Here is a 228695-nt window from a genome sequence, read left to right on the forward strand (position 1 = left end):
CGCGCCGACGCAGTTCAGATGCGTGCCCGCTTGCAGAGCTTGTGCGTCGAATAAAGCGCCCGCGCCGGGAGTCGCGGTGATGACGATGTCGCTGGTCGCGACCGCGTCGTTTCTATCCGTTGCGAGCGACACATCGCATCGCGCTGAAAACGCGGCCTCGAAGGGCGGGTTCGGCTGGCCGTCATAGGTGACGTAACGAACCTTCTCGAGCGCGGGCAGGTGATCCAGCGCAAAGCGCAACTGGATCGCCGCCTGCACGCCCGCACCGAACACGCAAACGCTCGCGCTGTCGGGGCGCGCCAGCGTCTTCAGCCCCCACGCGCCCGCCGCGCCGGTGCGCAGGGTGGTAATCGCGTTGCCGTCGATCACGCAGAGCGGCCGGCCGGTGGCCGGGTCCATCAGCATCACGGTGGCCTGATGCGGCTCGCCGCCCCGTTTGCGGTTGTCTGGCCAGAAGCCCGCGGCCTTGAAGCCGAGCAAGCCCTGCGATGGCACGTCGCCCGATTTGATGCCGAAGATGCCGCCCGTTGCGAGCGCCTCGCGCACGACCGGGAACACACGGCCTTCGCGATCGCTGTGCAACACGAAGGCTTCCCTGACCGCGTCCATGACGTCGGCCGGTTGCATCAAACGCTCGACCTGGTCTTTGTCGAGCAACAGAAGGTACGCGTCGATCGGCATCACTTGGTATCGCTATAAACGGTGGCCCGCGAGACGCCCAGATACTGTGCCGTCACTTCCATGGCTCGACGGATTTCCATGATTCCCGACTCCTTGAGTTCCTTCAGCAACGCGCGACGGTCTTCGGTTTTGAGCGCACGCGGCGTGGTCGCGAGCCGCGCGGCGAACTGGTCGATCCGCGCGCGGATCAGATCCGCGCCGGCGGGGTCCAGCGACTCCTGCGTCGCCGCGCCCGCATCGACCCGGACGAATTGTCCGACCGCGCTTTGCAAACCGCGGAACAGCGTCAGGTCGATATTCATGCACAGCGCGGCCACGTATTTCCCGGACGAATCCTTGATCCCGATCGACGTGCTTTTCGCGGGCCGGCCATCGGCGAATTGGTTGGCGTAATTCGCGATCACCTGCGGATACTCCGGATCGGCGATACGCGCAAGGCCGAGCTCCGTTGCCGGGTGACCGGCCTCGCGGCCGGACAGATTGTTGTGGATTGCCAGCACGGCGTGCTTCGGATCGAGCAGGTCGTGCACGACCACTTCGCAGAATGGCGCGAACGTCTGCGCCAGTCCGTCTGCAATCTGGCTGATCTGGTCCAGCAGCGCGCGCTGCTCAGCGGTATGTTTCGTCATCTGGACATACTATCCAGAGTTGTACATTTTGTCAAAAACAGAAAAAATGTCTGAATAGGGTCGTGCGGCAGACGTGGCGATGCTTGCGCTCGCCGCGCTATCCAATTAGCGAACCGTGGGACTGAGGGTTTGGGAGAAACGAGGAATGAAGCGGTGACGCAGCGTCGACGGCGCGCAGTCGCGCCGTCGGCCGTGCTTTTGAAAGTTACGTGCGCGCGTCGCCGTGACGCAGTTTGAACGTCCCCACGATGCCCGACAGGCCATGCGCCTGCTCGTTGAGCGTCGCGGACGCGGCGGTCGATTGCTCGACCAGCGCGGCGTTCTGTTGCGTTGCCTGGTCCATCTCGGCGACGCTGCGGTCAATCTGGCTGATGCCGGCGCTCTGCTCGTGCATCGCGCCGTCGATCTCGCCGATCACGCGATTCACGCGCTCGATCCCATCGACGATTTCCTGCATCGCCGCGCCGGCCGCCTGCACGCGTTGCGCGCCCGTCCCCACGCTCGTTTCCGACGACTGGATCAGGTCCTTGATCTCGCGCGCGGCCGTCGCGCAACGTTGCGCGAGCGTGCGCACTTCGCCGGCCACCACCGCGAAACCGCGACCGTTCTCGCCGGCCCGCGCCGCTTCGACCGCCGCGTTCAGCGCGAGAATGTTGGTCTGAAACGCAATGCTGTCGATCACGCTGATGATTTCGGTAATCCGCGCCGACGACTTCGCGATATCGTCCATCGTGCTGACCGCGCTCGTCACGACCGCGCCGCCGCGCGCCGCCGCCTGGCTCGCCGAGGTCGCGAGCCGCGACGCTTCCACCGCGCTCTCAGCCGACTGCTTGACGCTCGCGGTCAATTCCGTGAGCGCCGCCGACGTGTGCTGCAGATTGCTGGCCGACGTCTCCGTGCGTTGCGACAGATCGCGGTTGCCCATTTCGATCTCGCCGGTCGCGGTTTTCATGTTCTCCACACCGGCCCGCACTTCGAGCAATACGGTGCCGATCTTGTCGACGAACGCGTTGAACGACGCTGAAATCTGCGCCACCTCGTCGTTGCCGACCACCGGCAGACGATGCGTGAGGTCGCCGCTGCCCGAACCGATCGTGTCCATCGCATCGCGCACCTGCGAGAGGCTGCGGAACGAATGCGACGTGAAGAACGCGGCGACACCGACCGCCGCCAGCGTCAGCAGCACCATCGCGATGCCGAGCGCCTGCAGCACGTTGGCCAGACCCGCCGTCGCTTCCGCCTTGTCGAGCGCGATCACCAGATACCAGTCAGTGCCCGTCACCGGTTGCGCCTTCAACAGTTTCGGCACGCCGCCCAGTTCCACTTCCATCGGCGCGCCGGCTTGCGCGAGCGAGGCCAACGCGGCGGGCGTGAGCGCAGTGGAGATGTCAGTGGACTGTTTGAGGATCAGCCTGGCGTCCGGATGCGCGATGACCTGGCCGTCGCGCGTTACGACGAACGCGAGGCTCGACGGCGTCGGGTGCACGGTGGCGACCACTTCGCGCACGCCTTCGAGCGGCACCGCGCCGCTCACCGCACCGGCCGGCTGGCCATTGCGGATCATCGGCGCGGCGAACGATACGAACGGCATGCCCGTCGACGCGTCGCCGTAGGGTTTCGTCACGACGAGCCCGCCTGCAGCGATCGCCGCCTTGTACCAGGGACGCGCGGTCGGGTCGTAATCCGGCGGCGTGCCGCTGGTCGAGAAAAAGGTCTTGTCGGTCCAGCCGACGGTGGTAATCGGGAAGCCGTCCGCGCGACTCATATGCTTGACAAAGCCTTGCGGATCGCCGTGCTCGACATCGTCGGCCGTTGCCTTGACGGCCTGCACTTTGGCATCGACCCACTTGTCGATGGCCAGCGTGTTGGCGCCGGCAATGGCGCTCAGGTTCTGCGCGATGGTTTCCATCGTATTGGCGCGCACGGTGACGTAGGCGGCGGTGCCCGATAGTGCGAGCGCGCCGATAACCGTGGCGGAAGAAATGATCAGGATGCGGCTTCGGAGTGAGGAAATCATGTTTTCGTGAAGAGAGGATGGGTACTGCACGAATCGGAATACCTGCTGCAATAGCTTGAAACAGCGCCTGAACCAACGCCTGAAACAACGCCTGAAACAACGAAAGCCGGGCCGCAATGCTGAAGCCACTTTTACGGTCTACGGCGGGAATGGGGAAAACTTGAGGGAGAAGCGGGGTGCGGGGGGGGGATAGCGAGGGAGTTAAAGCGGCAGTCGACGGGTCTCAGCGACTACCCGCCCGACTGCAATCGATCACACCGCGTGAAGCCAGTTTCTCAGCTTGCGGTTCAGCGGCTCGGAATAAAACCGCACTACGCAGGCACTCAATAGGGCGGACAACGCGAAGAACAGTGCCAGCAGCAGGAGTTTTTCATCGCCAATCACGACACGCGGCGACCGCACCGTACGTATCGCGCCGAGCACGATCAGGTGGAACAGGTAAAGCTCATAGCTGCGCCGCCCGAACCACGCGATGCCCGCCGTTGCCGTATACCACGCGCCCTTTTCTCGCGGCGCGTCGTTCCGTTCATAAGCGGCCAATAACAGCACCGCCGTTCCAAGCGCCATGGCTGTGACGCCGAGAACATTCGTTTCGCCGATGGGCGCATATAGATACAGGTACGCCATACCGGCCACCACGACACCTTGCAGCACGACCGCCCCGCGACCCCGCAGCACGAATCGTTTCGCGAGCACTGCCGCGCAGCAACCAATCGCGATCCCGTCGAAGCACGCGAAATACGCGTAGAGGAACCCACCTTCGTCGCTCTGATGCGTGAAGCGATACAGCGGGCCAATAGCGGCAATCACCAACCAGAATGCAAGCAGCCGCGACTCGCGACGAAGCACGATGCACAGAAGCGGAAACGCCAGATAAAACACTTCCTCGACCGACAACGACCACAGCACGCCCAGCGGATAATTGACCCAGCCGCGCGCGGCGATCAGCACGTTCATCCAGAAGGTCAGCGACGCCAGGTTCACGATCCAGAAAGAAACCGATGTGCCGGCCGGTGCGTGATTCTGGAACATCGCCAGCCCCGCCAGCGCGGCCACGTTGACGATGGCGAGCAGCAACAGCAGGCAAGGCACGATGCGAGCCACGCGCCGCGCGTAGAACGCCCGTGTATCGACACTGCCGAGTCCCGCCCAACGCCGCGCGGCATTCGATGTGATCAGGAAGCCCGAGATCACGAAGAACATCGTCACACCGTAATTGCCGTTACGCGCAACCGCACGAACGGCATTCCAGCCGAATGTGGCGGCTAGCGTCGTGTCGTTCAGGTGGTAAGCAATATTGAAGTGATGAAACAACACGAGCAGAATCGACACGCCGCGAATCAGATCGATCCGCCGGTTACGCTGACCGGCTTCGTTCATGCGCTCGCCTTGGCCCACTCCACGAAACCGTGGCCGGCTTCGCGCAATACGGTCTCGCGAAGCTCCATGCTGACGCCCGGTGCATCGTAATAAGCGGCGACGAGCAATGGCGCCCGGCCCGGCGGACGCACGATTGCGTAGTCGTTGGTTTCGCGTTCCACGCTCGTGCCGGGACGGTCGCCCGCAAGCCAGTTGGCGGGCAAGGCAGCGCGAAGCCGGTTGAGTCCCGGCTTGCAGGCGACCATCCACTCTTCGAGTTGCCGGCGCGCTTGATGGCTCAATACATCGCCCAAAAGAATACGCGCGGCCGATGTCGCGATGGCCCTCGGTGTCGTGGTATCGAGCAAGCCGCTATATTGGTTCGACTCGGGTTCGTAACGATCGGAGCGCGTAACGGAATCGCCGAGACCTCGCATGAAACGGGTCAGTGCCGCGGGGCCGCCAGTGCTTCTCATCAACAGGATCGCGGCGGTGTTGTCGCTCACCTCGACGGCGGCCTGACAGAGCGCGCCGACCGACATGGCACCCTGCGCCACGTTCGCTTTGGTAATCGGCGACGTGAAAATGAGGTCACGCTCGGTGTAATGCACGAGGCGTTCGAGTGTCTCCTTGCCGGCGTCGACGCGGGCGAGCACCTGCGCAACGAGCAAACCTTTGAAGGTGCTGCACATCAGGAATCGCTCGTCGGCGCGATAGGCTAGCGTTCGTCCTGAGCCGGTGTCGACGGCGAATAGGCCGAGGCGGCCACCGTAGCGACGTTCGATCCCGGCTATCGGAGATTCCGCCGCGAAAAGCGGTGTGGAGATGCCGCAACCTATACCGAGCAGCAGAGGGAGTCCAAGGGCAAGACGGCGGCGTGTTCTGGAAGTCTTCAACGTAATGGCTTATCGGTTGGGGATTTCGAACACGAGGCAGGTCGTCGTGGCGTGCGCGTAGAGCGTGCCATCGGGGCCGACGAGGCGCGCTTCGGCGGTCGCCAGTTGACGGCCACAGTGGATCACTTTGCCCTCGGCGCGCACACGCTGCACGCGGGGCAGCACGGCCTTCACATAGTTCACGCTCAGTTCGGCGGTCGTATAGCCGCGTCCGACCGGCATCAAGGTGTGCACCGAGCAACCCAGCGCGGAGTCGAGTAGCGTCGCCATCCAGCCGCCGTGAACGGTGCCGAGCGGATTCAGATGCTGGGCGAGCGGCGTGCCCTGAAACACCGCCTGGCCTGCCGACACTTCGATCAAGGTGAAGTCGAGCGTCTTGGCGATCGCGGCATAAGGCAATTCACCGGCGATCATCGCCTGCAAGACTTCCAGTCCTGTCTTGCCCGCAACCTGCTCCGGACTCGCAAGGCCCGGTCCCGGACCGGCGTTGACGCTAGCAAGGACTTCCTGTTCTTTCGCCAACCAGTGTTCGAGGGTTTGTTCGTGAGTCAAAGCAGGTCTCCCATACGAATGAAAATCGAAGGCATCGATTAAATCATCATTTGGTCGTCACTGCTGCGCCGAGACAACGGACCTGTGGCGACGTGCATCCACTGCGGCCAACGTGAATGGCAGGGAGGTCCGGTGTGTCCACATCCCATGCGTTTTAGAGGTTTTCCTTGAAAAGGGCATTGCCTTCGCCATGGCGGCCGAATAGTGACAGGTATTTAAATACGGAATGTACTTTCCAGAGTCTCCGCACTACTTCGAAACAGGACACACGAGAGAGTCCTCCCACTCGAATGTGCGACAATCCTCAACCATTTTGGCGTCCGCGTCCGCTTCAGATTCGTTTGCCTTTAATCGGCTTTCATTTATATTCACGCACAACTATTAGACAACTTCCGACCTGTGAAGAGACGCTCACACGTCGATTGAAAAGAAAAGATTGCACAAAAACACTGGGCACGCGGAGACATTGTCAATGCCAACGAGAACCGTACATCGAGCGGCGGCGGAACACGTTTCCGACCTCACCGAGATCCTGAACGACGCAGTCGCGTACAAGCTCCGGCAAGGCGACGTGGCGTGGGGACAGACGGGATGGACCAAGGCCGGTGTGCTGCAGACCATTACGCGTAGTGAAGCCTACGTCATCGAGCAGGACGGTGTCTGCGTCGCGACCATGTCGCTCTCGTGGCAAGACGAAAAGTACTGGGGGATTCAGGAGCCGGTCGCCGGTTATGTCCACCGGATCGCCGTGCGCAATGGCTGTCGTGGACTCGGCATTGGCGGTTTCGCAATGGACTGGTGCGCGAATCAGGTCAGCGCCCGAAACCGGCGTTTTCTTCGACTGGATTGCGACCAAAGGAATACAAAGCTCTGCGCTCACTATGAGTCGCTCGGTTTTGTACGGATCGGAACCCGCCCCATTCCGGAGCTAAGGGACTACGTCGCGTCGCTCTACGAGAAAGCGGCGCGTTAAGTCGCCGTCTGACCGGGACGTCGCTGCCGCTTCACGCGCTCGCAACGGTCCCTACCGCACCGCGCCCGATTGCGCTTCCGCATACTGACCCGACGCCAGCCCGCGCGCCACGACACGGCGCGCACGCGCCCAGGCGAGCGACATCCGCGCCTCATACTCGGTCACCATGGCATCCAGACCATCGTCACCGCACGCTTTGCGGTCATTGATCGTATCGCGCAGGTCTTCCAGTTCGAGAAGCTCGCGCAACGCATCGAATCCATCGGACGACGCCGGCGCGTCCATGTCGCCCGCAAGCCTCTCCGTCACGGCGGGCGCGGCACATTCGCCGGAAAACGCCACCCCGTCGCTGATTATCACCGCCAACCGGTCAGCGATTTCCCCCAGCGCGAACGACCGTTGCCATTCCCCGCCGAACGAGTAAGCGGTATCCGCCTGCTGCCAGATCGCAGTCAGTTCACGCATCAGCATGGGATGAACACCTTGTTCCCCGCTATCGCGCCGCGTTGCCTGCGCAGCGCCCGGAGCACGCGCGGCGGGGCGCGCGTTCAACACCTCCGCGACACGTTTTTCCAGCACGCCATCGCCGCAGACGCGCCGTTGCGAAGCTCGCGAGCCGTTCGATTGATTCGCCCTGCCGCTGATCACTCGCGATTCACCGGCCGGACCATGCGCCGCACAACTCCACTTCTCAGCCATAGCGGCCTCCAAGTCAGGCATTCTCATGTAAAGACCGCAGCGTCGCGGCGTGACTGCCGGCTATGGGCTCCGACGGCGCCTCGCCGGAAATGCGCATTGCAACCGCGGTGGCGACCGTGCTCGCATAGACGTTGAGCGCCGTACGGCCCATGTCGAAAAACGCGTCGAGGCCGAGAATCAGCAACACGGCTTCGGGCGGCAAGCCGACCGCCGACAGGATCGCCGTGATCGCCACGATCGCGCCGGACGGCACGTTAGCCGCGCCGTCGATCGTGATGATCGTCAGCACGATGATCGTGAACACCAGCGGCCAGGTCCACGCCAGGTGATAGGCATCCGCGAGATAGCCGACGGCCAGCGCCGTGTACAGCACCGCGCCGTCGCGATTGAAAATGTACGACAGCGGCAAGATGGTCGACGCGACGGACGACGGCACGCCCATTTCCGTCAGCCGCTTTAGATGGACCGGAAACGTGATTTCCGACGAACGCGTACTGAACGCGAGAATCAGCGGCTCGCTGACATGCTTGATCACCGCGCGCGGCGACAATCCGACCAGCTTGATGATCAGCGTGAGCACCACCGCCAGGATCGCCATGCCGAGGTACGCGACGCCCAGCAACTTGAGCAGCGGCGTGATGGAAGCAATCCCCTTCGACGACACCAACGCCGCCAGCCCCGCAAACACGGCAAACGGCGACAACGCGATGACCCATTCGATCATCTTGAAGAGTGCGGCCAGCAGAGATTCGAACACGGCGACCAGCGGCGCCGCGCGGTCCTCGACCACGGACAGCGCCGAACCCAGCAACACGCCGAAAACCAGCACCGGCAACGCGTTCCCTTCAGCCAGCGCCGCCACGATATTCGCCGGCACCAGGTCGACGACGAACTTCGTCCAGTCGATTCCCGGCGCGAGGTTCTTCGGCATCACGGCGGTTTGCGCGAGGCTCGCGCCGAGTCCCGGCCGGAACAGCATATTGAGCCCCAGGCCGAGCGCGCTGGCCAGCAGCGTCATGAGCAGAAAAAAGCCGATGCTCAGCATCGCCGTCTTGCCCAGATGCCCGCGCTGCACGCCCGCCCGAAACGCGCCGAGCGTGACGGACAACAGAATCAGCGGCATCACGACCATCTTGATGGCGTGCGCGAAAATCGCGGAGATAAACGACAGCTTCGCGCTGAGGTCCGGGACATAAATACCGGCGAGGATGCCTAGCGCGAGACCCACCAGCATCTGCACCGGCATGGAGATCCGCTTACTTGACGGTTTCATTCTGAGCCCTTATTAGATTGATTCTTGCGTCAGTGCCATCGATGATGTGATTCCACATATGACGTCGCGCCGCCTCCGGCTCGTTGGCCTTGATCGCGGCGTAGATGTTCAGGTGTTCCAGCGTGCCGCGTCGAACCGTCGCTACGTCGTCGCGATGCAGTTCGTTCAGCGCCAACCCCGTTTGCGCGCGGAGCACCTTGTATGTGGTGAATAAACGTTCGTTGCGGGAGGCCGCGAACATCTCCTGATGAAACACCCAGCCCGTGCGCTGCTCGACCGATAGATTGGTGGAAGGTTGTTCGAGCAACTGCTGCATTTGCGCGGCCGCTCGGGTCAATCCTTCCGTCGCGCCGTTGACCGCAGCCAGATACGCCGCCGTGCTTTCCAACGCCAGACGAACCTCGAAGATTTCCCGCAGATCGTTGTTCGTCGGCGCCGAGACGTAGGTGCCTTTTTTAGGAATGACCTCGACCAGCCCTTCGACAACCAGCCGTTGAATCGCGGAACGCACTGGCGTGTGTCCGAGCATCAGATCTTCCGCCACATTGCGGGGCGAAAGCGGATGACCCGGCGCCAGCCGCCCATCGAGAATTCTCGTGCGGAGCTGGACATATGCGGACTGCGTATCGGATTGAGTTTCCTCTAACATCTGAGATCTCAGTTGGCTCTCTCGAATAAACTGTATTTACAACGTTGGCGATGATTGCTCTAATGCGAGCACCGCGCAACTATTATTTTTGATAGGTACTCACTCTATTCATTCCAGATTGCAGATTGATCTGAAGCGCATAGATATGAAATTCCAGGCGGCTCTGTTGGCCGATCAGGGAGACCTGGATCAAAGTTTAAAGATGCTTCCCGAAATAAACTATTCGCCCCTTTCGGGCGCCATTCACTTTGTAGGTACGGACTCAATTTATGCTGCGTGATCGTTCGCTGTTCGCCATACGCTCGGTTCCAGCCGAGCAGGTCTATCCGATCCGGACTTCTGTTCTGCTGGACGGCGATACGTCGCAGTGCCGATTCCGCGGCGACGATCAGGACTCGACGTTGCATCTGGCGATCTGCGACGGCGACGCTATCGTTGCGGCTGCAACGGTGTGTCAGGAAGCCTTTCCCGGCTCTCCCGGCGATCACGCGTGGAGATTACGCGGCGTGGCCGTGGAACCGTCGATGCAGCGGTACGGCTTTGGCCAGATGCTGATCAAACTGTGCTTCGATCATGCGCGCAAGGAAGGCGGACGTATCGTCTGGTGTACGGCGCGGGAAAGCGCGCGAGGGTTTTATGAGGCGCTCGGGTTCGCTTCCGCGTCTCCTCCGTTTACCTTACCGACGCGGGGCGACGTGTTGTTCTATGAAATGCACTACGTCCTGCCGGGAGAGCCTGTTACGGATGTCGAGTAGCAGACAAAAGCTCGCACTGGCAATGACGTGGAGATAATCGGCATTGTTCTCAAGCGGCGCTCACTGGCAATAGACGGCGGGGATCCGATAAATAACCGCCTTGTATTTCGGCCGCTCGCAGTGCTCCACGATCACGCCGCCTAGCGATTCGGCAATGCGCCGGCTGGGCAGGTTCTCTTCGGCAACCGGGTAGATAAAGCTCTCGGCGCCAAGGGTTTGCGTTGCCCACCGCGCGACCAGCGTGACGGCTTCGCGACCGAAATGTTCGCCATGACGATCTTCCCGAATCCAGATGCCGAGTTCCTGCTTCCCGGTGTTCACGTAGTGAAGTCCGACCAAACCGAGAAAGCCTCCGTCGGTGCGGTGACGGATGGCGAAAACATAATCCGATCCGTTTTCGATGGACGGTAGCCAGCCCTGCCAGATGCGGTCGAATTCATCCCGCGAGGCCGCCGGTTCCCACGCCATGTAACGCGTCAGCGATAAGGTGACGCATGAGAACGCGGCGTCGGCGTCGGCGGGTGAGAACGGTTGGATAAGAAGCCGCGTAGATTCAATCGTAATGGCTTGTGCGTTGGGCAATGGTTTCATCAAGGCTGCCAACTCGAAGAAAGAGATCGCACAGAGTACGTGAATCCATTCCTTGCGAATAGCCCGCTGACTCTCACCTCGCCTGAAAATCGGTTACCCTGGTCAACCGGATTAGTTCTCGGCCGTTGAGTGAGTACCGGTTTCGCGGCGAACATCTACCTCGATTACAACAAGAAAGGAGCGGTGCAATGCGGCAAAGCGTTAGGGTAGTCGCAGGCTGCATGCTTGCATTGTCATGTGCGGTGGCGCAGTCGGACGCGGTGTTCTCCGACACCGGCTATGCCGCCGACGCTTACGGCGCCGCGGATCATTATCCGCTGCCCGTGCCGGGCAAGCCCAGAACGCAAGCGCAGTTTGTCGGCTACTACAGCCATTTCGACGAGGTTCATCCGAGCAATCTGATTGCCAAAGCCGGCGTTGCGTCCACACTCAAAACTGCCGAACACGAACTCGTACTGAACTATCCGTACGGAGGCCAGTATCGCAGTGTCAACGACTACCTCGATCGTAATCCGGTGACCGGCCTGCTGATCGCGCGCGGCGACACGATTCTTTACGAACACTATCGCTACGCCCGGAAGGACACCGATCGCTTCATGTCGCAATCCATGGCGAAAACGATTGTCGGCATGTTGATCGGTATCGCCATATCGGAAGGCGCGATTCACTCGATCGACGATCTTGCGGATGTCTATGTACCGCAGTTGGCCGACACCGCCTACGGCCAAACGTCAATTCGCGATCTGCTGCATATGTCTTCCGGCGTCCATTTCTTCGAAGACAGCAACGCAGGCGACGATCGCGACAAACTAGGCCGCGATCTCTTCAGCCCGCACGGCGCGGGAGCCATCGAAGCTGTCAGGCGCTTCAATCAGCGCGACCACGCACCCGGCACGCATTTCAGCTACGCAAGTATCGAAACGGAAGTACTCGGTCTGGTTTTAAGTCATGCAACGCATCAGTCCGTCGCGCAGTATGCGAGCGAGCGCATCTGGAAGAAGATGGGCATGGAATCCGATGCATCGTGGGGACATGACGCGACCGGGCTGGACATTACCTACTGCTGCGTGAACGCCACGCTGCGTGATTGGGCGAGACTTGGACTGATGCTGGCCTATGACGGCAAGTGGAACGGGCAGCAGATCGTGCCGCGTAACTGGGTGCTACAAGCGACCAGCGTCGCCTCTCCCGATAGCTTTCTCGCCCCGGGCAGGGCCAATCCGCTATTCGGCTATGGTTACCAGGTGTGGATTTTGCCCGGCGACCACCGTATGTTCGCGTTGCAAGGCATGGACGGCCAAAGAATTATCGTCGACCCACGCTCGAAGCTCGTACTTGTGCAAACAGCCATATGGACTAGCGATCATGACCCCGGCATGCGAGAGGTCTACGCGTTGTGGAACGCGCTGGTCGCCCAATTCGGATAACGTAAGCGCGGGAAGGCTTGCGGCTAATTCCAATCGCCCAGCCTTCCCACGCGATGAATCTCTCTAGATCAGCCCTTGAGCCGTCATTGCCAGCAGCAGCCGTTCCGCGCCAATACCGAAACCCGCTCCCTCGCGATACGCCCCACCGCCCACCACTTGCTGTTGCGCGCCGAGTTCGGTACAACGCAACTCGAAACCCCGGCCGTTCAGATAGTAGCTAAGGCCTCTCCTCGCCGCGGTGTCGATCTCGTAGCGAAGTCCGAGCGAATCGAAAAAGCCCGTCACGATCTTCTGACTGCGTCTCGTCGCGAAGTCGGGATCGGCGCACAGGTATTCGAATCCGAGTTGCGAGAACTCGCGATAGCGACCGGCCTGCGGCCGCTCATAGCGATAGCACCGCGCGATATAGAACAACATCCGTTCCGGTTGTCGATCCAGCAGTTCGGCGCAACGCTCCTGGAATAGCGCGGTCGCTTCTGGAATCAGGCAACAGGGTCGCCCTTTCTTGTCGGGGAAGGCCCACATCTGGCCGATTATCTCGCTGCCGCCGGCCTTCTGGATAAACGTGTCCTGCGACCATAGCGCAGGAACGATCGCCTCCTCCGCGCCAAGGTCAATGAAGATAACTCCGGAATTGATTTTCCAGTGCGCGTATCTGTGCCGCCTCTTTCCCAACGACGAAGCGAGTTCCGCGAATCATGGTCATGAGAAACCTCTCTAATTTAGTGGTGTAAAGGTGCTGGAAATAAAAAAAGGCGCCTGAGGGGCGCCTTGGTTGTACGTGCAGGGAAGGGAGTTGAAATACCGCGTTCCTTGCTATGGACGTAACGAACCACGGCGCAATGCATTGCGACCGTGATGATGATGAGACTTGCTCGGGACGTTACGGGGTTCCATGTTCTCTATAGTCGCACACTAATAAGTTTTTGTGTGCCTGCAAAATTTGTCTCGTACGTCGATCCGATCAACCCGACCGACGTACGCCGTCTTTGACCGGCAACCAGATCTCCAGAACACCCGTCCCCGCGCAGGGATCGAAGTCTTCGCTATAGCGCTCGAACTCGGGCGCTTCCGCCGCCTCCATGCCCGACTCCGGCAGCCATTTATTCCAGATGCTGTGGACCGTTTCGTGCAACGTCGAGATGTGTCCTTTATGTTCAAAGACGGCGTAGCGCTGCGGTTCGATTTCCACGCAGCGGAAAGCGGCGGGCAAACGGTCCCGGCTTCTCACCCGCACACCCGCGATGTAGTCGAATCCGCCCTCCCCATCCGCGCTGCAGCACACGCCGTAGGTCACGCAACTCAGCTGGTCGGGCAAGTTGCCAATGTACGGGTTGAAAGTCTGCCAAAGCGCTGGAATGCCTTCGTTGGTTTCGAACGTGAAGCGACCGCCTATTCCGGCGATCAGCAAGCTTTCGCTCATTTCGAAACGCGGCTCGGCTATATCAGTGAGTTTCGTTTCTTTCATACGTAGCGGCTCCACCAGAGAAAGACCATCGAGATCGCGCCGTGCCCGCACCTGTTCGGGCGTGACGCCGAACAAATCGTGAAAGGCGCGCGTGAATGCCTCGTGAGAACTTTATCGGGCGTCGATCGCCACGCTGAGAATATCCGGTGCGCCCTGCGTCAACGAGCGCGCGGCGCGCGTCAACCGTCGTGAACGGACGTAGCGCATGACAGGCCAACCTGTACTCATCGAGAAGAGGCGTGACAGACCGAAGCGCGACATGCCGCAAGTCGCTGAAATTCGCTCGAGCGTGAGTTCGTCGCCAAGTTCGATTTCAATAAACCACAGCGCCTTTGTAACCGGATTCATACCGTTCCCAAGATAAGTGTCCGACGGGAATATACGATATCGGCCGACGTTTCATTTGATCGTTCTTGCGCGATGTCTGGCGAACCCCGGCGACCAGGCCGGCTCAACTGTGTTGGTCGAGGCGACAGCACTGTCCATATGAAAAGAATTGCGTGAGCTTCAGAATGCCTTTCAGCCGTGTTGCGCGTCACGCGTGCTGCAACGAACCTCGTCCCCAGTCCACTGAGGCTACGCCCATGAATCGTCCGCCCGCAATTTCCACGCAACAGGTATCGAACGAGCGCGTGATCGTCACTGAATGGCGTTTTGCGCCAGGCGCCGAGACCGGCTGGCATATCCACGGGCACGACTATGTCGTCGTGCCGCAAACCGACGGACAGCTTCTGCTAGAGACGACGCAAGGCAATCGCGAAACGCAACTGCGAGCCGGACAGAGTTATGCCGGGCTGAAAGGCGTCGAGCACAACGTCGTCAACGCGACCGATCACGAGGTCGTGTTCATCGAGGTGGAGATTCGCTAGCCGATCGCGCGCATCAGATCGCCTCGGCTACACGCACAATCAGAAACGCGGCCGGCACCAGCATCAATTGCGCGAGCAGGGTTCCCACGACCCGGGCGCCGATCAGCGTGGTGATGGCGCGCCGGAATCGGTTTTCCGTGACGCGCCCTTCTATGACGTCGTCCGTCATGACGGATATTTGCGGGTCGATAATGACCGTCAGCACGATCGTCGCGAATCCATTGATCACCGAAGAAAGATTCGCGCAGGTCACGCGCAACTCCGGTTTCAAAAACCCCGCGTATAGCGACGCAAAAACGCCGACCGTCCAAAGCGACATGGCGAAGACATTCAGCGTAATCACTTTCCACGACACGCCGGCATCGGACGTCAATTGCGTCACGTTTTCTCTGGCAGGCAGGCGAGCACCGCCGCGAATGTACGCGATTCCACCGCGGCTGAACGCATGAAGCGCCAGCCGCGGAATCGATCGATGCACCTGGAAATGGATCACCGCGCGGCTGAAGTAGCGCTGAAAGGTGGGAATGAGAAACGCCCCCACGACCGTGGCAAGCGTCGCCGCCAACAGGAAGAGCCGGAAATCCCCCAGCATGCCGGCCTGTACGTGATGAGCGAGATCTTCTTCGACCCGCTTCGCCAGAAACGGTCCCTGGAACGAGTTCGCCGTGCGCGACACCAGCGCGATGATGCCGAACAACGCGAACGAAACGGCGATCCGTCGGGTACGAACCCCGGCGATCCGAACGGCGTAGGCCAGGGTCGCGATAACGTGAATCACGAACGTGAGCGCGCAGATGATGATCAGTTGGGTATCCATGAGCGTGACGGGAGTCCGGGCCGAGAGAGTCTACCCGACCCGCCTCGGCCCATCGGTACGGCAACCTCAGCGCGTGCCCACCTTATGCTGGCTCATCGGCATATCGGAGCGTCTTTCGAGTACGGCAGGCGCCGTTTCCCGCATGGACAGCGCGCACAGGCTGGAGATAATGCCGAGCAGCGAGAACATGACCGCCGGCCCCATCCAACCCACCACGCCATACAGGCCAGTGGCAACAAACGGCAGCAAGCCCGCCACGACCGACGCCCCGTTGTACCCCAGCGAAATCCCCGACGACCGCACATTCGCCGGAAACTGCTCGGAGAACCAGCTCGATTCGACCGCAAAGATCGGATCGTGGCTGAACAGCAGCGACAACGTCACCGCCGTAATGACCATGATCGCCGCACCGGTGTTGATCAGCATGAACATCGGCATGCCGAACACGATGGTGAACAACGCACCGAACAGGAACAGCGGACGCCGCCCTAACCGGTCGCTCAGCATGCCATAAAACAGATGGCTGCCGAGACCGAGCGCCGAACCGATCATCGTCCCCCACAGCACATTCTCTTTGGCGGACACATGCGCGAGGATCACGTACGACAGCATGAAACTGGTCGTGATGTAGTAGCCGCCCGTTTCCGCGAGACGCAAGCCGATGATCTTCAGGATCATGCGCCAGTCGCTGCGAATCACCTGCAACGCGGGCTGCTTGATAATCGTGTCGCTGGCCTTGATCGCTTCGAAGGCGGGCGACTCCTTCACGCTCAAACGGATAAAGAGGCCGATCGCCACCATCACGAACGACACCAGAAACGGCGCCCGCCACACCCAGTTGCCTTCGAACATCGTCGACGAAAGAAGGAACGCGCCGTTGGCCAGCAGCAGCCCCAACGGAATCCCCACCTGCGGCACCGCACCGAAGAATCCGCGACGTTTGGCCGGCGCATGCTCGCACGCCATCAGGACCGCACCGCCCCATTCCGCGCCGAAACCGATGCCTTGCACCATGCGCAGCAGAATCAGCAGTACAGGCGCCAATACACCGACCTGATCGTAGGTAGGCAGCGCGCCGATCAGCACGGTCGCGGCGCCCATGGCGAGCAGCGACCAGAACAGCACCGTCTTGCGCCCCAGACGATCGCCATAGTGCCCCGCCAGATACCCACCGAACGGCCGCATCAGAAAGCCGACCGCCAGCGTGGCGAACGCCGCCATGATGCCGACGATCGGCTCGTTCGTATGAAAGAATATCTTGCCGAACCAGCCGGCGGCAGCGGTGCCGTAGATGAAGAAGTCATAGCTCTCCACCGCCGAGCCGATCATCGATGCAAAAGACACCTTGATCGGATTGTCCTTGGCAGGAAGTGTCGCGGATGAGGTACTCATGGCTTGTGTCTCCGAATCGTTTTAGTAGGTGAATAGCGCGCTGAGGGCGAAGCCCGAGGCTGAAACCGCCCGTCAACGCCAGGTTTCGATCACCCGGCTGTCGTCGCGCAATCCCAATCCCGCATCGGCGGCCTGCTGATAACGCTCGCGCGCGATTTTCAGCAGCGGCACGTCGGCGCCACATTGCACGGCGGCCGCATTCACCAAGCCGCTGTCTTTGACGAAAATATTGATCGCGCTGGTAACTTCGACGTCGCTGCCGGTCACCATGCGCGGGCCGCGATCCGACAGCATCCAAGAGCCGGCCGCGCCTTTTTCGATCAGCTTCAGCACGGCGGCCGGGTCGAGTCCGAGCGCGCCGGCGAGATTCAGCGCTTCGGCGGCGGCCACGATATGCACCGAACACAGATGCTGATTCACCACCTTGATGCTTTGCCCGTCGCCGAGTTGCTGGCCCGTGACATGCACGCCGCCCATGGCGTCCAGCACCGGCAACACGCTGTCCACATCCTGCTGCTCGCCGGCCGCGAAGATCACGAGCATGCCGGTTTTCGCGCGCGCGACGCCGCCCGTCACCGGCGCATCGACCACGCGCGCGCCGGCCTCGCGCAAACGCGCGCCCTGCTCGCGCACGCTCGCCGGACCGACCGTGGACATAATCACCCACGTCTGCCCTTTTACCGCGCTCACGGCCTCATCGACCAGCGTCGACAGATGTTCCGGCGTGGCGACCATCACGACGACGATCTCCGCCGCCGGCGCCGCGTCGAAACTGGCAACCGCCTCGATCCCGCTCATCTGCGCGTTTTCACGCGCGCGGCCGAACACATCCACGCCGGTCACCGCATGCCCCGCCTGCTGGATGCGTAGCGCCATCGGCAAACCGATCGCGCCGACTCCTACAAAGGTCACGTTCATGGTGGTCTCCTCACGCTAACCATTGTTTGATGCTGCCCACCAGCGACGACGTCGAGATGCCGTAGCGGTCGTGCAGCGTGGGCAACGCGCCCGCCGCGAGAAACTGATCCGGCAGCGCGATCTGCCGGAATTCCGGCTGCACGCGTGCGCGCATCAACGCCGTGGCGACGGCTTCTCCCAGTCCGCCGACACAACTGTGATTCTCCGCGACGATCACGAGACGCCCCGAACGCCGGCACGCTTCGACGATGGTCTCCTCGTCGAGCGGTTTGATGGTGGGCACGTGCAGCACCGCGACGTCGGCGGCGCCGTCCCCGAGCACTTGTGCGGCTTCGAGTGCGCGCATCGTCATGATCCCCGACGAGATGATCAACACGTCGCGGCCGTCGCGCAGCAGCTTCGCTTTGCCGAGTTCGAACTGGTAGTCGTATTCGTCGAGCACCAGCGGCACCTTGCCGCGCAGCAGACGCATATACACCGGACCATCATGCGCGGCGATCGCGGCGACCGCCTGTTCGGTATCGAGCGCGTCGCACGGATCGACGATCGTCAGCCCCGGAATGCCGCGCATCAGCGCGATGTCTTCGGTGGCCTGGTGGCTCGGACCGTAGCCCGTCGTCAGGCCCGGCAGCGCGGCGCAGATCTTCACGTTGAGGTTTTCTTCGGCGATCACCTGGTGGATGAAGTCGTACGCGCGGCGCGTGGCGAACACCGCGTAAGTCGTCGCGAACGGAATGAAGCCTTCCTTCGCCATGCCGCCGGCGGCGCCCATCAGCAACTGTTCGGCCATGCCCATCTGGAAATGGCGCTGCGGGTACTCGTTGGCGAAGATGTGCAGATCGGTGTACTTCGACAGATCCGCCGTCATGCCGACGATATTCGGCCGCTTCGCCGCTTCCGCCACGAGCGCGTGCCCGAACGGCGCGGCCATGGTGCGCTGGCCTTCCGTCGCGATCGACGCGATCATCGCCGACGTCGTCAGGCGGGGTTTATTGATGACGGTGCTCATGCTCGGTCTCCCGCGGGTTGCGCTGCATCGAGCACGGCGATGGCTTGCTGCCATTCCTCCGGGTCGACGCGAATGAAGTGGTTTTTCTCGCGCTGTTCGAGAAACGGCACGCCCTTGCCCATCAGCGTATCGAACAGGATCACGCGCGGCACCGGCTCGCTGACGTCGCGCGCCTGATCGAATGCGGCAATCACGGCCGCGAGATCGTTGCCGTCGACGCGTTGCACATGCCAGCCGAAGGCGCGCCATTTGTCCGCCAGCGGCTCGAAACCGAGAATGCGCTGCGATGGGCCGTCCGCCTGCTGCTGGTTGACGTCCACCAGCGTGATCAGATTGCCGAGCTGGTGATGCGCCGCGGACATCGCAGCTTCCCATGTGGCGCCTTCATCGAGCTCGCCGTCGGACATCGAATTGAAGACCCACGCCGGGTTGCCTTTTTGCCGCAGCCCGAGCGCCATGCCCACCGCGATGCTCAAACCTTGCCCCAGCGAGCCGCCCGAGATTTCCATGCCGGGGGTGTAGCTCGCCATGCCGGACATCGGCAGGCGGCTGTCGTCGGAACCGTAGGTCTCCAACTCCGCCTCGGCAATCACGCCCGCTTCGATCAGCGCCGCGTACAGCGCGATCGCGTAGTGCCCGTGCGACAGCAGAAAGCGATCCCGGCCTTCCCACTCGGGTTCGTCGGGCCGCAGGTTCATCGCGTGGCAGAACGCCACGGCGAGCACATCGGCAAGGCCCAGCGCCTGGCCGATATAGCCCTGGCCTTGCACTTCGCCCATGCGCAGCGCAAAGCGGCGGATCCGGTACGCGTGGCGCGCGAGGTCGGCGTGGGAGTTAGCGTGGGAATCGCTGGGGCTGGCGGCGCTCTGTCGCCGTGTTTCGGTGATGGCTGTCATGTCTCCGTCCTGAATGTCTTTGGAATGCGGTGCCCGGCGTGGCGGGCTGGTCAGCTGACTCGCTGGCAACAGATGCTTTTCATTCATCAGTTGCAAACCAGTTCGACGCAGAGCCAGCGTATCATTGGGAAAAACCCACTGACAAAAGAAAAGATTGCACCCATTCATGAACGAAATTCACGCATGAAGCCGATTCGCAAGTTACCGCTGCCGTTCCTGCGTGTGTTCGAGGCGGCCGGCCGCACCGCGTCGTTCGCGACGGCGGCACAAGAACTGGATCTGTCGCCGAGCGCGGTCAGCCACTCCATTCGTAAGCTGGAAGAAACCGTGGATTTGCGACTGTTCCAGCGCAGCACACGCGAGGTCACGCTGACCCGCGAAGGCGCGATCCTGCTCGAACACGTGCAGCGCGGCATGGAAGAGATGCGCCGCGGACTCGCGCTCGTCACGACCGACGAACCCAGTCCGCTGCGTCTTCACACCGCCCCGAGTTTCGCCACGCAATGGTTGCTACCGAGACTCGCGGGCTTCGTGAAAGAAAATCCCCGGATCGACCTGCGTTTTTCCGCGAGCACGGACTACGCGCGTTTCGAGGACGACGACTTCGACCTCGATATCGTGTACGGCGAGCCCAAGCCGTCGCCGTATGAAAAGATTCCGCTCGCGCTCGAGAAACTGACGCCGCTTTGCGCGCCAAAACTCGCGCGGAAAATTCAGCGCCCGGAGGATCTGTACGAACACACGCTCATTCAGTGCGACGTTCAGATGTTCCAATGGAAAGGATGGTTCGAGGCCAACCATCTGAGCCCGCCGAACCAATATGGATTGCGCTTCGATCGGAGTTCAATGGCGATCGCCGCGGCCGTCGGCGGGCTCGGTGTGGTGCTCGAATCCACCCTATTGGCCGAGCGTGAGTTGAATCAGGGGACGCTGATGTCTCCGTTGATCGGCACTACGCGGGAAGTCCCGTACGTCGGTCACTATCTCGTGTATCCGAAACGGCTTCATCATCACCAGGCGTTCGACACGTTCAGGAGCTGGTTACTGAAGGAGTTGGGGATCGAGAACTTACCTGGCTCTTTAATCTAAACCGGTTTGCTAGATGGCACATGAAATGAAAAGTAAGTTGGGCTGCATTCCGACAATGCATCGAGCATTAAATTAGCTGGCACACTATTCAAACGCTCGCGCTCATTTAATGAGGCATCCGACGTACTTGCTTTAGATTCAAGACTGCTTTATCGTAAGCCGTATCGCGTCGACAAGAAGCAAAATAGACGGCACTCCGGCTGCACCGCAGCAACGGCAAAGACACTAAACGAATCGATCAACGCACAGGCCAGCGTTAGGCGCAGGGCCAGGTTCTTCGTCAACGAAGAATCCTGCCAGGTTGTCATCCATCACTAGTCGAGCTCTTCTGAAAGCCGTCAACCTATGCAAAGCAGCTATAACCTGGGGCTAGTCGCCTTTTCGCTTGTCGTCGCGACACTGGCGTCCTATACGGCACTCGATCTCGCCGACCGTATTTCCTTACTCGCTTACTCCCGTTCCCGGCACATATGGCTAGCCGGCGGCGCATTGGCCATGGGAATCGGTATCTGGTCGATGCACTTCATCGGCATGCTCTCGTTTTCCCTGAGTATTCCCATTGGCTATGATTTTGCGGTGACGGGTTACTCGCTCGTCATCGCCATTCTGGTTTCGTGGTTCGCGTTGCATGTTGTCACGCTCGATCGTCTGAAGATGTCGGGCTTAATCGCCGGCGGCACGCTAATGGGTTTCGGTATTTCCGGCATGCACTACCTGGGCATGGCCGCGATGAAGATGAATCCGGCTATTCAGTACGAGCCCACCATCTTCGCCGCGTCGATTCTGATTGCGATTGCCGCGTCCACGGCGGCACTCTGGCTCACCAATACATTGCGCGGCGCGGGGCCGAACCGTTTGATGCGCAAACGTATCGGCGCGGCTTGTGTAATGGGCGTTGCGATTGCCGGCATGCATTACACCGGCATGGCCGCGGCGGATTTTCCGGTTGGCTCGATTTGCGGTGCGGCGGGCGGCGTTAAACCTCAGTGGCTGGCGCTTGCGATCATTCCGTTGTCGATTGCGATTCTTGTCGTGACGTTGCTGCTTAGCCGGCTCGATGCGAGAGCGACGTTTCTGTCGAACTCGATTACGCGGCTGAATGAGCAGATCGATCGGATCCAGGGGCCGGCGCGGTAATCCGCTTCCAGCTTTACGCGACCTTCATTGCGGTTTCCGCGCGTAGTAGATATCCCATTCCTCTTCCGCCTCCTTGACGAACCCATGCCGCTGATAAAAGCGGTTGGAGTCGCTATCGCGAAGCGCGCCCAGTTTGACTTCAATGGAACGCGCGTCCGCATCGGCGAGGATCGCCTGCATCACGGTGGAGCCGATGCCCTTTCCCTGGTGCTCAGGCATCACATAGAAATGATCGAGCTTCAGATAGTCCTTTTCGGGCCGCGTTAAAACGAAGCCCACCGACACGCCGTCGATCACAATGAACTTGCACAGGTCCGGCTCAAACGATGCAAGAAAACGATCACGCGCCCGCTGCGGGTCGAAGCGGCCAATCCGCTCCAGACTTTCCCTCATCGCGGCGATACGCATTTGAACCAGCGTGTCGGCGTCGCCGTGAGTTGTGTTCGCGAACGTCAGGTTCATTCTCATGGCTCTAAAAATAGCGTTATTCGTGGGTCTACAAATCATGGCACGATTTTCTTATCGTGTGAGCCTTCCCGATTAAACGCACGGAGTTCCGCCATGACTGCCCCCGAAGCCGCGCCGCCATCCGAGCGCAGCCGCATTCGCCGCCTCGCGCAACGTGGACATTACGACCGCGCCACACTCCACGCGGTCATCGACGCCGCGTACGTGTGCCATGTCGCCTTCACCGACGACCACGGCGTGCACTGCATCCCCACCGCGTGCTGGCGCGACGGCGACTATCTGTACATTCACGGCTCCAACGGCAGCCGCATGCTGAAGCTGGCCGCCAGCCGCGCACAGGTTTGCGTGACGATCACGCACCTCGACGGCCTGGTGCTGGCGCGCTCGGCGTTCAACCATTCGATGAACTATCGCTCGGCGGTTATCTACGGTGAATTCGATGTGATAGCGGACGCGCTCAAGTCCGCGGCGCTCGATACGTTGATGGAGCACATCGCGCCGGGCCGTTCACGAGAAGCCCGCCCCGGCGACGCCAACGAACTGGCCGCGACGACCATCCTGCGTATTCCGCTCGATGAAGCCGCGTGCAAGATCAGCAGCAGCGGTCCCGAAGATGACGAAGCCGATCTGAATCTGCCGGTCTGGGCCGGCGTGCTGCCGCTGGCGCTGCAACCGGGAATGCCCGTGGTCGTCGCCGCGCCGCGCGGCACGCCCGACTATGTGGAACGTTGGCAGGACGCTGCGGTTCATCGCACGGCCGTGGACGCGCTGACGTCGACAACGTCCTGAGCGACCCCGCGCGCCCGCGTCACCCTGCGTGCTTCTGCCGGTTCACTTCTTTCGACGGATCTGGCGAAGCCGCGGAGGTCTGCTCGGTGCGTTGCTTCAACGCCTCGTTCATCTCGCGCATGCTGTCGACGGTGGCTTTCAGAACACCGAGAGTCAGCCGCCCGACGAGAACCCCGGTGAATGTTTCGCCTTGAATAAAGCGGGTTCTGTTGCCCACCGGCTCAAGAACGAACCAATGCTCGCCGTCGAAGAGACCAGGAAGCCAGACGTACCCTTTCCATCGCAACTCCCGCTCCGGTCGAACCACAAGAATTCGCGGATGAAACACCATGGCGTCCGGCCCGGTTCCTTCGGCGAATTCAATCACGTTGCCTTCGCGGAGTTGTCCCTCCAGCCGCGAAATCTCGGGATTCCACGCGGGGTAGTCGGCGGTTGCGGTGAGAACTTGCCAGACTGCTTGCGGCGAACTGTCGATCAACACGTCGGTTTCTATCGCGCCATTGCGGTGCAGCGCGAATAGCGCCAACGCAACTACGACAATCAGGCCAGGCAAGCCGACAATAAAGCGGTTCAGCAGACTCAAGTTTGATTCCTCGATGTATGCGCGGGAGCATCGTTATCAATGAGAATGATTTCGTCCAATCCTTCCGACAACGACGGCGCCTCGAATAGCCTGAAGACGTTGGCGATCGCCTCATCCGGCACGATCTCGTCGTGCGGACGGGTTCTGTTGCGGCCCAGAGCCGTTTCCAGAGAAACCCTGATCCAGACCCCCGTAACGGGCGATTTTGCACGTCTCGCGATCTCAATCAATCGCGATCTGCGCGCCGCAGTGGCGAGCGTCGAGTCCACGCAGATGACGTCCGCCGCAGACTGAAGGCGCGCCTTGACCCAGGTGGATTTTCCTGAGCCCTGCACGCCGATTACCAGAAAGACTCGCCGCGGGCTGTCCGCTAGCGCCGCGGCCAGGTCGGCATAAAGTCGTTCCCAAGCCGCCGTGTTACGTTCGGGTGTAAAGACCCGTCGGCCGTCTATCTGAAGGTAATGATCGGGATTGAGATGCACGGAGTAAGGAGTCTCGTAGCGGACGGGCGCCGCACTATCGCTCAAGCGGCCAACAGGACATGAAATGCCGCTCGTCCGTCGATCGATCGACCTTGAAGCCGTTTCTCTCATAGAGCTGTCGAGCCGGATTCACACGCAACACGCGCAATCGGATCGGCTTGCCACTCGCGTGGGCGCTTTCAATCAGACCTCTCAACAGCAACGTGCCGATGCCACGCCCTTGATGCGTCGGCAGGACGTAGAGCTTTTCCAGCATCACGGCATCCGGCTCTTCCGCTACCGCAATGCAACCGATCTCACCGTCGTCGCTTTGAATGATCTGGTGGATTTCCAGCCGACACGCGTCGCGCGGTTCCGGGAACCAGGTGCCCCACGTCTGTACGGCATAGTCGCGCATGCATGTCTCGTGGACCGCCGCCAGAAAATCCCAATCAGACTCGGTAGCGTGGCGCAAAGTGATATTCGGCATCGAAATTCTTTGCATCAGTGGTCCTCCATTTCAATTCGCCGCATCCCGTTCCTCGTCATCCCGTACCCAGCGCAAACCCCATGATCGGCTGCAAAAAAATATGGGTGCCAATGTGAGCGGTTTGCGCCGTGACAAAGCCATATCGCCAGTAGAGAAAACCCCACAAAACACCGGCCAGAATGAACCGCACGACCACATACAGCAGGAAACCCGGTGTCAGGTGCGGCGGATAGAACGGCGCCTCGTTGATCAGCATCGGTACAGCCTGCGCCAGAATAATGGCGAACCAGTAAGCGGCGCTCGGCAAACGCCCTTGCGAATCCCGCCAGACAAGTCCAAGAACCCATAGCACCGCCGACATGAAAAACAGACGGTAGAAAATGTCCTCGTTGAACCCGCGCATCATGAAGTAAATCAGGCGTGCCGGCAGCGCAGACCCGGAAAAATAGGCGACGTAACTCGAAGGCAGCAAGCGCCGAAACACAACAAGATCGACGAACGCGACGTAGAGCGCGACGAGCAGGCCAATGCCAAAAGCGACCGCAAGCGGATGACGAAGACCGTGAGCCGCCAGTTGCAGGCCGCTTCGCTGAGCACAATACAGCCCAACGACACCGAGCACGATAAACAAGGCGACGCGAGCCCACGGCATGCCGCCGGTGACGGCATCGAAGACTCTATCGAAACCTGCCCGCGACGCGATCAGCGCGCCGACGCCGAGAAGCACGCTGGCCAGCAGCCAGTTCGAACGAAGTGAGCGTTCGGGCAATGTCGAAATACTCATGGGCTTTCAGAAACCATGCAACACCTCGATGACGGTGAACCCTATTCGCTGGGAAATCCGCTGCGCCTGTATGACTCGAACGTATTGAAACATTGAAAAGAACGGAATGCGCGTTTTGATTAAACGAAATTCAGCTTTACAACTTTGCTGCGCGCGCCAAGCCACACAGCGCCAGCCTGTATGATGGCGGCTCCGCGCCGGACCGCCCGCCCAGGCGGCTCGCCTGACTCGCGGCCAGCACCATGGCCACCGCGCGCCAACGTATTTCATTCATCATGACCAGGAGGAAGACCGCCATGACGGCCGCCACGCAATTCGATCAAGTTTCCGTTATCAAACGAGCCAACGTCTACTTCGACGGCAAGTGTGTCTCGCATACCGTTCTGTTCGCCGACGGCACGCGCAAAACGCTCGGCGTGATTCTGCCGGGCACGCTGAACTTCGGCACCGACGCGCCGGAACTCATGGAAGTGCAAGCGGGCCAATGCCGCATCCGTCTGGAAGGCAGCGACACGTGGCAGACCTATAGCGCCGGCGAGTCGTTCCCGGTGCCGGGCAAGAGCCGTTTCGATATCGACGTGGTTGAAACGCTCGACTACGTTTGCAGCTATCTGTAAATGCAACAGCGACGACGCGCGGACCTAGGCCGCCCGTCGTCGCTCGCGAATGGCAAGCTCATTTAAGCGGCCGACGCTTCCTCAACCAGCCAGTCGCGGAACGCAATCAGCTTCGGCAACGCGCCGCATTCCGGCCGGTACACGACGTAATACGCGAGCGCCGAGGTCAACGCCACCTCGGGAAAAAGACGCACCAGCCGCCCCGCCGCCAGGTCGTCGCTCGCCATCACGCTGCGAGCCAGCGCGACGCCGTGTCCATCTATCGCCGCCTGCAGCACCGCGGCAGAGTTGTTGATTCGCAAGCCCCGTTTCGTCGCCACGTCTTTCACGCCGGCGGCGTCGAGCCATGCGTCCCACGTCGCGAACCCCGCGTGACTTTCCACCGACTGATCGTGAATCAGCGTCTGCCCGGCAAGATCGGCCGGCTTGCGCAAGCGGCGGCTGTTCTGCAGCAGCACCGGCGAACAGACCGGATAGAGCTCCTCGTCCATCAGCTTGTGCGCCCTCAGGCCGGGCCATGAACCGGTGCCGTAACGCACGCCGATATCGATACCCTGCGCGACGAAATCGAGCAGCTTGAGGCTCGTGTCGAGCCGCACGTCCGTCTCCGGCCATGCCGCCTGAAAGCGGTCGATGCGCGGCAACAGCCACTTCGCCGCGAACGCCGGACTCACCGTGACGGTCAGCACACCGTTCGCCGATCCTTCTTTCAAACGCGACAGCCCCAGATTCAGGCGATCGAATCCCGCGCGAATGTCCGGCAGCGCGCGCTGCGCCACTTCCGTCGGCACGAGACGCGCGCGGCCGCTGCTGCTGCGATGAAACAGCGGCGTGCCGAGCCAGTCTTCGAGGCTGCGCACCAGTTGCCCGATGGCCGCCGGCGTCACGTTGAGCTCCAGCGCCGCCGCGGAAAAGCTCTGATGCCGGGCGCTCGCCTCGAAGGCGCGCAACGCGTTCAGATAGACGGGTGACTTCATGATTAAAAGAATTTCTTTACTGGTTGCGAAGATTATCTCATTTGCCGGGGTGGCTTGAGACGCCAATAATCACTTCGTGAATTAAACGAAATATCCGGGGAAAAAGCGACGCAAGCAAGACACGCGGGGCTGTCCCGATTCTTATCACGGAGAAGCATCATGAACAGTTTTTCTTCTAATGTCGCCATCGTCACGGGTGGCGGTTCGGGTATCGGCAAGGAAGTCGCGCGGCGTCTGGTCGAAGCCGGCGCATCGGTAGTGATCGGCGGCCGCGACGCGAAAAAACTCGCGCAGGCCGCCAGCGAAATCGATCCGGGCGGCGCCAGGGTGCGCACGCTGGCGGGCGACATCGCGTTGCCCGCGACGGCCAACGCGCTGGTCGATCTCGCGACGCAAGCGTTCAGCGGCGTCGACATTCTGATCAATAACGCGGGCGTGTTCCGTCCGAAGGCGTTCCTCGACGTCGACGAAGCGGAGTACGACTGGTTCCTCGACACCATTCTGAAGGGCAAGTTTTTTATGGCCCAGGCAGCGGCGCGCGCGATGAAACTTCGCGGCGGCGGCGCGATCGTTCAGACCGGTTCGCTGTGGGCCTTGCAGGCGATCGGCGCGACACCGTCGGCGGCTTATTCGGCGGCGAACGCGGGCGTGCATGCGCTCACCCGCAACCTCGCAATCGAACTCGCGTCGGCCAACATCCGCATCAACACAGTGGCACCCGCGGTCGTCGAAACGCCGGTCTACAACACGTTCATGAGCGAAGATCAGGTGAAGGACACGCTGCCGACGTTCAACGCGTTTCATCCGCTCGGTCGCAATGGGCAACCTGCCGATATCGCCGAAGCGATCCTGTTCCTCGCGTCGCCGCGAGCGTCGTGGATCACGGGCACGGTGCTGCCGGTGGACGGCGGCGTGATGGCGGGACGTCAGGCTTGATCGCGACGCGTCAGGCCACCTCGGATCACGGTGAAAGCGATTGACGTCGGCGACTTCGCAGCCGGACAATTACCTCCCCTTGCGGTCGTTTTACGACGGCCGCAAGACGGTGTTTCGCGTGCCTCCACATGGAGATTCGTATGAGCTATCACCTGGAAGGGCGTCTACTCGAGGTGTGCAATTGCAAGGTCCTGTGTCCTTGCTGGATCGGCGAGGACCCCGACAACGGAACCTGCGACACCATCGTCGCATGGCACATCGACAAAGGAACGGTTGAAGGTGTGGATGTGGGCGGCAACACCATCGCGGCCGTCGCGCATGTCCCCGGCAATATCCTGCAAGGCAACTGGACCGCCGCGATTTTTATCGGCGATCAGGCGTCGCCGGAGCAGGAAGCCGCGCTGTTGAAGGTCTACACCGGCCAGGCCGGCGGCCCGGTCGCCGACCTGGCCAAACTGATCGGCCAGGTGGTGTCGGTGGAGCGCGCGCCGATCCGCTTTACCGTGGTCGCGGGCAAAGGCGAACTCGAGATCGGCACGAACTACTACGCGGAGCTCGAGCCCTACTCGGGGGCAACCGGCAACCAGACGACCCTCTCCGACACCGTGTTTTCCACCGTGCCGGGCGCGCCGGTTTTTGTCGGCAAGGCGCCCACCTATCGATCGAAAAACGCGGCGCTCGGCATCGACCTCCATATCAAGAACCATAACGCGCTGCAGAGCACCTTCGTCTTCGACGCATGAACGCGCCGGCAAGCCGGGCACCGTCCGGCTCCTCGCGCCATCGTCACGTGTTCGTGCCGCTAATGGCTGCGTTGATCGCGCTCGCCTGGGCGACGTTGTGGGCATGGGCGCGCAGTCCGTATGGACGCTATCTCGACCACGGCGACTGGACCGCCTCGGGGCCGGCGGCGTTTCTATGCCGCACATTGCCCGCGGGCAATGTGCTATTGCCCGCGCTGCTCTACGCCGGCGCATGGATTCTGATGACGGCAGCCATGATGCTGCCGAGCACCTTGCCGCTCTTCAATGCATTCGACCGCCTGATCGCGCAACGTCCCGATCATGCGCGTCTCCTCATGCTGCTCGGCCTCGGCTATATGACGGTGTGGGGTGCTTTCGGACTCGTGGCGCACCTACTTCATAGCGCCGTGTTCGCGCTGTTTGCCCGCGTGCCCGCGCTCGCGTGGCATGGCTGGATGATCGGCGTCGCGATCGTCGGATTGGCCGGCGCATTCCAGTTCAGCAAGCTCAAACATCGTTGCATGGACAGGTGCCGCACGCCGCTGAGTTTCGTTATCGAGCACTGGCATGGGCACGCGCAGGCCCGCCAGGCGTTCGCACTCGGGGCGCACCACGGGCTGTTCTGCGTCGGTTGCTGCTGGGCGCTGATGCTGTTGATGTTCGCGCTCGGCACCGGCAGCCTCGGCTGGATGCTTCTGCTGGCCGCCGTGATGGCGATCGAAAAGAACGTGCGCTGGGGCAGGCGGCTTAGCGCGCCGTTCGGCGTGGCGTTGTTGTCGTGGGCAGCCTTTATGGCGGTGACGCTCGCCTGAAGCGCGCGGGTTCGCTCGCGTGGCGAGACCCTGCGCGCCACGCGTGTTGTGCGACGCGCGCGACATCTTCAGCGTTCGCGCGACTGCCTCATTCAGTGGCCGCGACACCCGGCCTAACCGCCTTCGCGCGTGGCGTCGTCGCTAGCCGCTTCGTGCACCACTGCACGAACATCGCCAGCAACGCGGCCTCGATAAACGCGACCAGTGGACGCTGATAAGGCAACGCGAACGACAGCAGCAAACAGAACGCGGCAAACGAAAACCGGCCGAGCACCATGCCGCGCAGCAGCGAAATGACGAAGTCCGGACCATGCGCCCGATGCGACGACACCGACAGCACGATGCCAAGCAGCGGAAACACCGCGAGCAACCCGCTCCACGCGGCGCCCACCCTTCCCGACAACGACGTGACCAGCAGCGTCAACACCGCGCCGGCCACCATCCGGCCAAGCAGGTCGGTGCGCGACAGCGGCGCGCCGGCCGCGACCGCCGAACTGCGCGGCAGGAACGACTGGCCGAAACACACCGCGGCGAGCGCCACGATCGCAGCCCATAACGGCGACGCAGGCAACCAGGATAGACCGCACGCGGCCACGAACCACGCGCTCAGGCCGGTCGCCAGCGCAAGCGGCCAGGAGCGCGTGCGGCAGGTCCATGCGTAGGCGAAATTGAAGGCTTCCGAAGCGAGAATCGCGGACAACGATAGCGTCGCGGCACGCGCGCCGAATGCGGGTCCATGCGCGAGCACGAGCAGATACAGAATCGGCCCGGCGACCACCGGCAGGCCAGCCAACCAGCCGGCGATGGATGGCCCCCACCACTTGCCCGACATCGAAACGATCAGCAGAAACAACGGGACGAGCGTGAGTTTGAGCGCGAGCATGCCGGAATCGAGCGGAGGTAAAGTGGGATCATACCGTGCGCTTCCGCCCGCTCCGCCCGGTCCCTTCCACAGCCGGTTCTCTTGAGCGTCAATCAGACAACCGGCGGCACAGGACGCGCATCATGCCGCCGCAACGTGCGATACAGCATCCACGTAGCGGCCGAGCCCATGCCGATCGTCATCGACCACGCGACGCCCGTCACGCCCCAGTAGTGCGTCATGGGCGGCACGATGGCGATCAGCAGCACCATCTGGATCAGCGACGCGTGCGTGACCGCCTTCGCATCGCCGACCGCCCGCAGGTACGCGACGAACACCGCGATCAACGCGCCGATCGCCATGTTGATGACGAAAATCTTGAAGAGCGGCACGGCCGACATCCACGCCGGCCCGAGAATCAGCGAGAACAGCGGCTCGGCGATCATCCGCAGCAGCACGACCAGGACCGCGAGGCCAGCGGCCACGATCATCAGATACAACCTGACGCGACGCGCCGCCACGCGCGCATCGTGCCGGTGTTGCGCGGAAAACGTCGGAAACAGGTATTGGCCCATCGCGAACGCGGCGTCGGTCAACAGCATCTGCGCGAGCTTCGACGACATCTGATACGCGCCGAGTTGCGCCGGTCCGAGCAGCTTGCCGACAATCACCTTGTCGAACTGGTTGAGCAGCAGGTTCACCACGCTGCCGGCCCAGATCCAGCGGCTGAAGTCAATGTAATGGCCAATGCCGGCCCACGCGAGCCGGATCGGCGGACGCGGCCGCATCGTGATCCAGGTGAGCAGGCTTTTCAGCGTATCGCCGACGATCATCCCGATCAGCAGCGAATAAGCGCCCGCGCCACTCAGCGCAAGCGCGAGTCCGGTGCAGCAATCGAGGAACGCGGCGGCCGTCTCGATCCCCGCAAGCTGCTGAAAACCGCGATTACGTTGCACCACGAAATAAGCCGGCGAAGCGAGGCCGCGAATCAGCGGCAACGCCGCCGCGAGTTGCAGCAGCGTGAGCGCATTGCCGAGGTGAAACTGTCGATTCATGACCGGCGCGAGCGCGACCAGCAGCAACGCGACCACGATGCCGCGAGTCGTCAGCGTGGTCCAGACGGCGCCGAGTTCCTGATGCGTGGGCGTGTCGCGTCCCTGGATCACCGCCTGCGCCAGACCGGTATCGGACAGCGATTCCGCGATCGCCACCGCGAGCAGCGCAATGCTGACGCTGCCTATCGCCGACGGCCCGAGAATGCGCCCCAGCGCAAGAAACTTCACCGCCACGAGACCGCGTACGACGACCTGCTGCAACAACACCCAGGTGGGCGCACTCGGCCCAAGGCCTCCTCGCACCGAGAAAGCCGTAACCCTGATCGATCTCACTGTCTCCCCTCCCTGGTCGCTTGCTCCCCGGATGGCGTCTTGTCATGGCGATCAGGGCGGATGCGGCGTCGACCGAATTTGCGTCATCTTTGCGCCACGCTCTGTGCGGCACTGAACGTGGCGTGACAAAAATATGGCGGAGGCAAGTCAGGGAGACTTTGTTTAGGAACGGAAAGCAAACGGAAACGGCCGTGGCAAGCCCGGCCTTCCATGATCGATGCCAGGACCTCAGGGTATTTCCCTGGCGATACCTGGAGGGCCGGCGCGGCGGCGTAGATCTTCGGTGGTCGCGCCGTCGCCGTCAGGACGCCAACCCGGTGGTTTGAACAGATACCCGCAGACTTCGCCCAGCGAACGCGCGGTCTTCAGATCGCGCCACAGTGCGCGCCAATGATCGAACTCGATCGTCAGCATGTTGTAGGTCGTGACCGGTTGCACGAGTCCGTAGCGGCATGGCGTGTCGCGCCGCTCCGCGATATAGGTGCCGAAAAGCCGGTCGAACACGATCAGTACACCGCCGTAGTTGCCGTCCAGGTATTCGAGGTTCGACGCGTGATGTACGCGATGCGCTGAGGGCGTGTTCAGCAGCCATTCCAGGGGTCCGAGACGCGGAATCCAGGTTGCGTGTATCCAGAACTGGTACAGCAGGTTGAGCGACAGAAAGATGAGCACGACGCGCGGCGGCATACCGAGCCATGGCGCGAGCAGAAAGAACAGTTGCGAACCGGCGAGGCGGCCGGCCCACCCGAAACGATACGCTGCCGACAGCGTCAGTTGGTTCGGCGAATGATGCACCGCATGGTTGCACCAGAACCAGCGCGTGCGATGCGCCGCGCGATGAAACCAGTAGTAGCAGAACTCCTGACCGATGAAGCAGGCAACCCAGCCGCTCCAATGGTTCATCGGCACAGTCCAGAGCCGGTGATGCCAGACCCAGTTCATTGCATCGCCATAGAAGGCCAGCGGCAGCAACCAGCGCAGCGGATATTCGCGGACCAGGAAGTCAGTCACCGACACCGCCGCCGCGCGCCAGTCGTAACCGTGACGGCCGCGTCGAACGGTGAGCACCACGGCTTCGGCCAGCGACGCCACGAGCACCACCGCGACGCTGTATTTGAGGATCGTCAGCAACACGTCCATGCGCGAACACTCCGTATCGGCATGCGGGCTAGCGTAGATCGGCAAGCCTCGTATCGCAAGAGCAAAGTCATTCGCCAAACGCTTGCAACGCGAACTCGACAAAACTGCGCAGCTTCGGCGAGCGATGATCCGCGAAGTAAACCAGATGCATGGGACGACTCGGCAATTCGTAAGCGTCGAGGACTTGCACGAGACGCCCGGCGGCGACATCCGCTTGCAGCAGCACGGCGGGCTGCATGACGATCCCCAGACCCTGCAACGCGGCCACGCGAAGCGCCTGGCCATGGTTGACGCGCAGACGGCCGGTGACCGCGACATGACTCGTGCCCTCGGCGCCGCTCAGCCGCCACGGCGCGCCGGACGACGAACTGAACGCGAGGCATTCATGCCCGGCCAGATCGTCGGGATGCTGCGGCGTTCCGCGCGCGGCGAGATAGGCGGGCGACGCGCAGATCATCATCCGGTACGGCGCTAAAGCACGCGCGACCAACCCCGTGTCCGCAATCGCGCCGATCCGGATCGCGGCGTCGAAGCCGTGCTCCAGCAGATCGACGGTGTGATCGCTCAGCGATAACTCGACCTCGACTTGCGGATGCCGCGCGAGGTAATCGCCGAGTGCGGGCGCCAGCGCTTCACTGCCGAACGACACGGGCGCCGTCACGCGCAGCGTGCCGCTCGGCACGGCCTGACGGTTTTCCGCATGGGTGTCCGCGGCGGCGACCAGACGAAGAATTTCCTGGCAGCGCACGTAATAGCTTTCGCCGAATTCCGTGAGGCTCTGACGCCGTGTCGTGCGATTGAGCAGCTTCATGCCGGTGCGTTTTTCCAGCGCGCGCAGATGGTTGCCGGCCATCGTCGACGACATGCCGCAGTCCGCGGCGGCCGCGCTGAGGCTTCCCGCGTCGACCGCGCGAACGAACACCCGCATGCTATCCAGAAGATCCATTTGACACTCTCGGTTGCGACAGAATCAAGAGTTTCGCAGATTATCTCCGTTTTCTTTTAAATCATACTGCGGCTTCCGCGCCGACGAAGGCACTCCGCCTCGCGCGCCATTCATGGAGCCTCCGCATGACGACTCAATCGCCCGCCCTTTTTCCGCAGCGCTTCGCCGGCCGGACCGTGCTGATCACGGGTGCTGGAACCGGCATGGGCAAGGCCGCCGCGCTGCGTTTCGGCCGCGAAGGCGCCAATGTCGTGGTAGCCGGTCGACGCGCGGCCGAACTCGACGCCGTGGCCGCCACCATCGAGAACGACGGCGGCCGGGCGCTCGCGATTCCAACCGACGTCACCGACGCCGACGCGGTAAGCCGTCTGGTCGAACGCAGCGTCGCCACGTTCGGCGCGCTACATATGGCCTGGAACAATGCGGGGATGCTGGGCGCCATGCAACCCATCGTCGACATGGAGCCGGAGGACTTCGATACGGTCATGGCGACCAACTTTCGCGGCGCGGCGCTGTGCGTGAAGTACGAGTTGCGGGCAATCCTGGCCGCGGGTGTGGCCGGCGCGATCGTCAACACGTCGTCGTGGACGGCCCAAGGCGCTCTGCCAGGCACCTCGGCTTACGCGGCGAGCAAGGCGGCGCTCGATGCGATGATGCGCGCCGTCGCGATGGAGGTGGGCTCGCGCAATATTCGCGTCAATAACGTGAGCCCGGGCGTGATCGCTACGCCCATGTCGGCCGCCGCGCTGGGAGACGAACGCGCGATGCGGCCGTTTCTATCGCACACGCCGTTGGGGCGTATCGGTCAGCCGGAAGATATCGCCGACGTGGTGCTCTGGCTGCTCTCGGACGACGCTCGCTTTGTCACCGGACAAAGCTTGCTGGTCGATGGAGGATTCACGCTGGGCGGTCTGCGGCCGTGGCTCAATGAGCTGGTGGCCGAGCACGCGTAAAGGACGAGCGGTCTCCTGACCGCTCGTGCCGCTTTAGCGCGTGCTCAGTTCCGCTGCGCGAGCGTCGCTGAGATAGCCGGCCAGCCGAACCAGCATGGCATCGCACTCGCCCAGTTGCTGAACCGTGACGAACTCGTCCGGCTTGTGCCCCTGGTCCATGCTGCCGGGCCCACAAACCACCGTGGGAATGCCGGCCTCATCGAACAAACCGCCCTCGGTGCCGAACGCCACCGTGCCGAATTCGGACGAGCCGCTTAACAGCGCCAACAGACGCGCCGCCTCGCTATTCGGCGAGGTGGCCAGTCCTGGGTACGCGCTCAGCGGTTGCAGATGAATGTCCGTGTCGGCTTGCACCGAGCGCATGGCCGGCAGCAATTCGGCGTCGGCATAAGACCGCAGTTCGTTCGAGACCGCTTGCGCATCGAAGCCCGGCAGCGCGCGCACTTCGAAATCGAACTCGCATTCCGCCGGCACGATATTCAACGCCCGGCCGCCTTTGATGAGGCCCGTCTGCACCGTCGTAAACGGCGGATCGAAACGCTGATCGTGATGCTCGGCCTGCGCCAGTTGCGCGCCGATCTGTCCCAAGCGACCGATCAGCCGCGCCGCGTATTCGATCGCGTTGACGCCATACGGCGCGTAAGCCGAGTGACACGCCGCGCCTTTCACCTGGCAGCGCATCGCGAGTTTGCCTTTGTGGCCCAGCACCGGTTTCATGCCGGTGGGCTCGCCGATCAGACACAGGCGCGGCTTGTGCGCACGCTTCGCCAGTTCGGCCAGCATCGGCCGTACGCCGAGGCAACCTACCTCTTCATCGTAGGAGAACGCAAGGTGCACGGGCAACGTCAGCGGCTGGTCGAGAAAAGCGGGCACGGCCGCCAGCACGGAGGCAATAAAGCCTTTCATGTCGGCGGTGCCGCGACCATACAAACGGTCGTTGTTCTCCGTGAGACGGAACGGCTCGACCGTCCACGCTTGCCCGTCGACGGGTACGACATCGGTATGTCCGGACAACACGATCCCACCGCGATCCTCGGGGCCGATCGTGGCGAACAGATTGGCCTTGGTGCGCTCCGGGTTGTAGAACAGTTCGCTCCGCACGCCGAGATCCGCCAGGTAATCGCGGATGAACGCGATCAGTTCCAGATTCGAATCCCGGCTCACCGTCGCGAAGCCGATCAGTTGTTCGAGCAGCGCGCGGCTCGACTGCCTATTCATCGCCCGGTACTCCGTAACCTGGCGCCGCCGTTGGATTCAGCGCGCGGGCCAGGTAGTCCTGCATCTGCGGCCGATACGCTTGCCAGAGATCGTCGAGCTTGCCGATCGGGTCTTCATCCGCCCAGTCGAGTCGCAAATCGACAATCGGCCAGCTCACCTCGCCGACCACCTTGAGCGCCGCCGAATGCACCGGCCCGGCTTCGCCGCCGGCCGCCATCGCCGCATGCATGGCCGACAGCAGACGATCCGCGAGCATCCCCGACGCGTTCTCGAACGCATGAACCATCGCGTCGATCACCTCGCGATCCGCCAGCAGATTGCCCGCGGCAACGCACTGCTTGCCGGCCACGGCATTGTGAAGACCGAGCGCTTCGTCACCGCTGAAAAACGCGGTACGTCCCTCGTTATCGATCACCGTCACCTGGCGATAAGCGCGCCACGCGTCGGTGCCGAGCGCGTGGTCCAGGGCCGCCGCCGGTTCGCCCTGCGGGGCTTCGAGGCCATCCAGAATCCGCGGTCCGAGCGCGGGCAGCGTGACGTTCTGCGTCGCGACCGCGCCCACGCCCGCGCGCACCCACGGGCACCGCGCGCCGACCGCGATACTGGACGAGCTGATGGCGATTCCAAGCTGCCCGGTGTCCGGACAGCGTCCAACGATCGAGAATGTCATGCCCTGCTCCTTAAGCCGGGTTCGCCGGCCAGCCGTCCGGGATCACCGCGATCACGTCGATTTCCATCAGCCACTGCGGCTGGCCCAGCGCACTGACGACCAGCCCGGTGGAAATCGGGAATACGCCCTTCAGCCACTTGCCGACTTCCTGATAGACCGGCTCGCGATAACGCGGATCGATCAGATACGTCGTCGTCTTGACGATGTGGGACAGGTCGCTGCCCGCTTCCAGTAGCAGTTGCCTGACGTTTTTCATCGCCTGTTCGGCCTGCGCCTGCGGATCGCCGAGGCCGATCAGTCGGCCGTCGAAATCCGTGCCGACCTGGCCGCGCACATAAACGGTATTGCCGGCGCGAACGGCCTGGCAAAGATCGTTATCGAGCGACTGGTTCGGATACGTGTCTTTCGTGTTGAACATGCGGATGCGCGTATGAGTCGGCATTAATTCACTCCCAATTCGTTGACGTGTTGAACTCGCGATACGGCCGGCGAGCTGGCCGGCGCTTCCTTGCGGGACTGCGTTGTCTCGCGCTGCGAAGCGTCGCGATAGGACAGATATTTGCGCTGCGTGGCGATGTGGTCGGCGATATGTTTTGCGTCGTGCCACACGCCCCAGATAAACGTGGAGCCGCGCCGCGACAGCCACGGCAAACCCAGAAAATAGACGCCGGGTTCGCTCGATACGCCGCGTTGATGCTGCGGCTTGCCTTTGGCGTCGAACGCGTTGACGTGGAGCCAGTCGTAATCGACCGCGTAACCGGTCGCCCAAACGATCGAGGTCACGCCGGCCGCGGCCAGATCGAGTTCGAGAAGCGGATCGCTCACGCAGGCCGGGTCCGCAAACGTGCGGCGCGCTTCGGGTTCTTCCGGCAGATCGAGGCCGTTGCGGGCGATATACGCGTCCGCCGCGTCCAGCAGCGACAGATAGTTCTCGTCGCCGCGTGCGAGGTTGGTCGCGAGATCGGCTTCGAAGGTGACGTGTGCGTCGTCGAAGGTCTTCGTCAGACCGACCAGCGTCACGCCCTGATGCGCGAGCGCTCTGAAGTCGACGGTATAGCCGCCGCGCGCGCCGCTTACCGCGATCGTCACGTGTTCCTTACCCGGCCGCGCCGCTTCCTTGTCCCATTCGCCGAGCACGCCCAGCCACCAGCAGAAGTCGCGCTTGCGATAGGCGCGCGGAGGACGGTCGTGCGGGCCGACCGACAGGTAAACCTGCCGCCCTGCACGCTGCAACTCATCCGCGATCTGCACGCCGGACGAGCCGGCGCCGACCACCAGAACGCCGCCTTCGGGCAGTTGCTGTGGATTGCGGTAATCCGCCGAGTGAATCTGCGTGAGTGTGTCCGTTTGCGGCGCGATCGGCGGAATCACCGGGCGCTGGAACGGTCCGGTCGCCACCACCACGCGGCTCGCCTCGATCACGCCTATCGACGTTTCCACGGTGAAGCCCGGCCGCCCCGCATGGCGCGCCACGCTGGTCACCGCCACGCCCGTGCGGATCGGTGCATTGAACTTGTGCGCATACGCTTCGAAATAGTCGGCGACGCGTTCTTTCGGCGCGAACGCGTCAGGATCGAGATCGTCGAATTCCAGACCGGGGAAGCGGTCGTGCCAGACCGGACCGTTGGCGACCAGCGAATCCCACCGCCCGGTGCGCCAGCGTTCGGCAATGCGATCGCGCTCCAGCACCAGATGCGGCACACCGAGCTTGCTCAGGTGTTCACTCATCGCGACGCCGGCCTGACCGGCCCCCACCACCAGCGTATCGATCGAAATTTTTTCAGCAGTCATCGCTGTTTCCTTTTGAAAAGCGTTGGATGGCAAGCGCCGGCGCTACCGCCTCGCTCAACCATGAAGAAAATGTACGCTGGCCGCCTGATTTGGAAAAACATATTTAAAAAATCCATAGCATCGTTTTTTTCTATGCAAGGACGTTTTGTGTGGATCACAATGCAGCCAGTGGAACCCTGTTTGAGGAGAGAGACGGATGGAAAGCAATCCGCTGCGTTACTCGCTGCGCCAACTGCGATATTTCGTCGTGACGGCGGAAGCGCTGTCGTTCACCGCCGCGGCAAAGCGCCTGCATATCTCGCAGCCGTCTATCTCGACGTCGCTGGCGGATCTCGAGGAATCGTTCGGCGTGCAGTTGTTCATTCGCCATCACGCAAGCGGTTTGTCGCTCACGCAGGCGGGCCGCGACCTGCTGGGTCACGCGCGCAATCTGCTGAAGAATGCCGAAGACCTGCAACTGGCCGCAAAAGAAATGGACGGCGGCATGACCGGCACCATCGCGCTCGGGTGCCTCGTTTCGCTGGCGCCGCCGCTGATGCCCGGCATCATCAGCCGCTTTGTGCAGGACCATGCGGGCATTGCGTTCCGCACCGTGGAGGCGCATCAGGACACGCTGCTGAACGGCCTGCACGACGGCTCGCTCGACATTGCATTGACGTATAGCCTCGATATCACCGAGGGCATTACCTTCACGCCGCTGCTGTCGTTGCCGCCGTATGTGATCCTGCCGAAGACGCACCGGCTCGCGCGCGCCCGCAAGGTGTCGCTCGAAGAGCTGTTGTCCGAGCCTTACGTGATGCTGGATCTGCCGCACAGTCGCGAGTATTTTTCAGCGTTGTTCGACGCGGTCGGCAGCCGTCCCGTCGCCGCGTTCCGCTCGTCGCAACCGGAAGTGGTGCGCGGCATGGTGGCGAACGGGCTGGGTTACAGCATCCTTAATTTCCCGCTGAAATCGAACCGCACCGTGGACGGCGAGGACTTCGTGATCAAGCGCTTCAAGGACGACGTGAACGCCACCACGCTCGGCATCGCGCAATCCAATGCGATGAAGCCGCGGCAGGTAGTGCGCCGCTTCTCGACGTTCTGCGAGTCGTATATCCGGCGGCTGCATATTGAGGGGTGATTCAGCGGTGATCGAGCGGCGCGGGTTCGGCAACACTAACGCTGCGTCGGAATGAAAAAAAGCAGCGACGAAGATTTCGTCGCTGCTTTCCTGCAGGGCAATTTTATTGGGCGCTTCAGTGAACCGCCTCAGTGAACCGTGACGCTCGCCTGATTCTGACGTCGACGATACGCGGTGTCCCGCGTGGCGAGCCAGTAGTAAAGCGGCGTCGTGACGATAAGGCCCACCAGCCAGGAGAGATCCGCGCCGTCCAGGTGCGCCGAGAACGAGCCCACATACATCGGCGTGTTCATGAACGGAATCTGCACGACGATGCCGACGGCGTAGGCGGTCAGCGCCTGCATGTTGAAGCGTCCATAGATGCCGCCGTCCACGCGGAAGATCGAATCGACGTCGTATTTCCCCTTGTGGATCACATAGAAGTCGATCAGGTTGATCGCCGTCCACGGCACGAGCACCACGAGCAACGCGAGCACCAGGTCGACAAAGTGGCCGACAAAGTCTTTCGACGCCCCCACCGCCGCAAAACAGCAGGCCGCCATGATGATCAGCGACAGCACGGCACGCGCCTTGACAGTCGGAATCCACTTATACGCAAAGGTCTGCAGCGAAGTAATCACCGACAGCACCGCGCCATACAGATTGAGCGCGTTGTGGCTGATCACGCTCAGCAGGAACAGAACCAGCATGAAAGGACCGATTGCGCCGGTGGACAGCTTCACGGCGTCCATCGTGTCGACGCCGGGAGGCACGGCGAGCACGGCCACCGCACCGAACACGAACGCAAGCGACGAGCCCAGCGTGCAGCCGAGATAAGTCGCCCAGAACGTGCGGGCCACGCCGACGTTGGCAGGCAGGTAACGCGAATAGTCGGACACGTACGGCGCAAACGCAATCTGCCAGAGCGCCGACAATGACACCGTGGCCAGCCAGCCGGCGATATTGAAGCCGCCGCGCGTCAGGAAATCGGCGGTCGTCACGTGGGTCGCGATATACGTGAAGCCGATCACGATACCGATACCCAACACCCAGGTGCCGATCCTGTTGAGAATGTGAATGAACCGGTATCCGATGATGCCGATCAGTCCCGACCCCAACGCACCGACCAGAATGCCGACCGGCACCGGGATCGACGACTCGATACCGTGCAGCGACTTGCCCGCCAGCACGATATTCGATGCGAAGAAACCGACATACATCACGCCGGCAATCACCGTGACGAGCAGCGCGCCCCACGAGCCGAACTGAGCCCGGCTTTGTATCATCTGCGGAATACCCATCTGCGGCCCTTGCGCGGAATGCAGCGCCATCAGCACGCCGCCAATCGCCTGACCGACCAGAATCGCAATGACACCCCAGAACAGGTTGAGGTGGTAAATCTGCACGCCGAGCGCGCCCGTGACGATCGGCAGCGGAGCGATGTTGCCTCCGAACCAGAGCGTGAACAGGTCACGCACCTTTCCGTGTCGTTCCTCGTGCGGAACGTAACCGATGGTGTGTTTCTCGATCAGTGGAACCGCACTGCGGCTGTCGGCCATATCACCCTCCCTTTCCTTCGTTGTTGCGCGTTGGCGCTCGATAAGTTGCGACCAGGGCGTTGACGTCGCGCGGCAGACCGGCCTCTGCCGTTGCCTGCGCCCCATGTGTCAATTCAATTTACTGAGGCCATATTTCTTTGACCAACACTGTTTACCGATGCCTTGCATAGATTTTTTCGATGCAGACAGGGGTAAAGCGTGGCGCGCAACCGGTCGATGAGGGGCCGAAAACGCGTGCGTTTCTCAGCGCCTCACCACGTTCCCGCAGTCGCGCCGCCATCTACGGCGAGCACCACGCCCGTGGTGTATTCCGCGTCGGTCAGATAAAGCACCGCGTCCACGATGTCCTTCGTCGAACCGAGTCGCGCGGCAGGCTGCAGCGTCTTCATGAAGGCATGCCGCGAAGGATCGTGCAGCGGTGTGTCGATTGCGCCCGGCGCCACTGCCGAGACCTTGACGTTGCTCGACGCCAGTTCGAGCGCGAGGGCTCGCGTGGCCTGATTCAAACCACCTTTGATCAGCACGGGCAAGAGCGCGGGCACTTTCGCGGTCGGCTGCATGGCGATGCTCGCCGTGATGCTGACGATATGTCCTTGACGGTTGCGGGCCATATGCTCGGCCGCCTGCTGCGTAGGATAAAAGAAACCCTTCAGGTTGGTGTTGATCAGTGCGTCGAGATGGTCGTCCGTGTAGTTCGCGATCGGCTTCGCGATGAAGATGCCCGCGTTGTTGACGAGCACGTCGACTTTCCCGAACGCGGCGATCGCGCGCTCGAACAGCGTGCGTGACGTCGCCGGATCGGCGATATCGCCGGCGACCGTCAGGAAGTTGGGCGGATTGCCCAGCTTCTGCGCAGCCGCTTCCAGACGCTCGATCGTGCGGGCATTGCCGACTACGTTGTCGCCGCGCGCCAGATACGCCTGCGCCAACGCAAAACCAATCCCGCTGGATGCGCCCGTAATGACCACGGTTCTCGCTTCGTTATTCACGGTTGAACTCCTGCCAGGAATGCGCGGAGAAAGCTCGCGGATCTGCGTCGCAGCGCGCCACGGCAGGGAATCCGCCGCACTTCGTCGATTCCCTGAGGCGGACTATACTGATGCCGTTTCAGTCGATAAATCCGGTTTTCTAAAAATCACCTGATACACCATGTAATGAATAGCAAACGGCAATTCGACGACCTTCTGCTCGGCAGCATCGAACTTTTCTGTCTGGCAGCCGAGCTGGCAAGCTTCACGGCGGCTGCCATGGCGGCCGGTGTCACGCCGGCGGCGGTGAGCCGTTCGGTGTCGCGACTGGAAGAGCGCATGGGCGTGCGACTGTTCGTACGAACCACACGGCAGATCCGCCTGACCGACGCGGGCCGCGCGTATTTTGAGCAATGTCGAGAGGCGCTGTCGCAACTGGTCGACGCGGAGCGTCAGGCCACCGGGCAGCAATCGGAGCCGGCGGGACCGTTGCGTATCAGCATGCCGACGCCCTACGCGCACTACAGGGTGTTGCCGCTATTGCCGGAGTTTCGCGCGCGCTATCCCCGCGTGCAGGTCGATGCGCACATCAGCAATCGCAATATCGATTTCGCGGAAGAGGGCTACGACCTCGCGATTCGCGGGCGCGCGCCGGTCGATTCCAACCTGATCGCCCGCAAGCTCGAAGATGCCGAGTTAACTCTGGTCGCGACGCCCGAGTACCTGTCGCGCAACGGCACGCCCACGTCGCTGGAGGATCTGAAGGATCACGAGTGCATCCAGTTCGAGCGGCCGAGCACAGGCCGGCGAATCTCGTGGACATTCAGGCGTGGCGATGAAACCGTCGAGCTGATCACGGACGGCGGCTATTCGAGCGGCGGCGACGTGCTCGGCGGCGTGACGCTGGCGCGTCATGGCGCGGGACTGTTTCAAACGTATCGCTTCGTGGTGGAGCGGGATCTTCGTGACGGCACGCTCGTCGAAGTTCTGCCTGCGCTGGGTGGCGCGTCGAGGCCGTTCGTGCTGCTGTATCCGCATGGCCGCCATCTGTCGCTACGGGTGCGGTGCTTCGTCGATTTTCTCGTGGAGAAACTCGCTGGTGACATGCGTGGGCGAAACGGTCGACGCTGAAGCGGGCGACTCAGCCACGCATCCAGAACGTGAGCGTTCGCCGCAATAAACGCCCATTGCGGGGGTCAGAAATTCAACTGATGCGCGGCTATGACGGATTTTCACTGCATTGGGAATGCGAGTGGACAACGGGACCTTCTCCGAAAATAATGTAGGTGCAGCTCACACACTATTCGAACGAGGAAACACCCCCCATGAGTGCAGCCAATCTATTGCTCAAGATGTTCCGCTATCAGGCCTGGGCGAATCAGGAATTGCTGGACTCCATGCAAGGGCTCGATGCCGCGCATCATGCCGAAGAACGGCATATTGCCCTTCGGCTAATGAATCACTGTCTGGTGGTGGAGAAGATATTCGCCGGTCATCTGGCGGGCAACAGTCATGGGTTCGCTTCGGACAACACGCCGGACACGCCTTCATTAGAAGCACTGCGCGCGGAACTGTCGGCAATAGACAACTGGTATCTGGAGTACGCGAGCACCGTCACGCCTGACATGCTGTCCCACTCAATTCCCTTTTCATTTACCGACGGCGATAGCGGCACCATGACGCGCGAAGAAATGCTGACCCATGTGGTGATCCACGGCGGCTATCACCGCGGCGAAGTAGGACGGGTCATGAAACAGGTATCGGCCAGCTCGCCGCAGAGTTTGCAGTTGCCGTGGGACACCTATGCAGTTCATCTTCATCGCAGCGAGCCGTCGCGCAGGCTGCATGACGTGGTAGCGGAAGAATGATCGCAGCGTCGCGCGCAAAGACGGGCGCGACGCTATTCCGCAATTGCGCTTATTCCGGCGTGCCCTGAGCCGGATCGACTTCCGCGAATTGCGGTTTGGTGGCCTTGATATCGCGCGTGTTCTTCTGCACGGCAACCGAGCCGAACAACGCCAGAATAAACGCCATACCGTAGAAGCCTTTTTCGCTCAGCGCCAGCGTCGCGTTGAACAGCCCCGCGCCAAGCAGCAGGATGGACAGCAGAAGCGAAACCCAGCACAGGCCGTAGTAAATCGCCGTAACAGGAATGCCTTCTACGCGATCGCGCACGCTCTTTTGCAGCGAAATCGCCGCGAACAAACCAAATACGAGCACCGTGAAGTAATAACCTTTCTCGTTGAGCTGCATACCGGCATTCCACAGGCCGAGCAGAAACGCAAAGAATCCAGCCAGTAATGCGCCCCATGAAGCGGCAACGAATGCGAAAGACGGCTGTTGCGTGGAACGGTCCATAAAAACTCTCCTTTTGTCGATTAATTTGCTCGAAGGGTAACGCGATTTAGACGCGACCGCAAAAACTTATTGATCCAGCACGAGAAAAATGGATTACCCCGTTTAGTCTTAGTGTTAGTACGGTCTATGGCTTAATGACTGCTTCTCGTTGTCGAAAGCGCAGGCACTATTTCAGGGGTGTCGCTCACCATCCGCAAATGCGGGCTTCGAAGCAAACTCGCTGGCGTCACAGTGGGACGGTGCCACGGAATCCGGCCGAAATACCAGAGCCGCCAGAACCCCAGCTTCGGATCGGGATGACGCCGCAGCAGCGTCGCAAAGGTCTCCACCTCGCCGAGTTGAATACGGGTCGCGTCGAAAACGACCTCGCGAACGAAGCGCGAACAGAACTGCCCTCGCGAATTCAGATTGAAGCCGGTGTCGTAGAACGCGCCCATGCGGCTTGTCACCGCGTCGATCAGTTTGTGGCGATGGGTATCGTCAAGCGGCGTGGCGAGTCTCGCGATCGCGTAGCGCCCGTTTTCGGAGCGTTTGACAAAGCGTGTCATCGGCGTGGTTCGCGCTAAAGGAAAGGTGCTTTCCGCAATCAGCGGATCGTCGCCGCGATCGTCGATAACGATACCCACGTGATTCGTCCAGGAGTTCGTGGCGTTGGCCACCTCAAGAAACGGCCGCGCGGTGACGCGGATGAAAACCAGATCGCCAACGCGTAGATGGGCCAACGACGTTGCGTCCGCTCGTCTCGACATGCTGATCTCCTCGCTTGTTCGATGGAGCGCAGTATGCAAGCCGGTCGCAAATATCGCATCTTCTACTTGGAAAATTGCTTAGACTGATACCTTTGGTATCAAAATCCAATACCCCCATGACTGAGACCCGTCAGCTCATTGCAACGATCAAGCAGCAACTCAAAGCGGCCGGGTTGACTTATCGCCACGTCGCACTGGCGCTCGATTTATCGGAACCGAGCGTCAAGCGTCTGTTTGCGGGGGAAAGTCTTTCGGTGGAGCGGCTCGTGCAGATCTGCGATCTGCTCGGTGTCACCCTGATCGAATTACTGCAGGACGCGGAGTCGTCGATTCCGCGCCTGCATGTCCTCACACGTGAACAGGAGGCGCAGCTCGTCTCGAATGACAAGCTGCTGCTGGTGGCGATCTGTGCGCTGAGTCACTGGTCGCTCGAAGACATCGTGTCCGCTTACCGGTTGTCGAAAGCCGAGTGCATCAAGCATCTTCTCGTGCTGGACCGCATGGGAATTGCGGATCTGAAACCGGGGAACCGGATCCGCTTGCTGGTGGCGCGAGATTTCGACTGGCTGCAGGACGGCCCGATCCGGCATCTGTTTCTGGAACAGGGCTTGCCCGATTTCATGGAGAGCCGCTTCGACGTGCCGGACGAGTCCATGGACTTCGCTCACGGCATGTTGACCGAAGCGGCCTACGCTCAACTGCAAGTAGAAATGCGCAAGTTGCGCGGCAAACTGGCCGCGCTTCACAACGAATCGTCGGCCGCCCCGTTGACGCAGAAGCGCGGCACTGCCCTGCTTCTGGCAATGCGCGTGTGGGAACCTGAAGTGTTCAGAAAGCTCCGGCGGGCGGCGTGACGCCCGCCGGTTGGGAACGCCTAAGTTCTCTTCGATGAATGGATGCGCTTACAACCGTTCGATCATCAGATTCAGGTTCTGCACGGCCGCGCCCGACGCGCCCTTGCCGAGATTGTCGAACACCGCGGCAAGTAGCACCTGACCGTGCTCCTCGTTGGCGAATACCGTCAGGCGCATGTCGTCGGTGTCATTCAGCGCTTGCGGATCGAGGTGGGTCAAAGCGCGCGATTCTTCCAGCGACGTGACCTGCACGTGCGCCGCCCCGGCATAGTGCCGCGCGAGACAATCGCGCAGCGTCGCGCCGTCCACACCCGCGGCGAGCAGACGCAATTCGAGCGGCACCGTCAGCACAATGCCCTGCCGGAACGCACCATAAGCGGGAACAAAAAGCGGGCGATGCGCGAGCCCCGCGTGCTGCTGAATTTCCGGCGGGTGCTTGTGCGACAACGCCAGGCCATAGGTCTGGAACGGCAATGGCCGGGAAGCACCGGGGTTTTCATGCGCCTCCACGGCGGCACGCCCGCCTCCCGAGTACCCCGACACCGCGTGGATACCAAGCGGGTAATCGCGCGGTACTAACCCTGCCTCCAGCAGCGGACGCAAAAGCCCGATTGCCCCCGTCGGATAACAACCGGGATTCGTGACACGATGCGCGCCCACAATACGCTCCGCCTGCCCTTGCGTCATCTCCGGAAAGCCATAGGTCCAGCCGTCCTGCGTGCGATGCGCGGAGCTCGCGTCGATCACCCTGACGGCGGGATTGGCGATCATCGAGACCGCCTCGCGCGCGGCGGCGTCGGGCAGACAGAGAATCGCGATGTCGCACGCGTTGAGCGCCTGCGCGCGACGCTGCGGATTCTTGCGTTCGGCGGCGGCTAGCGTGACCCGTTGCAGATCGGTCCGGCCGCGCAGACGCTCGTGAATCTGCAAGCCGGTGGTGCCTTGGTCGCCATCGATGAAAACAAGGGGAGCGCTCATATCGGAAACTCTCGCGTGATCGGGGGAACGGTGAAATCGGGAACTGCTATCTTCCCCGTGAAGCTAGAATAGGGAAAGTTGAATTTCATGACGCTGAGATTCAGCTTTTCTGAACGAGGAAAATCGCCATGCGAGAGATCAGTCTGGACCGCTTGCGCACGCTGGTGGCGATAGCCGAGCGCGGCTCTTTTGCGGAAGCGGCGCGCGCGTTGAACCTCGCGCCGCCCACCGTCAGCCTGCACATCGCGGAGCTGGAAAGCCGGATCGGCGCGCCGCTTCTGTCGCGCAAACGCGGGCAGGTGCGGCCGTCGGCCATTGGCGAAACGTTGGTGGAGAAAGCGCGCCGTCTGCTGGACGACGCGGAGCGCACGCTCGAAGAGGTGCAGCGCCAGGTGCAGGGCCTCGCCGGTCGCGTGCGGCTGGGCGCGTCGACGGGCGCCATCGCGCACCTGTTGCCGCAGGCGCTCGAAGTACTGGGGCAGCAGCACGCCGCCATCGACGTTCAGGTCGCCGTGCTCACCTCGCAGGAAACGCTCACACGACTCGCGGACGGCTCGCTGGACGTGGGGCTGGTCGCGCTGCCGCAATCGCCCGTGGCGGGGCTCGTGATCAAACCGTGGCGCCGCGATCCGGTCATGGCCTTCGTGCCCGCTCAATGGCCGTGTCCGGCACGCGTCACGCCCGCCTGGCTCGCCGCTCAGCCGCTCATTCTCAACGACACCACCACTCGCCTCTCACGCCTGACCGCCGAATGGTTCGCGAACGGCGGGCAGCATCCGGCGCCGCGTATCGAGGTCAATTACAACGACGCGATCAAAAGTCTGGTGGCGGCGGGCTACGGCGCGGCGCTGTTACCTCATGAAGCCACCACGCCCTTGCTCGACACGCGTATCGTCATGCGTCCGCTGCGGCCCGCCTTGTGGCGCCAACTCGGCATTGCGCACCGAGCGGGACATGTCGAACGATCAACGCGACATGTACTCGACGTACTGTGGGATCTGCGGCTGAGATAGAGATTGAATGATATTTTTCATGGGTTGCGGCATTCAACGACATTCAACGCGGCGTGAATATCACGAATGTCGCTCACAAGTAATGTGCCCCGTCAGTACTGGTTTGTAATATGCCGTTTGCATTATGTAAAAGGGTCAGCTACAAACCGCTAATCGACGGCGTTACGCGAATCGGTGACAATCTAGGCTTTTACCGAACTGACCGACCACTCGCGCCATCGACATGTCGGCGATGTAAACCTACGGGTGGCGAAAACCGAATTCAGAATATGATGGAAAGATTTAACTCCGCAGTGCCGAATTCTCTCTTTCAGGAGTGGCAATAACGATGTACCCCGACGATGTACCCCGGACATTGTCTGAAATGGAAACAGGAATGAGCGCCGTCAGCAGCGTCCCTACCGAAGTTGCAATACCGCGCGATACAGCCGTGTTCGTGGCGCGTCAGCCCATCATGGATCGGGGCGGCCGCGTCGTCGCTTACGAACTGCTTTTCAGGGACGGCCCCACGGGACCCGGCCGCATCGACGACGATTTGCGCTGCACGACGGCGGTGGTGCAGCGTGCGGTCGGGTCGATCGGTCTCGAACGTCTGGTTGGGAACAAGGCCGCGTTTCTCAACTGCCCGCACGACTTTCTGTTCTCCGACTACCCGAACGTCTTGCCGGCGTCCCGATTCGTGCTGGAAATTCTGGAGTCGGTCGAGCTGACTTCGAATCTCGCGCGACGTTGCAGCGAGTTGCGCGGCACGGGCTTCCAGATCGCGCTAGACGACGTGCGCGGCATGACCGACGAAATCCGCTGGTTTCTGCCGTCCGTGGATATCATCAAGATCGACTGGCCGTTCGTGGATCGCGACGCATTGCCGGAACTGGTCGCCGAGTTCAAACGTGCCGGCAAGGTCGTGCTCGCCGAAAAGGTTGAAACCGTCGAGGACGCGGAACTGGCCCGGGAACTGGGTTGCGACCTGCTGCAGGGCTACTATTTTTCGAAGCCACAGATCTTTTCCGGCAAGCGCGCCATGCCGCCGGTGAAGGCGATCCTTCGCGTGTTCGATCTGGTCGGCAGCGACGCGCCGTTGAGCAGTATCGCGCGAGCTTTGAAAGAAACGCCCATGCTGGTCGCGCAACTGCTGCGGCTTGCCAATAGCAGCGAGCAACCCAATGGCAAGGCCGAACGCATCTCGTCGCTGAAACAGGCGCTTTCTATTGCCGGCAGCCGCCGGTTGCTGCATTGGTGCGGGCTTCTGCTTTACGCCAATCGCGACGGCCTGCCGATCGACGACGATCCGCTCGTGCTGCTCGCGCAGCGGCGCGCGCATTTCATGGAGAAGGCAATCGACCTGCTGCCGGACGGATCGCGTCCGCTGCTCGCTACGGCTTATCTCACCGGCATGCTGTCGCTGCTGCATATCGCGTATCACATGGAGTTGCGCAATTTCGTCGACGAGTTGCCGGTGTCCGAATCGATTCGCGGGGCGATTCTCGACGGTGGCGGCGTGCTTGGTGAATTGCTGCTGATTGCCGGGCATCTGGAACGTGGTGAGGGAGAAGCGGCGATTGGTGGGCTGCAACGGTTGGCTGTTTCGCCGGAAGAGTCGAGGAAGATGATTGAGTGTTATTGAAGGTTGTGCGCACAGGGTCGGTGAAGCGATGGTTAGCGCCGAAGGTACTTCACTCGACGGTATTTCACCGTAAGAACTCACGCAGCAGTTAAGTGTTGACACGCGTTGCAATTACAAAGAAACTTGACTCCATGCTGACGCTCAACTTCTTCTCTTTCGCGATGTTCCGCCAAATGGCAATCCGCTCGGATATGCCACGGGGGGCCTGTACGCGTTAGACAAGTAGATACGCAGCTTACAAGGCCTCGCCGTAATACGGACGAGGCCTTTTTGTTTATGGCGTCTCCGTGATCGGCATCACTCGCGGAGATCATCATGGACGAAAGAAGCCCAGAGTTGACAAGGTGTGCGGACGCCAATACCGAATGGCATGACGACAGGCGCGACGCGCATTTTCGCCTCAGCCGGATGTTGTACCCGTACGAGTACTGGAGTCTTCCAACTCAGGAAGAGCGGAACAGTCACGCGTTCAATGTGCGCATTGCTGAAGAGGATTCGCGCACCACTGCGCGGGCATCTACTAACGGCATGCGTGCGGCTGTGGCACGCTTGTGGTTGCTCGTGACGCGTAGCGTCACGACACGCTGAGCAATCCGTCGAGGCCGCACTATTGCGGCCTCACGGTTTGCCTGCCTCCATTTCTGCGAGATCACGCAATCAAGGAATCAACGGCTCGACCAACTTCGCCAATTGCGCCAGCGACTCCTGCCAACCGAGATAGCACATCTCCACGGGAATGACTTCGGGCACGCCTTCCTGCACGATAGTGAGCTCACTCCCGCACGATACTTGCCGAATGGAAACCGTCGTAGTCATCTGCCCGGGAAGATTCGGATCGTCGAACCGATCCGTATAGCGAATCTTCTCGAACGGCACGAGTTCGAGGTACTCGCCGCCAAACGAGTGGCCCTCACCCGTGCCGAAGTTGTGAAAAGACATTTTGTACGTGCCACCCACGCGCGCATCCAGATGATGAACCTTGCAGGTGAAACCATACGGCGGAAGCCATTTCGCTTTCGCGTCGGCCTCCAGAAAGGCGCGATAGAGTCGCTCAGGCGTTGCGTGCAGGACGCGGTGCAGACGGATGATTCCGGTAGTCATGGTGTGTTTACCTTTCACTAAAAAAGTTGGACATACCCGTACGACGAATCCGCAGCATCGATATCGACACAGCCTATTGCCAGGGAAAACCCGTTGCGCCAATCGCGCGGACTAATACCCCACGCAATGGATGCGACAAGAGAAAGTGGCTGCCCACAAAAGCGACTGCCGCCACTGCCACTGCCTGGGTGCTGTCCATGGCCTTGTTCCTCGACTGATAGTGTGGAGAGACTCGATGAAATCGTTATAGACGATGCAAGTGCGTGTACATTTGCAACGAGTGGTCTCCGACCCGCCACTGCGTCTTCTAATTGGTCGTTATCGGAGTGAGTCAGTCCTACAGTCGCGCAGGAGCCCGTATGAACAAGCACAGCAAGAAAGCTCATCTTGAAGCGGCGGCGTCACATCACGAACAGGCAGCGCGGTATCACCACGGGGCGTCCCGGCACTTCGAAACGGCTCAGGGTCAGGATCATGCGCACGCCGCGCATCAGGCGATGATGGCCCATGGCCACACGTTGCAAGCCATCGACGAGGCTCACGAGGCCGGCGCGCACAGCACCGGCGCGCCGCCGACAACGCCTGCTTCGACCGCGCCGGGCGCCAGCAATGCCAGCATTGTTAGCGCGGCGGCGAAACAGCACGCAACGGCAGCGGAACTCCATCTGCAGGCGGCGCAGCATATGCGCCACGCCGTCAAACTTTTCGATCAGGATCGCGGCGCGGTTGCTCACGACGGGCAACTCGCGCTCACGCTAGCATTGCGCGCTTTGTCTCACGGCAACGAAGCGGCCCGGCTGTTTGTCAGGCTCGCTGCCGTCGACGCTTAGCGAACGAAGCACGCCGGATCCACGCGCGCTACGCACGGCGGGATCCAGCGTTCAAGCAGGACTAGGCTTTCCTCTCAAGCAAGTCCGCCGCGACAGTTTTCGCATGCGCGACGGCCTCTTGCGCATTGAGGAAGACACCGAGCTGATCCCAGTGTTCTTCCACCGCGTAGGTACCCCGCGTTCCTAGCGCGCGCTGGACGCGCAATTGCGCCGCATAGCCCCCCTCTTCCAGTGGCCGGGCCGTTGCCACGACTTTGTGAGGGAGACCCGAGCGCTCTGGCTGAACCAGCTCCAGAGAACCGCCCGGCACCCCCACATCGTTCAACGCATTCCTTGCCCTGCAATCCGGGCAGTAAAAACACCACCCGCTATCCTCGCGCTTGGGTTTGACCTGCCCGCGAGCGAGCACCGCGCGACACTCAACGTTTTCGCAGATGAACGGCATAGCTGTCTCCGGAGTTGTTTGCGGAAATCCTAGCATGACCGTCGACGCGCAACCATTGGCATTGATGCCTTATTTGCGCTGTGTCCGGTTGATCGCAGATTCAGGTGCGGCGCAGAACGCGCGTGTCAGAGATAGGTGGCGAGCGCGACGACCACGGCGGCCGCGATGGCGAGCAATAACAGCGCCAGCGCCGCCGACGCCGTCCGCGGCGCCTGGACGTCCGCCGGCAGGGACTTGCGGCCTGTCAGCATGGGCCGCAGCAGGTTGTGCCCCTTGGCGGCCGCGTAGAGCAGAATGGCCGTTACGTGCAGCACGACGGCGATCAGCAGGACGTCCCACACGACGGCATGCAGCGTGGAAATTGCATTGGCGATCGGTGCGGGCATCCATTCGGAAAGGGGACCCACGTCGGCGACGTCGTTGTAGACGTAGAGCCCGGTGAGGGTTTCCGTCAGTAGTAAAGCGAGCAGCAGAAGCACCATCCACGCGCCGGCGGGATTGTGGCCCACCTGCACGTCCGGATCGCGGCGCAACACGTGTCGCAGATGCTGCAGCGCGGCAACGGGCGACGCCAAAAAACTGCGGAATCGCGCCGTCTCGCTGCCGAAGCAACCCCACAGCAAACGGAACAACACCAGCGCGAGCAAGGTTTCGCCGATCCGGACGTGCCAGTCCATCCAGTTCAATCGGATGGTGACGTAGGCGGCGACGACCAGCACCACCACGGACCAATGGAACAGACGGACGGGCAAGTCCCACACCAACACCGCTCGATGAGCAGACTGCTGCGCTGCACTGAGCGATTGATCGGCATCCATGCGTTGGCCCTCACGTGCTGATAGCTGAGTAGGCGACGCCGTTTTATCGCTCGACGAACACACCACGATAGCTACCATACAGCGACATGACGATCAGCGCTGTGGCCAGCGGCGTCACGATGAGTGCGCGCACAAGCATCGGTACGAAAGGAACCAGTAATGCGCCGGCGACGATCGCGAAGAGGCCCAAACACGCGACGGGCCAGTTGCACACCACAGCACGCACACTCACTGTCATCGCATTAGCCGGTGAAGCCTTGTTCAGTACCACCAGCGCCGGGCCGAACCACAACAGCGCAACCGGAATCACATGGAGCAACGCATTGAACACCGGCTCCAGCGCATTGCCCGCGCCATTGTGCGTGGCGTAAGCGAATGTCAAAGCATGCACACCATTGGCCGCAACGGATGCCTTCACGCTCACATGGAATGCCGCGAACAAAATCAATTGACCGATGTACGTCGCGGCAACGCAGCACGCTCCGATAGAGAGCAATGCGTTCCGCTGCGCATGGACAACGTCGACCATCTCGCTGACCGACCACTGCGAATTATTGCTCGAGCGCTCCTGCATCATCACGACGGCCGCCATGACGATCGGCGCGACGAGCATGCCCAGCATCAACAACGACGGCACAAGGTCCAATACCGTCGCGATATCGGCGCAGACCAGCACCGCCGCGAGCCACAACACCGGCCGGACACGAGCGATGCGCGCGCCCTCCTCGAACCAGCCTGCGAAACTCGCCAAACCGATCACGCGAGCGTTCGGAAGACGTGAGCCTTGCGCATTGTGTGCGCCGTTCGGGACTGCCGAGTCGTGCAAATAGTGCATTTTCATGACCATTTCCTTTTTACGGAGTGAGTAGACAGACGTGAGTCACCCGCGCCGCCCGGTTCAGGAGACGTGCCCTGCTTCCAGCCGGGTGGTGATGACCTCAAGTTGCCGCTGAACGTAGTGGGCCAGCGCGCGCCAGGTCATGCGCGTCAGCCACACACAAACAAACAAACCGAAGACACCTGCCAGCAGCATCGCGAATCCGTAGATCATCACGCCGATGCTTGAGTGACGTGGTCCGAAAATCATCACGTCATTGATACCGTTCTTGATCGCGACGTGGTCACGATCGATCACCACCGAATCCGAGCCGCTGTGTACGGACAGACTTTTGGGTTGGCCGCCCGCGCCTTGTACGAAGGACAAACGGTCGCCGTGATTCGAAACGTCCCACGCCATGGCTTTCGGATCGCTCCCAATTCGCGCCACGGACACATGGTCGCCGTCGGCATCCTTCAGATCGAGTGCGATGATGTCGGCCCGTGCGATCGACCACGAACCGTCTTTCTCGACCTTGAACAGATCGCGTCCGCCGCCGACTGAGTCGATCTTCAACTTGCCGTCTTTATTCTCGATGTCTATCGGGCCCGCGAGCGTCACCACCGAAATTCGCGTGGCGTCATCGGGCCGAAGAAAGAAACGGTCGCCCACGACTCTGAAGGCCTTCATGTCCACTTGCGCAAGACGCGCGTCGTCAGTCCCGGAGGCGGCGGCGTCATCATCGCCATCGTCATCGTTGTCGTCGTCGTGCGATACCTTGCCGCTCACCTTACTGCTCGAATTCGCGCTGACATGGCCCACATCGTCGCTTTCGAAGGTGAACGGCAGCGACGTGAACGACGACGGCCATCCCAACAGATGATGACTACCCAGCGCGATCACCGTCACGAAGCCGGCGACCGCAAGCGCACCGGACACCGCGTAACCGACCGTCAGCATCAGGAGATAAAACATGAACGGAATCAGCAGGAACAACTGCAACAACCCGAGCCCGGCGATCGACACAATTACCTTCGCCAGATTGCCGAACGAACGCCGTGCTTCCCACTGACGCAAGGTCGCCTGGGCCTTCAACTCACGCGCCAGTTTGATCGGATCGCCGAGCGCCGCGACTACGTCCGCTTCATTGCGACCAGCGGCGAGTGCGTCGCCGAAATACTCGTGGTAGTCGGCCACGATTTCATCCACTACGTGCTTTGGCAAACTCCCCAGTTCAACACGGAGTTTCTGGATAAATTCTTCCTGCGTCATTCCTGTTCCCCTGTTCCTGAGCGCATGCGGGATAGAGCCAGCACGCCATTGACCTCATCGACAAAACTGCGCCATTCGTCCTGCATTTCCGCGAGACTGTCGCGGCCGGCGTTCGTCAACGTGTAGTACTTGCGCGGCGGGCCCGAGCTGGATTCGACGAAGTACGTGGTGACCCACGCTTCAGCCTGGAGCCGGCGCATCAGCGGATAAATCGTGCCCTCGCTGATTTCCATGGTTTCCGATAGGGTCGAGACGATCTCGTATGCATAACTGTCGCCTCCTGCGAGGACGGCAAGCACACACATGTCGAGGGTGCCCTTCTTAAGCTGGGTTTTCATTCAGAGCCATTCTGTTGCGTGCATAGCACGGTACCTTGTTATGCACTGGCGGGAGGTGGTCTTCCCCGTTTGTTGGTAGGTACTCTAGCAGCCAGTACCGTTCAATGCAAGGTATCTTTTTATGCACGGGCCGGAGACGGCCGATGGGTCGGATGAGAACCGCGCGAAGCGAACCAGGGCTTCGCGCGTTGCTGTGGCAGCGGTGTTAGTTCGTTGCCTGAGGGGCGCCTTTCTCGTGCAGCGTGATGACGAGCGACGGCAAGTATTGCGGGACGGTAATCAGCGAACTCTCGTCATCGCCGTCACCGTCGCCGTCACCGCCGGCATCGGTGCCGAAGCGGAAATGTTTGGGCTCGATCTTGGCCGTGGTGGCTTCGATCGCGCCTTCCGTCGCCGCGTAGCCCTCTTTCTCACAGCGGATCTTGAGCGCGGACGCGGACCGGCGAACCGTGACGGTGTCGGGCGCGGTGACGGACCAGTCGCCTTTGTCGTTGGAGAGCGCGCATTTCGCGTCGGTAATCGGCCCGGTTGGGCCCATTACCGAGACCGACAACTCTTCACGTTTCGGGTCCTGGCCGCCGTCGTGGCCGCCGTTGGCGCCGGTCACGTTGACGGTGTTTTTTCCCGTGACCATGAATTCACTCATTCCTTGACCTGCCATTGCACTGGCCGAGAAACTTGCGATTATTACGAAGATGACAGATTTCATACAGGTTATATCCGTGGCGCGTGAGTTATAAATTTTTCTTTGCGACGGCGATCTTATTACATGTCAATTTATTTAGGGCGTTTGTATGGGTTGTTTATTCACTCCGAAATATCGGGGTGGTGAATGCAATCGGGTTATCTATAGCGCATTGTTAGTTGGGGCTGAACTTACTGCATTTCCGACTCGATCAGGGCAGATAGGCGACCCATGCCTTGAGTTCCCGCGTACGGTCGGCTTGCATTCCCGCGCGTACACGTCGGACATCGACACCAGGGACGTGACGAGCGCGAAAGAGAGGCTGAGGTAGCGGTGTAGACGCAATGGGGCTCCGATTCATAGCAGATCTCGCCTGGCGATGTTCATCCAGAGCGGACCTGCCTTTCCGACGTCAAAAGGTGGAGTTCAAAACCGCTTTTTCGGTCAGGTTTTGCCGCAGGATTTCCAGACACTTATCCTGTTCATGTCGCCGCATCTCCCAGAACGATAGCGACGCTCGACGCGGTTTGGTGCGTGCTTCGTTCGGGCGGTTGTAGTGGATCGTGAGAAGAAAGCGGCCCCGCTTGATCAACACGATGTTCTCGTAAAAAATCTCGATGCGCGCCACCTTGCATCGGTCGTCATAAAAAACTGCGCGAGTGGTGAGGCTCATGCTGACCAACGCGATCAAAGGCGTAAAAAAGGTCATTAGAACCGTGCCAAAGCTCATGAACGGGTTCGATGCTGCGAGGAAGAAGAAACACCCGAGGATGATCAGAATCGTGACGCCGAAGGCCGGCATCGCAAAGCGGCTACCGCGTATTGTCAGTTGCGGTCCGTTGGGCTGGGATAGGGTATTCATAGCTGGAATTTAAAGTTGGACTCGTAGTCGGTATCAGGCCGGGTTTTATCTTGCCCTATTCCGCCTTGGTAAGGCTGCGATAAATTTTTTTGGCAAAGGTTATTGGGCTGGGGGAGTATTTTGCACGATGGGTCGGATGTTGGGAGTATGAATACGCGAGACTGATTCATCTGGCATCAGATTCGGTAGTTTTATTGTTTATGGCTGTCGAGTTTTGATTGGCGAACAGATACGGACTGTTCAGCGGCAGCGCCTTCAGTTCGAGTTCGAACCCCGTCCGCACGTCGTTGCCCCGCGTTCGAAGACGCGTGCGCTGCGGACACGCCACGAAGACGTTTAGTCGGGCCTTTCTTATGGACGCGTGAACGGCGAAAATGCGCTGGGCCCGCTGTGTGATTGTCCGTTGTGGCTCCCGGCCGGGCTCGGCGCGGACAAGCTCGTTGTAGTCGTCGTAGTCGTTGTAGTCGTCGTGTTCGGACTATGCCGGCTCGTCGGCGGAAACGGACTCAGCGACGTTGACGGCTGCGGTCGCGGCGCCGGACTGAAGGCGGAAAACAGCGACGAGGAAAACGCGTGCGACGAACCGCCAGGCGAGGGCAGCGACGGGGTCGGCAAACTGAAGCTCGGGGGCGGGAAAGCAAACGTTAAGGTGGGCGCATTAAGCGCCGGGGCCGACGGCGCACCGAGCGCGGTATCGGCTTGCCGAGCGACCTTGCGTGCGCCTGACCCGGAGGGCGAACTCGCGAACAGCGGCGATAGCAGGCTCGACGAAGTCGTGCTCTGGTTGCCCGGAGGCGACGTGGGGGGTAGCCGTAGCGGCGACAGCGCACGTGACGACGATGACACAGGCGCCGAATCCTGTGTCGGACTCCATAAGCCAAAGTGGCTGTACGCAGCGTGATAATCCGGCGACCCCGGCGGCGTGCGCGGGGCGTCGAATACGGCCGGTTCGATTTCTGCCAGAATCCTGCTGCCTTCGCGCAAACTATCCCGACGTTTGCGCTTTTTGGTAGCCGGATCGTTCAGTGTCTGAATGACGCCAAAAAGCCTTTGGCCTTTGGGTGACGAGGAGCGTCCGTATTGCTCGATGGTTCTTCCCGTATTTCTCGCGATCACATCTTCGGCTCGTGCATGGTCGCCCGTGGCTTGCGCGCCGGGTACTTCAAATGTTCCGTGTTTATCGACGGCGATAGCGTCGAGAGGCGTCAACTCGCCGCGTTGCAAAAGACGCGATTTGGATAACGTCGAGGCAGAATCCCGGCCATCGCTGCGCTGCGCTTCGAGGGTGGTCAGCACCTTGTGCGAGTGTGCCCGTCCTATTGCCGGATGTACTGAAACAGCCGCCATGACAGGATAGGCCGTCGACCGGCCACCTTTGTCTTTCAGCGAGACGGTGAATTCCGGATAGGTCTTGTCGTGCTCGGTCGGTATGGCGACGTGCGTGTCCTGAATTTTGAGGCTCTGGCGTTCGGTCCCCTTCGCACTGGAACGGGTCGCCTTGGGCGGCGCCAGTTCCTTATGCAATTCGGGTACGCTCAATGCACTGCCGATGCGCGACTGGCTTGCTTTGGCGGCCTGCGCAGCCACTGCGGGACCTTCGGTTCGGGCCCGCTCTTTCCAATGTTCCCGGGTCGCCTGTTCATGGAACTTGCTCAGTTCCTGCGTGGTGCGTCCGAGACCAAGCAAACGACTATTGTCCGGCGTATGCACGCCGCCGCTGGGAAGCGCCAGGCTATGGATTTCCTGGGTCAGTTCGCGCTTGTACTTATTTTGCGGCTTGTCGGATGGCGGTTTTTTGCTTGTGCTGCGGGGCGCGGCCGGTGTCGGCGGTGTGGCCAGCGTGGCCGGTGTGGCCAGCGTGGCCGGTGTGGCCGGTGTGGCCGGTGTTACGCTGCTTGAGGAGGCGCCCCCCGGCGAGGACGACGGACCATGCGACGCCGCGTTGCCGCGATTGCCGCCGCCAGGTGGTTGAAACGGCTTACCCCCTGCAACTGCGTCCGACTTTCTCTCTTTCATGGCGGCTTCGCGGCTAATGGTGTTGATGAAGTCTAACAGTAGAAAACTGGCGTGACATGCTTCCGATACCTGGCGCATTTGACGAACGTAAGCGTGGCATCTCATGTCGAGCTTGCCATCTTCGTCCCCGATCGGCGGTCACATTCGATCGTCAACCGCCCGCGCTTTTCTGACTGGCGATCAGACGTGCGCCGCACGCGAGTTTGTCGCCATCGCACGCGGCCGGCTGACCTGCGAAGCGTGCATTGCCGGCCACCTGAGCGATGTGAGTCTGGCCGTGGATCTCGCAGATAGCAGGGTCGTTCAGGCGTGCGATCGCTCGGCCGTTGATGCGGGCGGTGGGTGCACCTGATATCACGCGGCCGCCGTGGCTATGAGTGTCGCCTTCGACGATGTAGTGTTTTTTAGTCATGTTGGCCTTATTTGGAAGCGCGTGGGTTTAGAAATCCCAGCTGAATGTTTGCGGATTTGCCTCGCGCGACGTTTGGTCAGGTGGCGACACCATCACGATGGTCGCGTGGAGCGGATCGCGCAGGTTGATGAGGGCGCTTGTTTTGCCATCGCTATATCCCATCATCAGCGCGAGCGTCATTTGCACCCACGTCGAGCTTGTGCCTGTGTCGCCGCCGATGCGGCGCTGCATGTCGAACGCGTCCTTCGGGTCGTCCAGATCGATGTGCTGCGGGTTGTCGTGCAGTGCCTGGATGAGCAGCGCGAGATTGTTGGTCGACATGCCGGTGTCGTGGAATATTCGCCCAGGCTGATCGTTGGGAGCGAGGGTGCCTAACGCCTGCTGCCAACCTTCACGCAGTTTTTCGATGCGCTCGCCCTTTTTGAGTGATTCGCCGTGGGTGTTGCTCATATCGATACGTACCGGTCGATGCAGGTACGCGAGTACCGGCCAGTTGTCGTACTCCGTCAATTGCCATGTGGTCCATGGTATTGGGACCCAGGGGTTCGGTTTGAAGCCGTGTGGGATCTTCAATGGTGTGGTCTTCCAGAACTCGGGAAGTTTGCTTTGCCAGTAGTCCCACGGCATCTCGTCCTTGTCGTGCTCCCAGTAGGCTTTTTGGACATTCCAGAAGTAATTCCACAGCTTGATCACGTCATACTGTGTTTTGCTGTTGTCGATTGCTTCGGGCGCGTGGACAACGTAAGGTCGGATCATCCGATCTATTCGGTCCTTGCGCGTTACGAGCAGAGCAACGAAGCTGTCCGGCTGTGGTGGAAAGAAGTACTCTTTCAGGTTCGATTGCTGCACATAGTTATCTCCAGGAGTTCGCATATATGCGCGGGTATTGAGACCGTCCTCAATCAACACAACCGCGGCAGGCAAGTCCGGATGCGCATCGAAAAATTCGAATAACCGATTCACTACATCGTCACCATGCTCGGTATGGATCTCGTCAAGGCGGATGTATAGAGGGTTGGTGATGCCTGCGCCGTTGTCTGCGTCGCCGATATGTGTCGCCATGCGATCAGCGAGCTCATCGGCAGGATCGCGGGGCGGCCCGACAGCGATGACGGGAATTGGCCAGAAGTCAACCCAGCGCCGCAGCGTATAACCGAATACATTGTTCTCGCGCTGCCTGCCGGCAAAAGAACGGTCGGCGCCTGTGTAGGGATATTTTTTAGGGTCTTGCAATAGCAAAGTGCCAGAAGCGCCAGCCTCGTCGAGACGCATTAGCATCGCCCGCTGTCGGAATCTGTCGACGGTCACGCCAAAGCGACGTATCTCCAGCGTGAAACGCGGATCACGCGGAGCGGTGGCTGCGACCGCTTCTGCCTGCAAAGCTGTGTTCCGTACGGCCAACGGATCAACCTGCTGCACGTCCTTGCGATCCCATACACAGTACCCGGCATACAACCCAGCCGCCAGCAATACAGGGGGCACAGTTAGAAGCAGTAGTCGTCGAATCATCGAGGTATCTTCCAAAGATAAATAACCGCCAATCATTAACAGCTTGAGCATCGCGATCCACACCAAAGTCAGAATCGCTAGCCCGGACGGGACGAGAAAGAGCCAACGGCTCGGAGGTCGAGTCAGAGGTGTTGTCATGAGAAATCAGAAAAGCCGAATTTTTTCCAGTGCGTTGGAGCGCATTTTCTGCGCAGTCGAATCGTTACGCGTCTTGATGATTTCACTAACTACCGCTGGCGGCGGAGTCCTAGGTACAAGTTTTTCGGGTGGGAAATTGGCGTACCTGTAGTAGTCTGTATTTGCTTCAACAACGTCACGCGTCGTCCAGTCGAGGCTGCCATATCGAGGACTAGTTTTTTCCAAGTCACCCGCAGCTATTCGCCAATCCGCAATCGTCCTCAACAGTTCTTCCCAATCCGGATCATCAAGCGCCCGCGCCTGCCCAATCGACACATCGAACGCCGTCGCGCAGCGATGATTGCGCCGCCCGCTCATCACCGCCGAGTGATACGAATCATCCACTCGATAATTGTTCATCAGCCTCACCTTCGCCTCGTTTGGCGTTTCATACCGGATCACCACGATCTGCCCCGCTACAACCGGCACATCCGAATCCCCAATGGTCGGCGGGAACGCCCGGTACACCTTGCATTGGTCGTCGGGCTGCTTGCCCGCGTTCAGCACGCCTGCGACATCGGTAGTAGCCGGTGGCTTGCCAGGATTCAGTCCTGGCCACGGCATCATCTGAGGCGGCAAAAGCTCGAGCTCCGACACACTGAGCGCCGTCTCGGCCTCGACCTGATCGATCGACTGCCTCCCTGCATGTCGCTCGTTCAAGGAAACGCCATCAAGCGGTGCATCCCCGCTGCCCGGAAGCGCATTCGCCTCCATGTCCGGATCGAACGGCGGCGAGAGTTCCTCGCCGTTGATGGTGCGCATCGTGTTCTTCGCGATTTGCGCCTGTTTCGCGAGCGCTGTCCCGCCGGTCGTTCCGTGTGAACTCTCACCCTCAAGACGCATGTTGTGCGGCCCTGGCGGCGTCCCCACTTGCACCGGCTTGCCCTTCCGCACGCGACGCGTAAAGACCCGTTGCAACAACGACCCGGAAAGCAGCGTGACGGTTTCTTTTTTTGCGCCAAACTGCGCAGCGGACACCTGAAGTGCGTCGGGCAACCCGATACAACCCATCCCCGCCACGCCCCTGAGACCGACAGTCGCGTCTTCAGGGCAGAAGTACAGATAGACCTTGCCGCGGTTGTCGCGCTCGGCGAATACTCCGCATGCGTGCCCCGGTCCCGTCAGTCGAGTCGCCCGATGCGGATCCCAGGCGGGCCCCGTGACGCCATAGTTGTCGGTACCGCCCTTGACCACCTTCAGGCGTTCAAGCGGTGGCTGACCGTGTCTGTGGTTCGCAACCAGCGCAGTGAGGTTCGCCAGCGTCTTCGCACGCGCATAGACGGTCTGTTGCTCGTCGCTACGCTGCAGGAATTGGTCGGTGCGAGATTCGTTGAGTGAATACGGCGAGTCGATCAGGATCAGCGTGTCAGCAGGTCGACTAGCTGGCCCCGAACCTTCCATCAGGAAAGCCTGCGCCAGCAACGTAATCAACGTGCCCTGACTGTGCGCGATGATGTTCACCGTCTCATTGCTTTCGATCAGCCGGATCTGCCGCACAAGCGCCGCCAGCCGTTTCGCGGCCAGCACCATGTAGTGCCGGTTCGGCGCTTCGCGCAGTGGATGCGTCAAGTCCCCCTGCAAGGTGTCCAGACTCCAGGTCTTTGCGCCTCCCTGAAAGTGCGAATCGAACATATCGGGGATATTCGTCGTCGCATTAGCGAACATGCCACCGCCCTTCGCGCGATGACTGTCCAGACGGTTGCCGAACTTATCAATGTACTGGCCGTTCCTGGTCTGCTTCTCCGGCTCTTTAGCCAGATCGCTCGCACTCGCCTTAAACCCCCAATAAAACGGAATCACCGGACTCTTCGTCCCCGGCGGTTCCTGCCGACGATAGATCACATCGTCGAGGTTCTTCATCAGATCGGCGACGCTCACTTTGCTCGGGTCATTCGCCATCCGCCCATGCGTGTACTCGCCGCCCTTCAAGTCCGAGCGACCGAGCCGATCGTTCAGGCCTTCGCACAAACCACTTTCTACCGCGCCAAAATCGGTACCCAGGTCGTTCACGCCATGAATAAGAATCGTCGTGCACGGATAGCGGTTTTCCACGTCGACGTTCGCGTGTGCATTGGCCGGCCGGTTCGGGTACAGCAGCGCTTTGCGCTCGCCCACTACGCGATCGGATCCGATTGGGGACGTGCTCATTGGATTACCCTTTCGCGTCGAATACCTGAATGTGAGCGATGTGCATGGCGTCGCGAGCCAGCAGATCCGTCAGCCCTTCGCTGTCGGATGTGCCCGTGATTTTCTGACCATCGCGCAACGTGATTTCGTACGGGCGATTCGGCACCGGATGCGCTGCCGCGCGTCCGTTTTCGCCATCACGCGATCCGCTCGATCCACCGTCAGTGCCTGAGTAACGCAAGCGGAATTTCTGGTCTGCACCGGCGTCGCTGAATGCGGGCGGGTTCACGTGATCGGTATCGGGGTCGAGGAAATCGTGGCTAGCAGCATGGGCAACAAAAGATCCACTGGATCCCAGGCGAACGCCGCCGCCGACCTGCAAATAGCTGCCGTCTTCCGCAACCAGTCGAATGGTTTTGCCGGAGACGATCACTTCATCGCCCACCGAACTGACGTGGACGGACTTCTGCCCTGTCACCGTCACCGTGTCCTGCTGTGCCTGCACGACAACCGGTCCATCGCCGGCGATCGCATGCACGCCCTCGCCGCGACCGAACACATGGACGCCCTGCCCGGCCGACGCCAGCAAACGCTGCCCGCTCAACAGTTGCAGGTTTTGCTGAGCGACCTGATCGATGTTCTCGCCCGCGTAGGTCACGTGCGTCTTCGGCGTGAGGTTCACCGACCCGGCTTGCGCGCCTAACGCCATCAAGCCTTGAGAGCGGGACATACCCTCCGACGTCCCTTCACCGACGCCGGGCGTCCATGCCTCGAAAGTCGACGCGACGGCATGCTGTCCCGATGCATCCGGCGATTGGCCGCCGTGTTGCCCCGCGTAGTCGCCCAGTGACTTGAATAGATCCGAGCATTCGCCGAGCAGTTGAAGCAATTCGTCACGATCGAGCTGACCACCGCTCGCCTGTGTGCGGGCATAGGTCGTCAGCAAAATGCCTTGCGCCGCGCGCAATGCGGCCGCCGCGTCCGTGCGCAGCTCCGCGCCTTCACCGCGATGCTGTCCATAGCCGTTGTCTCGCGGATGGGTCAGATACCCCAGGTTCAACTGCGAGTCCCCATGCTGACTCGCCAGTTGCACGCTGATCTGCTGCGGCGTGTCGTCGAACCTCAATTGCCCGCCGTAGCGGTTTCCCTTGATTTCACGGGTTTTGACTCCCGACAAATAACGATTGCCCGGCAACGCGCCGGTATGGCTGAACCGGGTCGGCGTGTTCTTGCCGTTCGACACGACGCCCAGGATCACCAGACGATCAGGGTCTCCGCCGATGCTGCCCAACAGCACTTCCATTCCCGCGCGGGGGATGAATGTTTGTCCGAAGCTCTCGCCTGCCAGGCCCGAGGCGACGCGCAACGGCGCGCTGTCGCCGGGATAGCCTTTTGTGCCGACGCCCTGTGCATGAGCGTGATCGACGGGATCCAGTCCCTGGATCTGCACGAAGACGCGGCCGAGCTCATCGCAGGTCACCTCGTCGCCCTCTTGTGCGACCACGACGCCTGTTAGCAGATGCGTCGGCGGCAAGTCGACCGTGGGGTCGTACGCAGGCGTGAGCGGCACGCCGCGTCGCACGCAGGTGAAGGTGTTTTTGTAGCGCGTGTCCTGCTCGCGCGATATCGTCAGTACCGGCGTGGATGTCGGAAGGACAAGATGATGGCTCGCCTGGAACAGCGACTGTGCCCGTTCCGTCAGTCCCTTCGGCAGGTTGTTCCAAACGTCGTGCGTGAGCGATGTGATCACGAACTGCCGCTTCTCTGCGGGCTGCATGTCGAGTACTGGGTCGCCCGTCAGCGTGATCCAGTGGCCGACCGCGAGATCGCGTATGCCGCTGACACCGTCGTACTGTTCGGCCTCGAACTCATGCGCGAGCATCCGGTCGCGCGTGATGCGATCGTGATCTTTCCAGGAATCGCCGACGTGAGGAATCTCGATTGCGACGTCGGTCAAGAGCTCGGCGAGGTCGTTGCCCGATTCGCCCTGGTCGATGTTGGCTATCGCGATCGATTCGTCGATGCGGGCCTTCTTGTAGTCCCATGACGGACGGCTGGTTCTTCCCGGAATCAGACGTTGGTGTAGCGCGAAGAGCGTGACCGTGTCGCGCTGCTCGGTGCCGGCGTCGCGCGGATGCAAGCGAACCGCGCCTGCGGGGGCCTGCTTCAGTCGCAATGGGTTGTCGCAGAACACCAGTGTGTGCACGGGCGCGTCGTCGGCGATGCGGCTTTCCTTCGCGGTGCCTGCCTTTGCGAATACGGTGATGCCTTCGCGACGCAGCAGTCGACGGATGAACGCTGCGTCTGGTTCGTTTGCTTGTCGTGTGATTTCGCGCGCGGGGTATCGGTTCGCGTCGAGCTTCGATAGGTCGAACTCGAATGCGCGGGCTAGTGTTGGACTACGTTGTCGCCATTCGCTCAGCAGGATCGAGAGAATGTCGATAACGGTCTTGCCGCGGAATAGTCGCGAGTTGGTGCGCTTTTCCATTAACGACAACGCGTCGCAAACCGTTAGTTGATAGACGGTGAGATCGCCGTCGCTTTGTCCTGTCTGCACCTGCTTGATGATCGTGTTGATCGTGTGGAGTTGGCCACGGTCGGTCACGATTCGCACGGAGACGGGCAGGCCGATGAATAGCGTCGGAGAGAGGTTGTCGTGGGCCGATACGCACGTGAGATGGCCGCTGATGCCGCCCATCAGGCTTTCGTGGAGGGTGGCGTGCTGGAGGGCTAGCAGGTGGCCTACGGTGCGTTGGGCTCGCCCGAAGTTCAAACCGACAGGACGGTTGTTCCAGTCGACCGCGCCTGTGGCAAAGCTTTTTAAGGTTTGGTTGGTAGACACAGGTTTCCCCCGCTATCGATGAAAACGTATGAGATTGCGTGGGCCGCTCAGGCAAATATCTGACGCTGCACGAAATGCCAACGTGCCGCTTCCGGGTCGTATAAGGCCAATTGCTTCGCTTCGTTGGGGGCGAGTTGGATCAATGGCGGGTTATCGCGCAAGCCGAACGCTCGCTCCAACGCATCTCGCGCGGAAGCCGGCGCATCAAGCCACTGCCGCACCGCTTTCTGCGTTTCGCGCCAGGCAAACAGGCCGGCCTGCTGATGTAGGGCGTCGATGATCGTCCACACATCGGAGTCGATCTGGAGCGACTGCTGATCACTATCACCACGCGGCCGCCTGCCTTGCGTCAAGGTCAGACGTGTCAGACAGCCGTTTTCCCGTACGACGAGCCGATAGTCGTGCGCTAACCAGGCTAAGTGAAATGACAACGGCCGCTGGAATCCCCGGCAGGAGAGAAAGGCTTCCGGCGCGACGTCCCTCACAGGCCAGATTTCGAAATGCACTGACAGCTCCTGAGGAATCAGGCCGAGACCGTCGAGCATCGCATCGAATGGGGAAAGGAAGCAGCGAACGGCGTGCCCTACCGAAGTTCGATCGGTGAAAAGCGTGATGGATTGGTTGTGGTCCGATTGCGTTAGTTGCACGGACATTTCCGGGTTGACGGAGTACGCGTCACTGCTGCTTTGTTCGAAGCGTTTTCTTGCTTGATCCTGATTGCTGCCCATTCCGCCGCTCCCACTCGCGTGAAATTACGCCCACGCGGTTGATGATTGAGCGGCGGATTCTAGAGGGTTCCTAAGGTATTTTCGGTAAAGATTGGTCAAGGTTTTGGGGGTTATGCTGGATCGTGGTTTTGGTGCTGAGCGAGTTTAGAAACGAATCAGATAAATCTGTCCAATTTGACGATGGACTAGGAATTCACTCAAAGCAGGTGAAGTGGCGCTAGCGCGCCGCCGTCGACTCTTCGATGCCGTGGCGCACGCAGTGCCCATCTGCACGTAGGCCTCTGCGAGATGGCATTCGCAGAATATCCACATTGCATGGAATAAATTTTCAATCTTTCAATTAATGACAAGCGTCCAATTGCTTTTGCCGTGTTGTCATACGTAAAATCTGGCGATGAAACCAACGGCTCTACAGCATCGTACAAATTGCGCAGGATGCGCCGGCTCCGTCGTGCTGAGGCAGGTAAGAAGATTTCTGTTGCTCGTGCTAGGCGCGTGCGCCTGTTCGCTTGTCTTTTCTGGGAAGCCGACGACGAATAATCCCTTGCTGTCAAAACCGCGTCCGTGGTGTATCGGTCGCTTCGTGTTCGACCGGCCGGCGGCGAGCGAGATATCAAACCAACGCTATGAGTATCGGGGGGATACGTTAGAGACGAAACCAAATTTTTCCGCTAAGTCATATCAAGACCAGGTAAGCGATCTGGATAAGAGGCTCCGTCACAGTGACAGGGTGAATCCGGGAACCAATGCAAAGACGGGCCATGTATGGCTTGAGAAGGCGTTCTCTCCAAGTGCCGACGCCAAGGTATTCGTTTATAGGGAATTCGATGCATCATCTGATCTTGACTTCAAGACTGAAGGTTACTTCTTCGACAACGGGAGTCTTTTCCACACGTCAGGAGGCATCGGGGCGGCAGCTCTAAGTAGCGTTGAAGATATCTACAACGACACCTACCGCCGCATCAAAGCTCGCGATAACTGGTCCGTACCCACAGAGGCTGGATTCTGCTTCGACGGCGGGATCGTCACGGGTTCATCGACCTACACCGAAGAAGTCAGCCAGTCATTCGCATTGATGCCGGGCCGACCCGTGCTCCTGGTGATCCAGATGCGTGACGCAGTGGACGCGGATAAGAAAGCGTCGCTCACGATGACACTGCCTCAATTGCGCGCTCAGATGGATCGGTTGCCGGGCCACTATCGAATTTTGCGCCAAGGCAAGCGCACGATTGCCGGGATGGATGCGGAAGAGGTACTGTTTGAATTGAAAGAAGGTGATCTCACGTCGTATCGGTTCTATCTTCTTGCACCGGGCGACTCGAGTACGCTGGCGAAACCGTATACCGCGATTCAACTATTGCTCGGCGCAAGCAGCTCTGATTTGGCGCCGGGACAAACAACGTCACCCGTCGACGAGGCGGGTGCGTTGCAGACTTGGGATGCGTTGTTGAACACCTTACGGCTACGCCCTGGTGCAGTGTGAAAAGACGGCATGCGCCGATACGACATCGTAAAGAGCGACACGACAACGGTAGGCGGTATGGTTCAAGGCCGCGACGGCCAGGATAGGCTGAATGGCCGCGAGCAAGCTTACAAGCATAACCCTGCATGGTACCCGGATCTGCAAGATGATCGGTACTTTCAGTGCGACGGTCTCCGGATTTCGACAACCGGATCAAGTACAGCGCTCGTTGATCATCATCTGTGAATGTCAGTTTTCCCGCAGTCAAATTCGATTCATCAAAGGGCCGCGACGATCCGGTTTCGGAATCTCACCGCAAAAGCAAGCCTACCGAGCCGCCTTTTTGATTGTCTCAACGAGAGCATCGCGAAACTGTGCGACTTTGGCAAGAGCTGCCGAATCTTGGTTCCCGACAAAACCATGAATCGCATTCACCGAGTCGGCGAGTTGCTTGTCACCAGAGGTCAGCATCTGTTCTTCTGTGCCCTCCTTTAACACCGTATTGCACAAGTCCTTGCCTTGATCGGTGGTTCCGACATACACGGTGATATTGACGTCGTTAGTCGCAACGCTCACAAACTGCACGTGCGCATCATATTCGTGGAATCGTGGATGAAACTGCTTCTTAAATTCATCTACACCTGGATAGTGCTTTCGCTGCTTCTTGAAATCACTCGACAGCAGCTTCTTTTTGATTCTGTTGCAGCGCTCACATGCAACGGCGAGGTTCCAGAAATGGAGCGAAAATCGCGGGTGCCTAGCACGCGAAAGTACATGATCGATCGGGCGGGCATAACCGCCCTTCAGCAAGGGTTGGCGACAATAGCAGCACTGCCCTCCCTGCGATTGCGCGAGGTGGTCCCTCAGCGCAGACTGAATTTCCGATCCCTTGACACCTCCGACCTTGCTCGTCCATCCGCTCGCGTAAAACTCTTCCCAAACGTCTCTAGGTTGACGATGCGCAGCATCGAAGAACGACTCCTCCTCGAGAATCGTCAGTACGGCGGGAATGCGCATTTTGGTCCGATGACATTGATTGAGGAAAGCGTCCTCTTCCGCCTTTCTGTCCCTTCCCTTGGGTAGAAACCTCATGTCCCGTCCTTATCGCCCTGGCTCAGTCTAACCAGTTGACGCAGTGCCTGACGCGCTTTCGAGATTAGGTCGAGATGTCGCGACACCGTACCTGCGCTCACCTGTCCCCGCGACGCTTGCACTGTCTTTCGCATCAGCGTCAGCTCCTCATCGAGTTGCCCGACGAAATCCTGTACGCCCTGCCCGGAATTCGCCTTCTCAATCGCTTCGGACACCATGGCCGCGCAGCGCTCATGAACCTGCCGGTTGTTTTCGGTGTACGTCTCGAAACCTGTAAATAGAATACGTTCGACAGAATGTCTGTCATTTATGGCAATTTCCGTCAAACGCTGATCGCGTGCGACGAAGCAGATGTCCTGTTTATCGAGCGCGCTCGCGATAACGAGCGGCGAATGCGTAGCCACCACGATGTCGCACCGGAAATGCTCACGAAGCCTGCGCAATAGCAACGGCAACGTGCGCTGCCAACTGACGTGCAGGCTGATCTCGGGTTCGTCGACGAGTATCAGGCTCCCATGCCCGGCAGTGGCGACGATCTTCAACGTCAGCGCGAGCATCTGCTGCTCGCCTGAACTGAGCTTCAGAAAAGGGGCAATCTCACCTTTGTCCGCGAGCTTGAACGCCGGCTGCATCGTGGACAGTCTGACCTCGCGAGTCAGCTCATCATTTTCAGCGGCGTTGTTCGACAGTTCGAGCGTCTGAGCGGCCACGTCGTCGAATGCGGTCGAGCCGGACGCCTCTTCGAGCGGCATGAGAAAACGCCGGCGTTCGAAATCGAGTATCCCCAGCGCCATGTCAAGCGCTTCGCGACGTTCGGGCGCAGCATGTATGTCAAGCATCTTGCGACACAGGTCGTTTGCAATGTGCTGCGATTTCGTCGAATTGGCCGACGTTCTCGCTCCTTCGTAGTTGAAAAAGTCGAGTTCCCCCTCGCGTTTCTTACTAAACGTAAAACGATCGACCATGCCAAAAGCAATGCCGATGGTCTTGCGTCTTTGCTCCGCAGAACGCTCGGCGATTTCTTTCAGCAGCAAGCTTTTACCCGCACCGTTGTTTCCGATGATGTAGATTGACTTGCCGCGCCCGCTCGTCACAGACAGTTCATCGACGATCCTTGAACCATCCAGGCCCGACAGCCATGCATTCCGCTCATGGCGGCCGACGTAAGTGCTCGCGACAAGTGGAACGTCATCAGCGGACAGTTGCGTGTAACCTACTACAGAGCAAAGGCCGACGACGTCGCGATAGCCCTCCGAAAATTCGCGCCAGAATATCTGGCGGAAACGCTCAACATCGGGGGAGGCGTCGATATCTTTTTGCCAATACAGCTTAGACTTTTCGGGGTTCTCGAACAGAAGCACAAGATTTGCTCCAAATTGCGCAAGCGCGCTCCATTCCTGCAAGGAACGCGGTTTTCTCAACGCACCGGCGTTGACCATCAGGACACCGCTCCCCCCCGGGCGAGTATGCGAGCGCACGACCCACACGGATTTCCCAAGCTGGGATCCCGATTGACCAGTCCGCGGCAAGTCGATTACGGCGCTGAGCATTCCTCTGTTTAACAGCCACCTGCGCAGTTCGGATGGGCGATGGTTCGTGCTCGTCCGTGCAGTGCCCGCGACAACCACGATGCCGTCAAAGCTGCCACCGAGGCTCCTGAGCGAGGCGAGCATGTCTATTGAGTTTGTCGCGTCATCTGGGCGTATCATATCGGGGTCACGCCGAGACCTGCGGGTCCTCGTCAGGCTACGTGGCGCATCTATTTGAACAAAACGCCTTTGGGCAAGCGCCCATTCGTTTGCTGCGAGCGCGAAGCGAGGATCAATTCCGTGTAGCAGGAATCGCATACGCAGTTCGAAACCCAGCAATCCCACTTGTCGAACAAGACCCACTGGTCGCCCGTCCACCTTGTATTCGCCAAGCGTCTCGCCAGCAGGCGCAAACATCTCACCCGTGCCGCAAAAAGCCTCGACCAGAGAGTCCGATTTCGACGCCAGCTTATTCGACAGGATCGCAACCATATGCGAATGGGCACGATCAGCACCGATTTGATCGTTGGCTAATCTCAGGAACCGATGGTCAAATAGAAGCGCCACATCGACGCCGCGCTCTTGGCATGCGTCCCTCATGTATTCGAATAGCCGCCCGAGGAGTTCGTTGTTAGCACGGACGAAAACGTTTGGAAATGGTATCGGAACATCTAATAGACGCTCAATCGCTTGCAGCTTGTCCCGCCACATGTACTGCCGATCATGATTTCGAAAGTCACCAAAATGATCGCCGATTTCCTCCACAAGCACGGATATATCGGATCCGTATCGAGCACGTCTAATTTTGCCGGTCGAACGATCAAAAACGCAGGCCACCACAAAAAGCATTAGAAGCGATACGCGTGAGAACTCTTCGTCCGAAATCGGGAAGTCGTCACGCAAATACGAGTCGAGTCTTTTCCAGAACCCCGTAACAGTGAATTCACTTACAGTAACCATTTCTTCTCTTCCAAATTTTTCCCGTCTATGATTTCACGGATATGGAATGCGCGCCACCGGTCCGCCGCACAAACGGATAGAAATTAAGCAATGTTCATCGTCGCCGCCTTGGACGTGGGAGCTCATTACTGTCTGATCGAGAAAAAGTGGCACGCCCCGCCGGATCAAGGTGTTGATGGGCACATCGCTAACATTGTGCGGCGTGGGGGCAGGCACTGCAACCTCGCCGAAGTCGGACTGGCAAGTGCTCCGCGAACGGCTGTTAGTCGCGCGCTCATTGTCCTCAAAGTTATTTTGATGGCCATTGGCTACCGTCCAATTGTGTCTTCGCTCGAACGCTCACGCGTCGGCACTGCCCCGCAACTCGTCATCTAGTTGTCAAAGACGAATGCCCCCTCATTGGCTGACGCTGACCTCTGAGTGGACAGGACCCTGCGTCAGCAATGTGACGAGTTGCGGAGGGCGGCGGCGGAACGGTGTTGACGCCCCTATAAAACTGACCCATCTGTCAACGTCTCAAGCGGTGGTCAGATTGGCGGCCGCAATAGCCCATCCTTGACGAAGGACGAACCAAGTTGAACGCAACCCGACTCGGAACAACCGAATTTAGCGCCCAAATGACAACCCACAGTGCGGGGAAACAGCGGCAGATACTATCCCCCCGACGAGCCCTCTACTGCCTCGTCCAACTTCATAACGGTCTCGAGCATGTGTCTGACTACGCTCGCATCGAATTCTTCTGCTTGGTCTTCTTCATGGGTGCCCTTGTTAAGGTAATTCCATTCAATCATATGCTTTTCCCCTTGCCCTAGGATTTCTGCCAAATGTGGGATCGCTTCCTGAAATACTTCAACATCTTTCTTTTCGAGAAACGCACGGAGTCCCGTCGCAAGACTCATGAGATCCGGAGACCCTGGTCCTCGCATACCAATGCTAAGTTGAGCGGAAAGTTTCTTGCCCGCAATTTTTTTCCAAAGCCTGTTAAGCAAGTCCTCGAACGATTTCCTCACATAGCTCAAACAGTCACGGATTCTGCCTTCTTCGTAGCTCTGAGATGCAACGACAAGATAGTGCCGTGGTGAATCGAGCCTCACGGCAATCTTCTTTCCCGAAAGTGGCGTGATAAAATCGATGCGCGTAACCATCTCCTTGTACCGCTTCGTCGGAATTGCATTTTCAAGACGTTTGACGAAATCCTCGCCATGGGTGGTGACGATCAGCTGTCGTTTCCCAACTTCATTCGCGTTCAGGATGAGGTCGATGATTGCTCCCCGATGTTCGTCATCGATGGAATTCACAACATCGTCGAAGATTAGGAATGGGAGATCATCCCGGGTAATTTTCGCCAATAAGATAGCTAACCCAAGACAGCGGGTATGTCCCTCGCTAAGTACATGAAGTGCGTCGCACGTGCCACCATTCTCGAACTTTATCTGAATTTTTTCCCCGGTTGCCGTCGGCAACGTTAAAGATTTCAGTTTGTCAGATGGATGATCGTTCTTGTTAATCTCGTTGTAGAACGTTAGCGTCTTCTCGTTCAACTCCGCGGCGAGCGAGATAGGCAGTGCAGCGTTGTAATTCAGCAATTTTTGTCGAAACGAGTCATACGCGAGACTATAGGCCTTATTTCGTACAACTCCCGGCTTTTCTGAAGCAGCCTCTCTGATAAGGTCCTCGTTCGCTCGATTGAAGTTCTCGAGTGCTTCGTTTGAAGCAGCTTCGCTCCCTGCATTCGCATCAATGAGAGTGGAAATCGCGACTATCTCTTCTAGGTCTTTTGTAATTACGATACTCCCTGCCTCAAGCGTCTTGATTGCCGCCTTTGACTGTTCAACCGCCACGTTGAACTTTGCGACCGCATCGTTCAGCGCGTTCAGTAGTTCATCCAGAGCGTGCATCGCGCTTAAGAGCCGTTCGACATCAACCTGTGCCTTGGCGTTTGCAGCCGCCTCACAAAAGGAGTCGATTTCGGCCGCTCGGGCAAAGCTCACCGAAGAAGCCGTCGATGGTAGCTTCGCAAACTTAGCTTGTAGATCGCGCCAACCACTATCGAGAGTGAGTCGGATCTCCTTGATCCGCTTTTCAGCCTCCAGAGCAGCATCGAATTGTTTAAGCTTTCCTGCCGCGTGATCGTACGGATCGACGGGCACGACTAGCATCCCGTCATGATAGAGTTCAGACGAACAAGCAGGGCAAACGTTATCGAACTTCTCACGATTGCTCAGAACGGCGTCATACAGATCCCTAAGGGATAGTTGCTCTTTGTACTGGTCGAGCAGAATTTGCGCTTCGACCTTCTCTTTGAACAGCTTGAGCAGACTATCGACAGCGTCGGTTATTTCATCAGTTCTTGGGTCTAGAGCCGGTTTAATTGTCTGCAGACGACCGATTTCCGCGTTGTTCGCCTTCTGCATCCCGCCGCTACCATCGAGACCGGACAGCAAGCCTTTGACCTCGACGAGAGCATTGCATTCTGGATATTTAGCTAATAACGCGGTCTTGCGTGCCTCAGCGTCTTTTGCTTTTTCGGGAAGCCCCGCGAGAATTGCTTTGTGTCCTGCTATCCCTTTCTCTCGGTCAGAGAGATCTTTTCCTTTCTTGCCTACGCAGTCTATGTATGACTCAATGCTTTCGTTGAATTGGGTTGCAAAAGAGTTGAATTCTTCCAGTCCGAATAGAGCTGCCAAACGGGTCTGCTGAGCGGCAGGGGTGTTTGCCGCCACGCGTGCGAAGCCGTCGATTCTGTTCTTCTCGATGAAACAGAACTCGAAATGAGCTGGGTCGTGGCCGACTACAACGTCCTGTGCAACCGACGTGTCGCCATAGAGCACTGGCTTAGAAGACTTCCTAGAGATCGCGTTTGTGATGTATTCCGCAGTCTGGATGCGCTTCGCCTCAGCTTCGCTGATCGAACCAAGCAGGCCGAATTCAAGGGCCTCACAGAGACTAGTTTTTCCTGTTCCGTTTGGCCCGTAAACGAAAGTGTAAGGATTTTTGAACTCAAATGTTAGCTTGTCGGAGAAGCCTCGGAAATCCTCGACCGTGATCTTTTTGAGGCGGGTGATCGGGCTTTCATTACCCTGCGCCTCGTCTGTTTCGAGCTTGAACTCAGAGGAGATAGAATCTCCCTTATCAACGATCAACTTCGCGATGAGCTTCCCACGACGGCCTGCTGCCGCTCCGGAATTCGCGACATCAACGAATCGATCCAACACCAAGTTCGCAAGCCTTTTTTCGTGCTCCGACATAGCGGTTGCTGACTTGGCAAGAAATCTTTTGAATTCGTTTAGCGATTTGGTCATTTTAGTATGTATACGGGTTCTCGACACAAGGTGGGAATCTCAGCGGCGAATTGCAGGAGCCAGATGCAAGCGCACAGAATGCTCGCACCATATTCAACTGTTGGCAATCTCTGCAACAACAGGAACGATCCAAATTGCATATATCGCGTGAAACTTCTAAGTATCCGATTGGGGCAGCGGATGTCAGCTGGATTAGTGGAGATAGGACGGCCGCTACGCGGACAATCGCATCCCCGGATTGAATGGAGGCTAGCTCCGCCGGTAGGTTAGCGAAGCGTCGATGCATTCGGGCTTCCTGGAAATTGCCCTCCCGGAGCTTCAAGTCTGATGATCCGCGTGTCCTTACTGCTCATCGCGCTCACACGCGGGATATCACTTAGGGTAGGCCGGCGGACTAGGTTTTGCGCTAAAAAGAGGTGAGGGATAACAAGAAGCCGTACGCTTATTAGCGCAGCAGGCGTGAGTGCATCAACCGAGTGGTGGGTTTTTTAGGAGAGGCATCCGACTGTTTCGTGTCGAGAGTACGTATTCGGCATCCGTGAGACTGGTAAGGGCGTCAGTCCATCTGCGACCGTCAGGAAATCGACGCATAGCCGACTGACCTACGATGATATTTGAATGTTTTCTTCTGCCGATTAGTTGTCAGCGAAGCAGGCCGCCGCGACGACTCAATAGACTTCACGTTAGGCGTAACCGAATGAGGCTCATTTAGTCGACCACGCGCACCAATTTAGCTCACCGGGTTGCTCACTCGCGCCTCTCCCTCCCTTACAATTTCCAAGCCATCTGGAAACACCCAGTGGTCAGGTTTGGAAGCCTGCAAGTTAACCGGGAGCACCCACGCAACGTGGGGCGTGCATCTGTCTCTGCGCGTCTATATTTCAATGGGCGGGCGGTGATGAGGGAGCCGCGAGGCTCGCCGGTTTGGTTAACTACGGTCTTCCAACCTCGTCACGCGCCCGCTCACCCACCTCCCCAGCAAGTGTCGGGCGATCCTCAAAGCATCCGGGAGATCGCAACCATGACCACCACCAAACCAACAACAAAAAAAACCACCGCCCGCCCACCCGTCGACGCGCTCCAATACGAAAAACTCGCCCTCTCCGCCTTCGACCTGTGCCACCGGCAGATGCGTCAACTGGAAACCCTAACAACACTCGCGTCCACATTGTGTAGGAATCCTCCCATCACAATCGACGAGCGCCATCGTCACCGCACCCTGCTCGAACTACTCACCCACACCGGCGAGGAATATCAGCAACAGTTAGCGGCCGATCTCGAACTTTTCGGTGTGATCGCCCTCGACGCAAAGGGCGTCGCAAACAAAGAGCTCACGGCGAAGCAAGCAACCCACCTCCTAACAAACGCAACCGAGATCGCAACTCGACCATCGGCAGCCACCAAAACCACGCCGCGCAAACGTTCATCGGCGAAATGCGCGGCGATCGTAAAGAAGGACCATGCGCGTCGCCCGGTCGCCGTCCAGCACTAAACCAACTCTGCAGAGCGGCCTATGGGCTGCTCGAAACATCTCGCGAAAAAGCAGTCACACAACAAAGCAAGCTCCGCCGCGAAACCACCGCTCGCACCCCCACCGTCGCATTTCCGCATCACCCTTCCCAGCCCCAACCTCAGCAATCCCCCCGCCCAATAAAACCCCCAACCCCTTGATTCCAAACCCCTTACAACCGCAAAACCCCCATTCCCTCACATCCCGAAACAGCTTATTGTAAAATCCCGGAAAGACTTTGGAACCGGTTCCATTTACCATGCGACGAAATGCGATCGAACCTGCCAAAGACTGCGTGGCAGCGCAATGACGCGCTCCAACCTGGTGACCAGAACAACATGTCTCAATCCCCTCTAAGCTCGCGCCGCGGCTTTTTGCGCACGGCGATCGTGCTGGTTCCGGCCAGCACACTGGCTGCTTGCGACAACAAGCAACCCACCGCAACCGCAACGCAGAGCTCGAACCAAAGCTCAAACCAAAGCCAAAGCCCCGCAGCCGAAGCCACCCCCTACAAGCCCAAATTCTTCGACGCCAAAGAATGGGCCTTCATCGAAGCCGCCGTCGACCGCCTGATCCCCTCCGACGCGGAAGGCCCCGGCGCGCTCGAAGCCGGCGTCCCTGAATTCATCGATCGTCAGATGGACACGCCCTACGCGCACGGCGCGCTGTGGTACATGCAAGGCCCCTTCGCCCAGGGCGTCCCGGAGCTCGGCTACCAGCTCAAGCTGGTCCCCCGCGACCTCTACCGCCTCGGCATCGCGGCCATCAACGCGTATTGCACGAAAACCTACGCCCGCACTTTCGACGCCCTCGACGCCCCCATCCGCGACACCGTCCTCAGCGCGCTGGAAAAAGGCAAGCTCGAACTAACCGATGTGCCCGCCACCACCTTCTTCGGCCAGCTCCTGCAGAACACGCGCGAAGGCTACTTCTGCGATCCGATCCACGGCGGCAATCGCGACATGGCCGCCTGGAAAATGATCGGCTTCCCCGGCGCGCGCGCCGATTTCATGGACTTCGTCAATCAGAACGGCGCGGCCTATCCGTATGGCCCCGTGTCGATCGAAGGAAAGCGCACCTGATGTCTACTCAAACCAAACCGCACGTCGACGCGGTCATCGTCGGCTTCGGCTGGACCGGTGCGATCCTCGCGAAAGAACTCACCGAGGCGGGCCTGAACGTGGTCGCGCTCGAACGCGGCGAGTATCGCGACACGTATCCGGACGGCGCGTATCCGAACACGATCGACGAACTGACCTACAACATCCGCAAGAAACTGTTCCTCGATCTGTCGAAGACCACCGTATCGATCCGTCACAACATCGCCGAAACCGCGCTGCCGTATCGGCAACTCGCGGCGTTTCTGCCGGGCGAAGGCGTCGGCGGTGCGGGTCTGCACTGGTCGGGCGTGCACTTCCGCATCACGCCGGAAGAACTGAATCTGCGTAGCCACTACGAAGAACGCTACGGCAAGCGCTTCATTCCGGAAGGCATGACGATCCAGGACTATGGCGTCACCTACGACGAACTCGAACCGCATTTCGACTTCGCCGAAAAAGTATTCGGCACCTCGGGCCAGGCCTATAAAGTCAACGGCAAGGTAGTCGGCGACGGCAACGTATTCGAAGCGCCGCGCAGCGACAACTTCCCGCTCGCCGCGCAGTTGAACACCTATTCCGCCGAGCGTTTCGGCAAAGCCGCGCGCGAACTCGGTCTGAATCCGTACCGTCTGCCCTCGGCGAATACCTCGGGTCCGTACACGAACCCGTACGGCGCGCAAATGGGACCGTGCAACTTCTGCGGCTTCTGCAGCGGCTACGCGTGCTACATGTACTCGAAGGCCTCGCCGAATCTGAACATTCTGCCCGCGCTCAAACCGCTGCCGAACTTCGAACTGCGCTCGCGTTGTCACGTGCTGCGCGTCGATCTCGACGATACGAAAAAACGCGCAAAGGGCGTGACGTATGTCGATCCCGCAGGCAACGAAGTGTTCCAGCCCGCCGATCTCGTGATCGTCGCGGCGTTCCAGTATCACAACGTGCATCTGCTTCTGCTGTCGGGCATCGGCAAGCCTTACGACCCGATCTCGGGCGAAGGCGTGGTGGGCCGCAATTTCGCGTACCAGAACCTGTCGACGATCACCGCGTTCTTCGACAAGGACACCTTCACCAATCCGTTCATCGGCGCGGGCGGCAACGGCGTCGCGGTGGACGACTTCAACGCCGACAACTTCGATCACGGCCCGCTGGGTTTCGTCGGCGGTTCGCCGTTGTGGGTGAATCAGGCGGGCACCAAGCCGATCAGCGGCATCGCGACGCCGGACGGTACGCCGAACTGGGGCTCGGGCTGGAAGAAGTCGGTGAAGGACCACTACGCGCACACCATTTCCATGGATGCGCACGGCTCGAACATGTCGTACCGTGACGTGTTCCTCGACCTCGATCCGACCTATCGCGATTCGTACGGTCAGCCGCTGCTGCGCATGACTTTCGACTGGAAAGACAACGACATCAAGATGGCCCGCTACGTGACCGGTCAAATGCACAAGATCGCGCAGCAGATGGGACCGAAGTCGATCAACGTCTACACGCGCGAATTCGGCGCGCACTTCGACTCGCGCCGCTATCAGACCACGCACCTGGTGGGTGGCGCGGTAATGGGCACGGATCCGAAGACCAGCGTGTTGAACCGCTATCTGCAAAGCTGGGACGTGCATAACGTGTTCGTGATGGGGTCGTCGGCGTTTCCGCAAGGCATCGGCTACAACCCGACGGGCCTCGTCGCCGCGCTGGCCTACTGGTCGGCGAAAGCGATCCGCACGCAGTATCTGAAGAACCCCGGGCCGCTGGTGAGCGTATGAAGAAGATCAACCAAATCCAACGCATCGCGCGGGCGATCAAACATGCGGGCGCGGCGTCGCTATTCGTAGCGGCTGCGATAAGCGCACCGTTCACGGTGCAAGCGGCAACAGTGGCAACGGCAAGTGCAACGACGCCAGCGCCGACTCAATCGCAGCCGCAACAGCAATCCGACGCGGCACTCATCGCCCACGGCGAATACCTCGCGCGCGCTGGCGATTGCATTGCCTGTCACTCAACACCCGCAGGAAAACCCTTCGCAGGCGGCCTGAAATTCGACACGCCGATCGGCGCGATCTACTCGACCAACATCACGCCGGACCGCAACACCGGCATCGGTTCGTGGACCTTCGCGCAGTTCGATCGCGCGGTACGAGCGGGCGTGAAGCCGAACGGCGACACGTTGTATCCGGCCATGCCGTTCCCGTCCTACGCGCGACTGAACGAAGACGACATGCACGCGCTGTACGCGTACTTCACGCATGGCGTCGCGCCGGTCAACCAGGCGAACCGCGCCGTCGATATCGTCTGGCCGCTGTCCATGCGCTGGCCGCTCGGCATCTGGCGTCATCTGTTCGCCCCTGAACCCGCCACGTTCGACGCAACGCACTACACCGACCCGGTCATCGCACGCGGCGCGTACCTCGTGCAAGGCCTCGGCCACTGCGGCGCGTGCCATACGCCGCGTGCGGTGACGATGCAGGAACGCTCGCTCACCGATCTGGATGGCGCCGAGTTCCTCGCGGGCGGCGCTGCTATCGACGGTTGGGTTCCATCGAGCCTGCGCGCCAATCCGCGCACCGGCATCGGCGCATGGAGCGAAGCGGACCTCGTGCAGTTCCTGAAAACGGGCCGCACGCAGCACAGCGCGGCATTCGGCGGCATGACGGACGTCGTGCAGCACAGCATGCAGCACATGAGCGACGCGGACCTCACCGCCATCGCGCGATATCTGAAGACGCTGCCGTCCACCGATCCGAAGGAAACGCCGTACGCGTACAACGACACCGCCGCGCACGCACTGCGCACCGGCGACGCCACCGCACCCGGCGCGGCCGTCTATCGCGACAACTGCACGGCCTGCCATCGCAGCGACGGCCGCGGCTACAACCGCGTATTCCCGGCACTCGGCGGCAACCCGGTGGTCCAGGGTAAAGACGCGACGTCGCTAATTCATGTGCTGCTCACCGGCAGCACGCTCGAAGGCACGAAGACCGCACCGTCCTCGTTCACGATGCCGCCGTTCGGCTGGCGTCTGAACGATCAGGAAGTCGCGGACGTCACGAACTTCGTGCGTACGAGTTGGGGCAATACCGGTTCGACGGTCAACGCGTCCGACGTGGCGAAGGTCCGCAAGACCGTCACCGTGCACGCGCCTGACATGCCGCCGGGCGCTTCGCTGAGTCACTAACTCACCAAGCAACGCACGCAACACACGCACGGCGCGCCGTGCGTGTGAGTCCCTGTTCCCCGCCTCACCTAGAACCCGCTCCATCGACAGAAGGCGCGGACTCGCGTGTGCGCGGCAAAAAGAGAGATCGCCATCAGGCGACCTGAAATAGACGTTCCAACCGAGCTATTACCACGATGAAAAAGCAATGGATTGCCGCCCCTCTGATGTTGTCTTTCGCCGGCATTGCGTCCGCGCAGAGTTCCGTGACGCTGTACGGCATCGTCGACGCGGGCATCTCGTATCGCAGCAGTGAACGCACCGGCACGGCCGGCAATTACAGCGGCCATTCGAACGTTGCAGCGACGAGCGGCAACCTGTCCGGCAGCCGCTGGGGCATCAAAGGTCAAGACGATCTGGGCGGCGGCTGGAAAGCGCTGTTCCAGTTGGAGGACGGCTTCGACATCACGAACGGCAAGACCGGCCAGAACGGCGGATTGTTCGGCCGCCAGGCGTACGTGGGGATCGGCAGCCAGCAATACGGCACGATCACGCTGGGTCGTCAGTACACGTCGTTGAACGACTTCGTGGCGCCCGTTTCACCGGTCGCACTGGTGGGCGGCTACGGCGCGCATCCGGGCGACATCGACGATCTCGATCAGACCGCGCGCGTCAACAACTCGATCAAGTACACCAGCGCGAATTACGCGGGCTTCACGTTCGGCGCGCTGTATGGATTCGGTGGTCAACCGGGCAGCTTGAAGCAGCAGAATACGTGGAGCGTGGGCGCCGGCTATGCGAACGGCCCGCTGCACGTGGGCGTTGGTTATGAACGTTCGGACAACAGCAAGAGCGGCCCGACAGACAGCACCTACGGCAAATGGAGCGGCACCGACGACGGTCTGTTCAATTCATCGATCAACGAAGGCTACGCCAGCGCGCAATCGCAACAGATCATCGCGACCGGCGCGACGTATGACTTCGGCCCGGCACTCGTCGGCGTGAACTACAGCAACGTGCAGTACCGCTCAGGCGCGGACTCGCTGTTCAAGGGTCACGCAACGTTCAACATTGCGGGCGTGTTCGGTCAATGGACGATCCGGCCGGCCGTGCAACTGTTCGCAGGCTACAGCTACACGCGCGGCGGCGAAGTGGATGGCGTGGATGAGCGCGCGCAGTATCACAACGTCACGCTCGGCGCGCAATACAACCTGTCGAAGCGCTCGACGGTCTATCTGATGGGCGGCTATCAGCACGCGTCCGGCGGCACGCTGGACGCGCTGGGCAATCCGGTCGCCGCCACCGCGTCGGTCAGCGACAAGGGCAATAGCCACTCGTCGGCGGCGCAGTCGCAGGCGATTGTGAGCATCGGCGTGCGCCACAAGTTCTGATTGCTCAGTGCGGCGCTGACGTTGCGGGTTGCGCGCCGCCGTGCGAGAGGTCCGGCGCGATCACGCGTGCGTCGTTCAGAATGCCGCACGGGTCGAGCAGGTTTTTAAGTTTGCGCATCAGGTCCGTCTCCGCTGACGAGCGGCTCAGATGCAGGAATTCCTGCTTGACTACACCGATACCGTGTTCGGCGGAGATGCATCCGCCGGCCTTTTGCACCTGCTCATAAACGAGCGTTTCGACCTGGTGCATATCGGCCATGTTCGCATACGGACCCGACAGCAGATGCAGATTGCCATCGCCGAGATGGCCGAAGAACAGATGCGTTTGCTCAGGGAAGCGCGACGTCAACGCCTGCTTCATCGCCGTGACGAAGCCGTCCATTGCGATCATCGGCAAGCCCACGTCGAACGCGGCGTGGGGTTTCAGGCGGCTCAGCAATTCGCCGACGGTCTCGCGATACGCCCACAGTTGCCGCGCGTGATCGAGCGATTGCGCGACGATCACGTCATCCACGATTTCGTTTTCCAGCGCGTATTCCAGCACTTCTTCGAGCGCCTTGCGCTCGCTCTCCTCGGAGCCGCCCAGCGTTTCGACCAGCACATACACGGGGGAACGCGTCGCGAACGGCGCCTTGAGTCCGCCTGTTTCCATCGCTGCGGACATGAAGTCGTCCCACATCAATTCGAACGACGACAACGCCGGCAAACGGCGGCGCAGTTCTTTCAGCAAACGCGTCGCGGCATCGAACGAACCGAGCGCACAGAGCGCGGTATTCGCAACCGTCGGCTTCGGTTCGAGTTTCAGCACGAGGCGCGTAATCACGCCGAGAATCCCTTCCGAGCCGATAAACAACTGCTTCAGATCGATGCCCGTGGTGTTCTTGGTGACCTTGTTCATCATCGTCAGCACGGTGCCGTCCGCGAGCGCCACTTCCATGCCGAGAATCAGATCGCGCATCACGCCGAACCGCACCACGCGATTGCCGCCTGCATTGGTGGCCGCGTTGCCGCCAATCTGACACGAGCCGCGCGCGCCGAGATCGAGCGGAAAGAACCACCCTTGCGCTTCGACGTGGGTCTGCAACTGCTCCAGCGCGAGGCCGGCCTGCACGGTGATCGTGCCGCCAACGTGGTCGAACTCTTCGATTACATTCATTTTCGCGAGCGACATCGCGACCTCGCCGGCCTGCGGCGTCGCGCCACCTGCGAGACCGGTCAAGCCGCCCTGCACGACGACCTTCTGCCGAAGCGCCGACAGCACGCCGAGCGCGCGCGCCACTTCGTCGGGCGTGCGCGGCATCAGCACGAGCGACGGGCGTCGCTTCTCCGTGTCGCTCCAGTCGCCCGCATGCGCGTCCAGCACGCCAGGGTCGAGCGACACGCATTGGTCGCCCAGTTGTTCAACGAGTGCCTGCTGTAAGTCCGTCATATCGTGTAGGTGCCGTGTCATCCAACAATCAGCCTTGTTCCGCGACGTGCCCGAGCTGGCCGCCGAAACGCTTCAATCCCAGGCCGGCGACGAGCGCGATCACCGCGACGCCGGTCAGAAATAATCCGGGCGCCGCCGCCGAGCCGGTCTTGTGCAATAGCTGCGTCACGACCAGCGGCGTAATGCCCGTAAAAATCACTGTAGCAAGATTGAGTGATAACGCAATGCCGCTGAAGCGCACGGGCGTGGGAAACAGATCCGCCAGCAGGTAAGCGTACGACCCGTTGACCAGACCGCCGACAAAACCGATCACCACGAAAGCGGCCACCGGATCGATCTGATGCGCGGCGATGAGCCGGTAGAACGGATAGCTGCCGGCCAGCATGAGGAGCGAGCCAATCCGGTGCCAATAACGCGAAGGCAGCCGATCGCCGAGCCACGCGAAGAACAGCAACGAAGCGGACATGGTCGCGATACCGATGTTCTGCCCGGCGCTCGCGAGACTCGGCGAGACGTGCAGCACGGTCGTCATATACGAAGGCAACACCACGAACAGTAGACTGTTCGACGCATTGACGATACCCGCCACGCCGACGCCGACGGCCACCTGCTTCGGATACTCGGTGAGCACGATCCGGAACGGCCGCTTGACCTTATGACTGCGCAGCCGCTGAAATTCCGTCGATTCTTCCAGCGACGTGCGCAGCCAGTAAGAGACCAGCCCAATCACACCGCCGAAGATAAATGCGATCCGCCAGCCGAACGCCAGCACGGACTCGGCGCTCAAGCCCGCATGCAGCGCGAGGCTGATCAACGTGGCCGTCAGCACACCCGAGTTCAAACAGAAGATCACGAGCCCGCTAACGAGACTCGCCCGCTGCGGAATCTCCTCCACCACATACGTGATCGAACACGGCAATTCGCCGGCAAGGAAGAAGCCTTGTGCAAGCCGCAGCAGAATCAGCAGAACCGGCGCCATCACGCCGATGGACGCATAACCGGGAATCAGGCCAATGCCGATTGTCGAGGCCGACATCGCCAGCACGGAGACCAAAAAAACCAGCCGGCGGCCGAAGCGATCGCCAAGACTGCTGAGCACGATGCCGCCAAGCGGCCGCGACACATAACCGATGGCGAACACGCCGAACGTGCTGATCAGCGATGCGATCGGATCGGCGGCCGGAAAGAACTGCCGCGCGATTTCGCGGGCAAACACGCCGTAAATGATGAAGTCGTAGATTTCCAGCGATCCGCCGAGACTCGCGAGAATGACCGTCTTCCAACGGGTTTGGCGCGCGGGCGCATGCGCCGCCGCTGCCAGGTCTGCTGAGGCCATCGGGTTGTCTCCATCGAATTATTGTGTTCTGTTCAAGCGGCCGTCCGGCCGCGAATCATGCCACGGGCACGGGCGTCGCGGCGGGCGTGCCGGTTTGCAAAGCGGCTTCACGGCCGCCGAATGCCTGAATCAGACGATCCTGATCGGCTTTCGCGAGCCTGTCCACGCCTTCGGGATCGAGCAGTTCACGCAAGCGCTTCTCGAACGAAGCCAGCACCGGTGCGTATTCCGGCAGTCCCGCGAGATCGTGCAGTTCTTGCGGGTCCCGTCGCAGGTCAAACAACTCGGGCCGCAAGCCCACGTAATGGTGGTACTTGTAGTCGGCATTCGCCAGCATGTAGGCGGCGGTTTCCGAGCCGACCGCGTGGTACTCGCTGAACGCCAGCCGCTCGGGTTGAGCCGGCGCGTTGGCGAGTTTCGCGAGCGACTCGCCCGGGCTCGCGTTCGCGGGCGCGTTGCACCCGGTGCGTTCCAGAATCGTGTTCTGAATGTCGATCAACGACACTGGCGTTTCGCACACTTTGCCGCGCGGAATGCCTGCGCCCGCAACGATCATCGGAACACCGGTCGACTCGCGGTACATCAGGCATTTGTTCCACATGCCGCGCTTGCCGAGGTTGTCGCCGTGATCGCTGCTGTAGATGATCGTGGTCGCCTCGTCGAGGCCGTTGTCCTTGAGCGCCGCGAGAATCTTGCCGACCTGCGCGTCGAGGAACGTGACCAGCGCGAAATAGCAGGCCATCGCGAGGCGGCGGCGTTCATCGGTGCCGATCGCGGCGTCGTGATCCATATGAATCGCCTGGCGCTCCACCCATGGATGCCGGACATAACCGCTCGACGGCTGCAACGGCGGCAATTCGATGCTGGCGGGATCGTAGAGATCGAGATATTCCTGCGGCACGATCAGCGGGAAATGCGGTGCAACGAGTCCCGCGAACAACACCCAAGGCTTCGTGTCGTCGCGCGGCTCGCCGAGCCAGTCGACCGCCGTATCGGCCACCCGCATATCGAAGCGGTTGTAGTTCGACAGCCCCGGGCCGATCTTGTCGTAAAGCGGCGAGCGTCCCATGGTGCGCGGCAACGGATTGCGCACGGAACCCCACACCTGACCGATGCCATCGAGAATATGCACCGCATGCTGCTGATGACGAAAACCGACCGGCGCCGCCTCGCTCTGGTAGTGCAGCTTGCCGACCGAGTCCGTGACCATGCCGTCGTGCGTCAGGTACTGCGCCCAGCCGGGCGTGCTGCCGTCGTACGCAATCGCGTTGTCCCAGCAGCGAATGTCGTGCACGTAGCGGCCCGTTGCGAGGCTCGCGCGAGCCGGCACGCAGATCGGCGACGGCGTATAGGCGTTGCTGAAGCGCGTACCGCGCGCGGCGAGCGCGTCCAGATTCGGCGTGTGAATGAACGGGTGGCCGGCGCATCCCATCAGGTCGTGCTGATGCTCGTCCGACAAAATGAACAATACGTTCGTGGGCTTCATGGTGGGGGTGTCCGGGCGCGCTATGAATGCGGCTGTCTCCTGAGCTTAATCATGGTCCGTGAGCGCATGACAAGCAATTGACATTTTGTCGAAAGCGCATAACCATAAGTTATTCGTCAGGAGGAGCGCTGTGGACCCGATCGAGCGGTTTTTTCAGGCTGGATTGAAGCTGAACCATCTGCGGTTGCTCACGCTATTCGATAGTCTCGGGCAGATCCGGCTCGTGGCGGAGAAGCTGAATGTGACGCAACCGGCCGTCTCGAAGCAACTCGCCGAACTGGAGGCCGGACTCGGTGTGTCGGTCATGACGCGGGTCGGTAACCGGCTTCAGTTGACCGCCGTCGGCGAAACGCTCACCAAGCGCGCGCGGGAGGTGTTTCATCAGCTCGAACAGGCGCGCTATGAAGTGGATGCGCTGACTAGCGGCATATCCGGGAAGATTTCAGTCGGCGCGGTCGCGACGGTATTGCCGGTGTTCGCGCCGGAGTTGATTCTCGAGTTGAAACGGCGCGCGCCGCATGTGAATGTCGCGCTGCAAGAAGCGACCAGCGACCGGCTGTTTCCCTTGCTCGCCAACGGGTCGCTGGATTTCGTGTTGAGCCGGACCGAGCCGGTGGGATTCGGCAAAACCGAATTCGCTTCTCACATCATCATGGACGATCCGATCGTCGTGGTATGTGGCCGCAATCATCCGCTGGCAAACAGAAGGCATGTCACGCCGGCCGACCTGGCCGGGTCGCCGTGGATTCTGCCGCCTAGAGAAGCGCCTACGTGCCTCGCGTTGCAAAGTTGGCTCGGCGAATCCGGACTTGCATTTCCCGATGGCTGCGTGCAATCCATCTCGCTGCAGACCAATGAGGCGATGCTCGCGAGCTACCCGTTTCTCGCGTTGATGCCCTTAGCGGTTGCACGCAAGCGAGCGGGCCGCGCCGGGCTCGCTATTCTCGCAATGCCTGGTGCGAGCTTTCTGGAGACGGTGCAGTTGTTCTATAGCAGCGAGTCGGTGAATCCGGTGCTGCCTGCCGCGCTTGAATGTGTCGCTGCGGTGCAGGAGCGATTGCGACGGCCGGTCGCGGATTGAAGCGGTGGTGGTTCGGTGCGGTTAGGTAGGTGCTTTTGCTTTTGCGTTCGCATCGAGCATCTGCAGATGAAGCGCTTCGGTTTCGTCGTCCGCAGGGAACATGCACTCGATCCGTAGCTCCTGCGCGGCGATGGTTTGCGGCGTACCGACGCTGGTGACCATCGAGAAATAGTTCATCACGCGGCCGTCTTTGATGAAGCCCATTGGTATCACCGGCAAAGATGCCGATGCGGAGTCGGCCTTTAACGCGTCGCCGGGTTGCAGCTTCGCATCCACTTCGGGATACGCACGCAACGCGTCCAGCAGTTCACGCGTTTTGTCGTCGATCACTCGCCCGACCGACTCGCGATAAACACGCTGAATCAAACTATCCGCCACCGCTTTCCAATCGGACACGAACGGCCGCATGCCTTCGGGATCGAAAATCAGATGCAGCATGTTGCGCGGCCCCTTGCGCGCCGCCATGTCAATAAAGCAATTAAAAAAGCGCGGCGCGGACTCGTTCGTCATCAACACATTCCAGTAACGGTCCATGACGATGGCCGGAAACGGTTCATGCTGCCGAAGCATCCGGTCGAGCGCTTTCGTGACGCCGTGCATTTCTTGCGCATTCCACGCGCTGTCGGCATACATCGGCGCATAGCCGGCCGCCAGCAGCAGCGTGTTGCGTTCGCGCAAGGGGATATCCAGCGTCTGCGCGATATCCATCAGCATCTGCCGGCTCGGCACGCTGCGCCCGCTTTCGATAAAGCTGATATGACGCTGCGAAACGCCTGCATTGAAGGACAAATCCAACTGGCTGATGCCGCGCATATCTCGCCAGTGACGCAACAACACGCCGAGATCGTTCGGCGGTGCCTTTTTGCTGGGGTTCGGAGGGTTCATCGTTCTCTTATCCGCAGGTCGATACAGAAGCGGTTCGGTGATCGGCGTCGTGTGGTCAATCTTCCACGTTGAGCGATCAACCGGACCTCGCCGGTCAGCATACTACGCGTCGCCGACCGGCTCGTTCCTGAGGAAACTCAGGCATGCCATGCGTGAACCTGGAACTGAGCTTCCAGCGGCGGCTGCGTAATACTGCCCACGTAGTTCGTGATGGTCGACGCCGCCGTCACCGCAAGCAGTTCGAGCACTTGATCGCGACGAAAGCCCGCTTCGAGAAACGCGCTCACGTCCTGGTCGTCGAGATGGCCGCGCTTTTCGATTGCGGTCTTCGCCAGAGTCGAAAGCGCTGCATGCTGGCGATCCGCAGGCGCACGGCCGGCGCGAATCGCTTCGACGTCGGCGGGCGTGAGCCCTTCATTCAGCGCCAGCGCCGTATGAAATGCGACCGCCCACGAACATGCGTTGGTCACCGCGTTCGTCAGCAACAGCGTCTGGATCTGCGCTTCCGTGAAGGTACCGGAATGCACCTTCTGAAACAGATTGATAAACGCGCCGATCAGCACGGGCGATTCAGCCATCGCGCCCGCAATGTTCGGGATAAAGCCAAAAGTCTGCTGAAGCTGCTGCAACACGGGCCGCGATTGTTCCGGCGCGGAGTCAAGGGTATGAACTTGAAACGTCGACATGATGTGTCCTCGATGGTGAACGCGGTTCAGGGTGAACGGCGCGACCACCGAAGATTAGGCGTGGGCGAGACGCTCGCCAATTACCTCCCATGTAATAGAAGTTCGATACGCTCGGCGTCAGGGCACCCTCCCCGCTTTTCTGTTACAACATGAAAGGCATTTCCCTGCTTAACCTGCGAAGAAACGCAAGCCATCTACTCAATATAAAAGACCGTCATCGCACAGACAGCACTTATTACCCGACAATAGAGCGCTCGACGATTGAGCCGCACACGTCGCCCTCTAACAAAAAACCCGGGAGTCCACGCCAATGAACAAACGCCAGTTCCTGACCCGCGCCGCCGTATTGAGCGCCGCGGCAGCGCCCGCCTTCGCCGCCAAACCAGCGCGTCACGAAGCCTGCAATGCGTCACCGGTGGTGCTGACCCTCTCCGGTTCAATCAAGCGCCACAATCGCGGCGCACTCGATCTGGCATTCGATCAATTGCTCGCGAAGCATCAGGTAAAGTTCTCGGAAGCGTACGGCATGGACTTTGCCTCGCTCTCCAGCATGCCGGCCGTGACGATCAAACCGACCACCGAATACGATTCCCATCAGCATGTATTGAGCGGCCCGCTATTAACCGATGTACTCGAACACGTCGGCGCGCCGGGCGTGGGCAGCACGCAAATTCTGATGCACGCGGTAGACGGCTATGCCGTGATGACGACGCTCGACAAAGTGCGCGCCTACCGCTTCATCGTCGCGACCCAAATGGACGGCAAGCCGCTGCCCTTAGGTGGCGTCGGCCCACTCTGGGCCACCTACGACGCCGACAACATCGCCGAACTGTCGAGCAAGCCGCTCAAAGATCGCTTCGAGTTGTCGCCGTGGGGGCTGTACCACGTGCAGGTGATCGAAGCGTAATGCTCAAAACAGGTGATGAATCCCGCTGAGGAACACCGTCTGCCGTCCGCCTGACGCCGCGCCAATACCGATCGTGTTCGCCACCGCGCCGCCGCCCGCGGTCTCGAACATCAGGTCGGCGTAGAGCTGGGTTGTCTTCGACAGCGAATAGACGTTGGCCACGGTGAATTGCGTCCAGCGATGTCCGGCGAGTGTCGCGGTCCACGCCCCCGCCGACACCTCTTCGGCGGGCGTCAACCGCAGATTCGCGCCACCGTCGACGCTGCGAAAATGTTCGACGCCGCCGGCCGACTCGATCCTCACGTCGGTGGCGAGCGCATGCACGGTCACGCGCTCGAACCGGTACGACCCGCCAATGCCCATATCGCGCACCTGTTTCGCGTTGAAGGTCGCGCCCGGCGCAATCGTCTGGCCTTCGAACGACGTCAACCCGAGTCCGATGGAAAGCGGCAGCAAGCGGTCGCGATACTCGGAATAAACCGCCACCAGTTTGACCGGCCCGTTCCTATAGTTCGCGCCGAAGCTGATGGTGCGTCCATTGGTATTGCTTGCCGCGGCACCGGCAAATCCATACATCGCCCCGAGCGACAGTCCGTGATAATTCGCGCTCTTCCATTTCACGGTATTCGATAGTTGCACCGGCAACGTGCTGCCCAAACCATCGAGATTGCCGGGATGAAACGCCGAGAAGTCGCCGAGCAATTGCCCCGTGGAAACCGAACCGAGCCACTCGAAATTCCAGTCCGTCTGACGGCCCAGCGTCATCGTGCCGAATACCGGATCGGCCAGACCGACATACGCCTGCCGATTGAAGAATGTACTGCTGCTGGCGGAAGCACCGGTTGTCGTGACAAAACCGCTTTCGAGCCTGAATAGCACCGTGCGCCCCGCGCCGATATCCTCGACGCCCTGGAAGCCGAAGCGATCCGCCTGTAACGTACCCTGCTCGGCGATATAAGCCTTTGCGCCGTGCAGATTGCTCACATAGCCGAGACCGGCGTCGAGACTGCCGTACAGCGTGACGCTGCTCTGCGCCTGCGCCGTTGAAGAAACGCCGAGCGCGGCCGAGCACGCGAACGCCGTCGCGTGAAAAGCGAATTTGGTTTTCATGAGGTGTGGGGTGAAGCGTTGGAAGGAGAAAAGCGAACTACAAATTACGAATTACGAATTACGAAGGCGTCGATGCCCGCGTTCCGCAGAGTCAGGTGGGTTGGATTTTTTCCGTCGGCACAAGACGCCATGCACCGAACACGAGATTGACCAGGATCGCCGTGAGCGTGCCCGCCGCCATGCCATTACCGAGAACGATCTGCACGGGTCCCGGAAACGACGCATACACGTTCGGCACCAGAATCGGTATCAGCCCCACGACGAGCGCCGCCGCTAGCGTGTATTGATTGCCACGCGCATGCAGATCGACCTTGCCGAGCAGGTTGATGCCCATCACACCGATCATCGCGAACACGATCAGCGCCGTGCCGCCCACCACAGGCGCGGGAATCGCGTAGGCCAATCGGCCCAGCGGTGCAAACAATGCGACCACCATCAACATCGCGCCGGCCGTCGCCGTAACGTAGCGCGAACGTACGCCCGTGGTCTGCACGACGCCGATATTCTCCGCGCTGGTGATGATGAGCGACGTGCCAAGCAACGAGCCGACTAATGACGCGAGCGCATCGCCGCGAATCGTTCGTGGCACATCGCGGCGCATGTCGATCGGCTTGCCGGTGATCTCGCCGACGGCCACCGTCTGCGCCGTCGCTTCAGCCATCGATATCACGCTGAAAATCAGCATCGGCAACGCGGCGAGTATGTCGAAGCGCGGCATGCCGAACGGCAGCAGCGCCGGCAGCGTGAACAGCGGACCGTCCCACAGACCGGCGGCGGGCATCAGCCCGACCGCCCAACCGGCCAGCGTGCCGACCACGAGCCCCAACAACACGGCCAGCCGTCCGACGGTGCCCTTGAACAAACGCGCCACCGCGATCGTCGCCACGATCGTGACCACCGCGAGACCGAGCGACAGCGGCCGTGCAAAGCCCGGCGTACCCGGCTGCCCGACCACGATCCCCGCGTAGATCTTGATCAGGCTGACCGACACGAGCACCAGCATCGTGCCCACCACCACGCGCGGGAAAAATCTCAGACAGCGCGCGAACACCGGCAACACGAGCCAGTAGAACAGACTGGTGAGGATCGCGGCGCCCGCCGCGGTACGCAAATCCGTCTGCGTGGCGATCACCGCGAACAGCATGGCCGGCGCACCGCCCGGCACCATGACGAACGGCAGGCGCGCGCCGATCGACCCCGCGCCCAGCGATTGCAGCAACGTGCCCGCGCCGCACACGAAAAACGTCGCGCCGATCAGATGCACGGTCATGTCGCCGGGCAGCGACAACATCCGCGACACCAGAAAAACCGCCGTAACGGGCGAGGCCGCCATCGACAGAACATGCTGCAGGCCGAACAACGCCAGTTGCCAGGCGGGCAACCGCGTGTCGACGCTATGTGTGGCTGGATCTGAATTCACGTAACCCCCGGGAGGCGAATCGCAACTGGGCGCAACAGCGCGCGCGACGTTCACGCGGGCAACCACGGCAGTTGCTCGCGGCTATAACGGAACGTCTGGAATACGCTGTTCAACTGGCCGGGGCCCGTCTTGCGCGCGGCCTCGTCCGGGTACTCACCGAACCAGGGAATCACGTATTCCCACACCACCTCGCCTGCCGGCGTGACTTCGAACAGACGCCCCGTGGCCGATTCGGTAATGTGCGTGTTGCCGTTGGCGAGGCGCTGCGCGTTACCCATGAACGCGCTGTAAAACGCGTTGACCATGTCGTCCGCGTACGACCACACCACCTCGCGAGTCAACGGATCGATCTCCAGCACGCGCGAGAACGCTACATGTGCGCCAGCGCGGAAGTTGCCGTTGTCGAACGTGAGAATGTGGCCGTTGGCGAGCGCCACCGGGGCATGCTGATGCGACACGACGCTCGGCGGAATGTGCGTCGTGACACGCCCGCTTTCACGGTCCACCGCAATGATCCCCGACGTGGTGCGCAAGCTCATCAGCACCTCGCCTTTCGCGTTCACGCCGAGTCCGTTGACGAGCGGCCAGTGATAGCGTCCAAAGCCCGCCGCGATCGGAAAGTCCCTGGGATTCAGATGCTCCGCAGCCTTCCATTCCCACACCAGTTCGCCGGCACGATTCACCTCGCGGATCACGTCCGCGTACATCGGTTCGTCGGGCCCGTGCGCGGTGCCGCCCGGCACGCGCTCCGCGAAACCGGCCGGCACCCGTTCGCACGCGGCGTACAGCAGATTGCCGTTCGGCAGCCACTGCGCGTCGTGATGATGCGCGGGATCTTCGTAGCGCCAGACCACCTCGCCTTGCGGCGTGACTTCATAGAAGTCGCCGCCGTGCCACATGGACCATGGCGCGTAGCGGTCTTCCGAATTCGCATGGTTGCCGTTGTAGCCGAGATTGCCGTTCGGCAGAATCACCGCGTGGCGGCCCGGACGCACCGGCATCTGCCACTCGTGCGCGACTTCGCCGCGAATGTCCACGAGATAAACGCGACCGCCCGCCGTCTGCGGCGCGATCAGCGTATACCCGCCAGCCGACCGTTGCGGGTCGTGAGCAATGAGACCGACGCCGCGGCGCCGCTGGGTAATCTGGTCGACTGTGGTGGTCACGATTCGCTCCGTTAAGATGATGGAGCAAAATCTAGGCTATTCGATCCGTCAGGAAAACATGATTGTTCCATACGGCCTGTACGGAAAAACTATACGGTGCAAATATGCGTCCAATATCGCAGACATTCCGCTGTTTCGACGAGGTGGTCAGGCGCGGTTCGATCCGCAAGGCGGCCGAATCGCTGCACCTGACCGCTGCCGCAGTGCACCAGCAAATCCTCAATCTGGAGGAGCAGGTCGGCTCGCCGTTGTTCGATCGCTTGCCACGCGGCATGCAACTCACCACGGCCGGCGAAATCATCATTGCGGCAGTGCGGCGCGGGCAGCGCGATTTCGACAATGCGATGACCCAGGTCGAAGATTTACGCTCGTTGCGGCGCGGGCATATCAACCTGGCGGTGTCGCCTTCGTCGGCCGAACAGTTGGTGCCCGATGCGATCATGGCGGCCATGCAGAGCTATCCGGGCGTGACGTACAGCGTGCGGTCAGGCAACGGCGAAAGTATCCTGAAGTGGGTCGAGACTGGCGAAGCCGACATCGGTTACGGACTGCGCCGCAAACCGCCGCCCGGCGTCGTGGAAGTGCGCTCGTTCTCGCAGCACCTCGGGCTCGTTACGCCGCCGGGGCATCCGCTGACCAAACTGAACAAGCGGCCGCGACTGCGTGACTGCCTCGACTATCCGCTCATTCTGATGACGCCCGATACCGAGTTGCGCGCAATGGTGGATCAGATCGACCACCGCGAGAAACGCAAGGCGCGCCCGCTGGTGGAGACGAGTTCGGTGTCGATGGTGCGCCGGCTCGTGGCGGAAGGAGTGGGGATCGGCTTTCTGATCGCGGAGAACGTCGCGGAAGACGTGGCGCAACGCAAACTCGCGTGGTTGGCGCTAGCGGACGCCGGCGCCCGATCGTTCAGTTGTCTGTACCAACGCGCGGACTTGAGCACCACGGTCGCGATGAGCATGTTCCTGCAGTTTCTCGGCCAGTCGATCGAGACGACCGAAAGCCGTTTTCATGCGAGTACGCCGACGCGCCGCAAACGCGCGGTAAAGGTCACGTGACGGCGCGATTGCTTCGTTGTGAACGCGTTGTGAACACATCGTGAACGCTACAGGTTCGCTTTCCGATTCACGCTGTCAGTGCTGTTCTTCAACGGCCACGTCAGCGCTGAATCGCGCAATACACGCCTGACGCACCCGGTCGATCGGCATCGACCAATCTTCGTTCGGTGCGCGGCGGAAGAGCCGCACGGTGTGCGGATACCACGGCGAGTCGCTGCGCTCGTGCATCCAGCGCCAGTCGATGTCTTTTTCCGGCAGCATCACCCAGCACGGTTTTCCAAGCGACGCGGCCAGATGCGCGGTGGACGTGTCCACGCAAATCACCAGATCGAGTTGTTCGATGATCGCCGCGGTGTCCGCGAAATCGTTGAGCTGTGAGCCAAGATGAAGCAACGGTTGCGAAGCGGGCGGGTTGCGCGCTTCGTCTTCGCCCTGCCCTTTTTGCAGACTCACGAAGCTCAGGCCGGGCACGGTCCAGAGCGGCGCCAGCAACGAAAGCGAAGGGACCGAACGATGCGCGTCGTTATGGTGCGCCACGTTGCCCTTCCAGACGAGACCGATCTTGCGGCCGGCAGGCAGCGCGTCCAACGCCGGTTGCCACCGCTCTACCAACGCCAGTTCGGCGCTCAAACGCGTAGGACGCGGAATCGTATCGATCAGCGTACGCAGATGCAGCGGCGCGCTCATCAGGCTCGTCCAGCAGTCGTAACCGGACGTGCGCGTCAACGCCGTGTCATGGTCGACCACCGCATCGATGCCGTCGACAGAGGCCATCAACCGATGCAGCGCCGGCATGCACGCGAACTCGATCCGCCTCGCCCCTTGCGCCTTCAGCAACGCGAAATAGCGGCTGAACTGAATCATGTCGCCGAGGCCGTCTTCCTGCCAGACCAGCAACGTTTTATCCGCCAGCGTCTCGCCGCCCCACTGCGGACAACCCAGCATGTCACGGGTCTTGTAATGGACGAAACCCGGCTGAAAATAGCGGAATTCGTAAAGCTGCCAACCCTCTTCGAAACGCCCCATGCTGAGCAGCAACACGGCAAGGCCGAACTTTGCGTCGCCGTAAGTTGGGATCAACACGAGCGCGCGGCGATAAGCGCTTTCGGCTTCCGTCAGCCGGCCGAGTTGCGCCGCTACCGCGGCGAGGTTGTAATGCGCCTCGGCCAGATCGGGACACAACGCCAACGCCTGCGTAAAGGCCTCGATCGCCTCCGGCAGGCGGTCGAGCAAACGCAGCACGCAGCCCAGATTGTTGTGTGCCTGCACGATGTCCGGCCGCCAGCGCAGCGCCTCGCGATACGCGCGCTCGGCGTCGCCGAAACGCTCGAGTTTGGCCAGCACGATACCGAGGTTGTAGTGCGCCTCGGCGTAATCCGGACGGCAGGCGATCGCGCCGCGATAGGCCGCTTCGGCTTCGGGCAAGCGCGTGAAATCGGTCAGCACCGCGCCGAGATTCAGATGCGCTTCCGCGTAATCCGGGCGCATGGCGAGCGCGAGCCGGCAGGCCAGTTCGGACTCTTCCAGCCGGTTCGTCGCCTTCAGCACGCCGGCGAGATTATTCAGCGCCTCCGGATACTGCGGCCGGATCGTCAGCGCTTGCCGATAGGCAGCGTCCGCTTCAAGCGGACGGCCAAGTTCCATCAATACATTGCCGAGGTTGTTGTGCGATTCAGCGTGCTCGGGCAGACCCAGTAGCGCCGCGCGATACGCCGCTTCGGCTTCGGGCAGACGGCGCAATTCGTGCAGCACCATCGCGCGGTTGTAGTGCGCCTCCGCGTAATCCGGACGGATTTCAATCGCCTGACGGTATGACGCCTCCGACTCTTCCTTGTAACCGAGTCCGTACAGCACGATGCCAAGATTGTGGTGAGCGTCGGCCCGGTCCGGCCGCAGAACGATCAGTTGCCGGTACATCGCCTTGGCCGCCGACAGCCGGCCAAGCGATTTGTGCAGCATGCCCAGGCTGTCGTACACCTCGACGTAGCCGGGTTTGATCTGCAGACACTGGCGCCAGTAGTCTTCCGCTTCGTCCAGCTTGCGCAGCGCGAACGAGCACGCGCCAGCGATATTCAGCGCGTCGGCGCGTGCGTCGTCGGGTATCGTTGCGCCGTCAGGGAGCGGCGCAAGTATCGGCGTAACTCGCTGCAAGGCGTCGGCGAACTGTCCGGTCGAACATAGCGCGACGGCCTGCTGGTTGAGGTCGGTGATCGAGGAGTCGGTCGTCTGCGTCGTGGTCATGAGTCGTGGTGCATGGAGGCCGGCGCTGCGCCGGCCAGGTCGATCGTTTATTCCGTGCCGCGACAAAGCGCCGCGCCGGACGGAATGCGCAACATGTACCACGCAGCTTAAGCGAATCGGCGCGCGGGTAACGGCGGGAAATGAACGGTGTTCGGCCCTCTAATCCCTCGCTATAACCAGGATCACGCGAGAAAAGTTCGCGCCTCAGTGCTAGAATCGCCCCGCTTTTACTTTCAATCTCATGACTCTACGCGCCCACAACCGCATGACCGCCTGGCTTGGCCTCATCGCCATGTGCCTGGTCGTGTTCGCGCCGCTCGTGAGTCAACTGCTGGCGTCGAACCGCGCGGGCGAGCCCATCGCCGCGCTCTGTTCGGCGCTTCAGCCGCGTGGACTGGGCGAGCTCAGCCAGTCCGTCATCGCCACGCCGGCACCGGTTCAACTGAGCCATAACGACGCGTTCGGCGCCTGCGGCTATTGCCATCTGCTCGAACATCACGTCGCCATGCCGACGGTCGCCGCCGTCGAGCCGCAAGCGTCGCTCACGCTCGCCGGCACCGCTGCGCCCACGCTCTCCACCCGCTTCACGCCGCTCGGCGCGTTTCCGTCCGGACGCCCTCGCGCCCCTCCTGCCGTTTCCTGATCGCTGCCGGTCCTGATCGCGCATTCGTCGCGCCCGTGTAGGGCGCGCGCGGTCGTCTGTTCAATGCATCAAGGAAACGTTCATGTTCAACTTCGCCCCGCGAAGCCTGTCCGCTCGCGCCCGCCGCGGCGCACGCGGCTTGATCTCCGCTCGCCTGCCGCTGCCGTCTTTGCCTATCTGCCTGCCGGCTTTCATTCCGGCATTCGTGCCGGCGCTGATGCCGGCTTTCGTTTCGACAACGGCCCGCGCCGATACCGTGATCGCCGAAGCCACACTGCCGGCCGTCAACGTCACCGCCAGCGCGAATACGGCGGCCGCGCCGCGCGCCGTCGATCCGAATCTGCCCGCCTCGGTCGAGACCGTCACGCGTGATCAGTTCGACAACTGGAATGTGGTCAACACCGAAGACGTGCTGAAGTACATGCCGAATCTCGCGGTGCGCAAGCGCTTTATCGGCGACCTGAATTCGATCATCGCGGTGCGCGGCACCAGCAATTCGCAGAGCGCACGGGGTCTCGTCTACGCGGACGGCCTGCTGCTCAGCAATCTTCTCGGCAACAACTATTCGTTTCCGCCGCGCTGGTCGATGGTGTCGCCCGACGAGATCCAGCAGGTCGACGTGATTTACGGGCCGTTTTCCGCGCTCTATCCGGGCAATTCGCTCGGCGCAACGGTGCTCATCAGCACGCGTATGCCGAAGCAGTTCGAAGCCAGCGCCGACGTCAAGGCGTTCACGCAGCATTTCAGCCTGTTCGGCGTGAATCAGAACTTCAACGGCAGCGAAGCCAGCGCGTCGATCGGCGACCGGGTCGGCAAGTTCTCGTACCGGCTGGATGTGAACCATCTGGACAACACCAGCCAGCCGCTGCAATTCGCCACGCTCGCCAAATCCGGCACGCCCGCGAAAGCCGGCGACGTTCCGGTCACCGGCGCGTATCTGTACAACAACCAGACCAACGCGCCGACGGCGGTGCTCGGCGTGAACGGCGAAGGCATCGAGCACACGATTCAGGACCAGTTCAAGCTGAAGATGCAGTACGACTTCACGCCGACATTGCAGGCCGGTTTCACGCTCGGTTACTGGCATCAGACCTATAACAGCCAGACCTCCACCTTCCTGCGCGACGCGAACGGCAACCCCGTTTATAGCGGCAAGGTGGCGATTGGCGGCTACGAGTACAACATTCCCGCCGCCGCACTGGCGCCGAGCCTCGGCTATAGCGAGAACTGGCTGTACGGCGTGTCGCTGAGAACGCGCTATGCCACCGGCTGGAATGCCGAAGCGGTCGCGTCTTACTACGACGTCAGCAACAGCGTGGCGCGCACCGCCGCTTCCGGCGCGCCGGGCAACGGTCCCGGCACGGTGATTTTCGGCGACGGCACCGGCTGGAAAACGCTCGATCTGCGCAGCACCTACACGCCCGCCTCGAAGCAGGCGGGTCTCGCGAATCACGCGCTGAGCTTCGGCTATCACTACGACAACTACTTCCTCGATAACGAGAGCTACAACACGCTGAACTGGCGCGACGGCGGAGCGACCACCTTCGCCAACGCATTCCGCGGCAAGACGCAGACCCAGGCGCTGTACGCACAGGACGCATGGCGTTTTCTGCCGCGCTGGAAGCTCGTTTATGGCGTGCGCTATGAAGACTGGCAAGCGTACGGCGGATCGCAGGCGCTGCCCGGCCAGGCGTTGCCGTTCAGCGACGCGAGCCAGCAGCACTTTTCGCCGAAAGCCTCGCTGTCGTTTGACGTTACCGACGACCTGATCCTGCGCGCATCGATCGGCCGCGCGTATCGCTTTCCGACGGTGAGCGAACTGTTCCAGGGGCAAATCAACGGCTCGGCGATCGTCAATAACAATCCGAACCTGAAGCCCGAAGACGATCTCTCGAAAGAACTGACGGCCGAATGGGCGCACTGGAATGGCGTGTTCCGCTTCTCGCTGTTTCAGGACGACGTGAAGAACACGATCTTCAGCCAGACCGATACGACCGTGATTCCGAACGTGACGAACTTCCAGAACATCGGCAAGGTGCGCTCGCGTGGCGTGGAAACGAGTTACTCGGGACAGGACGTGTTGATGCGCGGCCTCGATCTGATTGCCAGCGTTGCGTACACGCAGTCGAAGATTATCGCCAATGCGCAGAATCCGGCCACGGTCGGCAAGTACTTCTATCGCATTCCGCTGTGGCGCGCGAATCTCGCCGCGACCTATCGCTTCGACGAACGCGCGGCGCTTACGCTCGCCGCGCGCTATTCGGGCCGCCAGTACAACACGCTCACGAATACCGACACCAATCCGGACGTGTTCGGCGGCACGAGTTCGTACACCGTGGTCGATACGAAGTTCACCTTCCGGCCGACGAAGCTGAGCGAGATCGGTATCGGCGTCGACAACCTGTTCGACGCGCGCTACTTCGTCTACCACCCGTATCCGGGCCGCACGTTTTATGTGGAAGCGAAGCTGCGCATGTAAGCGCGCGCTATGAACGCGTTCGTCGCGCGGCGAAAGTCGCTCGGCCTAAAACCTATCTCAGGAGGATTTCATGTCCACCACCACCGCCCAACGCATCGTCTCGGCAACCGGCACGGCCAACCCCGGCTACCGCACGCTTTGGCGCTGGCACTTCTATGCGGGCCTCTTCGTGATGCCGTTTCTGGTCGTCCTGGCGATCACCGGCACGCTGTATTGCTTTCAGCCGCAAATCGAGCCGCTGCTGTATCCGCATCGGCTGGTCGTCGAACCGCAAGCAGTGCCGAGGCTGACCGAAGACAGGCTGTTAGGCAAAGCTCGCGCAGCCATGCCGAAAGACGCCGTCGCCGTCACCGCCGCGATTGCGAGTGCGCCGGATCGCAGCACGGAATTCGTGTTCCGTCTTGCCAACGGGGAAAAACAGAGCGTCTACCTGAACCCGTACAACGGTGAGGTGTTGGGCACGCTGAGCGTCGGGAATCGCTTCATGCAGGTGGACCGCATGCTGCATCGCAAGCTGTTGCTCGGCAAGCCCGGCGAGTTGCTGATGGAACTCGCCGCGTGCTGGACGCTCGTGATGATCGGCACCGGCGTCGCACTCTGGTGGCCGCGTGAGAAAACCACTGCACGGGCTGTGCTGGTGCCGCGCTTCGCGCTCAAAGGGCGCCCGTTGTGGAAGAACCTGCACGCCGTGATGGGTATCTGGCTCGCGCTGGGCGCCCTCGCTTTCGTGCTGAGCGGCCTGCCGTGGACAGGATCATGGGGCAAGCAGTTCAAGGCGCTCGCGACCGCCGCGAATCTCGGCGCGCCGCCGGGTTCGTGGGGCGGCTTGCCAATGCGTTCCGTGCTGCCGGCCGGCACGCCTATCGATGCGGCCGCAACGTCTGCTACGGCCAATAAAACCCGCCCGGCACACGATGAACACGCCGGCCACGGCGCGAATGCCGCCGACATGGATTCGATGCCCGGCATGGTAATGGACGATTTGCCCTTGCCGCTCACGCCGTGGGCCGTCGGCAATTCGCCGGTGCCTACGTCTGCCGAACCACCTGCAGCGCAAACGCAAGCCCAACCGAAGCCGCTGCCGCTCGGCCACATCGTCGCGCAACTCGCCTCGCTCGGCGTGACCGACGGCTACAGCATCGTGCTCCCCACTTCGCCGACCGGTGTCTACACGGTCTCGTACTTCCCCGGCGATCCGAAAGACGAACGCACGCTGTACATCGATCAATACAGCGGTGCGGTGCTGAAAGACATTCGCTATGGCGACTACGGCGCCGTGTCGAAAGCGGTGTCGTACGGCACGTCGTTGCATATGGGCCGCTACTTCGGCCTCGCCAATCAGCTTCTCTGCGCGGCGATTTCGCTCGGCCTCGCGGCGATGGCGGTGAGCGGTTGCGTGATGTGGTGGAAGCGCCGTCCGCAACGTTCGCTCGGCGCGCCGTCGCGTGAACGCGCCGCCCCGCCGATGCGCGGCTGGAAAACCGGCCTCGTGCTGCTCGGCGTGATCTTCCCGCTGATGGGCGCCACGCTGCTGGCCGTGTGGCTCGCCGACCGCACGATTTTCGGCCGCAGCGCGCGGCAACCGGCCTAACACCCTTTCCTTCCGTCGACTCTGTCGATTCCGTCGAACCATGGAGCACATCATGAATACATCGCGTCAACTTCTCCTCGCCGCCTTGCTGTGCGGTGCCTCGTTGCAAGCATTCGCGGCCGCCCCCGCGCCCGCGAGCGTGTCCGATTGCTGGATCCGCGCGTTGCCGGGCGATCTGCCCAAGGGCGGCTATTTCAAGGCTCATAACGCCGGCGACCAGCCGGTGAATCTCGTCGGCATCAGCTCGAACGCGTTCGGCATGGCGATGCTGCATCAGACGCAAAGCCAGGGCAGCACGTCGTCGATGGCGATGATCGAACAGGTCGCGGTGCCCGCGCACGGCACGCTCGAGTTTGCGCCGGGCAATTATCATGCGATGCTGGAAGAGCCCAAGCAGGCGCTCAAGGTCGGCTCGTCGATTCCGCTGACCTTCTCGTTCAGCAACGGCCAGAAAGTCACCGCTTCCTGCGCCGTGAAGAGTGCGGGTACGATGGGTCAGTGACACGCTGGACAGGCCGCGCCGCGCGCTTAAAATCTCTCTATGGATAAGCCCGGCGCCGCAACATAACCTGTGTCACGCGGCCAGCCCAAACACTCACTCAGGAGAAGCACGATGAACTCGAAACTTGGTCGACCGGCCTTGATCGCAGCCGCGCTCGCCGGCCTCGCGGCAGCGCCCATCACCGCGGCACACGCCGAAGAAAAAGTGCAGTGCTACGGCATCGCCAAAGCCGGCCAGAACGACTGCGCGAGCAAGACCGGCGTACATAGCTGCGCCGGCGAAGCGAAGATCGACAACGATCAGGGCGACTTCAAAACCGTCCCGAAGGGCACCTGCAAAAAGATGGGCGGCAAGATCGACGGACAGACCTAGTCACCCGATCGGCCGGCCGTGTCGTCTACTCCGCTGCCTCCAACGAACGCCAACGCATCGGCGCACGCGCCGCCGCGCGGCGTCGGCATCGGCTTGCGTCACGCGCACTACCGCGATTTCCTCGATGCAACGCCACCGGTCGATTGGGTCGAGGTCCACAGCGAAAACTATTTCGGCGACGGCGGTTTCGATCTGCATGTGCTACACACGGTGCGTCGCGATCTACCCGTCAGTCTGCATGGCGTCGGCCTCGGTCTCGGCTCGGCGACACCGCTCGACACGCGGCACGTCGCGAAGTTGAAACGCCTCGTCGATCGGATCGAGCCCGCGCTCGTTTCCGAGCATCTGTGCTGGGGCGCGACGGCGGCCGCTCATCTGAACGATCTGCTGCCCATGCCGCTAACCGACGCGGCGCTCACACTGCTGTGCGCGCGCGTCGGCGAGTTGCAGGATGCGTTGGGTCGGCCGGTTCTGCTGGAAAACGTCTCCACGTACGTACGATTCCGCGACGATCAGTACGGCGAGACAGCCTTTCTCGCTGAACTCGCGGCGCGGTCGGGTTGCGGCGTACTGCTCGATGTGAACAACCTGTACGTGAATCAATGCAATCACGGCGAGGACGCCATGGTGGCGATGAACGCGCTGCCGCGCGGCGTGGTCGGCGAAATTCATCTTGCGGGTCACAGCGTGACGGACGTGGCCGTGATCGACGATCACGGTTCTCGCGTCGCGGACCCGGTGTGGGCGCTGTATGAGTACGCGGTACGACGGTTCGGCGCGATACCGGCGTTGATCGAATGGGACACCGATCTGCCTGCGCTGGCTATTCTGCTGGAAGAAGCCAACCGCGCCCGTGAGGTTCAAAGCGCGGTTCACGCTGCACGGCTGGCGCTTAGCGGAGACCCAAAGAACCATGCGCGCCTCGCTTGAGTCACTGCAGCACCTGTTTGCCGAGTCGCTGGAGACGGAACAGCGGCCTGTGCTTGCGCAACTGCGCACCGATGCCGCGCTTCAAAAGCGCATCGATCTCTATCGAAACAACGTTCGCGCTCATCGGCGCGACGCGCTCGCGAGCGCCTATCCCGTGTTGCGGGCGCTGGTCGGCGAGCGCTACTTCGGCGCACTGTCGAACGCTTACGCACACGAACATCCGTCGCAAAGCGGCGATCTGAATCGCTTCGGCGCTGCGCTGCCGGATTTCATCGGCCGTTACGAAACTGACGCACCGTACCGCTATTTCGCCGACCTCACGCGACTCGAATGGTCGCTGCACGTGGCGTACTACGCGGCTGACACGGCGACGCTCACGCAGCAGGAATGGGCCGCAATCCGTCCTGACGATCTGCTCGATGCACAACTCGCGATCCACCCCGCTTGTGCGTTGGTTGCTTCGCGTTACGCCATCGCCGATATCTGGACCGCCCATCAACCGGACGGCTCGTTGCTGACGCAGATCGATTCGCCGACTTACGCTTTAGTTGTGCGTCCGCATTGGCGCCCTGAAGTACTCGTTCAATCCGCAGCCGCACACGCAGCGTTCGGCGCGCTGCAACGCGAAGCGACACTCAATGAAGCACTCGACGCAGCCTTTGAGATCGACGACGAATTCAATTTCACGTCGCAATGGCGCGAATGGATCGCCGCGTCCGCGATCACCGGCCTCGTGCACGGCACGCCGCAGGCCGAATCCACACCAACACCCGGACCGTAAAGCGCTTGCCAGCCTTACCACGCGTAATACTTTTGATCAGTTCGACAACGCCAACGGCGCCGTGTATAAGCCTGTAGAGCATGGCATCTCAAGGTGAACACCCGATGATTTCGCAAATAAAACAGATCTTCAGCGACTCGAACAGTCACGTCCGCACCCGCCTGTTCGGTATCTACGGCGTGCTGATCGCCACCAACGTGCTCGCGTGGCTCTGGGCGCTCATCGCGTTCCGTCATCACCCCGTGTTGCTCGGCACCGCATTGCTCGCGTACGGCTTCGGCCTGCGTCACGCGGTCGACGCGGACCACATCGCCGCGATCGACAACGTCACACGCAAACTGATGCAGGAAAAGAAGCGTCCGGTCACGGTCGGCTTCTTCTTCTCGCTCGGTCATTCGACGGTCGTGGTGCTGGCCTCGCTCGCCGTGGCGGCGACCACCTCCGCGATGCAAGGCCGCTTCGACCACTACAAGGAGATCGGCGGCGTGGTCGGCACGCTCGTCTCCTCGCTGTTCCTGTTCGCCATCGCGCTGATGAATCTGATCATCCTGAAGTCGATCTATCGGGCGTGGCGCAACGTGAAGCAAGGCGGCCGCTACGTCGACGACGACTTCGACCTGCTGCTCGCCAACCGCGGCTTCTTCTCGCGCCTGTTCAAGCCGCTGTTCCGCATGATCAGCCGTAGCTGGCATATGTACCCGCTCGGCTTTCTGTTCGGCCTGGGCTTCGACACCGCCACCGAAATCGCGCTGCTCGGCATTGCCGCCGCGCAGGCGTCGCAGGGATTGTCGCCGTGGGCGATCATGGTGTTCCCGGTGCTGTTCAGCGCCGGCATGTCGCTGATCGATACGCTCGACGGCCACCTGATGCTCGGCGCCTATGGCTGGGCGTATCTGAAACCGATCCGCAAGATCTACTACAACATGACCATCACGCTGGTGTCGGTGGTCGTGGCGATCGTGATCGGCAGTATCGAGGCACTCGGTTTGATCTCGGACCAGTTGAAACTGCAAGGTCCGCTGTGGGATGCGATCGGCATGCTGAACGATCACTTCGGCACGCTCGGCTACGTGATCATCGGCATTTTCGTGTTGAGCTGGCTGGTGTCCGTGCTGATCTACCGCGCGAAGAAATTCGACGACATGGAGATCAGCCGGTAACGGATAACGCGCCGTTCACCTCACAACAAACCAAACGCCCCGTCATGGGGCGTTTGTGTTTTACGACCGTTTACGCTACATTTTGCTCGGTTATGCTCGATTCATCCGACAACCTGAGACCGACACCATGCAGCGAACCCGCCAGGAAGCCATCGATGGACTGCTGCCCGAACAGCGCGAACAGCTCATCCTCACGCGGCTGCGCGCCGAAGGGCGCGTGCTGGCGTCGGCGCTCGCGGCCGAACTCCAGACCTCGGAGCACACCGTGCGCCGTCATTTGCGCGATCTGGCCGATCAGGGCCTGTGCAAGCGCGTCTACGGCGGCGCCCTGCTCGCCTCGCCCGCCGACAAGCCCGCCGCCGTACGCATGGGCGAAGCCGTGGACCGCAAGGCCCGTCTCGCCGCGGCGGCCGTCTCGATCGTGCGGCCGAAGCAGATCGTTCTGCTGGACGCCGGCTCGACCAACGTCGCGATTGCGGCGGCGCTGCCCGATCATGCCGACCTCACCGTCATTACCAACTCGCCCGAGGCTTGCGCACGCCTCCTGAACCGGCCGGGCATCACCGCGATCCTGATCGGCGGCCGTATCGCGACGGGCGCGGCCGGCTCGGTCGGCGCGACCGCGCTGTTGCAGGTCCAGCAGATCCGCGCCGACCTGTGCTTTCTCGGCGCGTGCGCGCTCGATCCCGACGAAGGCGTCGCCGCATTCGACGCCGAAGACGCCGAACTCAAACGCGCCATGGTCAAAGCGAGCGGTCAGATCGCGATCGCGCTGACGTCGGAAAAGCTGATGACCGCCGCGCCGTTTTCCGTTGCGCCCGCAACCGCTGTGGATCATCTGTTCGTCGAGGACGACGTGCCGGCCGCGCGCCTCGCGAAGCTCCAGGCGGTCTGCGACAACGTCGAGGTGGCCCGCTCATGAGCGCCTCCCAGCCCCTCATCAAAGAACGCGCGGCCACCCTCGGGGTGTTTCTCGCCAACGGTTTCGGGATCGGCGCGTGGGCCGTCGAAGTCCCGCGCATCAAGGAAAGCCTGGCGCTCAGCGACACCGCGCTCGGCATCTCGCTGTTCGCGTTCGCGCTGGGCGCGATCATCGCCATGCCGCTCGCGGGGCAACTGGCGCCGCGCTTCGGCAGCGGCCGCGCGACCGCGCTGCTCGGCGCGGCCTTCGTCGTGGCGCTGCCGCTGCCCGCCTTCGCGCCCAACATGGCCGTGCTTTGCATCGTGCTGCTGGCGCTCGGCGCGGCAAACGGCGCGCTCGACGTGTCGATGAACGGGCACGCCAGCACCATCGAAAGCCAATGGCACGCGCCGATCATGTCGTCGTTTCACGCGGCCTGGAGCGCGGGCGGCCTGCTCGGCGCGGCGACCGGCGCCATGCTGCAAAAGAACGGCGTGGGCGTGAGCGGCGGACTGCTGATCCCGGGCGTCGTGATCGCCGTGTTATTCACCTGCGCTGCGCTCGTTGCGTTGCGCGACGTCGGGCCTAGAGCAGCCGCGCCGGCCAGTGGCTTCATGTGGCCGAACGCCGCCGTGATGAAGCTGGCGTTGCTCGCCTTCCTCTGCATGCTGGTGGAAGGCGCGGTGGCCGACTGGAGCGCGGTGTATTTGCGCTCGGCGTTGAACCAGCAAGCCAGCGTCGCCGCAATCGGCTATTCCGCGTTCGCGTTTTCGATGGCGGCCTGCCGGATTGTCGGCGACGTCTCGGTGCGCCGCTTCGGTTCGAGCAAGGTGGTCGCGTTGGGCGGCTTGATCGCCGTGGCCGGACTCGCGCTGGTGCTGAGCTGGCCGACCGTGCTCACCGCGTGCGTCGGTTTCGCGATGGTCGGCATCGGCCTCGCGAACATCGTGCCGGTGATTTTCAGCGCGGCGGGCCGCTCGACGGTCACGCCGGCGATCGGCGTGTCGATGGCGGCCACGGCGGGCTATGCGGGCTTCCTGGTCGGGCCGCCGCTGATCGGCCTGGGCGCGGGCCTGCTCGGCCTGCGCGTCGCGCTGTGCGTGCTGGTGATGGCCGCGTTGACCGTCTGCCTGCTGGGCGGCAAGGCCGTGCGCAGTACACGGCTTGCTTAAGGCGCCGTCTGGAAGTCGCCTCGAATTTGCCGCCTAGAAAACGCCCGGGATCACGCGGAAACGCACCCGGGTTTTATAGCTGCGATAACCGTCGTCGGCGGACAGCAGTTGTTCTTCCCGAACAATGCGCACCACCTGCAACGCGAACTGGCAACTATAGACCAGCAGGTTCTGCAGGCCGAAGTTCACCAGCAGAAAACCCATGTCGGTGATGAAGTAGCCGAGATACATCGGATGGCGCACGAAGCGATACGCGCCGCGCGAGACGACGCCGCGATTGGCCGGCAAGATGCCGAACGAGCGGCGCAGCGACGCTTTGGCAAACAGTTGCCAGAAGATTCCGAGCAATTGCAGCACCGCGCCGACGTCTTCCGGCACGAGATGCGAACCGGGGCTCAGACGCACAGCCAGAAAGTAGTAGGTGCCGCCCATCGAGCAGATAAACGCGAGCGGCCGCCAGTCGCGCTTCGCCGGAATCCGCGAGAACAGCGACAGGCCGATCGTCACGAAAGCCGACACGACCAGCAGCAGCAACGTGATCCGCTGCGGCGCCGCGAGCCATTGCCGGATCGCCCCAAAGGCAAACAGGCTCAGCATCGACGCGGCGCCGACCCGTGCGGCGATTTCGACCAGGGCGCGCCGCGGGCTGGGCGAGCTTTGATCTTCAGCAGAGGCGGAAGCGGCCGGGGCATTCGCCGCAGGCGCCTTCTCTTCCACTCTTAACTCATGCCTGGAACGAGCCTCGGAAGGCAGATCTCGCAACGGTGTCGGCGATGTCATAGCGCGCTCACTTGGAAATACGAAGGATTTGCGAAGCCAGTTGCGTAAAGCACGGCTTCAGATCGTTCGGGGTCGCGGCGTAACAATACACGCCGACCGGCTGGGCCGGGTTATAGCAGCGGGCCAGCGAATCCGGCGTGTTGGCCATGCACTTGAGCACGTCCGAGCCCAGTTCGTTGTCCGGGCCTTCCGGCTGAACCAGTTCCGGCCCATAACCCAGCGTGAACACATACGTGCCCTCGATACGCGCCTGCGCCGCCATCGCTTCGAGCAGATTACGCGACGCCCGGTTGACGTTCACATACGTGATATTGCCATTCGGCACCGCGCGCGGCGTGGTGACGGGCCAGATCGGGAAGAGCTGTTCGTTGACGTTGTGCGCGTTGTACCACTTCGGCATGGCGGTCACGAGCCGGGTGACGTTGCTCTGATAACACGGCGAGCTCAGGCTCTGGCTCAGTGCGTTCATGTTGTAGAGCCCGGTCATCGTGCCTGCCGTGTCGGGACTCGCGAGCGTGGCCGGGGTGTTGTTGCAACTGCTCTGATTGGTCGTGAAATACGACGCGAAACTGTTCGGCGCGCCGTCCGAGAAAAACACGATCACCCGCAAGCTGGAAGGTTGCGTGATCACCGTATTCAACTGGTTGCGCGCGTTCCAGACCGCTTCGGCTGAATTGGTGCTGCCGCCGAAGGTGTAGGCGTTGATGTCGGTCGTCATCAACGTGCGGTTGAAGCCGCGCGTGTTGCCGTTGAACGGCACGTCCACCACCGTGCCATAGGCGAAGTGCATCAGCGCCACGCGGTCGTTCGTGACGTCGAAATTATTCAGGAACGCAATCGCGTTCGCGCGCACCGCGGCCGGCACGCCGGACACGTTCAGCGAACCGGTCGTATCGATCACGAACGCCATGTCCAGCGTCTTGCGGATTGCCTGCGACGAGGAACTCACGTTCAGGATTCTGAAGCCGAGGGTCTGCATGAAGGTGACCGGCACGCTCGCCTGCGCGGTCATGCCGATCGTCACGGTGCCCGCGTTGAACACGATCGACGGCGTACCCGCCGTCACCGTCGAGCCGAGAAAGCCCACCGGATAGTTCGCCGCGAAAAAGGCCGAGGCCGCCTGCTGCGCGTTGGCGGTCTGCTGGGTCTGGTTGTTGCCGCGCGTCACCGCCTCGCCGGCGGCGATCACGGCGCCGTCGGTGGCCGCGTCGAGACGCGCCTTGATCATGTAGCCGAGCCCGGAATCCACCGCAAGCCCGACGATGCCGATCAGCGCGATCAGCGACACCGCCACGATGATGCTGATCGATCCTCTCTGCCGTGCTGTGTATCCCGCTATTTTCTTCATGACACCCCCGACCCGCGTTTTTTATTCGACTGTGTTTTATGTGTTTTGTCTGAATCAGAACACCGTCATCGCATACAGATTCGGTGACAGCGCGGGTGTCCTGATCCCGCCTCCCAGGTTGAGCGAACCGAGCAGCGGCGTTTGCTGATAGAACGCCTCGACCACGTAAGCGATCTGACCGGTAGAAAGCTGGCCTTGCAGCAGATTCACCACCGGTGAGCTGGAACCGGTCGCCGGAATGTTGCTGCAACTGCCGGTGCCGTCCGTCGCCCAACTGGTGCCCGCGCTGCCGCAACTCCAGGTATGGCTCGCCGGATAGTAGTTGCCGCCGTTCCACCGATACTGCGCGACCACGATCCCGGTGCAGTTGTTGCCGCTGCTGTCGCAGTTGTTATTGCCCATGATCTCGGTGATGTAGATCATGCCGTGCGCGGTCATGTTGAGCGGCGGCGTGGTCGCGGTGAGAGACGTCATGATGGACTGCATCGGATACGTGAGCGACGCACGCGACGACAGATTCGCGCCTTCGCGGCTCACGTTGATCAGAATCATCTGCGCCTGGATGTTGCGCGCAATGTCGTAGACCGGCAGCGCGAGCGCCACGAGGATCGGCAACAGCAACGCCATTTCCACGCTGACGATGCCGCGCGTCGCGTGGCGGCCCCGGCGTTGCGTTCGTGCACGGGTACGTGTGGTGCTGGGCATATCAGAAGCCCTCGTTGCGCATCGTCGCCGCGACGCTGAAGCTGAACTTGCCGTTAGCGAAAAACGGCTTGACCAGCGGCGTCAACATCGGCCAGATGCAGTTGATCTGCAGCACCACGATGTCGCCGGGATTGCCGAACATGCCGGTGCTGTAACTCGCCTGAGTGCCGTAGGTTTGGCTCGTGCCGCCGTTGATGGTGATCACGTAGCTCGGCGACACGTAGTTGTACAAGCCCATCGAGCTGGTCTTGATCTCCTGCAGGACCGCCTCGTAGCGCTGCTGGCTGGTCGTGTTCGGATCGAGGTTGCTTTGCCCCGTCACGGCGTAGCGCGCGCCTTCCCGCACCGCGTATTGCATGGTCAGGTTGACCCACAGCGCCACGCCCAGATCCATGGCGATGCACAGCAGCAGGAACAGCACCGGCGCGACCAGCGCGAATTCGAGCGTGGCGATGCCGCCCTGCTTGCGTCGATTTCCCGTGCGGACGGTAACGGGTGTGCCGGCGGCCCTGCCGGCTTCATGAGCGGCCTTGCGGCGAACGGCTTTCATTTCGGCTCCTGATCGATCGCCATCGGCTTGCCGGCGATTCGCGCGCCGCGCCCGGCCGGCAGCCGCAGCGGCCAGCTCAACGCACCCAGCAGCGAGCGCGGTTGCGCGCCGTCGTCGAGACCGGTGGCCGGCCACTCATGCTTCGCCGGCACCCAGCGCGTGCCGAACAGGTGATCCCACAACGGCAGCAACTGCGTGAAGTTATGGTCGAAATGCTCGACGCGGTTCGAGTGATGCAGGCGGTGATATTGCGGGTTGTTGATCCACGTGCCGTAGCGGCCGAGATCGACGCGCAGATTCAGATGCGCGAAATAATTGCCGACCATGAATACCAGCGCCGTTGCGCCGACAATCGCCGGGGACACCTTGAACATCACGCCGACCAGCGGATAGAGCAGGCAACCTTTGATCAGCATTTCGAACCAGTGATGCCGCAGCGTCACCGTTACATTGAACTCCACCGCGCTGTGGTGCAGCGAATGCAGCTTCCACAGCAGCGGCCACGCATGCTGCAGGCGATGAAACGCATATTCGAGGAAGTCGATGGTCAGCAACACGATCACGAACGACGCCAGCGCGCCCCACCCGTGCGACACCAGCACGACCATGCCGCCGCCGAGCGCGTTGACGATCGCGACGCTGGCGGCCGCCGTGAGCGGCTTCACCGCCTCGGCCAGCACCAGGTACAGTCCCGCGTACACCATGTTGAAACGCTGCCCCGAGCGCGATTGCAGCAGGTCGGCCGGCCAGCGCCGCTCCAGCACCGCGCCCACGGCCATGATCGCCAGCACGAGCAGGTAACCGCGCAGCCACAGGCCGGCGTGGTGCAGCAGATCAGCAAACGCGCTCGACGCAAACATGGAATTCCCCGGTAAGTACTGGTGCATCAACGGCGCACCCGGCGCTCAGCCGCCCGCCATGCTGTTCATGATCGGGAACAGCTGGCGGACCAGCCGGATCGCCGACGGACCGACCAGCACGGCCATCAGCGTCGGAAAAATAAAAAACATCAGAGGAAACAGCAGCTTTAGTGCGATCTTGGCAGCCTGCTCTTCGGCGCGCAAGCGCCGTTTGGTGCGCAGGTTGTCGGTATAAACACGGAGCGAATCGCCCACGCTGGTGCCGAAGCGCTCCGCCTGGATCAGCATCGCGGCGAGCGTGTCGATATCCTCGACGCCCGTGCGCAACGACAGGTTGCGCAGCGCCTTGTCGCGGCCCGAACCGGCCCGCAATTCGAGCAGCACCATCTCGAACTCGTCCTTCAGCGCGAGGCTTTTCACGCCGATTTCCTGGGTGACCCGCATCATCGCCGCGTCGAGGCCGAGGCCCGCTTCCACACAGACGGTCATCAGGTCGAGCGCATCGGGCAAGTCTTCGAACAGCGTGCGCTGACGGCGCTCGATCATCCGGGTCAGTACCAGGTTCGGCAGATAGAAGCCGAGCGCCGACGCCACCAGCACCGTCAGCAGCAACAGCATGCGCTGGTCGGCGTCGAAGACATTGCCGAGAGAGATCAGCGCGATCGCCGGCAGCGCCAGCGCCAGCACCGTCTTGGCCGCGAAGTAGATCGCCGGCGCGGAGGGGTTGCGGATGCCCGCATTCGCGAAGCGCAGACGCAATGCCGACTTGTCCCAATCGTCTTTCGGCAGCGACAGCCGGGCGACCCGTTCCGAGACTTTCGTGACGGTTTCGACCCAGTTCTTTTGTGCACCGGAACCGGCCTCGCCGTCGAGCGCGATGCCGCCCGTCGGGCCCGTCTGCCCGAGTCCCTCGATGCGCCGTTGCACTGGATCGGGCCGCAGCAGCGCCATTGCCTTCAGCGCCGCGCCGAACACGATCAGGAACATCACCCCGAGCAAAACGATCTGTTCTGTTTTCATGGTCTGCGGGCCCAGCCCGCGCTCCTCGTGATGAAATCCGTGGTCTAGATGTGAATCCGCACGATCTTGCGCATCCACAGAATGCCGAACAGCATCATGGTCAGCGACACGCCGGCGATTTGCATGCCGGCCGGGTCTTTCCAGAACACGGTGACGTAGTCCGGATTGAGCACCGTCAGAAGCCCGACGATGACGAACGGCAGCGCGCCGAGTATCCAGGCCGACAGGCGCCCTTCCGCCGACAGCACCCTGACTTTGCCAAGCAGCTTCATCCGTTCGCGAATGATCCCGCTGATGCAGCCGAGAATCTCCGCCAGGTTGCCGCCCGCTTCGCGCTGGATCAACACAGCGATCACGAAGTAGCGCAGATCGTCGACCGGCACGCGGCCTACCATATTCAGCAGCGCGTCGTTCAGCGACACGCCGTAGTTGATCTCGTCGAACACCAGCGCGAACTCGCCGCCGAGCGGGTCCGGCAGTTCGTCGCCGACCATCCCGAGCGCGGCCGGAAACGAATGCCCGGCACGCAGCGCGCGCGAAATCAGATCGGCGGCATCGGGCAACTGGCGTTCGAGTTGCAGCACCCGTTTGGCGCGCTTGCTGCGCAGAATCAGCGCGGGCAGCAGGCTCAACGTCAGCGCCGCCGCAACGATCACGAGCGAGGGCAAGCCGGTCAGCCATGCGATGAAAGCGCCGGCGAGCGCGCACAGCAGCGTATAGGCGACAAAGCGCGCCACCGACCACTTCAGGCCCGACTGCTGCAATTGCCGGTCGAGCGCATGAACGCGTGGAATACGCAGCAACAACCGCGTGACGAACGGCGACTCGCTCAGCAAACGCTGCTTGAGAATCGACAGCGATTCGTTGCTGACGTTGCCCGCCGCCGAGAGCGCGCGCAGGCGCTCGTCCATGCGTTTGACGGCCGGCCCGTGATGGCTGCTCCAGAACAGATAGACGCCCTCGATCAGCAGCACGACCGCGAGAAACGCAAGTACCGCGAAGGCGATAAACGATGTGTTCATGTCACGCTCCCCCAACCGGTTTGAACGTTGCGCCGCTCATACTTCCAGACGCCGCGCCGGATCGAATAGCTGATCGGGCAGCGAAATGCCGAAGCTCGCCAGCCGCTCGTAGAAAATCGGCCGCACGCCGGTCGCGCCGAAATAGCCTTTGATCATGCCGTTTTCGTCGACGCCGGTCCGCTTGAACGTGAAGATTTCCTGCATGTTGATGACGTCGCCTTCCATGCCGGTGATTTCCTGGATGCTCATCAGCTTGCGGCGGCCGTCGGTCAACCGTGAGGCTTGCACCACCACCGTGATCGCCGAGGCGATCTGCTGACGGATCGCCTTGATCGGCATCGTCAGGCCGGCCATGCCGACCATGTTCTCCAGACGCGTCAGCGCGTCGCGCGGCGTGTTCGCGTGCAACGTCGCCATCGAACCTTCGTGGCCGGTGTTCATGGCGTGCAGCATGTCGAGCGCTTCGGCGCCGCGCACTTCGCCGAGCACGATACGATCGGGCCGCATCCGCAGCGCGTTGCGCACCAGCGAGCGCTGCGAGATTTCGCCCTTGCCTTCAATGTTCGGCGGACGCGTTTCGAGGCGCAGCACGTGTTGCTGGCGCATCTGCAATTCGGCCGCATCTTCGATCGTGACGACCCGTTCATCTTCCGGAATGAAGCCGGACAGCAGATTGAGCAAGGTGGTCTTGCCGCTGCCCGTGCCGCCGGAAATCAGCACGTTCAGCTTGGCCTTGATCAGCGCTTCGAGCAGTTGCGCCATGGCGGGCGTGAAGCTCTGGTTATTCACCATGTCGGCAACCGTGAGCGGGTTCACCGCGAAGCGGCGAATCGACACCAGCGGGCCATCGATCGCGGACGGCGGAATGATCGCGTTGACGCGCGAACCGTCGGGCAAACGCGCGTCGACCATCGGCGTGGATTCGTCGATCCGGCGACCGACCCGCGACACTATCCGCTCGATGATCTTCATCAGATGCGCGTCGTCGTAGAACGTCACGTCGGTGTGTTCGAGGCGGCCGCGCCGTTCCACGTACACGTGCTGCGACGTGTTGACCAGAATGTCGGAGATGGTCGGATCGTTGAGTAAGGGTTCGAGCGGACCGAGGCCGACCATTTCGTCGTGCACGTCCTGCGCGAGACGGCGGCGCTCGAGTTCGTTCATCGGAATCTTGTCTTCGTCGACGATCCGTTCCACCAGTTGCGCGAGTTCGCGCTTGATCTGTTCCGGCGACAGGCGTTGCAGCTTGTCGAGTTCCACCCGGTCGATGATCGCCTGGTGGATGTTCATCTTGAGTTCCTGATACGCGCGCCGCGCCGCCAGGCTTTCAGCCGCGACACCCGCCGCCGCCGCGCCGCCGGCCGCATCGAACGGCATGTTGCCGTTCTGCATCATCAACTGTTCGCGCAATGACATAGTGCTCTCCGCCTGGTTTTATCGGGTCGCCGGCTTGAACCGGCTTGAACCTGTTCGTGCCGCTCAGTGTCCGGTCTTCAGGCGCGGCGCCGCACTCGGCCGGCCCTGCAACAGACGGCCGAACACGCTCTTGCGCGGCCCCGCCGGCAACGGCGGCCACAACAGGTCGGCCAGTTGCACGATGCCTTGTGCCAGCGCCCCGCCCTTCGCGGCGGTGACGAGCGGCACGCCGTGATTGAGCGCTTCGGTAGCCTGCTTTTCGTCGCGCGGCAGGTGATGCGCGATCTTCGCGCCGAAGGTTTCTTCGAGCGTCGTGAGGTTGATGCGCGCGTTCTTCTCGTACTGGTTGACGATCAGTTTCACCTTGCTCGCCGCATAGCCCAGCTCGCGGAAAATATCCAGCATGCGGCGCCCCGCGTGCAGATACAGCACGTTTTGCCGCACGACCATGCAGATCGAGTCGCTGTGATCGAGCGAGTGGATCGCGAGCGGATTGATGTTCTGGCCGACGTCGATCAGGACCGCGTCGTATTGCTCGCGCACCAACGTCAGAATCCGCTCCAGATGCGCCGCGCGCAATTCGCCCGATTTCACCGGATCGCCCGCGCCGGCCAGCACGTCGAGATTCGGATGCACATGCATCACGCAGGCTTCGAAGAACGCGGCGTCGAGCCGGTCGATCTGCGAGCACAGGTCCGCGAGCGTGGCGGGCGGCGTCTTGTCGGCCACCAGCAGGCTGGCGTCGGCGAACTGCTGGTTCAGATCGATCAGCAGCACGCGTTTGTCGCGCTGCGCGGCCAGCGCATAGGCGAGGTTCACGGCGATCAGCGTGGTGCCGCTGCCGCCCTTGCAGGACGTGAACGACACGACCCGCCCTTCGCGGCGCATGCCGGCGTGTTTTTTGGCCGACACATGCGCGAGCGCGTCGGCGAATTCGGCTTCGTCGAGCGGCCAGGACAGCACATGGCGCACGCCGACGCGCATCGCCGCCATCAGCAGCGTGGTGGACGGCGACGGCGTCACCAGCATGCAGTGCAGATGCGGCGTGTGGGACAGCGCCTCTTCGACGCCGCTCAGGTCGCGCGGCGTCAGATCGGCGTCGTCGACGATCAGCAGATCGGCGCTGCGGATCGCCGCGGCGTGTACCCGCAACTGTTTCGCGGTGCCGTGCAGCGTGCGCAGACGGAACGCCATGCCGCTCGCTTCGAGACGCGCCGCGATGCGGGGCGCGCGCTCGGCGCTGGACGAAATCAGAAGGGTATCGATCATGGTGTGTCTCCAGGCTTGAATCCGGACCGTCGCACGCAAGTGCTCAGTAGTTGCTCGACGAGCCGATGCCGATCGTGAAACTGTTGGTCGGCGCGGCCGGCGCCGTGAACGATTTGACATAGCTCTTCTGCGCCGACACGGCCGCCGTGCCGTCGATGCCCGCCACCGGATTCGTGTTGGCCGGGCCGTCCGGATTGAGCGTCTGCATTTCGCGGATCTGCCGGACCGAGTCGCCAAAGGTGGCGTCCCACTGCGGCGTCGAGGTCATGCAGCCGGCCAGCGCGGCACAGAATCCCGCGCACAGCGCGACCCGGATCAAGGTGTGGATGGATGTCATGTCAGTCTCCAGTGGGTCGCGCATCAATGGACGGCGGGTGCGTCGTGGCTGTCGGGCGTGGGCGGAATCACCGCCACGTCGGCCGCCGAAGACTGCGCCGGCGCGGGTACGGGTTTCGGCATCGGAATCTGCGCCGGCGCCATCGCCGGTGTTGTTCCCGGAGCCGGGGCCGGCATGGGCGCCGGTGCCGAGCCGTCCGCGCCGGGTGCCGCGCGCTTCGTGCCTTCCATGTGGCCGGTCAGGTACACGTTCGTTTCACCGGCATCGCCGAAATGGTCCGTGGGCAGCGGATAGTGCTGCGGCAGCGGTTTCGCGAGGCGCGGCGTGACGACGAACACCAGTTCGGTCTTGTCCTGTTCGTAGCTGGTGCTGCGGAACAGCGCACCGAGCACCGGCAGTTCGCCGACGCCGGGCAAGCCCTTCAGCGTACCGGTCACGTTGCTCTTCATCAGGCCGCCGATCGCGAAGCTCTGACCGTCGTACACCTGCAGCGTGGTCGACGCGCGCCGCGTGGTGATCAGCGGCAGGATCGTCGTCGAATTCGAGTTGCCGGCGCTCACCACCACGCCCGTGGACGACAGCTCCGACACCTCCGGCGACACCTTCAGGTTGATGCGGCCGCCTTCGAGCACGGTCGGCGTGAAGGTCAGGCCCACGCCGTATTGCTCTTCCTGCAACACGATGGTCGTGCCGCCCGAACCGTTGCTTTGCGGCACCGGGATATACACCTTGCCGCCGGCCAGGAAACTCGCTTCCTGACCGCTGATCGCCATCAGGTTCGGCTCGGCGAGAATCTTCACGAGCTGATCGGTTTTCTGCGCGTCGATGGTCAACCCAAGCGGCGAGTTATTCGCTTTCGACGCGGTCAGCGCGCCGAGCCCGCCCGACAGGAAGTTCGCCAGCAGCCCGAAGCTCCAACTGCCAATGCCGCCGTTCAGATTCGCTTGCACGCCGAGTTGATCGATCAGCGTCTTCGAGACTTCCGCGACCTTCACTTCGAGCATGACCTGCTGCGGCGCGGCCACTTGCATCATGTTGATGATGCGTTCGCCACTCCCGCCGCCGAGCGACGGTGCCGGCGCCGGCGCGCCCATCGCGCGCGGCGCAGCGCCCACCGGCAGCGGACCGCTGCCCATCGGCGCGCCGCTTTGCAGCGCGGCAGTGGGACGGGCCACGAAGGCGCGCGCCAGTTCCATTACACGTTCGGCCTTGACCGCGTCGGTGACGGTGCCGGTCAGCACCAGCGTGTCGGCGGCGGCCTTCACCTGAATGCCGGTTTCCTCGGGCATCAGCGCGGCGAGCGTGTGTTGCAGGCCGCCCGGATCGGCGCCGACGCTCACGTCGATGATCGTGCAGGAGCCGCTGCGGCCTTGCACGATCATGTTGGTGGTGCCGACGTCCGAACCGAGCAGATAAAGCGTTTGCGGCGAGACGAGCATGGCCTGCACGATCGACGGATTACCGACGGTGCGCGAACGCACCGGTTCGCGCACGTCGACCATCGCCGACTTGCCGACCGGAATCGTCACTTCGGTATGGTCGGCGATCGGGCCGCTGCAATTCGGTCCGCGGCTGGTTTGCTGCATGCCGCGTGAGGCTGCGCCGCCACTCATGCCGCTGGCGGCAATGGTCAGATGCACGGTGCCGTTGGGGGCCACCGTGATCGGCGTGCCCGGCAGACCCGGCACGTCCTGAGCGCTGGCCTGGGCCACCGGCAGCATCGCCAGAGACAGCCCGAGCAGCACGCAGGTGCAGGCGTCGGCGATCCGGGTACGGCTGCGTGGTGCAAGCAAATTCGCTTCGCGCGGGCCGAGCGGGTGCTGCGGCGCGCAAGCGCGCTGTGTCGTTCTGGCGTTCATGTCCTACCCCCGTTATGTGCCGCTTTTTACGCGCTGCCGGTCGAACTCAGTCGCGAATCGGTCACGGCTTGCAGGCTCGAGCCTGTCAAAAACATTCTTGTCTTGCGTCGGCGCCGTCGAGTACCCGCACGCAGTTGCCCGGTGCGCGCAACGCCACCTTGCGCACGATCCGCACCGGCTTCGGTTCGGACGCGGCGACCGCCACGACCGGCGTCTTCAGCAGCGAGGACTTGGTCGCGCCGGCGGTGTCGATCGCCTGCGGATCGATCTGGTTGCGCAACACCAGGGAAAGCGTGCCGATGCTGCGCGCCAGATCGATTTTCTCGGCCTGTTCCGGCGACACTTCGAGCGTCACCGCGTCGACCACTTTCGGTTTGGTTTCGTCGCGGCCCACTTGCTGGGCGACCGCGAGGACGAGAATCTTTTCGAGCACGATCTTCGAGATGTTCTGGTCGTGCTGACCGCCGGCGGCGCTGCCGTCTTTCTGCGTATTGACGATGATGTCGACGTAATTGCCCGGCAGCGCGAAGCCCGCCACGCCGATCACGTCGTTCACCCGCACCGTGATGGCGCGCTGGCCCTCGCCGATCACCGCCGAGAGGCCGCCGAGCGTGCCGACCGGTGTGAGCTTCGCGTCGACCACCGGCTCGCCGTGCAGCAGGCTGTCTTTCAGCACGCGGCCGTCGAGTTTCTGAATGTCGGTGTACGCGCCGGGCGGCACGCTATTGGAAGGCCAGTCGGTGAGCTTCAGGAAGTCCGGTCCGATGCGCTGGCCGAGATTGATATCCGTTGCGGCCACCACGACTTTGGTGGTGGCGGTCGACGACTGCGAGACCATCCAGCGCGAGGCGAACACCACTGCGGTGAGCCCGGCCAGCGTCGCGATCAGCAACATCGTTACAGCGCGCGCGTTTTTCATTTTCAACCCCCGAATTGTTGTCCCACCCGGCACGCGTCACACGCTGGCGAACAACACGAGCGCGCTGCCTATTGCTATGGCCACTCCGTACGGCATGGTCCCCATCGCACTACTACCGGCGACGCTGCCGGTGCGTCGCGCCGCGCCGTTTCCCGGCGTCGTGCAACTGCCCAGCAACGCGGCTGCCCCGCTCAGCCCGGCGCGCATCTGGCGCCGCCGGATCATGATCACCAACGACCCGATGCCACCCACCGCACAGGTCACCAAACCAATTTCGAGTGCGCCGTAAGCGCCGCAGAAGGCGCCGATCGCGGCCATCAGCTTCACGTCGCCGGCGCCCATCAGCCGCATCGCGTAGCCGGGCAGGAAGATCGCACCGCCCGCCAGCATGCCGCCGAACCACATCACCATCGCGTCGACTCCGCCGTGCGTGAACCACTGCACCGGGATCGCCACGAGCAAACCTGTCGCCACCAGCCAGTTAGGAATCCGGCGTGTCTGGATGTCCCACACTGCTGCCAGCATCACCAACGTCATCACGCACGGACCCACCGGAAAAGGAACGCCGTTCATCGCCTGCTCCGTGTCGAGGATCGAGTTGCACCTGCTCTGAAATTCGGCCGGATCGGCGCGGGGCCGTCGCCACCCTGTCTCGAAGGACCGTCGAGACAGGGGCAGCGATCGGTCACGCCGCCTTCCGCGACCCGGCTCAGGCAGCCGGGTTAGCCACACCGTTCAACGCCGTCGACACGAACGTGAACACATTGTTCAGGCGGCCGCCGAGCGCTGTTACCGTGGCAATGATCGCCACTGCGATCAACCCGGCCAGCAGGCCGTATTCGATCGCTGCCACACCGTCTTCTTCGCGCAGAAATTGCTGGATCGTCTTGTTCATGCTAACCCCCGTAAGAGTGAAAGTTGACTGCGGTTTGTGCCCCTGCGGCTGCCTGAAAACAGGCTCGCCAAAGCGGCGTTCAGGTCCGTCCATCGGACGGAAAAAAGTGGCGGGGTCGGCGCTTCACGTCATCACGATCACGAGTGGCCGATATCGCGTATCGATCGCCCGTGTCGTTGTTCGTTGACATCCGTTTTTCGTTGGCCCCGCCGCACCTCGTAAAACGCGTTGAATTCCCCGAACGCGACTTACGAAGACTGTTGCTGCTGCCGGTTTTTTTCTGCCTGTAGCGTGTGATGCCTGTTTCTGCTTTTCCCGCTTCCCGGCTGCAGCGTGTTTCGCTTTGTGATCGACTTATTGCAACGGCTGTGCCATGAGGCCTCAAAGCCTTGCTGGGCAACGATGTGCGATCCGGCACGCGGGATAAGAGGGGGGCCGCGACGAGCGATGCGTCGAAAGTGAGACGTGGTTTGGCGGCCGGAAAAGTGCGCTATGGCGATGCGTAGTGCATCGATCGGGCCGCCGAAAAACTGTCGGCGCGTTGACTGGCAATGGTTTGACGAATGCTCCGGTCAAAACTGCTTGCCCTGGATGCGACGAAGTAGCTTTTACCCGACGTGGACCGGAATGTCGCAAAGATGAGACGCGGGAATGCTGACGCGAGACGCTGTGGCGGCCCCGCACGCGGCAATGGCGTGCTTCGCTATGTGCGGTGCCTCGCATTGCGCGATTGACCGGGGCTCAATAAACCGCTGCGCGTGCCGATGGGCCACGCAGGATCGAGATGTCATGAAAAAAAATTTTGCGCGAGGCGAGCAGGCCAGGCAAGGCGTGCGGACGACGGCCGATCTTGCGCATCGCGTTGCAGGCTGCGCGTCTTGACGAAAGCAAGGGCGTTTGCGCGCACCGCAATAGAACGCGCGGGTCATAAAAAAGATCGCGCGCAGCGGGTGGCGCAGCGTTTGAAATCCGCCCGAGGCGCTTTGTGTCCGGCTTAGTTCAAAGCTGCGTGCGTATCAGCGACGAGCAAGCGCGCCTCTATACTTCCGGCGCACAACCTGGAGACACGATGAGCGTACCGAATGCGTTGCAGTGCCTGTGCGGCACGATCAGGATCGAGTTGAGCGGTGAACCCGTGGCAAGAGCGAACTGCCATTGCGGATCATGTCGCGACTTCTACGGGACTTCGATGTTGTCGGCCACCGCGTGGCCCGCGGAACAGGTCACTGTCACGCGCGGCAGCGTGTCGACCTTCAGGCATCCGGCTAAACAGTTGACACGCGCCTTCTGCGCCGCGTGCGGCGAGATCGTGTTCGGCACCAATCGGCTCGGCATGCGGGTTCTACCCAACAGCCTCGTTGCGCGAGCCGCGGGCGGTGAACTGCCCGAAGCGTTGCGGCCGACCCTGCATCTGTTTTACCGGCACCGCCTGGTCGAGGTTCAGGACGAGTTGCCGAAATACCTCGACGGTTGGGACGGGCCGACCGCGGCGCTTTAAGCGCCGGCGGCGGCCCCATGAGCCGCCTTTACCTCGCCTCAGCGACCTGCTTCAACCAGCCGCTTCGGCCAGCACCGGCGCATGCCGATGCTGATCGGCAGCCCAACCCGTCGACAACGTCCGCGCCCCACCCTGACCCAGCCGGAACACCGAGGTCGCCTGCTTGAGGTTGCCCGCCTGCTCTTCCAGCGACTGCGCGGCGGCCGCGGCTTCCTCGACCAGCGCGGCGTTCTGCTGCGTGACCTCATCCATCTGCGAAACGGCCTGATTGACCTGCTCGATCCCACGGCTCTGCTCTTCCGAAGCCGCCGCGATCTCGTTGACGATGTCGGAGACGCGCTTGATCGCCTGCTTGACCTGCCCCATCGTTTCGCCGACACCCGCCGCCTGGCGCGTGCCGCCGTCGATAATCGCGACCGACGACGTGATCAGTTCCTTGATCTCCTTCGCCGCCGAAGCCGAACGCTGCGCGAGGCTGCGCACTTCGCTCGCGACCACCGCGAAACCGCGGCCCTGTTCGCCGGCGCGCGCCGCTTCCACCGCTGCGTTCAGCGCGAGGATATTGGTCTGGAATGCAATGCCTTCGATCACGCCGGTGATCTCCGAAATCTTGCTCGAACTGCCGCTGATCTGTTCGATCGTGCCGACCATCGCGCGCACCGCGTCGTCGCCCGTATCGGCGAGACCGGTCGCGCCGGTGGCGAGGCTGCTCGCCTGACGCGCGTTGTCGGCGTTCTGCTTCACGGTCTCGGTGAGTTGCGTCATGCTCGCAGCGGTTTCCTCGAGCGAGGCGGCCTGTTCTTCCGTACGCGCCGACAGATCCATATTGCCGGCCGCGATTTCACGCGAAGCGACCGTGACCGATTCCGTCGACGTCTGAATGCCGCGCACCGTCTGGGTAATCTGCCGGTCCATCGTATCGAGCGCTTGCAGCAACTGACCGAACTCGCCCTTCACATCCAGCACGATGCGGTTGTCCAGATTGCCGGCGGCGATCTCGTTGGCCACGCCGATCGCCCGATTGAGCGGACCGCCGATCGCGCGCAGCAGAAATATCGACGTCGCGACCATCACCGCGATGCCGGCGACCACCAACCCGATCGCGATCATCAACGCGGTGTTCGCGGTCGATTCACTGTCCGTGTTGAACTGTTTGGCCTGATCGACGTTGATCTTCAGATCGTCGCCGACCAGTGAGAGCAGCGTGTCGGACAACGCCGCCTGATCGTTCACCACCTTGGTGGCGCCGTCGTAATTGCCGGCCAGCAGCAGATCGGTCGCCTGGTCGGTGAGTTGCTTGAGTTGCGGCAACGCGTCCCGGACCTTGTCGGCCACGGCTCGCTCATCGGCCGCGCTGACGCGGGCCGGATAGTAGTCGGACCACGCGCCGTTCATGGCGTCGATGTCGGCATGAATGCCGTCGATCGTCTGCTTCGTCATGGCAGGATCGTGAAACACCTGGATGCGTCGCAGCTTCAGGCGAACCCGCAACTGGGCCGCGCGGAAGTTCGCCAGATCCAGAATCGGCACGGTCACGCCCGAGTACGAATCCGTCACGTTCGACTTCAACTGCGAAATCGCCGACAGGCTGAAAACGCTGATCGCCGCCATCAGGACGAAGCAGACCCCCATCGCCAGCAGAATTTTGAAGCGGATCGTTTGGAAAAAACCATTCATGTGAAGTCCCCTTTGGGCGGCGCATTGAACTCCTTAACGGCATGGCGCCATGCATCTTGAGTGGAGGACTTCCATATTTTCCACTTTGCAAGCTAATAAAAAGGGATTGTTGGCAGATCGAAGGGAACCGGCTACGAATCGGTCACTGCGCCAGAAAGGTCTGTCTACCGGGCGATAGAGCAAAAAAATGCCGGCAGGGGCCGGCATGCAAGTCCTTCGTAGTCGGGGTACCGCGAAGGCGTTGAATCGGTTGATTCAAATTAGAGTGTATCACCAAGTTTCATATTTTCCATATTGCTCAGGTTTGCCGGGTTCTTGTCGATAGCCTAAGAATCGCCTATTGTGGCAAGCACCTAAAATTCATACCAATATGGACGACCCCATCATCACCACCCGCGCGGCCGCCAAGTTGCTTGGCGTGTCGATCCGCACCGCGCAGGTGTGGATCGAACAGAACGCGATCGAGTCGTGGAAAACGCCGGGCGGCCACCGGCGCGTACGCCGCAGCGCCGTGACTGAATTGATGGGACGGCTCAAGCCGCAAATCGCGCAACCTTCCACGTTTGCCGTGATTCATGCGTCCGAGCATCGGCTCGGCCACTATTGCGACGTGCTCGCAGCCACGCCGGAATGCGCGGTGGTGGCCGACAGCGACGCTTACGCCGCGTTGCTGTCGATCGGCGTGCTGATGCCGTCGATCGTCATTGTCGAACTCAACCGGATGGACCGCGACCGCCTGACGATGATCCGGCGCATCGGTCAGCATCCGGCGCTCGGCCACACTCAGTTGCTGGTGATCAGCCCGCTCGGCGCAGCGCATCTCGCGGCGGAAACGGAGCTCGGTGAGCGGCTGCATGTGCTGGGCGCGGAGTGGACCGAAGCGGAGTTGCAAACGCGCGTGCGGGATCTGCTCAGTCAGGTGGACGAGGCCGCGCGGCAGCCGGTGACGGTGGACGGTGCGCCGGACATGCCCGTGCCGGCCAACGAAGCGCGACGGCTGCAGGCCGTTGCCGCCGCGGGCCTGCTCGACACGCCGGAAGAAGACGCCTTCGACGAGATCACGCAGCTCGCCGCGCAACTGTTCGACGCGCCGATCGCATTGCTCACGCTGCTCACACCGGAGCGCCAGGTGTTCAAGTCGCACTTTGGGCTCGAACGCGCGGAGACGCCGCGGTCGTGGGCGTTCTGCAATTTCACGATTCTCGAGAACGACGTGCTGGTCGCCGAAGATGCGGCAACCGACGCCCGTTTCGCGCGGAATCCTTTCGTGACCGGCGAGCCGCATATTCGCTTCTACGCGGGTACGCCGGCGCGGGACGTGCAAGGCTATCCGCTCGGTTCGCTGTGCGTGCTCGACCGCGTGCCGAGACAATTCGACACCACGCAGAAGGCCAAACTCACGACGCTCGGCTCGCTCGCGTCGGATCGGATCAATTTGCGGATCAGGGAGAGGCAGTTGCGCTGGGCGCAGAACAAGACGCATTGATGGGAATGCGGGCGGCCTGCAGGCCCGCGTGCGTCATAGCCACTTAGTGTTTGCGGCGCGCTTCGGTATCCCGCATCGCGCGCCGCGTCATCCAGCACAGCGTGCGGTCAGGCCGCTGCTACCACGTTGATCCGCAACGCCGGGCCGCCCGCCACAATCGCGAGTAGCAGGTCGACGTTCGGATGCGCGCCCGGACGATTACGCGCGTCGGCGGTGTGTTCAGCGAACAGCGCGAGACCCTGCCCGGCCGCGTTGGCGTCCAGCGTACCGAACGTCTGCTGCAGGTAGTGATACACCGCGAGCGAGCCCTGCTTGCCCGGCTTGTTCTCGATGCTCGCCACCACGGCGCCATTGCCGTCGATCAGATCGATACGCGCGACGCCGTCGATAGCGGGCATTTGCGCGAGGTTGTCCTTGAATACGTTGCTCGGTTGAATCACTGAAACTACTCCTTGTGTTCGGAAAATTGCATCGCGGGCCGTATCTTATCCGATAGGCCACGCCGCAATTGCCGTCACGGCGTCCAGCGATGCACCACGATACTCGAACCGTTGTAGTTGTCTTTCGTGATCACGTACTCGCCCGAGGCGCGCAGAAACGCCCGCAGCCCGTACATCGAATCGACGTCGTTGCCCACGTCCACGGTCGCCGGACTCGCGTTGATCAACGTGGTGTCGAGCTGGCCCGTGGTCAGATTGAACGCGTCGATATTGGGCACCGTGTGCACGTAGCCGACGAACAGATAATTGCCTGCTGCGGCGATCGACTTCGGATTCACGCTGCTGAGGGTAATCACCGGATTAGGCCGCGTCGTGTTGCCCGCGCTCCATCCGTGATAAACCTCGATGCGCGATTGCATCGCCGTCCAGTCCCAACTGCCGGCAATGCCTTGGGCGAGAATCATCGTGTCGCTTTCAGGCAGGTAGAGAATCCGCGTCAACGGCCGGATGGTCTGCGGAATGGAGATCGTCACGGCCGGTCCCCATAGCGGCTTGCCCGTGCCGTCGAAACCGCTCAACGGGTAATGATAAATGTGATTCGTGCGGTCCAGACCCGCCCACACATCGCCCCGGCTGTCGATACAAAAGCCACCCGTGACCTGGCGATCCGTATTGAACGTCGTGCCCGGAATCGACGCGTCCGGAATCGCGATATAGCCGCTCGCCGCGTTGAAATGATAGAAGTAGAAGATGCCGGGATTCTGCCCGGACGCCACCAGAATCCGGTTGCCGCCCACCGTGACGAGTTGCCCGAAATGCTCGTCGCGTTGCGTGTCGTTCATGTTCAGACGCGGGTCGGACGGATAGGTAAACGGATCGACCGTATTCGCGACAAAGGTGCCGCCCGCTGTGCCGGTGTAGATGTGCGCGCCGCTGTAGAAATAGGCGCCATCCGTCGACGGATCCGGTGCGGCGACCGCCTCGAAATTCAACGCCTGCAGCTTCCATTGCAGATTGCCGTTGCTGTCGTACGCGTGCAGATCGGTCACGCCGTTGCGGCCCATGTCCCAGCTACCGCCCCACGGATTGTTGAGCACGTACAGATTGCCGGCCGCGTCTTTGCCGATGCCCGCGACGCGCGTGAAGCGCTTGTCGCCCACCTGGCCTTTAATGCCGCTGGTGGTGTCGAGATAGCCGCCCTGAATGCCGAATGTGCCGACAAGCGTCGGTGCAGCCGCGATGTTGTACAGCTTGATGTTCATATCGGGGCCCTGGTCGCCGACCAGCAGTTGCCCGGACGTGGCGTCGAAATACAACGCGGACGGTCGCGACGTGGCGGCCATCTGGATCGTGTTCAGCGTCACGCCGGCCGGGCTGAATTCGACGATCGTGCCCGTGCTTTGCTGCGCGACCCAAAGATTACCCGCGCTATCCAACGCGAGCGCGCCGGGGCTCGTTATCGTCATGTCACGCTGCCAGACGCCGTCGGTCGTGAACACGCGTACGCGATTGCCGAAGAAGTCGCTCGCATACAGCAGCGAGCCGGCGGTCGCGAGGCCGGTAATGACATCGGCATGCGGCACGCCTGTCCATACGCTGACGGGAATCACCAGATCGCGCGCCTGCGTCACGCGGTTGTAGCGCCCGACCGACCCGCTGCCGAACGAGCGGTTGTACTGCAAGGCCGCGAAGATCGACGTGGCGTTGCCCGTGATCGCACTGCCCTGAAAATCGGCATGCGTGCCGATCGAGCCGGCGCTTTGCCCGTTCTGATAGATCGCGACGCCGCCTTCGTTTTCATCCCACAGCGAGGCGGTGTAGATCACGCCTTCAGGCGCGACCCACAGCGAGCGCGCGCCGTTGCCTACGTGCGTGGCGAGCGTGCCGAAGGTGTTTGCCAGCCAGTCGGTGGTGTATTGCGCGCGGCTGGCCGATGAGAACAACGTGAGCGTGGCGAACATCACGCAAAAAAGTACGGGGTAAAACCGATGCCTGACCATGCGTAACGCGCTCCGAACACTATCTGCTGGCCAATGTACAACGTCAGATATGAAAAAATATTCAATCGTCTGAGGAAAAAAATACCGCACAGATGGCGCGTCTACGCGGTCGACATACAAGGAGAAATCTGGCGCTAGCGCGGCGTGGTCAACGCGACATGGCGAACACCGCAAGCGCGGTCCTCACGTCATGACGTGACCGCGCTGCCAATGCGCACTGCGATCTGCGCGCATAGCGCGCTTCAGCGCGACGAACGCAAGGCCACTCGCCAAATTCGGAAATAATCACATTACCCGAATCCAATTACGGTAAGAATGAGATCGTGAATCGCATAATAAGCTTTTTACTTTCATCAATAAGCGATATTCGAATTATAAAACCGAAATGAAATTGTAATTTAAATCGAAAGTTGAGATCAAAATAGTTAATTAGACTTTCGCTTCCATTTCGCGTCAGAACACGCCAGCAGCGGCTACCATCATCCAATTTGCATCATAAATTCGAAATAAAACAACCGCTTCAATCGAAATGATGGTTCAAATACGGATAACTCGCCTGCTCATCAACTATCCATTCTGATAGGTACCGACTCCGTGTAATGAACGGTAATTTTGCGTCGCTCACGATATTTAACCGAGCACCCCTTAATTACTACCCATAACTGCGCCGCGAGACGGTATTCCCTTTTTATTCAAATTCGACCGGAATTACCCACAAGGTAGATTCCGGCGTCTCCTCGCGCTGTTGTCTCAGGAGGTCACATGAAATCGTCAATCGTCAATCGAACGGCTTTCGGCCTGAAGCGTCACGCGGCCGTTGCCTTGCCTCTCGCCATGGCTTCGTGCGCCGTGTTCGCGGCGTCGGCGCCGTCGTCCACCTTGTGGACGACGACCGACACGAAGGCGTTCGTCACGCCCAGCCAGGTGCAGACGCGCTCGCTCAGCGCCACGCCCCTGCTCGAACTCGCCGCCGGCGAGAGCACGCATATCGTGGTCAGCCTCAAGCTTCGCGACGAGGCGAAGCTGAAGGCGTTCGCGCAGTCGGTCAATCAACCGGGCAACGCGCAGTTCGGCAAGTTCCTCAAGCGTCAGCAGTTCATCGATCAGTACGCGCCGACCGAAGCGCAGGTGCAACAGGTCGTCGCGCATCTGCGCAAGAACGGCTTCGTCAACATCAGGGTCGCGGCGAACCGCCTGCTGATCTCCGCCGACGGCAGCGCCGGCGCGGTCAAAGCCGCCTTCAATACGCCGTTGGTGCGCTATCAGTTGAACGGCAAGAGCGGCTACGCGAATATCGCGGCGGCGCAAGTGCCGCAGAACCTCGGCGAGATCGTCGGTTCGGTGCTGGGCCTGCAGAACGTCGCGCGTGCGCATCCGCTGCTGAAGATCGGCAACCGCTCGGCGGCGAAGACGCTGGCCTCCGGCACCGCGAAAGCGCACTACCCGACGGAATTCCCGGCGATCTATGACGCCACCAGCCTGCCCACCGCCGCGAACACCACGGTCGGCATCATCACGCAAGGCGGTGTGTCGCAAACGCTGCAAGACTTGCAGCAGTTCACCAGCGCGAACAACCTCGCCTCGGTCAACACGCAAGCGATCCAGACCGGCTCGCCCGATGGCGACTACAGCGACGACCAGGACGGCCAGGGCGAGTGGGATCTCGACAGTCAGTCGATCGTCGGCTCGGCGGGCGGCGCGGTGCAACAACTGCTGTTCTATATGGCCGACGACAGCGCGTCGGGCAACACCGGCCTCACGCAAGCGTTCAACCAGGCCGTCTCCGACGACACCGCCAAGGTGATCAACGTGTCGCTCGGCTGGTGCGAAGCGGACGCGAACGCGGACGGCACGCTGCAAGCCGAAGACCGCATCTTCGCGGCCGGCGCTGCGCAAGGTCAGACGTTCTCGGTGTCGTCCGGCGACGAAGGCGTGTACGAATGCAACAACCGCGGCTATCCGGACGGCAGCACGTATTCGGTGTCGTGGCCGGCGTCGTCGCCGAACGTGATCGCGGTCGGCGGCACGACGCTTTACACAACCTCGGGCGGCGCATGGTCGAACGAGACCGTGTGGAACGAAGGGCTCGACGGCAACGGCAAGCTGTGGGCCACCGGTGGCGGCTTCAGTTCGTTCGAGAGCAAGCCGTCGTGGCAGTCGGTGGTGACCGGCACGCCGGGCCAGCGTCTGCTGCCGGACATTTCGTTCGACGCGGCGCAAAGCACGGGCGCGATGATTTACAACTACGGTCAGCTTCAGCAGATCGGCGGCACGAGTCTCGCCTCGCCGATTTTCGTCGGACTGTGGGCGCGCGTGCAGAGCGCCAATTCGAACAGCCTCGGTTTCCCGGCGGCCAGTTTGTACAGCGCGATCAAAGCGACGCCGTCGATCGTGCATGACGTGAAGTCGGGCAATAACGGCTACAGCGGTTACGGCTATAAGGCAGGCACGGGCTGGGACTATCCCACGGGATGGGGCAGCGTGGATATCGCGAAGCTCGCTTCGTATATCAGCAGCCATTCGTTCAGGAAGTAAGCACTCGGGCCGGCTCGTGATGAGCTGAGCGCTTGAGCGGGCGCCGATGATGCGGTGGGTTAAACCAGGTCATCGGCGCTCGAACGATTCATGCATCTTTCACGTCGGCGCATATTGCGCGTGGCGTATCGCGCGTCGCGTTTGGCTTAGCGCAGCCGACGCCAGACCGAAATCGGCACGTCGCCATTCGGCCGCGGTACGACGCGATAGCTGAGTTCGTCGCCCACCAGTTCATAGTACCGGGTTTGCGTCTGCCCTTCCCAATTCGGGAACGACGCCTTATCGATCTGAAACGTCAGCGTATGCGCGGCGGCATCGACTTTGATCGTGCCGAAGTGCGTGCTGGACCCCAGCACGGAGGCCGCGTATTCGGCCGGTGTGCCGCTCTGTTTATCGCCCGACGCGAACCGTGGCCGCTCGGCTCTGAAAATCTGCAGCGTGTAACGGCCTTCGCGGTCGATCTGCAACATGCCTTGCGGCGCGGCGCCGAAGTCGTGCGCGCGTACGCCGTCGGCCTTGATGACGTCCGCGGCCACGAGCGACCAGGTGCCGGCCAGCGGCGAATCCGGCGGGTTGTTGTCACCGGCGTGCGACGGCAGCGAAACCAGTGCAGCGGATACGGACAACAAGGCTGGGAAGATGAGTTTGAGCATCGTGTTTGGGTTCATGTTCAGGTAGGAAGGGTCACGGAATCGAAGCGGAAAAATGCACGACGTCCGCGTCAATTGGACGACGCCGACAACGACGATGCGGGCATGGAAACTGAAGGCGCGGGTGATAGAAGCGGGTTGATGCGGCGCTGCCGGCTGGCGAGCAGAACGATCGGAATCAGCAGCGCCAACGCGCTCGCCTGAGCCAGATAAAGCTGGCGATAGAGATGATGTCCGGCGCTCGCCGCGACGACGACATACACCACCAGCCCGGCCAGGCCATTGATCGCGTTGAAGCTGGCGCTGACGCGCCCTTGATAGGCGGAATCCGTCGCGCGTTGCGCCGTGCTGAGGGCGATCACGCTGCTCTGAAAGCTCGCGCCCAGTCCGGCGTAAATCGCGAAAGCGGCCACCTGTCCCCGGCATACCGAGAACGCGAGCAGGCAGGCGGCCGCGATGCCGAGACCGAGCAGCAGGACCGTGCGCCGCCCGAATCGATTCGCGAGCCGCACCACGAAGAACCCGCCGGCAATAGCGCCTAAAGCGTAGCCCGCATCGATCTTTCCGAATGCCGCGGCGCTCAGATGCAGTTCCTCCCGCACGAAGGGCGCGAGCATCGCATTCATGCCGAACACCACGCTCATGTTCGCGACGAAAAGGCCGTAGAAAAAGCCGATCTCGGGACGCTCGACAATATGCGCGACACCCGCGCGCAGATCTCGCCAATAGTGCTTCGGCTTGCCTTCACCTGCACCTTCAGATAAATGCGCCACTTCTCCGGCCGCCGTCAACCGGCGAGCCGTGAGCCATCCGAAAACGCCCGCCAGCAAATAGGTCACGCTGGCGACGCAGACCGTTGCGGCCGCACCGATCGACGCCAGCACGATGCCCGACGCCGCCGCGCCCAGCACCTGCCCGGTTTGGCCCGTGACCACGGTCAATGCGTTGAGCCGCAGCATGTCGTCGGCGCTGGCGTTGCGCGCGAGCGCCGCTCGCCAGGACAGCACCTGGACTTCGTTGCCCAGGGCGACGAGAAAGCTGATCGCATACGCCGAGGCCGCCGTCGCGTGTCCGCCGGCATAGAGCGCCGCGTAGGCGAGCAGCATGGCCCATCGAAACAGATCGGCGCGATACGCGAGTCTGGCGGGGTCGCCCCGGTCGATCATGAGCCCGATCACCGGCGACAACAGCAAACCCGGCAGCACCGTCATGATCAAACTTAGCGCCGCGCTCGACGGATGCCCGGTGATGTCGATGATCAGCCAGGTGTTGATCAGGAAGAAAAAGCCCGTGCCGATCTTCGAACTGGCGGTCGTCGCGCCATAAAGCCGAATGGTGTGGGGAGTCATGGGCGCAGTGGCGGGAGTCCCGAAGTTTTCCAATTCGGGAACCTTAAACGTCCTAGAATGATTAGAAAATTGAATATTTCTTATCCGACACATTCACAAAACCGAACAATGAACCGGATCAATCTCGACATGGACGTGCTGCGCACGCTGGTCACCGCGCAGCAGCTCGGCAGCTTCAATCGCGCGGCCGACCGCCTTGGGCGCTCGCAGTCGGCGGTGAGCCAGCAGTTGCGCAAGATCGAAGAAAGCGTCGGCGAGGCGCTGTTTCAGAAGCAGGGTCGCGGCCTCGCGCTAACGCCCGCCGGCGACGTGATGCTGGCCTACGCGCGGCGCATTCTGGAGCTCAACGACGAGGCGGTGAGCGCGGTGCGCGGCTTCGCGATCGACGGTCTGGTACGCATCGGCTTGCCCGCCGACTTCGCCGAAACGTGGCTGCCGACCGTGCTTGGCCGGTTCAAACGCGCGCATCCGGCGGTGCGGATCGAAGCGGTGGTGGAAGGCAACCGGCGTCTGCTCGAACGGCTCGACAAGGGCGAACTCGACCTCGTGCTGTCGCTGGGTCAGGAGGCGCGCGCCGACGCCGAACCGGTCGGCGCGGTGGATCTGGTGTGGATCGGACCGGCATCGGAAGAAAGGTTGTGGGCCCGAGACGAGCCGATTCCGCTGGTGCTGTTCGAGGCGCCGTGTTTCTTCCGGCAACGCGCGCTGGAGGCGTTGGATAAAGCCGGGCTGCCGTGGCGAATCGCGTTTACGAGCCCGAGCTTGCCCGGTTTGTGGGCCGCCGTGGAAGCGGGCCTCGGCGTCACGCTGCGCACGGCGGCCGGTTTGCCCGCGAAGCTTCAGGTGGTAGGCGATGCGCTCGCGCTGCCCACGGTGCGCGCGCCCACGCTGCAGGTGTCGCTGCACGACGGTACGCGTACTTTGGAACCGGCGGTGGCTCGTCTGAAAGACATCATCGCGGAAACGATCGCGGGCAATCTGCCGGTGGCAAATGCCCGAGCGGCCTGAGCGCGGCATTACACGCGGCTGAGGGTCATCATCGTCATGCCGCGCCGCCGGCCGTCCCGGAAAGCGACATAATGCCGGTTGTCTGCTGTGTCATGCAGCGACCGCATTCTCACCGAACCAGGAGATTCAAATGAGCAAGGGCTATTGGGTAACCGCATATCGCGCCACCAAAGACGCATCGAAACTGGCCGCGTATGCGCAACTCGCGGCGCCGGCCGTGGCGGCCGCGGGCGGCAAGTTCATCGTGCGTGGCGTGGCTGAGGATGCCCGCGAGCAAGGCCTGAAGGAACGCACGGTCGTGATCGAGTATCCGAGCTACGAACAGGCTGTCGCCGCGTACGAAAGCGAAGCCTACAAGAAGGCGCTCGAGGCGCTGGGCGACGGCGTGGAACGCGATCTGCGCATTGTTCGCGGCGCGGAATAACGCGTTCATCCGCAGGCAACGGGGCGGCTCTCTCGCGAGAGCCGCCCCGTTTTTTTGCGCTGCCGGCAATCAGTTCGACTGCACCACCAGTGTGTGTATCTGGCTCAGCAATCGTTCGATTTCCGCGTCCGTGGTCAGGTAGCTGATCGACGCGCGCGCGATCTGTTGCAATCCTCGCGACGTCATGTCGAACGGCGTATAGCTGACGCCGTTGCTGCCGATCACGATGCCCTGCGCGGCCAGACTGCGCTGCACCGTGACGGCGTCGAGACCGGCGAGGTTGAACGCGACCAGGCCTGAACGTTCGGCCCCGAGATCAAGCACCGTCACACCAGGCAGTTCGGCTAGTTGCACGCGCAACCGCTGCGCCACACTGTCGATCTGCGAGCGGATCGTTTCGATGCCGATTTCCAGCGCCTCTTCGAGCGCATTCGCCAGTCCGCAGTGCAGCGCGAGCGCAGCCTCCGACGATTCGAAACGCCCCGCGTCATCGCGCAAGACGGGTTCGCCTCTCGCGTCCAGCGGCGCGGAATGCGTGTCCGTGTACGGCGGCGTCAAACGCGGCAGAAACGCCTGCCGCACGTACAACAGACCCGTGCCTCGCGGCCCGCGCAGTCCCTTGCGTCCAGCGGTGCTCAGCACATCGCAACCCAGCTCGGCGACATCGATCGGCAATTGCCCCGCAGCCTGCGCGGCGTCGATGAAATATGGAATGCCGTGACGGCGCGCCACCTGCCCGATCGCCGCGGCCGGATTGATCAAGCCGCCGTTAGCCGGCAACCACGTCAGCGCGATCAGACGCACACGCTCGTCGAGCATGGCCTCCAGCGCTAGCGGGTCCGCCGCGCCGTCGGCGTCGCAGGGAATCACGTCGATCGACACGCCAACACGCTGCGCCAGCCCACGCATCATGCCCAGATTGCCTCCCCATTCATGACGGCCGACGAGGATACGCTCGCCCGCCCGCCACGGACCCAACGCGGCAAATGCCGCGCCCCAGCCGGGCGAATTGCCCGTGGTCAACGCGATCTCGGCGGGCTGCGCATTGAACAGCCGCGCGGCCAGTCCGCGTGCGCGTTCAGTCTGCTCGCGTCCCACGATGCCGGCTTCCATCGGCCCGGTCGTGGCTTCGCGCCAGAGATGCGCGTGAATCGCCTCCAACGTCGCCGAAGACGGCAGCGAAGCGCCCGCGTGATTGAAATGCGTGGTGTGCTGCGTGCCCGGCGTGCGGGCGCGAAGTGCCTCCACGGCGGCGGTCGAAAGAAGAGCGGACATGGTTATTCCAATGAGGTCAGTGCGATCACCGCTTCGACTTCGACCGCCACGCCCGCGGGCAGCGAGGCGACGCCGACGGCGCTGCGCGCGTGCCGGCCGGCATCGCCGAAGACCTGAACCATCAGGTCCGATGCGCCATTGGCAATCACGCTGTGGCGCGCGAAATCGGGTGTGCTGGCAACGAATACGCGCAGCCGCACGACGCGGGCCACGCGGTCGAGGCGGTCATCGGTGGCGGCGGCGATCTGCGACAGCACGCTCAACGCGGACGCATGCGCGGCTTCGATACCTTGGTCGTCCGACACGGTATCGCCGAGACGGCCGAGATAGGCCGGTTGCCCTGACTTGCGCGAGATCTGACCGGACACATGCAGAAGATGACCTTCCTGCACGTACGGCGCGTAATTGGCGGCGGCGGGCGCGGCGGGTTCGAGCGTGAGACCGAGGCTTGCAACACGTGCTGAGATCGAAGAGGTCATGTCGAATTGTCCAGGCAAGATGGGGAAGTCCAATCCTATTAGCCCGGCCCACCCCGTGACCAATCAATTTTTCCCCGCAACGGATGAGCGAAACTAATGCGTCGACTGTAAAGCGTCTTCGTTCGCCGCCTCGGCGAGCCAGTCGCGGAATGCGGTTGCCGCCGCGCCAAGGTTGCCCTTGGGCGTGACGAACCACCAGCCGATGCGAGTGTCGTCGAGTCGCGCATCGGGTAATGCCTCGACCAGCGCACCGCTCGCCAGTTGCCGCGCGATCAGGCGGTGACGGCCCATCGCGATGCCTTGTCCAGCGAGCGCCGCTTCCACGACGATGTTGTAGTCGTGCAGATGCACCTGCTGCGATTGCGTCAGATCGAGGCCGAAGCGACGGCTCCAGGCGTCCCATTCGAACGACTGCCGCGAATACGACGTGAGCAGCGGAAAGCGCAACAGGTCTTGCGGTTCGCGCGGACGCTTCCTGCCGGCGACCAGCGACGGCGCACACACCAGCGACAAACGCTCCGTCATCAACCGTTGTGCGTGCACACCGCGCCAACCGCCGAGGCCATAACGGATCGCGACATCCACTTCGCCGCCCGGCACGTCGGCGAGTGCGATCTCGGGCCGCAGTTGCAGATCGATCCGCGGACAGGCGGCCGCGAAAGCCTGCAAGCGCGGCGCCAGCCAGCGCGTCGCGAACGAAGCCAGAATGCCGACGCTCAGGCTCGTCCGCTCGACGGACGGCGCGCGAACCTCCTGCGTGCCGAGCCGCAACAACTCGAATGCGTCATGAACGCGCGCGTAATAAGCGACGCCCGCCGACGTCAGTGCGACGGCGCGCGTGCGACGTTCGAACAGCGCTACGCCGAGATCGGCTTCGAGCTTCTGGATCTGATGACTGACGGCACTCTGCGTGACGAACAGTTCCTGCGCGGCGTGGCTGAAACTCAGCAGCCTGGCGGCGGCTTCGAATGCGCGTAGGGACAGTAACGGCGGGAGTGGACGAGGCAGACGCATCGGGTTCGAATGAAGAGGTTGCGCGCTCACGCGAGTTGGGTGTGTCGCGACACGAGCGCTTTGACCGCGTCGACGTCGGCCGGCGACACCGGCGTGAAGACGACCATGCTCAGGCCATCCGCGCCGGCCACGGGAAACGCGGAGTATTCGAGCGTGAGCAACCCGGCCACCGAATGCCGCATGTGCTTCGTGCCGCCCCAGTGGTTGAGCACGTCGTTCTCGGCCCAGAGCCGCCGGAAGTCTTCGCTGCTGTCCTGGAGTTCGGCGGCCAGCGCCGACGCTTCGGCAGAACCGCCCACCCGCGCGATATCGAAGCGGAACACGGCGACCGCCACGCGTGCGCTCTCTTCCCAATGCGGCTGGCAGGTGCGCATGGTCGGATCGCTGAACAGACGACGCAGCACGTTGCGCTCGCGAACCGGCAGCGCGGCGTAGTCGCCCAGCACCGCGACGGCGGCCGCGTTCCAGGCCACGACGTCCCACGTCGTCGTTTTAACGATCGCGGCGCTGGTGGGCATGCCGTCCAGCACGCGTTGCAAAGCCGGCGTCACACTTGAGGTCTCTACCGGGCTGAGCGGCGGCGGGCGTTGCTGCGCGAGCAGAAACAACATCTCGCGGCCGGCGGCGTCGAGTTCGAGCGCACGGGCGAGCCGCTCCAGCACTTCGTTCGACGGCGGACCGCCGCGCCCCTGTTCGAGCCACGTGTACCACGCGACGCTGACGTTGGCGCGGGTGGCCACTTCTTCTCGTCTAAGGCCGGGTGTGCGGCGGCGGATTTGCGCTTCCGGCCCGGGTTGCAGGCGCGAGCGGCGATCGCGCAGAAAGCTGCCTAGCGAGGTGCTGCACGCGGACGCGACCGGATCCGGCAAGGTATTGACTGGCATGACGTAGAGGGCTCCCGGAACGACGCGCAGCGCGCATCGCTGGCGATACTTTAGCGCGGAATGGGAGGCTGGGTGGAACGGGTGGAACGTTCAACAGTCGTTCAATACGCGCTCACTACGCTTTCAATACTCGACGAGAATCGTCACTCGCCGGTTCGCGGCGCGAGCCGCGGCGTCGTCGCCGATGATCAACGGGAAGTTGTCGGCTCGGCCAATCGCCGCCATTCTGTGCGCCTCGATTCCTTTGTCGGCGAAAAAACGAACCACCGCCCCCGCTCTCGCCGACGACAACTCCCAGTTCGATTCGAATTTCGCTGTGGCGATCGGCACGCTGTCCGTGTGTCCTTCGACGAGAATATTGTTCTTTGAACGGTCGCGCAGTACGCCGGCAATCTGGCTCAGCACGTCGAACGATTCGGGTAATAACCGCGCGTCGCCGGCGTTAAAAAGGATCTTCGCGTTGATCGCGATTTCGACGCCTTGCGTCGCGTTCGAAATCGTAATCTGGCTGTTGCTCTTGAGCGGTTCCAGCAAAGAGAGCAGTTGTTTCCTAGCGGTATCGGGCGTGCCGCCTGCGTTCGATACCACCAGCGTCTTCTCCGCGCGATGTTCGAGCGCCTTGATTTCCAGTTCCCGGTTCTTTGCCAGCTCCAACGCGTACAGCGCGAGGAACAACACCATCAGCGAGGTAACGAGGTCCGCGTAGGAAATCAGCCAGCGTCCGGATTGCTCGTCGCCTTCGTCCGCGTCCTGATAGCCGGTTTTATCCGCCTTGAGGCGTCTGTTTCCCGAGGAGATAGTCATACCCGCAACGCCTGCTTCGAATTCACATTTGATTGAACAGCCGCACACTACCGAGCTTTGAGTGCCGCTGCCGAATATCTATGCGTACAGCCCGCTAGCCCAGCAGTTCAGCCGATCTCGCCCGCACGTCTCCCGCCAGACGCGTTTCGATCGTATGCGGCGACTCCTTGCGCGAGATCGCGAGCAAACCGTCGAGATACAAACGACGGAAGCGCAACTCGCTATCCACCTGCGCCCGGATCTTGCCGTACAGCGGCAGAAACAGCAGATTCGCGAACGCGAGGCCATAGAGCGTCGCCACGAACGCGGTGGCAATACCTTGCCCCAGTTGCGCAGGTTCGAGCATATGACCCGTGACCTGAATCAGGCCGAGCACCGCGCCGAGAATGCCGAACGTCGGCGCATAGCCGCCCGCCTGTTGCCAGATTCGCGCGGCTGCCACGTGATTGCGCTCGTACGCATCCAGCTCCCGTTGCAACGCATCTTCGAGCACGGCCGTGGCCACGCCGTTCGCCAGCAGTTCGAGCCCGCGCTGCGCAAACGGATTGATGCCGCCGGCCTCGATCGACTCGAACGCCAGCATGCCGTTCAGCTTCGCCTGATCGCCCCATTCGAGCAGAACCGACAGGCTCTTGCGGTCGACCTGTCGCGCTCTCACGAAGGCCAGCCGCAGTTGCTTGACGCCATCGAAGAATCGCGCCCACGTGTTCTGGATCATCACCGCGCCGAGCGTGCCGCCCAGCACGATGACGAACGCCTCCGGCTGAAACAGCGCCGTAAAGTGCCCACCCTCCAGCGAGAAACCGGCGACGATCGCCGTTACGCCGAACACGGCGCCCAATAGCGTCAAAAGATCCATACGTCCTCTCGAATGGCCGCCCGAGCCTTCGAACCTGCAATGAAAACAGCCTGCCTGGTGACGCACATCAGCACGCAATCCAGCACGCCAATCGCGTCACGCACTCAGATTGGAAAGCGGCATCGCATTGCCAGCCGGTGCTTTAAGCGTGCGTATCGTGTCGATGAAGCGCTGCTCGATCTCGGCAATTTCGAGCGGATCGATCTTGATTTCACGCCGCATGACCCACGACACTTCTTTCTTTCTCGCCTCGGTCATTACCGACATCAACCGCTCGGCCGCCGGTTGCCCCGTCGCCGCGGAAAGCAGTTTCGCCAGATCGTAGGTATCGAACGCGCTGACGGCTTCGAATAGCGTGCGCTGGTCGACGAACTCCAGATCGTCGAGCGAATTCACATCGCTGGCGCCCCGCACCGTGCGACGCGAAAAATACGTAATGCCCTTTTCTTCGACGTAATTCAACACGCGGGTCTTGCGAAACGCGAACAGGTCTTCCGCGATTTCCGCGTGAGACAGCTTGTTGAGAATGACCTTCTTCTCGACGCCGATCAACGCTTCCAGATCGTCGAGTTCAATCAACTCCAGTTCGCTGCTGATCGACAGATCGAGATCGTGGTCCGCGACCTGCTGCGCGCGTTCCGTGATTCGCACCGGATCGAACGTGACGAGCTGGCGGCCCACCGCGCCTTCCGACGAATAACGCGCGGACGTGTTGCTCAGGCGTTCGGAGCGGCCCGGTTCGAGCGTAACCAGATTGAGTTTCTCCATGCGCTTGAGCATGGCCATGACGTGGGGACGGGAATGGCCGGCAATCGCGTGGCACTTCTTGATCACTTCGGGAAGCGGCACCGAGAATTCCTCGCCTTGCGCGCGGCGCAGGCGGGCATCCCGATCGGCGCTTTCGACACCGGCCATCAACGCGAGAACATGCGCATACGAGACCACGCCCGGCAGAAAATCGGCGTGCGTATTGGTGGCGAGCACGTCGTCCTTCTTCTTCACGCGACGAATCATGGTTCGCACGATATGACGCAGCAGCGGCGACACGCGTTCGAGCTCTTCTTCCACGACGTTCGCCGCGATCACGGTGAGTTGAAGGAAGCTGAGTGCTTTCGCGGTATGCGCTCGCGGTTCCGCCGGCAACAAAGCCGCTTCGCCGAAAAATTCGCCCTTACCTAGCGTGGCGAGAATCACCTTCTTTTCATCGCACTGGGTGGAGATTTCGACTTTGCCATCTGCAATAACGTAGATGACAGCGTCGCCCGCGAAGCCTTCCGAATAGATGACCTCGCCCGGAGCCGCTGTGCGCGACCATGGCGATCGTTGGTGATTCAAGATTCATTCCCCCGTAGAGCTGATTCCTCGTGCAAGCCACGCGCTGCCGGATGCGCGGGTGCCCGATGGTCCTGACTTATTTCACGGGATAACGACATGCATAACGCATTCTTTAATATTTGGGTTGGTCGGCGGAAACATCGCAAACGTTTGGCAGCCTTGCTGCACAAGGGTTTGCGGGAAGTCGAAGGTGCTCAGCGCAGCACGGCAGGCGCTTCATCGATAAGCCATTCCTTGAGCTTCAGCGCCGACGGTTGCAACGCGTTCGAAACGGGATGGACCAGGTAATAGCTCGTTGAAAGCGGTAACACCTGTTTGAAAGGTTCGATCAACGCGCCGCTTGCGCGCTCGCTGTCGGTCAGCATCGCACTGGTGAGGACGAGCCCTTGCCCGCGAACGGCAGCGTCGATTGCGATCAGCGATTGATCGAACTGAATCCCGGGAATGGACGCGATCTGTTCAGCGGACAAACGCGAGAACTTACCAAGCCACGGCGACCAGTGCGGATGCAGCGTGTTATGCAACAGCGTCGCTTTCTTCACATCGTCAGGATGCCGTAGCTTCAGACGCTTCACGTAATCCGGCGCGCAATACACGTGCGCTTCGTCCGTGCACAACTTTTCTACCGTGAGTGACGGATCCTCGCCATTGAAATAGCGGATCGCCAGGTCCACGCCGTCGAGCTCGAAATCCACAAACGCGGTCGACGTGGTCAGATCCAGCGCCACATCCGGATAGCGCTTCAGAAAGCTCGCCATGCGCGGCGCGAACCACTTGGCAGCGAAACTCGGCGGCACGGACAATTTCACACCCCGGCTCTGACGCTGCCGCATGCGCCGGCTTGCCTGCGCAATCTGTCCAAGCGCGGGGTGAATCTGCGCGTAGTACGCGAGTGCTTCGGCCGTCGGTGTGACCTGGCGGATCTGCCGGACGAACAGCGAGACGCCCAGCCACGCCTCCAGCTTCTGGATCTGTTGCCCGACCGCGCCCGGGGTCACGTTCAACTCCTCCGCTGCAAGAGTAAAACTACCGAGTCGGATCGCCGACTCCATCACAATCAGCGATTTCAACGGTGGGTGTACGCTCATGAAATAGTTTTCCTACATCATCAATCAGATAATATCGGTTGTACCGGAAGCACGCGCTGATCACAATGGGCCCTCGATAAAATCCGTTGTGGACCGCCATGAACCCGTCCTATCTCGCCTTCGCCCTGCTCGGCGCCATCTGGGGAACCAACTTTCTCTTCATGCGATGGGCCAGCGTGACGCTGTCGCCGTCCCAGATCGTGTTGCTACGCGTCCTGTTCGGATTCGTGCCGATCCTGCTGGTTGCGCTGGGAACGCGTGCATTGCGTTGGCGTCATCTGCGCTACGCGCATCACTTCCTGGTCATGTCGCTGCTGGCCACCGTGCTCTACTACTTCGCGTTCGCAAAGGGCGCGTCGCTACTGCTCTCCAGCGTCGCGGGCATGTTGAGCGGGTCGATACCGTTGTTCTCGTTTCTCTGTGCGCTAGTCCTGTTACGCGATGAGCGGCCGACGCCACGCATGATGATGGGCATTGCGGTCGGATTCGTCGGCGTGCTGCTGATCGCGCGGCCATGGGCCGGCGCCGCTGCGGGCGTGAGTCTTCCCGGCGTGCTGTACATGATCGGCGGATCGCTGAGCGTGGGATGTTCGTTCGCTTACGCGCGGCGCTTTCTGACGCAACTCGATATCTCACCGCTTGCGCTGTCGACGTGGCAAATCGGCTTTGCGGTCGTCATCATCAGTCTCTTCACGGACTTGCACGGCATTACGCGTATCGCGACCGATACTCGCGCGTTCATCGGTTTGACGGTGGGGCTGGGACTGGTGGGTACCGGCGTCGCTTACATGCTCTACTACTTTATCGTCCGCCGACTCGGTGCGATTGCCGCTGCGAGCGTGACCTACATTCCACCCGTTGTCGCGTTGCTGCTCGGCGTGGTGTTGGCGGGTGAGCCGGTACGAAGCGCGGATCTGATCGCGATGACGTGCATTCTCGCCGGCGTCTATCTGTTGCAAACGGGGCGGCAGGTTTCGCAGGCTCGGGCGCTTCGCTCGACTTAATGCTGTTGCACGTTTTGCTGTCGCACGTTTTGCCATCGCATCGACACTGACCATCTGACCGAAGCACCATGATCCGCGCGCAACGCGCGGATCATTCGCCTGAATCACCTTGAATCACCCCGCCGCACACGCTCGGCGCGCCTCCCTCCCGTTCCCCTCTGTGCTCTCCCCGCCGAAACAACACCGCTCAAGTTTTCGTTGTTAATTTTCTATGCAATGTTATAACATTATTCGCTCCGGACGCCAGCCGGGACGTCGCGTGATCCAGACCAATCACGCCGATCGCGGTCGTCCGCAGAAAACCAGGACGACCGTCGACAAGACGGACAACGCTTCCACCCAGTCGCCAACACCACCCTCCATAACGATGAAAAACCGCACGCGTGTCTCTCATGCAGCTTTGCTGCTGTTCGCTATCGCCGCTCATGCCCATGCCGCAACAGACGAAAGCCCGGCGACCGACGCTGTTACCGATCAGGCGGCCAAGCCTGCCGGCAACCTCGCGAAGAGCGACACGCTCGACGTGCAGGTGAACGCCAGGCGACTCGATCGCGCGCGCAACGGCTTGCTGCCGGAAACCGGCAGCAGCGTGTACCGCTTCAGCCAGGCCGACATCGACGCGCTGCCCGCGGGTCAGGACACGCCGTTGAATCAGGTGCTGCTGCAAGCCCCCGGCGTGGCCAGCGACTCGTACGGGCAGTTGCACGTACGCGGCGACCACGCCAATCTGCAATACCGGATCAACGGCATCATCATTCCCGAGCCGATCAGCGGCTTCGGGCAGGCGCTCGATACGCGCATCATCGACCAGGTCAATCTGCTCACCGGCGCGCTGCCGGCGCAATACGGCTATCGCACCGCGGGCGTGGTGGACATTCGCACGAAGTCGGGCGATGCGGGCGACGGCGGCTCTGTCAGCGTGTTCGGCGGCAGCCATCAAACGCTCAAGACCAGCGCCGATGTGTTCGGCACGCAAGGTCCGTTCAGCTACTACTTCAGCGGCTCGCTCGGCGTCAATAATCTCGGCATCGAGAATCCGACTTCCAGCGCGAACGCCATTCACGACCACACGCGTCAGGGCGATGCGTTCGGCTACATGTCTTACATCATCAACCCGCTCACGCGCGTGAGCCTGATGTTCGGCACCACCAGCAACCAGTTCGAAATTCCCAACACGCCGGGGCTGGCCACCAACTTCACGCTGAACGGCAACAACACGTTCAATTCGAGTCAACTGAACGAAACGCAATCCGAGTTGAACAACTTCGCGGTCGTCGCGTTGCAGGGCACCAACGGCGGCGCGCTGGACTATCAGGTCGCGTTGTTCACCCGCTATACGCGCACCCAGTTCAATCCGGATCCGGTGGGCGATCTGCTGTTCAACGGCGTGGCGTCGCAGGACTTTCACAGCAACTCGGCGAATGGCGCGCAGGTGGACACCACATGGCGGCTGAACGACAAACATACGATCCGCGCCGGCGTGTTCTTCCAGCAGGAACATGCGGTGTTCGACGACAACGTGAACGTGTTCGCCACCGACAGCACCGGCGCCCAGGCCTCCGACCAGCCCTTCAATATCCCGGACTCGAGCAGCAAAACCGGCTACCTGTATAGCGCTTACGTTCAGGACGAGTGGAAGATCACCAGCAAGCTCACGCTCAATTACGGCTTGCGCTACGACAAGATGGACGAGTATGTGAGCGCGAGTCAGTTGAGCCCGCGCATCGGGCTGGTCTACGCATTGACGCCGACCACCACCTTTCACGCCGGCTACGCGCGCTATTTCACGCCGCCCGCTTTCGAACTGGTTTCCGGTTCGACCATCAGCCGCTTCAATGGGACGACCAACCAGAGTCCGTCGAGTCAGAACGATCCGGTGCAGCCCGAACGCAGCCACTATTTCGATCTCGGCGTGACGCAGCGCCTCGGTTCGAACGTAACGATCGGCCTCGACGCGTACTACAAGAAGTCCACCAATCTGCTCGATGAAGGGCAATTCGGTTCCGCGCTCATCTATACGCCATTCAACTATCGGCTTGGACGCGTGTACGGGCTCGAGTTCACGGCGAACTACAAACAGGACAACATGTCCGCGTATCTGAACCTTGCGTACAGCCGCGCGCAGGGCACGCAGATCGATTCCGCGCAATTCAATTTCGACCCGGCCGAACTCGCGTACATCAACAGTCACTGGGTGTATCTGGACCACGATCAGCGCATCACCGCGTCGTTCGGCGGCACCTACGATCTCGGTCGAACCACCTTCACGTTCGACGGCCTCGTCGGCACGGGTCTGCGCAGCGGCTTTGCCAACACCGATCGCCTGCCGGTCTACGCGCAGGTCAATCTCGGCGTGATCCAGCATTTCAACCAGCCGCTAGTTGGCAAATTCGACGCCCGCCTGATGCTGATCAACGCGTTCAACCGCGTCTACGAGTTGCGCGACGGCTCAGGCATCGGCGTCGGCGCGCCGCAGTACGGTCCACATTTCGCCGTCTATGCCGGCATCACCAAGCATTTCTAAATCGGTCAGGGAGCAAAGAGGTCGGTCATGCAAGATTGGACGAATATCTTGGCGGCGGTACGCGTAGGCGGATGGGTCATCTATCCGCTCACGATTCTGGCCGTCCTCGCGGTGGCGATCGTGCTCGATCGCGCCTATGTGTTTTTACGCTTTGGACGTTTGCCCAAGACGATACGCAACGCCGGCGAAATCGGTATGCCCGGCTCGCAAATCGATTGGGAAGACAGCTTGAAGGAGGCCGGCAGGCAGAACGCGTTCAGGCGTATGAACGCGCCGTGGACGCCCGATCCTTCAGCGCCGCTTTGGTTGCGCGAGGCCAGGGCGGAAGCCTTGGCCTCGCAGATCGAGCGCGATATGAGCAAGGGATTCTGGGTGCTCGAAACGATTGTGACCGCGGCGCCGCTGCTGGGTTTGCTCGGCACGATCGTCGGCATGATGCATTCGTTCCAGTTGTTCGGCGGCTCAGGGCTCGTCGATCCGGGCGGCGTGACCGGCGGCGTCGCACAGTCGCTGGTGGCGACCGCGATCGGACTCGTGGTCGCGCTGTTCGCGCTCTTTGCGTTCAACTATTTTTCGCGCCGCCTTGAGCGCTTGATGGACGAACTCGAATCGTTCGCGAATGCGCGACTCAGCGAAGTGCGTCTTGCCGCCACGGCCGCAGGAGCGCAGCCGTGAAATTCAAGCGCTCGCGCGCGGCGAGGCGCGGTCGCATCGAAATCATTCCGATGATCGATGTGATGTTCTTTCTGCTGGCCACGTTCATGCTGGCTTCGCTGGCGATGCAACGGCTCGATGCGGTCAAGATCACGCTGCCCGTTGGGCAAGCGCAGAAGATGAGCGTGCATGAGCCGCTGACTATTTCGGTGGATAGCCACAACGACGTGTTCGTCAATCGTCAGCGTGTATCGGCGGATCAGGTTGAGCCGGCCGTGAAACGTCTGCTGCAAGCCGATGGCGATGTCGTGATCGCCGCCGACGACGCCGCCGGTCACGGCGTGGTCGTTCAGGCGATGCTGGCTGCTCGCCGGGCGGGGGCGGTGCATTTTCTGGTTGCGGTTCATCGTGAGTAGCCGGATGCGTTTGACGGTTTTTGTCGACGATGCACCGACCATCCGGATGGTGTTGGCGGTTGTCGTTGCGGCGCTGGTTTGGCTTGGGGTTCTCGTTGCGGTGGGCCATTGGTTGGGGACGTCGGCGCCGGTGCTGCCGCACGAGCCACCATTGGAAATGCGCGTGGTGGAACTCGAACCTCCGCCTGCTCCTGCACCTCCTCCGCCGCCGAAAGAGCTGGTAAGTCGCGCGCTGCCCGCAGCTAATCAACCGAAACCTGTCGCGCCGCGCCCTAATGCATTGCCGGAACACATCGCGCCGAAGCCTACTGATGCACGTCCAGTGCAAAGCGTCGTGAGCAGCGTGCCAAGTCCGCCGTCGGTAACGAACGAATCGAGGCCAGCAGCCGAATCGGCTACGCATGCCACGCCCGCGCCAGCCAACGAAAAACGGAACGCATCGACGGGCGACACGGCCGCGCACCCCATTGCGCAACCGTTACCCGAATTACCCGACGATCTACGCGAGCAAGCCTATCAAACGGTTGCGACCGCACGCTTCACGATTCACGCCGACGGCTCGATCGACGTCGACCTCATCAAGCCCACGCCGAACCCGCGTCTCAACCAGATCCTGCTTGAAGTGCTGCACCAATGGCGTTTCTCACCGGCAATGCAGACCGGCCATCCAGTCGAAAGCCGACAGGACATTCGCGTGCATTTCAATGTGGATTGAACGCCGCACCAGCACTAGCACCAACGCGAGCGCAAAGTCCTCGATCTGTCGCTGCGAAGAGAAAAAGCAATTTCTTGTAATCACCTCTGGATCACGCCGCGTTCTCCGCCAATCGCAAATTCGCGCGCGCCCTATTCTGCCGACGCAGCAATCGCATCCCTGAATGCGTGGCCGCAGGGTCGGCCATTTCGCGCCACGCGTCAGCCTGGTTACTTACCTGAATAGAGGCTCGGCATGTCCACTTTCAAACCTGTTTTCTCTTCCGCGCTTCAACGCCTCGCGAAACCGTCGGCGTTATTCTCGATCGGTCTGTTGATCGCCGGCGCGACCCTTGCCGCGGATGCGTCCGCGGCAAGTTTCAAGTGCAACGGCAAGTCGTCCGCGTCGGAAAAGATCGTCTGCAAGGACCCCGCTTTGTCGGCATTGGACGACCGTCTCGCCACGGCCTGGCACCACGCCAGAGACACCACGCTCGACGCCGGCGCGCTCGAAGCCGCACGCACCCAGCAATGGTTGTGGCGTCAACATCACTGCAGCGATCAGGCTTGCGTGAAGAGCTGGTACGACCGGCGGATCGCCGAACTGGATGCCGATGACGAGCAGGCGAAACACGCGCGCAGCGAAGCATTCGATGCGTCGCTGGCCAAACAGAACCTGGCGCCTTCGGCGGCCGATGCGGTGCGGAAAATGAAAGGCGTGGCGGTTGCGAATGCAACGACCGCAAGCACGCAGTAAGCCTGGCAGCGTTACCTGTTAGAAAAGCAACGCGCGCAGACCTCCCGCGCGTTTCACATCTTGTGCGTGGACAACAAAATACTGGTCTCAGTCGTCGCGATCCCATCGATCAAACGAATCGCGCCCAGCACGCGATCGAAGCTCTCCAGCGTATCCGCCCGCAGTTCCGCGATGAGATCCCAACGTCCGTTCGTGCTGTGCAGCGTCGCGACGTTGGGATGCCCGCGCAACACCTTCAGCACTTCCGCCGCGCGATTGCCCTCCACCGCAATCGACATCAACGCGCGAATCCGGTGCGCCTCGGCAGCCGGCTTCAGCCTCACGGTGTAGCCGACGATCACCCCGTCCTGTTCGAGCCGCGTCAAGCGGTTCTGCACGGTCGCTCGCGAGACCCGCAACTGTTTTGCCAGCGCGACAACGGACATCCGCGCGTCGTCACGCAACAGCGACAGGAGTTGCCTGTCCACATCATCGAGATTCATCTTTTCCAACGGAAGTTGTCACGGCTGCGAGCCGGACGCTCCGAGCCGCTTGCCTGTCGTTACGCTTAATGCGCACTGATGCTGCGCATTTTGCCATCAGATTCGCTCATTTTGCTAAGTTTGCCCACTATTTGCTAACGTCATTCGCCGGAATAATTTCTCCATTGCCGATGCATTCCCCCACATCAATCCATGGAGACAAACTCATGACCCGCTTTCTCGACGTGCCCGCCGCCTATCGACTGATCGCCGATGTCGGCGTGCCTCAGGTGCTGCGCGAGCTCGCGCAAACCATTCGCGCCGACTATCTCCGCTGGCCCGATTTCGACAAATCGCCGCGCCTCGCATGTCATTCGAGCGTCGGCGTGATTGAACTGATGCCGGTGGCCGACAACAAACTGTTCGCCTTCAAATACGTCAACGGCCATCCGATCAACGCCGAACGCGGCATACATACCGTGATGGCGTTCGGCGCGCTGGCCGCGGTCGATACGGGCTACCCGCTGTTCCTCTCAGAGTTGACGCTCACCACCGCGTTGCGCACAGCCGCCACCTCCGCGCTCGTCGCGCGGACACTCGCCCGTCCCGAGTCGAGAACCATGGCCTTGATCGGCAACGGCGCGCAAAGCGAGTTCCAGGCGATCGCCTTTCACGAGCTGCTGGGCATCGACGAGATCCGCGTGTTCGATGTCGATGCGTCCGCAACCAACAAACTCGTGCGCAATCTCGCCGCGTGGCCGTCACTGAAGATCGTGCGCGCCGCATCCACCGCGGACGCCGTACGCGGCGCCGACATCGTCACCACCGTGACCGCCGATAAAGCCTACGCCACCATCATCACGCCCGACATGGTCGAGCCCGGCATGCACATCAACGCGGTAGGCGGCGACTGTCCAGGCAAGACGGAACTACATGTGGACGTGTTGCGCATGGGACGCGTGATCGTCGAATACGAGCCGCAAACGCGGATTGAAGGCGATATCCAGCAGATGCCCGCCGATTCGCCGGTCGTCGAACTGTGGCGCGTGTTGCGCGGCGAAGTAGCCGGCCGCGAGCGAGCCGACCAGATCACCATTTTCGATTCCGTCGGCTTCGCGCTCGAAGACTATTCCGCGTTACGTTATCTGCACGCGCTGTGCGAAAGCCGCCGCGTCGGCATCGAGATCGCGCTGATTCCGCCCGCTAACGATCCCAAGAATCTGTTCGATAGCCTTGCATCGAAGTCGTCGGCTGAAAACGGTGTGATCCGGCACAACACCATCGACGCGCCCGCTTTCGCACGATAGACCTTCATGAGCTCGTTCTCCATTCAGGCCCCCGCCGCCGTTGTCATGATCCGGCCGCACCGCTTTCACCCCAACCCACAAACCGCCGGCGACAACGCGTTTCAGCGCACGCTGCCCAAGGCGGACGCCACCCAATGGGAAACCTTGGCCGCCACCGCCCGCGACGAAGTCTCCGCCGCCGCGGCGACGCTTGAAGAAGCCGGCGTGCGCGTCCACGTCTTCGACGACGACGGCGCGGCACAGACGCCCGATTCGGTGTTTCCGAATAACTGGTTCTCCACGCATCCCGGCGGCCACGTCGCGATCTATCCGATGTATTCGGCCAATCGCCGGCGTGAACGCAGGCTGGATGTCATCGACATGCTCAAGGCCGATTATCGCGTGCAGGACGTGATCGATTATTCGGGCCTTGAACGGGACGATGTGTTTCTGGAGGGGACCGGCGCGATGGTGCTGGACCACATGGCGCGCATCGCCTACACCGCTCGTTCCCGGCGTGCCGATCCCGTTGCGTTGGAGCGCTTCTGCACGCATTTCAATTTTGAGCCGGTATGTTTCGACACGAGGGATGCGTCGGGCCAGCCGATCTATCACACCAACGTGATGATGAGCGTCGCCACCGAGTTCGCGCTGATCGGCCTCGACCTCATTCCCGACGAAGTGCGCCGCGCGGAAATTCAGCGCCGACTCGGCGAAAGCGGACGTAAGGTGATCGCCCTCGACAGCGTGCAGATTGGCGATTTCGCGGGTAACGCGCTGGAGTTGTCGGGCCGCCATGGGCGAGTGCTCGCCTTGTCGACACGCGCGCTGGACAGCCTGAGCGCAAGACAGCGCGCGTTGATCGGGCAATCGGCCCGCCTGCTACCCCTCAGCGTGCCGACCATCGAAATGGCCGGTGGCTCGGTGCGTTGCATGCTGGCGGGCGTTCATCTCGCGCAGCGCCCTAATCCGGCATGCCGTCATGGTCCCCGAGCGGTCGGCTCGGCCAGTCCGTCCACTGATCCGTGCGCGTCTTCAGGTGCGCCTCATTGAGCGGATAGTGAATCAGATTGTCGGCGCGCGGACGCTCGCCGATCACCATCAACCTGACTTCTTCTTTTGTATTGTTGATGAACGTATGGCAGATCCCGGTGCCTGACGGAAATCCCACCGAGTCACCCTCGACCAGCGGATGAAGCACGCCGTCGATCCACACATCGGGCGTGCCATGCAGCACGTACACGAATTCCTGCTCGGTGCTTTCGCAGTGCGGATACGAAGAGCGCCGCCCCGGTAAAAGCCGCACATGATGAATACCAATGCGCGTAATACCCAACGCGGCGGACAGCGGCGAGTCGATTGCCATCAACTCGTCAGAGCCTGTATAGGAGTGCGCGTTGGGTTCTTCCAGTTCGGTCCAGTGTTTGATGAATTCCGGTCGCTGCATCTTTTGTTCTCCTGGGGGACGAGCGACGATGATAGCGGCTCACCGGACCACCGCCCGGCGCGCCATAAAAAAACGGCTGATCTTACGATCAGCCGTTTTTGCTTCGGCATCAAACCGCTACGGTCTAATGCCTATCACCACGGTCCATGACAACGCCCGCGTTACGCCAGGTCGAAGCGATCCAGGTTCATCACCTTGCCCCAGGCCGCAACGAAGTCATGCACGAACTTCTCCTGCGCATCCGAACTGCCGTACACCTCGGCCACCGCACGCAGTTGCGCGTTCGAACCGAAGATCAGATCGACGCGCGTGCCGGTCCACTTCAACTGGCCCGTTGCGCGATCGAAGCCTTCGAACACGTCCTTCTCGTCCGAGACCGGCTTCCACTCCGTACCCATGTCGAGCAGATTGACGAAGAAGTCGTTCGTCAGCGTATCCAGACGCTTTGTGAACACACCGTGCTGGCTCTGTTCGTAGTTGGCGTTGAGCACGCGCATGCCGCCCAGAAGCGCGGTCAGTTCCGGCGCGGAGAGCGTCAACTGTTGCGCCTTGTCGACCAGCAAAGCCTCGGCCGTGATGGTGTATTTGCCCTTCAGGTAGTTGCGGAAACCGTCGGCGATCGGTTCGAGCACGGCGAACGACTCGAGATCGGTCTGCTCCTGCGACGCGTCCATACGCCCCGGCGAGAACGGCACCGTGACCGCATGTCCGGCGTTTTTCGCGGCCTGCTCGACGCCCGCGCAACCGGCCAGCACGATCAGATCGGCCAGCGACACGCGCTTGCCAGCGGACTGCGCGCTGTTGAACGCGCTCTGGATACCTTCCAGCGTCTCCAGCACCGTGGCCAGTTGCGCCGGCTGGTTCACCTGCCAATCTTTTTGCGGTGCAAGACGAATGCGCGCGCCATTCGCGCCGCCGCGCTTGTCGGAGCCGCGGAACGTGGACGCCGACGCCCATGCCGTCGACACCAGTTGCGACACCGGTAGGCCCGACGCAAGCACCTTGCTCTTCAGCTCGGCAATGTCTTGCGCGTTGATCAATTCGTGATCGACCGCGGGAATCGGGTCTTGCCAGATCAGCTCTTCCGTCGGCACTTCCGGGCCGAGATAGCGCGCGAGCGGGCCCATGTCGCGGTGCGTCAATTTGAACCACGCGCGCGCGAATGCGTCGGCCAGTTGATCGGGGTTCTCGTAGAAGCGTCGCGAAATTTTTTCGTAAGCCGGATCGAAGCGCAACGAGAGGTCGGTGGTCAACATCGACGGCGTGCGGCGTTTCGTCGAATCATGCGGATCCGGCACGGTGTCGACGCCGCCGTCGCCCTTCGGTTTCCATTGATGCGCGCCGGCCGGGCTCTTGGTCAATTCCCATTCGTAGCGGAACAGGTTTTCGAAGAAGCCGTTGCCCCACTGGGTCGGCGTCGTGGTCCAGATAACTTCCAGGCCGCTCGAGATCGCATCGGCGCCCTTGCCGGTGCCGAAGGTGCTCTTCCAGCCGAGGCCCTGATCTTCGATGCCGCCCGCTTCCGGTTCGACGCCGACATGCGACGCGGGACCCGCGCCGTGCGTTTTGCCGAACGTGTGACCGCCAGCGATGAGCGCGACGGTTTCTTCGTCGTTCATGGCCATGCGGGCGAACGTCTCGCGAATATCCACGGCCGCCTTGAGCGGATCCGGGTTGCCGTTCGGGCCTTCCGGGTTGACGTAGATCAGGCCCATCTGCACGGCGCCGAGCGGATTTTCGAGGTCACGCACGCCGGTGTAGCGCTTATCGCCGCCGAGCCACGTGGTCTCGGAACCCCAATACACGTCTTCGTCCGATTCCCACACGTCCTCGCGGCCGCCGGCGAAACCGAAGGTCTTGAAGCCCATCGATTCCAGCGCGACATTACCCGTCAGCACGATAAGGTCGGCCCACGAAATCTTGTTGCCATATTTCTGCTTGACCGGCCAGATCAGCCGGCGTGCCTTGTCGAGGCTGACGTTGTCGGGCCAGCTATTGAGCGGCGCGAAACGCTGCTGACCGGAGCCCGCGCCGCCACGGCCGTCGCCGGTGCGATAGGTGCCGGCGCTGTGCCATGCCATGCGAATGAAAAACGGCCCGTAGTGACCGAAGTCCGCCGGCCACCATGCCTGCGAGTCGGTCATCACCGCCAGCAGGTCTTTCTTCACGGCCGCGAGGTCGAGGCTCTTGAACGCTTCCGCGTAGTTGAAGTCCTTGTCCATCGGGTCGGACAGGGACGAGTGTTGATGCAGGATCTTCAGGTTCAGTTGATTGGGCCACCAGTCCCGATTCGACGTACCACTGCCTGCGGTATGGTTAAACGGACACTTCGCTTCAGTCGACATGCGCTTGCTCCTTGGATCGTTTGTGCTCTACGACTCGGCCTGTGTGGGGTACAGGCAATGCGGCCTTGCTCACATCGTAGTGTCAGGGAACTCCGGGCGGAAATAGCTTTAATTGATGGCGACGCATCAAAAAAACTAAGGCCGGTTCCGCATGACATAGTTGGGCCGCACAATGGTAATCTTCCGGCGCTTTATGCGCTCGTCCGGTGCCAGGAAGACGCCGTGAAGGTGCCGTGAAGGTGCCACGATCGTCGGCGCATTGAGCCTTTGCCGAGCTGCGCTACACGAGCCCGCTCGTTTACCCGCCCCCTACTCCTGGCCGATGCGGTATTTCCCGTGCCGGCCGCCAACCTCGATTGAAAGAGTAATCATGACTAATTCCATGTACAGCGCATCCGTTCCCGTTTTCAAGCAGATGCTGACCGCGTTGTCCGAGGTGCTGAAGAAAGCCGAAGCCCACGCCACCGAACGCAACATCGAGCCGAACGCATTGCTGCAGGCGCGTCTGTTCCCGGACATGTTCCCGCTCGTGCGCCAGGTGCAGATCGCCGCCGACTTCAGCAAGGGCGTCAGCTCGCGCCTCGCCGGCGTGGAATTGCCGTCGTGGCCCGACACGGAAGTCACGTTCGCCGACCTGCAAGCGCTGCTCGCCAAAGCGTTGACCTACATCGGCACGCTCGACGCCGCGCAATTCGAAGGTAGCGAGAACAAGGAAATCGTGCTGCGCCCCGGCACGCCGAAAGAGAAGAAGCTGGTGGGCAGCGCCTATCTGCAGAACTACGGCCTGCCGCAGTTCTTCTTCCACGTCACCACGGCGTACGCGATTCTGCGTCACAACGGTGTCGAGATCGGCAAGCGCGACTACATGGGTTCGTACTGATCGTCGAAGCGTGAGCCGGACGCGCCGCTACCTGGCGTCGCGGCCGTTCGACCTCACAAGCCACGATCATGCGCGCGAGGCACGGTAGCCGTCGTTGAGCATCCAGTGGCTGAAGCGGGCGTATTCCTGCGCGTATTCGCGGGCGTCTTGCGCCAGTTCCACCGCATAGGCCAATTCATGCACTCGCGCGTAGTGCGGCATCCGCTTGCTTTCATACACCGACAGAGCCGCCGCGAGTTCAGCGTGTTTCTGCAGTGATTGAACCAGCACGCGCACGTCCTCCACGCCGAGTGTGCCGCCCGCCGAGATATGCGGTGAGAGCGCATGCGCCGCATCGCCAATCAGCGCGACGCGCGCGCACGTCCAGCGTGGCAACGCGGGCACGAACATGATCGGGTTGTGCAGGATCTGCGCTTCCGGCGTCCGCTCGATCAGCTTCACCAGTGGATCGCTCCAGCCGTTGTCGTTCAGATGCGCGGCGCGCAGTAAAGCCTCTTCCTTTTTCGTGCCGACGGGCACCGCGCTGTCGAACTGATTCACCATCCAGACGACCTGATCGCCATAAGTGCGCGTGTAGCCGCCGCGCGTGCGTTGATGCCCGACGGTGAGGACCGAGCCCTCGGCGGGTTCGTCGCCTGCGGCTAGCATGCCGCGCCATACGTGATGACCTGCGTGCTCGCGAGCGCCGTAGCCGGGCACCAGTTGCGCACGCACCGCCGAATAAGCGCCATCCGCGCCCAGCAGCAGATCGGCGTGTTCGATCGTGCCGTCGCTCAAGCTCACCGCGACGTGATCCGCGCTTTCCTCGAACGCGACGACCTTGGTGTCGACGCGAATGTTGTCGAGTCCGACCGCCGCAGCCAGCAAGCGATTCAACTCGGGACGCGGCACCAGCAGAAATGCATGATCGGCCGGCTCGAATCCGGGCGCCCTGAAGCGCGCGCCGGCGGCGTCGTAGAACCATGTTTCGATGGGCATGCCGATTTCGTGGATCGCATCGCCCACGCCGACCTCCGAGAATACGTCCAGCGCGTTGCGCCACAAGCCGATGGCCGCGCCCGCCGCCCGAATTTCCGGCGCCTGTTCGCATACCAGCACGTCCCAGCCGATCGCCTTGAACGCGATACCCGCCGTCAGTCCGACAATGCCGCCGCCTGCAATGATGACTCGCATCGATACGTCGCTCCTTGCGGTCGCTTCCCGTTGCCTGAGTCCGGCTACCGCGGCACCGAACCCATCGGGTGGAATCGTGTTGATTCCTGGTTGAGGGTGAATGCCTCTAATTTATGAGCGATCGCTCACATTAGCTACTCGCTTTAGCGCCCTGGGGCGGCGGCGAGTCGAAGCCCCGTTTGGTGCGGTAGAGCGGGGGGAAATCGGGCCGATTGGGAGATCGTCAAAACGGACGCTCGCTTTTTCGCGGCTGTAGGACTTGCGTTAGGCCGCGCTGCGCGACGCGCAAACAGCACCGCATCGAAACGCGCAACCGATGTGCTGCAGATCGCTTACAGCGTGGTAACGATTTCAATTCTCATTCTGAGCATTGCGTGCGTAATCCGCTAAGCTGGTCTAACAGGTCCGAGGTACGCGCGCATCACGATAATCCTCAGACCAGCCGCCGACACTTCGCCAGAACGATTTACCCGATAAAGCGCCGGACTCGCCGTGGCGTTTCCCGAACGTTTCCCCGAACCCACCAGGGAGGCTTTATGCAAAGCGATCCAAAGGTCCTCGAATACCTGAACTCGCAACTCAAGAACGAACTGACCGCGATCAATCAGTATTTTCTGCACGCGCGTATGTATCGGCACTGGGGACTGGGAAAACTGGGCAAGCACGAGTACGACGAATCGATCGGCGAGATGAAGCACGCCGATCTGCTGATCAACCGTATCTTCATGCTCGACGGATTACCCAATTTGCAGGACCTGCACAAGTTGCTGATCGGCGAAGAAACGAAGGAGATTCTCGAATGCGATCTGAAGCTCGAACGGATCTCGCAGTCGACCTGCAAGGAAGGCATCGCTTATTGCGAATCGGTGCGGGATTTCATTTCACGCGAGATTCTCGTGCATATCCTCGATGAGACCGAAGAGCACATCGACTGGCTCGAAACGAATCTCGATCTGATCGACAAGGTCGGTATTCAGAATTACCAGCAATCGGGTATGGATTCGCCGAGCTGAGCTCGTTGATCGCGTCCGCCCTCCGCTGGCTGGAGCAGATCGATCCGGGCACGCACCGTCGGATCAAAGGCTTGCGGCTCGTCACCGCGTATGGAATCGCGGCGGCGCTCGGCACATTGCAGGACATTACCCACAGCCTGCCCAGCGCGGTATCGGTGGGGTCGCTCGCCGGCAGCTTTGCTTTGTGGGCGAGCGTCTCGGAAGCGCGCGCCACGCGCGCCGAATCCAGCCGGGATCTGATCGTGCTGTGTGCGGCCGCGGCGTTTGGCGCGACGCTATTCGTCACGCTCTCCCCGGCCCTGCGGGCCATCGCCACGGCGGGCCCTGAATTGACGCTGGTCACGGGCGCATTCCTCGTCGGTTATCTGAAGCGATTCGGCATGCTTGGCGCGGGCGTGGGCTCGCAAATATACATCGGGCAACTGCTGGCCTACGGCGCCCGCCTTACCCCTATCGATCTCACCGCGGTCGCCGTCGCCGGACTGATCGCGATGCTGGCGTCGATCGTGCCGCGCCTGCTCAGCGGTCCAGCTGAGCATCCCGCGCCAACCGCGCTGTCGTCCGTCGACGTGCCGGGCCGCTGGGGGCTCTCGCCCGAACTCGTGATGGGACTGCAGGCGGCGAGCGGCTCGCTCGTGGTCGTTGCCTTGAACGAGGCGGTCGGGCTCAGGGAATCGGCGTGGGCGATTACCGCCTGTACCTACGTTGTCGCGGGGTCCGCGAGCGGCACGATAGCGCGGGTGCGCCGACGGATCGTCGGCACCCTGATCGGCGTGCCGCTCGGGCTCGCCTGCCTGCCGCTCGCCGTCCACGCGCCGCTGCTGATCTGGGGCGCGGCGGCGGTCGCCATGATCATCTACGCAATGGCCCTGCCCAATCGCTACGACGTCGCCTGCGCGGCGTTCGCGTTCACGCTGATCGTCACGCTGGCGGCCGGCGGCGTGCACTCGGTCCCGCTGCTGGCCGCGCGCGCCTGGGAAACGCTGCTCGGCGGCGCGCTCGGTCTGTTCGCCGCGACCTGCATTTTGCCGCTGCGTCCGTTGAGATCGAGTTGAGATCGAGTTGAGATCGGGCTCAGGTTGAGCTGAAGGCCCGCTGCGAGCGCGGCGCCATTCCGGTATCGTATCGTCCGATAGACGGCGAGCCGGTTCGCCGACGCGTTGCGCCCCGCGTGGCGCGACGCCACTCAAGGAGAGATTGAAATGACGACGCAAACCGAAACCGCCCTGCTGGCCGGCGGCTGCTTCTGGGGCATGCAGGAACTGCTGCGGCGCTATCCCGGCGTGCTGTCGACGCGCGTGGGCTACACCGGCGGCGACGTGCCGAACGCGACCTACCGCAACCATGGCACGCACGCGGAAGGCCTCGAGGTCGTGTTCGATCCGAGCAGGATCAGCTACCGCCAGATCCTCGAATTTTTCTTCCAGATTCACGATCCGACCACCAGGAACCGTCAGGGCAACGACGTCGGCATGAGCTACCGCTCGGCGATCTTCTATCTCAGCGACGAGCAGAAGCAGGTGGCGTTGAAAACGGTGGCGGATGTGGACGCTTCCGATCTGTGGCCGGGTAAAGCCGTCACCGAAATCGTGCCGGCCGGCCCGTTCTGGGAAGCCGAACCGGAACACCAGGACTACCTGGAACGCAATCCGGGCGGTTACACGTGTCACTTCATTCGGGCGGGCTGGAAGCTGCCTACGGCGTCGGCTTAGCGTGCCGGTCGGCTGATGGCGTGCGTTTTGTGCGCGCGCCCTCGGTCGGCATCGCCGGACAGCAAGGTGGCGCGTAACCTGGACGCCGATCCGGCGTTGCGTTGCAGCATGACGATCAATCGTTTATCGCATCCCGATGATCGCGGGACGCTTTCACCGACGCAAAATACGTCTGCAACGCCGGCGCCGAACGATTGCTCAACGAGCCGATTCGCGCCAGCCAATCCGCCTCCACGGGCCACTCGCCTTCCACCACGCGCGGATAAATCTGCCGCACGAACTGATGCAGCGCCTTCGCACCGATATTGCCGCTGACGCCGAGCAGGATATGCAACGCGCCATGCGTGGAAGCGAGGTCGCGAGCCGCGACACTGACGGCGAGCCGCGCCACCGTCAAACTGATCTGATCGATACCGTTGAGGAACGTCTGATCCAGCAAATCGAGCGCCACCAGTTCCTGCAGATGCTTTTCGTCGAGCAACGGCCCTTCCTTAAGCGGCACGGACCGGGCGGCCGACGCCTCCGATAGAGGCGCCGGCTCCACGCGGCCCGGCGCATTCGCGACGCGGTACTGCGCGAACTGCCTCGACAGCGACGCGTACAGGGAGCCAATCTGCACCGGCTTGATCATCACCTCGTTCATACCCGCGGCGAGGCAGCGCTGCACGGCTTCCATATCCGACTGACTGGTCAGCGCCACGATCGGCACCCTGGCATACGGGTCGGTGCGCACGCGAATCAACGCCGTGGTTTCCACGCCGCCCATGCCCGGCATGTTCATGTCCATCACGATGGCGTCGACCGTGATGCCTTCGTGCAAACGCGCCAGCACCGCGCGCCCATGGTCCGCCTCGACGACGCTCGCGCCGCATCGTTTCAGATAGCCCTTGACCAGCGACCGGCTGTAGACGTCGTCGTCCGCGACCAGAATCGTCTTGCCGATAAACCCGTCGAAGCTTTGGCTCGGATGATGCTGGCTGCCGCTCTCGAACAGCTTCTGAAGCACACCGATCAATTCCACCATGCTGCTGGCTTTATTGACCAGTTCGTCCATGCCGGCGCGGCGCGCCAGCACGCGCGCGAGGTTGCCCGGCTCCACGGTGTACGCGGCGATCAGTACGTTGGCGTTCGGACTCTGGTGGTCGGCACGGATTTTTTCGGTCGTCGTGTAGCCGTCCAGCACCGGCATGTTGATGTCCATCAGCACGAGGTCGAAAGGCGTGGACTGAGCCAGTAGCGTCAGCGCCGTTGCGCCGTCCGGCGCTTCGCTCACGTCCGCGCCGACCCTCAGCAACGCGCGCCGCACTCTGTCGCGCTGCGTGGCGTCGTCGTCGACGATAAGAACGCGCTTGCCGTTGAAAAACGGCGTGGCGCGCTCGAAAATCCGCCGCTCGTGGTCCGCGAGTTCGCGCTCCGAGACGGGTGGAAACTGCAGCGTGAACTGCGTGAATTTACCCACTTCCGAACGGCAGCTAATCGTGCCGCCGAACGCGCGCATGGCCCGCTGACAGTAGGCCAGGCCGAGCCCCGCACCCACCGGATCGCCCGTGGCGGGGAGCGCGTCGAAAAGATGCGGCAGAAGCTCGGACGCAATGCCGGGACCGGTGTCATGCACCATGACCGTTTGCCGGTCGACCGTCAGCGTGAGCGTCGCGACCGGATCCGCCCCCATGTGATGCAGCGCGTTTTTGATCAGATTGAACAGCGTGAAGAGGTAGACCGTCTCGTCGACCTTGACCGTGAAATCGTCCAGCACCACCAGCCTGACCTTGGTGCGCTCCTTCTGATCGGCGAAACCGTACTCGTCCAGCGCTTTGCGCGTCGCCACCGCGGCGCTCACATAGGTGAGCTGATCCGGGCTGATGGGCCACGCGCTGACGTCGTCCAACGTCGTGTCAATAATGCGCAGCCCGCGATCGACCGACGACTGACCGTGAGCGAGATGCCGGTACAACACCGCCGCCTTGTCGGGCGATAAAGCGGGCGCCGGATTCGCGTCCGTGGCGGCGGGCAGCGTTTCTTCCACGCGGTCCAGCACATGCCTCAACTGGCTGAGCGGATTGCGCATCTGATGGGCGATCGAGCCGGCGAGCGCCTGCCGCGCGCCATGCCTGGCGTGCGTGACAACCCCCTTCGCACTGCTGTAACTGAACGTGATGCCGGCGAGAATACCGAATATATAAACCGGCAGGTACGTATAGATAAACAGATGCGCGTCGACATAAACGTCTTGCGGCACGAAGATTCTGGCGCACAGAACAGCCAGCCCGACGCCGGCCAGCAGATTGATTGCTAATGCAACGAATGACGGAAAGATGGCGATCAGGAAAAACATCATCCCCAATTCGGCCATGGACCAGATCATCGAATAATGGCTGGTCAGCAGGTAATACGTGAAAAAAAACGGCAGCGAATAGGCAACCGTTACAAAGTAATACCATGGCAGGACACGCACCGCCGAAGCCGGCCAGAAGCGGCGCAACAGCAGCAGCGCACAGGAGACGGTGCCCAAAGCCCGCATCAGCAGGCTTTCGTTGGGCTGAGGATCGACGAACGTCCACCACAGCCAATACACCGGATGTCCGATCGTACCGATTACGCCCACCGCCAACATGCTGTAGTCCGACACCCTGGCGGAGTCGGTCACCAACCGGTTGAGATAGCGGATGCCCCCTGAAATGGCTCTCATGTTGCTCTTTATCTTGATCTTTTCAGCCTCGGAATTCGAAGCTGCTTACGTTGAATGACATGCTGGCGCTGCCAACCGAGCATACCACTCTGTCCCCGCGTTGCACCGCGGGTTAACTAACGCGTCCACCGCGAGCCGCGAAGCTCGCTTTTTTGTCCGAAAAAAAGCCCGCTTTCGCGGGCAACCTTCTCCATCCCTCACCAGGAATCCAGCCAGAGGCGCTTTAGTCGCGTTAGCCCGCGCTAGCCTTTCGTCGCGCCAAATGTCAAACCCGCCACGAAATGCTTCTGCATGGCAAAAAACATTGCTACCGAAGGCAGCGCCGCCAGAATCGATCCCGCCGACACGAGATTCCAGGCCGTGGTCCACTGCCCTTTCAGCGCGGCGACGCCAACGGTAATCGGCGCGGCGTCATCGCCCTGGGTCAGACAGAGCGCCCAGAAGTAGTCGTTCCACACGAAGGTGAAAACCAGAATCGCCAACGCCGCCAGTGCGGGCCGGATCAACGGCAGCACGATCCTGAAGAACACCGTCCACTCATTGGCGCCTTCGATCCGCGCCGCCTCGACCAGTTCGAACGGCAATTGCTTGATGAAATTGCGCAGGAACAGCGCGCAGAAGCCGGTCTGAAACGACACGTGAAACAGAATCAGCGCGCCAACGGTGTTGAACAGGCCAAGCTGTAACGACAGATCCCGCACCGGAATCATCAGCACCTGCACCGGCACGAAATTCCCCGCGACAAAGGTCGCGAACAGGGCCGAATTGCCGCGAAACCGGTAGATCGCCAGCGCGAATCCCGCCATGGCCGCCAACGCGATCGAACCCACCACGGCCGGCACCGTAATCAGCACGCTATTCCAGAAATAGTGCAGCATCGGCGAGGTGGTCAGCGCCTCGCGATAGTTATCGATCATCGCGAAGTGCTTCGGCCAGCCCCAGTAGTTGCCTTCGCTCAACTCTTCCGTTGAACGCACCGAGGTGACGAGCACGGCGATCATCGGCAGCAGCCAGATCAGCAGCGCGAGCGGCAACGTGAGTTTGTAGACGCGGCGCGTGACCGGCTTCCATTTGTCGATAGGGATCGGAAACATGGTCGGCTCCTTATTGCTCGGCGCGCAGCATTCGCCGCAAGTGATAAACGATGTACACCAGCATGATGGCGAACAGCACCACCGCCACCGCGGCCGAATAACCGATGCGGTAGTACTTGATCGCCTGGTCGTACATGTAATACGCGAGCACGGTCGAGCTTTCGAACGGGCCGCCGCCGGTCATCACCGAGATCAGATCGAAACTGCGCAACGCGCCGATGATCGTGACGACGATCGCCATGAACGTGGTGGGCCGCAATTGCGGCAGGATCACGTGCCACAGCATCGACCAGCCTCGTGCGCCTTCCATTCGCGCGGCTTCGATCTGCTCGGCGTTCAGCGACGTCAAGCCGGTCAGGTAAAGAATCATGCAATAGGCGGTTTGCGGCCACAGTGCCGCGAACACGATGCCGAGCGTCGCGTAGCGCGGATCGCCGAGCACCGGTACACCGTGACCCAGAATCACGGCAAGCAAACCGAAGGTCGGGTCGTAAAACCACGAGAAGATCAGGCCCACCACCACGCCCGACAACACGAACGGCGCGAAAAACAGCGATTTGACGATGCGGATGCCGGCCACGGCCTGATTCAGGTACAGCGCGACGGCGAGGCCCATCGGCGGGGCGAGCAGGAAGAGCAGCAACCAGATCAGGTTGTTTTTCAGCGCCGTGTAGAACGTCGCCGTGTGGAACAACTCCACGTAATTCGCGAGCCCGACGAACGACGGGTCGGTCATGCCGTCCCAGGTGAAAAAGCTCAGGCGGATGGTCGACAGGACCGGCCACACCACGTAGATGGCGACCATCACGCACGCGGGCGCGAGAAACAGAAACGCGGCACGGCTTTGCCGGCGCGCGGTCGGCGACGGACGGCGGCGACGCGTGGCGGCCTGCGAGCCGCCGCGCGTCGCGCCGCCGGCCGCGGGCGAGCCCGGGCCACCGGTTTCAGTAGAGCCGCCGATAGTGTGGCGGGTGACGGATTGCGACACGATCATTCTCCTGTCGACCGGAGTTAGCGCAGCGCTGTCGAGAGCGCTAACCCCGGTCCCACGCACTGGTGCGTTCGATCACGACAAACGGCGGCCTCACGGCCGCCACCGCTCACTTCTTGTAGATCCGCTTACGCGTCTGCTCGAGTTGCGCGAGAACGTCGTCGAGTTTCGAAGGATCGGAGATGAACTGCTGCATCCCCTTCATGCCTTCGTCGGCCATTTCCTTCGTCATATCGCGATCGTAGAACTGCGCAATGCCGCCCTTCGTGTTCGCGAGAATCTGGAAGCCGATCTTGGAGATCGGATCTTCCGGCTCCGGCGACTTGCTGTTCGCCGACAGCGAGCCGAGCCCGATCGCCAGTTTCGCGCCGATCTCAGGCGTTTCGACGAAGGCCAGGAACGTGTGCGCGTCGGCCTTGTTCTTCGCCTTCGACGGGATATGCAGCGATTCGACCGGACCGTCTTCGGCGGTCGGCACCTTCGCGTCGATGATCGGGAACTGGAAGTAGCCCATGTCCGGCTTCACGTTCGGCGGGAAACCCGCGGTGATGAACGTGCCCATCAGCATCATCGCGGCCTTGCCCTGGAACAGGAACGGCTGCACCGAATCCAGATCGTACGAGAGCGAGTTGTCGATGAAATAGCCGGCGTCGATCAACTGCTTCCACGTCGTGTAGACCTTCTTCACGCGCGGATCGGTGTACGCAATGTCGCCCGCCATCAGCTTCTGGTGAAACGCATTGCCGTTCAGACGCAGGTCGAGATAATCGAACCAGCCGGCGAGCGTCCACGAATCGCGGCCCGCCACGGCGATCGGCGTGATGCCCGCGGCTTTCAGCTTCTTGCAGTCGTCGAGGAACTGATCCCAGGTTTTCGGTTCGCCGGCAATGCCGACCTTCTGGAACAGATCCTTGCGATAGAACATGCCCCACGAGTAGTACACGGTCGGCGCGGCATACTGCTTGCCCTTATACGAAGACGCCTCTTTGGTCGACGCGTACATGTCGTTCCAGCCGTTCTTCGCCCAGTCGCCGCTCAGGTCTTCGAACAGACCGCGCTGCGCGTAATACGCCATGCGTTCGCCGTCATGCCAGTTGACGATGTCGGGCGCGACGGTCGAGAGCCAGCCGGGCAACTGGACCTTGTACGCTTCCTCATCGACGAACGACACCTTCACGTCGATGCCGGGATGCGCTTTCTTGAAGTCGTCGATCACCGACTGCCATACCGCGCGCTGGCTCGCGCCCTTGAACGCGATGTTGGCCGTCAGCGTGCCCGCCTGCGCCGTACTGACGACGGAGGTCCCCGCAGCCGCCGCGGCCAGCGCGAGTGCCAACAGAATCTTGCGTGGTTTCAGCTTCATGTTGCCTGTCTCCTTTTATGCCTTGATTTTGCGTCGTTGTATTTACTGCGTGGAATCCTGCCGGTCAGCGCTATTCGTCAGCGGTACTCGCGCGTGTTATGTCGTCGTGTTCGATCGGTAGACGCTCACGCCTTGCGGTTCTATCTCACGCGCGCCGACTACGATGGCTTGTTCATCGATATCGGCGAGCGTGTACGCGTCGTCGCCATAGTTGAACACATAGGTCAGCGCGCCGCGTCGGCTCAAGCGCACACTGTCGCCGAGCCACATCGTTTCGAGGCCCGCCTGCTGGGCGATGCGCGAGAACAGCCGGGTGGTCAGCGCCTCGTCGAACAGACTCGCGAGATAGTGAAACGCGCCGCTTCGCACATACGCCGGCTGGCCGTCCGCAAACTGGGCGAGCACGTCGAACGAAGCACGGGCATCGGCATCATCAGCTTCGATGAAATCGCGCCAATGCCGCGCGAAGCCATCGGCACGGCTCGCGTCGTGGTTCGCTTTGCCGCTATCGTTGAAACGCACCGCTTCGGTCACGTTCGGCCGCATCGACTCGACGCGCCAGACCCGCAGCGGCAACACCGAAGCCAGCGCACCCGGCGGCAAATGGGCGGGAATCTGCAAGTCCGCGGTCTTCGAGCCGGTGCGCGGCCCGAACACCACCTGCGCTCCCGAGCTTGCCAGCCGCGCGGCCAGATCGTCCGGCACCACCGGCAGCGGCGGCACGACGATCATCCGGTAGCCGTCGAGCGGCGCATCGACCGGCACGACATCGACGTCGAGTCCGAGCGCGCGCAGCGCCGAGTAATACTCGAACGCAAAGCGGGGATAGTGAAAGTCCGCCCCCTGCGGATGAATCTCGAACAACCACTTCGCCTCGTAGTCGTAGACCAGCGCGACGGTCGAGCGAATCGCGGCGTTAGCGTCGGCATCCGCCGCAAGCACCGTGCGAATTTCGTCGGCCACCCGCGCCGCTTCGTTACCGCCCATGTCGAGCCGGTTATCCGGCGTGTTCAGCCCGGCATGCATCTGCTCCTGCGCGAACGGCGCCTGACGCCAGCGGAAGTACGACACGCAACCGGCGCCGTGCGCGAACGCTTCCCAACTCCACAGGCGCACCATGCCCGGCAGCGGCGCCGGATTCCACAGCGCCCAGTTCACCGGACCCGGCTGCTGCTCCATCACCCAGAACGGCAGCTTCGACATGCCGCGATAGACGTCGTGATTGAACGACGCAAAGTCGGGATGACCGCTACGCAGCCAGCGCGCCTTCACGTCCGGCGCGAACCATTGTTCTTCGAGCGCGCCGAGCGGATAGCTGTCCCACGACGCGACGTCGAGATCGGCGGCGACCTTGTAGTGATCGAACTCGGTGAAGAGCTGCATGAAGTTGTGCGCGACCGGCCGCCCCGGCGAATGCGCGCGGATGATCTCGACCTGCATGCGGTTATAGCGCGCGACTTCGTCGGACGCGAAACGCCGGTAATCGAGGCGATGCGACGGATGCGCTTCGGTCACGGTCGCGACCGGCGCGTCGATCTCGTCGAAGCTGCGGTACTCCATGCTCCAGAACACCGTGCCCCACGCGCGATTCAGCGCGTCGACAGTTTGATATTTCGCCTTCAGCCATTCGCGAAAGCGCCCCACCGCCGCCGGCGAGTAGCTCACCACCGTGTGATGGCAGCCGAATTCGTTATCCGTTTGCCAGTACGCGACCGCCGGATGCTTGCCGTAACGCTCGGCCACCGCCGTGCAGATCTTCTCGGATGCAACGAAATACGACGGCGACGAGAAGTCGTAATGACGGCGTGAGCCGAACGCACGCGGACGCCCATCCGCGCCGATCGGCAAAATATCCGGATGACGATCGATCAACCACTTGGGCGGCGTCGCGGTCGGCGTACACATGACGACCTGCAGACCGGCCGCGCCGAGCACGTCGATCGCGCGATCCAGCCAGCCCCAATCGTATTCGCCGGGCGTGGGCTCGATGCGGCCCCACGCGAATTCGGCGATCCGCACCTGTTCGATGCCGAGGGCTTTCATCCGGCGAGCGTCGTCTTCCCACATCGACTCCGGCCAGTGTTCCGGGTAATAACAGACTCCAAGGCGCATCCGAATGTCCTCTATGCGTAGTGTTCGACGGATTCGAGCGAAGCGGCGGCAAAGCCGTCTTCGGTAAACAAATGGCAAGCGGCACGGGGCACGCGCAAGCGCGCCTCGTCGCCGGGCACAAGGCGTGTGTCGCCCGGCGCTTTGGCGATCAGCGCGGCGCCGCCGGGTTGATCGAGGTGGACGTAGCTGTGTTCGCCGAGCTGTTCGATGAGCGAGACGGTGCGGGTCAGGACGGCGGCGTCGCTGGCGGCGGAGGATGCGTCGAGCAACTCCAGATGCTCAGGACGCACACCGAGCGTGACCGGGTGCGCGGCCTGCAGGCCTTCGCCGCTCACCGGCACGTGGACGTTTTCGCCGGTGTGGTCGAGCGTCACGAGCACGCCTTGCGGATCGACCGACTGCACGCGTCCCGGCAGAAAATTCATGCGCGGCGAACCGATGAAACCGGCGACAAAGCGGCTCTTCGGGCGGTGATACAACTCGAGCGGCGCGCCGATCTGCGCGATGCTGCCGTAGCGCTCCGTGTCCTTGCCGGCGTGCAGCAACACGATCTTGTCGGCGAGCGTCATCGCTTCGATCTGGTCGTGCGTCACGTAGACCACGCTGGCTTTGGCGAACTGCTTATGCAGCCGCGCGATTTCAATGCGGGTCTGCCCACGCAGCGTGGCATCGAGATTGGACAAGGGTTCGTCGAACAGAAACACGCCGGGCTGCCGCACGATCGCGCGGCCAATCGCCACCCGTTGCCGCTGACCGCCCGACAACGCTTTCGGCCGACGATCGAGCAACGCCTCCAGCTGCAGAATGCGCGCGGCTTCGCGTACCTTGCGGTCGATTTCGTCTTTCGGGGTTTTGGCGAGCTTCAGGCCGAAGGCCATGTTCTCGAACACGGTCATGTGCGGAAACAGCGCGTAGCTCTGGAACACCATCGCCACGCCGCGTTGCGCGGCGGGCACGTCGTTGACGAGGCGTCCGTCGATCGAGAGGTCGCCGTCGGTCGCGTCTTCGAGGCCGGCGATCATCCGCAACAAGGTCGACTTGCCGCAACCGGATGGACCGAGAAATACGCAGAACTCGTTCTCGCCAATCTCGAGATCGACGTCGCGGATCACTAACGCGCCGTCGCCATACGCCTTCTGCACGCCTCTTAACGAAATGCTCGCCATCGCATCGACTCCGTGATTTAATCGGCTCGAAGTCGAAGATTAAGCGCTTAATCAGCAGACCCGAAAAAATCGATCGCGAGCGATCGTTGGGTCTTGCCTGTCTCCGATATCGTTTGTTTATGAGACAGATGGTGCCGCGCCTCGTGCCTCGATGCAAATGCCGGACACCCATCCCATATATTGAAAAACCATGCCCACACTCAGCGAAGTCGCGCGTCATGCCGGCGTCACCCCTGCCACGGTGTCCAACGTGCTGCGCAATCGCGGCCGGGTCGGCGCGCAAACCCGCCAGCGGGTGCTCGATGCCGTGGACGCGCTCGGCTACCGTCCGCACCTCGCCGCCCGCGCGCTCGCCGAGGGTCGCGCGCCGACGCTCGCGCTGATGGTGTCGAGCATCGCCAATCCGTTCTATCCGGAGTTCGCGCTGGCCGTCGAACGCGCGGCGCGCACCAGCGGCCACTTCGTGATCATCTGCAATACCAACGAAGATCCGCAGACCGGCCGCGCGTATCTCGACCAGATTGCCGGCACGTTGTCCGAGGGCGTGCTCGTGACGAACGCGAACCTCGATTTCGCCGACCTGCACACCACCGAAGCACGCGGCACGCCGGTCGTGCTGTGCATGTGGGAGCGGCCTAACGAGCCACCCGGATTGCCGTGCGTCGCGGTGGATTTTCGTCTGGCGGGCGAGTTGGCCGGCGCGCATCTGCTGGGGCTGGGGCATCGGCGGATCGGCGCGATTGTCGGCAGCAAGGCGTCGGGGATTCACGCGGCGCGTTATCAGGGTTTTGTCGATGCGCTGCACGCGGCAGGCGCGCCGAAAAGCCCCGTCAAACATGCGCTCGATACGATTCAAGGCGGCTACGACGCGGCGCGCGCGCTGCTCGAAGCCGATCCCAAACTCACCGCGATTTTCTCGACCAACGACTTGCCCGCGCTCGGCGCGATGCATGCCGCCGCGGATCTCGGCCTGCATGTGCCGGACGACCTGTCCGTGATCGGCATCACCGACATTCAGCTCGCGCGCGAATCGCGTCCCGCGCTGACTACGGTGGCCGTGCCGACCGTGGAAGTCGCTGGGCTTGCGGTGTCGTTGTTGCGCGAGCTGATCGAGTCGTCGTATGGGCAAGCGGGACGCGACGCGGCATGCGTGCCGATGCGGATTTCGTCGCCGCCCGAACTGGTCGTGCGTGCCTCCACCGGCGCGCCGCGTTCGCGCTGATGTGGCCGTAACGCCCGCCCGGGCGTTACGTAGCGAACGCTGCAAACGGCGGTAACGCCGGTCCGGTCAATTCGTCTCAAACCCACGCGGCACAAGGCTTCACGGCGATCTTTCCCGCGCTCCATGCTGTTGGCACGGTCTCTGCAATAAGACACGCAAAGGCCACCCAAACACATGGATACTCAAATGATCGCCGATCTTCAACTGGACGCCGACGTCGCCGAACCGACACTCACTCGGGCTTCGGATATCGATTCAAATTTCGCGCAACGTCACCCGTTGCAAATCGCCGTTTGCCTGCGCAACCTGGTGGCGAATCAGGACTTCGTGACGGTGGAATTCGGCGGCAAGCAGATCGTCACGCAACTGCTCGACGTCGACTCGCGCAATGCACGTTTTATCTTCGACGCGGGTAACGTCGCCGACGATAACCGCGCGCTTCCCGGCGCACGCCAACTGACGTTCCGCAGCCTACCGGGCGGCATCCGCACCGAGTTCACGACGCTCAACGCGACGCCGATCGTGTTCGACGGCCTGCCCGCTTTCGAGGCCGCCTTTCCCGCGCTGCTCTACTCCGTGCAACGGCGCGAGTTCTTCCGCGTGCAGACCCCCGTGCTCGATCCGTACACGGCAAGCGGCGCTTACGTGGATGGCGGCTCGTTCCGGCTGGAGTTGCAGGATCTGTCGCTAGGCGGCATCGCGTTGAATACCGCCGACGAACGTGTCGGTTCGCTCGACGCCGGCACGATTCTGCGCGACGTCACGCTGCAACTCGGCGGTTTCGGCACGCTGCGCCTCGACCTGGAAATCGTCGCGCCGCGTCGGCTGGTCACGCAGAAGGGCGACCGGCGCTACGTGATCGGCTGCAAGTTCGTGCAACTGCCGGGGACGGCCGAACGGACTCTGCAACGCGTCGTCACGCAGCTTGAAACGAAGCGGCAAACGCTCGCGCCGCGTCGGTAAGTCGAGCCACATGGCGCACGCCGCGCGTGCGCCAATCCCCCCTCACGCACCCTTCAACTCACTTTCAATCGAGCCAGGACTTTCCCGAAGCCCCGGCGCGCCATCTCGCACCGCACCAAGCCGCCCTCGCCCTGTCACGTAAGGCTTGCAGCCTTCACGCCGATTCGCGCGGGTCATCCCTCGTTCGGATTCGTTGCTTGACGTGCCTCGTCGCGCCTGCTGTACTAAATCAACCAAAGTGATTTAGGCGAGCCCAACCAGGCCGCCGACCAGGTTGCCAGGCACGCAGCGTTCGCGTCTGCAACCGCCAGCAGTCCATTACGTCGTTGCCAATAACCGGAGGAGCGTCCCATGAATCTGAATTCCCGCAGGCATCCTGTCGCCAGGAAAGTCGTGTCGATGTGCGTCGCGGCGTCCGCCGTGTGGTGTGCGAGCGCGAGCCAGGCGGCCGATCAGCCGGTGGTCGGCCTGATCACCAAGACCGACACCAATCCGTTCTTCGTGAAGATGAAACAGGGCGCCGAAGCGGCCGCCGCCAAAGACGGCGCGAAGCTGATCACCGCGGCCGGCAAGTTCGACGGCGACAACGCCAGCCAGGTCACCGCGATCGAAAACATGATGACGGCCGGCGCGAAAGCGATTCTGATCACGCCGAGCGACACCAAGGCGATCGTGCCGAGCATCAAGAAAGCGCGCGCCGCCGGCGTGATGGTGGTTGCGCTCGACACACCGACCGATCCGCAAGACGCCACCGACGCCCTGTTCGCCACCGACAACTTCAAGGCCGGCGTGCTGATCGGCAAATACGCGAAAGCCGCGATGAACGGCAAGCCGGCGAAGATCGCCACGCTCGACCTCGCGCCCGGCGTGTCGGTCGGCGTGCTGCGTCATAACGGCTTCCTGGAAGGCTTTGGCGTGAAGGAAGGCGATGCGTCGATCGTCTGCAGCCAGGACACGCGCGGCGATCAGGCGAAGGGCCAGACGGCGATGGAAAACTGCCTGCAGAAATCGCCTGATATCAACGTGGTCTACACGATCAACGAACCGGCCGCAGCCGGCGCGTATCGCGCGTTGAAAGCGGCTGGCAAGGACAAGAGCGTGATGATCGTGTCGATCGACGGCGGCTGTGAAGGCGTGCGCAACGTGAAGGCCGGCGCGATCGCCGCGACCTCGCAGCAATATCCGCTGAAGATGGCCTCGCTCGGCGTGACCGCGGGCGTGGACTACGCGAAGACCGGCAAGAAGGTGTCGGGCTATCAGGACACCGGCGTGACGCTGATCACCGACAAGCCGATGTCCGGTATCGACAGTAAAGACACCAAGTTCGGCCTCGACAACTGCTGGGGCAACAAGTAACGCGTACGGACCGGCGGCTCGCCGTTATACCGGCGGGCCGCCACCGGATTTGCCGCGTGGCCCGTGCGCCGCGCTCATGCATCGAGGATCTCCATCATGTCGACTCCTTCCGCGCCTGCCAGCCACTCGCGCCCCTTCGCCGACCGTTTGCCGTCGCTCGCCGAAGTCGGCCCGCTGATCGCACTGGTGCTCGCCTGCGCGTTCTTCATTTCGCAGAGCAACCGCTTCCTGTCGTTCCAGAACCTCTCGTTGATCCTGCAACAAACCATGGTCGTCGCGGTCATCGCAATCGGCCAGACGCTGATCGTGCTGACCGGCGGCATCGACCTGTCGTGCGGCATGGTGATGGCGTTCGGCTCGATCATCATGACCAAGTTCGCGGTCACGCTCGGCGTGCCGCCGGTGCTCGCGATTGTGTGCGGCGTGGCCGCGAGCGCCCTGTTCGGCGCGCTCAACGGCGTGCTGATCACGCGCATCAAACTGCCCGCGTTCATCGTTACTTTGGGCACGTTGAATATCGCCTTCGCGCTCACGCAGATCTACTCGAATGCCGAGAGCGTGTCGAATCTGCCGGACGCGATCATGTTCCTCGGCAACACCTTCAAGCTCGGCCCCGCGGATGTCACGTACGGCACCGTCCTCACGCTGCTCATGTACCTGGCCACCTGGTTCGTGCTGCGCGACACGGTGCCCGGCCGGCATCTGTATGCGCTGGGCAATAACGCCGAGGCCGCGCGGCTGATGGGTCTGTCGTCGCAAAAAATCCTGCTGACCGTGTACTCGCTGGCGGGCGCGATCTACGGCATCGCCGCGCTGCTGTCGGTGTCGCGTACCGGCGTGGGCGATCCGCAGGCAGGGCAAACCGAGAATCTCGACAGCATTACCGCGGTCGTGCTCGGCGGCACGAGTCTGTTCGGCGGACGCGGTTCGATTGTCGGCACGCTGCTCGGCGCGTTGATCGTCGGCGTGTTCCGCAACGGTCTGACGTTGATCGGCGTGTCCTCGGTCTACCAGGTGCTGATCACCGGCATGCTGGTGATTCTCGCGGTGGCCGCGGACAAACTTTCCCATCGTCGCGGTTGAGCGTTCAAAAGGAGCCCGTCATGTCGACCCCTACTTCTGCTTCTACCGCGATGCCTGTCCTTCAGGCGCGTGGCCTCGTCAAACGCTACGGCAACGTGACCGCGCTCGACGGTTGCGATTTCGAAGTGCTGCCCGGCGAAATTCTCGCGGTGATCGGTGACAACGGCGCAGGTAAATCGTCGTTGATCAAGGCGCTTTCCGGCGCCACGGTGCCGGACGAAGGCGAGATTCTGCTCGACGGCAAGCCGGTCAAATTCCGCAGCCCACTGGATGCGCGCGCGCAAGGCATCGAAACCGTGTATCAGGAACTCGCGGTGGCGCCGGCCATGAGCATCGCCGAAAACCTGTTCCTCGCGCGTGAATTGGTGAAGCCGGGCTGGCGCGGCTCGATCTTCAAGATGATCGACAAACGCCGCATGCTCGAAGAAGCGACCGCGCATATGAAGGACCTGCAGATCGGTATCCGCTCGATGCGCCAGGCGGTCGAAACGCTCTCGGGCGGTCAGCGCCAGGGCGTGGCCGTCGCGCGCAGCGCGGCGTTCGCGCGACACGTGGTGATTCTCGACGAGCCCACCGCCGCGCTCGGCGTGAAGGAAGGCAACATGGTGCTCGAACTGATCCGCCGCGTGCGCGAACGCGGCCTGCCGGTGATCCTGATCAGCCACAACATGCCGCACGTGTTCGAGGTGGCGGACCGCATCCATATCCAGCGCCTCGGGCGGCGCGCGGCGCTCGTCAATACGAAAGACGTGCACATGTCCGAAGCGGTGGCGATCATGACGGGCGCCAAGGAAGCCGACGTCAAGGCGATCGCATGATGCCGGTCTCCTGCTGAACGGCGTCCCGGCCATGGATACCACCGGCGCCCGCTCGCCTCTCAAACGCACGGTCGGCTCGAATCAGGTCGGCATGCGGCAGTTCAACGAGCGGATCGTGCTGCAGGCGATCCGCCTGCACGGACCGCTGCCGAAGGCCGACGTCGGCCGCCTGACGCGTCTGTCGATGCAGACGGTGTCGATGATCGTCGACCGTCTGATCGTCGACGGCCTGCTCGAAAAGCACGCGCGCGTGCGCGGCCGGATCGGCCAGCCGTCCGTGCCGATCGCGTTGCGTGCGGACGGCGCTTACACCATCGGCATCAAGGTGGGACGCCGCAGTCTCGACGTACTGGCGATGGATTTCGCGGGACATGTAGTGTGTCGCGACGTTTTCGAATACGCCTACCCCGATCCGCGCACGTTGTTTCCAGCGCTCGAAAGCAAACTGGCGCGCGTGAACCAGACACTCGGCGCGAAGGCGAGCAAGGTGGTCGGCGTGGGCGTGGCAGCGCCGCTGTGGCTGGGCGGCTGGCGCGATTTTCTCGGCGCCCCGCCCGACGCGCTGGACGCGTGGCACGAGATCGATCTGCGCACGCGCATCGCCGCGATGACCGGATTGCCCGTCGAGTTCGCGAAGGACACCACGGCCGCCTGCGCCGCCGAACTCGTGATGGGCCAGGGCCGCGGCATCCACAATTTTCTGTATCTGTTCGTGGGCACTTTTATCGGCGGCGGCCTCGTGATCGACGGACGCCTGCATAGCGGCCCGCACGATAACGCCGGCGCGGTCGGCTCGATTCCACTCGGCGGCAGCGGCAGTGGAGGCACGGGAGGCAGCGGCGCGCGCAAGCCCGCGCGGCAACTGTTGCATGCAGCGTCGGGCTTCGTGCTGGAAAAACTGTTGAGCGACGCGGGCGCGCCGGCCGCCGCCGCGCACGATCATCGTGCGCTGTCGCCGGAACTGTGGCGGCATACCGAACAATGGCTCGATAGCGCGTGCCCTGCCATGGCCAACGCGCTGACCAATGCGGCCGCGTTGCTCGACCTCGATGCCGTGGTGATCGACGGTGAATTCGATCGGCAACTGGTGCGGGAAATCATTCGCCGTACCGAACGCGTGCTCGATCGTTTCGAGTGGGAAGGCATGGTGCGCCCGCAACTACTGGAAGGCGCGATCGGCGCGGATGCACGAGCGATGGGCGGCGCGATTCTGCCGCTCTACGCGCACTTCGCGCCGGTGCATGAGCTGTTTCTCAAACCGGCGGCGGATACGGATTATTAAGCGCCGCCGGTTGCTTCAAAGCGCTGGCAGAAAGCCTTATTGCGCGGCCACCTTCGTAGCGGTCACGGCGGTTTTCACCGGCGCTTTCTCCAGCAGCGGCTGCAACACCGGCGCCAGCGACTTCAGCAATTGCACGGACAGCGCACTGGTGAATTCGTAGTGCGCCGCATACGGTTCATGCACATAAGCGGTCAACGTACCGTAGAACCGATCGCCCATGACGAACACGAAAGTCGCGCTGCGATTCACTTTGCGCGACTCGATCAGCCGCGCGCCTTTGGCGAACACATTGAAGCGCTGATCGCCGGTTCCCGTCTTGCCGTACACCTCGAGCGTCTGGCCATTGGGGAAGCTCATGCCTTGTGCGAGACGCTTCGCCGTGCCGCCCAGCACGACGTCACGCAACAGCACTTTCACCACGCCCGCGATTTCCGGCGACACCTGCCGTTGCGGCGCTATCGCCGCGCGCTGGAAATGCGTTTCATACGGCGTGTCTTTCGCGAAGTCGATTTGCGTGAGGCTCTCGGTCGGCAATTTATTGCCGTCGCTGGCAATCACGCCGATCAGTTGCGCGAGCGCGGCAGGCCGGTCACCCGACGCACCGATCGCCGCGGCATACGAGGGCGTCAGGTTCGAAAACGGATAGCCGAGCGCCTGCCACGATTTGCCGATCGCCTCGTAGGCGCGCAGTTCGACCATGCGCTTGATGCGGCGATCCTGAGTTGCGTGATAGCGCGTCTTGAAGAGCCAGGAATACGTAGACAGACGCACGTCGCGGCTCGCAGTCTGCATCTGGTTCAACGTGGCATCGGGATGCCGGCGCAGATAGTTGAGCGTCCACAATTCAAGCGGGTGCACGCTCGCGATATAGCCGCGGTCGTTCAGATTGAAGCGGTCCACCGCGTACTTCGCGTACAGATTCGCGAGGTCTTCATCGTCCAGCACCGAGGCGGCCGGCGTGTTCTTCAGCGCTTCGCGCATCTTCGCGTTGAACCACGCGTTCGATTCGTCCGGCGCAACGCTGCGCAACACCGTCGCGATCTTGGGCGGCGATTTGCGCACGCCGAGCAGCAGCAGCGCGAGCGCCTGATCGGGATTCTTGTCGTGGTACTTCGTATAGAAACGCCCGAGATAGACGCGGCTTTCCTGATCGGCGAACTGCGTCAGATACTGTTTGCGGATTGCCGGATCGTCGAGCCATTGCGATGACGGCCCCGTGGTCTGCACCATCTCGTAGTGGACGATATCGCGCATCAGCCGCACGAACACCAGGTTCACCGAATGCTGGAACGCGCGGTGTACGGTGAGGATGCGGCTGTTGTCGTCGGACTCGAAGTTGTTGAAGGTTTGCGCGCCACCGCCTGTGTAGAACGTTTCGCCCGGATTGGCCGAGTATTTGCGCTCCACCGCCGCATCGAGCATGGGTTGCAGCGAGCGGTCGGCGGTGTGCGTCAGATAGTCGAGCGCCCAACGCGTGAGCTGGTCGTTCGGATCGGGCTTGACCGCTTTCAGTTCCGTGTTGCTCAGTGGCGCATATCGCGTATGCAGATCGGAGACAATCTGCAAATACGTGACGACGGTACGCAGTTTCGCGGTGGAGCCCAGATTCAGCCGCGCGCCGGAGTTGATGTCGAACGGCTGGTTGACGCTGTCGGTTTGCACGCGCACGAGGTTCGCGCCGCCAGTGCGTTCGAACAACGTAAAGCTGTAGGTGATTCTCGACGGATCATCCGCCGGCCGCAGCATTTCGAAACCGACCAGACCCGCGGCCTTGGCGCCGTCACGTGTGCCGGCAGCGGCGAGCCGTTCGCTGACGGCCTGCTGTACAGCATTGTTCAGCGTGCCCGTGGCTTGCAGGTCGAGACGGTCGAGCTCGTAGAAACTCGGCACGCCGAGTGCGGCCAATAGATGCGAGCGCATCGACGTGACGGCCTTGCGCGAGACAAAAGAGTCCGCGTTCGGCGTGCTATGCGGCGTGCGATGCAACTCGACCCGCGCGGACAGCGCGGCGTCGCGCAGCGGCATCGATACGACGCCGCCGCTCGCGAGTAAGCGCAGATAACTATCGGTCAACTGTTCGAGCTGGTCGTAGCCGTGATGCAGGAAATACGACGGCGCACGTTGCGCGATCATCAGCGACAGCACCTGCCTGAACGCTATGCCCTGTTCCGGCAAATTCGCCTCGGTGGAAGGCGCTTTCAGAATGCGGTTGACGTCGTTGAAATCGCGTCCGTACCAGGCGGCGAGACCGTCGCCGATCCCATTGATTTCGCCGATGCCCGGCTGCGCGGCGAGCGGCACCGAGTTCAGGTAATGCACGACGATCTGCCGGCGCGCGGGCAGCGTCTGCGGGCCGCCCAGATACGCGCGCACCGAAGCCGACGCGATTTGCCGCAACTTCTCCGGCGGCGTCGCCGTGCGGCCGCCGGCGGAGTGACGGAATTTCTCGATCTGCGTGGCGAGCGTGCTGCCGCCGGGCGTCGACTGATGATGGTTGAACACACGCGCACCTTGATCGACCAGCGCGCGGCTGAAGCGCCCCCAGTCGATCGCGGGGTTGCGATTCGGCTGATCGGGATCGAGCAGATAGCGGTCTTCGATAAACAGCAACGAATTCACGACCAGCGGCGGAATCGCGTCGAAATCGTCATAAACGCGGCCGGGAAACTGGGCGCCGAAAAGCGGCGCGCCGGTGCCGTCGAAGAGTTGCAAACCCGCCTGATCTTTCTCGGCGTACGGCAGGAATAAACCGTTATCCGATAACCACAGCATCCGGTCGGAATCGCGCGCCTGGGCGCTGATTTCAAACCCGCGTTGCAGCAGACGCTGCTGGATGGACGGCAGCAACGCGTAGCCGAGCCGACTGTCGTACGGACCCTGGTTTGCCTGAGGGAAACGGATGGAATGACTTGGACCGTCGGCGACGGAAAAGCCCACGTCGCGAGTCAGTTCGGAGAGGTAGTGCGCCTGCAGCCGCGAGGTCTGAATCTCGATCTGGCAAAAGCGCACCGCGAATGCCAGCGCGAGCAGAAACGCCGCCGCCAGTACCCATTTGAACCACTTCCGGACAGGCGTCATGCCTGTTGCGCGAAACGGTAACCGAACCAGTGGCCGATTCATGGTTGCTCTCCCCGACAGGGCGCCAAGCTCTTGGATCTGGCGCACCTTCGAAGCAGTTTAGCGCGGAACCTGAAAGCGCGATTGGTACGGATTTACCCGACAGTGTCGCGGCTACAACACCCTTCTCAAGACATGGCGGCGGGCCGTTTGTCGTGAGATATTGAAAGTCTTTCGCGTGACAAAAAACCGCCTCTCTCAGGCGGTTTTTTGCTTTTGCGCCGCGTCTCGACGGCGCCGTGCGCGCACCGGCCGCTCGGGCTGTTCGTGGCGTTGCGCCGGCTCCGCCGTCTGGGCTTGTACCAGTTCGATAAAGCGTTCCGCCGGCGGCGACAGCACGCCGCCTTTGCGCGTCACGATGCCGAAGGTTTGCGACGGCGATTTCAGCTTGACCGGCACGACGCGCAGCATCTTCCGCGCGACGAACATCTCGGCGATCGCGGTCGGCAGCAACGAAACCAGCTCGGCGCTGCTGTGCAGTAACGCGACTGTCACGAAAGTGGAAGCCGTTGAAATCGGGTTGTCGGGCATCTCGAGACCGGCCAGATCCATCTCGCGTTCGAGCAGCGCGTGCAACGGCATATGCAAGGGGTAGGTCACCCAGCGGTGACCGGCCAGATCGCGCAGCGTCACTTCCTTGCGCGGCAACGGCGGATGGCCATGCCCCACCACCACCGACAACGGCTCGTCGCCGAGCGGACGATAGTGATACTTCGACGGATCGCCCGCGACCGCCGCACGGCCGATCACCAGGTCGAGCCGCCCGTCGTCGAGTTGCTGCAGCATGCGCGCGCTGGTGTCTTCCATCACCTCGATCGATAGCCCCGGTTGCCCGGCATGCAACTGATTCAGCGCCGGCACCACGCAGGCCGGAATCGCGCCCATGATCGCGCCGACCGCGAGACGTCCGCCGCGCCCGGAACGGATCTCGGCGACATCCTGGCACAGCGCGGTGAGGTCGGTCGCCATCAGGCGGGCATAGCGGATCACGCAATGGCCGAGCGGGTTCGGGATCATGCCGCTCTTCGAGCGCTCGAAGAGCGGCGCCTCCAGCATCGCTTCCAGTTCCTGCAAGGCCTTGCTGGCGGCCGATTGCGTCATCGACATCGTGCCGGCGGCTTTGTGCAGCGACTTCTGGTCGTCGAGCGCGATCAGCAATTGCAATTGCTTCATGCGCAGTTTCGACAGCAGGACGTTCAGGGTGTCTTTCATGGCTTGAGGGCAAACCGCGACGCGGCGGGCTGTTCGCGGGTGAGTCGCAAAAGCGATCACAAGATGGAAACAATTCAATATACCCGGGGTGCTCACCGCCGTATAGTCGGCGCCGGAGACATTCAAAACCCCTCTTCGAACGGACCGCCATCATGATCTCGACATCCCAATCCGCCGCGTTGCGCGGCGTCTTCCCGGTCGTGCCGACCATTTTCGACGACGCCGGACGCCTCGACCTCGACGGCCAGAAACGCTGCATCGACTTCATGATCGACGCCGGTTCGAACGGCCTGTGCATTCTGGCGAACTTCTCCGAACAGTTCGCCCTGTCCGACGACGAACGCGACACGCTGATGCACCTCGCACTCGACCATGTGGCGGGCCGCGTGCCGGTGATCGTCACGACCACGCATTTCAGCTCGCAGCAATGCGCCGAACGCAGCCGACGCGCGCAGCAGGCGGGCGCCGCGATGGTGATGATCATGCCGCCGTATCACGGCGCGACGATCCGCATCGGCGAGCGGGGTATCTATGAGTTCTACCGCACGGTGTCGGACGCGATCGATCTGCCGATCATGATCCAGGACGCGCCGGTCAGCGGCACCGCATTGTCCGCGCCGTTTCTCGCCCGCATGGCGCGCGAGCTGGAACACGTGTCGTACTTCAAGATCGAAGTGCCGCAAGCGGCGAACAAACTGCGCGAACTGATCGAACTGGGCGGCGACGCGGTGGTCGGTCCGTGGGACGGCGAAGAAGCGATCACGCTGATGGCCGATCTGGATGCGGGCGCAACGGGTTCGATGACGGGCGGCGGCTACGCGGACGGCATCCGGCTGATCGTCGACGCCTATGCGAGCGGCAAGACCGAGGCGGCGGCCGCGCACTATCAGCAGTGGCTGCCGCTGATCAACTACGAAAACCGCCAGGGCGGCCTCGCGTCGTGCAAAGCCTTGATGAAGGAAGGCGGCGTGATCCAATCGGACGCGGTGCGTCATCCGCTGCCGCCCATGCATCCGGCCACGCGTGAAGGACTTCTCAAAGTCGCACGACGACTCGACCCGTTAGTGCTGCGTTGGGGTCGCTGAAGCGCTGGCGTCGATAAAAAAACCAACCCGCCCATTCCGGTCCGGACGGTTGCCGATTCAACGATCGACCACCGTCCGGACCTGTCGGGAATGAGCCCGGCTTCCCCGTACAACGTTCAACACACCCGCGACGCGTTATCTGTCCCGCATCGCTTGGCTCCATTGCCGGCCGTTCACCCAGGCTCGTACAACGGCACTGCCCTCCCTGCACACGCACCCCGTGTCCCAACCGCCCGGCGCTCACACTCGCCGCGCCGGCCTTGTCCATCATGACGCCGCCGCCCGCAGCCCCGGGCTCTGCAGCCATATACGCGGAGCCCGCCGCAATGGATGCACGCGCCGGCAAAAAAACCCGCATATAAGACAGCGGCGAAATTGAGTAACATAGGCCCGCACGCCAACCTATCTCTTTCCATGACCGCCAATCCTCGAGAATTAACGCCGGAAACCCTTGCCGAGCTGCTCGAACGTGTTGCCAAAGAAGACGCGGCGGCATTACGAGAGTTATATGATCTCGCCGCCCCGAAACTGTTTGGCCTCGCGCTCCGTATATTGAGCAAGCACGAGTGGGCAGAAGAAGTTTTGCAGGACAGCTTCGTCAACATCTGGCGCTTTGCCGGCGACTATAGCCGCGCACTGTCCGCCCCGATGACGTGGATGTCGGCAATTGTCCGAAACCGTGCTCTCGATCACCTGCGGCGGGTCAACAAGCAGGAAACAGAATGGAGCGATGCGTTGGACGATCTCGTGGCAACCGGCGATCCGGATCCCGAAGCGCTGACCGCGGTCAGCCTGCAGGCACGTTTGCTGGCCGGCTGCATGCAGCAGCTGGAACCGGCGCAGCGACAGGCGGTAGCCCTCGCCTACCTGCGCGATCAGAGCCATAGCGAGATCGCCGACGTGCTGACGGTGCCGCTCGGCACCATCAAATCCTGGATCAGGCGCGGCCTGGCCAAGCTGAAAACCTGTCTGGGAGGCGAGTGATGAACCTGCATCGCTATCCTCAGCTGGTCGATCTGCTGGCCGCCGAATACGTACTCGGCACGCTGCGCGGCGGCGCCCGGCGCCGCTTCCAGTTGTACGCGGAACACGACACGACCGTGCGCAAAGCCGTCGACGAATGGCAGCGGCGCATCTCGCCGATGGCCGAACTCGCGGAACCGCGCATGCCGCCGGCGGAAGTGTGGCAAGCCATCGAACGTCGTCTCGGGCTGACCGCCACACGTGAAGCGGCACGGCCGCGCACCGTGGTCGAAACCCCGGTGCGGCCGTCGCGCAGCATCTTCGAGAACCTCGCGTTCTGGCGCGGCTGGGCGCTCGGCGTGACCGGACTCGCCGCGGTTGCGGTGGTGGTCGCGGTGCGCTCGCTGTTGCCGTCCGCTGCCACGCCCGCCACGGCGCCGGTCGTCGCGCAACAGCCCGAAACCGCTGTTTCGCATGTCGCCGTGCTGAATAACAAGGACTCGCATCCGGTCATGCTGGTCGCGTGGGACGAAGCGCATTCCACGATGACGCTGCATCCGCTCGGCAATGTCGATTTGCCTGCGGGCCGTGCGATGGAATTGTGGGGCATCCCGGCGAGCGGCCATCCGGTTGCGCTCGGTATGCTGCCTGACAGCGCGAGCGGCAAGGTGCCGGCCGGTCTGCAGAAGCCGGAGAGTTATGCGGCGCTGGCGGTGTCGATCGAAGCGCCGGGCGGCTCGCCGAATCCGAATGCGCCGAGCGGTCCGGTGGTGTTTAGCGGCAAGCTGCTGCCGGTGTCCTGAACGGGCGCCCGGTTGCCGCTACCCTAACCGCATGCAGAGCTTTTACGAAGCCACCGTTACCCGCCCGTCAGGTTATGCGCCGCTCGACGGGCGGCGCAGCGTCAAGGTCTGCATCATCGGCGGCGGGCTCGCGGGGTTGTCCACGGCGTTGGGACTGGCTGAACGCGGCGTGACCGACGTCACGGTGCTCGAAGCCCAGCAGGTGGGTTTCGGCGCATCCGGACGCAACGGCGGCTTCGTGTTCGGCGGCTACAGTCTCGATTGCGCCGATCTGCTGAAAGCCCTCGGGCCCGTTCGTGCGCGTGAGCTCTATACGCTGACCACGGACGCCGTCGATCTGATGCGCAAGCGTATCCAGCGCTACCCGGTAGACTGCGACGCGACCGACGCCGGCGTGATCCTCGCCAACTGGTTCGACGAACCGGCGCGCCTCGATGCGCAACGGCGTCTGATGCGCGACGCGTTCGGCGTCGACTGGGAACTCGTGCCGGCCTCGCAACTCGCAACACAACTCAAGACCGGCCGCTATTACGGCGGTCTGTTCGAGCGCAACGCGTTCCACTTTCATCCGCTCAAATATGTGCTCGGTGTGGCCGCTGCTGCTGCGCGCGCCGGCGTGCGGATTCACGAGCAGTCGCCGGTAGTCAGTTTGCAGCGCGACGGCGCCGGGTTCGTCGTGCATACGCCGCACGGCGCACTCGACGCGCAACACGTCGTGATGGCCGGCGGCGGCTATGCGCGCAAGGTCTATGCGAAGGTCGAGCGCGCGGTGCTGCCGATCGCCACCTACGTGATGGCCACCGAACCGCTCGGCGCCCGCCTGAGCGACGCGATCGACACCCGCGCCGCCGTCTACGACACGCGTTTCGCGTTCGACTACTACCGTCCGCTGCCGGACACGCGCATTCTGTGGGGCGGCCGCATCTCCGTGCGCGACCGCGCGCCGGACACCATCGCCCGTCTGTTGCGGCGCGATCTGCTGAAGGTCTATCCGCAATTGCACGACGTGCGGATCGAGCACGCGTGGGGCGGCCTGATGAGCTACGCGCGCCACAAGATGCCGCAAATCGGCCGCAGCGTGGACGGCGTCTGGTACGCGGTCGGCTTCGGCGGTCACGGCATGGCGCCGACCACCGTCTCCGGCGAACTGCTGGCGGCGGCGATTGTCGGCGAGCGGCCGGTGCCCGATGCGTTCGCCACCTTCGGCCTGACGCCCGCCTTCGGCGCGCTCGGTCTCGCGGCCGCGCAACTGACCTACACGGCGATGCAAACGCGCGACGCGCTGGCCGAGCGTCGCCGGCCGGCACGGTCCGCTTCGTGACGCCCGTCAATGCGCCATAGTTAGCGCCCGAAACCGTCTCAGGACGCCGTTTTCGCCATGCTAGAATGCGCCGTCACTGCCGCTCGAATACACAATGAAAAAGGGAAGCAAGGCCGCCGAGCCTGATACCAACGGCATCCCGTCGGACACTCCGCGCACCGACACGCGTCGCAAGTACGATCCCGAACAGACCCGGCGCAATATCCTCGAGGTCGCGACCCAGGAGTTCTCCGCAATGGGCCTGACGGGCGCGCGCGTCGACGCGATCGCGGAACGCACGAACACCACCAAGCGCATGCTGTACTACTACTTCGAAAGCAAGGAAGGGTTGTACCAGGCGGTGCTGGAAAAAGTGTACGGCGACATTCGCGCGCTCGAACAGGATCTGCACATCAGCGAACTCGACCCGGTCGCGGGCATGCGCGCGCTGGTCGAATTCACGTTCGACTATCACGACCGGCAGCGCGATTTCGTGCGCCTCGTGACGATCGAGAACATTCACGGCGCGAAGTACGTCGAGCAGGTCAAGAGCTTCAAAGGCCGCAACGTCACCGTCATTCATACGATAGAAGATCTGCTCGCGCGCGGCATCGCGACGGGGCAGTTCCGCAATGACATCGACGCGATCGATCTGCATCTGATGATCAGCTCGCTGTGCTTTCACCGCGTTGGCAATCGCCATACCTTCGGCGCCGCGTTCGGCCGCGATCCGTCGCATCCGCGCTTGCGGGCGCGGCATCGCGCGATGATCGTGGACGCCGTGCTGCGTTTCGTGCGCAAGGAAGATTGAGGCAGGCAACCGTGCAATGAAAAACGGGACGTGGTGCAAACCACGTCCCGTTTTTTTTGCTGCCATGTGGCTATGTGCTGCTACGTCTCGCTCCGCGCATTCAATCCACCAGCACGATCCGCTTGATATCGCCGACGATAAAGATGTACGACAGCGCGCCGACCATGGCGATAGCGCCGATAAACACCAGCGCGCCGACAAACGAACCGGTCGCCGCGACGATAAAGCCCACCACCAGCGGCGTGACGATGCCAGCCAGATTCGCGGCGAAGTTGAAAATGCCGCCGGTCACGCCGAGCAGGCCTTCGGGCGCGATATCGGACACCAGCGTCCAGCCCAGCGCGGCCATGCCCTGCGCGAAGAACGCCACCGACAGGATCACGATCACCACCGCATTGCTCTCGACGTAGTTGGCGAGAATGATCGTCGAGGCGAGCAGCAGGCCGGCGATGATCGGCAGCTTGCGCGCCACGTTCGGCGACTTGCCGCGGCGCAGCAGCCAGTCGGAGAAGAAGCCGCCGAACATCACACCGATCGACGCGGCAATGAACGGCATGATCGCGAAGAAGCCGATCTTGAGCCACGCCATATGGCGCTCGGTGGCGAGATAGGTGGGAAACCAGGTGAGGAAGAACACCAGCGTCGAGTTGCCGGCGAACTGGCCGAGGCAAATGCCGCTCAATTGCCGGTGCTTCAGCAGACGCCCAATCGTCCGCCATTCGAAGCCGCTTTTCGCGGACGCACCCGCAAGCGTCGCGGCGCTCACGTCTTTCTTTCGATGCGTAAGACCGCCGCCGGCTTCGATATAGTCGAGCTCCGCCTGATTCGCCGACGGATGATCGCGCGGCTCACGATAGAACGCCCACCAGATCAGGCCGAACACGAGCCCCACGCCGCCCACCACGAAGAACAGCGAACGCCAGCCGAACGCGCCCATCAGCATGAACAGGAACGGGCTGAAAAACGCGAGGCCGATGTATTCGCCGACCGTGTAAGTGCCGGTCGCCATGGCGCGTTCGTTTTGCGGGAACCAGGTGGCGACCACGCGGCTATTGGTCGGAAAACACGGCGCTTCGGAGACGCCAAGGCCGAGTCGGAACACGAACAGCGCGCCGATTCCGTGCACCAGTCCTTGTGCAAGCGTGAAGAGCGACCAGAAGGTCATCGACAGAAAATACGTGAGCTTGCTGCCGAAGCGGTCGAGAAACAGCCCGCCCGGAATCTGCGACGCCACGTAGCTCCACGAGAACACCGAGAACAGCAGGCCCATCAGCGCGGCGTTGATGCCGAGTTCCTTGGTCAACTGCGGTGCGGCGATGCCGAGCACCGTGCGGTCGAGATAATTGATCATCGTGCCGACCGCGAGCAGGCCGAGAATCTGGTAGCGGGCTTTCGAGCGGCGCGCGGTGCTTAGCGTGGCATCCCCCAGGGGAATATCCTTCGGGGCGCTCGCGGGGCTGGATGGGATCGGTTGGGGCATGGCGTGTCTCTCTCCTCGGTCTGTTTATGGTCCTGTTTGTAGCGCGGTCGTGTGCTGACGGTCAGCGCTCGGTGCGGGGCAGCAAGGACTGGAAATGCGTGTAGACGCGCTCGGCGTCCGGTTCGAGTCCCGTGAAAATGCGCATGGCGTCGACCGCCTGATACACCGCCATGCCACCGCCGCTCAGCGTGCGGCAACCCAGCGCTTCGGCCGCCTGCAACAACTCGGTGCGGATCGGGAAATAGACGATGTCCGCCACCCACAAATCGCGGTGCAGCAAGTCCACCGGCAACGGCAAGCCGGGCAGTTTCGCCATGCCGGTGGGCGTCGCGTGAATCAGGCCGTTGGCTGCGGCCAGCGATTCCGCCAGCGAGTCCACCAGCGAATCGCCGGCGCTGACCGTGCTGGCCGGGAAGCGTTGCTGCAACTCGGTGGCGAGAGCGGTTGCGCGCGCGGCGTCCACGTCGAATAGCGTGAGCGCTTGCGCGCCCATGCTCAGCGCGGCATGCGCGACCGCCGCGCCGGCGCCGCCCGCGCCGAGTTGCACGACGCGCGCCAGCGACACGTCCGGCAAACCGCGCTGGAAAGCACGGGCGAAGCCGGACCAATCGGTGTTGTGGCCGATGCGTTTGCCGTTTTTGAACAGCACCGTGTTGACCGCGCCGAGGGCGCGCGCGTCGTCGGAGAGTTCGTCCAGCAGCGGAATGACCGCCTGCTTGCACGGATACGTGATGTTCAGACCGTTGAAGCCCATGCGTTCGGCAGCGAGCAACAGGTCGGGCAGCGCTGAAATATCGAGTTTCAACGCTTCCAGATCGATACGGCGGTACACGTAGTGCAGCTCGAGCCGGCTGCCCTCTTCTTCATGCATCGCGGGACTCAACGAGCCGCCGATGCCCGATCCGATCAGTCCGACCAGATAAGAATGCGCCGAGGCCTGCGAGTGGGTTTGTGCGTTCACGGGTGTGTTCATTTAGCCGCCCTATTCTTGAGAATAGTCGTCATCCGCTCGAGCGCGAGCACATAGCCCTGCGTGCCGCATCCGACGATGATTGCCTCCGCCACCGCCGACACATACGAGTGATGCCGGAACGCCTCGCGCCGATGCACGTTTGAAATATGCACTTCGATCACAGGCTTTTCGATCGCCGTGAGCGCGTCGGCGATCGCCACCGAGGTATGCGTGTAAGCCGCCGGATTGATCACGATGCCATCGACTTTGGCGCGTGCGGCGTGCAGCCAGTCGATCAGTTGATGCTCGGCGTTCGACTGGCAGAACTCGATCGACAGATCCAGCCGCTCGCCCGCATCGCGGCACAGCTTCGCGACGTCGTCGAGCGTTTCCGAGCCGTAGATGGCGGGCTCGCGCGTGCCGAGCAGATTGAGGTTCGGTCCGTTGAGGACCAGGACGGAGGCAAAACTCATGGCGACACCCCTGCAAAGTAAGACCTGAAGCCGCCACGCAATCGCGGCGGTTCTACAACGTGTACGAAGTGTGCGCGCATCCGTCGACGCCGTCATTCGGGGTTTCTACGAATTTGTACCATCTAGTTAGTTTGTATAAACTAGCGAAAACCGCGACTATGGTCGGCGATTCCGGCACACGAATTACTATGACGAGTAACGGACTAGACCATTTTGCGCATTGCAACATGCGCGACCGGCCCGCTCGCGAGCCTATTTAGCCGGTCGTCGCCGGGCGTTTTTCAACAGCCGTTTGATTGTTTTTGCAGGAGCCGTTCATGCAACGTTCGATTGCCACCGTGTCGATCAGCGGAACCCTCGTCGAGAAGCTGACCGCGATCCAGGCGGCGGGCTTCGAAGGCGTCGAGATCTTCGAGAACGACCTGCTGTATTTCGACGGCTCGCCCGCCGACGTGCGGCGCATCGCCGATGATCTCGGGCTGAAAATCATGCTGTTCCAGCCGTTCCGCGATTTCGACGGTGTGAGCCCGGAGCGCCTCGCGCGCAATCTCGAACGCGCGAAACGCAAATTCGACGTGATGCACGAGCTGGGCACGGAGCGGATTCTGGTGTGCAGCAACGTCTCGCCGGACACCATCGGCGACGACATGTTAATGACCGACCAGCTCGGCGCACTGGCCCGCGCGGCCGAAGCCGCCGGTGTGATCGCCGGTTACGAAGCGCTGGCGTGGGGCAAGCATGTCAAGACCTACCGGCACGCGTGGAAGCTGGTGAACGCGGTGAATCATCCGAATCTGGGGCTGGTGCTCGACAGTTTTCACACGCTGTCGCTGAACGACACCGTCGACGCGATCGCCGACATTCCGGGCGAGCGCATTGCCTTCGTGCAGATTGCCGACGCGCCGAAGCTCGCCATGGACGTGCTCGAATGGAGCCGCCATTACCGTTGTTTCCCCGGTCAGGGCGATTTCGATCTGGCCGGCTTCACCGCGCAGGTCGTCAAAACCGGCTATCAGGGCCCGCTTTCGCTGGAGATTTTCAACGACGGTTTTCGCGCGGCGCCCACCACGACCACGGCGGCGGACGGGCATCGCTCGTTGCTGTTCCTCGAAGAGCAGACGCGCGCCGTGCTGGACGCGGAGCAACGACCGGCCGGCGATCTCTACCGTTCACCGGCCGCGCCCGCGCACGTCGGCTATCAGTTTCTGGAGTTCGCGGTCGATCCCGCCACGCGCGCGCATCTGGTCGACTGGCTCGACAAGCTGCGCTTCCGGCAAGCCGGCCGGCATCGCTCGAAAGACGTGACGCTGTTTCAGCATGGCGCGGCGTCGATCGTGCTGAACGCCGAGCCGGATTCGTTTGCCAACGCGTTCTTTCAGCAGCACGGCTTGTCGCTGTGCGCGTCGGCGTTTCGCGTCGACGATGCGCGGCAAGCGTTCGAACGCGCAGCCGGCTTCGGCTATGCGCCGTTTTCCGGCCAGATCGGCCCGAACGAACGCGTGCTGCCCGCCGTGCAGGCGCCCGACAGCAGCCTGAATTATTTCGTCGATGAAACGCCGGATCAGCCGACGCTGTTCGAAGCGGATTTCGTCCTCACCGACGTCAACGGACCGGCCGAAGTGGGCCCGCTCGCGCGCATCGATCATGTTTGCCTGTCGGTGCCGGCGAATTCGCTCGACACGTGGGTGCTGTTTTTGCGCACCGCGCTGGGTTTCCAGGCCGAGCCGGGCGTGCTGGTGCCCGATCCGTACGGGCTGGTGCGCAGCCGTGCGTTGCGCAGCGGGGACGGCTCGGTGCGGATCGTGCTGAATGCGTCGGTGGATCGTCACACGGCGGTGGCCGAGGCGCTGCATACCTATCACGGTTCCGGGCTGAATCACGTGGCGTTCAGCACGGCGGATATTTTCGGCGCGATTGCGGGGTTCGTCGCCGATGGCTTGCCGGTGCTGCGCATTCCGCGCAATTACTACGACGATCTCGAGGCTCGCTACGCGTTGCCGGATGAAACGCTCGACGCGCTGCGCACGCACAACGTCCTTTACGACCGCGACGAGCGAGGTGGCGAGTTTTTCCACGCTTACACGGAGCAGTTGGATCAGCGGTTTTTTCTGGAGATCGTGGAACGGCGCGGCGGGTACGACGGGTATGGCGCGGCGAATGCGGCTGTGAGGCTTGCCGCGCAGGCGCAGCGGCGGAAGTAGCGGTGGGCGGTGGCGTGCGGGTAGTTGGTCAGGGATAGCGGCGGTTCGGGCGTTCGCGAACGAGTCAGCACCCCGTCAGGCACGCCACATGCGGCACCGCCGCAAGCAGCCACACCGCATCGATATAATGGCGCCTTTGAACGCGCGGCCTGTGCCGCGCCATGGCGCCCCGTCTGCGGGCGTTACTGTCCCATCGGCCGAAACGAACGCCAGGAGAGATATGAAGAAGTTTGCTGTAGTCCTGTCAGTGCCCCTCCTTCTCAGCGCTTGCGCATACTTCCAGAAGAACCCGGATGCCGGTGAACCCGTCACCGACACCACCACGCAGCGCTCCGTCAACGACGTGGTCGCCTGCCTGACGCAAGTCGCGACCAATCACAACGCCGCTTTCAAATCGACCGCGATCCCGCAGGGTCAGATGCTCGACTTCGGCGATTCGAACATCATCAAGGTGCGCGCCGACAATGGAGCGACCACTTACCGCTTCTACGCCGGCAAACGCCATGTGAGCAATCTGTGGATCGAGCAGGCCGGCAAAACCTGCGCACCGTAAGGTTGATGCGCGATTAGCGCGCAGTTCAGGCGCGCTCGGCGGCGGTAAAAATTGGCAATAAAAACAAGCGGTAACCGGTGTTTGTGCAATCTTCGTGTCACGGTGTTACAGGATAATGGTGTCTTAAGAATCGTTTAAGACTTCGTCCGCATGATCCACCGCAGACGACTAATCCGCACGAGGTACGCACCATGAACCAGCCAGACCAGAACACGAACGACACCCCCGCGCCGGCCAAGCGTCCTACCATCCTGCGCCGCCTGCTGAGCCACCACGAACTGGCCACCCTGCTGCTGTTGCTGCACGCGCCGATCGACGCCTCCGCGAAACCCGAGATTCCGCAGCTTCACGAAGCCGGGTTGATCGAGACGGTTGCCGGCAACGAAACCGGCGCGGCGCATTTCCGCCTGACGTCTGAAGGCAATGCGGTGCTGCGCGGACTTGGCGTGAAGTAAGGCGCCCTGTTGCGCGAGTCGACCGACTCGTGCATGAGATTTTTGTAGCGTTTTGTGTCAGTTGAGAGCGCCTGCCCGGCTCAGGCCACGGAAAATACCCGTGAGCCCCCCGCCTTAAGCCTGCCACACGCCGTAGCCCGCCTCGCGCAGTCCGATCGCCAATTCCACCTCCATGTCCTGTGCGCCGCGATAAGGCATGGGATTGAATATCTCGTACAACTCGGGCACAAGCCTCAGGCCGTAATCGCGCACATAGCGGTTCGCCTGAATGCCGGCCTTGTGCCGGTCGAAGCGCAAGTCTGGATCGAGTCCCGTCATCCCCACGTACACGCAAGGTTTGTCGAACCGGTAATCCGGATTCGCGCGGCGAAAGCGCGCCTCGTTCCAGACGGTGTCGTCCAACGCCACGACGTAGACGTAGTAGTGATGCCTGCGACGGACCATAGGCAGCGGCTCAGGCCCGCGATGTCCCGTGCAGCAGCATCCGGTATTCGGTCGGCGTAATGCCGACGGTCGCCTTGAACTGCCGCGTGAACGCGCTGTGATCGGTGTAGCCGCAGAGCGCGGCGACGTCAGTGACTTTGTCGTGCGAGACCAGCAGCGCGGTGGCCGCGTCCAGGCGGGTTTTCAGCAGGACCTGACGCGGCGTGAGATGAAACACCTTATGAAAGTAGCGCTCCAGTTGCGCGACCGACATATCCGCCATCAGCGCTAGTTGCTTCAGATTCAGCGGCTGCACGTAATTGTCCTGAATCGACTGCACGACCGCGGCGAGCCGGCTGTAGGCCGGATGGCTGCTTTCGTCCGCTTTCAGGTCGCGCGAAATGCCCGCGAGGCCGACCACCTTGCCCGCCGGATCGCGCAGCGGCTGCTTGCAGGTCAGACACCAGCCCGGCTGACGACCGGGATACAGATGCAGTTCGAGTTGATCGATCATCTGATTGCCGACGTTGATGATCGCCTTGTCCTGCGCCGTGTAGATGCGCCCGAAGCGGCGCGGAAAAACGTCTTCGGCGGTGCTGCCGAGCAGCGCCGATTTTTCCTTGAAGCCGCATCGCGAGGCTAGCGTGCGGTTGACGAGCGCATAGCGCGCCTCGGCGTCCTTGACGAAAAAGACGACGTCCGGCATGGCGTCGAACACCGGCTCGAGCAGCCGGAAATGCGACAGCATGCCGGCCAGCGTGGTGTCGTTCGGTTCGAGCGCGTGAGCCAGCGTGTTCATCGGCGGGTCCGGTGGTTCGTGCGAAGGAGGAAGCGTTCGCCCGCGCTAGGTTGCGGCCTGTGTCTCGACCTATGTCGCGGCGAACGGGTGCGGTCGATTATAGAACCGTGCGGCGGCCGACAATATCCGGGGTATGCGCGAGTGGGCGTGTCATTGTGATTCGCTTGCCGGTGACGTTGGGTTCGCGGCCATTAGCGTTTCGATCCGCGCGGGACTGAAGGGCGGGCGCGGCGCGGCGGACGGCCAGCCGAAGTAGAGGTTCGCTGCGGCGCCGCAGATTCTTCCCTGGCAAGCGCCCATGCCGCAGCGGGTATGCAGCTTCGCGTCGCGCCAGTCGGCGCAGGCGCGCACTTCGCCGACGCTGACGTCTTCGCAACGGCACAGCAGTGTGGCGTCGGCGGGCGGTGTGCGAGCGGCGGACTGTAGGGCGAAGGTGGTGGCGACGCGTTGGCCGAAGCGGCGCCAGCGCGCGCGGTTTGCTTGTAGGGCTTGCAGCGCGGCGTTGGCGTTGGCGTTGGCGCTAGGCACGGGATTGGAAGCGTGATATTCGCTGCGGCTCCCGACGCCACCACTCGCGCACAATCCGGCGATCTCGCCCTCCACCACCGCCAGTTCCGCACCACCGACGCCAGTACACTCACCCGCCGCGAGCACACCATCGACCGAAGTTCGCTGCGCGTCGTCAACAACGATCTCGCCCGCGTCGTTGATCTCGCAGCCGAGCGCCTGCGCCAGCGTGACGTTCGGCACGAGTCCAAAACCACAGGCGACGCGGTCGCAAGCGAAGGTGACGTTTTGGCGTCCACGGCGGATCGTCACCTGCTCGACGCGGCCGTCGCCGTGCGCCTCGTGGACGACGCTACCGGTCCAGTAACGCAACCCGGCGAACCCACGCGTCATCTCAACAGCCTGGCGCAACTTCGCAGGCGTGGCCAGCAACGACACCCCAAAACGGGCGACATCGAATGCCGAAGCCTGCTCGACCACCGCGACCACGCGCGCGCCGGCATCGCGTGCGGTGGCGAGCGCCGCGATCAACAGCGGACCGCTGCCGGCAATCACGATCCGTTCACCGCGCACCGGCATGCCGCCTTTGATCAACGCCTGCAGCGCGCCCGCGCCGGTCACGCCGGGCAAGGTCCAGCCGGCGAACGGCAGAAGCCGCTCGCGCGCGCCGGTCGCGAGGATCAATCGGCCGTAGCTGATCGACACGCCGCCGTGTTCCGCCGATTCGAGCAACAGACCACGCGAGGCCAGCGGCGCGACGACGCGCGTCGATGGCCAGTAGGTGATGTTGTTCTGCCCGCTCAGGCGGCTCAGCAGATGGTCGAGCGGTGCTTGCGGCGGATGCGCTGGGCCCTGACGCCAGATCTGACCGCCGGCGCGCGGATTGTCGTCGAGCAGCGCGACCGTGGCGCCGTCGCGCGCCGCCGCACAGGCGGCGTTCAGGCCGGCGGGCCCCGCGCCGACTACGACGATATCGAAGTGATGCGTCATAGCGTCGCCTTCGCAGCATCGGCATCGGCATCGGCATCGGCATCGGCATCGGCATAGTCATCGACATAGGCACGCGCCGCCGCCATCCGCCGCGCAAAGTCGAACCCAGCACTCACCGTGACGTCATAGAAATAAAGCGTCATGACAAGCGATCTCCATCACCCGTAAGCACGATCTGACCTTCGCGGCACAGCGTCTGGCACGCGAGCGCGTGCGCGCGGCCGTCGATCGTCACGCGGCATTCCTGGCAGACGCCCATGCCGCACAACGGCGCGCGGCGTTGTCCGCTCACCGACCGCCGCGCACCGCTCACGCCCGCGACAACCAGCGCCGCGGCCACGGTCGTACCGGCTTCGACGTCGATCGACCGGCCGTCGATCGTCAAGCGAATACGCGCTGCGTCGAGACTATTCATGAATCACCTGACGAGCGAAACGAGCCGGCAAATAAGGCTCGACGGGAATCGGCGCGGCACTCGACGTAATCTGCGCCGCGAGCAGCTTCGCGGTGGCGAGTGAAGTCGTCACGCCAAGCCCTTCATGCCCCACGGCAAGCCAGACGCCGGGCGCGAAATCGCCGGCCGGTCCGATCAGCGGCAGACCGTCCGGCGAGGCCGCGCGGAAACCAGTCCAGGCGCGAATACCGTTGAGCGTCGGCAGCGTCGGCAGATAACGCGCGGCGCGTTGCAGCATCTGCGCGAGCACGGGCATCTCGACGGCGGGGTCGGTGGTATCGAACTGGCGCGACGAGCCGATCAGCAATTGTCCCGTGGGCCGCGGTTGCGCATTGAACGCGACCGACGTCCCCACCGCGTGGTGCGCGCTCTTGATATACCCAAGCTCGAGCAGTTGATGCCGAATCAGGTCGGGATAACGGTCCGTGATCAGCAGATGGCCTTTCTTCGGCTGCAACGGCAGAAATCGCACGAGTTGCCGTGCGCCCAAACCGTTGGCCACGATCACATGAGCCGCGCTGATCGATTCGCCGTTGCTCAGCGTGACACGACCCGCCTTGATCGAACTCACCGCGGCACCGAGCCGCACGCTGATATTCGCCGCGCCCGGCGATTGCGTCAGCAGCCATTCGGCGACGGTAGGCGCATAGACGATGCTGTCGTGCTCGATCCGCAAGCCACCCGCCAGCGACGCCGCCAGCGCCGGCTCGCACGCTCGCAGCGCGGGCGCGTCGAGCAGTTGCGCGGCGACGCCCTGCGCTTCGAACGCGGCCTGCATGGCGCGCGCGGCTTGCCACTCTTCGTCATCGGCCGCGACCCATAGCGTGCCGCAGCGCGCGAACGCGTCGCGCGTGCGCAAGCGCGGCGCGAGTTCAAGCCACAGATCTCGCGCGTAGCGGCTCAGCGCGAATTCCGCCGGCGAGTCGTTCATCACGACGATATGGCCCATGCCGGCCGCCGTCGCGCCCGAGCCAATGCCGTGCGCGTCCAGCACCTCGACCCGCATGCCGAGCGCGCCCAGCTCCGCCGCGCACGCTGCGCCGACAATGCCCGCTCCGACGATCAGCGCGTCCGCTCTCATGCCGTGCGGATGCCCCACGCGAACGGATCGCGCTCATCAAAACACAGCCGCCCTTCCGCCATGATGTGCGCATGACCGGTGATGGTCGGAATCACCGAGCCACCGTCACCGTCGCCCTGAGCGGCGCGCCGATAGCTCGCCTCGAACACGCTGCCGATAATGCTTTCCTGCCGCCATACCGCGCCTTCGGCGAGCTTGCCGTCGGCCGCGAGACAGGCGATTTTCGCGCTGGTGCCGGTGCCGCACGGCGAGCGGTCGTACGCGTTGCCCGGGCACAGCACGAAGCTGCGGCTGTCGAGGCCGTCACGCGAGCCCGGTCCGAACAGTTCGATGTGGTCGATCAACGCGCCGTCCACGCCGGTAATGCGTTGCGCGATCAACGCGTCGCGAATCGCGCCGCTGAAAGCGGTCAATTCGCCGATGCGCGACGCCTCCAGCGCATGCCCATGATCGGCCACGAGAAAAAACCAGTTGCCGCCCCAGCCGATGTCGCCGGTCAACGCGCCGTAGCCTGGCACATCCACCGCGACGGCCTGGCGATAGCGGTAGGCCGGCACGTTGCGCACGCCGACGCTGCCGTCTTCGTTGAGCGTCGCCTCGACCACGCCGACCGGCGTCTCGATCCGGTGACGCCCGGGCCCGATTCGTCCCAGATGCGCGAGCGACACGATCAGGCCGATCGTCCCGTGTCCGCACATGCCGAGATAGCCGACGTTGTTGAAAAAGATCACGCCGGCCGCGCAGGTGGGGTCGTGCGGCTCGCACAGCAGCGCGCCCACCACCACGTCCGAGCCGCGCGGCTCGGTGACAACGCCCGCGCGCCAGTCGTCGAAGCGGGTGCGGAACACGTCGAGCCGCTGCGCCAGCGTGCCGCCGCCGAGGTCCGGGCCGCCCGTCACCACGAGGCGGGTCGGTTCACCGCCGGTGTGCGAGTCGATGATATCGATGGTTTTCATGACGCCCATGGTAGAAACGACGGACGCTCAAGTCTTGGTGCGCTTGCGCGCGGATTGTGACGATTTCGGCATAGCTTCGACCGCGTGCCGGGCGCGTCCTACTTGATAGAAGCCTGTCCCGATCAGGCCTATGCAATACGCAATCCACGCGACCGTACAAGTGCCTCACTGTGCCTGATCGCGCCGCCTCAGCATAATCACCGTTTTATCCCGATATACGCCGGCTGGCTTGAGACACTGGCATCTCAAGCTTGACGACTATGCCGAAATCGTCATCCACCGCGCGCGATTGACGCAAGACGGCGGGATTTTCCCTGCTTACACTGCGCTTCAACACATCACACTCAGGAGAGCAGTCGTGGCGCATATCTGGGAAGGCGTATTACCCGCAGTCACCACCAAGTTTCACGCGGATTTCAGCATAGACCGGACATGGACCGGCAAGAATATCGAAGCACAGATCGACGCGGGCGTCGACGGCATCATCGTGTGCGGGTCGCTGGGCGAAGCGTCCACGTTGTCGCTTGACGAAAAGTTGCAGGTGCTCGATATCGCCGTGGAAGCCGCGCGCGGCCGTGTGCCGGTTCTGTTGACGATCGCCGAAAACAGCACGCTCGACGCCTGCCGTCAGGCCGAAGCCGGCAGCCGCCACGGCGCGGCCGGTTATATGGTGTTGCCGGGCCTGCGCTATCTGTCGGACCGCCGCGAGACGCTCAACCACTTCCGCAGCGTTGCGGACGCGAGCGCACTGCCGCTGATGATCTACAACAATCCGCTCGCGTACGGCGTCGACATGACGCCCGACATGTTCGCCGAGATCGCCGACGAAGCAAAAATCGTCGCGATCAAGGAATCCTGCGGCGACGTGCGGCGGGTGACCGATCTGATCAACGCGGTCGGCGACCGCTTCGCGATTCTGTGCGGCGTCGACAATCTGGCGATGGAAGCGATCCTGATGGGCGCGCACGGCTGGGTGGCCGGACTGGTCTGCGCGTTCCCGCGCGAGACGGTGACGATCTACAAATTGCTGAAAGCAGGACGCCTGGAAGAAGCCCGTGCGATTTACCGCTGGTTCGCGCCGCTGCTGGCGCTCGACGTGTCGGCGAAACTCGTGCAGAACATCAAGCTGGCTGAGGCGATTGTGGGGCTGGGCACGGAGCCGGTGCGGCCGCCGCGTCTGCCGCTCGTGGGCGAAGAACGCAAGGCGGTGGAAACGTTGATTCGCAGCGCGCTGGAAACGCGGCCGGCGCTGCCGCAGATTTAAGCCGGGTTGAAAATCGGGCGGCCTACAGCCTGCTTAGGCCGCTTAAGCCGCTTCTTTCTGCGTATTGGCGGCTTCATCCTGCAGCAGATGCAGCAGCCGGTAGCCGCTTTTATAGACCGGCTGCAGCCGGAAACCGTTCGGCGCCTCGATTTCGAGCAGCAGGCGCAGGCGCGACACGTGACTGTCGATCGTGCGGGTAAATTCGCGAAACTCGCGGCCCCATACCATCGCGAAAATATGGTCGCGCGACATCACGCGGCCGATGTTGGAAAAGAACAGCGCCGCGAGCCGGAATTGCGTGCCGGACAATGCCACGATCCGTCCGTTCAGCAGGACGATCTGGCGGCGTGTATCGAAACGGTACGGTCCGACCTCGAAGCTCGCATTGCTGAATCGCTCGGGATACGTGCGCCGCAGCAGCGCCGCGACGCGTTCGCGAAACTCGGCCGGACGCACCGGCAACGCGACATAATCGTCCGCGCCGCCGACGAAGGCACGCACCATGCTCTCCTCCGACGTATCGCTCGACGCGAACACAACCGGCAAGCGGTCGCCGCCGACCGCGCGCACCAGCCGCAGAATTTCGGCGCCGGCGAGGCGCGCCCCCTGCCAGTCCAGCACCAGCAAGTCCACGGTGGAACGCGCGAGCGATTTCGACATGGCGAGGCCGTCGTCGTAGGTGACACAGGTGTGGCTGGCGCCGGTCAGGATCTTTTCGATCGACTGACGCATGAGCGGGTCATGCTGAAGAATGGCAATGCGCATGGGATAACTCTCAACGGATAGGTCGGACGCGATTCTCAGAGGCCCACCCATTCGATCCCATAGGAGCAATCCTAATTTACATAGATATCGGCTCACGCTGACAGACGCGTCCAGTATTCCTACAGGCGCTTCCGATTGTTCGCGTGGCTTCGTCCTGTCTGGCATTTAAAAATGCCGCGCCGGGGAACTTTCCCTAAGCTAATTAAGCACTTCCGGAAAGCCACTGCTTTCATCCTGTAAAATCCCGCCTGGCCCCGGTCGTCATCGCGCTCGCCCTATCCGGGCCGGCGCGCCGGTGTCCCGTGCTCTACCCCGCGCTTGCCACACTTCTCGCCCGACGACCGCCGTATTTCCACGCGCTACGTGTGGCTTCCAATTCAAGACAAGAAACAGGCAATGCAAGCGACAAATCTGGGTGGAGCGCAGGCTGTCACCCCACGCCCTCTTGGGCGCAGCGATTACAAGACGCTCGGCCTCGCGGCTCTCGGCGGGGCGCTGGAGTTCTACGACTTCATCATCTTCGTGTTTTTCGCGCCGGCCATCGGCCAGCTGTTTTTCCCGGCGGACATGCCGGACTGGCTGCGTCAGGTGCAAACCTTCGGCATCTTCGCCGCGGGCTATCTGGCTCGCCCGCTGGGCGGCATCATCATGGCCCACTTCGGCGACCTGTTCGGCCGTAAGCGCATGTTCACGCTGAGCGTGCTGCTGATGTCGGTGCCGACGCTAATGATGGGCCTCCTGCCCACCTACGCCAGCATCGGCGTGCTCGCGCCGGTGCTGCTGCTGCTGTTCCGCGTGATGCAGGGCGCGGCTGTCGGCGGTGAAGTACCGGGCGCGTGGGTGTTCGTCTCCGAGCACGTACCGCAGCGGCACATCGGCTATGCATGCGGCACGCTGACGGCCGGTCTCACGGCCGGCATCCTGCTCGGCTCGCTGATCGCGTCGGCGGTCAACCGCCACTTCGCGCCGGCGGAAATCTCGGCGTACGCATGGCGTATTCCGTTCCTGGTCGGCGGCGTGTTCGGCATGTTCTCGGTCTATCTGCGCCGCTGGCTACACGAAACGCCGGTGTTCGCCGAGCTCAAGCAGCGCAAGGCGATTGCCGCCGAAGTGCCGCTCAAGGCCGTGCTGCGCGATCACGGCCGCGCGGTGATCGTGTCGATGCTGCTCACGTGGATGCTGTCGGCCGCGATCGTGGTGGTCATTCTGATGACGCCGACGCTGCTGCAGAAGCAGTTTCACGTCGCGCCAGCCACCGCGTTGCTGGCGAACTGCGTGGCAACGCTGTGCCTGACGATCGGCTGCGTGCTGGCGGGCTCGATTGCCGGCCGGATCGGCGCGGGGCGCACGATTTTCGTCGGCGGACTCGCGCTGGCGCTCACCTACTACGTGATGTTCCAGCAACTCGCCGCCGATACCTCGGCGCTGGTGCCGCTGTATGGCGCGGCCGGGCTGTTCGTCGGCGTGATCGGCGCGATTCCGTTCGTGATGGTCAAGGCGTTCCCGCCGGCGGTGCGCTTCTCGGGCATTTCGTTCTCGTACAACGTCGCGTATGCGGTGTTCGGCGGCCTCACGCCGATCGCCGTTTCGCTGATGATGAAGTCCAACCCGATGGCCGCGCCGATGTATGTCGGCACGATCTGCGTGCTCGGGGCGTTGACGACGCTGTTTATCAAGGACGCGCCGCAGGCGCATTGAGCGGGCGGCTTACGCTGCCGGTGTTTCGCAACGACGGCGCGCCTCGGGCGCGCCGTCGTCGTTTGAACTGGCGTGTGCGTAGGCATCGGAGCAGGCGTACGGGCCCGCATTGGCCTGCCGTCGCGAGCGAGACATCGCGCCTTTCCGTAGTCCCGTGACAGGCATACTTCACGTAGTCCCGAAACATGACGCGCTGCATCGCGCCTACGATGTAACGCATGAACTCGCCCAAACCCTCCCTCTCGCCCGCCCTCGGCCGGATTCTCGCGACCGTCAGCGTCGGCTTCGTGGTTACCCAGCTGGACGTGACCATCGTCAATATCGCGCTGCCGAAAATCGGCGCGGACCTGCACGCGAATGTGGCCGGCCTGCAGTGGGTCGTCGACGCCTACACGCTCGCGTTCGCCGTGCTGATGCTGTCGGCCGGCGTGCTCGGCGACCGGCTCGGCACGCGACGCATGTACGCGGCGGGCATCGTGCTGTTCGCGCTGGCGTCGCTGGCCTGCGGACTGGCGCTCGATGCCACCCTGCTGGTCGCCGCGCGCGCGGTGCAAGGCATCGGCGCCGCGGCCATGCTGCCGAATTCGCTCGCGCTGCTCAACCGCGCGTACGGGCACGACCCGAAACTGCGCGCCCGCGCGGTGGGACTATGGACCGCCGCCGGCGCGATTTCGATCGCGGCGGGACCGGTGGTTGGCGGTCTGCTGATCGCGGCGTTCGGCTGGCGCAGCATCTTTCTCGTCAACCTGCCGATTTGCGCGGCCGGCCTGCTCGCCACGTTGCTGTGGGTGCCGCGTACTGAAACCACCCCTCGAGATTCGCAACAGACGACCGGAATCCACCCGGCCGCGCCGCGTGGCATCGATCTGAGCGGCCAGTGCCTCGCGATCGTCGCGCTGACCGCCTTCGTCGCCGCGGTGATCGAATGGCGGCCGCTGGGGCTGAGCCACCCGCTGGTGGCCGGCGGTTTCGTGCTCGCGCTGGTCGCCGCAGGCGCGTTCATCGCCGTGGAAGCGCGCACCGAATCGCCGATGCTGCCGCTGTCGCTCTTCGGCAAACGCAGTTTCAGCGTGGCGGTGCTGTTCGGCATCTGCGTAAATCTGACGTACTACGGCATGGTGTTCGTATTGAGCCTGTACTTGCAGCGCGGACGCGGCTACACGCCGTTGCAGGCGGGTCTGGCCTTCCTGCCGTTGACGGGCGGCTTCCTGATCTCGAACGTGGCGAGCGGCTGGGTCGTGGGACGTTTCGGCGTGCGGGTGCCGATGATCGCCGGCGCGATTACCGCGGGGCTCGGCTATGGCCTGCTGCATTTCGTCGACGCCAGCACGCCGCTGATCGGCTTGCTGCTGCCGTTCCTGCTGATTCCGTCGGGCATGGGGCTGGCCGTCCCCGCCATGACCACCGCCGTGCTGGCCTCGGCCGAAGCGAAGCGGGCGGCCACCGCGTCCGCGGTATTGAACACCGCGCGGCAAGCCGGCGGCGCGGTCGGCGTGGCGGCCTTCGGCGCGCTGGCAAGCGGTGCGGCCGCCCCGCAGATCGTCGCGGGCATGCAGGCCGCGACCGCCATCTCGGTCGGTCTGCTGGCGCTCGGTGGCATGCTGAGCTGCTTCATTCATCCACAGCCGCATACGTCGTCATCGTCATCGCGCGGCGTGGACGATACGCGGGTTGGCGAATCTCGGTCCCGCTGAAAACCTACGCTTTTTATCCGCGCAAAAAACGACCCCCGCGATTGCGTGAGCAATGCGGGGGTTGTTGTCGACGAGACGTAGCGAAACTGCGGCGTAGCTCCAGCGCAGCGGCCGCGCGAAAAACCTTGCGCCGGCGCCGCTACGACGCCTTTACAGCGACGCCTCCTGAATCGTGCCGGTATCGATCGCGCGCTCGATCAGACCTTCGTTCTGCGCTTTGGCGATCGCGTCGGCGATCAGCTTTTCCGGTTCCTCGATCTCGGCCTTCAGCGCGCTGAGGAACCCCGAGGCATCCAGAACGACCAGCGTTTTGGCCGAATCGGCGAGGCTGATGATCACCCGGTGAGGGGTCGGCCCTTCGCCGAGGCTCGCGCACAACTGCGTGACGTTGCCGCCAATGGTTTGCTCGAAACTTTGAATCATTATTTGCTCCCTTGGTTACAGCCAGAATCACATGCACTCGATACAGCCTACCGCAACCCGTCGATCAGCGACCCAGCCCGCCTCGTGGCGCACGCGCACCGTCGATACTGATACGGCCCGCGCCGGTCACGAACAGCAGCAGGAAACCGCCCGCGATCCCGATGTTCTTCCAGAAATGAATCACCATGTCGCGTTGCAGCGCAGCGTCGGTGACGTTCCAGAAATCGTGGCCGAGCACCGCCGTCGCGACCGTGTACACGGCCATGATCAGCGCCAGCGGGCGCACCTTGAAGCCGACGATCAGCAGCAGGCCGCCGAGCGCTTCGACCGCGGTGGCGATCGGCGCGGCGATCTGCACGAAGGGCACGCCCTTCGAATGCAGGTAGCCGACGAAGCCCGCATAGCCCAGCAGTTTCATCACGCCGCCCCACAGAAACAACACGGCGAGCGCAATACGCGCGATGAGGATGACGCCGGAATCGACGGGACGCGTCATGAGGAACTCCTGTAAATGAATAAGCAGCAGACCCGGCTAAAACGCCGCAGTTCCCCGCTGTGCACCTGAGAATATGTGCATTGCCCGTCTTTTCCAAGCCCGGGCGGGGTGGGTGACATTAGTCAGGCTTGAGGATAGCTCGCCACTTCGATCAGATTACCGTCCGGATCGCGGCAGTACACCGAGGTCATCTTGCCGCGCGCGCCGTCGCGCTCGACCGGGCCGGCCTCGATCGCCACGCCCTGCGCCAGCCAATGCGCTTTGACTTCAGCGGGACTCGTGGTGGTGATAAAGCACAGATCGGCGCTACCCGGCACCGGCTCACGCCCGGTGAACCACGCGACGGTATCGGCCATGGCGGGGCGCAGATTGATCTTCTGATTGCCGTAGGTCATCGCGACCCGCGTGCCGGTGCGCGATTCGAACTCGGTGCGTTGCATGCCGAGCATACGTGCGTACCAGGCGGCGCTGGCCTCCACGTCGGCAACGTTCAGAACGAGGTGATCGAGCGTGTCGATTGAGAAACTCATGAGGTTCGTCCTTGCGAGGTAACGTGAGGCGCGCCGCTGGGTGGCCGCTAGCGAGCGAGCGGCAGCGAACCGGGCTTACGACTGAGGCGCGTCCGGCGCCAGCAACACGCCCTTGGTGAACACGAAGCAGCCATAGCCGCGCTCTTCGCCCGTGGAGATCACGCAATAGGCCTTGCGCGCGCGCTCATAAAAAGCGAATCGCTCGATCGACACGAACGGCACGTCGCGACCTTCGGCAGCGTTGACCTCGATCTGCGCTTCGCGCTGCACGGCGGGGATCGTCTGCGGCTCGCCCACCACTTCCATCCGCGACGCGGGATGGTCAATGAACGTATCCAGCGGCATCACCGACAACACCGCGCGAATCGCACGCGGCGCGCTCACGCCGTCGAGGCGCAGCAGTTCGCCCAGCACCGACTCGCGCGCGACCGAACTGCCCGGGAAGTTGGCGTCGCAGATCACGAGTTCGTCGCCGTGGCCCATCGAGCGTAGCGCATGCAGTATGTCGGCATTGAGCAGCGGGTCCAGATTCTTCAGCACGGTCTCTCCTTGAGGTCCGATTGGCGGCTTACCGCCGGGTGTGGACGCTAAGTCCGGGTAACGCAAAGCGATTGTTGCGCGCGCGCTTTCGCCCGCTTTATCTGCGCACCTGCGTTCGGGAGGGAGCCCAATGACGAGCGACGCCCGACGCGGGCGGCGCAACGCTTCGACTCGCTTTCCGACGGACGATTGTAGCAAGCAACGTCAGCCCGTTCCGCGCCAACGGGCAGGGAGTTCCGGATCACGGCGCATGAAGCATTGCCGGGGTTTAGCGCCGGACGGCCCTCGCGCGCGGCGTATGTGTCATGTGCATGATGTGCGGCGTGTGTGACATGCCGGGCGTGTGTGTCATGCCCAACAGCACGCCCGCCGCACTGCCAGCGCAGCCACCCGAGCGCCGCCAGCAACACGAGACCCAAGCCTCCCAGCACCGGCTCGCGCCAGGCGAGCAGCGCGGTAAAGGTGAAGGCGCGTGTGCCGGCAAGTAGCGCGAAACCGGCGATGGCGCTGCAAAGTGCGTCGACCGCGCCCGACAAACGTGTAAACGCAACGACACTTTCGGGAACCGTGACGGCGGCGGGCTCATGCATGATTTTCTCCGTGAAAAAGTTTGTGGGTCAGGCGCCGCCCGGCGCCTCGTCGAGAAAACCCGTTACCGCTTGCAGACGGCCGCGCGAATCGACCATGCCGAAATCGGATCCCTTGACGATCGCGTCGCCCGCCGGCGTAATCAGCGCCCACGAAAAACGCAGCCGGTTCGCAAAGCCGTCCACGTCGGTGGTACGGCGAAACGTGTGATGCGGAAAGCGCTCGTGGACCGCGCGGATCATCGCGTCGATGCCGTCGTGACCCGCGCCGGCCAGCAGCGGATCGCGATAGTCGGCGTCGGCGCTCCAGGTCGCCGCGATCAACTCGCGACGGCGTGCGCCATCGGTTTCGTTCCATGCGTCGAAATAACGGTCGATCAGATCGGTATGGGCATTCATCTCAGACTCCTTCGTGAACTTGACTGAGCGCAACGCTCGGCGGACCAGGTGTCGACGGCGGGCTCGGAGTGAAGATTGACGGCTACGGTGTGGTGAGTCGATTACGTAGGAGGTAAGCATCTCGATGCGCCGCCATCCAGAGGCCTTCGTCGGAACCTTGCCGGGTCACCGGATTAGCCATTCGGCTGAATCGTCAGCGGCGCAAGCAGCCGCTAATCTCATGTGGGAATTTGGGAGCCGCGCAATGTCGTCGCGCGGTAGACGACGAACCGAACGAACCGGAGCAGGAGCCGCTTTATTAATATGGATTCCATACTTGTAAATACGTATCTTAGTAGATACAATCCTCGACAGATCGTTTCACCACCGGTGTACACGGTCAACCGCACCGAAATATTCGACACCTGGCTTGCCCACCTCGCGGACTTAAGAGCGAGAGCAAAAATCCTCGTGCGGATCCGGCGGGCGGAACGAGGTCATTTCGGCGACATGAAGTTGCTGGAAGACGGTGTGTCCGAGATGCGCATCGATTGCGGACCCGGCTATCGGGTCTATTTCGCGCGTGAAGGGTGCATGGTGTATCTGCTGCTCTGCGGTGGCGACAAGTCTACCCAGGCGGCTGATATCAAGCATGCCAAAACAATGTGGGCCGAACTCAGAAAGGAACTGTCATGAGCAAGATCAAAACCGCACGGTTCGACGCGGCGCATTACCTCGATAGCGAGGCAATGATCGCTGAATATCTCAACGCAGCGCTCGAAGAAGGCGACGCCGACCTGCTGCTCGCCGCGATCGCAGACATCGCCAAAGCACGCGGTATCGCCAAGGTCGCATCAGACGCAGGGCTCGGGCGCGAAAGCCTCTATAAAACACTCGCACCGGGCTCCAAGCCGCGTATGGACACCGTGTTCAAACTGCTGCGCGCGCTGGGCGTCAAACTTAATGCCGTGCCGGAAGGTGTGGCTGCCGCGTGATTCGCGTCTGCTGCGTTGCGCTCGCGGTCGGTCTACTGGTGGCATGGGAGTTGGGTGGTATGCGTTGGCGTCGAAAGGGGCTCGGAGCGGTTACGGGCATTCGTAAATTCTCCCGGGGTATTCCATTACCTGTCAGGTAATGGATCGCTGGCGTGCTTTGGCTATCATCGTTGCCATGAACACACTCTCTCTTGCGCACACCGCGCCGTCGTCGCCAACATCGCCGTCGGCTAGTCGCACCGTCGGCGATCTGCTTCGCGAATGGCGTCAGCGGCGAAGAATGAGCCAGTTGCTGCTCGCCACCGAGGCCGATGTTTCAACCCGGCATTTGAGCTTCGTCGAATCGGGCCGCGCGTTGCCGAGTCGGGAAATGGTCATGCATCTTGCCGAGCGACTCGACGTCCCGCTGCGTGCACGCAACGCGCTACTGGTCGCCGCAGGCTACGCGCCGCTGTTCCGCGAGCGCCCGTTGTCGGACCCGCAACTCGCCGCCGCACGCGAAGCCGTCGATCTGGTGCTGAAAGGACACGAGCCCTACCCGGCGCTGGCAATCGACCGTCACTGGACTATCGTCGCTTCGAACAATGCGCTCGCGCCGCTGCTGTCCGGCGCCAGTCCCGAACTGTTGAAACCACCGGTCAACGCGCTGCGGTTGAGTATGCATCCGGAAGGCATCGCCGGGTCGATCGTCAATTGGCATGCGTGGCGCGAGCACACGCTTACGCGATTGCAACGGCAAATCGAAGTGAGCGGCGACGGCACGTTGAGCGCACTGCGCGACGAGTTGGCCGCCTACCCCGCGCCACCCGGCGCCGAAGCCGCAGAGCACGACAATGCAGCGGTCAATCAGATTGCCGTGCCATTGCGGTTGCGCACACCGATCGGCGAGCTATCGCTTTTTAGTACGACCACCGTGTTCGGCACGCCGGTGGATGTAACGCTATCGGAACTTGCCATTGAAGCGTTCTTTCCCGCCGATCAGCAAACCGCAACCGCACTGCGCAACTTCGCCGACAGCCAACGTGCCGAAGCCGCCTCGTAGCCATTGCGTCACGCCGTGAGAGCGGGCAAGCTTGAGGGCTTGGCGGCGCGCACATGCACCGCTCAACCCACACGCACCGAGGGCTGCACTTGAACGACGCCACCGCTGTATTCATCCGCCAGCTCGGCCCGGCGGATCGCGACGCTTATTTTCAGCTTCGCTTGCGCGGGCTGAAGGCGCATCCGGATTCGTTCGGGCAGAGCTATGAGGAAGCGTTCGCACGAGGCCCCGAGCAGCACGACGCGAGATTGCAAGGTCTGCGCGCCGCCGAGGGCGAGTTTTTGCTCGGCGCCTTTGCATCGGTGGGCACATCGGCAAACACACCCGCGGACAAACCCGCGGACTCACCCCTACTCGGCGTAGTCGGCCTGTCGCGCAACCAGCATGACAAGGAACGGCACAAGGCGGCCGTAGTCGGCATGTATGTCGCGCCGGAAGCAGCGGGCCGCGGCATCGGCCGCGCATTGCTATGCGAGTTGCTGGCGCGCGCTGCGCAGATCGACGGTTTGCGGCAAATCCAGTTGATGGTTGGCAGCCACAACGAGGGCGCGCGCCGGCTCTACGAATCGGTCGGCTTTAGCAAGTACGGCTGTGAAGTGGGCGCATTGAATGTCGGCGGCGTATTTCACGATGCCGATCTGATGGTGCGTTTCATGTAACAGATCTTCGCGAGGTCGCTCCGCCTGCCTCAGCGCGCGACCCGCGCTATTTTTTCAGCCCCCTCCTCGCGACATCCCAACAAGACTCGCCAGCCGCGGTTTTTCGGCGGCAGCCACCAGCACACTATTCGTGCGGCCAGGTAATCGGCGCTTGTCGCGCCTGCGAGCCCTCCGCGCTGCCCAGCAGCCTGATACTCGACTACGGCGCCTGCCTGGCCCAAGGTTGTAACATCGGCGCCTACCTCAGCGGCAGTGTGTCAGGCAGCCTGCGCGGCGCGCTCCGGCTCGTCGCTGCGTTTGCCGGCAACGTGCCTGGCACGCATCTGCGCCCCCTCTTCGGCCTCGAAATCGAACGCGCTCGACCGACCCGTTGCTAAACGTTACGTAAGACGTTACAAATGCGGCCCAGTTTGTAACTGGGGCCGCACCGCCCAGTTACACCTGCGATTTGTCCCTCTAACAGGCTCAGCGAGCGGTATATATTACTTAATATTGCGTTCGCTTTCTGTTCCCTTTCTTGTCGCAGCGCAAATTACCGCACCGTGGGCGCACTCGATCATTTGTTCATATGATTAAGCAAGATGTCCACTGGGCAAGGGTTTCCATGGATCAGACGAAAATTTAAGACGGCAAAAAATCTGCTAGGCATTGACTATTACAGCACCGTGAAAGACTTACCGAAATTTAATGTATCTTTTTGAGATATTTTTTATAGAAGGGATTGATTTCTTGTTTTGCCCTTCATACAATTCGTCCCAAGCTGTTACGAAATGTAACGCGATGTATCAAAAGGTCGCCGTCTGTATCAAGTCGGTGACATGTAGCCGGAGGTTATCGTTTCCGGCGAGGCAGAAAAGACATAACGGCAAAAAATGCCGACATAGTAATTCGGGGCTTCGGAAACAGAGAAAATGGACCGTAGCAGCGAGACGCTGGATTCAATCCGCGAGATTAACTTGTCTTACATCATGCTCGCGCAACGTATGTTGCGTGAGGACAAACCGGTCGGCATGTTCCGTCTCGGTCTGTCGTCGGAACTGGCTGATTTGCTCGCGGGCTTGTCCCTCGCGCAGATCGTCAAGCTGGCCGCTTCCGATCAGCTTTTGTGCTTTTTCCGCTTCAACGACCACGCTATGTTGTCGGCGTTGACGCAAACCACGAAGCACGCCGCAGTTGCACCGACTCACGCGGCGATCCTGCTGGCAGGCCAACCTGCCGAGCAGTTTGCTTAATCGAGGTGACGACGATGCTCAAGCGTAGCCTGACGGAAGACGCACAAGAAGTATTCCGTGCGATCGCGCTGATCGAACTGGGCGCCCGTATGCAGGTGCTCGAGAGTGAGTTGACGCTCTCGCGCGACCGCATGATCCGCCTGTACCGCGAGGTCAAAGGCGTATCGCCGCCCAAGGGCATGCTGCCGTTCTCGGCGGACTGGTACATGACGTGGCTGGCGAACATCCACGCGTCGTTGTTCTACAACACGTACCTGTTCCTGAAGAACGAAGCGCGTTGCTCGCATCTGGACGCGCTGACCAAAGGGTATCGGCTGTATCTGGAACATTGCCACCACAGCGAATCTGAACCGGTGCTGGATCTGACGCGCGCCTGGACGTTGGTGCGTTTCTTCGACGCCAACATTCTGCAACTGACCAAGTGCTGCCGTTGCACCGGCAAGTTCGTCGCGCATAAGCACGACCTGCAGCACAACGTCGTGTGCGGCGCTTGCCAGCCGCCGTCGCGCGCCGGCAAGACGAAGAAGGCCGCAGCCGCTCGCCAGGAAGCGCTCGAAGCCGCGCAGATCGCGCAAGCCGCCTGAGTTGAAGTTATTCGACGAGGGCTGGTCCGGCCCGACTCGAACCGAAGCCTGAAAAACAAAAGGTCCGCCATTGAGCGGACCTTTGTTTTTGATGGCGTCTGATTTGTCGTGGCGCCGCGACACTGAACGCGGCGAACGCAGGCCGGTCGAGACATCGACTCTCAGCCGACCAGTCCGATCGTCTGCACCACCAGCCACAGGTTGGCGACGCTGATCACCACGAACAGCGTCCACGCGACGAATCGCGTCAGCAGCGTATTGGCGAATTCCCCCATCAACGAACGGTCGCCGGTCATCCTGATCAGCGGATAAAGCGCGAACGGCAGTTGCAGGCTCAACACGACCTGGCTGGCGACCAGCAACTTGCCGACCGCGCCGTTGCCCATCATCTGCACGCCGATCAACGCGGGAATCAGCGCGAGCGCGCGGGTGATGAAGCGGCGCTGCCAGCACGGAATTTTCAGGTTCAGGAAGCCTTCCATGATGACCTGCCCCGCGACCGTGCCGGTGAAGGTCGAGCTTTGTCCCGACGCGAGCAGCGCAATGGCGAACAGCACCGCCGCGAAGCCGGTGCCGACGATCGGCGCAAGCAGCTTGTAAGCGTCTTCGATCTCAGTGACCTGAGTATGGCCATTGGCATGAAACGCGGCGGCGGCAAGAATCAGGATCGCCATGTTGATCAGCAGCGCGATCACCAACGCCCCAATGGTATCGAGCCGCGACATACCGATCGCCGAGCGGATACTCGCGGGATCGCGCTTCACCGCGCGCGTCTGCACGATCGACGAATGCAGGTAGAGGTTGTGCGGCATGACGGTCGCGCCAAGAATGCCGATGGCCAGATACAGCGGTTCGCGCGAATTCAGCGCCTGCCACGACGGAATCAGCCCCATCGCGACCGACGGCCAATGCGGCTTCACCAACGCTAGCTCGACGATATACCCCACGCCGATCGTCGCGATCAGGCCGAGCATGATCGCTTCGAGGTCGCGGAAGTTTTTGCCCTTCAGGCCCAGCACGATCAGCGTATCGAAGGCGGTCAGCAGCACGCCGGTGGTCAGCGAGCATTTGAACAGCAGGTGGAATGCGAGCGCGCCGCCGAGCACTTCGGCCAGATCGCACGCAATGATCGACACTTCCGCGAGCACCCATTGAAAGCGCGCCACCGCCGGCGAATAACGCGCGCTCGACAGTTGTGCAAGATCACGCCCAGTGGCAATACCCAGGCGCATGCTCAAACATTGCAGCGCAATGGCCGCGAGACTCGAGAGCACGACGACGAACAGCAGGCTGTAACCATAGCGCGAGCCGGCTTCGATGTCGGTCGCCCAGTTGCCGGGGTCCATGTAGCCGATCGAAATCAGCAGGCCGGGACCGGCGAATTGCAGAATCTTTTTCCAGAACGGCGCGCCTTGCGTGATGGCGACCGAGCCTTGCACCTCGGATGGGCAAAACGGCGCCGTGGCGGTGGTGGGTAGTTTGAACTGCAAGCGTGGAATCTCTCGAGGAGGATAAAGCGCGGCGCCTCGTATCGAGGCGCCGCGAGCCGCCTCAAGTGTACAAAGAAACCTCCGGCAATGTCCCACTCAGCGCGTAGCGGCCGACGTCGCGGATCCGATAGTCGAGCGGATCGTGCAACGTGTGTACGCGTGCGTTACGCCAGAAACGATCGAGTGCGAGCGGCCCATGCGTGGCGCGCGCGCCACAGGCATCGAAGAGTTTTTCGCTGACGTCGAGCGCCGCGCGGTGCGCCACGATCTTCGCCTCCGACGTAGCGAGCGCGACGTGCGCGCGCGTTTCCGCCGTGAGCGATGTGCCTTGCTGCCACGCATCGTCGAGCGCATACGCGGCACGCGTGGCCAGCGCTTCGGCGCTCACCGCCTGCAGACGCATCTCGCCAAAGCGCTGGATCAGGTAGGGATCGTCGGTGGCTTTGTCGACACCGGAGCTGATCCATGGCCGGCCATGCTGGGTCACGTACGCGCGCGCTTCTTCGAGCGCACCTTGCGCAATGCCTACAAACAGATTGGTCAGCACCTGCTGCGAGATCAGCGTGCGCAAACTCGCGTAAGGGGTGTCGGCTCGCTGCAACACTTCGTGCGGCTCGACCACGACCCGCGCGAACGAGACGCTGCCGCTGTCGGTCTGTCGCTGGCCGATCGGATCCCAGTCTTCATGCACGGTGATGCCCTCGCGCGCGGTCGGCACGACGGCGAACACCGGTTTGCCGGTGACGGGGTCGTGCGCGGAAACCGTCATCATTTGCGAGCCGCGTGTGCCGGAGCAAAAGCCTTTCTGACCATCCAGAAGATAGCCGCCGTCACTGGTTGCGCTCGCAACCAGCCGGGTATCGAGCGGATTGACCGCGTTGCCCCACCACCAGCGTTGTTCGACGGTGCCGCGCAGATAGCGGGCACGTTGTGCCGGATTGCCCCAGACGTTGACGCTCACCACCTGCAGGCAGGTAAAGCCCAGCAAATGCGCAAGCGCGCTGTCGACGCGCGCGATCCGCCGGATCGTTTCGTAGATGTCGGGCCAGCGCGCGCCCGCGCCGCCGAATTCGCGCGGCACCGCGAGCGTGAGCAGCCCCGCGTCGGCGATCCATTGCTTTTCCTGCGCGGCGTGGCCGCCGTCGCGATCTCGCTGCGCCGCGCTCGCGCGCAATGCGTCGAGCAAACCGGCGAGGTCGCTCGCCACGGGTGCAGCGGATGCGTCGCGTGGGTGCAGCGCCGCGGCTGGGCGAGGGTCGTTCATCCTGAGTCCGTTTAGAAAAAGTGGAGCGGCCTGCGATCACACACGCTGCGCGAAGCGCCTGACGAGTCGGTCGCCCGCGAACTGTACCGCCGTCACGATCGCGATCAGCAAGACGATCACCGTCACCATCACCGTCGTATCGAAACGCTGGTAGCCGTAGCGGATCGCCAGATCGCCGAGACCGCCGGCGCCGACCGCGCCCGCCATTGCCGACGAACCGATCATGGCCACCACGGTAATGGTGAAGCCGCCGAGAATGCCCGGCAACGCTTCGGGCAACAGCACATGCCGGATGATATGCCTGCGCTGCGCGCCCATGGCTTGCGCGGCCTCGATCAACCCGCGGTCCACTTCGCGCAGGCTTACTTCGGCGACGCGCGCGAAGAACGGAATCGCCGCGATGCTAAGCGGCACGATCGCCGCCCATACGCCGATCGTGGTGCCGATCAGCAAACGCGTCAACGGCAACAGCGCGACCAGCAGAATGATGAACGGCGTGGAGCGGAACGCATTGACCAGCGCGCCGAGCGCGCCGTTCACCGCGCGCTTCTCGCAGATACCGCCGCGTGTCGTGGTGACCAGCAGCAGCGCCAACGGTATGCCGATCAATGCCGCAAAGAACGCGGACACGCCAACCATGACGATCGTGTCGCGAATCGCATCGGCCAATTCGGAGAGCCACAGATCAGACATAGCCTAATACCTCGACATGGTTCGCATAGCGGCGCGCGCGTTCGAGCAGCGTCGCGATCTGCTTCTGCACGGTACTGTCCGCGCTTTCCCGCACTTGCGCCGATACCACCAGACGCCCTTGTGCATGTCCTTGAATCCGGTCGATGCCGCCGTGCACGAAACTGACGCTACCGCCCTCACTACTCAGCGCCGAGGTGAGGCCGCCGATATCCGGCTCGTGCGCGTCGGCGCCCGTGAAGCGCACGTCCAGCAGAATCCGCGCATCGGTTTGCGCGAGATCGTGTAGCGGCTTGACCCGTTCCGCCAGATCCGCGGGCAAATCATGCACCAGCGTGCGCAGCAACGCGCGCGTCGCGTCGTGGTGCGGATCGCCGAACACACGCCACACCGGACCGTTTTCCACCACGGCGCCCCGTTCGATCACGGCGACCGTATCGCAGACTTCACGAATCACCTGCATTTCATGCGTGATCAGCACGATGGTCAAATTGAGCCGCCGGTTGATATCGCGCAGTAACGCAAGAATGGCCTGGGTCGTTTCCGGATCGAGCGCCGAAGTCGCCTCGTCGCACAGCAGAATGTCCGGGTCCGTGACCAGCGCTCGTGCAATGCCGACCCGCTGTTTCTGACCGCCGGACAAGCTCGCCGGATAAGCGTCGCGTTTAGCGGACAAGCCCACCAGTTCGAGCAGCGCGGCGACTTTCCTGTCGATCTCCGCTTTCGGCACGCCCGCGATTTTCAGCGGCAACGCAATGTTCTCGCGCACCGTTTTCGCGGAGAGCAGATTGAAGTGCTGAAACACCATGCCGATGCGTCGACGCAATGCCACGAGTTCGCGCTCGTTGAGTTCGCCGACGCTTACGCCGTTCACGCGCACCGCGCCGGATCCCTGTTGTTCCAGACCGTTGACGAGCCGCAGCAGCGTCGACTTGCCCGCCCCGCTGCGGCCGATAATGCCGAACACCTCGCCGCGAGCGATCTTCAGCGTGACGTTGGCGAGCGCCGTGGTCGACACGCCCCGCGCATTCGTGAACTGCTTGCTCACGTTGTCGAATACCACGGCGATGTGTTCCGGCGTCTGAGGTGCATCGCGATTCGGGGCGAGAGACGGCGAGTCTTCGATGAACTGCGGGGCGTCGAAAATATGGGCCATGGCGGCGCTCCTGTCAGACTTGCACAATGTTGGGCAGGTCAGCTTGCTCATTAACTTGCGGACCGGTTTGCGGATTGTTTTGCGCGGACCGCCGATGCTGCGCGCCGACATGCACCGCCGGCAATCGCGCACGGCCGCCGCCGAACAGCTTCTCGCGCAGCGTCGGCGCCGGATCGTAGTCTTCCTTGTAGACGCCGCGATTCTGCAACTCGGGCACCACCAGATTCACGAAGTCTTCGAACGATTCAGGCATGACGGTGCGCGTCAGATTGAATCCGTCGACACCGGCCTCGTCGATCCACGACACCAGCTCATCGGCAATCTGCTGCGGCGAACCGACCACCGGCTTCGCGCGACCGCCGAGCGTCATCTGTTCCAGCACCTTGCGCTTGGTCCACACGCCGCTCACGCTCTTCTTCGAAATCGCTTCGACGGCCGACTGCATCGACTCGGTCTTCACATACGAAATCGGTTCGTCCAGCTCGTATTGCGAAAAGTCGATACCGGTCGAACTGGAGAAATGCGCGATGCCGCCTTCCGCACTCGCATAGCGGCGATATTCCTCGAATTTTTCCTGCGCCGCGCGCTCGGTTTCACCGACTACCACGGTAATGCCCGCGAAGATCTTGATATCGTCCGGCGCGCGTCCAAAGCTCACCGCGCGCGCGCGAATGTCGTCGACAATGGAGCGCGTCAACTGCTTGTTCTGTCCACCGACAAACACACATTCCGCGTGACGTGCCGCGAAATCGACACCGCGGCTCGACGATCCCGCCTGATACAACACCGGCGTGCGTTGCGGCGAAGGCTCGCTGAGATGAATCGCGTCGATCGAATAGTACGGGCCGTCGTGCTTCACGCGGTGCACCTTGTCCGGGTGCGAAAAGATGCGCGCCGCGCGGTCGCGCACTACGGCATCGTCTTCCCAGCTTTGTTCCCACAGTTTGTAGACCACGTCCATGTAATCGTCGGCGCGATCGTAGCGGTCGTCGTGACTGATCTGTTGTGCGAGCCCCATGCCGCGCGCCGCGCTGTCCAGATAGCCGGTGACGATGTTCCAGCCCACCCGCCCTTTGGTCAGATGATCGAGCGTCGACATGCGCCGCGCGAACAGATACGGCGGCTCGTAGGTCAGATTCGACGTGACGCCGAAGCCGATGTGCTTCGTGACGTGCGCCATGGCGGGCACGATCAGCGACGGGTCGTTGATCGGAATCTGCACCGACTCGCGCAACGGCGTTTGCGGTCCGCCCTGATAAACGTCGTATACGCCGACGATATCCGCGAGAAAGATCCCGTCGAACTTGCCGCGCTCCAGCGTCTGCGCGAGGCTCGTCCAGTAATCGAGGTCGGTGTAGTTAGCCGACTGGTCGCGCGGATGCGTCCACAAACCATGATTGATATGGCCAACCGCGTTCATATTGAACGCGTTCAGCAGGATCTTTTTCTTCGCCATCGTGCGACTCCTTTTCTATGGCTCTGACCTACGCGCCGCGATTACCACGCCACGGCGTAGAGGTTGCCGAAGGCTTTATCGAGCGCAGCGCGCACGGCGGGCGAATGCTGATAGATCGCGATGAACTTGCGAATACGCGGATCGTTGACGCTGTCCGGTCGCACGACCCATTGGATCGCGTAGTTCTTGTTTTCCAGCCCGTCGAAGAGCAATGCGCTATTCGGGTCGGCGGTGCCCGCGAGCTTGATGAAGCTCGGGTAGCCTTGCGCGAGATCGACGTCGTCGAGCGACCGCGCCAGTTGCGAGGCTTCCAGTTGGACGATCTTCAGGTGCTTCGGGTTGTCGATAATGTCTAGCGTGGTCGCGCGATAGTCGATGCCCGGCGTCAGCTTGATCAGTCCGGCGCGTTGCAGCAGCAACAGACCGCGGCCGCCGTTGACTGGATCGTTCGCAATGGCCACCGTCGCGCCATTCTTCAACTCGTCGAACCGTTTGATCTTCTTCGAATACAAACCGATCTTCATGATCGTGCCCGGCGCGATCGCGACGAAGTTGTAGCCGCCCTGCTTCTTCGCGTTCTCGAGAAACGGAATGTGCTGGAAGTAATTGACGTCGATGTCTCTATTGGCGAGCGCGGCGTTGGGCGTGTTCCAGTCGGTGAACTCGATGATCTTTACGTCGAGGCCTTGTTCTTTCGCCTCGCGCGCGGCGACTTTGAGCGCCTCGATTTGCGGGCTGGTGGCGGTGCCGATTTTCAGCGTGGGCGAATCGGCCGCCTGGGCGTGCGTGGCCGATAACGCAAGCGTGAAACTGAACGTGATCGCGCCGATCAGCGCAAGCGTCGGTGCGTTGAAAAAACGCCGTACTTGGGGCAAAGGAATACGCATGGTGAGCTCGTAGAGTTAGACGTGGTGCGTTTCGAGGCGAGCGGATTCAACGGCCTGACCGAGGTGAACTCGGGCAAGCCGTACGGCATCGGGCAACGGGACACTGCAACGGGCGGCTTAGCCGGCGCGTCGTGGCAGCAACAGGACGCGCGAATCGCTCAGCGCGGACAGCGGAAGGTCGGACAGGTCATCGCCTCTCTCCAGATGAGGTGCGAATCATCATAGAGGGCGGAAAACCAACGGTCTACGAACGGATTTTTGGAAGGAAAGCGGGAAAAATGATTTGGAATAAAAAAGCCGGGCCGCGCTCCCGCGCGACCCGGCTTCCACCACCGTTCAGTACCCTGAATGGAGGACTACTGCTTCGCCACCTGCTGCACAGCCACATCAGCGCCTGACGCAGCCGAAACCACAGCCGCGCCCGAAGCCGGCGCCACCGCACCCACCGCAGCATCCGGCGCCTTCCCATCACCCCAGCCGCCGCCCAGCGCGCGAATCAGGTTTACTGTCGCCACCGCCTGCGTGCCCTGCAAATGGCTCGCCTGCAATTGCGAAGTCAGCACCTGCCGCTCACCGTCGATCACATCCAGATAGCTGACCGCACCTTCCGTGTACTGCGTGCGCGACAAATGAGCCGCCCGTTGCGACGCTTCGACCGCATTGTTCTGCTCGCGCATCTGATCGTCGAGCAAACGCAGATCGGCCAGGTTGTCCTCCACCTCGCGGAACGCCACCAGCACCTGCTGACGATACTGCGCGACGTCTTCGTCGTACTTCGAACGCGCTTGCGCGAGATTCGCCTTACGCCGCCCACCGTCGAACAACGGCAACGTCAACGCGCCACCCGCGAGCGGCCCGAGCACGAACGCGCGGCTCGACCACATGAACAGATCGCCCAGCGTGGCCGACTCGAATCCGAACGCACCGGTGATATCGAGCTTCGGGAAGAACGCCGATTTCGCCAGTCCCACACGCGCATTCGCGGCCTGCATTGCCCGTTCCGCCGCCGAAATATCCGGCCGGCGTTCAAGCAGCGCCGACGGTAAACCCGCCGGCACCTGCACCGTGACCGGCTTGAGCGGCGCTTCCGCGAACGAGAAATCCGCCGGCGGCTTGCCGAGCAGAATCGCGAGGCTGTGCTCGGACGCGGCGCGCTGACGTGCCACGCCGACCGCATCGGCACGCGCGCTCGCGAGTTCGTTGCGGGAGCGCGAAACATCCAGTTCACCGATATCGCCTTCCTTGAAACGCCGCTCGACCAGCTTCAGCGTATCTTCGCGCAGCGTCACGGTACGGCGGTACAAATCCTGATCCGAGTCAAGCTCGCGCAACTGGAAGTAGTTCTGCGCCACGTCCGCTTGCAACGACAACTGCACCGAACGGAACAGCGCTTCACTTTGCTGCTCGTCCGCGCGCGACGCGTTCACGTTCGAACCGACACGCCCAAACAGATCCGTTTCGTACGACGCGGTAGTTTGCGCGCGCCAGATCGTGCCGGTCGTGCCACCCGCGTTATCCGGCAAGAACTGCGAGGCCGCCGACGCACGCTCGCGCGTCGGGCCGAAGCCCGCGTCGAGTTTCGGGAACCAGTCCGACTTCGCCGCTTGCGTCACCGCACGCGACTGTTGCACGCGCGCCGCTGCGGCCTTCAGGTCCTGATTCGCGGCCGCCGCCTGCTCTTCCAGCGCGTTCAACTGCGGATCGCCGAAGACCGTCCACCATTCGCCGCGATGCGCGTCGTCGGCGGGTTGCGCCGTTTTCCACGTGCCGGTTTCTTGCGGCGATGCCGCCGTGCCCGACGTCGACGTCGTCACCGGTGCTTCCTTGAAGGCCGTCGGCGTGTCGACATCCGGCCGCTTATACGTCGGTTCCAACGAGCAGGCGGCGAGCAACGCGACCAGCAAAGCGCTGGTTGCCGCGCGGCCCCATCCGCTCAAAGATTCATAGCGTTTCATTATTGTTTTCTCCTCAGGCTTCCGTCGCCGACGCGCCATAGTGCGGCGAATCCTTCTGCGCGACGTGAATCGTCCCGCCCGCCAGCGTACGCAGCACCACATAGAACACCGGCGTCAACATCAGACCGAACAGCGTCACGCCGAGCATGCCGAAGAACACCGCGATACCCATTGCGTGGCGCATCTCCGAACCGGCTCCGCTCGACAACACCAGCGGCACCACACCCATGATGAAAGCGATCGACGTCATCAGAATCGGCCGCAGACGCAAGCGGCTCGCCTCGATCGCGGCCGACAGCGGCGTGTGCCCGTCGTGTTCGAGCTCGCGAGCGAACTCGACGATCAGAATCGCATTCTTCGCCGACAAGCCCACCAGCACCATCAAACCGATCTGCGTGAAGATGTTGTTATCGCCGCCCGTGAGCCACACGCCGGTCAGCGCGGACAGCACGCTCATCGGCACGATCAGGATCACCGCGAGCGGCAACGTCAGGCTTTCATACAGCGCGGCCAGCACGAGGAACACGAGCAGCACGCTGATCGGGAACACCCACAGGCCCGCGTTGCCGGCAAGAATCTGCTGATACGTCAGGTCGGTCCATTCGAGCTTCACGCCGTGCGGCAAGGTTTCCGCCGCTACGCGTTCGGCTGCGGCTTGCGCCTGGCCCGACGAGAAGCCTGGCGCCGGTCCACCGTTGATGTCGGCAGCCGTATAGCCGTTGTAACGCACCACCATTTCCGGACCATAGGTCGGCGTGACCGTCACCAGCGACGACAACGGCACCATGTCGCCCGCCGCATTACGCGTCTTCAGTTGCAGGATGTCGTCGGCACGTTGACGGAACGGCGCATCGGCCTGCACTCGCACCTGGTACACGCGGCCGAACTTGTTGAAGTCGTTCACATACAACGAGCCCAGGTAAATCTGCATCGTGTTGAACACGTCCGTGACCGGCACACCGAGTTGCTTGGCCTTCACGCGATCCAGGTCGACGTTCAATTGCGGCACGTTGATCTGGTAGCTCGAGAAGGTCGGGCCCAGTTCAGGCGTTTGCGCCGCTTTCTTCACGAACGCTTCCGCGGCCTTGTTCAATTCCGCGTAACCGACCGCGCCGTGATCCTCCAACTGCATCTTGAAGCCGCCAAGCGTGCCGAGACCGAGCACCGGCGGCGGCGGAAACACCGCGACGAACGAGTCTTTGATCGCACCATATTTCTGGTTCAACGCACCGGCAATCGCACCCGCCGAGAGCGTCTTGTTGCCGCGCTCCTTGAACGGCTTGAGCGTGACGAACACAATGCCTGCGCTCGAGCTATTCGTGAAGCCGTTCACCGACAAACCCGGGAACGCCACCGCGCTTTCCACGCCCGGCTGCTTCAGTGCGATCGCGCTCATGTCGCGAATCACTTTTTCCGTGCGGTCCAGCGACGCGCCGTTCGGCAACTGCGCGAACGCGATCAGGTATTCCTTGTCCTGCGCCGGCACGAAGCCGCCCGGCACCACGTGCGAGATCAGCACCGTGCCGCCCAGCAGAATCGCGTACACCGCGAGCATGGCGCCTTTACGACGCAGCACGCCGGTCACGCCCTTGCCATACGCCGTGGAACCGCGATGAAAGACCTTGTTGAAGCGCTTGAAGAAGCCGCCCAGCAGGCGATTCATGACGCGAGTCAGGAAGTCTTCCTTGGCGCCGTGGCTGCGCAACAGCATCGCAGCCAACGCCGGCGACAGAGTCAGCGAGTTGAATGCCGAGATCACCGTCGAGATCGCGATAGTCATCGCGAACTGCTTGTAGAACTGACCCGTCAGGCCCGTCATGAACGCGAGCGGCACGAACACGGCGACCAGCGTCAGCGCGATGGCGATAATCGGCCCGCTCACTTCCTGCATGGCCTTGTAGGTCGCATCACGCGCACTAAGCCCGTTTTCGATATTCCGCTCGACGTTCTCCACCACCACGATCGCATCGTCCACCACGATCCCGATCGCGAGCACCATGCCGAACAATGACAATGCATTGATCGAGAAGCCGAAGGCGAGCAGCAGCGAGAAGGTCCCGATAATCGACACCGGCACCGCGATCAACGGAATGATCGACGCACGCCACGTTTGCAGGAACACGATCACCACGATCACCACCAGCGCGATCGCTTCGAGCAGCGTATGGATAACCGCTTCGATACTCGAACGCACGAACTGCGTCGGGTCATAGACGATCTTGTATTCGACGCCCGCCGGCATGTCTTCCGACAGTTCCTTCATCGCGGCACGAACCTGATCGGAAATGGCCAGCGAATTCGCCCCCGGCGCCTGGTTGATCGCGAGCGCCACCGCCGGCTTGTTGTCGAGCAGCGAACGCAGGCCGTATTCCGACGCCGCGAGTTCGACCCGCGCAATGTCACGCAGATAGGTCACGCCGCCGTCCGGCGTCGTCTTGACGATGATGTCGCCGAATTCGCCCTCAGTCTTCAGACGGCCACGCGCATTCACCGACAACTGCAGTTGCGTGCCCGGCACCGAAGGCGATGCGCCGATGACACCGGCCGCCACCTGAATGTTCTGCTCACGGATCGCGTTGACCACTTCGGTCGCCGTCAACCCGCGTTGCGCGACTTTCTGCGGATCGAGCCACACACGCATGGCGTAGTCGCCCGAACCCCACAACTGCACTTCGCCGACACCCTGAATTCGCGCCAGACGATCCTTGACGTTCAGCAGCGCGTAGTTGCGCAGATACGTCATGTCGTAGCGGTTATTCGGCGAGATCAGGTGGACCACCATGGTCAGCGTGGGCGAGCTCTTGATCGTGGTGATACCGAGCCGTTGCACGTCTTCCGGCAGACGCGGCAGCGCCTGATTGACGCGGTTCTGCACCAGTTGCGTCGCGAGGTCCGGATTGGTGCCGAGCTTGAAGGTCACCGTCAGTGTGAGATTGCCGTCGCTATTGGCTTGCGACTGCATGTACAGCATGTTCTCGACGCCGTTGATCTGCTCTTCGAGCGGCGAAGCGACGGCTTCGGCGATCACTTTCGGATTCGCGCCCGGATACTGCGCGTGCACCACCACGGACGGCGGTACGACTTCCGGGTACTCCGAGATCGGCAGCTTGAAGAGCGAAATAATGCCCGCCAGCAGGATCAATACCGACAACACGCCGGCAAAGATCGGCCGATCGATGAAGAATTTGGATATGTTCATGGGATGCTCTTAACGTTGGAGCATGCGCCGCTCAGTTCAAACCGCGGCGCACTCGGCTCACGAATTCTTGTCCGCTTTGGTGCGTGCCTGCGTGGGGGTCTGGGCAAGCGGCGCGCTGTTCGGATCCTGATCGGCGTCCATCGGCACCATGTGGGCGCGCACCATGTCGCCTGGGCGAACACGCTGAATACCGTTCACGACGATGCGGTCGGTCGCCTGCAAACCACCCTTGACCACACGCAGATTGCCTTGCATGGAGCCCACCGAAATCCCGCGATACACGACGTGATTGCTCTGGTCGACCACCAGTACGAACTTCTTGTCCTGATCGGTGCCGACCGCGGCGTCGTCGATCAGCAGCGCCGGATGCGGCGCACTGCCACCCACCTTCACGCGTGCATACAGACCCGGGATCAACGCACCATCCTGGTTATCGAAGCGCGCGCGCACCCGGATCGTGCCGGACGACGTATCGAGACGGTTGTCGACCGATTCGATCGTGCCGCTGCGCGAGTAGCCGGTTTCATCCGCGAGGCCGAGTTCCACCGGCACCTTGCTGCCGTCTTTCGCACGGCTCAGGTATTGCAGGTAGGTCTGTTCGTCCGCGTCGAACGAGGCGTAGATCGGCGAAACCGACACCAGCGTGGTTAGCGGCGTAGCGCTTGCACCCGCTGCCACCACGTTGCCCACCGTGATTTCCGCGCGCGACACGCGGCCCGCCACCGGCGCGACAATCTTCGTGTAGCCGAGATTGATGCGGGCGGTTTCGAGCGCGGCTTGCGCGGCCTTCAGGTTGGCGCTCGCTTCGCGTGCGGCGTTCTGGCGGTCGTCGTAGTCGCGCTTGGCGATCGCGTTGTCGACGATCAGGCGTTGCGCACGCTCCCAGTCGCTTTGCGTGTAACCCGTGCGCGCCTGGGCGGCCGCGAGTTGCGCTTCGGCGCGATCCACTTCCGCCGCGTACGGACGCGGGTCGATCACGAACAGCGTGTCGCCCTTCTTCACGAGCGCGCCGTCCTTGAAGTTGACGGACACGATCGTGCCCGGCACCTGCGAACGCACGTCCACTTTTTCGACAGCCTCCAGACGGCCCGAATAGCTCTGCCAGTCGGTAATGGTCTTCTGCACCACCGTGGCGACGTCGACTTCCGGCACGATGGTCGGCGCGGCCGGCGAGCTCGCATCGACGCGGATCGCGCCGAACGTTCCCAGCCCGGCCACGACGATGACGGCAAGCGCTGCAATCGCCACACGGCGACGGGAAAGAGGAAGAATAGTCATGAAAAGCTCCCGGTATCGTTGATGGATTTCTGCTTATTTCTGTTCATCGATGAGCGCGTGCGTCGAAGCGCCACTGAAAAAATTGCACCGCTTCCTGCAAGGCGGGCGGATGGTCGGCCAGTGCGGCATGCGACACGCTCGGATAGCGGACCACCTGGGTCTGCACTCCCGCGTCGATCAGACTGCTGGCGTATTTCTCCGCCTCCACGTGCAGCACGTCGTTTTGCGCCGTCGCGATCAGCGTGGCCGGCAGGCCCGCGAGACGGCACGATTCGAGCGGCGCGGCATACGGATGCATGCGTTGCGACGCTTGCGGCAAGTACGCGCGATAACACGCTGCACACTCTTTAGCCGTGATATCCGAGCCAAGCCGCTTTTCGTCGCCGAGCCGCGTGAGGCTCGGATCGAGCATCGGCCCGAACAGCGCCTGCGCGGCAATCTGCACGTCACCCCGATCACGCGCGATGAAAGCGAGGCAATTGGCCAATTGCCCGCCCGCATCATGGCCGGCTACGCCAACCTTCCTGCTATTACCGCCAAACGCGCGCGCCCGCGTTTGCACCCACAGCGCTGCGCGATGCGCGTCTTCCGGCGCCGCGGGAAACGGAAACTGCGGCGCCAGCGAATAACCCACCGACACGACGAGTGCCGGTAAGTGTTCTGCGAAATACCGTGCGGCGTAGTCGGCCTGCTCGATCGAGCCCTTCGTAAAGCCGCCGCCGTGGAAATAAAGCAATACAGGCAGTGCGGTCTTCTTGCCTTGCCGGTACAAACGCAACGTAATGTCCTGAGCGTGCCCTTCAATCTGCACGTCGGTGACTTCGAGTGCCGTGCTGTCCGCCTCTGCCAGGCTGATGCCGGAGGGAACGAAAGAGTACGGCGGTTTAAATGCATCCATGTCGAGCCGCGCAATGCGCATAGAACTTCAATGGTGCGAATTGTGGGTTCGGCAGACTCGTAAATAAATGCCTATAATCCGGCAACACAATTCGGCGCCCCTGAACAATCAGCTGCGATTGTCTGCGGATTCGTTTTCCCGCCCGGTGCGCCCGCCCCTTCCGGAGGTTTGCAATGGACCGGCTTCAGGCCATGCAAGTGTTCACGCGTGTCGTCGACACAAATAGCTTTACCCGCGCAGCGGAAACGCTCGACCTGCCGCGCGCATCCGTTACTACCATCATTCAGAATCTCGAAGCGTTCCTCGGCACGCGCCTGATGCACCGGACCACGCGGCGTCTGTCGCTCACGCCGGACGGCGCGGCGTACTACGAACGTTGCGTGCGCATCCTTGCGGATGTCGAAGAGACCGAAGCCAGTTTTCAGAGCGGCAATAAAAAGCCGCACGGCAAGCTGCGCATCGACATGCCGGGGTCGATCGGCCGCCTGCTGGTGATTCCTTCGCTGTGTGAATTCCACACACGCTATCCGGACATCGATCTGCAACTCGGCTTGACGGATCGCCCGGTCGACCTGCTGCAGGAAGGCGTGGATTGCGTGGTGCGCGTGGGCGCGCTACAGGATTCCTCGCTGGTGGCGCGACGTATCGGCCTGTTCGAGGGGGTGACCTGTGCGGCGCCGGACTACATCGAGCGGGCGGGTATGCCGTCTTCACTCGAAGATCTGGAGAATCACAAAGCAGTCAATTACTTCTCAAGCCGCACGGGACGCACGCTCGATTGGGCCTTCATGGTGGATGGCAAAGAAGTTGAAGTGAAGATGAAGAGCATCGTGTCGGTGAACGACGCAGACGCCTACGTGACTTGCGGACTGGAAGGCTTCGGTTTGATTCAGCCGGCGCTCTTCATGGTGCTGCCGCATCTGCGGTCGGGTCAGTTGGTGGAAGTGTTGCCGGAACTGAAGCCTTTGCCGATGCCAATTTCCGCAGTCTATCCGCACAGTCGCCATCTGTCGCCTAAAGTCCGCGTTTTCGTAGACTGGATTGCGGAGCTGTTCGATCGTTGCCCGTTGTTGAGCGGACGCGGTACGCTCGACGCAACCTGTACGAAGCGTACTTTCGAAGAACGCGAGTCTGCACCGACACTCGACACACCCGTAATCACCGAATGGGTTGCGTGAGCAACTAGCATTGAACGGCAATTGAAGTACAGTTTCTGGAACAGTGAATTCCAACCGCGGCGCTAATGCCGCGGTTACCTCGATCCACCGCCATTCGCGCGGCCTTCACAACGATTGTTCCAGAATCGCGACAATTCATTTCGCGAAAGTGCGATTTATCCGCACTGCGTCGAAGTCTACATTTCACCCTGTCGCGGCGCTGCTTGCGCTGCAAACGAATCGACAGAGGTGAATCATGAAACGCAATCTCCTGGCAGGTCTCGCTCTCTCGCTGCTTGCAAGCGCACCGGTATTCGCACAGAGCAATGGCGGCGGCATCGGCCGCGCCGGTACTTATGAAACGCAACCCGCCGCAACAGTGGCCGCGACCGGCAAGACGCGCGCTGAAGTGCAGGCTGAACTGGTCGCCGCGTATCGCGACGGTTCATTGCCTTCGCTGAATCGCACCACGTATCCGAACAAGGGCCTGGTCGGTCAAACGCAGGCGGCACGTATTGCCCTGCAGGAAGGCCACGACGGCGACGTCACGCGCGTAGCCGAAAAACAGTAACGCACTGAAGTGAAGCTGCCGCAATGATTCGGTTTCCAAAAGAAACGCTCAGCGCGGCGCCAACCATGCACTCTTCAAAAAGGAGCACATCATGACACCCTCTGAACTCGACCATTGGGATACTGACGCACCCGTCTGGACGCCGTACCGCGCGCCGCAACGGTAAGTGTGTTGTTGGTAGCAGATGAGCCTGGCTGCGGTGACGATCCTCCGCAGCCAGGTTTGTTGGCTAGATAGAACTAACGTTTCGGCACGCCATCACGCCACTCGCCCCAATGCGTGGCGATATCCTGCACGAGCGGATTGCCGGAGCGGAACAGGTTTTCAATCGCAATCGTGAAGCCACCTTGCGACGCGTAATTGAGCAGGTTGTCCGCGCTCGTCTGTCCATCATAAGGACGGTCGAAATCGGAGCCCGCCCGCAGCACGGCGACACGATTCAAATCGACCTTGTGTACGGAAGCGGCACGCTTCAGCGCCTCGTAGGTGGCGTTGTCTTCCTGCTGCGTCGTGCAGTAAACCCCTTTGCCGTCCGTCAGAATCCTGGTCCAGTCACGAGCACGCTGTCCGATGAGCGTGCCGGACCACCACGTATCCCCCGCAAGCGTGTCGCACTGAACCACCGACGGCGGCCGGTTAGCCGGCGCATACGAATACTTGGCCCGCGCGGCCTGAGCCTGTGCGTCGTCCGACAAGGCGACGTTACGCGACAACGCGAACGCCGTATCGGCGAGTTGCGTATTCAACTGGAACACCTCGGTTTTATAGTCCAACGGGGGCTTCGCCGTGGGACCCGCGGTATTGATGCCGAGGTACCCGGTATTCCAGTTCGACGGAATTTCACGCCCATCGATCTCCCACTGAATCCCGAAGTCCACCAGATATTTCGCCCACGCGGCCGAACCCACCGTGCCCTGCTGCGGATCGATCCCGGCGATACCGGCGACCATGAAGTACGTATGCCGCAAATCGAAACGCGGCGAGAACGTCAGCGCCATGATCGACGCCGCCGCGTTGGTGTGCCCCATGCCGGTGGTCATCACGCACACGTCCTGCCTGTTGCAATGGACGGTCGGGTAATCGGGCGACAAACCGTCTACCGTAATGTCGCGCCACGGTCCAAGCCGGTCGAGCCACACCTGGCCTTCCGGTCCGAACATCGAAATGATCATGACCTTGACGGGGCGGCCGTGCGAGCCGGCGTCGGCTTGCGAGGCATCGCCGTTGTCGTCAGCGCTGGCCGGGCCTGGCGTAAAAACCGCGCAGGCCGCGAGCGTAACAGCGCAGAAAGCGCCGAGTGTGCGAGTCAGCATCGAGTTCTTCCTTTTTGCTTGTGATGCAGGTTGGGAAAGAGTGCCGCTTTCAAGCCGGAAGAAGTATAGGTGTGAGGAAATCATTTGCCACTACGCAGCGCATCATTTCCCGTGCTCGATGTGATCGCTGTGCGAAATCGCATGCAAATCGGCTCAATACGCATTTCTCGCCGGGTTCTTATAATCGATGGTTCGCAGCATGCCCCGAATGAAATCCCGTTCAAAGGTGCACCGCCTTTGTGCACCTCACTTCGTACCTGGAGCATCACGATGGACTATGTGAAACTCGGCCGTACCGGCCTCGATGTATCGCGTCTTTGTCTTGGCTGCATGAGCTACGGCGTGCCCACTCGCGGCACTCACCCCTGGTCGCTCGACGACGAAGCGTCGCGGCCCTTCATCAAACAGGCGCTCGACTACGGCATTAATTTCTTCGACACCGCGAACGTCTATTCGGACGGCACCAGCGAGGAAATCGTCGGCCGCGCGCTGAAGGACTTTGCCAAACGCGATGAGATCGTGCTGGCCACCAAGGTCAACAGCCGCATGCATCCTGGTCCGAACGGCGCCGGTCTGTCGCGCAAGGCGATCATGTCGGAGATCGACAAAAGTTTGCGGCGCCTGGGCACGGACTACGTCGATCTGTATCAGATCCATCGCTGGGACTACGAGACGCCGATCGAAGAAACCATGGAAGCGCTGCACGACGTCGTGAAGGCCGGCAAGGCCCGCTATATCGGCGCGTCGTCGATGTACGCGTGGCAGTTCGCCAAAGCGTTGCACGTCGCGGAAAGCCATGGCTGGACGCGTTTCGTGACGATGCAGAACTACGTGAATCTGCTGTATCGCGAGGAAGAGCGGGAAATGCTGCCGCTGTGCGAAAACGAAGGCATCGGCGTGATTCCGTGGAGTCCGCTGGCACGCGGGCGCCTGACGCGCGACTGGAATACGGAAAGCGCACGCTCCGAAACCGACGAATTCGGCCAAACGCTGTACGCGCAGACCGAAGACGCGGATCGCAAGATTGTGGAACGCGTCAGCAAGATTGCCAGCGACCGCGGTGTGCCGCGCGCGCAGGTCGCGTTAGCGTGGGTGTTGCAGAAGCAGCCGATTACCTCGCCGATTGTCGGCGCGACCAAGCTGCATCATCTGGACGATGCGGTCGCCGCGCTGTCGTTGAATCTGAGCGACGACGAAATCCGTCAGCTTGAAGAACTGTATGTACCGCACGCGGTGACCGGCTTCAAGTAAGCCGGCTTCAAACGCGCGGCACGTCCGGTTCGAAAAACACCCAGCGGACTTGCGGGAACGCCGCCTGCAAGTCCGCCTCGATCACGTTGATCGCGTCCACCATGGCGCGGCCGCTGGCGTAGTCGATCATTTCGGCCTGCACGGCCACCACCACGTGGCGGCCCCATTGCAGCGTAATCATGTTGATGATGCTGCGAATTTCGGTGCGCGCCTGCAAATGCGCCTCGATCGCGCGACGCACTTCCGGGCTCGCCGACTCGCCGACGATCATCGACTTCACCTCGCGCGCCACCAGCCACGCGATCACCATCAGCAGCAGCCCCACGCCGATCGAACCCAGCGCGTCATAGACGGGATTGCCGGTCACCATGGTCAGCAGCACGGCGACGAACGCCATCGCGAGCCCCGCCAGCGCCGCGATATCCTCACCTGCGACCACCAGTAAATCGGATTCGCGCGTCTCGCGAAACCAGCGCCACATGCTTTTGTCCGGATGCGTCTTGCGGATTTCCTTCACCGCGCCCCACAACGACAAGGCCTCCAGCACGACCGACACGCCGAGCACCACCAGCGCGACATACGCGTACTGCAGCGGCTCACGTTCGAACAATCGATGCACGCCCTCATACACCGAGAACGCGCCGCCGACGAAGAACAGCAGCAGCGCTACCAGCAGCGAATAGAAATTGATCTCGCGTCCGCTGCCCATGGGGTGCAACGGGCTCGCCGGTTTGCGCGCTTCACGCAGACCGAATAGCAGGAGCAGCTGGTTACCGCAGTCGGCGGTCGAGTGAATCGCTTCGGCGAACATCGAACCGGAACCGGTGAACGCAGCGGCGGCGAACTTGCAGATCGCGATGCCCAGGTTGGCGGCGAGCGCGTAGAAAATGGCTTTCGGCGATTCTTCTTTCATCGTCGTGGAGGGTGTCGGTGGGGTCGGCGCCAATCATACCGCACCGCCTCCACACGACGAACACGCCCCACCTTGACCGAGAAACCTCAGCGGCGATATCGGCGTAAATATCGCCTTGCCGCCTCAAGACTCAGTTCTTGACCGCTGCGGTCGTTGCGGTCGTTGCTGATGTCGTTACCGCGCCCGCTTCGTGACCCGCCGCTTCCAGAATCAGATTGGCGATTTCCTGCGGATGAGACACGAGCGACAGATGACCCGCATCGAGTTCAATCGTCTTCGCCTTCATACGCGCGGCGAGGAACCGCTCCAGATCGGGAGAGATCGTCTGGTCGTCTTTGGACACGGCATAGAACGTCGGCTTGACGTGCCAGCCGGCCGCCGTGGTCCGCTCACCGAACAGCGAAGCCGCCGTGGGCCATTGTTCCGCATACATCGCTTTCGCCTGGTCGGGCGTGACGCCGTTTGCAAAATAGCGCAGGTAGGCCGTTTCGGAAATAGTGGTCAGGCCGTCATGATTCTCGACGCCCGCACGAACCGGCATGGTCGGAAATTTGCCCGACAGCGCAACGAAATCCTCGCCGGCGTCGGGCGCGCGTGCGGCGACATACACGAGTGCCGAGACTTTCGGATCGTTGCCCACGTCGCTCACGACCGTGCCGGCCCACGAGTGTCCGACCAGCACCGTCGGACCGTCCTGCAAAGCCAGCGCACGGCGCGTGGCCGCATCGGAATCCGCGAGCGACGTGAGCGGGTTCTGAACCGCGGTCACATGTATGCCGGCCGCCTGCAGACGCTCCACCACACCGTTCCAGCTGGAGCCGTCGGCCCAGGCGCCATGCACCAGAACGACATTGTTGGCGCGCACGGGCTGAGTGGTTTGCGCCGATGCTTCGTTAAAGAACAGCGGCGCGGTCAGCGCGACAAGTGCAACGACATGCGGGAGGCGAAAGGATTTCATGACTGATCGGAATAGATTGATGAAGGTCGACGAACTCGATATCGCGGCGTGACCGCGACACGGAGCCAGGTTTTTACGCGTGACTCCAGCGTTAACCCGGTTTCGTCGGCTTTATTCCAAACATTTTTTGCGGCCGCGACAGCCGATAAATTCCGCCGATCGCACCGTTTGAATCAATTCATCGCGCTCAACGCGGCCGTCGAAGCCGCGCGCGGGCCAACCTGAACGGCCCGGCGCATCCGTCGATCACAATCGGATCAGGCCCGCGGATCAGGCGCGCTGTTGTCGTTGCTGCCGACCGTAGTCGTCACCTGGCCGTTGAACAACTGCTTGCCGAGCGCGTCGAGATCCACTGTGCCGGGTTCAGCGATCAGCGCGTAGCCGAGTTGCCCGCGACGCCATGAAACTACGGCCATGCCGTGCACATTGCCGTCCGACGGCGCGGCGTCCGCCTTCGCCTCTTTCAGCACGCACAGCGCGACCGGGTTGCCCTTCTGCGGCAAATAGACGATCTGCACGAGCGCCTTGTCATGAAAGCGTAAGCGCTGCACACGCTTGAACGTGAGGCCCTGGCTGCTCAGATCGGGAATCTGCATCGCGAGGTTGTCGACGTGGCGAATGTCGGCGACGGTGGCGGTCGTCACGTTCATGTCGGGCTGCAACAGCGCGACCGTATCGCGCGTGTAAAGCTGCTGGTAGCCGGCGGCCGCCCTGATCCACGGCATCA

At 62.1% G+C, this 228695-nt stretch carries 212 protein-coding genes and 4 pseudogenes (2 of these 216 only partly in view); 83 read left to right on the forward strand and 133 right to left on the reverse strand.

Annotation, left to right across the window (positions count from 1 at the left end; translation table 11 throughout):
• The 6 genes from HWY05_RS03680 to HWY05_RS03705 form a co-directional block, all read right to left on the reverse strand.
• On the reverse strand, positions 1-681 hold the 5' portion of the coding sequence (locus HWY05_RS03680) for an ornithine cyclodeaminase family protein (protein ID WP_176057414.1). It extends 291 nt beyond the left edge of the window; 681 of the gene's 972 nt are visible here — the first part of the coding sequence; it begins with the start codon at positions 679-681; the stop codon falls past the left edge of the window.
• Positions 681-1310, reverse strand: coding sequence for a PAS domain-containing protein (locus tag HWY05_RS03685; RefSeq protein ID WP_035558464.1), 630 nt, complete (start codon positions 1308-1310; stop codon positions 681-683). The genes HWY05_RS03680 and HWY05_RS03685 overlap by 1 nt, the downstream gene beginning before the upstream one ends.
• A 205-nt stretch (positions 1311-1515) precedes the next feature.
• A complete protein-coding gene (locus HWY05_RS03690) occupies positions 1516-3327 on the reverse strand; it encodes a methyl-accepting chemotaxis protein (RefSeq protein WP_176057415.1) in 1812 nt (603 codons plus the stop codon).
• A 252-nt stretch (positions 3328-3579) separates the two neighbouring features.
• Positions 3580-4707 (reverse strand): acyltransferase, encoded by a 1128-nt coding sequence (locus HWY05_RS03695; RefSeq protein ID WP_035558470.1) that lies wholly within the window; start codon positions 4705-4707, stop codon positions 3580-3582.
• On the reverse strand, positions 4704-5537 hold the full coding sequence (gene bla, locus HWY05_RS03700; RefSeq protein ID WP_347880798.1) for a class A beta-lactamase: 834 nt from the start codon (positions 5535-5537) through the stop codon (positions 4704-4706). Before bla ends, HWY05_RS03695 begins: the two co-directional genes overlap by 4 nt.
• Before the next feature lie 54 nt (positions 5538-5591).
• The gene (locus HWY05_RS03705) at positions 5592-6134 is read right to left on the reverse strand and encodes a PaaI family thioesterase (RefSeq protein WP_035558473.1); all 543 of its coding nucleotides are present in this window, start codon (positions 6132-6134) and stop codon (positions 5592-5594) included.
• A gap of 472 nt (positions 6135-6606) precedes the next feature.
• Between HWY05_RS03705 and HWY05_RS03710 the strand changes: the two genes are divergently transcribed.
• On the forward strand, positions 6607-7107 hold the full coding sequence (locus HWY05_RS03710) for a GNAT family N-acetyltransferase (RefSeq protein WP_035558476.1): 501 nt from the start codon (positions 6607-6609) through the stop codon (positions 7105-7107).
• Between the two features lie 51 nt (positions 7108-7158).
• On the opposite strand, the gene HWY05_RS03715 is transcribed toward HWY05_RS03710, so the two are convergent.
• The 3 genes from HWY05_RS03715 to HWY05_RS03725 are packed head-to-tail and all read right to left on the reverse strand — an operon-like array spanning position 7159 to position 9728.
• Complete coding sequence (locus tag HWY05_RS03715) at positions 7159-7806, reverse strand: hypothetical protein (protein ID WP_176057417.1); 648 nt, start codon at positions 7804-7806, stop codon at positions 7159-7161.
• A 13-nt stretch (positions 7807-7819) separates the two neighbouring features.
• Positions 7820-9079, reverse strand: a complete 1260-nt coding sequence (locus tag HWY05_RS03720; RefSeq protein ID WP_035558482.1) for a dicarboxylate/amino acid:cation symporter — start codon at positions 9077-9079, stop codon at positions 7820-7822.
• Positions 9063-9728 carry an FCD domain-containing protein gene (locus HWY05_RS03725; protein ID WP_035558485.1) on the reverse strand — a complete coding sequence of 222 codons (666 nt, stop codon included), beginning with the start codon at positions 9726-9728 and terminating at the stop codon, positions 9063-9065. The genes HWY05_RS03720 and HWY05_RS03725 overlap by 17 nt, the downstream gene beginning before the upstream one ends.
• A gap of 269 nt (positions 9729-9997) precedes the next feature.
• Between HWY05_RS03725 and HWY05_RS03730 the strand changes: the two genes are divergently transcribed.
• Entirely contained in the window at positions 9998-10483 is a 486-nt protein-coding gene (locus tag HWY05_RS03730) for a GNAT family N-acetyltransferase (RefSeq protein ID WP_176057418.1), read from the forward strand.
• 60 nt (positions 10484-10543) lie between these two features.
• Here the strand turns inward: HWY05_RS03730 and HWY05_RS03735 are convergent, their stop codons facing one another.
• Entirely contained in the window at positions 10544-11074 is a 531-nt protein-coding gene (locus tag HWY05_RS03735; RefSeq protein WP_176057419.1) for a GNAT family N-acetyltransferase, read from the reverse strand.
• A gap of 221 nt (positions 11075-11295) precedes the next feature.
• Here HWY05_RS03735 and HWY05_RS03740 point away from each other — a divergent pair, with 221 nt between their 5' ends.
• A complete protein-coding gene (locus HWY05_RS03740; protein WP_176057420.1) occupies positions 11296-12501 on the forward strand; it encodes a serine hydrolase in 1206 nt (401 codons plus the stop codon).
• Between the two features lie 63 nt (positions 12502-12564).
• Here HWY05_RS03740 and HWY05_RS03745 read toward each other — a convergent pair whose 3' ends face one another.
• Together HWY05_RS03745 and HWY05_RS03750 are read right to left on the reverse strand one after the other, a co-directional pair.
• Positions 12565-13176 (reverse strand): ATP phosphoribosyltransferase regulatory subunit, encoded by a 612-nt coding sequence (locus tag HWY05_RS03745; RefSeq protein WP_176057421.1) that lies wholly within the window; start codon positions 13174-13176, stop codon positions 12565-12567.
• 289 nt (positions 13177-13465) lie between these two features.
• Positions 13466-14317 (reverse strand): annotated as a pseudogene (locus HWY05_RS03750) (AraC family transcriptional regulator).
• Between the two features lie 236 nt (positions 14318-14553).
• On the opposite strand from HWY05_RS03750, the gene HWY05_RS03755 reads away from it, so the two are divergent.
• Positions 14554-14838 carry a cupin domain-containing protein gene (locus tag HWY05_RS03755; RefSeq protein WP_176057422.1) on the forward strand — a complete coding sequence of 95 codons (285 nt, stop codon included), beginning with the start codon at positions 14554-14556 and terminating at the stop codon, positions 14836-14838.
• A 13-nt stretch (positions 14839-14851) separates the two neighbouring features.
• On the opposite strand, the gene HWY05_RS03760 is transcribed toward HWY05_RS03755, so the two are convergent.
• The 5 genes from HWY05_RS03760 to HWY05_RS03780 form a co-directional block, all read right to left on the reverse strand.
• The gene (locus HWY05_RS03760) at positions 14852-15655 is read right to left on the reverse strand and encodes a lipid II flippase Amj family protein (protein ID WP_176057423.1); all 804 of its coding nucleotides are present in this window, start codon (positions 15653-15655) and stop codon (positions 14852-14854) included.
• Positions 15656-15721: 66 nt separating this feature from the next.
• Positions 15722-17047 carry an MFS transporter gene (locus HWY05_RS03765; RefSeq protein ID WP_176057424.1) on the reverse strand — a complete coding sequence of 442 codons (1326 nt, stop codon included), beginning with the start codon at positions 17045-17047 and terminating at the stop codon, positions 15722-15724.
• Positions 17048-17119: 72 nt separating this feature from the next.
• Positions 17120-17965, reverse strand: coding sequence for an NAD(P)-dependent oxidoreductase (locus HWY05_RS03770; RefSeq protein ID WP_176057425.1), 846 nt, complete (start codon positions 17963-17965; stop codon positions 17120-17122).
• Between the two features lie 10 nt (positions 17966-17975).
• Positions 17976-18974, reverse strand: coding sequence for a transketolase family protein (locus HWY05_RS03775; protein WP_035558507.1), 999 nt, complete (start codon positions 18972-18974; stop codon positions 17976-17978).
• Positions 18971-19753 (reverse strand): transketolase, encoded by a 783-nt coding sequence (locus tag HWY05_RS03780; protein WP_231585069.1) that lies wholly within the window; start codon positions 19751-19753, stop codon positions 18971-18973. Before HWY05_RS03780 ends, HWY05_RS03775 begins: the two co-directional genes overlap by 4 nt.
• Between HWY05_RS03780 and HWY05_RS03785 the strand changes: the two genes are divergently transcribed.
• Positions 19676-20959, forward strand: coding sequence for a LysR substrate-binding domain-containing protein (locus HWY05_RS03785; RefSeq protein ID WP_244146482.1), 1284 nt, complete (start codon positions 19676-19678; stop codon positions 20957-20959). The genes HWY05_RS03780 and HWY05_RS03785 overlap by 78 nt on opposite strands.
• Positions 20960-21304: 345 nt before the next feature.
• Positions 21305-22078 (forward strand): annotated as a pseudogene (locus HWY05_RS03790) (MHYT domain-containing protein); the annotation flags it as partial.
• Positions 22079-22120: 42 nt separating this feature from the next.
• Here the strand turns inward: HWY05_RS03790 and HWY05_RS03795 are convergent.
• The gene (locus HWY05_RS03795; protein ID WP_176057428.1) at positions 22121-22558 is read right to left on the reverse strand and encodes a GNAT family N-acetyltransferase; all 438 of its coding nucleotides are present in this window, start codon (positions 22556-22558) and stop codon (positions 22121-22123) included.
• Positions 22559-22657: 99 nt separating this feature from the next.
• Between HWY05_RS03795 and HWY05_RS03800 the strand changes: the two genes are divergently transcribed.
• Complete coding sequence (locus HWY05_RS03800; RefSeq protein ID WP_176057429.1) at positions 22658-23353, forward strand: pyridoxamine 5'-phosphate oxidase family protein; 696 nt, start codon at positions 22658-22660, stop codon at positions 23351-23353.
• A 19-nt stretch (positions 23354-23372) separates the two neighbouring features.
• Here the strand turns inward: HWY05_RS03800 and HWY05_RS03805 are convergent, their stop codons facing one another.
• Genes HWY05_RS03805 through HWY05_RS03820 form a run of 4 tightly spaced genes read right to left on the reverse strand, consistent with a single transcriptional unit; the run spans position 23373 to position 25671 of the window.
• On the reverse strand, positions 23373-23936 hold the full coding sequence (locus tag HWY05_RS03805) for an SRPBCC domain-containing protein (RefSeq protein ID WP_208459075.1): 564 nt from the start codon (positions 23934-23936) through the stop codon (positions 23373-23375).
• A complete protein-coding gene (locus HWY05_RS03810; RefSeq protein ID WP_176057430.1) occupies positions 23933-24418 on the reverse strand; it encodes an AAA family ATPase in 486 nt (161 codons plus the stop codon). Before HWY05_RS03810 ends, HWY05_RS03805 begins: the two co-directional genes overlap by 4 nt.
• Before the next feature lie 34 nt (positions 24419-24452).
• Entirely contained in the window at positions 24453-24887 is a 435-nt protein-coding gene (locus HWY05_RS03815; RefSeq protein WP_176057431.1) for a GNAT family N-acetyltransferase, read from the reverse strand.
• A 55-nt stretch (positions 24888-24942) separates the two neighbouring features.
• Positions 24943-25671 (reverse strand): hypothetical protein, encoded by a 729-nt coding sequence (locus HWY05_RS03820; RefSeq protein WP_176057432.1) that lies wholly within the window; start codon positions 25669-25671, stop codon positions 24943-24945.
• Positions 25672-25967: 296 nt separating this feature from the next.
• Between HWY05_RS03820 and HWY05_RS03825 the strand changes: the two genes are divergently transcribed.
• A complete protein-coding gene (locus HWY05_RS03825; protein WP_176057433.1) occupies positions 25968-26288 on the forward strand; it encodes a pyrimidine/purine nucleoside phosphorylase in 321 nt (106 codons plus the stop codon).
• Positions 26289-26350: 62 nt separating this feature from the next.
• On the opposite strand, the gene gcvA (HWY05_RS03830) is transcribed toward HWY05_RS03825, so the two are convergent.
• Positions 26351-27265 carry a transcriptional regulator GcvA gene (gcvA, locus tag HWY05_RS03830; protein ID WP_176057434.1) on the reverse strand — a complete coding sequence of 305 codons (915 nt, stop codon included), beginning with the start codon at positions 27263-27265 and terminating at the stop codon, positions 26351-26353.
• A gap of 159 nt (positions 27266-27424) precedes the next feature.
• Here gcvA (HWY05_RS03830) and HWY05_RS03835 point away from each other — a divergent pair, with 159 nt between their 5' ends.
• The 3 genes from HWY05_RS03835 (at position 27425) to HWY05_RS03845 (ending at position 29756) form a co-directional block, all read left to right on the forward strand.
• The gene (locus tag HWY05_RS03835; RefSeq protein ID WP_176057435.1) at positions 27425-28201 is read left to right on the forward strand and encodes an SDR family oxidoreductase; all 777 of its coding nucleotides are present in this window, start codon (positions 27425-27427) and stop codon (positions 28199-28201) included.
• A gap of 140 nt (positions 28202-28341) precedes the next feature.
• Positions 28342-28944, forward strand: coding sequence for a DUF1326 domain-containing protein (locus tag HWY05_RS03840; RefSeq protein ID WP_035558530.1), 603 nt, complete (start codon positions 28342-28344; stop codon positions 28942-28944).
• Positions 28941-29756 (forward strand): DUF2182 domain-containing protein, encoded by an 816-nt coding sequence (locus HWY05_RS03845; RefSeq protein WP_176057436.1) that lies wholly within the window; start codon positions 28941-28943, stop codon positions 29754-29756. The genes HWY05_RS03840 and HWY05_RS03845 overlap by 4 nt, the downstream gene beginning before the upstream one ends.
• 88 nt (positions 29757-29844) lie before the next feature.
• Here HWY05_RS03845 and HWY05_RS03850 read toward each other — a convergent pair whose 3' ends face one another.
• The 4 genes from HWY05_RS03850 to HWY05_RS03865 all read right to left on the reverse strand — a co-directional run bounded on the left by HWY05_RS03850 (position 29845) and on the right by HWY05_RS03865 (position 34092).
• The gene (locus tag HWY05_RS03850; protein WP_176057437.1) at positions 29845-30639 is read right to left on the reverse strand and encodes a hypothetical protein; all 795 of its coding nucleotides are present in this window, start codon (positions 30637-30639) and stop codon (positions 29845-29847) included.
• Positions 30640-30731: 92 nt separating this feature from the next.
• The gene (locus HWY05_RS03855) at positions 30732-32006 is read right to left on the reverse strand and encodes an oligosaccharide flippase family protein (RefSeq protein WP_051980940.1); all 1275 of its coding nucleotides are present in this window, start codon (positions 32004-32006) and stop codon (positions 30732-30734) included.
• Between the two features lie 228 nt (positions 32007-32234).
• Complete coding sequence (locus HWY05_RS03860; protein WP_176057438.1) at positions 32235-33146, reverse strand: sterol desaturase family protein; 912 nt, start codon at positions 33144-33146, stop codon at positions 32235-32237.
• Positions 33147-33213: 67 nt separating this feature from the next.
• On the reverse strand, positions 33214-34092 hold the full coding sequence (locus tag HWY05_RS03865; protein ID WP_176057439.1) for a LysR family transcriptional regulator: 879 nt from the start codon (positions 34090-34092) through the stop codon (positions 33214-33216).
• Between the two features lie 125 nt (positions 34093-34217).
• Here HWY05_RS03865 and HWY05_RS03870 point away from each other — a divergent pair, with 125 nt between their 5' ends.
• Positions 34218-35045 carry an SDR family NAD(P)-dependent oxidoreductase gene (locus HWY05_RS03870; protein WP_176057440.1) on the forward strand — a complete coding sequence of 276 codons (828 nt, stop codon included), beginning with the start codon at positions 34218-34220 and terminating at the stop codon, positions 35043-35045.
• 33 nt (positions 35046-35078) lie between these two features.
• Here HWY05_RS03870 and argE read toward each other — a convergent pair whose 3' ends face one another.
• The 4 genes from argE to HWY05_RS03890 are packed head-to-tail and all read right to left on the reverse strand — an operon-like array spanning position 35079 to position 38724.
• Positions 35079-36263 (reverse strand): acetylornithine deacetylase, encoded by a 1185-nt coding sequence (gene argE / locus HWY05_RS03875; RefSeq protein WP_176057441.1) that lies wholly within the window; start codon positions 36261-36263, stop codon positions 35079-35081.
• Positions 36256-36933: a DUF1028 domain-containing protein gene (locus tag HWY05_RS03880; protein WP_176057442.1), complete on the reverse strand. Its 678-nt coding sequence runs from the start codon at positions 36931-36933 to the stop codon at positions 36256-36258. The genes argE and HWY05_RS03880 overlap by 8 nt, the downstream gene beginning before the upstream one ends.
• Positions 36934-36943: 10 nt before the next feature.
• Entirely contained in the window at positions 36944-37375 is a 432-nt protein-coding gene (locus tag HWY05_RS03885) for a RidA family protein (RefSeq protein ID WP_176057443.1), read from the reverse strand.
• A complete protein-coding gene (locus tag HWY05_RS03890; RefSeq protein ID WP_176057444.1) occupies positions 37375-38724 on the reverse strand; it encodes an NAD(P)/FAD-dependent oxidoreductase in 1350 nt (449 codons plus the stop codon). Before HWY05_RS03890 ends, HWY05_RS03885 begins: the two co-directional genes overlap by 1 nt.
• 196 nt (positions 38725-38920) lie before the next feature.
• Here HWY05_RS03890 and HWY05_RS03895 point away from each other — a divergent pair, with 196 nt between their 5' ends.
• Positions 38921-39847, forward strand: coding sequence for a LysR family transcriptional regulator (locus HWY05_RS03895; protein ID WP_035558552.1), 927 nt, complete (start codon positions 38921-38923; stop codon positions 39845-39847).
• 128 nt (positions 39848-39975) lie between these two features.
• Here the strand turns inward: HWY05_RS03895 and HWY05_RS03900 are convergent, their stop codons facing one another.
• Together HWY05_RS03900 and HWY05_RS03905 are read right to left on the reverse strand one after the other, a co-directional pair.
• Positions 39976-41385 carry a cytosine permease gene (locus HWY05_RS03900; RefSeq protein WP_176057445.1) on the reverse strand — a complete coding sequence of 470 codons (1410 nt, stop codon included), beginning with the start codon at positions 41383-41385 and terminating at the stop codon, positions 39976-39978.
• Between the two features lie 251 nt (positions 41386-41636).
• Positions 41637-42374 carry an SDR family oxidoreductase gene (locus HWY05_RS03905; protein ID WP_176057446.1) on the reverse strand — a complete coding sequence of 246 codons (738 nt, stop codon included), beginning with the start codon at positions 42372-42374 and terminating at the stop codon, positions 41637-41639.
• 165 nt (positions 42375-42539) lie between these two features.
• Between HWY05_RS03905 and HWY05_RS03910 the strand changes: the two genes are divergently transcribed.
• Both HWY05_RS03910 and HWY05_RS03915 read left to right on the forward strand, forming a co-directional pair.
• A complete protein-coding gene (locus HWY05_RS03910) occupies positions 42540-43484 on the forward strand; it encodes a LysR family transcriptional regulator (RefSeq protein ID WP_035558557.1) in 945 nt (314 codons plus the stop codon).
• 194 nt (positions 43485-43678) lie between these two features.
• Positions 43679-44221 (forward strand): DinB family protein, encoded by a 543-nt coding sequence (locus HWY05_RS03915; protein WP_176057447.1) that lies wholly within the window; start codon positions 43679-43681, stop codon positions 44219-44221.
• Between the two features lie 49 nt (positions 44222-44270).
• On the opposite strand, the gene yiaA is transcribed toward HWY05_RS03915, so the two are convergent.
• Entirely contained in the window at positions 44271-44711 is a 441-nt protein-coding gene (yiaA, locus tag HWY05_RS03920) for an inner membrane protein YiaA (RefSeq protein ID WP_035558561.1), read from the reverse strand.
• 131 nt (positions 44712-44842) lie between these two features.
• Positions 44843-45460 carry a YebB family permuted papain-like enzyme gene (locus HWY05_RS03925; protein WP_176057448.1) on the reverse strand — a complete coding sequence of 206 codons (618 nt, stop codon included), beginning with the start codon at positions 45458-45460 and terminating at the stop codon, positions 44843-44845.
• A gap of 116 nt (positions 45461-45576) precedes the next feature.
• Here HWY05_RS03925 and HWY05_RS03930 point away from each other — a divergent pair, with 116 nt between their 5' ends.
• On the forward strand, positions 45577-46314 hold the full coding sequence (locus HWY05_RS03930) for a helix-turn-helix transcriptional regulator (RefSeq protein WP_176057449.1): 738 nt from the start codon (positions 45577-45579) through the stop codon (positions 46312-46314).
• Positions 46315-46362: 48 nt separating this feature from the next.
• Here HWY05_RS03930 and argC read toward each other — a convergent pair whose 3' ends face one another.
• Positions 46363-47292, reverse strand: a complete 930-nt coding sequence (argC, locus tag HWY05_RS03935; RefSeq protein WP_176057450.1) for an N-acetyl-gamma-glutamyl-phosphate reductase — start codon at positions 47290-47292, stop codon at positions 46363-46365.
• 128 nt (positions 47293-47420) lie between these two features.
• On the opposite strand from argC, the gene HWY05_RS03940 reads away from it, so the two are divergent.
• The 3 genes from HWY05_RS03940 to HWY05_RS03950 all read left to right on the forward strand — a co-directional run bounded on the left by HWY05_RS03940 (position 47421) and on the right by HWY05_RS03950 (position 50517).
• A complete protein-coding gene (locus tag HWY05_RS03940) occupies positions 47421-48305 on the forward strand; it encodes a LysR family transcriptional regulator (protein WP_035558570.1) in 885 nt (294 codons plus the stop codon).
• Between the two features lie 376 nt (positions 48306-48681).
• Entirely contained in the window at positions 48682-49929 is a 1248-nt protein-coding gene (locus tag HWY05_RS03945) for an EAL domain-containing protein (protein WP_051980945.1), read from the forward strand.
• A 315-nt stretch (positions 49930-50244) separates the two neighbouring features.
• A complete protein-coding gene (locus tag HWY05_RS03950) occupies positions 50245-50517 on the forward strand; it encodes a hypothetical protein (protein ID WP_156126745.1) in 273 nt (90 codons plus the stop codon).
• A gap of 69 nt (positions 50518-50586) precedes the next feature.
• On the opposite strand, the gene HWY05_RS03955 is transcribed toward HWY05_RS03950, so the two are convergent.
• Both HWY05_RS03955 and HWY05_RS38705 read right to left on the reverse strand, forming a co-directional pair.
• The gene (locus HWY05_RS03955; RefSeq protein WP_176057451.1) at positions 50587-51030 is read right to left on the reverse strand and encodes an SRPBCC family protein; all 444 of its coding nucleotides are present in this window, start codon (positions 51028-51030) and stop codon (positions 50587-50589) included.
• Between the two features lie 97 nt (positions 51031-51127).
• Positions 51128-51229, reverse strand: a pseudogene (locus HWY05_RS38705) (MFS transporter); the annotation flags it as partial.
• 160 nt (positions 51230-51389) lie between these two features.
• Between HWY05_RS38705 and HWY05_RS03960 the strand changes: the two are divergent.
• Positions 51390-51860 carry a hypothetical protein gene (locus HWY05_RS03960; protein ID WP_035558575.1) on the forward strand — a complete coding sequence of 157 codons (471 nt, stop codon included), beginning with the start codon at positions 51390-51392 and terminating at the stop codon, positions 51858-51860.
• Between the two features lie 61 nt (positions 51861-51921).
• Here HWY05_RS03960 and HWY05_RS03965 read toward each other — a convergent pair whose 3' ends face one another.
• The 13 genes from HWY05_RS03965 to HWY05_RS04025 form a co-directional block, all read right to left on the reverse strand.
• The gene (locus HWY05_RS03965; protein ID WP_035558577.1) at positions 51922-52305 is read right to left on the reverse strand and encodes a hypothetical protein; all 384 of its coding nucleotides are present in this window, start codon (positions 52303-52305) and stop codon (positions 51922-51924) included.
• Between the two features lie 125 nt (positions 52306-52430).
• Positions 52431-53123, reverse strand: coding sequence for a cytochrome b/b6 domain-containing protein (locus tag HWY05_RS03970; protein WP_035558580.1), 693 nt, complete (start codon positions 53121-53123; stop codon positions 52431-52433).
• A 43-nt stretch (positions 53124-53166) separates the two neighbouring features.
• Complete coding sequence (locus HWY05_RS03975) at positions 53167-53883, reverse strand: BPSS1780 family membrane protein (RefSeq protein ID WP_176057452.1); 717 nt, start codon at positions 53881-53883, stop codon at positions 53167-53169.
• 138 nt (positions 53884-54021) lie between these two features.
• Positions 54022-55212, reverse strand: a complete 1191-nt coding sequence (locus HWY05_RS03980) for a DUF1700 domain-containing protein (protein ID WP_176057453.1) — start codon at positions 55210-55212, stop codon at positions 54022-54024.
• Positions 55209-55550 carry a PadR family transcriptional regulator gene (locus tag HWY05_RS03985; protein WP_035558584.1) on the reverse strand — a complete coding sequence of 114 codons (342 nt, stop codon included), beginning with the start codon at positions 55548-55550 and terminating at the stop codon, positions 55209-55211. Before HWY05_RS03985 ends, HWY05_RS03980 begins: the two co-directional genes overlap by 4 nt.
• Positions 55551-55755: 205 nt before the next feature.
• Positions 55756-56184 carry a hypothetical protein gene (locus tag HWY05_RS03990; protein ID WP_035558587.1) on the reverse strand — a complete coding sequence of 143 codons (429 nt, stop codon included), beginning with the start codon at positions 56182-56184 and terminating at the stop codon, positions 55756-55758.
• A 463-nt stretch (positions 56185-56647) separates the two neighbouring features.
• Entirely contained in the window at positions 56648-57097 is a 450-nt protein-coding gene (locus HWY05_RS03995; RefSeq protein WP_156126747.1) for a hypothetical protein, read from the reverse strand.
• A 351-nt stretch (positions 57098-57448) separates the two neighbouring features.
• Positions 57449-59191, reverse strand: a complete 1743-nt coding sequence (locus HWY05_RS04000; RefSeq protein WP_176057454.1) for a hypothetical protein — start codon at positions 59189-59191, stop codon at positions 57449-57451.
• A gap of 73 nt (positions 59192-59264) precedes the next feature.
• Entirely contained in the window at positions 59265-59525 is a 261-nt protein-coding gene (locus HWY05_RS04005; protein WP_035558591.1) for a PAAR domain-containing protein, read from the reverse strand.
• 27 nt (positions 59526-59552) lie between these two features.
• Positions 59553-61085, reverse strand: coding sequence for a DUF2875 family protein (locus HWY05_RS04010; RefSeq protein ID WP_244146483.1), 1533 nt, complete (start codon positions 61083-61085; stop codon positions 59553-59555).
• A gap of 93 nt (positions 61086-61178) precedes the next feature.
• The gene (locus HWY05_RS04015; protein ID WP_176057455.1) at positions 61179-63359 is read right to left on the reverse strand and encodes a DUF3274 domain-containing protein; all 2181 of its coding nucleotides are present in this window, start codon (positions 63357-63359) and stop codon (positions 61179-61181) included.
• 4 nt (positions 63360-63363) lie between these two features.
• Complete coding sequence (locus HWY05_RS04020; RefSeq protein ID WP_176057456.1) at positions 63364-66180, reverse strand: type VI secretion system Vgr family protein; 2817 nt, start codon at positions 66178-66180, stop codon at positions 63364-63366.
• A gap of 47 nt (positions 66181-66227) precedes the next feature.
• Positions 66228-66908: a hypothetical protein gene (locus HWY05_RS04025; RefSeq protein ID WP_176057457.1), complete on the reverse strand. Its 681-nt coding sequence runs from the start codon at positions 66906-66908 to the stop codon at positions 66228-66230.
• Positions 66909-67452: 544 nt separating this feature from the next.
• On the opposite strand from HWY05_RS04025, the gene HWY05_RS04030 reads away from it, so the two are divergent.
• Positions 67453-68391 (forward strand): T6SS immunity protein Tli4 family protein, encoded by a 939-nt coding sequence (locus HWY05_RS04030; protein ID WP_244146484.1) that lies wholly within the window; start codon positions 67453-67455, stop codon positions 68389-68391.
• A 306-nt stretch (positions 68392-68697) separates the two neighbouring features.
• Here the strand turns inward: HWY05_RS04030 and HWY05_RS04035 are convergent, their stop codons facing one another.
• The 3 genes from HWY05_RS04035 to HWY05_RS04045 form a co-directional block, all read right to left on the reverse strand.
• A complete protein-coding gene (locus HWY05_RS04035; RefSeq protein ID WP_176057459.1) occupies positions 68698-69462 on the reverse strand; it encodes an HNH endonuclease in 765 nt (254 codons plus the stop codon).
• The gene (locus HWY05_RS04040) at positions 69459-71951 is read right to left on the reverse strand and encodes an AAA family ATPase (protein WP_176057460.1); all 2493 of its coding nucleotides are present in this window, start codon (positions 71949-71951) and stop codon (positions 69459-69461) included. Before HWY05_RS04040 ends, HWY05_RS04035 begins: the two co-directional genes overlap by 4 nt.
• A gap of 653 nt (positions 71952-72604) precedes the next feature.
• Positions 72605-75253: an AAA family ATPase gene (locus tag HWY05_RS04045; protein WP_176057461.1), complete on the reverse strand. Its 2649-nt coding sequence runs from the start codon at positions 75251-75253 to the stop codon at positions 72605-72607.
• Between the two features lie 1021 nt (positions 75254-76274).
• On the opposite strand from HWY05_RS04045, the gene HWY05_RS04050 reads away from it, so the two are divergent.
• From HWY05_RS04050 to HWY05_RS04070, 5 genes are all read left to right on the forward strand, one after another.
• Positions 76275-76745 carry a hypothetical protein gene (locus HWY05_RS04050; RefSeq protein ID WP_176057462.1) on the forward strand — a complete coding sequence of 157 codons (471 nt, stop codon included), beginning with the start codon at positions 76275-76277 and terminating at the stop codon, positions 76743-76745.
• 356 nt (positions 76746-77101) lie between these two features.
• Positions 77102-77845, forward strand: a complete 744-nt coding sequence (locus HWY05_RS04055) for a gluconate 2-dehydrogenase subunit 3 family protein (protein WP_176057463.1) — start codon at positions 77102-77104, stop codon at positions 77843-77845.
• A complete protein-coding gene (locus tag HWY05_RS04060) occupies positions 77845-79623 on the forward strand; it encodes a GMC family oxidoreductase (protein WP_176057464.1) in 1779 nt (592 codons plus the stop codon). Before HWY05_RS04055 ends, HWY05_RS04060 begins: the two co-directional genes overlap by 1 nt.
• Positions 79620-81032 carry a cytochrome c gene (locus HWY05_RS04065; protein WP_176057465.1) on the forward strand — a complete coding sequence of 471 codons (1413 nt, stop codon included), beginning with the start codon at positions 79620-79622 and terminating at the stop codon, positions 81030-81032. Before HWY05_RS04060 ends, HWY05_RS04065 begins: the two co-directional genes overlap by 4 nt.
• A gap of 176 nt (positions 81033-81208) precedes the next feature.
• Positions 81209-82402, forward strand: a complete 1194-nt coding sequence (locus HWY05_RS04070; RefSeq protein WP_176057466.1) for a porin — start codon at positions 81209-81211, stop codon at positions 82400-82402.
• 4 nt (positions 82403-82406) lie between these two features.
• On the opposite strand, the gene HWY05_RS04075 is transcribed toward HWY05_RS04070, so the two are convergent.
• The 3 genes from HWY05_RS04075 to HWY05_RS04085 are packed head-to-tail and all read right to left on the reverse strand — an operon-like array spanning position 82407 to position 86653.
• Complete coding sequence (locus tag HWY05_RS04075; RefSeq protein WP_156126748.1) at positions 82407-83831, reverse strand: FAD-binding oxidoreductase; 1425 nt, start codon at positions 83829-83831, stop codon at positions 82407-82409.
• A gap of 28 nt (positions 83832-83859) precedes the next feature.
• Positions 83860-85167, reverse strand: a complete 1308-nt coding sequence (locus tag HWY05_RS04080; RefSeq protein ID WP_035558616.1) for an MFS transporter — start codon at positions 85165-85167, stop codon at positions 83860-83862.
• A gap of 55 nt (positions 85168-85222) precedes the next feature.
• Positions 85223-86653, reverse strand: a complete 1431-nt coding sequence (locus HWY05_RS04085; RefSeq protein WP_176057467.1) for a sulfatase-like hydrolase/transferase — start codon at positions 86651-86653, stop codon at positions 85223-85225.
• 130 nt (positions 86654-86783) lie between these two features.
• Between HWY05_RS04085 and HWY05_RS04090 the strand changes: the two genes are divergently transcribed.
• Complete coding sequence (locus tag HWY05_RS04090) at positions 86784-87734, forward strand: LysR family transcriptional regulator (RefSeq protein ID WP_176057468.1); 951 nt, start codon at positions 86784-86786, stop codon at positions 87732-87734.
• A 21-nt stretch (positions 87735-87755) separates the two neighbouring features.
• On the opposite strand, the gene HWY05_RS04095 is transcribed toward HWY05_RS04090, so the two are convergent.
• Positions 87756-88619 (reverse strand): helix-turn-helix transcriptional regulator, encoded by an 864-nt coding sequence (locus HWY05_RS04095; protein ID WP_176057469.1) that lies wholly within the window; start codon positions 88617-88619, stop codon positions 87756-87758.
• 137 nt (positions 88620-88756) lie between these two features.
• Entirely contained in the window at positions 88757-89305 is a 549-nt protein-coding gene (locus tag HWY05_RS04100) for a carboxymuconolactone decarboxylase family protein (RefSeq protein ID WP_176057470.1), read from the reverse strand.
• A 310-nt stretch (positions 89306-89615) separates the two neighbouring features.
• Here HWY05_RS04100 and HWY05_RS04105 point away from each other — a divergent pair, with 310 nt between their 5' ends.
• Positions 89616-90212: a molybdopterin-dependent oxidoreductase gene (locus tag HWY05_RS04105; protein ID WP_176057471.1), complete on the forward strand. Its 597-nt coding sequence runs from the start codon at positions 89616-89618 to the stop codon at positions 90210-90212.
• Between the two features lie 3 nt (positions 90213-90215).
• On the opposite strand, the gene HWY05_RS04110 is transcribed toward HWY05_RS04105, so the two are convergent.
• The 3 genes from HWY05_RS04110 to HWY05_RS04120 form a co-directional block, all read right to left on the reverse strand.
• Entirely contained in the window at positions 90216-91322 is a 1107-nt protein-coding gene (locus tag HWY05_RS04110) for a porin (RefSeq protein WP_176057472.1), read from the reverse strand.
• 91 nt (positions 91323-91413) lie between these two features.
• Entirely contained in the window at positions 91414-92742 is a 1329-nt protein-coding gene (locus tag HWY05_RS04115) for a uracil-xanthine permease family protein (RefSeq protein WP_176057473.1), read from the reverse strand.
• A 50-nt stretch (positions 92743-92792) separates the two neighbouring features.
• Positions 92793-93908 (reverse strand): aryl-sulfate sulfotransferase, encoded by a 1116-nt coding sequence (locus tag HWY05_RS04120; protein ID WP_176057474.1) that lies wholly within the window; start codon positions 93906-93908, stop codon positions 92793-92795.
• Positions 93909-94012: 104 nt separating this feature from the next.
• Between HWY05_RS04120 and HWY05_RS04125 the strand changes: the two genes are divergently transcribed.
• The gene (locus tag HWY05_RS04125) at positions 94013-94969 is read left to right on the forward strand and encodes a LysR family transcriptional regulator (protein WP_035558634.1); all 957 of its coding nucleotides are present in this window, start codon (positions 94013-94015) and stop codon (positions 94967-94969) included.
• A 75-nt stretch (positions 94970-95044) separates the two neighbouring features.
• Here HWY05_RS04125 and HWY05_RS04130 read toward each other — a convergent pair whose 3' ends face one another.
• A complete protein-coding gene (locus HWY05_RS04130) occupies positions 95045-97210 on the reverse strand; it encodes a tetratricopeptide repeat protein (protein WP_176057475.1) in 2166 nt (721 codons plus the stop codon).
• A 241-nt stretch (positions 97211-97451) separates the two neighbouring features.
• Between HWY05_RS04130 and HWY05_RS04135 the strand changes: the two genes are divergently transcribed.
• The 10 genes from HWY05_RS04135 to HWY05_RS04180 all read left to right on the forward strand — a co-directional run bounded on the left by HWY05_RS04135 (position 97452) and on the right by HWY05_RS04180 (position 107741).
• Positions 97452-97853, forward strand: coding sequence for a DUF2946 domain-containing protein (locus HWY05_RS04135; RefSeq protein WP_176057476.1), 402 nt, complete (start codon positions 97452-97454; stop codon positions 97851-97853).
• 82 nt (positions 97854-97935) lie between these two features.
• A complete protein-coding gene (locus HWY05_RS04140; protein WP_176057477.1) occupies positions 97936-100332 on the forward strand; it encodes a TonB-dependent receptor in 2397 nt (798 codons plus the stop codon).
• Positions 100333-100402: 70 nt separating this feature from the next.
• Positions 100403-101923, forward strand: a complete 1521-nt coding sequence (locus tag HWY05_RS04145) for a PepSY domain-containing protein (RefSeq protein ID WP_176057478.1) — start codon at positions 100403-100405, stop codon at positions 101921-101923.
• Positions 101924-101975: 52 nt separating this feature from the next.
• The gene (locus HWY05_RS04150) at positions 101976-102425 is read left to right on the forward strand and encodes a copper chaperone PCu(A)C (RefSeq protein WP_035558649.1); all 450 of its coding nucleotides are present in this window, start codon (positions 101976-101978) and stop codon (positions 102423-102425) included.
• A 111-nt stretch (positions 102426-102536) separates the two neighbouring features.
• Complete coding sequence (locus tag HWY05_RS04155) at positions 102537-102797, forward strand: DUF2282 domain-containing protein (RefSeq protein WP_035558651.1); 261 nt, start codon at positions 102537-102539, stop codon at positions 102795-102797.
• Positions 102798-102815: 18 nt separating this feature from the next.
• The gene (locus HWY05_RS04160; protein ID WP_244146485.1) at positions 102816-103727 is read left to right on the forward strand and encodes a DUF692 domain-containing protein; all 912 of its coding nucleotides are present in this window, start codon (positions 102816-102818) and stop codon (positions 103725-103727) included.
• Positions 103711-104508, forward strand: a complete 798-nt coding sequence (locus tag HWY05_RS04165; RefSeq protein ID WP_176057479.1) for a DNA-binding domain-containing protein — start codon at positions 103711-103713, stop codon at positions 104506-104508. Before HWY05_RS04160 ends, HWY05_RS04165 begins: the two co-directional genes overlap by 17 nt.
• A gap of 104 nt (positions 104509-104612) precedes the next feature.
• Positions 104613-105668: a HoxN/HupN/NixA family nickel/cobalt transporter gene (locus tag HWY05_RS04170; RefSeq protein ID WP_176057480.1), complete on the forward strand. Its 1056-nt coding sequence runs from the start codon at positions 104613-104615 to the stop codon at positions 105666-105668.
• Positions 105669-105795: 127 nt separating this feature from the next.
• Complete coding sequence (locus HWY05_RS04175) at positions 105796-106590, forward strand: DeoR/GlpR family DNA-binding transcription regulator (protein ID WP_176057481.1); 795 nt, start codon at positions 105796-105798, stop codon at positions 106588-106590.
• On the forward strand, positions 106587-107741 hold the full coding sequence (locus tag HWY05_RS04180) for an MFS transporter (protein ID WP_176057482.1): 1155 nt from the start codon (positions 106587-106589) through the stop codon (positions 107739-107741). Before HWY05_RS04175 ends, HWY05_RS04180 begins: the two co-directional genes overlap by 4 nt.
• A 33-nt stretch (positions 107742-107774) precedes the next feature.
• Here the strand turns inward: HWY05_RS04180 and HWY05_RS04185 are convergent, their stop codons facing one another.
• The 14 genes from HWY05_RS04185 to HWY05_RS04250 form a co-directional block, all read right to left on the reverse strand.
• Positions 107775-108338, reverse strand: a complete 564-nt coding sequence (locus tag HWY05_RS04185) for an isoprenylcysteine carboxylmethyltransferase family protein (RefSeq protein WP_231585156.1) — start codon at positions 108336-108338, stop codon at positions 107775-107777.
• A gap of 190 nt (positions 108339-108528) precedes the next feature.
• Positions 108529-109869: a VWA domain-containing protein gene (locus HWY05_RS04190; protein ID WP_176057483.1), complete on the reverse strand. Its 1341-nt coding sequence runs from the start codon at positions 109867-109869 to the stop codon at positions 108529-108531.
• A 54-nt stretch (positions 109870-109923) separates the two neighbouring features.
• Positions 109924-110574: a TadE family protein gene (locus HWY05_RS04195; protein ID WP_035558672.1), complete on the reverse strand. Its 651-nt coding sequence runs from the start codon at positions 110572-110574 to the stop codon at positions 109924-109926.
• Position 110575: 1 nt separating this feature from the next.
• Positions 110576-111124 carry a TadE/TadG family type IV pilus assembly protein gene (locus HWY05_RS04200; RefSeq protein ID WP_176057484.1) on the reverse strand — a complete coding sequence of 183 codons (549 nt, stop codon included), beginning with the start codon at positions 111122-111124 and terminating at the stop codon, positions 110576-110578.
• Positions 111121-111984: a sterol desaturase family protein gene (locus HWY05_RS04205; RefSeq protein ID WP_176057485.1), complete on the reverse strand. Its 864-nt coding sequence runs from the start codon at positions 111982-111984 to the stop codon at positions 111121-111123. The genes HWY05_RS04200 and HWY05_RS04205 overlap by 4 nt, the downstream gene beginning before the upstream one ends.
• A 45-nt stretch (positions 111985-112029) precedes the next feature.
• The gene (locus tag HWY05_RS04210; RefSeq protein WP_176057486.1) at positions 112030-113004 is read right to left on the reverse strand and encodes a type II secretion system F family protein; all 975 of its coding nucleotides are present in this window, start codon (positions 113002-113004) and stop codon (positions 112030-112032) included.
• 44 nt (positions 113005-113048) lie between these two features.
• Positions 113049-114026 carry a type II secretion system F family protein gene (locus tag HWY05_RS04215; RefSeq protein WP_035558685.1) on the reverse strand — a complete coding sequence of 326 codons (978 nt, stop codon included), beginning with the start codon at positions 114024-114026 and terminating at the stop codon, positions 113049-113051.
• 36 nt (positions 114027-114062) lie between these two features.
• A complete protein-coding gene (locus HWY05_RS04220; RefSeq protein ID WP_176057487.1) occupies positions 114063-115442 on the reverse strand; it encodes a CpaF family protein in 1380 nt (459 codons plus the stop codon).
• Between the two features lie 63 nt (positions 115443-115505).
• The gene (locus HWY05_RS04225; protein WP_035558689.1) at positions 115506-116711 is read right to left on the reverse strand and encodes an AAA family ATPase; all 1206 of its coding nucleotides are present in this window, start codon (positions 116709-116711) and stop codon (positions 115506-115508) included.
• Positions 116712-116754: 43 nt separating this feature from the next.
• Positions 116755-117048, reverse strand: coding sequence for a hypothetical protein (locus HWY05_RS04230; RefSeq protein WP_176057488.1), 294 nt, complete (start codon positions 117046-117048; stop codon positions 116755-116757).
• 23 nt (positions 117049-117071) lie between these two features.
• The gene (locus HWY05_RS04235; RefSeq protein WP_176057489.1) at positions 117072-118907 is read right to left on the reverse strand and encodes a type II and III secretion system protein family protein; all 1836 of its coding nucleotides are present in this window, start codon (positions 118905-118907) and stop codon (positions 117072-117074) included.
• A gap of 85 nt (positions 118908-118992) precedes the next feature.
• Complete coding sequence (cpaB, locus tag HWY05_RS04240; RefSeq protein ID WP_176057490.1) at positions 118993-119826, reverse strand: Flp pilus assembly protein CpaB; 834 nt, start codon at positions 119824-119826, stop codon at positions 118993-118995.
• A 36-nt stretch (positions 119827-119862) separates the two neighbouring features.
• Positions 119863-120399, reverse strand: a complete 537-nt coding sequence (locus tag HWY05_RS04245) for a prepilin peptidase (RefSeq protein WP_176057491.1) — start codon at positions 120397-120399, stop codon at positions 119863-119865.
• Between the two features lie 136 nt (positions 120400-120535).
• Positions 120536-120721, reverse strand: a complete 186-nt coding sequence (locus HWY05_RS04250; protein ID WP_035558704.1) for a Flp family type IVb pilin — start codon at positions 120719-120721, stop codon at positions 120536-120538.
• A 1069-nt stretch (positions 120722-121790) separates the two neighbouring features.
• On the opposite strand from HWY05_RS04250, the gene HWY05_RS04255 reads away from it, so the two are divergent.
• On the forward strand, positions 121791-122219 hold the full coding sequence (locus tag HWY05_RS04255; protein WP_176057492.1) for a GFA family protein: 429 nt from the start codon (positions 121791-121793) through the stop codon (positions 122217-122219).
• Positions 122220-122270: 51 nt separating this feature from the next.
• Here the strand turns inward: HWY05_RS04255 and HWY05_RS04260 are convergent, their stop codons facing one another.
• Positions 122271-123896 (reverse strand): methyl-accepting chemotaxis protein, encoded by a 1626-nt coding sequence (locus HWY05_RS04260; RefSeq protein WP_035563627.1) that lies wholly within the window; start codon positions 123894-123896, stop codon positions 122271-122273.
• A 370-nt stretch (positions 123897-124266) separates the two neighbouring features.
• On the opposite strand from HWY05_RS04260, the gene HWY05_RS04265 reads away from it, so the two are divergent.
• Positions 124267-125382 (forward strand): GAF domain-containing protein, encoded by a 1116-nt coding sequence (locus HWY05_RS04265; protein ID WP_176057493.1) that lies wholly within the window; start codon positions 124267-124269, stop codon positions 125380-125382.
• A 107-nt stretch (positions 125383-125489) separates the two neighbouring features.
• Here HWY05_RS04265 and HWY05_RS04270 read toward each other — a convergent pair whose 3' ends face one another.
• Entirely contained in the window at positions 125490-125822 is a 333-nt protein-coding gene (locus HWY05_RS04270; RefSeq protein WP_035558712.1) for a DUF2322 family protein, read from the reverse strand.
• Between the two features lie 74 nt (positions 125823-125896).
• The gene (locus tag HWY05_RS04275) at positions 125897-127783 is read right to left on the reverse strand and encodes an SMP-30/gluconolactonase/LRE family protein (protein ID WP_244146529.1); all 1887 of its coding nucleotides are present in this window, start codon (positions 127781-127783) and stop codon (positions 125897-125899) included.
• 873 nt (positions 127784-128656) lie between these two features.
• On the opposite strand from HWY05_RS04275, the gene HWY05_RS04280 reads away from it, so the two are divergent.
• The gene (locus HWY05_RS04280) at positions 128657-130357 is read left to right on the forward strand and encodes a S53 family peptidase (protein WP_176057791.1); all 1701 of its coding nucleotides are present in this window, start codon (positions 128657-128659) and stop codon (positions 130355-130357) included.
• A gap of 146 nt (positions 130358-130503) precedes the next feature.
• On the opposite strand, the gene HWY05_RS04285 is transcribed toward HWY05_RS04280, so the two are convergent.
• The gene (locus tag HWY05_RS04285; protein WP_244146486.1) at positions 130504-131010 is read right to left on the reverse strand and encodes a lipocalin-like domain-containing protein; all 507 of its coding nucleotides are present in this window, start codon (positions 131008-131010) and stop codon (positions 130504-130506) included.
• Positions 131011-131078: 68 nt separating this feature from the next.
• Positions 131079-132356 carry an MFS transporter gene (locus tag HWY05_RS04290; RefSeq protein ID WP_176057496.1) on the reverse strand — a complete coding sequence of 426 codons (1278 nt, stop codon included), beginning with the start codon at positions 132354-132356 and terminating at the stop codon, positions 131079-131081.
• 108 nt (positions 132357-132464) lie between these two features.
• Here HWY05_RS04290 and HWY05_RS04295 point away from each other — a divergent pair, with 108 nt between their 5' ends.
• Both HWY05_RS04295 and HWY05_RS04300 read left to right on the forward strand, forming a co-directional pair.
• Entirely contained in the window at positions 132465-133364 is a 900-nt protein-coding gene (locus tag HWY05_RS04295; RefSeq protein WP_035558725.1) for a LysR substrate-binding domain-containing protein, read from the forward strand.
• Positions 133365-133494: 130 nt separating this feature from the next.
• Entirely contained in the window at positions 133495-133788 is a 294-nt protein-coding gene (locus HWY05_RS04300) for a DUF1330 domain-containing protein (protein ID WP_035558727.1), read from the forward strand.
• Positions 133789-133857: 69 nt separating this feature from the next.
• Here HWY05_RS04300 and HWY05_RS04305 read toward each other — a convergent pair whose 3' ends face one another.
• The 8 genes from HWY05_RS04305 to HWY05_RS04340 all read right to left on the reverse strand — a co-directional run bounded on the left by HWY05_RS04305 (position 133858) and on the right by HWY05_RS04340 (position 141526).
• The gene (locus tag HWY05_RS04305) at positions 133858-135063 is read right to left on the reverse strand and encodes an aminotransferase class V-fold PLP-dependent enzyme (RefSeq protein ID WP_176057497.1); all 1206 of its coding nucleotides are present in this window, start codon (positions 135061-135063) and stop codon (positions 133858-133860) included.
• 2 nt (positions 135064-135065) lie between these two features.
• Positions 135066-135542 (reverse strand): RidA family protein, encoded by a 477-nt coding sequence (locus HWY05_RS04310; protein ID WP_176057498.1) that lies wholly within the window; start codon positions 135540-135542, stop codon positions 135066-135068.
• Between the two features lie 93 nt (positions 135543-135635).
• Positions 135636-136556, reverse strand: a complete 921-nt coding sequence (gcvA, locus tag HWY05_RS04315) for a transcriptional regulator GcvA (protein WP_176057499.1) — start codon at positions 136554-136556, stop codon at positions 135636-135638.
• A 26-nt stretch (positions 136557-136582) separates the two neighbouring features.
• Entirely contained in the window at positions 136583-137440 is an 858-nt protein-coding gene (locus HWY05_RS04320; protein WP_035558739.1) for a helix-turn-helix transcriptional regulator, read from the reverse strand.
• 123 nt (positions 137441-137563) lie between these two features.
• A complete protein-coding gene (locus tag HWY05_RS04325; RefSeq protein WP_176057500.1) occupies positions 137564-138244 on the reverse strand; it encodes an OmpA family protein in 681 nt (226 codons plus the stop codon).
• A 94-nt stretch (positions 138245-138338) separates the two neighbouring features.
• Positions 138339-139103 carry a flagellar motor protein gene (locus HWY05_RS04330; protein ID WP_176057501.1) on the reverse strand — a complete coding sequence of 255 codons (765 nt, stop codon included), beginning with the start codon at positions 139101-139103 and terminating at the stop codon, positions 138339-138341.
• A 96-nt stretch (positions 139104-139199) separates the two neighbouring features.
• The gene (locus HWY05_RS04335; protein ID WP_176057502.1) at positions 139200-140438 is read right to left on the reverse strand and encodes a cyclic nucleotide-binding domain-containing protein; all 1239 of its coding nucleotides are present in this window, start codon (positions 140436-140438) and stop codon (positions 139200-139202) included.
• Positions 140439-140632: 194 nt separating this feature from the next.
• A complete protein-coding gene (locus HWY05_RS04340; protein WP_176057503.1) occupies positions 140633-141526 on the reverse strand; it encodes a LysR substrate-binding domain-containing protein in 894 nt (297 codons plus the stop codon).
• 98 nt (positions 141527-141624) lie between these two features.
• On the opposite strand from HWY05_RS04340, the gene HWY05_RS04345 reads away from it, so the two are divergent.
• The 6 genes from HWY05_RS04345 to HWY05_RS04370 all read left to right on the forward strand — a co-directional run bounded on the left by HWY05_RS04345 (position 141625) and on the right by HWY05_RS04370 (position 147574).
• Positions 141625-142530, forward strand: a complete 906-nt coding sequence (locus HWY05_RS04345) for a DMT family transporter (RefSeq protein ID WP_176057504.1) — start codon at positions 141625-141627, stop codon at positions 142528-142530.
• 367 nt (positions 142531-142897) lie between these two features.
• The gene (locus HWY05_RS04350) at positions 142898-145054 is read left to right on the forward strand and encodes a TonB-dependent receptor (protein WP_176057792.1); all 2157 of its coding nucleotides are present in this window, start codon (positions 142898-142900) and stop codon (positions 145052-145054) included.
• 27 nt (positions 145055-145081) lie between these two features.
• Positions 145082-145729 carry a MotA/TolQ/ExbB proton channel family protein gene (locus HWY05_RS04355; RefSeq protein WP_176057505.1) on the forward strand — a complete coding sequence of 216 codons (648 nt, stop codon included), beginning with the start codon at positions 145082-145084 and terminating at the stop codon, positions 145727-145729.
• Positions 145726-146124, forward strand: a complete 399-nt coding sequence (locus tag HWY05_RS04360) for a biopolymer transporter ExbD (RefSeq protein WP_176057506.1) — start codon at positions 145726-145728, stop codon at positions 146122-146124. Before HWY05_RS04355 ends, HWY05_RS04360 begins: the two co-directional genes overlap by 4 nt.
• Positions 146125-146128: 4 nt before the next feature.
• The gene (locus HWY05_RS04365; RefSeq protein WP_176057507.1) at positions 146129-146839 is read left to right on the forward strand and encodes an energy transducer TonB; all 711 of its coding nucleotides are present in this window, start codon (positions 146129-146131) and stop codon (positions 146837-146839) included.
• A gap of 234 nt (positions 146840-147073) precedes the next feature.
• A complete protein-coding gene (locus HWY05_RS04370) occupies positions 147074-147574 on the forward strand; it encodes a hypothetical protein (protein WP_051980959.1) in 501 nt (166 codons plus the stop codon).
• Positions 147575-147627: 53 nt separating this feature from the next.
• On the opposite strand, the gene HWY05_RS04375 is transcribed toward HWY05_RS04370, so the two are convergent.
• Positions 147628-148056 (reverse strand): Lrp/AsnC family transcriptional regulator, encoded by a 429-nt coding sequence (locus tag HWY05_RS04375; protein ID WP_176057508.1) that lies wholly within the window; start codon positions 148054-148056, stop codon positions 147628-147630.
• 206 nt (positions 148057-148262) lie between these two features.
• Here HWY05_RS04375 and HWY05_RS04380 point away from each other — a divergent pair, with 206 nt between their 5' ends.
• Both HWY05_RS04380 and HWY05_RS04385 read left to right on the forward strand, forming a co-directional pair.
• On the forward strand, positions 148263-149342 hold the full coding sequence (locus HWY05_RS04380) for an ornithine cyclodeaminase (RefSeq protein ID WP_176057509.1): 1080 nt from the start codon (positions 148263-148265) through the stop codon (positions 149340-149342).
• Between the two features lie 6 nt (positions 149343-149348).
• Positions 149349-150374 (forward strand): arginine deiminase-related protein, encoded by a 1026-nt coding sequence (locus tag HWY05_RS04385; RefSeq protein ID WP_176057510.1) that lies wholly within the window; start codon positions 149349-149351, stop codon positions 150372-150374.
• Here the strand turns inward: HWY05_RS04385 and HWY05_RS04390 are convergent.
• Together HWY05_RS04390 and katG are read right to left on the reverse strand one after the other, a co-directional pair.
• Positions 150286-150768, reverse strand: a complete 483-nt coding sequence (locus tag HWY05_RS04390) for a cupin domain-containing protein (protein ID WP_035558765.1) — start codon at positions 150766-150768, stop codon at positions 150286-150288. The genes HWY05_RS04385 and HWY05_RS04390 overlap by 89 nt on opposite strands.
• A gap of 161 nt (positions 150769-150929) precedes the next feature.
• Entirely contained in the window at positions 150930-153113 is a 2184-nt protein-coding gene (katG, locus tag HWY05_RS04395) for a catalase/peroxidase HPI (RefSeq protein WP_035558768.1), read from the reverse strand.
• A gap of 370 nt (positions 153114-153483) precedes the next feature.
• Here katG and HWY05_RS04400 point away from each other — a divergent pair, with 370 nt between their 5' ends.
• Positions 153484-153993, forward strand: coding sequence for a DUF1993 domain-containing protein (locus tag HWY05_RS04400; protein ID WP_035558771.1), 510 nt, complete (start codon positions 153484-153486; stop codon positions 153991-153993).
• A gap of 66 nt (positions 153994-154059) precedes the next feature.
• On the opposite strand, the gene HWY05_RS04405 is transcribed toward HWY05_RS04400, so the two are convergent.
• Positions 154060-155166, reverse strand: a complete 1107-nt coding sequence (locus HWY05_RS04405) for an NAD(P)/FAD-dependent oxidoreductase (RefSeq protein WP_176057511.1) — start codon at positions 155164-155166, stop codon at positions 154060-154062.
• A gap of 536 nt (positions 155167-155702) precedes the next feature.
• On the opposite strand from HWY05_RS04405, the gene bfr reads away from it, so the two are divergent.
• From bfr to msrA, 3 genes are all read left to right on the forward strand, one after another.
• Positions 155703-156179, forward strand: a complete 477-nt coding sequence (gene bfr, locus HWY05_RS04410) for a bacterioferritin (RefSeq protein WP_176057512.1) — start codon at positions 155703-155705, stop codon at positions 156177-156179.
• A gap of 5 nt (positions 156180-156184) precedes the next feature.
• Positions 156185-157234: an FUSC family protein gene (locus tag HWY05_RS04415; RefSeq protein WP_244146487.1), complete on the forward strand. Its 1050-nt coding sequence runs from the start codon at positions 156185-156187 to the stop codon at positions 157232-157234.
• A 147-nt stretch (positions 157235-157381) separates the two neighbouring features.
• A complete protein-coding gene (msrA, locus tag HWY05_RS04420; RefSeq protein ID WP_035558782.1) occupies positions 157382-157891 on the forward strand; it encodes a peptide-methionine (S)-S-oxide reductase MsrA in 510 nt (169 codons plus the stop codon).
• A gap of 115 nt (positions 157892-158006) precedes the next feature.
• On the opposite strand, the gene HWY05_RS04425 is transcribed toward msrA, so the two are convergent.
• The 6 genes from HWY05_RS04425 to ugpC all read right to left on the reverse strand — a co-directional run bounded on the left by HWY05_RS04425 (position 158007) and on the right by ugpC (position 167306).
• A complete protein-coding gene (locus HWY05_RS04425; RefSeq protein WP_176057513.1) occupies positions 158007-160580 on the reverse strand; it encodes a hybrid sensor histidine kinase/response regulator in 2574 nt (857 codons plus the stop codon).
• Positions 160581-160822: 242 nt separating this feature from the next.
• Positions 160823-161674 (reverse strand): carbohydrate ABC transporter permease, encoded by an 852-nt coding sequence (locus HWY05_RS04430; protein WP_176057514.1) that lies wholly within the window; start codon positions 161672-161674, stop codon positions 160823-160825.
• A gap of 10 nt (positions 161675-161684) precedes the next feature.
• Complete coding sequence (locus HWY05_RS04435) at positions 161685-162668, reverse strand: sugar ABC transporter permease (protein ID WP_176057515.1); 984 nt, start codon at positions 162666-162668, stop codon at positions 161685-161687.
• A 106-nt stretch (positions 162669-162774) separates the two neighbouring features.
• On the reverse strand, positions 162775-164028 hold the full coding sequence (locus HWY05_RS04440; RefSeq protein WP_035558792.1) for an extracellular solute-binding protein: 1254 nt from the start codon (positions 164026-164028) through the stop codon (positions 162775-162777).
• A gap of 96 nt (positions 164029-164124) precedes the next feature.
• Positions 164125-166140: a beta-galactosidase gene (locus HWY05_RS04445; RefSeq protein WP_176057516.1), complete on the reverse strand. Its 2016-nt coding sequence runs from the start codon at positions 166138-166140 to the stop codon at positions 164125-164127.
• 11 nt (positions 166141-166151) lie between these two features.
• Positions 166152-167306 carry a sn-glycerol-3-phosphate ABC transporter ATP-binding protein UgpC gene (gene ugpC, locus HWY05_RS04450; protein WP_176057517.1) on the reverse strand — a complete coding sequence of 385 codons (1155 nt, stop codon included), beginning with the start codon at positions 167304-167306 and terminating at the stop codon, positions 166152-166154.
• 190 nt (positions 167307-167496) lie between these two features.
• Between ugpC and HWY05_RS04455 the strand changes: the two genes are divergently transcribed.
• The 6 genes from HWY05_RS04455 (at position 167497) to HWY05_RS04480 (ending at position 174030) form a co-directional block, all read left to right on the forward strand.
• Entirely contained in the window at positions 167497-168528 is a 1032-nt protein-coding gene (locus tag HWY05_RS04455) for a LacI family DNA-binding transcriptional regulator (protein ID WP_176057518.1), read from the forward strand.
• 186 nt (positions 168529-168714) lie between these two features.
• Positions 168715-169491, forward strand: coding sequence for a flagellar brake protein (locus HWY05_RS04460; protein ID WP_176057519.1), 777 nt, complete (start codon positions 168715-168717; stop codon positions 169489-169491).
• 351 nt (positions 169492-169842) lie between these two features.
• Entirely contained in the window at positions 169843-170847 is a 1005-nt protein-coding gene (locus HWY05_RS04465; protein WP_035558802.1) for a sugar ABC transporter substrate-binding protein, read from the forward strand.
• A gap of 96 nt (positions 170848-170943) precedes the next feature.
• The gene (locus HWY05_RS04470; RefSeq protein ID WP_035558804.1) at positions 170944-171930 is read left to right on the forward strand and encodes an ABC transporter permease; all 987 of its coding nucleotides are present in this window, start codon (positions 170944-170946) and stop codon (positions 171928-171930) included.
• Between the two features lie 20 nt (positions 171931-171950).
• Positions 171951-172748 carry an ATP-binding cassette domain-containing protein gene (locus tag HWY05_RS04475; protein WP_035558806.1) on the forward strand — a complete coding sequence of 266 codons (798 nt, stop codon included), beginning with the start codon at positions 171951-171953 and terminating at the stop codon, positions 172746-172748.
• 31 nt (positions 172749-172779) lie between these two features.
• Complete coding sequence (locus tag HWY05_RS04480; RefSeq protein ID WP_176057520.1) at positions 172780-174030, forward strand: ROK family transcriptional regulator; 1251 nt, start codon at positions 172780-172782, stop codon at positions 174028-174030.
• 36 nt (positions 174031-174066) lie between these two features.
• On the opposite strand, the gene HWY05_RS04485 is transcribed toward HWY05_RS04480, so the two are convergent.
• Entirely contained in the window at positions 174067-177150 is a 3084-nt protein-coding gene (locus HWY05_RS04485) for a transglycosylase domain-containing protein (RefSeq protein WP_176057521.1), read from the reverse strand.
• 195 nt (positions 177151-177345) lie between these two features.
• The gene (locus HWY05_RS04490; RefSeq protein WP_176057522.1) at positions 177346-178359 is read right to left on the reverse strand and encodes a LysR family transcriptional regulator; all 1014 of its coding nucleotides are present in this window, start codon (positions 178357-178359) and stop codon (positions 177346-177348) included.
• A 152-nt stretch (positions 178360-178511) separates the two neighbouring features.
• Between HWY05_RS04490 and HWY05_RS04495 the strand changes: the two genes are divergently transcribed.
• The 5 genes from HWY05_RS04495 to HWY05_RS04515 all read left to right on the forward strand — a co-directional run bounded on the left by HWY05_RS04495 (position 178512) and on the right by HWY05_RS04515 (position 183321).
• The gene (locus tag HWY05_RS04495; RefSeq protein ID WP_035558813.1) at positions 178512-179444 is read left to right on the forward strand and encodes a dihydrodipicolinate synthase family protein; all 933 of its coding nucleotides are present in this window, start codon (positions 178512-178514) and stop codon (positions 179442-179444) included.
• Positions 179445-179858: 414 nt separating this feature from the next.
• Positions 179859-180428: a sigma-70 family RNA polymerase sigma factor gene (locus HWY05_RS04500; RefSeq protein WP_035558815.1), complete on the forward strand. Its 570-nt coding sequence runs from the start codon at positions 179859-179861 to the stop codon at positions 180426-180428.
• A complete protein-coding gene (locus HWY05_RS04505) occupies positions 180428-181210 on the forward strand; it encodes an anti-sigma factor (protein ID WP_035558817.1) in 783 nt (260 codons plus the stop codon). Before HWY05_RS04500 ends, HWY05_RS04505 begins: the two co-directional genes overlap by 1 nt.
• Before the next feature lie 31 nt (positions 181211-181241).
• The gene (locus tag HWY05_RS04510; RefSeq protein ID WP_176057523.1) at positions 181242-182531 is read left to right on the forward strand and encodes an FAD-binding oxidoreductase; all 1290 of its coding nucleotides are present in this window, start codon (positions 181242-181244) and stop codon (positions 182529-182531) included.
• Between the two features lie 94 nt (positions 182532-182625).
• Positions 182626-183321, forward strand: a complete 696-nt coding sequence (locus tag HWY05_RS04515) for a TetR family transcriptional regulator (RefSeq protein WP_176057524.1) — start codon at positions 182626-182628, stop codon at positions 183319-183321.
• Positions 183322-183421: 100 nt separating this feature from the next.
• On the opposite strand, the gene HWY05_RS04520 is transcribed toward HWY05_RS04515, so the two are convergent.
• The 3 genes from HWY05_RS04520 to aroQ all read right to left on the reverse strand — a co-directional run bounded on the left by HWY05_RS04520 (position 183422) and on the right by aroQ (position 186226).
• Complete coding sequence (locus tag HWY05_RS04520) at positions 183422-184801, reverse strand: MFS transporter (RefSeq protein WP_176057525.1); 1380 nt, start codon at positions 184799-184801, stop codon at positions 183422-183424.
• Positions 184802-184862: 61 nt separating this feature from the next.
• On the reverse strand, positions 184863-185774 hold the full coding sequence (locus HWY05_RS04525) for a shikimate dehydrogenase (protein ID WP_176057526.1): 912 nt from the start codon (positions 185772-185774) through the stop codon (positions 184863-184865).
• Positions 185771-186226 carry a type II 3-dehydroquinate dehydratase gene (gene aroQ, locus HWY05_RS04530; RefSeq protein WP_035558828.1) on the reverse strand — a complete coding sequence of 152 codons (456 nt, stop codon included), beginning with the start codon at positions 186224-186226 and terminating at the stop codon, positions 185771-185773. Before aroQ ends, HWY05_RS04525 begins: the two co-directional genes overlap by 4 nt.
• 317 nt (positions 186227-186543) lie before the next feature.
• Between aroQ and HWY05_RS04535 the strand changes: the two genes are divergently transcribed.
• From HWY05_RS04535 to HWY05_RS04545, 3 genes are all read left to right on the forward strand, one after another.
• On the forward strand, positions 186544-188427 hold the full coding sequence (locus HWY05_RS04535; protein ID WP_035558831.1) for a sugar phosphate isomerase/epimerase and 4-hydroxyphenylpyruvate domain-containing protein: 1884 nt from the start codon (positions 186544-186546) through the stop codon (positions 188425-188427).
• Positions 188428-188647: 220 nt separating this feature from the next.
• Complete coding sequence (locus HWY05_RS04540; protein WP_176057527.1) at positions 188648-188980, forward strand: hypothetical protein; 333 nt, start codon at positions 188648-188650, stop codon at positions 188978-188980.
• 191 nt (positions 188981-189171) lie between these two features.
• On the forward strand, positions 189172-189435 hold the full coding sequence (locus tag HWY05_RS04545) for a hypothetical protein (protein WP_035558836.1): 264 nt from the start codon (positions 189172-189174) through the stop codon (positions 189433-189435).
• A gap of 114 nt (positions 189436-189549) precedes the next feature.
• Here the strand turns inward: HWY05_RS04545 and HWY05_RS04550 are convergent, their stop codons facing one another.
• The 7 genes from HWY05_RS04550 to HWY05_RS04580 all read right to left on the reverse strand — a co-directional run bounded on the left by HWY05_RS04550 (position 189550) and on the right by HWY05_RS04580 (position 194654).
• A complete protein-coding gene (locus HWY05_RS04550) occupies positions 189550-189879 on the reverse strand; it encodes a hypothetical protein (RefSeq protein WP_035558839.1) in 330 nt (109 codons plus the stop codon).
• Between the two features lie 10 nt (positions 189880-189889).
• Positions 189890-190657: an AraC family transcriptional regulator gene (locus tag HWY05_RS04555; protein WP_176057528.1), complete on the reverse strand. Its 768-nt coding sequence runs from the start codon at positions 190655-190657 to the stop codon at positions 189890-189892.
• A gap of 150 nt (positions 190658-190807) precedes the next feature.
• Positions 190808-192154, reverse strand: coding sequence for an FAD-dependent oxidoreductase (locus HWY05_RS04560; protein ID WP_176057529.1), 1347 nt, complete (start codon positions 192152-192154; stop codon positions 190808-190810).
• Entirely contained in the window at positions 192151-192297 is a 147-nt protein-coding gene (locus HWY05_RS04565; protein ID WP_176057530.1) for a hypothetical protein, read from the reverse strand. Before HWY05_RS04565 ends, HWY05_RS04560 begins: the two co-directional genes overlap by 4 nt.
• Positions 192294-192569, reverse strand: coding sequence for a 2Fe-2S iron-sulfur cluster-binding protein (locus HWY05_RS04570; protein WP_176057531.1), 276 nt, complete (start codon positions 192567-192569; stop codon positions 192294-192296). The genes HWY05_RS04565 and HWY05_RS04570 overlap by 4 nt, the downstream gene beginning before the upstream one ends.
• A complete protein-coding gene (locus HWY05_RS04575) occupies positions 192562-193689 on the reverse strand; it encodes an FAD-dependent oxidoreductase (protein ID WP_176057794.1) in 1128 nt (375 codons plus the stop codon). The genes HWY05_RS04570 and HWY05_RS04575 overlap by 8 nt, the downstream gene beginning before the upstream one ends.
• Positions 193686-194654 (reverse strand): 4-hydroxyproline epimerase, encoded by a 969-nt coding sequence (locus HWY05_RS04580; protein ID WP_176057532.1) that lies wholly within the window; start codon positions 194652-194654, stop codon positions 193686-193688. The genes HWY05_RS04575 and HWY05_RS04580 overlap by 4 nt, the downstream gene beginning before the upstream one ends.
• A 349-nt stretch (positions 194655-195003) precedes the next feature.
• Here HWY05_RS04580 and HWY05_RS04585 point away from each other — a divergent pair, with 349 nt between their 5' ends.
• Complete coding sequence (locus HWY05_RS04585; RefSeq protein WP_035558857.1) at positions 195004-195909, forward strand: dihydrodipicolinate synthase family protein; 906 nt, start codon at positions 195004-195006, stop codon at positions 195907-195909.
• A 42-nt stretch (positions 195910-195951) separates the two neighbouring features.
• Here the strand turns inward: HWY05_RS04585 and HWY05_RS04590 are convergent, their stop codons facing one another.
• Entirely contained in the window at positions 195952-196674 is a 723-nt protein-coding gene (locus HWY05_RS04590) for a response regulator transcription factor (protein ID WP_035558860.1), read from the reverse strand.
• 396 nt (positions 196675-197070) lie between these two features.
• On the opposite strand from HWY05_RS04590, the gene HWY05_RS04595 reads away from it, so the two are divergent.
• On the forward strand, positions 197071-198372 hold the full coding sequence (locus tag HWY05_RS04595; RefSeq protein WP_176057533.1) for an MFS transporter: 1302 nt from the start codon (positions 197071-197073) through the stop codon (positions 198370-198372).
• A gap of 218 nt (positions 198373-198590) precedes the next feature.
• Positions 198591-200066, forward strand: coding sequence for an MFS transporter (locus HWY05_RS04600; protein WP_176057534.1), 1476 nt, complete (start codon positions 198591-198593; stop codon positions 200064-200066).
• 150 nt (positions 200067-200216) lie between these two features.
• On the opposite strand, the gene HWY05_RS04605 is transcribed toward HWY05_RS04600, so the two are convergent.
• The 6 genes from HWY05_RS04605 to HWY05_RS04630 form a co-directional block, all read right to left on the reverse strand.
• Entirely contained in the window at positions 200217-200489 is a 273-nt protein-coding gene (locus HWY05_RS04605) for a hypothetical protein (protein ID WP_035558868.1), read from the reverse strand.
• A gap of 64 nt (positions 200490-200553) precedes the next feature.
• On the reverse strand, positions 200554-200985 hold the full coding sequence (locus HWY05_RS04610) for a DoxX family protein (RefSeq protein ID WP_035558872.1): 432 nt from the start codon (positions 200983-200985) through the stop codon (positions 200554-200556).
• Positions 200986-201107: 122 nt separating this feature from the next.
• On the reverse strand, positions 201108-201515 hold the full coding sequence (locus HWY05_RS04615; RefSeq protein WP_035558875.1) for a VOC family protein: 408 nt from the start codon (positions 201513-201515) through the stop codon (positions 201108-201110).
• A 75-nt stretch (positions 201516-201590) separates the two neighbouring features.
• Positions 201591-202055 carry an RbsD/FucU domain-containing protein gene (locus HWY05_RS04620; protein WP_035558877.1) on the reverse strand — a complete coding sequence of 155 codons (465 nt, stop codon included), beginning with the start codon at positions 202053-202055 and terminating at the stop codon, positions 201591-201593.
• A 47-nt stretch (positions 202056-202102) separates the two neighbouring features.
• Positions 202103-202645: a hypothetical protein gene (locus HWY05_RS38230; protein ID WP_244146488.1), complete on the reverse strand. Its 543-nt coding sequence runs from the start codon at positions 202643-202645 to the stop codon at positions 202103-202105.
• A gap of 27 nt (positions 202646-202672) precedes the next feature.
• A complete protein-coding gene (locus HWY05_RS04630; protein ID WP_035558880.1) occupies positions 202673-203041 on the reverse strand; it encodes a nuclear transport factor 2 family protein in 369 nt (122 codons plus the stop codon).
• A 369-nt stretch (positions 203042-203410) separates the two neighbouring features.
• On the opposite strand from HWY05_RS04630, the gene HWY05_RS04635 reads away from it, so the two are divergent.
• From HWY05_RS04635 to flhC, 7 genes and pseudogenes are all read left to right on the forward strand, one after another.
• Positions 203411-203716, forward strand: coding sequence for a type II toxin-antitoxin system RelE/ParE family toxin (locus HWY05_RS04635; RefSeq protein WP_244146489.1), 306 nt, complete (start codon positions 203411-203413; stop codon positions 203714-203716).
• Positions 203713-204015, forward strand: a complete 303-nt coding sequence (locus HWY05_RS04640; RefSeq protein ID WP_035558886.1) for an addiction module antidote protein — start codon at positions 203713-203715, stop codon at positions 204013-204015. The genes HWY05_RS04635 and HWY05_RS04640 overlap by 4 nt, the downstream gene beginning before the upstream one ends.
• A 139-nt stretch (positions 204016-204154) precedes the next feature.
• On the forward strand, positions 204155-205057 hold the full coding sequence (locus HWY05_RS04645) for a helix-turn-helix transcriptional regulator (protein ID WP_176057536.1): 903 nt from the start codon (positions 204155-204157) through the stop codon (positions 205055-205057).
• An 83-nt stretch (positions 205058-205140) separates the two neighbouring features.
• Complete coding sequence (locus HWY05_RS04650; RefSeq protein ID WP_176057795.1) at positions 205141-205716, forward strand: GNAT family protein; 576 nt, start codon at positions 205141-205143, stop codon at positions 205714-205716.
• A 170-nt stretch (positions 205717-205886) separates the two neighbouring features.
• Positions 205887-206093, forward strand: a pseudogene (locus HWY05_RS38235) (YeeE/YedE thiosulfate transporter family protein); the annotation flags it as partial.
• Between the two features lie 534 nt (positions 206094-206627).
• Positions 206628-206948: a flagellar transcriptional regulator FlhD gene (gene flhD / locus HWY05_RS04660; RefSeq protein WP_035558891.1), complete on the forward strand. Its 321-nt coding sequence runs from the start codon at positions 206628-206630 to the stop codon at positions 206946-206948.
• A 14-nt stretch (positions 206949-206962) separates the two neighbouring features.
• On the forward strand, positions 206963-207532 hold the full coding sequence (gene flhC / locus HWY05_RS04665; RefSeq protein ID WP_035558895.1) for a flagellar transcriptional regulator FlhC: 570 nt from the start codon (positions 206963-206965) through the stop codon (positions 207530-207532).
• A 161-nt stretch (positions 207533-207693) separates the two neighbouring features.
• On the opposite strand, the gene HWY05_RS04670 is transcribed toward flhC, so the two are convergent.
• From HWY05_RS04670 to HWY05_RS04715, 10 genes are all read right to left on the reverse strand, one after another.
• Complete coding sequence (locus HWY05_RS04670) at positions 207694-209022, reverse strand: Nramp family divalent metal transporter (protein WP_176057537.1); 1329 nt, start codon at positions 209020-209022, stop codon at positions 207694-207696.
• 61 nt (positions 209023-209083) lie between these two features.
• Positions 209084-210286, reverse strand: coding sequence for an acyl-CoA dehydrogenase family protein (locus HWY05_RS04675; RefSeq protein ID WP_176057538.1), 1203 nt, complete (start codon positions 210284-210286; stop codon positions 209084-209086).
• A gap of 36 nt (positions 210287-210322) precedes the next feature.
• Positions 210323-210979: a methionine ABC transporter permease gene (locus HWY05_RS04680; RefSeq protein WP_176057539.1), complete on the reverse strand. Its 657-nt coding sequence runs from the start codon at positions 210977-210979 to the stop codon at positions 210323-210325.
• The gene (locus tag HWY05_RS04685) at positions 210972-212132 is read right to left on the reverse strand and encodes an ATP-binding cassette domain-containing protein (RefSeq protein ID WP_176057540.1); all 1161 of its coding nucleotides are present in this window, start codon (positions 212130-212132) and stop codon (positions 210972-210974) included. Before HWY05_RS04685 ends, HWY05_RS04680 begins: the two co-directional genes overlap by 8 nt.
• A 13-nt stretch (positions 212133-212145) precedes the next feature.
• A complete protein-coding gene (locus HWY05_RS04690) occupies positions 212146-213588 on the reverse strand; it encodes an LLM class flavin-dependent oxidoreductase (protein WP_176057541.1) in 1443 nt (480 codons plus the stop codon).
• 41 nt (positions 213589-213629) lie between these two features.
• Positions 213630-214421, reverse strand: coding sequence for a MetQ/NlpA family ABC transporter substrate-binding protein (locus HWY05_RS04695; RefSeq protein ID WP_347880799.1), 792 nt, complete (start codon positions 214419-214421; stop codon positions 213630-213632).
• Positions 214422-214831: 410 nt separating this feature from the next.
• The gene (locus HWY05_RS04700) at positions 214832-216430 is read right to left on the reverse strand and encodes an efflux transporter outer membrane subunit (protein WP_176057543.1); all 1599 of its coding nucleotides are present in this window, start codon (positions 216428-216430) and stop codon (positions 214832-214834) included.
• 13 nt (positions 216431-216443) lie between these two features.
• Positions 216444-219629 (reverse strand): efflux RND transporter permease subunit, encoded by a 3186-nt coding sequence (locus tag HWY05_RS04705; protein WP_035558919.1) that lies wholly within the window; start codon positions 219627-219629, stop codon positions 216444-216446.
• Positions 219630-219686: 57 nt separating this feature from the next.
• Positions 219687-220907, reverse strand: a complete 1221-nt coding sequence (locus HWY05_RS04710) for an efflux RND transporter periplasmic adaptor subunit (protein WP_035558922.1) — start codon at positions 220905-220907, stop codon at positions 219687-219689.
• Positions 220908-220950: 43 nt separating this feature from the next.
• A complete protein-coding gene (locus tag HWY05_RS04715) occupies positions 220951-221805 on the reverse strand; it encodes an alpha/beta hydrolase (protein ID WP_176057544.1) in 855 nt (284 codons plus the stop codon).
• Between the two features lie 173 nt (positions 221806-221978).
• Here HWY05_RS04715 and HWY05_RS04720 point away from each other — a divergent pair, with 173 nt between their 5' ends.
• Together HWY05_RS04720 and HWY05_RS04725 are read left to right on the forward strand one after the other, a co-directional pair.
• Positions 221979-222983 carry a LysR family transcriptional regulator gene (locus tag HWY05_RS04720; RefSeq protein ID WP_035558925.1) on the forward strand — a complete coding sequence of 335 codons (1005 nt, stop codon included), beginning with the start codon at positions 221979-221981 and terminating at the stop codon, positions 222981-222983.
• Between the two features lie 235 nt (positions 222984-223218).
• The gene (locus tag HWY05_RS04725) at positions 223219-223533 is read left to right on the forward strand and encodes a DUF4148 domain-containing protein (RefSeq protein WP_035558929.1); all 315 of its coding nucleotides are present in this window, start codon (positions 223219-223221) and stop codon (positions 223531-223533) included.
• Between the two features lie 239 nt (positions 223534-223772).
• Here HWY05_RS04725 and HWY05_RS04730 read toward each other — a convergent pair whose 3' ends face one another.
• Positions 223773-224846: a purine nucleoside permease gene (locus HWY05_RS04730; RefSeq protein ID WP_176057545.1), complete on the reverse strand. Its 1074-nt coding sequence runs from the start codon at positions 224844-224846 to the stop codon at positions 223773-223775.
• 270 nt (positions 224847-225116) lie between these two features.
• On the opposite strand from HWY05_RS04730, the gene HWY05_RS04735 reads away from it, so the two are divergent.
• Entirely contained in the window at positions 225117-226097 is a 981-nt protein-coding gene (locus tag HWY05_RS04735; protein WP_176057546.1) for an aldo/keto reductase, read from the forward strand.
• A gap of 7 nt (positions 226098-226104) precedes the next feature.
• On the opposite strand, the gene HWY05_RS04740 is transcribed toward HWY05_RS04735, so the two are convergent.
• The 3 genes from HWY05_RS04740 to HWY05_RS04750 form a co-directional block, all read right to left on the reverse strand.
• On the reverse strand, positions 226105-227010 hold the full coding sequence (locus HWY05_RS04740; RefSeq protein ID WP_035558938.1) for a cation diffusion facilitator family transporter: 906 nt from the start codon (positions 227008-227010) through the stop codon (positions 226105-226107).
• A gap of 130 nt (positions 227011-227140) precedes the next feature.
• Positions 227141-227968 (reverse strand): alpha/beta hydrolase, encoded by an 828-nt coding sequence (locus HWY05_RS04745; protein WP_051980967.1) that lies wholly within the window; start codon positions 227966-227968, stop codon positions 227141-227143.
• A gap of 257 nt (positions 227969-228225) precedes the next feature.
• Positions 228226-228695, reverse strand: partial view of an anti-sigma factor gene (locus HWY05_RS04750; protein ID WP_176057547.1) — the 3' portion only. The gene runs 493 nt beyond the window's last position; only the last 470 of its 963 coding nucleotides appear in the window; the start codon falls outside the window, past its right edge; the stop codon is at positions 228226-228228.

It is taken from the genome of Paraburkholderia sp. BCC1876 (assembly GCF_902833695.1).
In the GTDB taxonomy this organism is placed as follows: domain Bacteria; phylum Pseudomonadota; class Gammaproteobacteria; order Burkholderiales; family Burkholderiaceae; genus Paraburkholderia.

Bases quoted from the DNA above. Each gene is read 5' to 3' on its own strand.
- HWY05_RS03955 (WP_176057451.1), bottom strand. From the start codon at position 51,030: ATGACTACCGGAATCATCCGTCTGCACCGCGTCCTGCACGCAACGCCT.
- HWY05_RS04280 (WP_176057791.1), top strand. From the start codon at position 128,657: ATGGCTTCGTGCGCCGTGTTCGCGGCGTCGGCGCCGTCGTCCACCTTG.
- HWY05_RS04220 (WP_176057487.1), bottom strand. From the start codon at position 115,442: ATGTCATTGCGCGAACAGTTGATGATGCAGAACGGCAACATGCCGTTC.
- HWY05_RS03915 (WP_176057447.1), top strand. From the start codon at position 43,679: ATGAGTGCAGCCAATCTATTGCTCAAGATGTTCCGCTATCAGGCCTGG.
- HWY05_RS04015 (WP_176057455.1), bottom strand. From the start codon at position 63,359: ATGAGCACGTCCCCAATCGGATCCGATCGCGTAGTGGGCGAGCGCAAA.
- HWY05_RS03770 (WP_176057425.1), bottom strand. From the start codon at position 17,965: ATGAACGTGACCTTTGTAGGAGTCGGCGCGATCGGTTTGCCGATGGCG.
- HWY05_RS03825 (WP_176057433.1), top strand. From the start codon at position 25,968: ATGACGGCCGCCACGCAATTCGATCAAGTTTCCGTTATCAAACGAGCC.
- HWY05_RS04075 (WP_156126748.1), bottom strand. From the start codon at position 83,831: ATGACGGACTTACAGCAGGCACTCGTTGAACAACTGGGCGACCAATGC.
- HWY05_RS03890 (WP_176057444.1), bottom strand. From the start codon at position 38,724: ATGACTGCTGAAAAAATTTCGATCGATACGCTGGTGGTGGGGGCCGGT.
- HWY05_RS03735 (WP_176057419.1), bottom strand. From the start codon at position 11,074: ATGAAACCATTGCCCAACGCACAAGCCATTACGATTGAATCTACGCGG.
- flhC (WP_035558895.1), top strand. From the start codon at position 206,963: ATGCTCAAGCGTAGCCTGACGGAAGACGCACAAGAAGTATTCCGTGCG.
- HWY05_RS04035 (WP_176057459.1), bottom strand. From the start codon at position 69,462: ATGAGGTTTCTACCCAAGGGAAGGGACAGAAAGGCGGAAGAGGACGCT.
- HWY05_RS04230 (WP_176057488.1), bottom strand. From the start codon at position 117,048: ATGACATCCATCCACACCTTGATCCGGGTCGCGCTGTGCGCGGGATTC.
- HWY05_RS04260 (WP_035563627.1), bottom strand. From the start codon at position 123,896: ATGAATGGTTTTTTCCAAACGATCCGCTTCAAAATTCTGCTGGCGATG.
- HWY05_RS04455 (WP_176057518.1), top strand. From the start codon at position 167,497: ATGCCCACACTCAGCGAAGTCGCGCGTCATGCCGGCGTCACCCCTGCC.
- HWY05_RS04640 (WP_035558886.1), top strand. From the start codon at position 203,713: ATGAGCAAGATCAAAACCGCACGGTTCGACGCGGCGCATTACCTCGAT.
- HWY05_RS03870 (WP_176057440.1), top strand. From the start codon at position 34,218: ATGACGACTCAATCGCCCGCCCTTTTTCCGCAGCGCTTCGCCGGCCGG.
- HWY05_RS04195 (WP_035558672.1), bottom strand. From the start codon at position 110,574: ATGCCCAGCACCACACGTACCCGTGCACGAACGCAACGCCGGGGCCGC.
- HWY05_RS04085 (WP_176057467.1), bottom strand. From the start codon at position 86,653: ATGAAGCCCACGAACGTATTGTTCATTTTGTCGGACGAGCATCAGCAC.
- HWY05_RS04040 (WP_176057460.1), bottom strand. From the start codon at position 71,951: ATGGTTACTGTAAGTGAATTCACTGTTACGGGGTTCTGGAAAAGACTC.
- HWY05_RS04255 (WP_176057492.1), top strand. From the start codon at position 121,791: ATGAGCGTACCGAATGCGTTGCAGTGCCTGTGCGGCACGATCAGGATC.
- argC (WP_176057450.1), bottom strand. From the start codon at position 47,292: ATGAGCGCTCCCCTTGTTTTCATCGATGGCGACCAAGGCACCACCGGC.
- HWY05_RS04710 (WP_035558922.1), bottom strand. From the start codon at position 220,907: ATGACTATTCTTCCTCTTTCCCGTCGCCGTGTGGCGATTGCAGCGCTT.
- gcvA (WP_176057434.1), bottom strand. From the start codon at position 27,265: ATGAAGTCACCCGTCTATCTGAACGCGTTGCGCGCCTTCGAGGCGAGC.
- HWY05_RS04435 (WP_176057515.1), bottom strand. From the start codon at position 162,668: ATGATCGTGTCGCAATCCGTCACCCGCCACACTATCGGCGGCTCTACT.
- HWY05_RS03850 (WP_176057437.1), bottom strand. From the start codon at position 30,639: ATGCTCGCGCTCAAACTCACGCTCGTCCCGTTGTTTCTGCTGATCGTT.
- HWY05_RS04405 (WP_176057511.1), bottom strand. From the start codon at position 155,166: ATGCGAGTCATCATTGCAGGCGGCGGCATTGTCGGACTGACGGCGGGT.
- HWY05_RS03840 (WP_035558530.1), top strand. From the start codon at position 28,342: ATGAGCTATCACCTGGAAGGGCGTCTACTCGAGGTGTGCAATTGCAAG.
- HWY05_RS03710 (WP_035558476.1), top strand. From the start codon at position 6,607: ATGCCAACGAGAACCGTACATCGAGCGGCGGCGGAACACGTTTCCGAC.
- HWY05_RS04730 (WP_176057545.1), bottom strand. From the start codon at position 224,846: ATGCTGACTCGCACACTCGGCGCTTTCTGCGCTGTTACGCTCGCGGCC.
- HWY05_RS04675 (WP_176057538.1), bottom strand. From the start codon at position 210,286: ATGAACGACCCTCGCCCAGCCGCGGCGCTGCACCCACGCGACGCATCC.
- HWY05_RS04205 (WP_176057485.1), bottom strand. From the start codon at position 111,984: ATGTTTGCGTCGAGCGCGTTTGCTGATCTGCTGCACCACGCCGGCCTG.
- HWY05_RS04330 (WP_176057501.1), bottom strand. From the start codon at position 139,103: ATGGATCTTTTGACGCTATTGGGCGCCGTGTTCGGCGTAACGGCGATC.
- HWY05_RS04105 (WP_176057471.1), top strand. From the start codon at position 89,616: ATGAACAAACGCCAGTTCCTGACCCGCGCCGCCGTATTGAGCGCCGCG.
- HWY05_RS04610 (WP_035558872.1), bottom strand. From the start codon at position 200,985: ATGACGCGTCCCGTCGATTCCGGCGTCATCCTCATCGCGCGTATTGCG.
- HWY05_RS04535 (WP_035558831.1), top strand. From the start codon at position 186,544: ATGCAACGTTCGATTGCCACCGTGTCGATCAGCGGAACCCTCGTCGAG.
- HWY05_RS04495 (WP_035558813.1), top strand. From the start codon at position 178,512: ATGATCTCGACATCCCAATCCGCCGCGTTGCGCGGCGTCTTCCCGGTC.
- HWY05_RS03985 (WP_035558584.1), bottom strand. From the start codon at position 55,550: ATGAAAACCCAGCTTAAGAAGGGCACCCTCGACATGTGTGTGCTTGCC.
- HWY05_RS04690 (WP_176057541.1), bottom strand. From the start codon at position 213,588: ATGGCGAAGAAAAAGATCCTGCTGAACGCGTTCAATATGAACGCGGTT.
- HWY05_RS03925 (WP_176057448.1), bottom strand. From the start codon at position 45,460: ATGTCGAGACGAGCGGACGCAACGTCGTTGGCCCATCTACGCGTTGGC.
- HWY05_RS03715 (WP_176057417.1), bottom strand. From the start codon at position 7,806: ATGGCTGAGAAGTGGAGTTGTGCGGCGCATGGTCCGGCCGGTGAATCG.
- HWY05_RS04225 (WP_035558689.1), bottom strand. From the start codon at position 116,711: ATGATCGATACCCTTCTGATTTCGTCCAGCGCCGAGCGCGCGCCCCGC.
- HWY05_RS04235 (WP_176057489.1), bottom strand. From the start codon at position 118,907: ATGAACGCCAGAACGACACAGCGCGCTTGCGCGCCGCAGCACCCGCTC.
- HWY05_RS04295 (WP_035558725.1), top strand. From the start codon at position 132,465: ATGAACCGGATCAATCTCGACATGGACGTGCTGCGCACGCTGGTCACC.
- HWY05_RS03880 (WP_176057442.1), bottom strand. From the start codon at position 36,933: ATGACATTCTCGATCGTTGGACGCTGTCCGGACACCGGGCAGCTTGGA.
- HWY05_RS04470 (WP_035558804.1), top strand. From the start codon at position 170,944: ATGTCGACTCCTTCCGCGCCTGCCAGCCACTCGCGCCCCTTCGCCGAC.
- HWY05_RS04190 (WP_176057483.1), bottom strand. From the start codon at position 109,869: ATGAAGAAAATAGCGGGATACACAGCACGGCAGAGAGGATCGATCAGC.
- HWY05_RS03930 (WP_176057449.1), top strand. From the start codon at position 45,577: ATGACTGAGACCCGTCAGCTCATTGCAACGATCAAGCAGCAACTCAAA.
- HWY05_RS04150 (WP_035558649.1), top strand. From the start codon at position 101,976: ATGAATACATCGCGTCAACTTCTCCTCGCCGCCTTGCTGTGCGGTGCC.
- HWY05_RS04070 (WP_176057466.1), top strand. From the start codon at position 81,209: ATGAAAAAGCAATGGATTGCCGCCCCTCTGATGTTGTCTTTCGCCGGC.
- HWY05_RS04520 (WP_176057525.1), bottom strand. From the start codon at position 184,801: ATGCCCCAACCGATCCCATCCAGCCCCGCGAGCGCCCCGAAGGATATT.
- katG (WP_035558768.1), bottom strand. From the start codon at position 153,113: ATGTCGACTGAAGCGAAGTGTCCGTTTAACCATACCGCAGGCAGTGGT.
- HWY05_RS04130 (WP_176057475.1), bottom strand. From the start codon at position 97,210: ATGACCACGACGCAGACGACCGACTCCTCGATCACCGACCTCAACCAG.
- HWY05_RS04715 (WP_176057544.1), bottom strand. From the start codon at position 221,805: ATGGATGCATTTAAACCGCCGTACTCTTTCGTTCCCTCCGGCATCAGC.
- HWY05_RS03740 (WP_176057420.1), top strand. From the start codon at position 11,296: ATGCTTGCATTGTCATGTGCGGTGGCGCAGTCGGACGCGGTGTTCTCC.
- HWY05_RS04500 (WP_035558815.1), top strand. From the start codon at position 179,859: ATGACCGCCAATCCTCGAGAATTAACGCCGGAAACCCTTGCCGAGCTG.
- HWY05_RS04515 (WP_176057524.1), top strand. From the start codon at position 182,626: ATGAAAAAGGGAAGCAAGGCCGCCGAGCCTGATACCAACGGCATCCCG.
- HWY05_RS03795 (WP_176057428.1), bottom strand. From the start codon at position 22,558: ATGAACCTGACGTTCGCGAACACAACTCACGGCGACGCCGACACGCTG.
- HWY05_RS04370 (WP_051980959.1), top strand. From the start codon at position 147,074: ATGTCCACTTTCAAACCTGTTTTCTCTTCCGCGCTTCAACGCCTCGCG.
- HWY05_RS04565 (WP_176057530.1), bottom strand. From the start codon at position 192,297: ATGACGCTTTATTTCTATGACGTCACGGTGAGTGCTGGGTTCGACTTT.
- HWY05_RS04185 (WP_231585156.1), bottom strand. From the start codon at position 108,338: ATGCTGAGCCTGTTTGCCTTTGGGGCGATCCGGCAATGGCTCGCGGCG.
- HWY05_RS04745 (WP_051980967.1), bottom strand. From the start codon at position 227,968: ATGAAATCCTTTCGCCTCCCGCATGTCGTTGCACTTGTCGCGCTGACC.
- HWY05_RS04140 (WP_176057477.1), top strand. From the start codon at position 97,936: ATGTTCAACTTCGCCCCGCGAAGCCTGTCCGCTCGCGCCCGCCGCGGC.
- HWY05_RS04275 (WP_244146529.1), bottom strand. From the start codon at position 127,783: ATGTTCGCCACGCTCACGTTGTTCTCATCGGCCAGCCGCGCGCAATAC.
- HWY05_RS03945 (WP_051980945.1), top strand. From the start codon at position 48,682: ATGAGCGCCGTCAGCAGCGTCCCTACCGAAGTTGCAATACCGCGCGAT.
- HWY05_RS04215 (WP_035558685.1), bottom strand. From the start codon at position 114,026: ATGAACACATCGTTTATCGCCTTCGCGGTACTTGCGTTTCTCGCGGTC.
- HWY05_RS03835 (WP_176057435.1), top strand. From the start codon at position 27,425: ATGAACAGTTTTTCTTCTAATGTCGCCATCGTCACGGGTGGCGGTTCG.
- HWY05_RS04545 (WP_035558836.1), top strand. From the start codon at position 189,172: ATGAACCAGCCAGACCAGAACACGAACGACACCCCCGCGCCGGCCAAG.
- HWY05_RS03720 (WP_035558482.1), bottom strand. From the start codon at position 9,079: ATGAAACCGTCAAGTAAGCGGATCTCCATGCCGGTGCAGATGCTGGTG.
- HWY05_RS04100 (WP_176057470.1), bottom strand. From the start codon at position 89,305: ATGTCGACGTTTCAAGTTCATACCCTTGACTCCGCGCCGGAACAATCG.
- HWY05_RS04265 (WP_176057493.1), top strand. From the start codon at position 124,267: ATGGACGACCCCATCATCACCACCCGCGCGGCCGCCAAGTTGCTTGGC.
- HWY05_RS04135 (WP_176057476.1), top strand. From the start codon at position 97,452: ATGACTCTACGCGCCCACAACCGCATGACCGCCTGGCTTGGCCTCATC.
- HWY05_RS04200 (WP_176057484.1), bottom strand. From the start codon at position 111,124: ATGAAAGCCGTTCGCCGCAAGGCCGCTCATGAAGCCGGCAGGGCCGCC.
- HWY05_RS03690 (WP_176057415.1), bottom strand. From the start codon at position 3,327: ATGATTTCCTCACTCCGAAGCCGCATCCTGATCATTTCTTCCGCCACG.
- HWY05_RS04325 (WP_176057500.1), bottom strand. From the start codon at position 138,244: ATGACTATCTCCTCGGGAAACAGACGCCTCAAGGCGGATAAAACCGGC.
- HWY05_RS04010 (WP_244146483.1), bottom strand. From the start codon at position 61,085: ATGCTCAAGCTGTTAATGATTGGCGGTTATTTATCTTTGGAAGATACC.
- HWY05_RS04475 (WP_035558806.1), top strand. From the start codon at position 171,951: ATGTCGACCCCTACTTCTGCTTCTACCGCGATGCCTGTCCTTCAGGCG.
- HWY05_RS04555 (WP_176057528.1), bottom strand. From the start codon at position 190,657: ATGAACACGCTGGCTCACGCGCTCGAACCGAACGACACCACGCTGGCC.
- HWY05_RS04615 (WP_035558875.1), bottom strand. From the start codon at position 201,515: ATGAGTTTCTCAATCGACACGCTCGATCACCTCGTTCTGAACGTTGCC.
- gcvA (WP_176057499.1), bottom strand. From the start codon at position 136,556: ATGCGTCTGCCTCGTCCACTCCCGCCGTTACTGTCCCTACGCGCATTC.
- HWY05_RS03845 (WP_176057436.1), top strand. From the start codon at position 28,941: ATGAACGCGCCGGCAAGCCGGGCACCGTCCGGCTCCTCGCGCCATCGT.
- HWY05_RS04485 (WP_176057521.1), bottom strand. From the start codon at position 177,150: ATGAATCGGCCACTGGTTCGGTTACCGTTTCGCGCAACAGGCATGACG.
- HWY05_RS04645 (WP_176057536.1), top strand. From the start codon at position 204,155: ATGGATCGCTGGCGTGCTTTGGCTATCATCGTTGCCATGAACACACTC.
- HWY05_RS04155 (WP_035558651.1), top strand. From the start codon at position 102,537: ATGAACTCGAAACTTGGTCGACCGGCCTTGATCGCAGCCGCGCTCGCC.
- HWY05_RS04390 (WP_035558765.1), bottom strand. From the start codon at position 150,768: ATGCAGCGACCGGAATTCATCAAACACTGGACCGAACTGGAAGAACCC.
- yiaA (WP_035558561.1), bottom strand. From the start codon at position 44,711: ATGGACCGTTCCACGCAACAGCCGTCTTTCGCATTCGTTGCCGCTTCA.
- HWY05_RS03695 (WP_035558470.1), bottom strand. From the start codon at position 4,707: ATGAACGAAGCCGGTCAGCGTAACCGGCGGATCGATCTGATTCGCGGC.
- HWY05_RS04440 (WP_035558792.1), bottom strand. From the start codon at position 164,028: ATGAAGCTGAAACCACGCAAGATTCTGTTGGCACTCGCGCTGGCCGCG.
- HWY05_RS04045 (WP_176057461.1), bottom strand. From the start codon at position 75,253: ATGACCAAATCGCTAAACGAATTCAAAAGATTTCTTGCCAAGTCAGCA.
- HWY05_RS04510 (WP_176057523.1), top strand. From the start codon at position 181,242: ATGCAGAGCTTTTACGAAGCCACCGTTACCCGCCCGTCAGGTTATGCG.
- HWY05_RS04210 (WP_176057486.1), bottom strand. From the start codon at position 113,004: ATGAAAACAGAACAGATCGTTTTGCTCGGGGTGATGTTCCTGATCGTG.
- HWY05_RS04310 (WP_176057498.1), bottom strand. From the start codon at position 135,542: ATGACCTCTTCGATCTCAGCACGTGTTGCAAGCCTCGGTCTCACGCTC.
- HWY05_RS03990 (WP_035558587.1), bottom strand. From the start codon at position 56,184: ATGGTCACGGGAAAAAACACCGTCAACGTGACCGGCGCCAACGGCGGC.
- HWY05_RS04735 (WP_176057546.1), top strand. From the start codon at position 225,117: ATGGACTATGTGAAACTCGGCCGTACCGGCCTCGATGTATCGCGTCTT.
- HWY05_RS04300 (WP_035558727.1), top strand. From the start codon at position 133,495: ATGAGCAAGGGCTATTGGGTAACCGCATATCGCGCCACCAAAGACGCA.
- HWY05_RS04685 (WP_176057540.1), bottom strand. From the start codon at position 212,132: ATGGCCCATATTTTCGACGCCCCGCAGTTCATCGAAGACTCGCCGTCT.
- HWY05_RS04110 (WP_176057472.1), bottom strand. From the start codon at position 91,322: ATGAAAACCAAATTCGCTTTTCACGCGACGGCGTTCGCGTGCTCGGCC.
- HWY05_RS04590 (WP_035558860.1), bottom strand. From the start codon at position 196,674: ATGCGCATTGCCATTCTTCAGCATGACCCGCTCATGCGTCAGTCGATC.
- HWY05_RS04350 (WP_176057792.1), top strand. From the start codon at position 142,898: ATGAAAAACCGCACGCGTGTCTCTCATGCAGCTTTGCTGCTGTTCGCT.
- HWY05_RS04340 (WP_176057503.1), bottom strand. From the start codon at position 141,526: ATGAGCGTACACCCACCGTTGAAATCGCTGATTGTGATGGAGTCGGCG.
- HWY05_RS04305 (WP_176057497.1), bottom strand. From the start codon at position 135,063: ATGTCCGCTCTTCTTTCGACCGCCGCCGTGGAGGCACTTCGCGCCCGC.
- HWY05_RS04445 (WP_176057516.1), bottom strand. From the start codon at position 166,140: ATGCGCCTTGGAGTCTGTTATTACCCGGAACACTGGCCGGAGTCGATG.
- HWY05_RS04065 (WP_176057465.1), top strand. From the start codon at position 79,620: ATGAAGAAGATCAACCAAATCCAACGCATCGCGCGGGCGATCAAACAT.
- HWY05_RS03800 (WP_176057429.1), top strand. From the start codon at position 22,658: ATGACTGCCCCCGAAGCCGCGCCGCCATCCGAGCGCAGCCGCATTCGC.
- HWY05_RS03995 (WP_156126747.1), bottom strand. From the start codon at position 57,097: ATGAATACCCTATCCCAGCCCAACGGACCGCAACTGACAATACGCGGT.
- HWY05_RS04380 (WP_176057509.1), top strand. From the start codon at position 148,263: ATGACCCGCTTTCTCGACGTGCCCGCCGCCTATCGACTGATCGCCGAT.
- HWY05_RS03760 (WP_176057423.1), bottom strand. From the start codon at position 15,655: ATGGATACCCAACTGATCATCATCTGCGCGCTCACGTTCGTGATTCAC.
- HWY05_RS04740 (WP_035558938.1), bottom strand. From the start codon at position 227,010: ATGAAAGAAGAATCGCCGAAAGCCATTTTCTACGCGCTCGCCGCCAAC.
- HWY05_RS03885 (WP_176057443.1), bottom strand. From the start codon at position 37,375: ATGCCGACTCATACGCGCATCCGCATGTTCAACACGAAAGACACGTAT.
- HWY05_RS03780 (WP_231585069.1), bottom strand. From the start codon at position 19,753: ATGGGCGAAGTGCAAGGCCAGGGCTATATCGGCCAGGCGCTGGGCCTT.
- HWY05_RS03900 (WP_176057445.1), bottom strand. From the start codon at position 41,385: ATGGCCGACAGCCGCAGTGCGGTTCCACTGATCGAGAAACACACCATC.
- HWY05_RS03950 (WP_156126745.1), top strand. From the start codon at position 50,245: ATGGACGAAAGAAGCCCAGAGTTGACAAGGTGTGCGGACGCCAATACC.
- HWY05_RS04465 (WP_035558802.1), top strand. From the start codon at position 169,843: ATGAATCTGAATTCCCGCAGGCATCCTGTCGCCAGGAAAGTCGTGTCG.
- HWY05_RS04480 (WP_176057520.1), top strand. From the start codon at position 172,780: ATGGATACCACCGGCGCCCGCTCGCCTCTCAAACGCACGGTCGGCTCG.
- HWY05_RS03685 (WP_035558464.1), bottom strand. From the start codon at position 1,310: ATGACGAAACATACCGCTGAGCAGCGCGCGCTGCTGGACCAGATCAGC.
- HWY05_RS04460 (WP_176057519.1), top strand. From the start codon at position 168,715: ATGATCGCCGATCTTCAACTGGACGCCGACGTCGCCGAACCGACACTC.
- cpaB (WP_176057490.1), bottom strand. From the start codon at position 119,826: ATGAAAAACGCGCGCGCTGTAACGATGTTGCTGATCGCGACGCTGGCC.
- HWY05_RS03970 (WP_035558580.1), bottom strand. From the start codon at position 53,123: ATGGATGCCGATCAATCGCTCAGTGCAGCGCAGCAGTCTGCTCATCGA.
- HWY05_RS04680 (WP_176057539.1), bottom strand. From the start codon at position 210,979: ATGTCTGATCTGTGGCTCTCCGAATTGGCCGATGCGATTCGCGACACG.
- HWY05_RS03815 (WP_176057431.1), bottom strand. From the start codon at position 24,887: ATGCCGAATATCACTTTGCGCCACGCTACCGAGTCTGATTGGGATTTT.
- HWY05_RS03960 (WP_035558575.1), top strand. From the start codon at position 51,390: ATGAACAAGCACAGCAAGAAAGCTCATCTTGAAGCGGCGGCGTCACAT.
- HWY05_RS03940 (WP_035558570.1), top strand. From the start codon at position 47,421: ATGCGAGAGATCAGTCTGGACCGCTTGCGCACGCTGGTGGCGATAGCC.
- HWY05_RS03755 (WP_176057422.1), top strand. From the start codon at position 14,554: ATGAATCGTCCGCCCGCAATTTCCACGCAACAGGTATCGAACGAGCGC.
- HWY05_RS04250 (WP_035558704.1), bottom strand. From the start codon at position 120,721: ATGAACAAGACGATCCAGCAATTTCTGCGCGAAGAAGACGGTGTGGCA.
- flhD (WP_035558891.1), top strand. From the start codon at position 206,628: ATGGACCGTAGCAGCGAGACGCTGGATTCAATCCGCGAGATTAACTTG.
- HWY05_RS03910 (WP_035558557.1), top strand. From the start codon at position 42,540: ATGAATAGCAAACGGCAATTCGACGACCTTCTGCTCGGCAGCATCGAA.
- HWY05_RS04080 (WP_035558616.1), bottom strand. From the start codon at position 85,167: ATGGCCTCAGCAGACCTGGCAGCGGCGGCGCATGCGCCCGCGCGCCAA.
- HWY05_RS03965 (WP_035558577.1), bottom strand. From the start codon at position 52,305: ATGCCGTTCATCTGCGAAAACGTTGAGTGTCGCGCGGTGCTCGCTCGC.
- HWY05_RS04385 (WP_176057510.1), top strand. From the start codon at position 149,349: ATGAGCTCGTTCTCCATTCAGGCCCCCGCCGCCGTTGTCATGATCCGG.
- HWY05_RS04560 (WP_176057529.1), bottom strand. From the start codon at position 192,154: ATGACGCATCACTTCGATATCGTCGTAGTCGGCGCGGGGCCCGCCGGC.
- HWY05_RS04425 (WP_176057513.1), bottom strand. From the start codon at position 160,580: ATGAGAGCCATTTCAGGGGGCATCCGCTATCTCAACCGGTTGGTGACC.
- HWY05_RS04290 (WP_176057496.1), bottom strand. From the start codon at position 132,356: ATGACTCCCCACACCATTCGGCTTTATGGCGCGACGACCGCCAGTTCG.
- HWY05_RS04285 (WP_244146486.1), bottom strand. From the start codon at position 131,010: ATGCTCAAACTCATCTTCCCAGCCTTGTTGTCCGTATCCGCTGCACTG.
- HWY05_RS04025 (WP_176057457.1), bottom strand. From the start codon at position 66,908: ATGGGCAGCAATCAGGATCAAGCAAGAAAACGCTTCGAACAAAGCAGC.
- HWY05_RS04505 (WP_035558817.1), top strand. From the start codon at position 180,428: ATGAACCTGCATCGCTATCCTCAGCTGGTCGATCTGCTGGCCGCCGAA.
- HWY05_RS04720 (WP_035558925.1), top strand. From the start codon at position 221,979: ATGGACCGGCTTCAGGCCATGCAAGTGTTCACGCGTGTCGTCGACACA.
- HWY05_RS04575 (WP_176057794.1), bottom strand. From the start codon at position 193,689: ATGAGAGCGGACGCGCTGATCGTCGGAGCGGGCATTGTCGGCGCAGCG.
- HWY05_RS04580 (WP_176057532.1), bottom strand. From the start codon at position 194,654: ATGGGCGTCATGAAAACCATCGATATCATCGACTCGCACACCGGCGGT.
- HWY05_RS04725 (WP_035558929.1), top strand. From the start codon at position 223,219: ATGAAACGCAATCTCCTGGCAGGTCTCGCTCTCTCGCTGCTTGCAAGC.
- HWY05_RS04375 (WP_176057508.1), bottom strand. From the start codon at position 148,056: ATGAATCTCGATGATGTGGACAGGCAACTCCTGTCGCTGTTGCGTGAC.
- HWY05_RS04600 (WP_176057534.1), top strand. From the start codon at position 198,591: ATGAACTCGCCCAAACCCTCCCTCTCGCCCGCCCTCGGCCGGATTCTC.
- HWY05_RS03730 (WP_176057418.1), top strand. From the start codon at position 9,998: ATGCTGCGTGATCGTTCGCTGTTCGCCATACGCTCGGTTCCAGCCGAG.
- HWY05_RS04170 (WP_176057480.1), top strand. From the start codon at position 104,613: ATGATTTCGCAAATAAAACAGATCTTCAGCGACTCGAACAGTCACGTC.
- HWY05_RS04175 (WP_176057481.1), top strand. From the start codon at position 105,796: ATGCAGCGAACCCGCCAGGAAGCCATCGATGGACTGCTGCCCGAACAG.
- HWY05_RS04605 (WP_035558868.1), bottom strand. From the start codon at position 200,489: ATGATTCAAAGTTTCGAGCAAACCATTGGCGGCAACGTCACGCAGTTG.
- HWY05_RS03895 (WP_035558552.1), top strand. From the start codon at position 38,921: ATGGAAAGCAATCCGCTGCGTTACTCGCTGCGCCAACTGCGATATTTC.
- HWY05_RS04430 (WP_176057514.1), bottom strand. From the start codon at position 161,674: ATGTTTCCGATCCCTATCGACAAATGGAAGCCGGTCACGCGCCGCGTC.
- HWY05_RS04540 (WP_176057527.1), top strand. From the start codon at position 188,648: ATGAAGAAGTTTGCTGTAGTCCTGTCAGTGCCCCTCCTTCTCAGCGCT.
- HWY05_RS04055 (WP_176057463.1), top strand. From the start codon at position 77,102: ATGTCTCAATCCCCTCTAAGCTCGCGCCGCGGCTTTTTGCGCACGGCG.
- HWY05_RS03775 (WP_035558507.1), bottom strand. From the start codon at position 18,974: ATGAGCACCGTCATCAATAAACCCCGCCTGACGACGTCGGCGATGATC.
- HWY05_RS04095 (WP_176057469.1), bottom strand. From the start codon at position 88,619: ATGAACCCTCCGAACCCCAGCAAAAAGGCACCGCCGAACGATCTCGGC.
- bfr (WP_176057512.1), top strand. From the start codon at position 155,703: ATGCAAAGCGATCCAAAGGTCCTCGAATACCTGAACTCGCAACTCAAG.
- HWY05_RS04490 (WP_176057522.1), bottom strand. From the start codon at position 178,359: ATGAAAGACACCCTGAACGTCCTGCTGTCGAAACTGCGCATGAAGCAA.
- HWY05_RS04145 (WP_176057478.1), top strand. From the start codon at position 100,403: ATGTCCACCACCACCGCCCAACGCATCGTCTCGGCAACCGGCACGGCC.
- HWY05_RS04550 (WP_035558839.1), bottom strand. From the start codon at position 189,879: ATGGTCCGTCGCAGGCATCACTACTACGTCTACGTCGTGGCGTTGGAC.
- HWY05_RS04005 (WP_035558591.1), bottom strand. From the start codon at position 59,525: ATGACTAAAAAACACTACATCGTCGAAGGCGACACTCATAGCCACGGC.
- HWY05_RS04630 (WP_035558880.1), bottom strand. From the start codon at position 203,041: ATGAATGCCCATACCGATCTGATCGACCGTTATTTCGACGCATGGAAC.
- HWY05_RS04345 (WP_176057504.1), top strand. From the start codon at position 141,625: ATGAACCCGTCCTATCTCGCCTTCGCCCTGCTCGGCGCCATCTGGGGA.
- HWY05_RS04050 (WP_176057462.1), top strand. From the start codon at position 76,275: ATGACCACCACCAAACCAACAACAAAAAAAACCACCGCCCGCCCACCC.
- argE (WP_176057441.1), bottom strand. From the start codon at position 36,263: ATGAATAGGCAGTCGAGCCGCGCGCTGCTCGAACAACTGATCGGCTTC.
- HWY05_RS03765 (WP_176057424.1), bottom strand. From the start codon at position 17,047: ATGAGTACCTCATCCGCGACACTTCCTGCCAAGGACAATCCGATCAAG.
- HWY05_RS04365 (WP_176057507.1), top strand. From the start codon at position 146,129: ATGCGTTTGACGGTTTTTGTCGACGATGCACCGACCATCCGGATGGTG.
- HWY05_RS04060 (WP_176057464.1), top strand. From the start codon at position 77,845: ATGTCTACTCAAACCAAACCGCACGTCGACGCGGTCATCGTCGGCTTC.
- aroQ (WP_035558828.1), bottom strand. From the start codon at position 186,226: ATGAGTTTTGCCTCCGTCCTGGTCCTCAACGGACCGAACCTCAATCTG.
- HWY05_RS04000 (WP_176057454.1), bottom strand. From the start codon at position 59,191: ATGCGCCAGGTATCGGAAGCATGTCACGCCAGTTTTCTACTGTTAGAC.
- HWY05_RS03725 (WP_035558485.1), bottom strand. From the start codon at position 9,728: ATGTTAGAGGAAACTCAATCCGATACGCAGTCCGCATATGTCCAGCTC.
- msrA (WP_035558782.1), top strand. From the start codon at position 157,382: ATGACGACGCAAACCGAAACCGCCCTGCTGGCCGGCGGCTGCTTCTGG.
- HWY05_RS04400 (WP_035558771.1), top strand. From the start codon at position 153,484: ATGACTAATTCCATGTACAGCGCATCCGTTCCCGTTTTCAAGCAGATG.
- HWY05_RS03820 (WP_176057432.1), bottom strand. From the start codon at position 25,671: ATGAGTATTTCGACATTGCCCGAACGCTCACTTCGTTCGAACTGGCTG.
- HWY05_RS04180 (WP_176057482.1), top strand. From the start codon at position 106,587: ATGAGCGCCTCCCAGCCCCTCATCAAAGAACGCGCGGCCACCCTCGGG.
- HWY05_RS04355 (WP_176057505.1), top strand. From the start codon at position 145,082: ATGCAAGATTGGACGAATATCTTGGCGGCGGTACGCGTAGGCGGATGG.
- HWY05_RS04570 (WP_176057531.1), bottom strand. From the start codon at position 192,569: ATGAATAGTCTCGACGCAGCGCGTATTCGCTTGACGATCGACGGCCGG.
- HWY05_RS04525 (WP_176057526.1), bottom strand. From the start codon at position 185,774: ATGAACACACCCGTGAACGCACAAACCCACTCGCAGGCCTCGGCGCAT.
- HWY05_RS03860 (WP_176057438.1), bottom strand. From the start codon at position 33,146: ATGGACGTGTTGCTGACGATCCTCAAATACAGCGTCGCGGTGGTGCTC.
- HWY05_RS04705 (WP_035558919.1), bottom strand. From the start codon at position 219,629: ATGAACATATCCAAATTCTTCATCGATCGGCCGATCTTTGCCGGCGTG.
- HWY05_RS04595 (WP_176057533.1), top strand. From the start codon at position 197,071: ATGCAAGCGACAAATCTGGGTGGAGCGCAGGCTGTCACCCCACGCCCT.
- HWY05_RS03980 (WP_176057453.1), bottom strand. From the start codon at position 55,212: ATGACGCAGGAAGAATTTATCCAGAAACTCCGTGTTGAACTGGGGAGT.
- HWY05_RS04700 (WP_176057543.1), bottom strand. From the start codon at position 216,430: ATGAAACGCTATGAATCTTTGAGCGGATGGGGCCGCGCGGCAACCAGC.
- HWY05_RS38230 (WP_244146488.1), bottom strand. From the start codon at position 202,645: ATGCATGAGCCCGCCGCCGTCACGGTTCCCGAAAGTGTCGTTGCGTTT.
- HWY05_RS04125 (WP_035558634.1), top strand. From the start codon at position 94,013: ATGCGTCCAATATCGCAGACATTCCGCTGTTTCGACGAGGTGGTCAGG.
- HWY05_RS03865 (WP_176057439.1), bottom strand. From the start codon at position 34,092: ATGGATCTTCTGGATAGCATGCGGGTGTTCGTTCGCGCGGTCGACGCG.
- HWY05_RS04245 (WP_176057491.1), bottom strand. From the start codon at position 120,399: ATGAACGGCGTTCCTTTTCCGGTGGGTCCGTGCGTGATGACGTTGGTG.
- ugpC (WP_176057517.1), bottom strand. From the start codon at position 167,306: ATGGCGAGCATTTCGTTAAGAGGCGTGCAGAAGGCGTATGGCGACGGC.
- HWY05_RS04320 (WP_035558739.1), bottom strand. From the start codon at position 137,440: ATGCCAGTCAATACCTTGCCGGATCCGGTCGCGTCCGCGTGCAGCACC.
- HWY05_RS04165 (WP_176057479.1), top strand. From the start codon at position 103,711: ATGCGCGCCTCGCTTGAGTCACTGCAGCACCTGTTTGCCGAGTCGCTG.